The following is a 227,079-nucleotide window of genomic DNA, read 5'->3' as shown; positions in this document are numbered from 1 at the left end:
GATATCCTCGCCCTTTTCCGGGGGGGCATCCATCAGAACGGCCGAGGCATCGCCGCGCCAAAGCCGGTAATATTTCCGGTTCGAGGCATCGCCCGCCAGATTTTCACGCCGCGCCCCGGCCCAATCGGTCGTGGCAACGAAACGGTCCGCTAGGGTTGCGCGGTCGGTCATAGCAGGCCCTCCAGCCGGGTGGCCCATCCGGGGCCGGTTGCCGTCATGATACGGCTGTCGTCGGGTTCGGCCCGAAAGGCAAGCGTCAAGGCAGTGTCCGGCGCCAGATCGCCCAGCCGGTCGGGCCATTCCACCAGGCAAATCGCGGTCTCGAACGCCTCTTCCAGGCCCAGTTCGATCGCCTCGTTCGGGTCGGTCAGGCGGTACAGATCGGCGTGCCAGATTTCACACGCGGGGCCGTCATAGACCTGCACCAAGGTGAAGGTCGGCGAGGGCACGTCCTCGGGCTCGGCCATCAGCGATTGGATCAGGCTGCGGGCGAAATGGGTCTTGCCCGCGCCGATCCCGCCCTCCAGCAGGATCACGTCACCGGCATGCAGCCGTTTTCCCAGCTCTGCGGCAAAGCGAGCGGTGTCGTCTGGGTCTTGAAACCGGGTGGTCAGGGGCGCGTCTGGCATGCGCCCGAGATTACCCGACCGCGCGCCACCCGCAAGCAGGTTCAGGCGGGCTGTTCCAGCAACGGCAACCGGGGTTGGGCCTGTATCTCGGTAAAGTTGACGGCGAATGCGCCCCCGATTAGCGGGCGGACGGAGCATGACAGGCACCCCCCGTCATCCAGCGGCAGGTTCAACGCATGTGTCAGGCCGGGGCGCAGCTCGGACAGGTCGGCCCCCGGCGCAAGGCGCGTGCGCCAAAGCCGCGTGGCGTCGGTCAGGCTCATGTCGGCAAAGGTGCTGTCGGGATCGCTGTCCCACATCACGCGATAGGCGCTGTTGGCGAACAGCAGAACCTTGGCCGACGAAAACACCGCGACCGCCTGGGGCAGCCCATCCACCACCGATTGCAGCATGTCCAACTGCGCGCGGAATCGGCGGGTCAGCAACACTTCCGAGCTGATATCCTCGAATAGGAACGCAATCGCGCCGTCCGGGTGGGGCCGGCCGCTGACGCGATAGGTCAGGCCGTTGGGCAGGCTCCACGTCTCGGCATAGCGCCCATCCGCTGCCGCATCGATCAGCTCGGTCAGGTTCTCGCGCCAGCTGCCGTAGTTCTTCGGCTCGGGCATGATCTGCATGTCGCGCAGCCGGTCAAAGAAGCTGAGCAACGAGGGGCGCGCGCTCAGGAATTCCGGAGACAGGCTCAGCAAATCGATCAGCGCGGGGTTGAACAGCGCCAACTGGCGTTTGCGGTCGAAGATCACCAGCCCGATCGACAGTTGCGCAAAGGTCTTGGTCAGGGTTTGCACGAAATTGCGTTGGGCGATTTCCGCCTGCACCACTGCGTTGATGTCGATGGCATAATGCATCCGCCCGTTTTTGGTTTTCGACGAGGTGACATCGAACCAGATGTTGCTGTCGTTGTCCTTCAACGTCAGCGACAGCCGCGTGCGGGGGTTCCCGGTGGGCGATGGCTCGGGCAGGTCAAACAGAACCGGCAGGCCGGTGCCGCTGGTCGTGTGTGCGTTGTCGGCCAGATGCAGATAAGCCTCGTTCGCCCAGGTGATCCGGTTTTCGCAGTCAGTAGCCCAGATTGGATAGGGGCTGCCCTCGACGGCTTGCGTTAGCGTGTCCATCTTGCGGTCGGACAGCAGTTTGGCGTGGATATCGGCGGGTTGCGCCAGGGTGTTTCCGGCTTGCAGCAGCGTGACGCGCGTCAGGTCGTTGATGCGTTCCAGCAGCAGTTCGGCGTCATCCTCGGGGATATTGGTCGGGCAGGTGATGATATCGGCGTCCATCTCCTCGGGGGCTTCGGGCAGGCTGGGAAAACGCGGCATCAGCACTTCGCGCAGTTGCTCCCAATCGGTGGCACCCCTGCCCTGCCCGGTCTCCAGCAGCCATTCGCCCCCGCCCGAGGCATTCAGCAGGCGCCGCCCTTCGAACAGAAAGCGCGCATCGTGGTCTGGCAAACCGCGCGCGGACCGGACCGGGCGCACATGTGTCATGATGTGATAGGCGGCGGCCCCGGCAGCGGTTGCAGAGAACAACGAGGTTAGCAGGATCGTGGTCAACGCAATCATGGCGCCCCCGGGTGGAAATACTCGGAGAGGTTGCGGAGACAAAGGTTAACAAAAGGTTAACATCACAAGCTTTCAGAGGCTTAGAGGCTTGTTTTCACCCAACGGAACAACATTTTCCCCGATTTGCGCGTCAATTTTCGTGCGCGGCCAAACAACCTCTACGATAGCGCCGATCTGCTGAGTCGGATTGTGACGATGCGACCCCGGTTCGCGCCCGTTCGCAAAGCTCAGCTCGGCCCCGGACCGTTCCAGCAACGTCTTTGCGATGAACAGGCCCAGACCCATGCCCTCGTATTCCGGGCGCTGGGCGTGGTCTGCGGAACTGCGTCGCCGCCGCATGAATGGATCGCCGATCTTGCCGATCAGATGCGCGGGGTATCCGGCCCCGTCGTCCATGATGCGGATGACGATGGTGTCGTCGCTCCACTCGGTTTCGACCCAGACGTTATCGGTGGCGAAATCCACGCCGTTCTGGATCAGGTTCCGCAGCCCGTGGATGATTTCCGGCCGCCGCAGGATCGAGGGTTGCTGGGTCGGGTCCAGCCCCTCGGCGTGCTGATCCAGGTGGATGTCCTTGCCGCGGCCCATATGCGGCTCGGCGGCTTCGCGGATCACGGCGGACAGTGGCGCCTGACGCATGTGCAGGTCGTCCTTACCGGCCCGGCCCATCGAGCGCATGATGTCCCGGCACCGATCCGCCTGTTCCTTGATCAGGCGCGCGTCCTCTTGCAGGTCGGGGCGGTCGTCCAGCTCCTCGATCAGCTCGGCGCTGGTCAGTTTGATCGTGGCAAGGGGCGTGCCAAGCTCATGCGCCGCCGCCGCGACGATGCCGCCGATATCGGTCAGCTTCTGTTCCCGCGACAGCGCCATATAGGTGGCCTGCAACGCGTCGGACATCGAGTGCATCTCGACCGTCACCTTGCGCGAATAAATCCCCAGGAACACCACCGCGATCACGATCGCCGCCCAGTTGCCGAACACGAAAATCTCGGGCACCCGCAGGATAAAGCCCTGTTCCGTCCGCAGCGGCAGGTGGAATTCGGCCAGCAGCGTCACCGCCAGGATCGCCGTGATCGCCAGAAACACCGTCGAGCGCAACGTCAGCGCCGAGGCCGACACCGTCACCGGCCCAAGGATCAGGATCGAGAACGGATTGTGCAGGCCACCGGTCAGGTACAGCAGCAGGCTCAGTTGCAGCAGGTCGAACAGAACCATCAGCAGGTTTTCGTTTTCCGTCAGGCGCTTGCTTTGCGGAAAGATGAACATCGCGATCAGGTTGCCGACGACGGACACGCTGACCACCAGCAGGCACAGACCGAATTCCAGCTTCAGGTTCAGCACGTGTTGGGCGACCAGTAGGGCAATCACCTGGCCCGCAATGGCAACCCAGCGCAGCAGCGTGATCGTGCGCAACTTGATCCAGTTGCCGCGGTCGCGGCCCTTGGTCACCCCGAAATTCGTCTGGTTCATGTGCGCCGCTTCGTCCCGTTGAACTTTGGGGTTCAGTGTTAAATATGCATGGACAACAGATCAATAACGTTCCCGAGGAGGGAATCCCATGTCCCGCGCCCTGATTGCCGTCACCTCTGCCGTTGCCGTTGCCGCCATGCTGGGCGCCACTTGGTACGTGTCCTCGGGGCCCGACCAGACGGACAAGTACGCGCAATGCCGGACCGGGGCTGTCGCGGGCGGAACCTCGCAGATCGGCGGGGCGTTCACGCTGGTGGATGAAAACGGCAAGACCGTCACCGACAAGGACGTGATCGACCAGCCCAGCCTGCTGTATTTCGGCTATACCTTCTGCCCCGACGTTTGCCCGCTGGACAATTCCCGCAACGCCGATGCGATCGAGATCCTGGAAAACCGCGGCACCATCGTGAAGCCGGTCTTCATCTCGATCGACCCGGACCGCGACACCCCCGAGGTCGTCCGCGATTTCACCGACAACCTGCACCCCCGTATGCTGGGCCTGACCGGCACGCCCGAGCAGGTGAAGGCCGCCAGCCAGGCCTATCGCACCTTCTACCAGAAACAGAAACCGGACGAAGGCGACGAGGAATACTATCTGATCGACCACTCGACCTTTGCCTATCTGGTTTTCCCCGAAGACGGGTTCATCGAGTTCTTCCGACGCGATCAGTCACCCGAAAGTATGGCCGAGCAGATCCAGTGCTTTATGGATGCCAGATAACAACCTGCGAATGTTTGACGCAGGCAACGGGCCGGGATAGAACAACTTTTAACCCATCGTAGCGGCCCGGAGGAGACTGGCATGGCTGAGGCGCATCAGGATATCGGCGAGGACAAAACCCTCCTTCTGGTGGATGACGACGAGCCGTTCCTGAAAAGACTGGCCAAAGCGATGGAAAAGCGCGGGTTCGAGGTGGAAACCGCCGGCTCTGTCGCCGCTGGTAAGGCCATCGCCACCGCCCGTCCGCCCGCCTACGCGGTCTGCGACCTGCGGCTTGAGGACGGCAATGGCCTGGACGTGGTCGAAGTGCTGCGTGAGAAACGCCCCGATTGCCGGATCGTCGTGCTGACGGGCTATGGCGCGATTGCCACCGCCGTGGCCGCGGTCAAGATCGGCGCTACTGACTATCTGTCGAAACCGGCGGATGCGACCGACATCACCAACGCGCTGCTGGCCAATGGCGATGCCCTGCCCCCGCCCCCGGAAAACCCGATGAGCGCGGATCGCGTCCGTTGGGAACATATCCAGCGCGTGTACGAACTGTGCGACCGCAACGTTTCCGAAACCGCGCGCCGGTTGAACATGCACCGCCGTACGCTGCAGCGCATCCTGGCCAAGCGTAGCCCGCGCTAAGCCATCTGCCGTAACAGATCGTCCAGCCGCGCCGTGTAGGCCGTGCGTACCTCGACCGGGGGGCGCAGGCGGATGTCCATGCCCTTGGTAAAGAACGGATCGGGCTTGCCGAACAGCTTGTTCGCCTCGGATTCCGAGAACCCGGCGATCTGGGTCGCCTCCATCCAGGCGCTGATGGTGTCGGCGCGCTTGATCTGTTTCTTGATCGCGGCCGGGATATGGGCGGGCAGCCCGAACCGGATGTGGATCGCGGCGGTCAGGCGTTGATCCAGCTCGCCGTAGGCGGGGCCGATCGCGGCCTTCACCGGGCTGATCATGTCTCCGATCACATACTCGGGCGCATCGTGCAGCAGCGCCGCCACCTGCCATTTCACACCGATGCCGGGGTTCATCCGGTTGAACAGCTGCTCGACCAGCAGCGAGTGTTCGGCCACCGAATAGGCATAGTCGCCCAGCGTCTGCCCGTTCCAGCGGGCGACAAAGGCCAGACCGTGGGCGATGTCCTCGATCTCGATATCCATCGGAGTCGGGTCCAGCAGATCCAGCCGTCGGCCGGACAGCATGCGTTGCCATGCGCGGGGGGGCTTTGCCATGTCTACCTCAGGGTTTTGCCCCGGTTATAGCACCCGATCCGCCGGGGCAAAGACCCTGTTGGCGTGCAGCTTGCGTTTCAGCTCGTACCCCAGGTGGCCCAGCCGCGCCTTGATCCAGCGTTTGTGGCGGAACTCCTCTAGGATCAGGATCGGCTGGCAACGGGCGATCAGCCGCAAGGCCCCGTCCAGCGCCGCGCGCTCGTGCCCTTCGACGTCCAGTTGCAGGATGCTGATGCGCCGGTCATCCGGGATCACCGTGTCCAGCTGGATCGCCGGAACGGTTTCTACGCCGGGCCCGTCCTCGGTCACGTAACGGCTGTGCCCGCCCAGCGGATTGCCCTGCGCATCACGCGTCCGGAACCGGATCGGCGCGTCCGAGTTTGATACGGCGGCATGGGTCAGCACCACGTTTTCCAACCCATTCAGCGCAATGGTCCGCGTCGCATGGGCGTAGGAATTCGGGTTCGGCTCGAACGCCCAGATCCGGGCGTCGGGGGCGATTGCCGCACTCAGCCCCGGCAGGAAGTCCCCGAAGAACGTGCCGGCATGGATGATATCGCCATCCCCCGCGTGCTCGCGCATGAAGCGGATCGTCTCGGGCTCATAGACCTGTCCGTCAGTCACCAGCCGCACGGCGGGGCGATGCTCCAACCCCTCGGGGACCGAGTAGCGCCCGTATTCGTTGCTGGCCAGGATTTCCGGAAACTTGTCCATATCGCCGCTCGTACCGCCCAATACCCGCAAAGAACCATCCAGCAGGCCCTTTGGCAAGGATTTGACCCGGCGCTTGTCATTGTTACATCACTGCAAGAGTGCTAGACGCCCCTCAACAACGCAGGAGCAAGACCCGTGACCGATTATATCGTCAAAGACATCGCCCTGGCCGAGTATGGCCGCAAGGAACTGGACATCGCCGAAACCGAGATGCCGGGCCTGATGGCCTGCCGCGCTGAATTCGGGGACAGCAAGCCGCTGAAAGGTGCGCGCATCGTCGGGTCTTTGCACATGACCATTCAGACGGCCGTTCTGATTGAAACCCTGGTTGCGCTGGGTGCCGACGTGCGCTGGGCGTCGTGCAACATCTTCTCGACGCAAGACCACGCAGCCGCCGCGATTGCCGCGGGCGGCACCCCGGTCTTTGCGATCAAGGGCCAGACGCTGGAGGAGCACTGGGATTATCTGGACCGCTCCTTCATGTTCCCCGAGGGCGCAAACATGATCCTGGACGATGGCGGCGACGCCACGCTGTATGTCCTGTTGGGCGCACGCGCCGAAGCCGGAGAGGACATCATCCCGGTTCCCGCCTCTGAGGAAGAGACCGTCATCAAGGCGCAGATCATGAAGCGCATGAAAGCGTCGCCCGGCTGGTTCACCAAGACCCGCGATGCGATCATCGGCGTGTCCGAGGAAACCACCACCGGCGTTCACCGCCTGTACGAGCTGCAGAAATCGGGCCGCCTGCCCTTCCCGGCGATCAACGTCAATGACTCGGTCACCAAGTCGAAGTTCGACAACAAGTATGGCTGCAAGGAATCGCTGGTCGATGGTATCCGTCGCGCCACCGACACCATGATGGCCGGTAAGGTCGCCGTGGTCTGCGGTTATGGCGATGTGGGCAAAGGCTCGGCCGCGTCGCTGCGTGGCGCCGGTGCCCGCGTGAAAGTCACCGAGATCGACCCGATCTGCGCCCTGCAAGCGGCAATGGACGGCTACGAAGTTGTCCTGCTCGAAGACGCCGTGCGCACCGCCGACATCTTTGTCACCACCACTGGCAACAAGGACGTCATCCGCATCGAGCATATGCGCGAGATGAAGGACATGGCGATCGTCGGCAACATCGGCCACTTCGACAACGAAATTCAGGTCGCGGCGCTGAAGAACCACAAGTGGACCAACATCAAGGACCAGGTGGACATGATCGAGATGCCCTCGGGCTCGCGCATCATCCTGCTGTCCGAAGGCCGCCTGCTGAACCTGGGCAATGCCACCGGCCACCCGTCGTTTGTGATGTCGGCGTCGTTCACCAACCAGGTTCTGGCCCAGATCGAGCTGTTCACCAAGGCCGACCAGTACGAGAACAAGGTCTACATCCTGCCCAAGCATCTGGACGAGAAAGTCGCCCGCCTGCATCTGGAGCGGATCGGTGTGAAACTGTCCAAACTCTCGACCGAGCAGGCGGACTATATCGGTGTCACCCCCGAAGGCCCCTTCAAGCCCGAGCATTACCGGTACTAAGAAATTCCCTCCTTCCGTTACGGAAGGGGGGAATTTTCCTCCGACGCGCCTCAGATTTGAGGCGTGGCCGGAGAAAATTCTTGTTCCAGTGGCATTACGCGATAGGCTTTGGCGCAACTCCGCGCCGGAGTTTGTTAACGAGCAATGGCACACAATGCCGTCGGAATGGGAGTATGCTCATGGGTAAACGCGATGACCTGATCGCCAAATATGCGGCAGATCTGAAAAACAAATGCGGGATGGAGCCCGATATGGACCTGCTGACCAAGGTCACTATCGGTTGCGGCCCCGCGATCTACAATGATGATGCCTCGACCGTCGCTGCCACGCAGGAAGGCGAGCTGGAGACCGTCAAAAACAACTTCTTGATCAAGAAGCTGGGCCTGGCCGACGGCCCCGCGCTGATGGACGCCATCAACTCGGTGATCGAGACCTATGGCCGTTCCGAGCGCAACAAGTACCGCGCCGTGGTCTACTACATGCTGACCAAGCATTTCGGCAAAGAATCCGTCTACGGCTGATCCTGCCCACAAGTTTTCGCAGCGCCCGCCTTGGCGGGCGTTTTGCATTTGAGGCGTATTCTAAACACTCGGTCGTTCCTTGGTTGGCGGATATGCGCTATGGTCAAGGAAAGCCGAGTCAGGATGGCCGGACCCAATCCAGTTACACGTGTGGTGAGTAGGGAGCACGTGGGGAGCGGAGGGGCCATCCAACGCCATGGCCCCTCCGTACATCATTTGAACCGCCCGCGCCGTTCGCGGTGAAAGTGGAAGAACTCGGCCCAGGCGGCGGGCGAAAACACCTTGCGCATGATATGCCGTCGATACGTGGCGCTGGTTCCCAGCCGCCGTAGATAATGCCGCGCCCAAAACAGCGTATCACGCCGCATCGCCGCCTGCGGGTCGCCAAACCGGATCAACGCCTGCGCCGCCCAACCGCTTGGTTTCAGTCCCAGCATCGCATCGGCCAACCGATCCAGATCGCGCAGCCAGTCGCCGTGGCCCGTCGCATCCAGCCGGGTTAGGGCCTGATTTCGGGTCTCTTGCGGCATCCGCAGACGATACTGCACATGATCCGCCAACAGTCGCAGGTTCAGCGTCGCGGTCTCGTGCCGCAGCTCCATCCCGTGCAGGACGTGGTGCAAAAGGCGATCTTCGGGGCAGGGGATCAGCATCCCCTCGACACGTTCTGCCCGCGCGAACATCTGGTCCGGCAGCAGCACCCCTGATACGGCATCCGAGCCGGGGCGGACGTGCAGCTCGACCGTGAACAGATGCGCGGGGCTGATGATTTGCGGCAGGTGGTGATGCGGCCCGGCGTCTTGATCCTCGTCCGGCAGACCCCATTCGGCCCGCAACAGCCGCGCCGCTTCGGCTGCGCGATCTGCGGGCACCAGCAGGTCCAGGTCGCTGATATAGCGATGCGCGGGGATGTCGTGCAGCGGGTCCAGCACATCCGCTGCGCCTTTCAGTGCCATGATGGGGATCTGGTGCGCGGTCAGAATCCCGGCGATTTCCCGCATCTGGGCCACCGCTTGCTGATTGCGGTCCGCATTGGCGCGCTGCATCTCGGCAAAGTAGATCAGCAGATCGCGGGGCAGGGCGTTGCCCAGCTCGGGCAGGCGCACGAACGCACTGTGCAGGATCGTTTGCGCGTGGCCCTGATTGGCGATGGCGGCGATCTGCTCGGGCGCGCTGGCGTTCAAGTCGCTCGGCAACGACGCAGGACAGGGCCGCCCCAGCGCGACGGCCATCAGCCCCAGCACCGCCCGATGCGGCGCCGAGGGGCACAGCCCTAGCACTGGTTCAGCAGGTCCAGACATGCAGTCACCGATTGATCCGACGCGCCATACCGCAATTGATAGGCGGGCACATGGTTCAGGAAATCCGCCAAAGGCGCAAGGTTGCTTCGGTGCGAGGCTGACAGGCGACTGCCCGCCTTCAGGGCCTGAATCAGAGCCTGTTCCGGCGCAATTCGTGTGAGTGAGAATGGCTGACCGGGTCGAAATTCCGGAAAAACCAGCGCGGAAACCGGGAAATCCGCACCCGTGTCCGGGCCATCGGCCAAGTGCAGCGGCAGGTAGCGCACGCCAACCCGCGGGCTTTGGGCGGTCAGGCCATAGCGCGCTTGCAGGCTTTTGATTTCGGGCAGATCCCAGGCCCCGGCCTTGACCCCCGCGGCGGTTGCAAAGGCCATCACGCGGCGCCCGTCCCGATGCAGCGGCACATGGTCGTCGCCCAGATAGGCGCAACCGGCGTTCACCAGCCCAAAGGTCAGCGTGGATTTGCCGTTGCCACTGTCGCCGCACAGGATCAGAGCCCGACCGTTTCGCGCGACACACCCCGCATGGAAAACGGCAGAGACATCCGCAGCGCCACAAGTGATTTCAGCGACCTCGCGCATCAGCACAAAGCGTGCGGCGTCCAGATCGATCCGGCCGGTGATCGCATCACCGTCCCGAAAGATGCCATAGCCGTCGCGATCAGCCACGGCCTCCAGCCGTCGTACGGGCCGGCCCGGCTGGGCGGGCATGTGGCCCATCACGGTGTCGATTTGCTCGGCCAGGATTCCGTCGGGCAGGTGCAGCGCCGCCGTCCCCGCCAGACCGCCCAGATCGCGCCAATGCGGCACCGGGCGGTGATCGACGGGATCGGGAAACGGCAGAGGCGTGCGATGCAGCAGGCCGGCGTCGTCCCACGCTTGCAGAACCTGATGGATGGCCGCCTCGGCCTCGGCCCGCTCGGACGGATCGGCCAGCTCTGCAGCGATCTGAGCCGCCGTCAGCCCGTCATTGACGCCCTTGGCGATCTCGCGCCCAAACTCATTGCTTAGCACGATCGCGCCCGAGGTCGGGGCATGCAGGGCAACCGCCTCCCCCAACGGGTGAGCGTGTATCAATGGCATGGGTTTGCGCTAGTCATAGGTCTTTTCCCAGTGATCCGGCAGGTTCCGGTTCTCGGGGAAATCCTGCCAGCCGCCATATTCGGGCGCTTGTCTGGTGTCTTGATAGCCCAGGAACCAGCACAGCCACCAGGGATAGTGATCCCGGCATTTCCAGTTGCTGGCGGCGGCTTGGGCCAGTGCCTCGGTGGCGGAAATCGCGACAACGGTTGCCCCGGCGGCCAAGGACGAATACTTGCCCACGGATTTCAGAACCTCGCGCCGGGTCAGGTAACGTTGTCCCTCGGGGGGGTCTGGATTTTCAAACATTGGGTACTTTCAAAATTCACCGTTACGAAGGGTGGCTTAGCCGCGACCGCCACCGCGGCCACCACCTCCGCCGCCTCCGCCACCGCCGCCAAAGCACCAGTGCGGCGGGTTCGGAGTGCTGCATGCGGCCTGTGCGGCGGCTTCCTCGGCGCTAAGCGCAACAAGGGCCGCGCCGGACGCAGCAAGTGAATATTTCCCCACGGCACGCAGGGCTTCGCGACGCGTGAACGCGCTGTCTGATTGGGATGCCTGTGTCATACTCTGCTCTTTTTTGGTGCAAAGTAGCACAATTATGCCCGTGCAAGAACCCGGAAAGTACCAGGTTTACCTTCCGAAACATCGGGGTGGGGGGTTCTTGTTTTCACACGGGTTGCTAGAGGCGTTGCTGGCCAGTGCCTCTTGCGCTGTCATGGCGACAACCGCAGCCCCGGTGGCTGCGCCCATGTATTTTCCGACGGATGCCAATACGTCGCGGCGCGAATACTGTTCGCGCCCGGACTCTTGCTCGCTCATGACCTGCCTCGTGGTCGATTTTTTCAAATCGATAGCATGAACCCAAGGGTTTGTCGCGGGAAACTACGCAGGTTCAGGGGGTCAGTCGTTGGTCTCGAACGACTTGAAGTCGTATTTCGGATTGTTGTTCGGATCTTGGCCAAGGCCAAAGGCGTTGCCATTTCCGTTGCCCCGGCCGTTCCCGTTCCCGTTCCCGCCACCATTGCCATTTCCAGTGCCAGTTCCGGTGCTGGTTGACCCGGTCGAGCCGCCGCCGCCATTGCCCGGATTGCCCCCTGTGGCGCACCACCAAGGTGGGTTCTGGCGGCTGCATGCGGCCTGGGCTGCGGCTTCCTCGGCGGACAGGGCGACGACCGAGGCCCCGCTCAGCGCAACGGAATACTTGCCAACGGCGCGCAATGCGTCGCGGCGAGAGTATGTTTTGCTGCCCTTGGGGGTGTCGGTCATAGCCTGATCGTCTTTGCTTTCGCAAATTCTAACAGGCAATCCTCCGGGGCGACAGGCCCAACTGATTATTCAGCCGGTACCGCACGTTGCGGGCCGATCAGCGCGCGGCCCTCGACCCGGCGATCTAGCAGGGCATGGGCGGCATCCGTGTTGCGCGCCGCAATCGCACCGCGAAGATCGCGCAAGGCGACGGCCATTTCCAGCTCGGACAGCCCGCGTTCGGGCGAGCGCATGATCTTGCCATGCGGTGTCGTCATCATGTCCTCGTCCAGCTTTTCGCCGGGGCGCAGGCCGGTATAGACGATCTCGATGTCGCCCTCGGCTGCGAAAGAACCCGCCAGCAGCACCAGTCGCACCGCCTCGGAAATCGTCATGAAATAGCGCGACACCTCGGGGTGGGTTACCGTCACCGGCCCGCCGCGCCCGATCTGTTCGCGGAACATCGGTACCACCGACCCGGACGATCCCAGCACGCGTTTGCGGGCGGTGCCCATCTCGTACAGGTGGATCACCGACTGCCGCAGCACCAGTCGTGCCAGGATCGTCAGCGCCAGGCAGGACAGCCCGAACAAGGCGCCGAACCGGGCGGGCAGGGGATGTCCAGCCATCGCGGGCAGGGTCATCGCCGCAACCGCCACAGCCACGGCGACCAGACCGGACTGCAGGATCTCAGGGCCGCGATAGGCGATCAGCCGGGCATGGTTCAGCCCCAGCGCCAGGCAAGCGACCGCATAGGCGGCCCCCCTCGGCCCCCATCGGGATCAGCGCCTTGTGCGCACGCGTCAGGTCGCGCACCAACCGGTACAGCGTCGTGACGCGGCCCGAGTCGGGCAAGCCTTGCGCGCGGTTTTTCGCTGGACAGCATCAGCGCCGGATTCTGCCGGGTTTTTGATCGCCCCGGCCGTTCTGGACACGCGCGCACACCCGGTTTAGACAGTAGGGCGATACTCTTTCACAGGCGGTTTTCCCTATGTCCCGTTCCCTGTTCGGCACCGATGGCGTGCGCGGCCTGACCAACACCCACCCGATGACCGCCGAGCTGGCGATGAAACTGGGCGCCGCTGCGGGCCGCTATTTCCGCCGCGACCAGCAGGACCACCGCGTCGTGATCGGCAAGGACACGCGCCTGTCGGGCTACATGCTGGAAAACGCGCTGACGGCTGGGTTCACCTCGACGGGGATGAACGTGTACCTGCTGGGGCCGATGCCGACGCCGGCGATTGGCTACCTGACGCGCTCGATGCGGGCGGATGTGGGCGTGATGATCTCGGCCAGTCACAACCCGGCCTATGACAACGGGATCAAGTTCTTTGGCCCCGACGGTTTCAAACTGTCCGACGACGCCGAGATCGAGATCGAGCGCCTGCTGAACGAAGGCGTCGCCCTTGCCGCGCCGGAAAACATCGGCCGCGCCAAGCGGATCGACGATGTTCTGGGCCGCTATGTCGAATACGCCAAGACGACCTTCCCGCGCGGGCTGCGTCTGGACGGGCTGCGCGTCGTGCTGGATTGCGCCAACGGGGCTGCCTACAAGGCCGCGCCCAACGTGCTGTGGGAACTTGGGGCCGAGGTGATCTCGATCGGCGTCACGCCCAATGGCCACAACATCAACCAGGAATGCGGCTCTACCTCGCCCGAGGCCGCCGCCCGCAAGGTGCGCGAGACCCGCGCCAATCTGGGCATCTGTCTGGATGGTGACGCTGACCGCGTGATCATTCTGGACGAAACCGGCAAGGTCGCGGACGGGGACCAGATCATGGGCCTGATCGCCTCGATGTGGGCGCGCGAGGGGCTGCTGCAGGGTGGCTCTCTGGTCGCCACGGTGATGTCGAACCTGGGGCTAGAGCGGTTCCTGAATGACCAGAACATCGGGCTGGAGCGCACCGCCGTCGGTGACCGCTACGTCGTCGAACGCATGCGCGAAGGCGGCTTCAACCTGGGCGGCGAACAGTCCGGCCACATCGTGATGACCGACTACGCCACCACCGGCGACGGCCTGATCGCTGCGTTGCAATTCCTGCGCGCGATGGTCGAAACCGGCAAACCCGCCAGCGCGTTGACCAAGGTTTTCGACCCGGTCCCGCAAATCCTGCGCAATGTCCGCTTCACCAAGGGCAAAACCCCGCTAGAGGCCGACTGCGTTCAGGCCGCGATTGCGGACGGGGAAAAGACGCTTGGCAAATCCGGCCGCCTGCTGATCCGCAAATCCGGCACCGAACCCCTGATCCGCGTCATGGGCGAGGCCGAGGACGAGGCGCTGCTCGACACGATCATCACCAAGATCTGCGACGCCGTGGAATCGGTGGCCTGATCACAACAGGCTCAGCACCAGCCCGGCCAGCGCACTGCCCCCCACCGCATAACCGCCGTCGATCAACAGCAACGCCAACGGACGCCCGGCAAAGGCATAGCACGTCGCCAGCCACGGCGTGGCAAAGAACAGCCCCACGGCCAGCCCGCCCAGCAGCCCTTCGTCCCAGCCGGTGACACCGATCTGGTCGAACACGAACCGCATCATCCCCGCCACCAGCAGGCAGGAGGCAAACGCCACGATATACGGCAACGGCGCGCCCTTGTTCAGCGGTTGCCCCGTCGCATCCGTGGCAATCCCGGCTGCGCGCACCCAATGACGGGCCAGCGCCATGTACCACACCGCCCCGAACCCGTAGGCGGCCAGTGCCGCGACCAGTATTCCCAGATGCTGCATTTCGTGCCTCAAACAGTCTCTAACAAGGGCTTATTCAATCCCCGCCATAGCGCAGACCGTCGCCCATTCCTGCGCCGTCACTGGCTGCACGGACAGGCGAGAGTTCTTGACCAGCACCATCTCGGCCAGCGCGGGCGTGGCCTTGATCTGCTCTAGCGTAACGGGGGTTTTGACGGGTTTCACCGCCTTGATGTCCACGCATTCCCAACGCGGATCGTCGGTGGTGCTGTCGGGATGGGCCAGGGCGATCACCTCGACCACGCCCACCACCGCCTTGTCCGTCTGCGAGTGATAGAAGAAGCCCCGGTCCCCCAGGGCCATCTCTCGCATGAAGTTGCGCGCCTGATAGTTGCGCACGCCGTTCCATTCCTCGCCCGAGTCCCCCTTGGCGAGTTGGTCGTCCCAGCTCCAGGTGTCGGGTTCGGATTTGAACAGCCAGTAGCGCATCAGCCGATGACCTTTTTCCACTGGATCAGCTCGACGCCGCTGAACAGCCCGGCCTTGGCATAGGGATCGCCCGCGGCCCATGCTTTGGCATCGGCCATCGTTTCGACGTCCAGAATGACCAGCGAGCCCGCCATCTCACCCGCATCATCCAGAAGCGGCCCGGCCTGAGCCACGATCCCCGTCGCCTCGATATAGGCCAGGTGATCGGCGCGGTTGGCCTTGCGGATTTCCAGTGCGCCGGGTTTGTCACGGGCAATCAGGGCTACGTACATTTTTGGTCTCCGATCTTACGATTCTCGCGGTTAACGCAAGGTTGAGGGAACGCGCGAAGCCGTCAAGCCTTGGCGCCTTTCTTGCCGCCGCCCAGCAAGGCCGGGCTGCGTTTGTCCAACGGCCAGCGCGGGCGCGCGGCCAGGGTCATATCGTCGGTTTCACCGGCCAGAAAACGCTCGGCCCCGGCATAGGCGATCATCGCCGCGTTATCGGTGCACAGCCGCAGGGGTGGCGCAGTAAAGCGCACGCCGTTTTCGGCGCAAACAGTCTCTAACCTTGCACGAATGGCCTGATTTGCGGCCACGCCACCGGCGACGGCCAGAACAGGCTCAGCAGGGTTCAGGGCCATGTACTCAGCAATGGCGCGGCGGGTTTTCTCGGCCAGCACGTCGCAGATTGCGGCTTGAAACCCGGCACTCATGTCCGCGCGGTCCTGCCGCGTCAGCCCGCCTTTTTCGGCAATCACCGCGTCGCGAGTCCGCAGCAGAGCGGTTTTCAGCCCCGAGAAGGACATGTCACACCCCGGCCGATCCAGCAAAGGCCGCGGGAAAGGAAACCGTTTTAAATCACCGACTTGGGCGTCGTTTTCCACCGACGGCCCACCTGGTTGCGGCAGTCCCAGCAGGCGCGCGGTCTTGTCGAACGCCTCACCCGGGGCGTCGTCAATCGTGCCGCCCAGTCGGGTGAAATCATCCACGCCTTTCACGACCAGAAACTGGCAGTGCCCGCCCGAGACCAGCAGCATCAGATACGGAAACGCCACGCCATCCGTCAACCGAGGCGTCAGTGCGTGGCCGGCTAGGTGGTTCACCCCGACCAGCGGCTTGCCCGTCGCGGCGGCGATCCCCTTGGCGCACATCACGCCCGACAGCACCCCGCCGATCAGGCCCGGGCCGGCGGTGACGGCGATGGCGTCGATCCCCTCTAGCCCCGTTTCGGCCTGTGTTAGAGCCTGTTTAACGCAGGTATCCAGCTTCTCGGCGTGGGCGCGAGCGGCGATTTCGGGGACCACGCCGCCGAATGCCGCATGCAGATCCGTCTGGCCAAAGACCACCGAGGACAGGATCGTTGCGCCCTCTGATCCGACACGCACCACGGCCGCCGCGGTGTCATCGCAGCTGCTTTCGAGTCCGAGGATGGTGATCGTGCGCGTCATGGCCTTGTCCGTTGCAACGAGGGTGTATGGCAGGTAACACCAGAAGCAGCTTCAAACAATCCCGGGACGACCATGCGCCCCACGATCCTGCTTACCAGACCCGAAGACGGCGCCGAGCGGTTTGTTCAACAGCTCAGGGATCGCTTTGGGGATATTCCGGTCGTGTTTTCACCCCTGTTGCGGATCGAACCAACCGGGCCACAGCCCGATCTGACACCCTATCGCGGGGTGATCGTGACCTCTGCCAATGGGGTGCCGAACGGTGCGATTGGGGTGCCATGTCACGTTGTCGGCCAGGCAACAGCGCAGGCTGCGCGCGCCGCCGGGCTGGACGTGCAAACGGTCGAGGCTGAGGCGCAGGCTCTGATCCGGCGGATTTTGGCTGATCGCGTGGCCGGGCCGCTGTTGCATCTGCGCGGTGAACACGCGCGTGGCGATATTGCGCAGACGCTGACCAATGCGGGCATACAGGCTGACGAAGCGGTGGTTTACGCCCAAAAGGAATGCCCGCTGACCCCGGAGGCGCAGGCGGTGTTGGATGGAAAGTCGCCCGTGTTAGTGCCGCTTTTCTCGCCCCGGACGGCCCGGATATTCGCAGCGCAGCGCCCACAGGCCCCGGTGGCCATCGCCGCGATGAGCCCCGCTGTCGCGCAGGCCCTTGGGGACGTGCCGGTGAAACTGCTGGAAATTGCAGCAACCCCGGATGCAAATGCGATGCTGGACGCGACCCAGAGACTCATGGACGCACTCGCGTGACTTGAGGCTTATGTGTTGGGGATTTAGTCTTATCTTTGGCTAAGCCATTCAGATTTCAGATTCGAAAGGAATTACCGCGGTGTCCGATCCCGACAAAGACAAGAAGACCCCCGAGGTTCCGGTCGAAGACGTTACTGAAAATGACCCTCAGGAAATCCAGGACGCCGTGATTGTCGAGGAAGAGCCGGAGGGCGAGCCTCACGACAGCGACGAGGCTGAGGGTGACGATCAGGAAGAAGACATCGTCGATGCGATCATCGAGGACACCCCGGAAGAGGTTGCCGAACTTGAGCCCGAACCCGTAGCGCAACCCGCAAGCACCCCGGCCGAAGCGCCGAAACGGTCGGGTTTTCTGCCGCTGGTTCTGGGCGGGATCGTTGCCGCTGGTCTAGGCGTCGGTGGCGCGCGTGTGATGTTCCCCGATGGATGGCCCGGAACCGGGGATTCAGCGGCGCTTGAGACGCTGACCGCGCAGCTGGCAAAGCAAACGCAACTGGTCGGTGCGCTGGAAAAACGCCTTGCCGCGCAAGAGGATAAACCCGCGCCCCAAGCCGATCTGACGCCTGTCACGAACGCCGTGGACGCCCTTCGCGCCGAAGCGGCCGATCTGGGGGCAAAACTTGCGGCGCTCGACACTCGCTTGACCGAGCTGGAAAAGCGCCCCTCCGAAGGGGGTGCCAACGCGGCCGCGGTCGAGGCGTATGAGCGCGAGGTCAAGGCCCTGCGCGACGCGATGGAGAAACAGAAATCCGAGGTAGACGCCCTTGTCGCCGCCGCCGAAGAGGACAAGGCCAGTGCCGAAGTCACCGCCCAGCAGGCGATGATCCGGTCTGCCGTCTCCCGCATTCGGATCGCGATGGACACCGGCGCCGAATTCACGGACGCGCTGTCGGATCTGAAATCCGCGGGCGTCGCCGTGCCCGGTGCTCTGACGGAAGCTGCCGAAAACGGGATTGCGACGATGGCGCAATTGTCCGCAGATTTCCCGGCCGCCGCACGCAAGGCGCTGAACGCCTCGCGCAAGGCCGCAGGGGATGGTGGGAATGTCTGGAACTTCCTGCGCAACCAGTTGGGGATGCGCTCGCTGGAACCGAAAGAGGGCACCGACCCCGATGCCGTGTTGTCGCGCGCCGAGTCCGCCTTGGCTGACGGACGTCTGAACGACGCACTGGCCGAACTGGACGTGCTGCCCGAAGAAGGCCGCGTGGAACTGACCGATTGGATGGCAGCAGCTACCCGTCGTGCCGAGGCTGTCGCCGCAGCCGAAGATCTGAGCGCCCAGGTGGCGTCGAACTGAGAGGGAAACGAACATGCTGTGGTCTCTGATTAAGATTGTCGTTTTCGTCGCCCTCGTTGGTGCGGCAACGCTGGGTGCGGGGTATCTGCTGGAGCTGGAAGGCGGCGTTCGCGTTGCCGTCGGCGGGATCGAGCTGAACCTGACCCCCCTGAACGCGGTTCTGGCGCTGCTGATGATGGTCGTCGCGATCTGGCTGCTGCTCAAGCTGGCCTCGCTGACCGTCGCGGTGCTGAAATTCCTCAACGGGGACGAAACCGCCCTGTCGCGCTACTTCGACCGCAACCGCGAGCGGAAGGGCTACAAGGCCCTGACCGAAGGGATGATGGCCCTTGCCTCGGGCGAGGCGCGTTTGGCCATGTCCAAGGCCGCCAAGGCCGAGAAATACCTGGATCAGCCAGAGTTGACCAACCTGCTGACCGCGCAGGCCGCTGAAATGGCCGGCGACCGCAAGAAGGCCGAGGAAACCTACAAAAAGCTGCTGTCGGATGACCGCACGCGTTTCGTCGGTGTCCGTGGGATCATGAAACAGAAGCTGGCCGATGGTGACACCGACACCGCGCGGAAACTGGCGGAAAAAGCGATCACGCTGCGTCCCAAGCACGAAGAAACGCAGGACATCCTGCTGAAACTGCAGGCGCAGGCGCGCGATTGGTCCGGTGCCCGCGAAACCCTGAGCCTGAAGCTGAAACAAGGCACCCTGCCGCGTGACGTGCACAAGCGGCGCGATGCCGTGCTGGCCTTGTCGCAGGCCAAGGGCGTGCTGGACGAAGGCAACGATATTGACGCCCGCGAAGCCGCGATCGAGGCGAACCGCCTGTCGCCCGACCTGATCCCCGCCGCCTGCTACGCTGCGCGTGGGTATATCGAAAAGGGCAAGCCCAAGCTGGCGACTCGCATCCTGAAAAAAGCGTGGGAGGCCCAGCCGCACCCCGATCTGGCCGCTGCTTTCGCCGCGATCGTGCCGAATGAAACCCCGGCCGAGCGCCTGAAACGCTTTCAGCTGCTGCTGAAAATCCACCCCGAAAACAGCGAAACCCGTCTGATCGAAGCCGAGCTGCAGATCGCCGCCGAGGATTTCCCGGCTGCGCGCCGCGCTCTTGGCTCTCTGGTCGACGAAAACCCCGACTCGCGCGCCCTGACGATCATGGCCGCGGTGGAGCGGGGCGAGGGTGCGTCGGATCAGGTGGTCAAGGGCTGGCTGGCCCGTGCGCTGACCGCGCCGCGCGGTCCGCAATGGGTCTGCACGAACTGCCATAACATCCATTCCGAATGGGTGCCGGTCTGTGAAAACTGCCAGGCCTTCGACACGCTGGAATGGAAAGCCCCGCCGGCGTCCGAGGTCAGCTCGGCCACCGGCGTGGCGATGCTGCCCCTGATCGTCGGCGCGCTGGAGGATCACAGCGGTGAAGCTGACGACAGCACCGAAGGCACGGCGGATGACGTGGTTCTGGACGCCGAGATCGTCGAGGACAACCCCCATATGCCCGACGATCCGGGCGTGCAAAAATAGGTCTTTCCCAAGCCTGACCGGGGTGTTATAGCCCCGGTCCACAAGGCGGCGTTACGCGCCCGCCTTCCCGGAAGTGCCGGTGTAGCTCAGCTGGTAGAGCACGTCATTCGTAATGATGGGGTCGGGGGTTCGAGTCCCTTCACCGGCACCACTTCCTCCCCTCCGACAGGTCAGGCCCTCTTGACAGACCCCCCTGTCTGCTGCGCATGAATAATTTGATCAAATACGCAGTGAACATACGCAGGGCTAGCCCATGACTCCCCCTTCCGGCGCGCAATTGTCCGAAGCCACCGCCTTTCTGGACACCCACCCCGAGGTCGAGGCGATCGACATCGTCCTGATCGACGCCCACGGGATCGGGCGCGGCAAGATCATCCGCCGGCATGAACTGGAAGGGTTGTACAAGAACGGCCGCGGGATGCCCGGATCGCTGTTCGCACAGGACGTGGACGGAGACGATGTCGAGGCCGCGCTGGCCACTCAGAACGACGGCGGCGGTGACAGCTGGTGCTGGCCGGTGCCGGGGACGCTGGGGTACATCCCCTCGACCGGGCGCGGCATGGTGCTGCTGGGCATGTACGACCGCGACGGCACTCCGCACCCCGGCGATCCGCGTCACGCCATGCTGGCCCAGATCGCCCGCGCCCAGTCCGCCGGGTTCACCCCGATGGGCGCGCTGGAGCTGGAGTTCTATCTGGTCAGCCGCGATGCCGATGGCCGCGTCCACCCCGCCACCTACCCCCTGACCGAGCGCCGCAGCCACGCCACCAACACCATGTCCGTGGACGAGCTGGACGAGATGGCCCCCTTCTTTGATGCCGTCTATGCCGCTGGCAAACAGATGGACCTGCCGCTAGAGACGCTGATTTCGGAATACGCGCCCGGCCAGTACGAGCTGACCCTGCGCTACCGCGATCTGGCCCGTGCCGCCGACGACATCGTGCTGGCCAAGCGCATGATCCGCGCCACCGCCCGCCGTTTCGGGTTCGAGGCGTGCTTCATGGCGAAACCCTTCGGGGATCAGTCCGGCTCGGGGATGCACCTGCATCTGTCGCTGGCGGATGAGGCGGGCAACAACCTGTTCGCCGATCACGACGGAGAACTATCGCCCCTGATGCTGGACGCCATCGGTGGTATCCGCGCTGCAATGGCCGACACGATGCTGATCGTCGCGCCCTTCCTGAACTCGTGGCGGCGGTTCGTGTCGACGGTTTATTCCCCCGCCACCAATACCTGGGGGATCGAGGATCGTCAGGTCGCTTTGCGCGTGCCCTCGGGCGCGGCCAAGTCCCGCCATTTCGAGCACCGCATCGCGGGCGTCGACGCGAACCCCTATCTGGTTGCTGCGATCACGCTGGGCACCGCGCTGGACGGGATTGAGGCGGGGCAGGGCGCTGGCACCCCCGGCGCCGAGGGTCACACCGATCACCCGCCGCTGCCCATCGACTGGCGCGAGGCGATCGAGGCGTTCGCCGCCTCGGCCACCATGCGCCGCATTCTGGGCGCGCCACTGCATGACGGGTTCGCCGCCGTGAAGCGCGCCGAATGGCTACAAATGGCCAGCGAAGTGACCGAGGTTGAGTGGCGTCGCTACGGCTTCGTCGTCTGATCAGCTCTCGGGCAGGCCTTTCGTGCGGCCCAGCCGTTTTTGCGCGGCGATCCGGAACGGCGCGTTCGGCGCACCGAACCCGGCATAGGACGCGTCGCGCTGGACGATCTCGAAGAACATACCGCCAGCGAAACTGCGCGAGTACAGCTGAAAGAACGGGGCGCCGTTGACCTCGTCATACAGGATGTTGGCGGCCTTCATGCGGGTCAGCAGCTGTGGGTTCAGATCGAACCGGGCGGCCAGATCGGCATAGTAGTTTTCCGGGATCGGTAGCGCCTGAAAGCCCCGTTTTTGCAGGGCTTCGGCCGACTGGAAAATGTCGCTGGTCGACAGCGCGATATGCTGCACCGACGCGCCGAAGTTCCGCGCCAGGAAATCGCCCGCCAAGGTTCGGTGGGTCTCAGCGCCGTTCAGGGTGATGCGTAACGCGCCGTCACCAGCCTCGACAATCTGTGACCGCACCAACCCATCGGGGTCGATCACGTCGACCATGGGGGATTTCCGCATGTCGAACAGCGCCGTGTAGAACAGCGTCCAGCTGAGCATGTCGTCATAGCTCATGGTCTGCGCCATGTGGTCGATCCGTTGGAGGCCAGTGTCCGAGGGGGCAGAAGCCTCGGCCCGGAATTCCAGATCCCAGACGCGGGACAGGCCGCTGGCCTCATCAATGAAATGCAGAACAGAGCCTTCGAGCCCCCGGATCGCAGGGATCTGCAACTCTCCGGGGCCGATGGGCTGCTGGAACGGGCTGATGCCTAGGGCGCTGGCTCGTTGCACCGTCTGGCTGGCGGAATGGACCCGTAGGCCGATGTCGCACACACTCAGCCCGCGCGCGTTCCAGACATGGGCGGCGTGGCCCTCGGTCTCGGCGTTGACGACGATGCGGATCTCGCCTTGCTGCCACAGCTCGATCGCCTTGTTCCGGTGCTGGCCCACGCGGGCAAAGCCCAGCGAGAACAGCAGTTCGGCCATCTGTTGGGCTTCGGCACCACGGGCGGCGAACTCGATGAATTCGACCCCCTGCACCGAAATGCGGGGCGGGATTGTCGGCAGGTCAACCGGGGCTTCGGGTTCGGCCTGTCGCACGTCATCCATCAGCGCCACAAGCGAGCGATACCCGTCCCGCGACACGGTTTTCGGGTTCCCGCCGCGGAACTGGTCGTTGAAAATCTCAAGGCTGATCGGCCCGGCATAGCCCGTCGCCATCACCGCCTGCATGAAGGCGCGGACATCCAGATCGCCCTCGCCCGGCATGTTGCGGAAGTGACGCGACCAATACAGCAGGTCCATGTCGATCAGCGGCGCGTCGGCCAGCTGCACGAAAAAGATCTTGTCGCCGGGGATCGAGCGGATGGACTCGGGCGACAGTTTCCGCCCCAGCGTGTGAAAGCTGTCCAGGATCAACCCGATATTCTGGTGATCCGCGCGGCGCACGATTTCCCAGGCGTCGCGATGGTCATTGACGTGACGGCCCCAGGCCAGCGCCTCGTAGCCCACGCGCAGGCCGCGCTTGGCGGCGCGCTCGCCCAGTTCGTGCAGGTCGTTCGCGGCGCGGTCGATGCCACCCAGCGAGTTGGGATGCACGGACGAGCAGACCAGGATCAGGTCGGTGCCCAATTCCTGCATCAGGTCGAACTTACGCTCGGCCCGGTCGAATGCTTTGGACCGCAGGGGTTCCGGCAGGCATTCGAAATCGCGGAATGGCTGGAACAAGGTGATCTCCAGCCCGTGATCCCGCACCAGTCTGCCCACATCCCGCGGGCTGCCGTCATGGGCGATGAAATCCTGCTCGAAAATTTCGATCCCGTCGAAACCGGCGGCGGCGATGGCCTCCAGCTTTTCAATCAGATTGCCCGAGATCGAAACGGTGGCGATGGACGTTTTCATGTCAGTACCCCAAAACGCGCGGCAGCCAAGTGACGGTTTCCGGCACGAAGGTCAGGATCAGCAGGACCAGCACCTCGACCAGGAAAAACGGCAGGATCGCGCGGGTTAGCCGTGTCATCCCAACGTTGGCTATGCTTTCAGCCACGAACAGACACAGCCCAAGCGGCGGCGTGATCAGCCCGATCATCAGGTTGAAGATCACGATGATGCCAAAGTGCACCGGGTCCACGCCCATCGACACGGCGATCGGATGCAGGATCGGCACCAGCACCAGCATGGCAGCGATGCCTTCCAGGAACAGGCCGATGACCAGGAACAGGATGATGACGGCGATCAGGAAGGTGAACTTGCTGTCAACGTTCGACAGAACCCAGTCGGTCAACATGTTGGGCAGGCGGTTATAGGTCAGCAGCCAGTTGGCGGCGGTGACGGCGGCGATGATGATCAGGATGACCGAGCTGTCGCGCATCGCGCCCACGAAGATGCGGGGCAGGGCGGTCAGGGTGATCTTGCGATAGACGAACAGGCCCAGGATCAGCGCATAGCCCACGGCGAAACTGGCCGCCTCGGTCGGGGTCACGATCCCGGCCAGGATCGAGCCGACGACGAATACCGGCATCAGCAGCGGCAGGATACCCCCCAGCAGCGCCTGGCTTGCGGGTTGGGTCGTCAGCCCCTCGGACTGGTTGCCCGCGTCGACCTTGACGGTCAGCATGACGTAGCCGGACAGGAAGATCGCCAGCAGGATACCGGGGATCACACCCGCCATGAACAGCGCGGGAACCGAGACGCCCGACACGATCAGCGCATAGATGATGACCGGGATCGAGGGCGGAATGATCGGCCCGATCACCGAGGAGGCCGCCGTGACAGCCGCCGCGAATTCACGGCTGTAACCGTGCTTTTCCATCTCGGGGATGAACACCCGCCCGATGGCCGAGGTGTCAGCCACGGCGGACCCGGACAGCCCGGCAAAGATCACCGAGGCCCAGATATTCACCAGCGCCAGCCCGGCGCGCATCCGGCCCACCAGCACGTTGGCAAACGCGATGATGCGCCCGGTGATGCCGCTTTCGTTCATGACCTCTCCGGCCAGGACGAACAGCGGGATGGCCAACAGCGGGAACGAGTCGAGCCCCTTGTACATCTGCGTGGCAACGATCCGCAGCGCATAGGGCGCGTCATGGGTGGCCATGAACGACAGCAGTGCCGCGACGATGGCAAAGGCGATGGGCACTCCGGCCAGCAGGCCGACGATCAGGACGACAAAGATCATGCCGAGGTTCCTTTTGCAGCGGCCAGCCGCTCGTGCAGTTTCAGCGCGGCGGCCACGGCCAGCATCACGCCGCCCAGAACCATCGCGTATTGCCAGGTACCGACCTTGCCGATCCAGATCATCCAGTCGAACCCAGTGCTTTCCGCCAGGCTTTTCGCCACGGATTTCAGGCCCGAGGCGTCGATGTTGCCGCGCTTGGTGGCGAATTCATGCCCCGAGCGCGCCAGCGCCAGACCACAGCCGATCATCACGAAATCCACGGCGGCAAAAAGCCGGGTCTTGACCTTGGCCGAAAGGGTGTCCGTCAGCACGGTAAAGCGGATGTGCTGATCCTGCATGTAGGCCAGCGCGATGCCGAACATGACGCCATAGATGGTCAGGTAGATCGGCAGTTCCTCGCCCCACGGGACGGAACGGCCCATCGTGTAGCGGCGCAGAGAGTTGAGGAAGATGATGCCAAAAACCAGCATCATGCAACCGCCCGCTCCGAAGGCAAAGAACCGGCGTGCGGCGTAGTTCAGGCGTGTCATGGGATCCATCCCCCTCTCAGGGAAAGGGCCGGTCGAACCGGCCCTTTGTTTCGTTACTTGCTGGCCTCGGCCACGGCCTCTTGCAGGCGGTCAATCCAGACGGCATCGTCGCCCAGTTCGCCCCGCAGGTACTCTACCACGGCGGGTTGTGCTTTGGCGGCAAAGGCTGCGATTTCGTCCGCGGTGGGCGAGTAGACCTGCATGCCCTCGGCCTGCACCTTCTTCACGCCCTCGGCGGTGCCCCACTGCTGGATGGCGCGGCCCATGGTGCCGGCGACGCGGGCGGCCTTGGCGACGACCTGCTGCTCGGCGGGGGTCAGCGACTGATAGAACTCGTCCGAGATCACGATGAAGTCAGCGGCATAGACGTGGCCGTCCAGCGTCATGAACTTCTGCAGCTTGTGCAGGCTGTTGTTGTAGATCACGCCAACGGGGTTTTCCTGACCGTCAACCACGCCGGTGGACAGCGCGTTCGGCAGTTCGGTCCAGGCGATCGGGGTCGGCTCGCCGCCCAGACCCTTGACCATTTCGACATACAGCGGGATCGGCTGAACGCGGAACTTCAGGCCCTTCATGTCGTCCGGGGTGCGGATTTCACGCTGGTTGTTGGTGAAGTTGCGGAAGCCGGTTTCACCAAAGGCCAGGGTGCGCAGGCCGGTCTGTTCCAGGCAGTGCTGTGCCAGCGCGTCACCGAACGGGCCATCCAGCACGTCCCAAGCAATCGTGGCCGAGGCGAAGGTGTAGGGGATATCCAGAACCGAGGCCGCCGGGCAAACCTTGGACATCGCGCCGGACACCAGCGCAACCTGGGTCAGACCTTCCTGAGCCTGGCCGACCAGCTCGGTCTCGTTCCCCAGCGCGCCAGCCGGGAAGATTTCCACGGTCAGGCCGGTTTCGCCTTCGACGATGTTCTTGAAGACATGGGCGGCGGCGCCCTTCTTGGACGCGGTCCAATCGTCGGGATCGACGTGGGCCACGCGGATGGTCTGAGCCTGCGCGGCAGTCGCCAGACCCATGGTGATAACCGCGGCTGCGGCTAGTTTGCTGAATGCGAACGTCATTTTGGTTCCTCCCTAGAAACGTTCAGAATTTCGTCCTTTGGACGGGTTTTGCGTCAAAGGCGTCAAAGGTCGCCTTCATCCGTGTCGGGTCGGCCTTGCGGCCGGTGAAAAGCTCAAAGGCGCGGACCGCCTGAAACACCGCCATCCCCGAGCCGGGCAGAACCCGGCATCCCTTGGCGCGCGCGGCGGCCAGCAGGGCGGTTTCCAGCGGGAAGTAGACCACGTCGGCCACCCACATCCGGGCGTCCAGCAGATCCAGCGGAAAGGCCGAGCCGGGCAGCTTGGCCATGCCGACCGGGGTGGCGTTGACCACACCATCGGGGCGGCTGGCTGCGACATGCTGTGCGATATCGGTGATCGCGGTCACTTGGCTGTCGGGAAAACGCCGGGTGATCTGGTCGGCCAGCCCCTGCGCCCGGCCATGATCCGCATCGAAGATCGACAGGTGGCGCACGCCGCATTCGATCAGCGCAAAGGCCACCGCCACGCCAGCACCACCCGCGCCCAGCAGCAACACGTTGTCCAGCTTTGCGTCGGGCAGCAGTCCCTGCCGAAAACTTTGGGCAAAGCCCCACAGGTCGGTGTTGTGGCCAAACCGCTTGCCATCGCGGAGCACCACCGTGTTCACCGCGCCGACCGCTTGGGCGTTGGGCGACAGCTGATCCAGCAGGCCGATGACCTCGATCTTGTAGGGGTAGGTGATGTTCAGCCCATCAAACCCGGCCAGTTCGGCGGCGTTCAGGATTTCGGCCAGCGGCTTGCCCTGCAGGCGCGGCGTGTCCGTGTCCAGCAAGCGATACAGCCCCTGAAGGCCCTGCGTTGCGGCCTCGGCCATATGCATTGCTGGCGTCCGCGACAGGGAAATGCCCTGCCCGATCAACCCGGCCAGCATCTGCTGGCGGACCGGAGTCGATGTGTTTGGGCCAAGTTGCAACGCCTTCTCCTCTGCGACGCGGGCTGCTGATTTCGGGTAAAATGTACCAGAGGGTTAAATTCGTCAAGTGAATTGAACCGCCGGGATAATTGTGTATGTTGAACCAAGTCCCGAGGAGAGCCGACCCCATGTCCGAAACCGAAAAAAGTTCAAAAAAGACAAGGACGTGGAAGCAAGACCCCGAAGCAGTCAAGGCCGACATCCTGAAAGCCGCGCGTGCCGAATTTGCCGAACACGGCCTGTCTGGCGCCCGCGTTCAGGACATTGCCGACCGAATCAAGACCTCGAAACGGATGATTTTCTACTACTTCCAAGACAAGGAACGTCTGTACGAAGCGGTCCTGGAAGAGGCCTATCGCAGCGTCCGAAAGGCCGAGGCGGCGCTGAATCTCGACGGCCTGCCGCCGGATCAGGCGCTGGCCCGTCTGGTCGAGTTCACCTTTGACCACCACCGCAGCAACACGGATTTCATCCGCCTTGTGATGATCGAAAACATCCACGCCGGGCGGCACATGAACAACATCGCGTCGCTGATCGACACCAACACTTCGGCGATCCAGCAGATCGAACGTATCTGTGTGGCGGGGAAAAAGGCCGGGTTGTTCCGCGATGATGTCACACCGCTGGTCATCCACTGGCAGATCAGCGCGATGAGCTTTTTCAACGTCTCGAACCGCGACACGTTCTCGATCAACTTTGGCACTGACCTGTTTTCCGAGACCGCCCAGACCGATCTGCGCAAGAAGGTGGTCGAAAGCATCCTTGCCTCTGTGATGCGCTGACGAAGCCACAATTCCCGCCAAAATACAGAAAACGCTGCCATTTCGCGGCAGTTCGGGTATGATCGCTGAAAACAGGCAGGGCGGGCACTTCGGAAAACCGAAGGCTGACAGCCAGAGCAAGAGAGCAGGTCATGACTTTACGTGCCGCAATCCGGCCCTTCGCGGTCGCTGTCGGTCTGATCCTATCCTATGGGATCGGCCCGGTTTGCGTGTCCATGCTGACGCCAGCGCGCGCCGAGGCGCAGGTGACGGTGAACCTGCGGGATGCTGACCTGAAAAGCTTTGTCGAGATCGTCTCCGAGGCGACGGGCCGCAACTTCGTGCTGGACCCGAACATTCGCGGCACCGTGACCGTTCTTGCCCCCGGACAGATGACCCCGGCCGAGCTGTACGAGGTGTTCCTGGCCGTGCTGGAGCTGAACCGGCTGACCCTGATCGAAGGCGCCGGTGCCGACCGCATCGTCCAGATGAGCAGCGCACGAGAGCTGGCCTCGGGGCCGGACGTCGCAGGCAGTGCGGGCACCTATGAAACCCGCGTCATCCAGGTGGACCACATCCCCCCGCAAGAGGTGATCGACGTCGTCCGCCCCCTGTTGCCCGCCGAGGCGGTGTTGACCGCTGTTCCCGGCACCTCGATGCTGTTGTTGTCGGATCGGGGTCAGAATTACCGCCGGATCGAGGCGCTGATCAAACGGCTGGACCAGCCGCAGGACGATCCGATCCAGATGATCCGTCTGCGCAACGCCAATGCCGCCGAAGTGGCTCAGGTCATCCAGGCGATGGAAATCCTGCCCCAAGGGGCCGCGCTGACCGTGGACCGCCGCTCGAACGCGCTGATCATTTCGGGCCCGGATGCGGTGTACGAGAAAATCCGCGTTCTGGCCGCCCGGCTGGACACCCAGCAGAACAACGTCGTCAGTCAGGCCATTGGTCTGAACTACGCCGACGCTGCCTCTTTGTCCGATATCATCCTGCGCGTGATCGAGGGCGAGGCCCAGCCGAACGAGGCCCCCGTGCGCATCGTTCCGGAACCGCAGACTAACACGCTGCTGATCACCGCGCCGCAGGACCGGATGGACGACATCATCCAGATGGTCCGCTATCTGGACCGCCGCCCGCGTCAGGTGCTGGTCGAGGCGGTGATATTCGAGATGTCGGTGGACGGGTTCTCGGACCTGTCGGTGCAATTCGCCGGTATCCTGAATAACGCCGTCATCGGCGGCGCGCAGTTTTCCCTGCAAGGGCGTCCCAGCCTGACCAACCTCGTGTCGGCGGTCATCAACGGCCAGACCATCGATGTCGGTTCTGGCGGGGTGATCGCGGGGGTGCCGGACAACACGGATCGCGGTATCGCCGGGCTGCTGTCGGCCATTGCGGCGACCAACTCCACCCGGTTGCTGTCGACACCGTCAATCATGACGCTGAACAACAAAGAGGCCGAGATCGTCGTGGCCCAGAACGTCCCTTTCGTGACGGGCTCCTATTCGACGGTTAGCGGCAGTGCTGTCGACAACCCGTTCCAGACGATCGAACGTCAGGACGTGGGCCTGACGCTAAAAGTCACGCCGCAGATCAACGCCGACCGCACCGTCAAATTGGACATCAAGCAAGAGGTCTCCTCGCTGACCAACACCGAGTCCTCGGCCGGTGGCGAAATCACCGCGAAACGCGCGCTCAGCACGACGGTTCTGGTCAAAGATGGCAACGTCATCCTGCTGGGTGGCTTGCTGGAAAACGGCGCGGGCTCGGTCTCGCAACGGGTGCCCGGTCTGTCAAAGCTGCCGCTGCTGGGCGGGCTGTTCCGCGGCAAGAACGCGACCAAGAACCAGCGCGTGCTGCTGGTGCTGATGCGCCCGCAGGTCGTCAACACCGAGGAAGAGGCGCGCAAGCTGACCCAGCAACTCAGCCGCGAGGCGAAACAGGCCGCTCAGGCGATACAGCCGTTGGATGATGGCAGTTTTCCGCGTACATCTGGTGGAGGGTTGCCCTTTGACGGCGCCAATCTGAACCAACCTTTCGATGCCGGATTCGTCGATGACGTCGCACAAAGCCGAAAATTTCCGCCGCTTCCCAGCCGGGTCGAGTTCGACGGACGCTAAGCTGCCCTTCGTCTTCGCGCGGGATCAGCAGGTGTTGCTGGAACCGGGCCGCGTTCTGTTGGGCCCGGCGGCGACACAGCTGGGCATGCGCGAAATCCAGCGTCGCATCGGTGCCGTCACCGGGATCGAGGTTGTCCGCGTGGACGAGGCCGCCTTTGCCAACGCGCTGTCGAATGCCTATCGCGGTGACGATGACGACGGCGCGCCTGTCACCTCAGGCGTGTTGTTCGAGCTGGAGGAAGCCGCACAAGGCCACCGTCAGCGCGACCTTCTGGAAGACCCCGGCGAGGCACCCGTGATCCAGCTGGTGAACCGCCTGCTGCGCCGCGCGGTGCTGAACGGCGCCTCGGACCTGCATTTCGAACCGCACGAAAACGGCCTGCGCGTCCGGATGCGCGTGGATGGCTTCCTGCAAGAGGTGATGGATCGGCCAGACGTCCCGGTGAAACGTGTCGTTTCACGGTTAAAGGTGATGGCGGGGCTGGATATCGCCGAAACCCGCCTGCCACAGGACGGGCGCATCCCGCTGGCGCTGGGCGGCCGGGTGATCGACACCCGCGTGTCCTCGCTGCCCGGTCATTACGGCGAACGGATCGTGCTACGGATTTTGGATCGCTCCAGCGGCTTGATGCCCCTGACCGCGCTGGGCCTGTCCCCCGCACAGCAAGAGGTGCTGGAACGCCTCTCTGCCCTGCCCAATGGCATCATTCTGGCCACCGGCCCGACCGGCGCAGGCAAGACGACGACGCTTTATTCGCTGTTGCAACTGGCGAACCGGCACGAACGCAACATCGTCACCATCGAAGACCCGATCGAATACGACCTGCCCGGCGTCTCGCAATCGCAGGTGCATTCCGACATCGGCATGACCTTTGCCGCCGGCCTGCGCGCGACCCTGCGCCAGGATCCTGACGTCATTCTAGTGGGCGAGGTTCGCGACCCCGAAACCGCCTCGACCGCCACGCAGGCCGCGTTGACCGGGCACCTTGTGTTCTCGTCGCTGCACGCCAACAGCTCGATCGGGGCGGTGGTGCGGTTGCGCGATCTGGGGCTGGACAACTTCCTGATCGCCGCCACCCTGCGCGGCGTCATCGCCCAACGGCTGCTGCGCAAGCTTTGCCCGCATTGCAAGCGCCCCCACGCCCCGACCGAGACCGAGGCGGACCGCTTCCGCCGCCACCGTCTGCCCGTCCCCGAGCAACTGTATGAACCGATGGGCTGCGAACGCTGCAACGCGACCGGCCACGCAGGCCGCGTCGGTATCTTCGAGATGGTCGAGGTCGGCGACGCCCTGCGCGCCGCCATCGACGCCGGTGCCACCGAGACCGAGATGCGCGCCGTGGCCCTTGGTGCGGGCGAAACGCTGATCGGGCAAGGGCTGGCGCTGGCCGCGACCGGTGCCACCAGCCTGACAGAGACCCTGCGCGTCGTCGGTGACGTGGCATGAGGGCATTCGCCTACATCGCCTTCACCCAAGACGGGCGCCGCCGTACCGGCACGGTGGTCGCCGAAACCGAAACCGACGCTGCCGCGCAATTGACGCGCCAAGACCTGTTCGTATCCGAGATTTCCCCGGCCCGCGAACGCGCGACCAAGGGCGTGCGTTTCCTGAAACGTGTGCGCCTCAGCGCCGACTTGCAGGCCGTGTTCACGCGTCAGATGGCCGTGATGCTGGCTGCCGACCTGCCCGTCGAAGCCGCGCTAGAGGCCGTTCGGACCGGTGGCCACCCAGCCTTGGACGCCGTCGCCGCCCAAGCCCGCGCCGCAGTGATGGAGGGGGCCTCGCTTTCCGAAGCTTTGGAACAAACTGCGGCTGGATTTCCACCCTACTACCTGGCCGCCATCCGTGCGGGTGAGGCCGCTGGCGAAACGGCGATGGTCGTGTCTGAACTGGCCGACCATCAGGAACAGCTGGGCACCGACAAGGCGCAAATCTCGACCGCGCTGATCTATCCGGGCTTCGTCGCCGCCGTATCTTTGCTGGTCTGCGGCATCCTGATGGTCAACGTCGCCCCCCAGATCGTGTCCCTGTTCCAGATGGCCGACCGCCCCCTGCCGCAACTGACGCAGGTGGTCATGGGCACCTCTGACTGGATCCGCGCAAACTGGATCGTCATCTTGTCGGGCATCGCCGCGCTGATCCTGCTTGCCCTGATCACCCCCCGCGTCCCGGCGCTGCGCGATGCGCGCGACCGGATGATCCTGCGCCTGCCGGTCTTTGGCCGCCTGACCAAGCTGGCCGCGTCTGTGCAATACATGCGCACCCTTGCGCTGGTCCTGGGCAGCCGCCACGCTGTCCTCAGCGCCGTGGACAACGCGGTCGAGGTGCTGACCATCCGCCAGTTTCGGGACGAAGGGGCCGCCGTTGCCACAGCCGTCCGCCACGGCGATTCCCTCTCTCGCGCGCTGGAACGGCTCAGCTTTCTGCCCCCCGTCGCGCGGCAGCTGATCCTGGCCGGGGAAACCTCGGTCCGGCTGGCCCAGATGACCGAGCGTGCGGCGACACTGGTCGAGCACCGCCTGTCCACCGAACGCAAACGCATCGCGACCCTGCTGGAGCCGCTGTTGATGATGCTGGTCGGTGGGATGGTTCTGGTGATCGTGCTGGCGGTCTTGCTGCCGATCTTTGACCTGCAAACGGTGGTCGCCGGTTAATTCGCCTCGGCGAAGGCCAGCAACTCGGGCGCATCGCCATCGCGCGACAGCCACAGCCCCTCGGCGTCGATCCGCACGACCTCGACGCCCCGTTCCAACGCGTCCCCGACCTTGACCAACTTGCCGCCCGCCGGATGGCTCAGCAGCGCCCAGGTGCCGGTGTCCGTGGTGACCACGCCGCTCAGGCTGTAGCCAAGGCTGGACAGCGGCGGTTTCGGCGGGGCATTCCGCGCCGGTTCAACGGGCTGGGGTGCGGGCGGTTGCGGGGCAGGGGGCTGTGGTTCGCCGAACAGCGCGGGCCACAGCCGCGACGTGGCTTGCCGGGGCGGTTGCGCCTCTGCTCCGACGGCTTTGGGGGCTGGGGTGTTGGTCACGGGTTGGGCGGACAGTTCCGTCCACAGGGCAAACCCGGACAAGGCCGCGCCGACCAGCATCGCCACCGTCACTGTCGCAGAAAGCAGGCGCATCGCATCCCCATTTTGGCATTCCGGTTGCGTCGTGGACGCGTTCGGCTGCCTGTGTTACCCTTGAATAAACAAAATGATACGAGCGCACGATGCAGGCAACCCTCTTTTCCAGAACCGCCGTGGCGGTGATCTCGCTCACCCTTCTGGTCAGCTGCGGAGAGGACTTTGCCGGGGCGAACAGCTTTCAGGCCCGTTATTCCAACGCCCGCGACGCGCTCGAGAAAGGCGACTACCAAAAAGCCAGCCGCGCCTACGGCAAGCTGCTGGATCAGGCCGGCCCGCTGCGTCCGCGTCTGCAATTGGAATACGCTCACTCCGAGCTGCGCCTTGGCAACTACGCCTCGGCCGCCCGCCTTGCCGGAGAGGTTGCGCAAACCCAAAAGGGGGACGCGCGCGGTGCTGCGCTGACCGTTTTCGCAACGGCGCAGCATGAACTGGCGCTGCTCTATCTTGAAAAGGGTGAAACCGATGCCGCCAAACCGCTTCTGAAATCCGCCCGCAGCGCGATGGCAGAGGTCGTGAAATCCTACCCCGAGCTGGACCCCCTGAACGCGATGTCCGCCCGCAAGGCCGCGATTGATGCGCAGCTGAAACGGCTCTGACCTAGCTGCGCGGCGACAACAGGATGCTTGCGGCGACCTTACCGGGTTCGTCGATCGCTTCGAACCGGTAGCTGTCGATCGTGTAGCCCCAGCCGGGATGCTGCACCGACAGCCAATTGGCCAGCCGCACGAAATCCACCCGGTCAAAGCGCAGCTCGATCACGCCGCCGCTTTGGGCCCCCAGCGCGCTGACATCCTGCCGCAAACGGGCGTCGATCAGCCCCTGTTCGATCGCGGTCGAGCCGACGGGCGCGCCGATGGTCTGCACCGGCAACCGCTCCAGCACCGTCTTTTCGGCGATGCGGTCCTGAACCCAGACATTCAGCGCCACGGCGTCGGATTGTGCGGCGACGGCCTCCTGACGGGCCTGCATCAACGGCAGCAGAACGCCGAACACCACGGCCAGCGGCAGGATCACCAGCACGGCAAGGCCCAGCAACAGCCGCTCTCGCGCGCTGAGGGGCAGCAGAAGGTCGATCAGCCGGGCGCTCATTGGCTCCCTCCGGGTTGGATACGGAATTCGGCGCGCACACCCTGCGCATCGGTCGAGGCGCGCGATTCCACCAGCTCGGCTTTCAGGCCGGCGGACGAAAACGCAGTGGTCAGCCGGTCCGTCGCGGCGAAATCGGGCAGGCGCAGCACCAGCTGGATGCCGTCGCCGTCACGCCAGATCAGGCTGTCCGGCACGGCGCTTAGCGAGGCGACAACCTCGGCCACCTGCCATCCCATTTGCACCGGGTCCACCTGTTTTGACTGCCCGCTGGTTGCCGCGCGCAATTGCGACAGCGCCCGCGCGACCTGCACCCGTACGTCCAGCACCGGCCCGGACGGCACGAAATGCTGCTGCACCAGCGCGTGGGTCTGCGCGGCGATGCTGTCTGTCTCGGCCCCCAGCCGCTGGATCGCAACGATCTGCGACGCGGCGAACAGCGCGGCCGCCAAGGCACCCGCCAGCAACGGCCAGCGCCACGGCAGCACATTGGCCGTCAGCCTGGTGCGCGCGGCCATCGGGTCTTGCCGCAGGTCGCTGGACAACTCGTCATGGGCCAGGATCTGAGGCATCGGCAGTGCCTGCGCGGTCAGCTCGGACTCATTATGCGCAACGGGGATGCTCTGGCTGTTGGCCCAGTCCTCCAACGCCGGGATCGGCTCGGGCAGGTATAGCGCACCCGGACGGCCCTGCTCGGTCAGCGCACGCTCCAGCATCGGCAGTGTCAGCGCCAGCGTCGCCGAGAACCCGTCGTCGGGCCCCAGTCTGGCCAGCATCATCTCGCCCTGCGGGGCAACCGTCCAAACCCCCTCGGCACAGGGCAGCGACAGGTAGTCCGGCAACACGGCCCGACACTCCAGACCCCGCCAATCCGCCAGCAGGGACGGGGGCGCCACCAGCACGCGGTTCCACCCCTCGCCCAGTCCGCCGGGCGCAAAGGGCCGCATCTGGACCTGCTCGGGCGTCAGGCCAAACCGGTCGCTCAACTGCCGGCGCGCCACCTGTTCGCGCGCCTGACCCCGCAGCCCCTTGGGCAAATCCAGCCGGAACAGCGGCACATCCCCGCCCGAGACCAGCGCAATCTGCCCCGGTCCGGGCGCGGATTGATCCAGCCGGACGAACACGGCAGCGGTTTCGGCGGGTGATGTCACGTCTGTTCCTTTGGGTGATCTGCGCGCAGGATGCCGGGTGCGGGGGAAATGTGCAATGGTTCAGGGCCGGGTGGTGATCCGCCAGACAACCCGCGTCTGCGCCGGATTTCCCTGCCGATTCAACAGCGCGCGCCGGGTGGCTGTCCTCTCCTCTAGCTGCGCGTTCACCGTCAGCGCGAACCAGTCCGAGGTCACGCCCAGCATATCCGCGCCCAGCTGTTGGGGCGGCGCGGGGGTGCCGTCGTCAGGCGTCGCCAGGCCCACAAAGGCCAGAAAATCGCCGACCGAGCGAAACGGCTCTTTCCGCCGCTGCGCGATCAACGCGTCGATCTGGGCGGCGGTCAGTTCAGGCAGGAATGCTGCCAGCACCGGCTTTGCGGCAGTGTTCGGGTTCAGCACGCTTTCGCCGGGCAGGGCCGTCAGCAGCTGCCCAAGGCGCGCGCGGGTCCGGTCGCTCAGCGGCAGGTCCATGATCTGGTCAATCATCATCACAGCGCCGCCCACCGGATCCTGAGGCGGGTCCAGCGCCAGGAATGCCGATTTGTCCGACGGCCCGCCCGGCTGCACGAAGCTGCGGATGCGGGCTTGATCGTTTTGCGAAACGCCCAGCCCCGCCAGCAACCGCGCGAACGCCTCCGAGGCGGCGACGTTCTGGCCGCTGCTCAGCCAGTTGACGTTGAACCGCCCCTGCAGGTCCTCGATCACCAGCGAAACGCGGCCCGGATCAAGATCAGCATCCTCCAGCCCCCGCGCCCAGCCGCGCCCAAGGTGATCCGGCCGCCCGTCGCCTTCGCGGTTCAGCAGGGTCACGGCCAGCGCCTCGGCGGCGCTCAGGTTCAGCTCCAGCTGCGAGGCACCCAACGAAGCCGCCAATCGCGTCCGCCCCGCATCCGAGCGGGACAGCAGCAGCACCGCAATCGCGGCCAGAACGGCCACCAGAACCAGCGCATTGACCAGAACGAACCCGCGCTGCCTCATCTCAGCGTCTCCAGAATGGGGATGCGGCCCAGGGTTTCGACCTCCAGCGCGACCTCGACGGCGTCGGGTAACAGGCTGGAATAGACCTCGGGCGCGCCGGTGGCCCGGTCGCTGTCCGCCGTAGCCTCAGGCTGAACAGCCACGACGCTGGAGGGCGGCCTCACCCCGTCCTGCCATCCAACCAGAGGCCAGAAGCTGCGCAATTTCACCGCTGACACCTCGTCCAGCACGAGCTGTTCCGGCGACTGCATCCCGGCCCGCGCCGGATACAGCGTGGGCCAGACCTGCCGCGTCAGCCGTCCGTCGCGCGACAGGCGGTATTCCACCCGTTGCATCGGCCTTGCTTCCGTCAGGTCCAGCCCGGGTTGCCCGACGACCGAGATCGCGAACCCGTTGCCCGTCTGCTGCACCGCCAGTTGCGGCGCCGCGACCCCCGGCGGATAGAATTGCATCGGCACCACCGCCGCCAGATCGGCCCGCAACAGGCTGACCGCGCGCTCCAGATCAGCGGCGCGCGTGCTGCGCGAAACCAGCTCGTCCCGCATCCGGATCATCCCGGACAGAGCCTGCGCGCCCATGACCGCGACCAGCGCAAAGATCGCCATCGCGGCGACCAGCTCGATCAGGGTCAGCCCTCGGGTGCGTCGGGTCATAGCGGCACCTCGTTGGCGATATAGGTGCCCAGCACCGCCCCCGGACCGCCCGGGATTTGCGCCGTCACGGTCACCTTCTGCAGACCCCCGCTGGTGGCCTTGCGGGTCACCGTCAGCGAGATATCCTGCCCCGCGATCTGGACCTGCCCGGGTAAGCTGCCCGAGGCCGCGCCCAGCAGGCGCACCTCCTCCACCCGGTTATGCGCAGCGATCGAGGCCAAAAGCCGGGGCATTTCCCCGCCGATCGCCAGCCGCGCCTGATCGCTGGCCCGGATCGCCGCCAGACTGCCGATCGCCAGAATGATGATCGCGATCACCAGCTCAAGCAGAGTCAGCCCGGCCTGGGGTCGCTTTACCCGTCGCATTGCAGCGGTCCCCAACCATCGGTGCGGCACTGAATTTTGCCCAAAGTCACCGCGAACCCCGTGCTCTGCCCCGAGGGCAGCAACACGATTTGCGGGGCTGCACCATCGTCGTAGCCGGTGCCGGACAGGGTCACACGCCCGCTCCACCGGATTTCGCTGTCCGAGACTTGCCAGCCCTCTTTGCTGAACCGCGCCAGCCGCATGCCCTGCGGCCCGATGCGCATCCCGCGAATATCCTGCCCGGTGATCGCCAGATCGCGCAGGTCCAGAAACGTCTGCCGGAACAGCGCCGCATCCGCCTGTTCCGGCCGTGGGCGTCCCAGCGCCAGCGTGGCGCCGACCGCCAGCACAGCCAGAATGGCGACGCTCACCAGCAGCTCGATCAGGGAAAACCCCCGCGTTGTGCCGGTCAGCGGATGCTCCATGATCCGATATCCGAATTCGCGCCGCTGCCCCCGGCCACGCCGTCCGCGCCATAGGTGAAGACGTCGAAATCCCCGTGCACGCCGGGCGCGAGGTACTGATACGTCTGACCCCACGGGTCCACCGGCAGCCGATCCATATAGCCGTTCGCTGCCCAGTTCGCCGGCACCGGGTCCGAGCCGGGTTTTTCCACCAACGCGGCCAGCCCCTGTTCGGTCGTGGGGTAGCGGAAGTTATCCAGCCGGTACAGGTTCACCGCGCTGACGATGGCGGCAATATCGGCCTGCGCCCGCGCGGCGCGGGCCTGATCGGGGCGGTCGATGACGCGCGGCACGATCACCAGCGCCAGCACCGACAGGATGACCACCACCACCATCAACTCCAGCAAGGAAAAGCCCCGCTCGTCGCGATTTTGCTGTGCGGGCCGATGCTGATCGCGCGTCATGGGTGGCTGAGTCCTCTGGTTCTTCGTCAACCACGACAGGGTATTAGCCTGCCCAAGGTCATGTCCAGCCTTGCTTATGCCAGCGCGCAACTTCACGGCAATGGACAAACACGGCCCAACCGGCAAAACTACACGCAATCGTTGCAAAGCCGTTTTCACATGATCGTTGATCCGTTTTCTCTGCTGTTGGTGCTGCTTGGCCCGTTCGTCGGGTCGTTCCTTGCCGTTCTGGCCGACCGCCTGCCCAGAGGAGAGAGCGTGGTCCTGGCCCGGTCCCATTGCCGTTCGTGCCATTTCGACCTGCCGTTCCGCGATCTGATCCCGATCTGGTCCTATGTCATGCGCCGCGGCAAATGCCGGTTCTGCGGTGCCTCGATCCCGCCGTGGCTGCTGTATACCGAGATCGCCGCGACCGGCATCGCGATCCTGTCGGTGCTGGCCAACTCCGATCCGGTGCTGGCCTGGCTGGATGCGGTGTTCCTGTGGCTGCTGTTGACGCTGGCCGTGACCGATCTGACGCGCTTTCGCCTGCCCGATCTGCTGAACGGCATTCTGCTGGCCGTCGCGATGCTGTTGTCGCTGCTGCCCGGTGGCATCGGTCCCGAGGCGGCGCTGATCGGCGCCCTGATCGGTGTTGGGTCGTTCTGGGCCCTGCGCTTCGCCTATCACCGCCTGCGCGGGGTCGAGGGGTTGGGCCTTGGCGACGTCAAGCTGATGGCCGGGCTGGGCGCCTTTGCCGGGCCTTTGGACCTGCCGCTGCTGGTTTTGCTGGCCGCGCTGTCCGGGCTGGCGGGTGGTCTGATCTTTCACCTGACCGGCCGCGCCCGATCCGACGCGCCGCCCCTTGGCAAACGTGCGCTGCCTTTTGGCGCATCCCTGTGCGGTGCCGCCGCCGTGCTGTGGTTTCTCAGGGTGATGGCGTGGTGGCCCTGAACGGCTAAACCGTTGCCATCGCGGGGCCGTCCGCCTAGTCTGCCGCCAACGCCTTTACCTGTTCCCAATGATAGACCCCGACATGACTTTTCCCCGACTGACCCTGCTTGTTGCGGCGTTTGCCCTGTCCGCGCCTGCCGTGTTTGCCCAGCAAACCGCCACGCCCCCGGCCGAGCAGACCGACGACGCCCCCTCGGAAATGGCGCAGATCGAACGGGCTTGGGCGCGGGGCGACTATGTTTTTGTCCGCGAGGGCCTGAAAACCCTGGCCGAGCGTGACGGCACCGCCTTGGCGCAGTACCGCTATGGCCGTGTCCTGCTCGAAGGGCGCGGCGGGCCCGTCGATGTGCCGCTTGCCGTCAGTTTCCTGGAAAAATCCGTCGCGCAAAACCATCTTGAGGCGACCACCCTGCTGGCGCGGGTCTACCTGACCGGCTACACCCCCAGCCCCGCCCGCGATCCGGCCAAAGCGGCCGAGTTGCTGGCCTCTGCCGCCGCCCGTGGCAACGCCGAGGCGCAGTATTACCTGGGTCTGCTCTATCGCACGGGCAGCGGCGTGCAGCGCGACTTCAAAAGCGCGTTCAACTGGTTCCTTGCCGCCGCCGAGAATGACTACCTCGAAGCCAAGTACGAACTCAGCCGCGCCTACTCGCGTGGCGACGGCGTGGCTGAAAACGTCGAACAGGCTCTGCACTGGCTGACCGAGGCAGCCTCGGGCGGCCATGCCGAGGCCCAGTTCTACCTGGCGCTTGCCTTGGATAACGGCCAGGGGACCCAGCAGAACCGGAACGAGGCGCTTAACTGGTTCACCCGCGCCGCCGAGAACGGTTACCCGGTGGCCTATCGCGTTCTGGGCCGCAAATACCTCGAAGGGGATGGCGTGCAGCCCAACCCGACCGAGGCGCTGCGCTGGCTTCAAAAAGGCGCCGAACGCCGCGACACCGTGGCCGAGTATCACCTTGGCCGCGCCTTCTCGGGCGCATTCGGTATCCCCGCCGATCCGCAACGGTCGTGGAATTTCTACAAGCTGGCCTCTGATGCCGGGATGGCCGAAGCGACCACCGCAATGGCTCGCATGCTGGACGAAGGCATGGGCGTTCCCGTTGACCGACAGAATGCCGTCACGCTTTACCGGATGGCGCTGGAACAGGGCGACCCCGCCGCTGCGCTGCGCCTTGGCCAGATGGCTGGCGCTGGTCTGCTGGACGGTCTGGCGCCCCCGCATCTGGCAGTTCCGTGGGCCATCGCGGCAGCCGCTCAGGGCGATCAGGCCGCGCTGGATTGGGTCCACGCGCAGGCGGATCAGGGTCTGCGCCCGGCCCGCACTGCCTATGGCATCTGGCTGGCCGAACATGACCAGCCCGCCGATGCGATCGCCTACTTCCGACCCGCCGCCGAGGAAGGCGATACCGAGGCGCAGTTCCGCCTTGGCATGGCCTACAGCACCGGCGCAGGGCTGGATCAGGACGTGGTTCAGGCCCATTCCTGGCTGAACATCGCCGCCGCCGGTGGCCATTCCGAGGCCGGAAAGATGCGCGACGCGATCACCGACCTGATGACCCCCGAACAGGTGGCCGAGGCTCAGGCCGTGGCCCGCGCCTTCTTTGCCACCGCCCGCGGCGAGACCTCGAAATGAGCAGGCTGGCCGTCATCGCCCTGATCGGTTGCGTCAGCCTGTCCGCGCCTGCTTTGGCGCAATCCGACGCGGCGATCAGCGCGCAGACCGCCTATGAAATGGCGGCCCGACTCGAAGCGGGCGATGGTGTGCTGCAAAACTACGCCAAGGCGCGCGAATGGTTCGAGAAGTCGGCTCAGATGGGTCTGCCCGCTGCTAAGAACGCCCTCGCGCGCTACCTGTTCGACGGGCTGGGCGGCCCGCAGGACATCCCCCGCGCATTGACCCTGTTCGCCGCCGCCGCCCAGACCGGGCAGGCCGCTTTTCAGTATGAATACGCCACCGCCCTGGAAACCCGAGGCGACGGGCGCGCTGACCCGGCACTGGCCGCCGAGTTCTACACCAAAGCCGCCGATCAGGGGCATCTGGACGCGATGGCCAGCCTGGGCGTGCTGTACCAGAACGGTATTGGCGTGACCAAGGATCTGGACCGCGCGCGCACCCTGTACGAAGGCCCCGCAGCCCAAGGCAACGCCCGCGCCCAGAACAATCTGGGTCTGCTGTACGTTCGCGGCGAAGGGGTTGAACAGGACTACGGCAAGGCCGCAGCCCTATTCGCCGCCGCTGCCGAACAGGGGCTGAAGGTCGCCATGACCAACCTTGGGGTGATGTACGAAAACGGCTTCGGCGTCCCCCTGGACGAAGCCCGCTCGGCCGAGCTGTACCGCCTGGGTGGCCGTGGCAACGAAGACGCCGCCACCTCGGATTTTCCGGCCTATGACGACCGGCTGTTGCCGCTGCAAGTCACGGACGAGTCCACCCGCGCGCTGATGCGCTCGGCTGCGGGTGGCGATCCGGTTGCGCAGTTTCAATTGGCCTGGCTGATCCTGTCCCAGCCCCAAACCACCCCTGATCAGACCCGTCAGGCCGTTTCCATGATGATGGCGTCGGCGAATTCGGGCTATGCCCCGGCGATGGCGAATATGGGCTGGCTGTACGCCTCTGGGCGGGGTGTTCCGCAGGATTACGTGCTTGCGCAGATGTGGCTGGTGCTGGCCAGTTCCAGCGGATTCGATCCCGCCCGCAGCCTGAACGCCGACCTTTCGCGCCGCATGACCAGCGACCAGATCAGCGAGGCACAGGCCATGGCCGCGGTGAAAAGGGGCCAAAAGTAAATATTCCAAATATAGAATTTCAAACGTTTTCAAATAGTTTTGAGTTTTAAGAAGTTTTCGGCTAACCTTTCGATACTTGTTGGTCTGTTCAGCAGACATGTTCCAGTACGGGGGGGGGGTGAAATCATGCGTAACTATTTCCGCACTTGTGTGGTTGCCGGGCTGGCTGCCTTGGCGATGCCTGCATTTGCTGCGTCGCCCGAACCTGTGCAGCAACACAATTCCAATGCGGTCTGGTTTGAAAACTGGGTCGGCCTTAGCAATGCGACCATGAAGGTTTTGACCCCTCAGGGCGACCTGATCGAGGTGTCCGCCGCATCGGGCACCCCGGTGTTCCGTCTGGGCGGCGATGCCGTCGTTGACGGCGTTTACCGCTATGAACTGGTCGCCGCATCGGACGAGATGATCGAGATCCGCAATCCGATGGACAACGGCCGCGGCGACGCCGCCCGCAATACCATGAACAAGCCGTTTTCGATGAACGGCATGTTCGTCGTTTCACGCAATGTCATCATCACCCCAGAGGACATCAAAGAATAATTAGCGGGGGTCTGGCCTGGCTCCGCACTCAACCCGGAAAGATAAAGTCATGAAACACAGCAAGCTTTTCGCATCCACCGCGCTGACCATGGTTGCCGGTCTGATTGGCACCACGGCGATGGCGACCAATGTTCTGTCCACCGCGGACGGCACCATTAACAACAGCCTTTGCGTCGGGACCGACTGTACGGCGTCTGAAAGCTTTGGCTTCGACACGATGCGACTGAAGGAAAACAACCTGCGTTTCCATTTCGACGATACGTCTGCATCGGCCAGCTTCCCCAATTTCGATTGGCGGATCATCGCGAACGACTCGGCCAATGGTGGCGACAACTACCTAGCGATCGAAGATTCGACCTCCGGCACAAGGCCGTTCCGCGTTGATGGTACCGCGCCGAACGATTCGCTGCGCGTTGATGCGCAAGGCGAAATCGGTCTAGGTACTTCAAGCCCCGTTGTGGAGCTGCACATCGTGGATGGAAACACCCCGACCGTACGTCTGGAACAGAATGGCAGCTCGGGCTTCACCGCGCAGACCTGGGACGTGGCTGGGAACGAGACCAACTTCTTCATCCGCGACGCAACCAACGGGTCGTTGCTGCCGTTCAAGATTCGTCCTTCGGCACCCACCAACTCGCTGTATGTGAACACAAACGGTGATATCGGTCTGGGCACCGCATCGCCGGATTCGAAACTGCATGTGAATGGTGGCAACATCCTGATCGAAAACGCAGCCCCATCGAACATCACGCTGGACCACACCGGCGACGCGGCAGCGGCGTTCCGCATTCAGGTGAACAACTCGGCGCGCTTCTCCTTTGTCGGGACGGGTGCGATCGAAATGGAGCTGACTCAATCCGGCGACCTGACCACTGCGGGGTCAGTCACGGCCACCAGCTTCATCGCCAATGGCACCACGCTGAACGTTCCGGACTATGTGTTCTCGGACAGCTACAACCTGATGCCGTTGTCCGAAGTTGCGGCCTTCATCGAAGCCAACAGCCACCTGCCGAAAATCCCTTCGGCGAAGGATATCAACTCGGGCACCCTGGACATGACCCAGATGCAGATGGCGCTGCTGGAAAAGATCGAAGAGCTGACCCTGTACACGCTGGACCAACAGGCTCAGATCGCCAAGCTGGAGGCCCGCCTCGACAAGGCGACCTCGCTGCAATAAGCGGCTGAGGCAGAAGCATCGCGGGATTTGGCGCTGACGAGGTGCCAAATCCTTTTTATTTAGAATAGCACGCGCGTTACCATGTATTCTCCCTCGCACAGGTTTTTGTTCTTGCATGTCAGCAAGACCGGCGGCAATTCCATTCAGAAGATCCTGCTGCCGTTCTCGGAGGATGAGATGATCATCAACGCGCATCAGGATGGGGTGGATCGCTTCGGGTTGCGTGGACCGGTGACCCCCTCGAAACATGCTACTCTGGCCGAGTATGAACAGCGTCAGCCCGGAATAGCGCAGATCAGCCGCATCGCGATTTCTGTCCGCGAGCCGTTCGATCGCGCCCTGTCTGCCTATTTTTCCCCGCATCGCTGGATGACGCGGAATGACGACGGCAGCTACCGCCTTTCCGATCCGGTTTGGAGCGAAGAGCGTTTCGCCTTGTTTCTGGCCTCTGGCGAGCTGCGCTCTGCTGCGGATTGGCTGCGTGTGGATGGCACCATCCGCCAGCCCGATCACGTGATCCGGTTCGAGATGCTGGAGCATGATCTCAAAAGGTTTCTGGGCGCAGTCGGGCTGGATGCCAATGCCTTGCCGTCTATGCCGCATGTGAACAAATCCGCCGCGTCTGGCGCATTGAAACAAAAATTGGCCCGCGATCCGGCGCTCAGACATCTGGTCTTGGAACAATACCACGAAGATGCCGCGTTGTTTGGCTATGCCTGACCGTCGCAAGGGGGAACGATCTTGGCACTTATCTCTTTCAAATACCGGCTCATTTTCGTGAAAACCACCAAGACGGCCGGGACCAGTGTGGAGACCGATCTCAGTCAGCGTCTGGAAGAAGGGGCCATCGTCACTCCCATCATTCCACCCGAACCCGGTCATGTCGCCCGGAATTTCCAGAACGAGGCCGGAGAGGCGCTTTACTTCAACCACATGCCCGCCACGCTGATCCGCGAGCGGCTGGGCGCTGAGCAGTTCAACAGCATGGCCCGCATCTGCGTTGAGCGCGAGCCGGTCGCGAAATGCATCAGCCATTTCCACATGCTGCGGAATTCACCGATCCACGACTGGCCCGATGGTGTGACCCGCAGCTGGGAGGAATACGTCGAAGAGGGGCGATTTCCGAACGATCTGGAACGCTACAGCGAAGTCGTCAACGGCGAGCGCCAAAGCCTTGTCACCCATGTGCTGCGCTATGACAGGTTGCAAACCGACTTGCCCGCGCTGATGGCCACCTTCGGCATCCCGGATTTCCAGCTAAACGCGCGGGCGAAGTCCGAATACTCGCAGAACCGCCTGATCACGCCCGAGCAGGTTACACCCGACCAGCGGGAACGCATCATGGATGTTTTCCGCCCGACGGCTGAGTTGTTGCAAATCGACTGGGGGCAGGACACCTGAACATGCTGGAACATTTCCCCAGACCGGTGACCTTCGACAACTACAAGGATATCATCGAGGAATTCTTCATCGACATCGGCCTGTTCGAGGATCTGCCCCGCACCCTGACCCGTTTCGCCACCAAACTGGGCAAGGACACCGCGCTGGTTGACGGCCTTCAGCACCGCAATGCGACCCCGCGCTCGGGATCGATACCAATTGATCTGCAAGACCAATTCAGGGAAAAATGGAAGCTGGAGTACGAAGTCTACTCCTACGTCCGTGAAATGCAGTCCGCCCTTTAACAGACGGTAATCCCATGTCCATCGCAGGCATCATCCAACGGCCCTACGAAAAACGGTTTCTGCTGGCCCTGCTGATCGTCGGCGTGCTGGCCTACCTGTTCTGGACCGGCTCGCGCTATCCGGCGCTGAACGAAAAGGCGATGATGTCCGGCGCGATCCAGCTTGAGGACGCGCTGAGCTTTGAGGCGAAATTCCCGATCACCCCGGACATGAGCACGCTGGACCGCATCTTCTGGTCCACGCTCAACTGGGTGAACACCAACAAAAAGGGCATGACCTTTGGCGTGCTCTTCGCCGCGGCTTTCCTGACGGCGCTGTCCTATCTGCGGGCCAAAAGCTTTCGCAATGGGCTGGCGAACTCGTTCCTCGGTCTGGTGATCGGCACGCCGCTGGGCGTTTGCGTCAACTGCGCCGCCCCCATTGCGCGGGGCATGTATACCGGCGGTTTCCGGGCCGAGACGACGCTCAGCGCGATGATCGCCTCACCCACGCTGAACGTGGTGGTGCTGACCATGCTGTTCAGCCTGATGCCGTTCTACATGGCCGTGACCAAGATTGTCCTCAGCCTTGCGATCATTCTGGGCGTCGTTCCCCTGATCTGCCGCTTTCTGCCCCAGACCCAAATCCCCGCGCCGGATCTGAGCCCCCAAACCCCCTGGACCCAGGCCGAGCTGACGCAGGCCGCCCCCTCGGAATCCATCGTTCAGGCGGTGATCGGGGTCGTCCGTACCTACGCCGCCAACTTCTGGTACATCGTCAAGATGACCGTGCCGCTGATGCTGATGGCCGGTTTTCTGGGCACCGTCGTCGCCGTCATCCTGCCGGCCGAGATGATCATGGACCTGCCGTTCTCGGTGTTCGTGCTGATCGTTCTGGTGCTGGTCGGGGTGTTCCTGCCCTGTCCCATCGGGTTTGACGTGGTGATGGCCGGGGCCTTGCTGGCGACCGGGCTGGACCAGGGCTATGTCATGGCGCTGCTGTTCACGCTGGGCAGTTTCTCGGTCTACTCCTTCCTTATCGTGTCGCAATCGCTGGGCTTGCGCGCGGGCATCCTGCTGGGCGGGGCGATCGCGCTGTTCGGCGCTCTGGCGGGGTACGGCGTTCAGGCGTGGCACCAGTACCAGTCGGACCGTGCCTTGCAGATGCTGCAACAAGCGCAGGCGCCGCAGGTCATCATGTGGGGTGCCGCACAGGCCGCTACCGCTGATGCGACGTGGACCGTCACCAGCCCGGACGCCGCGCGCATCACCATCGACCCGCAGTATTTCTCCGCCCCGTCGCCCGCCGCCGACACCGGCTTCACCCGGCTCGAGGCGCGCGACATCGGCGTCGACAAACCGCTGGAGTTCTCCTTCCGCGACATGTGGCCCCCGTTTTGGGAGGGGCGCAGCCTGTCCGCCGCCGACATCGACCGCGACGGCGATCTGGATATCGCCATCGCCTCGACCGAGCAGGCGCTTTACCTGTTCCGCAACGATGGCGCGGGCAATTTCACCCGGATGAACGTTGATCTCACGCCGCTGGCCGGGCTGCTCGTGTTCAACGCCGCACTGGCCGATATCGACAATGACGGCTGGCCCGACCTGTTCCTGACGACCTACGGACGCGGCAACCTGCTGTGGCGCAACGTCGACGGCTCCTTTGGCCCCGAGGCCCCGCAGCCCGTCGCCAACAACCCCGAAACCCCGCTGACACTGGCGCTCAGCTTTGCCGACGCGGATCGGGATGGCGATCTGGACGTCGCCTTGGGCAACTGGGCCGCCGGCTGGTACCGCCGCATCCCCGGCGAGGAGTCGCGCAACCGCGTCCTCTGGAACCAGAACGGCACCCTTGATGGCAGCGCGTTTTCCGCCCTGCCTGGCATCCCCGGCGAGACGCTGACCATCCTGTTTTCGGACATCGACAGCAACGGCACGATGGACCTGCTCGAAGGCAACGACTTCGAGATCCCCGACTATTTCTACCTTGGCGACGGCAAGGGCGGCCTGCGCATGATCACCCATGCCGACGGCCTGATCCCGCACACCACCAACACCACGATGGCGATCAAGGTCGGCGATCTGATCGGCGACGGGGTGAACGAAATCTACATGGCGCAGATCGCGGGCCGCTCCTCGGGGGTGTCCAAGACGCTGAAGATGCAGCCGTTGGAAAAATACTGCGACACGGTGCGCAACCCCGACGACCGCGCGGCCTGCGAACGGAACATGCAGATCAAAAGCTGGTACAAGTCGGGCAACAACTTCGACCCGACCTATGCCAGCAAATGCGCCGAGCTGACGGGCCGTTACCGCGCCGAATGCAAGGCAATGCTGGTCAAGGATCTGGCGATCCAGCGTCGCGACCGCTCGATCTGCGCGTTGATCCCGGCGGATCAGCCCATTCCCCGCGCCTATTGCGACATCCATTTCCGCCCCGCCCGCCCCATCACCGCGCAAGAGGCTGACGACAGCATCCAGCAGGTGCAGCGCTCGAACGTGCTGCTGCAATGGGATGGTAAGGCCTATCAGGACAAGGCCGGCCCCCGCGGGTTGGAAATCGGCGGCTGGTCCTGGGACACCAAGCTGGCCGATTTCGACAATGACGGCGATCTGGACGTCTACGTGGTCAACGGCACCTGGGTCCCGAACGAGGTGTCGCCCTCGAACCTCTTTTTCCTCAACGACGGCACCGGCACCTTCAAGGAAGCGTCCGGCCCCTTCGGGCTGGAGGATTACCTGATGACCGCCGCCGCGATCCAGTTCGACATGGATATGGACGGCGATCTGGACATCCTGACCCACACCGTAAACGGACCGTTGGTCGCCTTCCGCAACAACGCGCAGGGGCATTCGCTGGGCGTGGCGTTGCAGGACATGGTGGGCAACCGCGACGGCATCGGCGCCCGCATCTATCTGACCGACGACGCAGGCAAGACGCAGTTGCGCGAAATCCAGCTGGGCGGGGGCTTCATGTCGTTTGACGCGCCCGTCGCCTATTTCGGGCTGGGCGCGCAGACGCAGGCCGCGGGTCTGCGTGTCGTCTGGGCCGACGGGGCCGAAACCGTGGTGCAAGGGCCGATCCCGGCCGGTGCGCTTTATCACATCCGGCGCGACCCCTAGGGGCCGCGCCGAACGCCTTAGTCCAGAACCTTGGTCACCGGAAAGATCGACAGGTTCGTCCGCGCCCGGATCGCCCCCCAGACGCCGCGTTTGTCCACCAGCATCACCGCGATGGCGATGCCGCCCATCATGATCAGGTACCAGGTCCCCCAGTCCGAGGCGACCTCGCGCAGCGCAAAGAAGATCACAACCCCGATCACCGGCCCCTCGATGGACCCGATTCCGCCGATCACCACGATGAAGATCACGAAGGCCGTCCATTCGTTCAGGCTAAAGGCCGCGTCGGGCGTGATCCGCAGTTTTTGCAGGAACACGAAGCCCCCGGTCAGCGAGGTCCAGAACGCCGCCAGCACGTAGATCATGAACTTGACGCGCCGGGTGGCGACGCCCATCGCCTCGGCCGCCGGTTCGCTGTCGCGGATCGCCGTCAGCGCCAGCCCCCATTTCGATCGCAGCAGCCCCCACACCATCAGAACCGAGGCGATCCCGATGGTAAACGCGATGTAATACATCACCATCTCGCGCCCGCCGCGGCTGTCGGCCAGCGATTTCGCCAGCGCCACCGGCAGTGAAATGCCCGAGCCACCGCCAAGTGCCCCGATCTGCGCCGCGCTCAGCCGGAACACCTCGGCGATCACCCAGGTGCCGATGGCGAAATACGGGCCTTGCAGGCGGAACGCGATCCAGCCTGTGGGCACCGCGATCACCGCCGTGGCAATCGCCGCCGCCGGGATGGCGATCAGCAGGGGCAACCCCGCGAACATCGCCAGCGCAAAGAACAGGTAGCCGCCCAGCCCAACGAATGCCTGCTGCCCTACGCTGATCAGCCCGGTATAGCCCGCCAGCAGGTTCCACATCTGCGCCAGCGCCAGAAAGCTGAACACCTCCATCAGCAGGCGCAGGTCCGAACGCCCGGCCCAGACCGGCGCCACGGCCAGCCCGGCCACCACTGCCAGCAGCACCAGCCGCAGCACCACCGAGACCGAAATGCCCCGACCCTGAGTCATATCCATCGAAGTCATCTTGGCCCCTCACATCTTGGGAAACAGGCCGCGCGGACGCACGACCAGCAGCGCCAGGAACACCAGGTGCCCGGCCAGGATTTGCACGCCTGCGTCGATCTGCGCACCCAGCGTCTGCGCGACACCCAGAACGATGCCGCCCACCAGCGTGCCCCACAGACTGCCCAGACCGCCGATAATGACCGCCTCGAACGCGAACAGCAGCCGGGCAGGGCCGGCCGAGGGGTCAAAGTTCGTCTTCATCGCCAGGAAAATCCCGGCCACGCCCACGACCAGACTGGCCAGCGCCGTCGCAATCGCAAAGATATGCGCGTTGTTGCCCCCCATCAGCGGCACGATTTCCGGGTCGTCCGAGGTCGCCCGCAGCATCCGCCCCAGTGGCGTCTTGTAGAACACCAGTTGCAGCCCGCCGATCACCGCAACGGCGGCGGCGAACATCAGCAGCGGCAGCCAGCCAATCGCCACGGCGTCCGACAGCACGATGCTGCCCGTTTCCAGCCAGCCCGCAGGCAGGCGCTGACTGTCGGCCGAGAAGATCTCCAACAACGCGTTCTGGATGATGATCGACATGCCGAACGTCACCAGAATGGGCGGCAGGATGTCCTTGCCCAGCACCCGGTTCAACAGGATGCGCTGGTTGACATAGCCCGCCGTCGTCAGCGCGATCAGCACCAGCACCACGGCCACCGCCGGATGCACCGCCAGCCCGGTGACCAAGGCCACCATCAGGTAGGCTGCGGTCACGATGAAATCGCCATGCGCGATGTTGATAAACCGCATGACGCCGAACATCAGGCTCAGCCCCGCCGCGAACAGGGCATAGAGCCCGCCCAGCAGGACGCCCTGCACGATTGCATTGATCCAGACCATCAGTGGGCCTCCTCTGTGGTGCCGAAATAGGCCGCCGCGATTTGGGCGCGGGTCAGGGTGGCGGGGGTGCCGGTCAGGGTCACGCGCCCCTCCATGAAGCAATAGACCCGGTCGGCCACGGCCAGCGCCTGGCCCACGTCCTGTTCCACCACCAGAATGGCGGTGCCGCCTGCGCGGATTTTCGGCACGGCGGTGTAGATGTCCTTGATGACTTTCGGGGCCAGCCCGAGGCTGATTTCGTCACACAACAGCAGCTGAGGGTTCGACATGAGCGCCCGCCCAATGGCCACCATCTGCTGCTGCCCGCCCGACAGCGCCGTGCCCGGATTGTGGCGTTTCGCCACCAGATCGGGGAACAGCTCGTAAACCGCGTCCAGCGACCACGGACCCGGCCGTTTGCCCGCCGCGCCGATCAGCAGGTTTTCCTCGACCGATAGCGAAGGGAACAGCCGCCGCCCCTCGGGCACCATCGCCATCCCGGCCTTGTGGATGCGATCCGCGGCCCATCCCGCGATGTGCTGACCGGCGAACATCACGTCCTGCCCGCGCGCCGGGATCATCCCGGTGATCGCCCGCAGAAACGTCGATTTCCCCGCCCCGTTCGAGCCGATAAGGGCCACGCATTCGCCCTCGTCCACGCTCACATCAATGCCGAACAGCGCCTGGAAATCCCCGTAGAACGCCGTCAGCCCCTGTGTCTCAAGCAGCCGTGTCATCGACCGAAATCCCCATGTAAATTTCCTGCACCAGCGGGTCGGCCATCACCTTTGACGGCTCGCCCTCGGCGACGATCTTGCCGAAGTCGATCACGATCAGCCGCTCGACCACGGCGGTCAGGGCGTGGACGATATGTTCGATCCAGATGATCGAAACGCCCGAGTCCCGGATGCCCTTGATCGTCTCGACCAGCTCGTGACACTCCGCCTCGGTCAGCCCGCCCGCGATTTCATCCAGCAACAGCAGCTTCGGCCCCGAGGCCAGCGCCCGCGCCAGCTCCAGCCGTTTCCGCTCCAGCAATGTCAGGCTGCCCGCCGGACGGTTGGCCTTGGGCAACAGCCCGGTGCGGTCCAGAATGTCCCGGCATTCGGCCTTGGCATCGTGATGCCCCGAATTGCCGAAGCTCGACGCCACCAGCAGGTTTTCGTAAACGCTCATCCCCACGAATGGGTGCGGGATCTGGAACGACCGCGCGATCCCCATCCGGCAACGTTCCGCCGCGGGCACGCGCGTCACGTCCTGCTTGGCGAATTGCACGGTGCCCGAGCTGACAGCCAAAGTGCCGCCAATCAGGTTGAACAGGGTCGATTTACCGGCGCCGTTCGGCCCGATGATCCCCAGCGCCTGGCCCTCGGGCATGTCGAACGTCACATCGTCCGAGACCGTCAGCGCGCCGAAATTCTTATTCACATTGGACAGCGACAGGATCGTTGCCATCGGCTCCTCCTTTGGTTTGGCCGGGGGCGGGACGCCACCCCCGGCCACGCGGCCTTAGCCGATTGCCTTCATCTCGCCGGTCAGCGGGATGTCGGGATGGGCACCGTTTTCCACGATGTCCAGCACCGGCTTGCCGTTCTCCAGCCGCCATTGGCCGCCCACCAGCGGGGTCTTGGCGATGTTCGGCACCGGACCACCCGCAAAGTTGATGTTGCCCACGACCGAGTTGTAGTTGGTCGCCTTGATCGCCGCCGCGATGCTGTCGGGATCGGTCGGATCTTCAGACCGTTGCAGGCTGTCGAAGATCACCTCGAACAGCGAATGCTTGAAGCCCAGCGGCATGGTCCACGGGTTGCCCGTCTGCGCCTCGTAATCGGCGGCCAGCTCGGCCGAGGTCTGCCCGGTGAACCCCGAGCTGAACGGGTGATGCGGCGACCACCAGACCTCGACGCTCAGCCCGTCGGCGCGGTCGCCCAGGGCACCCACGGCCTGCGGGAACTCGGTCGCCTTGGCGGCGTTCACGACCTTGGGGTGGAACCCTTGCTGCGCGGCTTGGGTCCAGAACGTGGTGAAATCGGGCGGAATGACCACACCGGTGACGATTTCCACACCCGCCTGTTTGAACGCCGAAATCTGCGCGCTGAAATCATCCGACATGTTCTGATACCGGCCCGGATCGACCAGCTTGTAGCCACGCTGCGTCATCACCGGCGGAAAGCCCAGCTCGGGGTGCGCCCAGCCGTTGCCATCGGGGTCGTTGGGCCACAGCGCGCCGACCACCTTGTTGGTGTCCACCTTGTCCCACATGTTGACGAAGGACCCGATGATGTCCTCCAGCCCCCAGAAGAAGTGGTACGTATACTGGAACCCCTTCGCCGGATCGCCCTGACGGCCAAAGAAGTGCGGCTGCCACGGGGTGTCGTTCGTCAGGCAGGGCACGCCGTTCAGTTCGGCCTGATCTGCCACCGGGTTGGTGGTGTCGGGGGTCGAGGTGGCGCAGATCACGTCCACTTCCTCGCCCAGGATCAGCTCTTGCGCGACCGACGAGGCCCGGTTCGAGTTCGACTGGCTGTCTTTCACGATGAACTCGATCTCGTGCTTGGAGCCGTTGATCATCAGCCCGTCGCCGATCTTCTTGGCGAACTGGTTCAGGGTGAACTGGTCGGGTTCCGCGAAAATCGCCAGCGGGCCGGTTTGCGGCGTCACGAAGCCGATCTTCAGTTTCTTCGTCTTGGCGATCGCCGGGCTGGCGATGCCGCTGGCGGCCAGCAGGCCGGTGGCGCCGGTCGCCTTCATGAATCCGCGGCGGGACAGAGTGTGTTTCGTCATGGTGGTCCTCCTCAGGTTTGGATGCAGCCCGCGCGGCAAAACTCCTCTGTTCCCCGAAGGCGGCTTCGGGGGCGCATGGGCTGTAGGAATGGAAATCAGGCTCTAACCCTGCGGATCAGGCCCCTCGGTGTGGATCAAGGCTCCTCCCTCTTTGGCGCGACGCAAAGCTCCTCTGACCCCCGAAATCCGATTTCGGGGCTGCGGCGCGTGGATTGTGTGGTGAAACGGGCGTGCCCTTACGGGTCAGGTGCGCGTGTCTGTGTGTCTCATCTATCCTCCCTCAGTGCGGTCCGGCGGGCGCTAGCCAGCGCCCCTCTCGGGGAATTTCTTCAGCGTGTTCTCGATCCCGCGCAGCGTCTGCGTCACGTCGGGCCAGAAATTCGGCAAGCTCTGGACCGAGGCACCCCCCAGCGTCCCGTCCGCCTTCACCCAGATTTGCGCGGGCTCGAAATGCAGCGCGGGCGCGTCGGGTTCGGTGCTGTTGCGGGTCAAAAACAGACCCCATTCCTGCGCAACTGCCGTTGCATCGACCGAGTGGCCCAGCGGCAGGCGGATCAGCTGCATCTCGTCCTTCAGACGCGCGGTGGTGTCCCGATCCTCGGCCGAGACGGCCACCACCCGGATACCCCGGATCGCGAAATCGCCGATGCGGTCGTCCAGTTCCTTCAGCATCAGGCGCGTCCATTTGCAGTGCCGCCCGCGGTGAAACACCACATGCGTCCCGCCCGGAGGCGCATCCTGCCCCACGTCATACTGGCCCAGATCTGCGCCGCCGTGGCCCATTACCGCAAAGCGCAGCGCCGGTACGGGTTGGCCGGGGAACAGACGGGTCGCCATCGCGTTACCCCTTCGCTTCCAGCGCGGACAGCCGCGCCTCGATCACGGGGACCGAGCGGTAGATGTGTTCGATCGTCAGCTTCTCGGCCAAGTCGGCGTTGCGCGCGATTACCGCGTCAAAGATCGCCTGATGTTCGCTGCGCACGTCACGCGGGATCGAGCGATCCGTGATCGCGATATGCAGATACCGGATCGAGTGGCTGTACAGAATCTCGCGGAAGTTCAGCAGCCAGGCATTTGTGCAGGCCCCGATCATCGCGTTGTGAAAGGCGCGGTTGCGGCGCTCCCACTCGGCGACGGCCTGTTCCTCGCGGCCTTCCATTTCCGTCTCGATCTTGGCCAGGCGGTGATGGGCGGCGACAAAGGCGCTCTCCCACTCGTCATCGCCTTTCTGGATCGACTCGCGGACGGCTTTCGCCTCCAGCAGGGCGCGCATCTCGACGATGTTCTTGAAATCCGCGACTGATACCAGCGCCGCGCGGAACCCGCGTTGGCCTTCGGTGGTCACCAGATTCTCGACCAGCAGCCGCGACAGCGCCTCGCGCACGGTCGAGGCACCCACCCCGAATGTCTTGCGCAGCACCTCGACCCGCAGCCGCGATTCCGGCTCGATTTCGCCCGACAGGATCGCGCCGCGCAGGGCTTCATAGACCGCCTCGATGGTGGTCCGGCTCTGCGATTCGCCGTCCAGGTCGTTAATATCTTTCAGAAAACTCACGGCTTCCCCCTGCATTCCTCCATGTTCACATAAACTTATCACCATTCAAAAAACAACGTCAAAAACTTAAAATCTCGTTTTTTTATGATCACCAATAGAAATATCGTTTTTTTATTTGACAAACGATATTGCCCAAGACCATGATCCCCCAACGCCAAGCGAAGGAGGGGGACGCGATGGCCGATGGAACCATGACCCGTAGCTTTACCATCCGTTTCAAAGGGGCCGATCGCCCCGTCACCTGCGATGAATCGCAGAAGGTGCTGATCGCGATGGAGCAGGCATTTCCCGACTCCCGGCTGCAGCCGGTGCGCGTCGGCTGTCGGCAGGGCGGCTGCGGCGCCTGCCGGGTAAAGGTGACCAAGGGCGATTACACCACGGCCAAGATGAGCCGCGCCCACGTGACCGAGGCCGAACAGGCTCAGGGCTATGCCTTGGCCTGCCGGATTTACCCGCAAAGCGACATGGAAATTGAATCCGCCTTTCTGGGGCCCCGCCGGGCACCCAAAGGGCAAAACTGAGAACCAAGGGTAGGAGGATTACCAATGTCTCAAGAAGGACTGCTGCGTCCGGGGATCGCCCAGATCCGCGTTCTGGATATGGACGAAGCGATCACCCACTACGTCGAACGTATTGGCCTGGATATGGTCGGCAAGGGCGAAGATGGCCGCGTGTACCTGAAAGGGTACGACGAATTCCATCACCACTCGGTCGTCCTGCGCGAGGCGGACACCGCCGGCATCGACTTCTTCGCGTTCAAGGCCGACAGCCAGCAAAGCGTCGACGCCTTCCGCAAGCGGATCGAGGCCTACGGGCTGGAGGTCGATGATGTCCCCGCCGGCGAACAGCCCGGCACCGGTGCGCGCATCGGGTTCACCGTTCCCTCGGGCCACCGGATCGAACTGTTCGCCCATATGGACCTGTCCGATCAGGCGCCCGACACCCGCAACCCCTACATCTGGAAATCCGAGCCGCGCGGCATGCGCGCCCAGCGGATGGACCACTGCCTGCTGTACGGCCCGAACATCGACAAGGTCGAGGAATTCTTCACCCAGGTGCTGGACTTCCACCTGCCCGAGCGCGTGGACCTGCCCGACGGCACTCTGGCGATCTGGATGACCGTCTCGAACAAGGCCCACGACATCGCCTTCGTGAACCACCCCGAGCCGGGCAAGCTGCACCATCTGGCGTTCTTCCTTGAGAACTGGAACGACATCGGCCACGCCGCCGACCTGATGTCGCGCTATGACATCAGCCGCGATGTCGGCCCGACCCGTCACGGCATCACCCGTGGTCAGACGATCTATTTCTTCGACCCGTCGGGTAACCGTAACGAGGTCTTCGCCGGTGGCTACACCGCCTACAAGGACCACCCGGTCCGCGTCTGGGATCACAACAACGTCGGCCGAGGCATCTTCTACTACGAACGCCAGCTGAACGATGCCTTCCTGTCGGTGGTGACCTGATGCAGGTGCTCCGTCCCGCACAGGTGCTGACGGCTGCGGCGGCCCATGCCGCCGTGGGCGCCGCCGTGGCCAAGGCCACCGAACTGGGGGTCGCCATCAACGTCTGCGTCGTGGACGCGGGCGGCAACCAGATCGCGTTCCTGCGTGGCGACGGGGCCTTTCTGCCTTCGGGCAGGATCGCCCGCGACAAGGCGTATACCGCCGCGGGTTTCGGTGCCCCCACCGGGGCGCTCTATGACGCGCTTTCGGGCGATGCACCGGTGCTGGCGGGCATTTCCGCGCAACCCGGCGTGGCCCTGTTTCAGGGCGGGCTGCCCATTCGCAGCAAGGGTGAACTGGTCGGAGGCATCGGCGTGTCCGGTGCCTCGGCCCAGCAGGATGAGATCTGCGCCAAGGCGGGCCTGTCGGCCATCGGTCTGGCGCAGGATTGAGGATTGGACACATGAAAGACGGGCTGACAACCATGGCCAGGGACGCACTTCACTTCATCAATGGCGAGTTTACCGCCGGCACTTCGGGGCGGACCTTCGACAACATCTCGCCCGCCACCGGGCAGAAGATCGGCGTCGTGCATGAGGGGCTCAAGCCCGAGATCGACGCCGCCGTTGCCGCCGCCCGTGCCGCGCTGACCGGCCCGTGGGGCTACATGCCCCAGGCCGAACGCGCCGCCCTGCTGCACGCCGTCGCCGACGAGATCAACCGCCGCTTCGATGAATTCCTCGAGGCCGAGATTCTGGACACCGGCAAGCCCAAATCGCTGGCCTCGCATATCGACATCCCGCGCGGGGCTGCGAACTTCAAGATCTTCGCCGATCTGGTGAAAAACGTCCCGACCGAAAGCTTCATGCTCGACACCCCCGACGGCAACGGCGCGCTGAACTATGGCGTGCGCCGGCCCAAGGGCGTGGTCGCCGTCATCAGCCCGTGGAACCTGCCGCTTCTGCTGATGACGTGGAAGGTCGGCCCGGCGCTGGCAACCGGCAACACCGTGATCGTCAAACCGTCCGAGGAAACCCCCCTGACCACCACCCTGCTGGGCGAGGTCATGAACACCGTGGGCATCCCCAAGGGTGTGTTCAACGTGGTCCACGGTTTCGGCCCCGACAGCGCGGGCGCTTACCTGACCGCGCACCCGGATGTGGACGCGATCACCTTCACCGGCGAAACCCGCACGGGTGAGATCATCATGCAATCGGCGGCCAAGGGGTTGCGTCAGGTCTCGATGGAATGCGGCGGGAAAAACGCCGGGATCGTGTTCGCCGACGCCGACATGGACAAGGCGATCGAGGGCACCATGCGCTCGGTCTTCGCCAACTGCGGTCAGGTCTGCCTGGGCACCGAGCGTGTCTACGTCCAGCGCCCGATCTTCGACGAATTCGTCGCCCGCCTGAAGGCCGGTGCCGAGGGCATGAAACTGGGTGCCTCGGCTGATCCCGAGACCAACATGGGCCCGCTGATCAGCCAGGAACACAAATCCAAGGTGCTGTCCTATTACGAGATCGCCAAGGCCGAAGGGGCCACCGTCATCACCGGCGGCGGCGTCCCCGACATGCCCGACGATCTGAAAGGCGGCGCTTGGGTGCAGCCCACCATCTTCACCGGCCTGCCCGAAACCGCCCGCGCCGTGCGCGAGGAGATCTTCGGCCCGGTCTGCCATATCGCCCCCTTCGACACAGAAGACGAGGTGATCAAGATGGCCAACGACACCGACTATGGCCTCGCCACCGCCATCTGGACCGAAGACCTGACCCGCGCCCACCGCGTCGCCCGTCAGATCGATGTGGGTCTGGCATGGGTGAACTCGTGGTTCCTGCGCGACCTGCGCACCGCGTTCGGCGGCTCGAAACACTCGGGCATCGGCCGCGAGGGCGGCGTGCATGGCCTCGAATTCTACTCCGAACTCACCAACGTCTGCGTGAAACTCTAAGGACGACCAATGACCGACCAATCCAAAATCCACGAGGCCGCCGACCGTCTGTGGCAGGCCTGGGAAACCGGCGTGCCCGGCGCGCCCATCCGTGATCTGCTGGCCGAGGGCGACGTGGACGCCGCCTATGCCGTGCAGGAAATCAACACCAAGCGCTGGCTGGGCGGCGAGGAACGCATCCTGTCGGGCCGCAAGATCGGCCTGACCTCTAAGGCCGTGCAAAACCAGCTGGGCGTCGGCCAGCCCGACTACGGCATGCTGTTCGCAGACATGGAGTATATGGACGGGGAGGAAATCCCGCTGTCGCGCCTGCACCAGCCCAAGGTCGAGGCCGAGATCGCCTATGTCATCGCCGCCCCCCTGACCGGGCAGCACATCACGATGGTCGATCTGATGGCCTCCATCGGTTACGTCGTCCCGGCGTTGGAGATCGTGGGCAGCCGCGTCGCTGGCTGGGATATCCGCATCACCGACACGATCGCCGACAATGCCTCGTCCGGGGTCTACGTGCTGGGCCAGTCGCCCAAGCGCGTCGGTGATTTCGATCAGCGCATGTGCGGCATGGTGATGACCCGCAACAACCAGCCCGTCAGCGTCGGCGCCGGTGCCGCCTGCATGGGCAGCCCCCTGAACGCCACCCTGTGGCTGGCCCGCACGATGGCCAAGGCTGGTCGCGCTTTGGGTCCGGGCGATGTGGTTCTGTCGGGCGCTTTGGGGCCGATGGTTCCCGCCAATCCCGGTGACGTTTTCGAAGCACGGATCAACTGCCTCGGCTCGGTCCGCGCCGCTTTTGCGAAGGAATAAGCAGATGAGCAAAATCAAATGCGCCATCATCGGTTCGGGCAATATCGGTACCGACCTGATGATCAAGATCATGCGGATGTCCAAGGTGCTGGAAATGGGTGCCATGGTCGGAATCGACCCCGACTCGGACGGGCTGGCCCGCGCCAAGCGTCTGGGTGTGCCCACCACCCACGAAGGCATCGAAGGGCTGACCAAGCTGCCCAACTACGCCGACATCCGCATCGTGTTCGACGCCACCAGCGCCGGTGCCCACAAGCGCCACAACGAGGTGCTGCAAAAGGACGGCAAGCAAGTCATCGACCTGACCCCCGCCGCCATCGGCCCCTTCACCGTGCCTGCCGTGAACATCGACGCCAACCTGACTGAATCGAATGTGAACATGGTGACGTGCGGCGGTCAGGCCACCATCCCGATGGTCGCCGCCGTGAACCGCGTCAGCCCCGTGCGCTATGGCGAAATCGTCGCCTCGATCAGTTCGCGCTCGGCCGGTCCCGGCACCCGCGCGAATATTGACGAGTTCACCGAAACCACCGCCTACGCCATTCAGGCCGTCGGCGGCGCTGGTCGCGGCAAGGCGATCATCATCCTGAACCCCGCCGAGCCGCCGATGATCATGCGCGACACGGTCTATTGCCTGTGCGACGAAGCCGACCCCGAGGAAATCCGCGCCTCCATCCACCAGATGGTGGAAGACGTGCAATCCTACGTCCCCGGCTACCGTCTGAAGCAGGAAGTGCAGTTCGAGCATATCGGCTCGAACAGCCCGCTGCACATCCCCGAAATGGGCGGTGATTTCACCGGGCTGAAGGTCTCGATCTTCCTCGAGGTCGAAGGCGCGGCCCACTACCTGCCCGCCTATGCCGGCAATCTGGACATCATGACCAGCGCGGCGATGAAAACCGCCGAACGCCTGTCGATCAAACGCAACTGGGTGGAGGCCGCCTGACATGACCAAGCTCTATATCCAGGACGTGACCCTGCGCGACGGCATGCACGCCGTCCGTCACCAATACGATCTGGGCCATGTCCGCGCCATCGCTCAGGCTCTGGACGAGGCTGGCGTCGACGCGATCGAGGTCGCCCACGGCGACGGTATCACCGGCTCCACCTTCAACTACGGTTTCGGCAAATGCACCGACGAGGCGTGGATCTCCGAGGCCGCCAAGGTCTGCAAGACCGCCAAGCTGACCACCCTGCTGCTGCCCGGCATCGGTACCATCGAAGACCTGAAGCGCGTCCGCGATCTGGGCGTTCAGTCCGTCCGCGTCGCCACCCACTGCACCGAGGCCGACGTCGCCGCCCAGCACATCGCGGCAGCCAAGGACATGGGCATGGACGTGTCGGGCTTTCTGATGATGTCCCACATGAACACCCCCGAAAAGCTGGCCCAGCAGGCCAAGCTGATGGAAAGCTACGGCGCTGATTGCGTCTACTGCACCGACTCGGGCGGCCGTCTGACCATGAAGGACGTGGCCGAGCGTTTCGACGCCTATAACAAGGTGCTGAAGCCCGAAACCCAGCGCGGCGCACACATGCATGAAAACCTGTCGCTGTCCGTCGCCAACTCGGTCGTCGCGGTGGAACACGGTGCCTTCCGCGTCGATGCCTCGCTGGCCGGGATGGGTGCCGGTGCCGGCAACACCCCGATCGAAGCGTTCGTCGCCGTTGCCGATCTCTACGGCTGGGAACACGGCTGCGACGTGTTCAAACTGCAAGACGCCGCCGAGGAACTGGTCCGCCCGCTGCAAGACCGCCCCGTCCGCGTCGACCGCGAAACCATGACGCTGGGCTATGCCGGGGTCTACTCGTCCTTCCTGCGTCACGCCGAAAAGGCCGCCAATCTCTACGGTCTGGACACTCGCGAAATCCTGGTCGAGCTGGGCCGCCGCAAGATGGTCGGCGGGCAAGAGGACATGATCGTCGACGTGGCTCTGGACATGATCAAAGCCAAGGAGGCAGCGGAATGACCGACATCGCCAAACTCGCCGAAATCGTGGACGAGGCCGCGCGCACCGCGACCGAGATCCCGCAATTCTCCGACACCAAACCGCTGAGCGTGGACGAAGCCTATGCCGTGCAGGCCCAGTCCATACAGCGCCGCTATGCCCGCGGCGAGCGTCGCGTCGGCATCAAGATGGGCCTGACCAGCCGCGCCAAGCAGCTGCAGGTCGGCGTCGATGACGTGCTCTGGGGCCGTCTGACCGACGCCATGCGCGAGGAAGAAGGCGGAGAGGTCAGCATGGCCAAATACGTCCATCCCCGCGTTGAGCCCGAGATCGCCTTCCTGATCGGCAAACCCCTGTCCGGCAACGTCTCGGCGCTCGAGGCAATGGCCGCCGTTCAGGCCGTCGCCCCCGCGCTGGAGATCATCGACAGCCGCTACAAGGCGTTCAAGTTCGACGTGGGCGACGTGATCGCTGACAACTCGTCCTCGTCGGGTTTCATCATCGGCAACTGGCACGCGCCCGACATTGACATCTCGAACCTCGGCATGATCCTGTCGATCAACGGTGTGGCTGGCGAAATCGGCTCCACCGCCGCGATCCTGGGTCATCCCGTGCGTTCGCTGGTGTCCGCCGCGCGCATGGTCGCCTCGGCCGGCGAAACGCTGAACCCCGGCGACATCGTGCTGGCCGGTGGGGCAACCGCCGCCATTCCGATGGCCGCAGGTCAGGCCGTCACCCTGGATGTCCAGAACATGGGCACCGTCGCTTTCAACGTGGTGGAGTAACAACATGCCGCTGATCGAAGTCACCATGGTCGAGGGCCGCACGACCGAACAAAAGGCCGCCCTCATCGCCAAACTCACCGACGCCGCCGTCGAGGCTGTCGGCGCCCCGATCGAGACCATCCGCGTCTGCATCCGCGAAATCCCCGGCGAAAACTGGGGCATCGCGGGCAAGCCGAAGGGCCCGATCAAGGGAAGCTGACCATGTCGGACCTGACCGTCGAACCGGGCCAGGAAGGCCCGGTTACCGTCTCGATCTCGCGCCGGGTGATCGCCGGGCACGAGGCCGAGTACGAGGATTGGCTGCACGGCATCACCGCCGCCGCCGCCGATTTCCCCGGCCATATGGGCGTGAACATCCTGCGGCCCTCGGGCTCGACCGACGGGCGCTATGTGCTGATCTACCGTTTCGACAGCTGGGCGCATTGTCAGGCGTGGGAACGCTCGGAAACCCGCCAGACCTGGGTCGCGCAGCTGGACGGCATCGTCGTGGGCGAGGCGGAAACCCGCCGCGTCACCGGCCTTGAGGCATGGTTCGACCTGCCCGAGGTGCCCGCCGCCAAGCACGCCCCGCAGTGGAAGATGGCGGTGACGCTGATCGTCGTCGTTTTCGTGATCGTCTTCCCGTTGCAGCTGACGATCCTGCCCCTGACGACCGACTGGCCGCACTGGTCGCGCACCCTGCTGATCGCGGTGATCCAGGTATTGTTGATGACCTATCTGGTAATGCCCCGCGTCACCCGCGCCCTGCGCGGCTGGCTGTTCGCCTGAGGCCCGAATCCGGCGTACGATTTCCGCCAGAAATCTTACAATTTCCGGGATGAAGCAGATCTGAACACCCCGTCCGGTCGATTGACCCGGCGGGGTGATTTGTTTCCGGATTCGTTCCAGATTGGGGCCTTTTGGCCGAAAATCGGCCAGATTGTGGCGAAAATTGGGCACTCTCGAAAAACGAGAATAAATAAAATACTGTTTAAAAACAATATACTAATTGATTTCACCGCAGCCAGACTGTGACAAAATATTGGCAAGCTTGGCCTTAATTCCCTAAGGTCAGGGTATCTGCTTAGCCGTTTATAGAAACGGGACCGTCGCGATGGGGATCGCATAATGGGTTCCGTGGAAAGACACGACAATGACAAAGACTGCGCACAGCTGCCTGCGCATGACGATGGTGTATTTTCTACGCCTATTCGTCTGTGTTTGTGCTATGATTTCAATTGGTTACTCGCCGGTTCAGGCGGGGACGTCCTCGATGCTGGTGCGCGTTGTGCATAATGATCGGGGCGGAGTCGTCGGCGCGCGCGCCCAGGAAATCGCTACGATCCAGCGGCGTCAGCAACGTGTCGAAATCCGCGGCAAGGTCTGCCTGTCCACCTGCACGATGTATCTGGGCGCCGGTGACGTCTGCGTTCATCCCGCCACGAAATTCGGTTTCCACGGCCCCAGCTATTACGGCCGCCCGCTGAAACCGAAACAGTTCGAGTATTGGTCGAAGGTCATCGCCTCGTACTACCCCGACCGGTTGCGCGACTGGTACATGAGCACGGGCCGCTACAAAGCGGACGGCTATTATACCCTGACCGGCGCGCAGCTGATCCATTACGGCGTGCAGCAGTGCTAAAAAATCTCAACTAATCGAGTGACTTACGCGTTACTGCGTGTCAGACGTGCTGGACCCGCCACCAAGCGCACCAATCACCAGCGCGCCGCCGCCCAGCCCCAGCAGGGGCACCAGACCGCCGATCAGCGGGACAAAGTTGGTCGCCTCGCCCATGTCTGCGGCCTCTGCGGACGGCAGGACGGCGCCATCGCACAACACGCCAACGTTGCCATGACGGCGGAACTCGGCCCGCAGGATTTTCTGGTCACCACACATGCGGCTCGCCTTGGCGATGCGCATCGCCTCGTCCTCGCGCGGGCCAGCCAGCGCGGGCAGGGCGGCACTTCCCGCGGCCAGAATGGCCAAAACTCTGAAAAACATGCTCGATCTCCATTATTATTGCCGAAATCATAGCACGATAAACGGACAGGTTGAATGAAACCTTCCCGCCTGCGGAAAATTCTGCCGACTGTGTCGTTTTTTCTTTGATCAAATGGTCATTTGCCGGGAATCCGCGATTGCTTTTCCCCTGACGTCTGTGCGATTCTGTCGCCACAAAAACAACGTCCCCGGACTGCGGGGCTGTATCAGGCAACATTAGCAAACGGTTCACATATGCGTCGCGTGCTCATTACCGGCACGGCCGGATTCATCGGCTTCCACTTGGCGAAACTACTGTTGCAAGAGGGGTTTCGTGTTCACGGCTATGACGGTGTGACCGACTATTACGACGTCAATCTGAAGAACCGCCGCCACCAGATCCTGTTGGAAAACCCCAACTTTTCGGCCACCGTCGGGATGTTGGAGGATGACGCCCTGCTGAACCGCGTCTCGGATGAATTCCAGCCCGAGATCGTCGTTCACTTGGCCGCGCAGGCCGGCGTTCGCCACAGCCTGGAGCATCCGCGCACCTATATCGACGCGAATGTCGTCGGCACGTTCAACATCCTCGAGATGTCCAAGCGCCTGAATGTGCAGCATCTTTTGATGGCATCCACCAGTTCGGTCTACGGCGCGAACGAGGATATGCCCTTTGTCGAGACCGCCAAGGCCGACACCCAGCTGACGATTTACTCGGCTACCAAGAAGGCCACCGAGAGCATGGGCCATTCCTACGCCCACCTCTGGGGCCTGCCGGTGACGATGTTCCGCTTCTTCAGCGTCTACGGCACTTGGGGCCGCCCCGATCTGGCGCTGTTCATGTTCGTCGATGCGATCCTGGATGGCCGCCCGATCAACATCTACAACAACGGCCAGATGAGCCGCGATTTCACCTATGTGGACGATCTGGTCCGCGCGATCCGCCTGCTGGTCGATGCGGTTCCGGTGCGCCCCGCCGATGGAGTGGTGCCCGAGGGCGACAGCCTCAGCCCGGTTGCGCCGTATCGGATCGTGAATATTGGCAACTCGGACCGAATCAAGCTGCTGGATTTCATCGACGAGATCGAGAATTGCCTGGGGAAAAAGGCGATCCGCAATTACATGGGAATGCAGATGGGCGATGTGCCGGATGCGTGGGCGGACACGTCCTTGCTGCGCAGCCTGACCGGCTATCAGCCCCAGACGGATTTCCGCGAAGGTATTGCGAATTTTGTCCAATGGTTCCGGGACTATCATGGCAAATGATGGACATCCGCACGGGCCTCTGCTGACCTTGCAAGCGGGCAGGGGTCTGGCGGCGCTGGCGGTTGTCTTGCATCACGCCGGGCAGGCCAGTGATGCCTTTGCCAACAACAACCTTGGAGAGGCTCTGGAATGGGGCGCCAATGGTGTTGATTTCTTCTTTGTTCTTAGTGGGTTCATCATCTACTTCGTGCATGGATCAGATCCCGGCACGACCGAGGCGGCACGTTCTTATCTGCTGAAGCGGCTGCGGCGCATCTTTGTGCCCTATTACCCGGTCGCGCTGGCCATGATCGCCGCGTATCTGCTGGTGCCGGGCCTGTCGCAGGCCAATCGTGACTGGGGGTGGCTGACCTCGCTGACGTTGCTGCCCAGTGCACAACCGCCGGCGCTGTCGGTGGCCTGGACCCTAGTGTTCGAGATCTGCTTCTACCTGTTCTTCCTGATCGGCCATTTCAGTGGCACCTTGCGCGTTCTGGCGGCTGGCTGGGCTTTTGCGGTGTGCCTGGCCTGGGTGACGCATATCGCACTGCCCAAGGCCCTGAGCACCTACCTGCTGAACCCGCTGGTGCTTGAGTTTCTGTCCGGCATGACTGCCGCTTGGCTCTTTCGTCGCTTGCCGAGCCGAATGGCACTATGGCCCGCGCTGGCCGGGGCCGCGCTGTGGGCGCTCTATCTGACCATCCCCGAGGCGCACCGCGTCCTGATGGGTCTGGCCTTCGCCGGTGGCATCCTGTCCGCCGCCTTGCTGGAACAAAGCAGCCGGATCCCGATTCCCCGGGCTCTGTTACTGCTGGGAGCGGCGTCCTATGCGATCTACCTGGTGCATAACCCCTTGATGTCGCTGGTCGCCCGGGTGTTTGGCCCGGCCGGCTGGAGCCTGACCTTCGCCGCCTGTTGTTTCAGCGGACTTGCGGTCGGGCTTGCCTATCATCTGCTGTATGAAATTCCGGCGCTGCGGGTTCTGACCCCTGTGTCGCGCCGTGACTCCTCTTTCGGAAAGGCGTGCGTAAATGAGTGAGAGTAGGATTGCCATCATCGGTCTGGGCTACGTCGGTTTGCCCCTGGCGGTGGAGTTCGGCAAACAGCGCCCCGTCGTCGGCTTCGACATCAATTTGGGCCGCATCGCCGCGTTGCAGGCGGGAGTGGACAGCACGCTGGAGGTCGACGCCGAAGAGCTGGCGCAGGCGAAGCATCTGACCTACTCGGCCGATCCCAAGGACATGGCCGATTGCACGATCTTCATCGTCACCGTGCCGACGCCGATCGACGCCCATAAACGCCCCAACCTGACGCCGCTGATCCGCGCCTCGGAAACCGTTGGCAGCGTGCTGAAGAAGGGCGACATCGTGATCTACGAAAGCACCGTCTACCCCGGCGCGACCGAGGAAGACTGTGTGCCGGTGCTGGAGCGTGTCTCGGGTCTGAAATTCAACGTAGATTTCTTTGCCGGATACAGCCCCGAGCGGATCAACCCCGGCGACAAGCTGCACCGCCTGCCGGATATCCTGAAGGTCACGTCGGGCTCGACCCCCGAGGTGGCGCAGAAGGTGAACGCGCTTTACGCGCAGGTGGTCAAGGCCGGCACCTACATGGCTGAATCGATCCGCGTGGCCGAGGCCGCCAAGGTGATCGAGAACACGCAGCGCGACCTGAACATCGCATTGGTCAACGAATTGGCCATCATTTTCAACAAGATGGGCATCGACACCGAAGCCGTTCTGAAAGCCGCCGGAACCAAGTGGAACTTTCTGCCCTTCCGCCCCGGTCTGGTCGGCGGCCACTGCATCGGCGTGGACCCGTACTATCTGACCCACAAGGCCGAGGCCGAGGGCTACCACCCGCAGGTCATTCTGGCGGGCCGTCGCATCAATGACGGGATGGGCGCCTATGCGGCGGGCCAGATGGTCAAGGCTATGCTGCGCAAGAAGATCCAGGTGAACGGCGCGCGCGTGCTGGTCATGGGCCTGACCTTCAAGGAAAACTGCCCCGACCTGCGCAACACCCGCGTCGTCGACATGATCCACGAGCTTGAGACCTTTGGCGTCGATGTCGCCGTGCACGACCCTTGGGTCGACGCCGCCGAGGCGCAGCACGAATACGGGATTACCCCGGTCGAGGTTCTGGAACCCGGCCAGTATGACGGTGTTATCCTTGCGGTTGCGCACCAAGCGTTCCGCGAGATGGGCGCGCCGGGCATTCGGGAACTGGCGAACCAGAACAGCGTGTTTTTCGACCTGAAGAACGTCTTCGACATTACCTCCAGCGATCTCAGGCTCTGAGCCGGGAAAGGCAAACGGATGACTGCTCCAGTCCAACGGACCCAAGACCGCACGATCGGGTCGGTCCTGCGTTCCGGGCTGTTTCGGTCTGGTCTGGGAACGGCCGGAATCCGCATCACGGGGTTGGGGCTGACGTTCCTGCTGTCGGTGTTTCTGGCCCGCGTCATGGGGGCCGAGGGGCTGGGCCATTACACCCTGGCTTTTGCGATCATCAGCCTGCTGGGGCTGCCGGTCCAGATGGGCCTTCCCGCGCTGGTGTTGCGGGAAACCGCCAAAGCGAACGCGACGCAGGACTGGCCGTTGATGCAGGGGCTTTGGGTCTGGGCGGTGCGGCGGACGCTGGTGATCTCGGGGTTCATCGTTTTGGTCGCCCTTGTCGCGGTGCTGAGCATCCCCGAAGTCCTGCATGATGAGTTCCGGGCCGCTCTGCTGATCGGCCTGCCGTTGGTGCCCCTGATTGCGCTGTCTGCGGCCCGTGCAGGCGCGTTGCAGGGTCTGGGCAAGGCTCCGGCGGCGATGTTGCCGGAAATGCTGTTGCGCCCCGGCATGTTGATGCTGGTTGGGGCTGGGTTTTACATTGTGGCGGGGCAGGCGATCCGTCCGGATGTGATGATGGGAGTGCATCTTTTGGCCTCCGCGCTGGCCTTTGCAGCTGGCTCTGCCCTGCTTTTGCGGTTCCGTCCGGCAGCGCTTGCGGGTTTGGACAGCCGCCGCAACCTGACCCGCGATTGGCGTCGCGCGATCTGGCCGTTGGCTCTGATCGCGGGGTCGCAAAGCATCATCGCCAACGCGGATTTCCTGATGTTGGGCTGGTGGCGGGACGCCCAGCAGGTGGGTCTGTACAAGGTGGCCACAGCTGGCGCGATGATGACATCGGTCGGTCTGGGTATCGTCGCGATGGTGATGAACCCGCGCTTTGCCGCCCTGCACCGAACCGGCGAGATGTCAGAGCTGTCCCGGCAAGTCGCCGTATCAGCCGCCGCCGGATTTGGCCTGGCACTGCCGGTTGTTCTTGCCTTCGGTCTGTGGGGCGAACCGATCCTGGCCATCGCGTACGGGGAACCGTTTCGCCCTGCCTACCCCCTGCTGTTGATCCTGACGGCAGCCCAAGCGGCGAATGCGTTCTTCGGCCCTTGCACCGGTCTGCTGAACATGACGGGGTACGAGCGTTTGGCCATGCATGGCTCTGTCGTGGCGATGGTGGCGAATGTGGCGCTGAACGCATTGCTGATCCCTGCGTTGGGCGCCATCGGCGCGGCGGTGGCGACGCTGGCGTCGACCCTGCTGGGGAATGTGCTGATGTGGTGGCAGGCGCGTCGGCGCCTTGGCGCGGACAGCTCGGCCCTGGCGATACTGTGGGTCCGGTCCTGATGCGCGCGCTACACGTCATCGACACGCTGGGACGCGGCGGGGCCGAACAGGTCCTGACAACGCTGCTGCCCGAGTTGGCGCGCCAAGGCTGCCCTGCGGATGTGGCCGTCCTGCGTGCACCCTATGATCTGCAGGACGAGTTGCAGGCCGCTGGCATATCCGTCTACCGGCTGGGGGCCTGCCACAAATGGAACCTGCCCCGCCGGGCGGTGCAGATCGCCAAGTTGGCGCGGTCTCTGGGCGCTGACGTCGTGCACGCGCACCTGTACTTTCCCGCTGTCAGTGTCGCGTTGATGCGCCGTTTGGGGCTGTCTCGGGCCAAATGCTTTGTGACGTTTCACAATTTGGCCTATGCCGGGGCAAATCGGGCTGGTCTTGGTTTGAGCGCCAAGAAAGCATTGGCGTCATGGCTGTATCCGCGCGGTTTCGAGACGATGTTCGGCTGCTCGCGTGCTGTGGCGGACCATTACCAGTACGCTCTGAACCTGTCTCGGGTCGAGGTTCTGAACAACCCAATCGATCTGTCGAAGCTGCCAATTGGGCGTGGGTCAGGGCAAGCCGTGCCACGGATTGTGGTTCCCGGCCGACTGGTGTCGGAGAAGGGGCATGATGTGCTCAATCAGGCTCTAACCAAGCTGAAAACGCCTGTGGATGTGGTGTTTGCCGGTGGCGGGCCGCTGCAAGATCGACTGGCGCGGGACAACCCCGCCGTCCGCATCACGGGAACGCTAGACCATGCCGAACTGCTGGACCAAGTGGCGCAAGCGGATCTAGTCGTCGTGCCCTCGCGCTACGAGGGCTTCGGCTTGGCAACGTTAGAGGCGATGGCACTGGCGCGCCCAATCGTGGCCACAAACGTTGGGGGCCTGCCAGAGGTGATCGGGGACTCCGGCCTGCTGGTCCCGTCTGAAGACCCGGCAGTTTTGGCAAACGCCATCGAAACCCTCCTGTCGGACTCCGATTTGCGCGCCAGTTTGGGCAGTCAGGCACAGGCCCGCGCGCAGCAATTTTCCGCACCGGTTATTGCCGCTCGGCTGTTGGGTTACTATCACGGGCATCCAAAAGAGGGGCAGTTATGACGCAGGCGCTGTACATCACCTACACGGGTCTGCTGGACCCGCTGGGCCAAAGCCAGGTGCTGCAATACGTGCTGGGCCTTGCGCCCAAGCACAAGATGACCGTTCTGAGTTTCGAGAAGCCCGCAAACCTGGCCGATGAGGCGCGTGTTGACGCCCTGAAACGCCGGTTGCAGGACGCCGGGGTTACTTGGCACCACCGTGTCTGGCACCGCAAACCGGGCATTCCGGCGACGGTTTGGGACATCACCCGAGGTATCGCGCAGGCAACGCGGATCGTGCGCCAGAACGACATCCAGATCGTGCATTGCCGCAGCTATATCGGCACGATGATCGGCCTTGCCGTCAAACGTCGCACCGGCGTGAAGCTGGTTTTCGACATGCGCGGTTTCTGGCCTGACGAGCGAGTCGAGGGCGGGATTTGGCGGGCCGGCAGTCTGGTCTATCGCTACTTCAAACGGGTCGAGCGGCGGCTGTTCCTGAATGCCGATCACGTGGTCTCGCTGACCCGGGCAGGGGTGCGGGAAATCCAGCAGATGCCCTATCTGCGGGGCAAGACGCCTCCGGTCTCGGTGATCCCGACCTGCACCAATCTGGACATGTTCCACCCCGTCCCCGTACCGCATTCGGGGTTCACGCTGGGATATGTCGGCTCGGTCGGCAGTTGGTACATGTTTGCCGAGGTTGCGCAGGCTGTCGCGCGGCTGTTTGAACTGCGCGATGACGCGAAGTTTCTGGTGATCAACAAGGGCGGTCACGATCTGATCCGGGCCGAGCTGGGCAAGGTTGGGGTCGATATGGCCCGGGTTGAAATCCGGGAGGCCCCATTCGATCAGGTCGCCGAGCAAGTGGGCCGCATGGACGCCGGTATCTTCTTTATCAAGCCGGTCTGGTCCAAGCGCGCCTCGTGCCCGACGCGGATGGGCGAGTTTCTGGCCTGCGGAAAACCGGTTCTGGCCAACACCGGCTGCGGCGACGTGAGGGAGGATCTGGCCGAGACCGGCACGGGCGTCACCCTGCCGTCGTTGCCCAATGGGTCGGTTGATATGTCGGGTCTGGATGAGGCTCTGAACCAGCTGATCCAGCTGGCGCGCGATCCCCGGATGCAGACCAAATGCCGCTTGGCCGCCGAAGAGCGGTTCGCCCTGTCCGCAGCCATTGCCGAATACGATGCCATCTACCGGAGGCTCGCCGGCTGATGACGCGCCCCCTTTCGGTCCTGTTTATGACGCGCTACCCGGTCGAGGGGGCCTCCTCTCGCTATCGCGTCTACCAGTACCTGCCGCATTTGCAGGCACTGGGGGTCAAGGCCGAGGTGCAAAGCCTGATGGACAGCGACATGTACCGCCTGTCCACCCAACACGGCCGGACGCTGTCCAAGATCGGCGCGACCTTGCGGGCTGTGGTACGCCGCTTGTGGGCACTGCGCCGTTGGCGGGACTACGACATCGTCTACATGCAGCGCGAGTTGTTGCCCTTCGGCCCTCCGGTGATCGAACGTTGGCTGAAAGCGCGCGGCGCGGTGCTGCTTTTCGACTACGACGACGCGCTGTTCATCCACAAGCGCAGCCGATATTCCCCTCTCGCCAGCCTGCTGCGCGCGCCCGGCAAAGTGCGAGAGTTGTTCCGGCTGGTCGACTGCACGGTCGCCGGGAACAACTGGCTGAGGGACGCCGCGACCGCGGAAGGCGGCCACGCGGTGACGCTGGAGGTGGCCGAGGACACCGCGCGCATCCCGATGCACGCCCCGCATACGAACGAACAGCCCGTGACAATCGGATGGCTGGGCTCGCCATCGACGGTGAAATATCTGTCTCTAATCCAGCCCATTTTGCAGAAAATCGCCGCGCGGCACCCCAACCTCCGGTGGGAGATCATGGGCGGCGGTACGTTCGAAATGCCCGGCGTGCCTTGGCGGGGTCACGACTGGTCCCTGCAGGACGAACTGGCGGCGCTGGCGCGCTATGACATCGGCCTGATGCCCCTGCCGTCCGAGGATTGGGCACAGGGCAAATCCGGCGGCAAGGCGCGCACCTATATGGCGGCTGGGGTGGTCCCCGTCTGTAGCGCAATCGGTTATAACAACGAGCTGCTGCGCCACGGCGAAACCGGGTTCCTGTGCCAGACCAAGCAGGACTGGGAGGATGCGCTGGACGCGCTGATCCTGGATGCAGACCTGCGCCAGCGCATCGCCGTCACCGCTCGTGCCGAAGTACAGGCTCGGTTCGACCCGGCAAAACAGGCCGCCGCCATGCGCGCCATCTTTGACCAGGTGTTGGAGGCGCGCGCATGATCCCCGCCGTTGTCATGGGCCTGTCGCCAACCGGATTGCACGTGGTCCGAACTTTGGGGCGCGCAGGTGTGCCAGTAATCGGGGTCAGCGACGGTCGACAACCGGGCGCCGCCTCGCGGTTCTGCAGCCGGGTGATTTCAGTTTCTAATTCATCGCAAAAGCTGTCTGCGCTGTGCGATCTATTTCCTCAATCCGAGGTCAAGCCCGTGCTGATCCCGACCTCGGATCAGGACATTGACTTCGTGCTGGCGCATTCAGAACGCCTGTCTCGGCACTATCGTTTTCAGGACAGCTACAAGGATGGCCTGGCTGGCCGGATCATGGACAAGGCCAGCTTTTACGCCCTGTGCCAACAGTATGGCGTGGCCTACCCGCAGCTTTGGTCTGGCACCCGTGACCAGATCGCCGGATTGGCTGGGCAGATCACCTTTCCCTGCATGATCAAGCCAGCCCTGATCCAACTGGTCAAAGACCAGATGCGGGGCCAAAAGGGGTGGATCGCGCGCAATGGCGAGGATTTTGCGCAGCAGGTCGCCCGCATTCCCGATGGTGCGGGCACCTTGTTGGTGCAGGAAATAGTTCCGGGCCCCGAAAGCGACATCACTTTGTGGTGCGGCTACCTGGGCAACGGGGTTCAGCAAGGTTTCACCGCGCGCAAGTTGCGGCAGTTTCCGCCCGGGTTCGGCTCTGCCTCGCTGGTGCAAAGCCATGACGAGGCCGAGACGGCACGGATCGCAGAGACCCTGTTGGCGACGCTTGGCTACACCGGGATTGCCGCGGCCGAGTTCAAGCGCGATCCGAAAACCGGCCAACTGAAGATCATCGAGATCAACGTTCGCCCGTCGCTATGGTTCTCTCTCAGTGAGGCATCCGGCAAGCCGGTCGTGCTGGCTGCGTACCGAGATCTGGCCGGGTTGCCGCCGTTGGTCGAGCAACCCCAAACCCAGGGTGTCCGCTGGAAATACGGGCCAAAAGACCTGTATTCGAGACTGTTTTACTGGCGAAAGCCGGATTTCATTCTGCCTGCGCCTGACACGTCAGCAACTGGCCCTGCGTCGGCCAGTGTGCGCGCGGTTTTTGCCTGGGATGATCCGCTGCCCGCCTTTGCCGAACTTCGCACGTTCGCGGCCAAAGCGATGCAAAGACTAAGCCGGAGGTGCCATGCCCGGTAGGCTGATCATCTCACTGGATTTCGAGCTGATGTGGGGCGTCCGCGATCGCCGCAGCGTTGCCAATTATGGCGACGCGATCATGGGTGGGCGCGCTGCCATTCCGTTGATGCTGGCGATGTTCGGCAAGTACCAAATTCGGGTGACATGGGCGACCGTGGGCCTGCTTTTCGCCCGGAACAGAGACGAAATTCGGGACTATTCCCCTGCTATCAAGCCCGCCTATACCGACATGTCGCTGTCCCCCTATCCGGCAATTTCGACGCTAGGGCGGGATGAGCAGGACGACCCTTTGCATTTCGGCCGCTCATTGCTGAATCAGATTGCGCAGACCCCGGGGCAAGAGGTCGCCTCGCACACGTTCGGGCATGTTTACGCGCTTGAAGACGGCATGACGGACGAGGCATGGCGCGCTGACCTGCAAGCCGCCGTTCAGATTGCCAAGGATGCTGGCCACACGCCGAGCAGCCTGGTGTTTCCGCGCAATCAGGTCGGGCCAGAGCATATCCGGATTGCCCGAGAAATCGGGCTGGTCGCCTATCGCGGCATGCCGAAGGGCAGGGTGTATCGCAGCCGGTCGGACGCGGACCTGTCGCTACCGGTGCGCGCTTTGCGATTTGCTGATGGGGCGATTCCGTTGCTGGGCGATCAGGTGCATGAACCAGCCCGCGCAGCAGGTGGTGCGCTGGATGTCCCAGCGTCGCGGTTCCTGCGCCCGTGGTCGGCCCGGTTTCCCGCGTATTCGAGCCTGCATCAGACCCGAATACAGCGCGAAATGCGTTTGGCGGCCCGGCGGCAACAGGACTATCACCTGTGGTGGCACCCGCATAATATGGGTCGGAACCTTGAACAGAACCTGTCTCAGCTTGAGGCGATCCTTAAGAATTTCGCCCGGTTGCGTGACCAATACGGGATGCTCAGCGTCAACATGGCAGACATCGCCAAAGAGGAGGGCCTGACATGATCACCTATGTCGGCATCTTCACCGGCCTGGCCTTGTTGGGGCTGTCGATCCCCGATCGCCGCAACCTGCCGACGATGATCGGCATCGCCTTGTTCCTGATCTGGTTCATGGGCACGCGTTACATCGTCGGGTGCGACTTCAAGGCGTACTACCTGCGCTATGTCGAAATCCTGCCGGGCCTGCATTTCGACGAGATCTTCTCGCGGCAAGAGCCGGGGTTCGAACTGCTGGCAAGCCTGCTGAAAACCATGGGCGCGCATTACATGTGGCTGAATATCACCACGGCCATCCTGATGGTGATCGGCTATTATGTCTTTGCCCGCGCGAACCGCAGCCCGGTGATGATTATGGCGCTGCTGTTCCCGGTGATCGTTGTGCAGCTTGGCATGTCGGGTATTCGTCAGGGCGTGGCTACGTCCGCGTTGATGCTGGCCTCGGTCGCGTTTCTGAAGGGCAATCGCCTGATGACCGGGCTGATCATCATCCTTGGCGCGCAATTCCACAGCTCGGCCTACGTGTTCCTGCCAATCGCGTTTCTGGCCGGTCGGCGGATCAACGCGGGGCGGATCATCGCCGGTGTTCTGCTGCTCAGCCCGTTGGCCGTTTACCTGCTGAGCGACCGGCTAGAGGTCTACTCGGAACGCTATGTCGAGCAGGCCTATGGCGAGATTACCTCGCGCGGGGCGCTGATCCGATACGCGCTGATCATGCTGCCTTACCTGTTTTTCCTGCGCTATTACAGAGACTTGCGCGCCGCATTCCCTGAGGCTTACAACCTTCTGAAGCTGTTCGCGATCATCTGTTTCGCCCTGTTGCCCGTGGCGCTGTATTCGTCGATCGCGCTGCACCGGATCAATTTCTACGTGATGCCCTTCAGTATCCTGACCTTCGTCTACCTGTCGCTGGCCATCGCGCCCCGGCAGCAGACGCTGCTGATCCGTGCGTTGCCGCCGCTGTTGTACGGCCTGTATCAGGTGTTCTGGTTCATGACCTCCTCGCATGCGGCCGAATGCTATGATCCGTACCGCAGCTTCAGCTTCCTCATGCTGAGCGGGGCCTGACCCATGCATATCGTGATGACAGTCAACGCGGCCTGGAACATCACCAATTTCCGCTTCCCGCTGGTCCATTTCCTGCTGAAGCAAGGGCACCAGGTCACCGTTCTGGCCCCCCCGGACGGGGCCGAGGATAAGCTGCGCCAGATGGGCTGTGATTTCGTGCCGCTGGAGATGGATACCAAGGGCCTGTCCCCGATCGGCGGTTGGTCCCTTTATCGCCAGATGCGGCGGTGCCTGCGCGACCTCGCCCCCGACGCGGTGCTAAGCTTTACGATCAAGAACAACCTGTTCGGCGCATTGGCTGCGCGCCGTCTGGAGATTCCGTTCGTTCCCAATGTGACTGGCTTGGGCACCGCCTTTCTGTCGTCGCGCCTGTTGCAACGCGTGGCCGAGGCGCTTTACCGCTATTGTTTTCGCGATCTGCCGGTCGTCTTTTTCCAGAATCCGGATGACCTTGACCTGTTCCTGCAGCGCCGCCTGATCCAGCCTGACCAAGCGCGTATTCTGCCGGGCTCGGGCATTGATCTGTCGCGCTTTCAGCCGGCGCCACTGCCCGGTGACACGGCACCCGTGTTCCTGATGATCGCCCGCCTGATCCGCGACAAGGGCGTGCTGGAATATGCCCAGGCCGCCCGGATCGTGAAGCAGCAGCACCCGCAGGCGCAGTTCCGTATCCTTGGCCCGGTTGGGTCCGAAAACCGGTCCGCCATCCCGCCCGAGGTTGTCGCGGGTTGGGATCCCGCCATTGATCTGGATTATCTGGGCGAAACCAGCGACGTGCGCCCCCAAATCGCACAGGCGGATTGCGTCGTCCTGCCGTCCTACCGCGAGGGCGCGCCGCGCACGTTGATCGAGGCCGCCGCGATGGCCCGCCCCCTGATCGCGACCGACGTGCCGGGCTGTCGCTCGGTCGTGCAGCATGGCATCACCGGCCTGTTGTGTGCGCCTCAGGATGGAGAGAGTTTGGCCCGCTCCTGCCTGAATTTCATCGCTCTTGCGCCGGAACAAAGACACGCCATGGGGCTGGCCGGCCGCGCCAAGATGGAGCGTGAGTTCGATCAGTCGGTCGTGGTCGAGGCATACAGGGCGGCGTTGCTGGACCTTCTGGGCCGATGATGGACACCGGCTTTTTCATCCTGTCAAAGCTGGCCGGCGCGGGGCTGAAGGCCGAAAGCTGGATCATCTGCCTGTTCCTTCTGGCGGCCCTGATGCGGTGGCGCGGGCGGGTTTTGGCGGCGCGTGTTGCCTCGGGTCTGGGGCTGGTGGCCTTGGTGGCGCTGACCAGCTTGCCACTGGGCGACATGCTCCTCAGGCCGCTGGAGGATACCTATCCGGTCGCCCCCAACCTTACGCGGGTCGACGGCATCATCGTTCTTGGCGGGGCCGAGCAGGCCGGTCTGGCCCGTGATCGCAATCAGCCGCAGGTCAACGAAGCCGCCGAACGGTTTATCGAGGGCGCCGCCTTGGCCCTGGCACATCCGAACGCCAAGCTGTTGTTCACCGGTGGCAGTGGCGCGCTGGGGGATCTGGGGCGGACCAACTTGCCCCAAGCCGGGATGGCGCAGCGTCTGTTCACATCGCTTGGCATCGCGCCGGGGCGTATCCTGCTGGAAGGGCGGTCGCGCAACACGGCAGAAAACGCCCGCAATTCCCTGCAACTCGTCGCCCCTCAGCCCGAGGAGGTCTGGGTCCTGGTCACCTCTGCCTGGCACATGCCGCGCGCCATGCGTAGTTTCGAGGCGGCAGGCTGGCCGAATGTGGTGGCTTGGCCGGTCGATTTCCGGTCGGGCTCGTTCCGGGGTGGCCTTGGCTGGGACCTGTCCCGCAACCTGCGCCTGTTCAACATCGCCATCAAAGAGACCGTGGGTTCGATCGTTTACCGTTTGACGGGGCGCTGACCGGGCGAGCCCTTGCCTTTGTCCGAGGGGTCGGTATTCATGGCTTGATGGCAAAGCTGATGGGCATATTCGGGCGTAAATCGGACACGGGCGATGCGAAAGGGTTCACGCACCCTATCGCGCCGCAGCAGCCGTTTCTGGCCATCGGTGATGTACATGGCCGCGTCGATCTGGTCGAGAAGTTAGAGCAGATCATCCTGACCAACGCCCCCGGCCTGCCCGCCGTTTTTGTTGGGGATTACATCGACCGGGGCGAAAACAGCGCGCAAGTGCTGGAGTTGATGATGTCCGCCTCGGAAGAAGGCAACCAACCCGTGTTCTGCCTGCGTGGCAACCACGAGGAAATGTGCCTGAACTTTCTGGACAACCCGATCGACAATGGCGAACGGTGGCTGAAATTCGGCGGTCTGCAAACGCTGTCCAGCTATGGCGTGTCGATGGCGGGGACCGACCCGATGTCGATGCAGCGGATGCGGGATGCCCTTGCGCTGGCGATGGGCGATCGGGTGATCGACTGGCTGCGTGCCCGGCCGGTCCATTGGAGCAGCGGCAACATCCACGTCACCCATGCAGGCGCTGATCCCGCCCGCCCGATCCCGGATCAGCCGACCCGGAACCTGACCTGGGGGCACAAGAACTTTGCCGAGAAAGCCCGGACAGACGGGCAATGGGTGGTCTATGGCCACGTAATCGTGGATCAGCCCAAGGCCGCGATGGGGCGGATCGCGGTTGATACCGGAGCATATGCAACAGGCCGGCTGACGGCGGCGTTGATTGCGGACGGCAAAGTACGCTTCCTGACCACATAATCTGCTTTGAGGTGCAAAAAACCCTTAAAGACCCCCTATATGTTGTGTCATACATGGGGAAGCTGCTCTGTTCTCGTGACGATTACCAAAACCTGGGATGAAACGCCGACCTATCCACTACTGGTGCGGGATGACCGTATCCTGTTTGGCTCTGCTTTCCGCGGGGCCGGCGATCCCGCAACAGGCGGGTGGGTTTTCGGGGTATGCCGGGTATAACAGCTACGGGTTTTCCGGTCTGATCGACATGCCCGCAGCGCATTCGCGCCCGGACGGAGAGCTTGCCTTTACCAGCAGCCACTTCAAGAACCAGACCCGGAACACGCTGACGTTCCAGATTTCCGACCGTCTGTCCGGCAGTTTCCGCTATGCCCTGCTGTATCATGTGCGGCCGAACCCCAGCGGGCCGGTCTCGGATTACAGGTTCGACCGTAGCTTCTCGGTCCATTACCGCATTCTGGACGAGGATCAGCGCCGCCCCGCTGTTGCGGTCGGTCTGAACGATTTCCTGGGGACGGGCCTGTATTCGTCGGAATACGTGGTCGCCTCGAAATCGGTGTCGCCGTCGCTGCGGCTGACCGGCGGGATCGGTTGGGGGCGTCTGGCTGGCATTAATTCTTTCCGCAATCCGCTGTCCACGCTGTCGGGGCATTTCGACACCCGGCCCGGGCGTGGCAGCGACAATGGCGGGGTCGTGCGCACCAACAACTGGTTCCGGGGTGATGCAGCGTTTTTCGGCGGGGTCGAGTGGCAGGCGACCGACAAGCTGCGCGTGATCGCCGAGTATTCCTCGGATGCTTACCCGTCCGAGGATGGCAGCGCGTTCGACCGCAAGTCCCCGCTGAATTTTGGGGTGTCCTACGCCTGGCGTCCGCATGTCATCGTCGGCCTTAGCTATCTGTACGGGTCCGAGATCGGGGCGAACGTGACCCTTGGCCTGAACCCCAAAACGCCGCCCGCCGCGGCCGGTCAGGATAAGGCTCCGCCGCCCGTGGTGCCCCGCGCCGAGCTGGCCAAGCTGGGCTGGACTGCGGACATGGTCAATCCCAACGTCCAGACGGGCCGGATCAGTCAGGCGTTGATGAACGATGGCATCCGGCTGCACGCCATCGACATCGGCCCGCGCACCGTCACCGTCACCGTCGAGATCGAGAACGAGCGTTACGCCACCACCGCCCAGGCGATCGGCCGCACCGCGCGTCACCTGACTGGGATCGTGCCGCCGCAGGTCGAGACCTTTGTGATCGTCCCGGTCTCGGCCGGGATCCGGGGCAGCGCAGTCACCCTGCGTCGCGCGGATATGGAGAAGCTGGAGTTCGACACGGACGGGGCTTGGCGCAGCTACGCGCGTGCCCAGTTCGACACCGCGCAGGCGCAGCTGACGCCGATCACCGGCCGCTATCCACTGTTCGACTGGAGCTTCAAGCCCTACCTGTCGCCCAGCTTTTTCGACCCTGATGCGCCAATCAGAGCCGATTTGGGCATGGAACTAAAGGGCAAGTACGAGCCCGCGCCGGGGCTGGTGTTCCGCGGGGCCGTGCGCAAAAAGCTGTTGGGTAACCTCGACGACTCCAACCGGCCCTCGACCTCGGTGCTGCCGCATGTCCGGTCCGACTTCAACATCTACGAACGCGAGGGCGACCCCTCGCTGACCGAGCTGACCGGCGCGTATTACTTCCAGCCCGCCGCGAACATGTACGGTCGCGTCACTGCGGGCTATCTGGAGACGATGTTCGGCGGCGTGTCCGGGGAACTTCTGTGGAAGCCTGCGAACAGCGATCTGGCCATCGGGCTAGAGGTCAACCACGTCAAGCAGCGCGACTTTGACCAGCTGTTCGGGTTCCGCGATTACGAGGTCACCTCGGGCCATGTTTCGGCCTACTGGGATATCGGCAACGGCTATCACGGGCAGGTCGATGCGGGCCGCTATCTGGCGGGCGACTGGGGCGCCACCATGTCGCTGGATCGGGAATTCCTGAACGGCTGGAAGGTCGGCTTTTTCGCCACGTTCACTGACGTCAGCTTTGACGATTTCGGCGAAGGCTCGTTCGACAAGGGCCTGCGCATCACGGTGCCGTTGAACTGGGTGTCGGGCCAGCCCTCGACCGAGCAATACACGACCGTCATCCGCCCCGTCACGCGGGACGGCGGCGCGCGGTTGAACGTTTCGGGGCGGCTGTATGAAACCGTGCGCGGCCTGCAACAAGAAGACCTGCGCGCTGGCTGGGGGAGGTTCTGGAGATGATCCGCACCCTCGCCCTCTTGCTGCTGTTGGCTGGCTGTACGCAGCCGAAGGGGATTTACGTCAGCCTGGACAGCATCGTGTCGCGGAGGCAGCTGGACACGGTGGAAACCCCGCTGATCGCGGCGCGTCTGACCGGGGCGGGCACGCTGGCAACCATGATTCCCGCTGGCCGGAACGGCGATGTCGTGACTTGGCGCTCGGGCGATGGGGTCAGTATTTCGTTGCAGCAGGGGCTGCTGGTGGCGACGCGGGGCATGGGTGACGACCTGATGGCCGCCGATGTCCGCGATACGCTGGCGATGCTGGACGGGCAGGACGGGGCCGAATACACCCGCATCCACACCTATCTGGACGGCGAATATCAGCCTGTTTTCAAGGCCTTCCGTTGCCGCGAGGAACTGCGCGCCGCCGACCGGATTGAGATCGTCGAACGTCAACACGATACGACGCGGGTCGAGGAAACCTGCTTTGGACCCCAAGGCAGCATCGCGAATACCTTCTGGATCGGGGCCGATGGCACGATCTGGAAGTCGAAACAATGGATCAGCCCCGGACTGGGGTATATGGAAACCGAACTTCTGGTGCGGTAATACGGGTGCAACTGGCGCCCCAACGAGGACGAGCACATGGCTGCAAAAAAACTGGCTAAGGCATTGCTTCTGGGCACTTTTCTGGCCACTGGCGCATGCGGGGTGACGTATCACAGTCCCTCGGTGAAGCAGCAGGCGCAGGGGGCCGAGGTGCGTGTCGTGGCCTTGACCGCGCAGACCGTGCTGGTTGCCAACCGTGCGGCCTATACCCCGCGCAGCCTGCCGGACGTGTTCTCGCAGGTCGCCTATCCCGGCCAGATGAAGGGGCTGGGCGCCCTGCCCGAGCCGCCGATGCACCCCGGCAATGCCGGCCTCGCGCTGGAAACCCGGCTGCCGCCCTCGCTGAACCCCGAGCCGTACCGCATAGGTGTAGGGGACGTGCTGCTGCTAGCCACTAAATCTGCCGCGTCCACGGTGGAACAGCTGACCGGCCTGCTGGCCGCGCAGAACCAGCGTCAGGGCTATACCGTCCGCGACGATGGCGCGATCGCGATCCCGGATATCGGGCCGGTGACGCTGGCGGGCATGACGCTGGACGAGGCCGAGGCGAAGCTGTTCCAGGTGCTGGTCGAAAACCAGATCGACCCGGCGTTTTCGCTGGAAGTGTCCGAGTTCAACTCGCGCCGCGTGTCGGTGGGTGGTGCGGTGCGTAACCCGGCTGTGGTGCCTATCACCTTGAATCCATTGAATTTGTCCGAAGCTCTGGCCGCCGTTGGTGGGCTGACGGCGAAGGACAGGGAATATGCCTCGATCCGGTTGTACCGCAACGGGACGCTGTACCAGATCCCGCTGGAGACCTTCGTCAAGCGCCCGGAACTGGGCAAAACGCTGCTGACGGATGGCGACGCGATCTTTGTCGACACCAGCTATGACCTTGATCGCGCTATGGAATATTACACCCAGACGCTGCGCGCGACCGAGCTGAAACGCAACGCGCGTCACACCGCGCTGCAAGAGTTGCAGGCGGAAATGTCGATGCGCCGACAGGTCCAGATGGACCTGCGCGACAACTATCGCACCCGCGAAGAGATGGGCGGCAACAAGCGCGACTATGTCTATCTGGCGGGCGAGGTTCGCAACCAGGGGCGCTTTGTTTTGCCGTATAATCAACAGGTTACGCTGGCAGACGTGCTGTATGACAAGGGCGGGTTCAACACGGCGACTGGCAATCCGGCGCAGATTTACGTGTTGCGGGCGTCCTCGGACCCCGAGGAATTCGGTGCGGTAACGGCTTGGCATCTGGATGCGCGCAACGCCATCAACATCACCCTGGCCACGCGGATGGAAATGCGTCCCAACGACGTGATTTTCATTGAAGAACAACCGATTACCAAGTGGGGCCGCGCGCTGCAGCAGATGTTCCCCACGATCCTGGGGTCGGCGAGCGCGGTCAACTGATCGGCGCAAAGACCAACGGCCCCGTGATGGGGCCGTTGCTTTGACATCCGTTTAACCGGCGAAATTGTAAGATTCTCGGGCTTTTTCGTACGCCAGCTTACAGCCCGTAATAGGCGTTGCCGTATTGCGAGTAGGCGCCGTATTTGCCGCCGTAGCCGTAACGCTTCATCCGGACCGGATCGATCTGCGACAGCACCAGGCCGGTGACCTTCTGGTTGACGATGCGGAACTGCTCCAGCCCTTCGGCGACCTGCGCCTTGGTGGTGCTGTCCCAGCTGACCGAGAACACGACCGCATCGACCGACTGCGCGATCACGCGGGCATCCGGCACGACCAGAACGGGGGGCGTGTCGATGATGATGAAGTCGTAGTGCTGGCGCGCATCCCGCACGAAGGCGTGGAAGGTTTCCGAGCTGAACACGTCGGCGGCGTTCACGTTGGTCTTTTCGCCCATCAGCACGTCGGCATTCACCAGGTCGTCATGCACGACCGCATCCGCCAACGGGACCGAGCCCGCCAGCACGGACAGCACGCCGTGGGGGCTGGCCTTGGTGAAGTACTTGGTAAAGGTGCGGCGGCGAATGTCGCCCTCGACCAGCAGCACCCGCTTGCCCAGACCGGACAGGTTGTGCGCCAGCGCGATGGCTTGCGTGGTCTTGCCCTCGGCCGGGATCGAGGAAGTGGACATGATCACCTTGGGCGGGTTGTCCAGATCCGACAGCAGGATCGAGGTGCGCAGGTTGCGCACGGCCTCGGCGGCGGCGGATGTGGGTTTGTCGACCAGATAGGGGATCAGTTCAGACCGGGATTTGATCGGGATGCGCGGGATCTGCCCCAGCACGGCCACACCCGAGAATTTGGACAACTCGTCGGCGGTGCGGAAGCCCTTGAACAGGAATTGCCGCAGCAGGATCACCATCGTGCCCAGCACCGCGCCAAGGACCATCGCGATGCCAAGGATCATGGATTTGCGCGGCTCGACGTAGCGGCCACGGGTGGCCTCCGAGATTACCCGCACGTCCGCCTGCTGCAGGCCGCGCTGCACGGTGGTTTCCTTCAGCCGCGACAGGAAGGTGTCGTAGAGGACGCTGGTCGCCTGCGCGTCACGCTCCATCTGGACCAGCTTGGTCAGGTCGTCGGCCTGCGTGGCGATCTGGGTCTGAAGCCGCTCCAGCGCCTGTTCCAGCGCGCCGGCCTGTGCGTCCAGACGCTCGGCGGCGGTGCGGGCGCGGGTCAGCAGCAGCTCCAGCCGCGAGTCGTACAGGTGGCGGCCGTTCTCGGTGCCGGCTTTGACCTCGGCCAGAAGGCGGGTCAGGGTCGGGTCGTTCAGCGTTTTGGTCAGCGTGTCCAGATCGGCGGCGTCGCGCATCGCCAGCAGGCGGCCCAGACGGGCGTGCGCCTCGGTCGCGGAGATGCGGGTTTCCTGCAGCCGGTCGCGGTTGTCCTTGGCCTGACGGTTCAGCGCCTCAAGCGTGTCGGCGTTGATCAGGTCGGTTTCCGAGCGCAGCGCCTTGATCGCGTCCTCTTTGTCCTTCAGTTCGGATTCCAGCGCGACGACGCGTTCGGACAGCCAACTGATGGCCTGCTCGACCGCTTCGTATTTCACGGCGATCTGGTTCTCGATGTAGGTCTCGGCCACGGAATTGGCGATCAGCGCGGATTTGCGCGGGTCTTCGGAGGTGGCGGTGATGTTGAAGATGTAGGTGTACCGCTTGGTATCCGCCGCCACCGCACCACGCACCGCCGAGACGGTGGCCGAAAACGCGGCTTCATCATCGGTGATCAGGTTCTCGGGCGCGCTGGGCAGGTCCGAGCCGATCAGGGCCCGCAGGCCGCGTTTCATCCCCTCGACCGACAGGGCAGGGGGTTCGCGCAGCAGGGGGTTGAACTCGGGGTCTTTGGTCAGCTCCAGCTTGCGGACGGTTTCCTCGATGATCCGGCGCGAGGTGATGACCTCCAGCTCGGTATACATGGCGGAAAATTCGGGGGCGATCGTGGCGGCGGCGTTGTCCACCTCGTTGACCAGTTGGCTGCGCATTTGCAGCGCCAGGTTCGCGGTGGCCGAGTAGCGCGGCACGGCGACGCGGAAGGCATAATAGCCCGCGATCAGCAACGCGACGGCGACACAGCCCGCGATGAACCACTTCCCCTGCCAGAGCGTGGAAAGAAGATGCAGCAGGTCGAGCCCTTCGTCGTCCTGCTTGCGATGAGACTGCCCGGCCGTCGAAGCCGGGTCACGATGAACCGATTGCGCCATTCACTACTGCCCGTGCCGCCCTTTGCGGGCGGTCTGATTAGGGTGCAAAGCACCGCCTGAATTGCGCAGAAACGATCAGGCCCCTGCGCGCCCGAATACGGTCAGCAGAGTACGCCAGAAAATCCACGCTTCCAACGCAAAACCCGTGTTGGTGATGTAGAAAAGATCGGCCTGAACCTTGCGTTTGGTGGCTTCGGTGCCCTCGACATAGCCGATTTCGGTCTGGGCCAGGCCGGAAATGCCGGGGCGGACCATGTGGCGTTCGCGGTAGCCCTGGATCGTGTCCAGAAAGGCGACGGCGTGGTCGTAATAGTCGGGGCGGGGGCCGATCAGGCTCATGTCGCCCTTCAGCACGTTGAGGATCTGGGGCAGCTCGTCCAGGCGGGTGCGGCGCAGGAAACCGCCCAGGCGGGTGATGCGGTGACGCTCTAGCGGGTCATTGGGGCCGCGCTTGACGTTCGAGGCAACCATGGTGCGGAATTTGTACGCCCTGAAGGCTCTGCAATCGCGGCCCATTCTGGGCTGCACGAACAGCAGGCTGCCACGGTTGAAGAACGGGTTCAGCACCAGCAGGCCGACGCCCAGAATGATCAGGACGGGCAACAGGTACAGGCTGAGAAGGATATCGAAGGTCCGTTTGACCCAACCAAAAAGGGTCCAGCGGAAAGAGTCGGGAAGGCGCAATTGCGCATAAAAAGCGTCCCCAAGGGCGCCCTGGTTACCAAAGTCGTACACGTTACACCTGCCTCGGTGAATGATCTGCTCGTTTAGGCTTATTGAGCCTTTGGGGCAATTTTTTGCCCATATTGAGATTTAATTACCGCAAGTTTTTGCAATTACCAAAGAAAAATTGATGAAAATGAGTGTTTTGCGGCATGACCCTAAGGTAAATCGCCCAAGAGGTGATCAGTTTTCGGATCGGACATCTTTTGGGCGAGTATGAGGTCGGGCTGATGCGAGGGGTCAGTCGTAGGCAAAGGCCTGCATGTTCTGGCCGTTCAGAATCGCGTGGTACAGATCCGCCGTGCGCGCGCCTTTGACGGCCCAGGGGAACAGCTGGACGGCGTAATCACGGGCGGCTGCGGCCAGCGCGGTTGAGCGGTCGCGGTCGGTGACGGCACGCTCCATCGCGGTTTGGAAGCCTTGGGCGAGCTGCGGGAAGGGGGCCATCGGGATGGCGTCGCCGCGGGTGCCGTGGCCGGTCAGATCGCCGGGGGCACCGTAATCGGCGCAGATCAGGTGCTGACCGCAGGCCATCGATTCAATCACCACCCCCGCGCCCAACTCGCGGATCGAGGGGAAGACGAAGACGTCGCAGTCACGCATCCATTGTGCCACCTCGGCCTGGGTCTTGCGGCCTTCGAGGGTGACGCAGTCCTGAAGGTTATGCTGGGTGATGAAGGCCTGCATCCTGGGCAGTTCGGGGCCGTCGCCAAGGATATGCAGGTGGTGCTGGCGCAACAGCGGCGAGTTGGCGAAGGCGTGGAGCGGCAGCTCGGGCAGTTTGTAAGGCACCAGACGGCCGGCAAACATGAACCGCACGTGGTCGGCGCGGCGTCCGGCAGGTTTCGAGCCGGTGTCGTGGAAGATCGCGGGGTCAAAGCCGATCTCGGGGAACATGACGATGCGGTCGTCCGGCACGCGGGCCAGATCGGCGCGAGTGTGGCTGAAGCCGGTCAGCACGCAGGCGGCATCGTCATAGGTCGAACGCGCATAGGGCAGGTATTTGTAGAAATCCCGCAGGGCGCGCAGGCGCTCTTTCTCGCGGGTCTGTTCGGCGGTGAAGGCGGCGGGCCAGGGCAGGGCGCCGTTCAGCGGGCCGATGACAAACGGCACCGGGGATTTATGCGCGATATAGCTGGGCATCGTGGGCGACATTGGCGTGATGCGGTGCACGATGTCGAACTTGCCCGCCTTCAGGTCGGCCTTGAAGTGCTGCCAGACGCCCCGTTCGAACGCCAGGTAGGGGATGTAGTTCATGATCTGCGAGGTGGACCAGGCGACCTCCTCCCCTCCACGCAGAAGGCGGGCGATCTTGAACATCGGCGCGGCGATATACTCGTTGTCGATATAGGTGATGTTCAGACCCGCGCCTGCCTTTTCCACGTTCTCGCGGTTGCGGACATGGGTGGCGATGGTCAGGTCGCAATGCTTGGCCAGCTCCAGCGCGTATTTATAGGCGACGATCGGCAGCGAGGGCCACTCGGGGTTAAACTCGTCCGCAAGGATCAGAATGCGCAATTTGCCCTGTGCCACTGGTCAGCCTTTTCGCCTGTTTGCCCGACTATACGCGGGTTTGAGCGCCCCGATAGGGGGGAAGCTGGGCAAGAAAATGACGATTTCGGTGCGAAGCCGGGATTTTCAGCGCTGGTGGCTGTATTTGAACGTGCCCATCGCGGTGGCCAGAAGGGTGCCGGCCTCGTCGCGGATCTCGGCCTCGGCGTAGAAGATATTGCGCCCGCCGCCGATCTTGCGGCCGATGCCCAGCAGCTTGCCGCCCCGGGCCGAGCTGACGAAGTTGGTGGTCAGCGACAGGGTGATGCAGGATTTCGCGGGCTCGTCCTCGTCATGGTAATTGCCGGCGATGCCGCAGTTGAAATCCAGAAAGGCGCAGTAGAGGCCGCCATGCACGATCCCTTGCGAGTTCAGGTGCTGGGGCTGGATCGCCACCTCGGTCCGGGCGCATTCGGCGGACCAGTCCACAAGGCGAAAGCCCATCTCGCGGTTGAAGCCGCTCATGACCTGCGTGATCTCGTCCAGTCGGGACATGGGGCGTTCCTTATTTGCGGGCCGAGGGGGGCAGGACCAGTTCAGGGTCGTCTTTCATGGTGTCGATCAGGTTGCGGCGGGCGCGGTGCATCAGCGACAGCAGTTGATCGACCTCTTCGGGCGAGAAGCCGGACAGCGTGGCGGCGTTGACGGCGCGGGCGGCCTCGCGCAGGACCTGCTTCTTTTCCTCGGCAGCGGGTAGCAGCCAGATCCGGTTGGACCGGCGATCGCGCGGGTCGGGTTTGCGGACGACCCATTGCGCGGCTTCAAGCCGGTCGATCAGGCCGCTGACGGCGACGGTGCCGATGCCCAGATAGCGGGCCAGCTCGACCTGGGTCAGGCCGTCCTCGCGGATCAGGTAGTTCAGGGCAAATACCTGCGCCGAGGTCAGACCGTGGGGCGACAGTTTCTGATCGAACAGGCGAGAGCGCAGTCGCGCCACGTGTTGGAAAATCAGCCCGACGGTTTTCTCGACTTTGTCGTGGTCGCTCATGCGTTTGCGGCTCCGGCAGCAGGGTCAAAGGCTTATCGGCAATAACGGCCCACGGATCAATAGCCGTGGCAGGCCCGGATCGAGGCCGCGAATCAGGTTTTTGAATACATTGGGTGACTATTCGGGACAATTTCCAGAATTTGCATGAATTGTTATCGCCCTTTGATCGCCTTTAAGTTGTGACTCCAAAAAATGTGATCGCGTCAAAAATTCCGCACAGGAGCTGCACAAGTTCGGCAAAGTGCTGCCACAATCTGGACATAATTGGCCGGGATTTCAGGATTTCCGCCCGGATTTGGCCGGATTTGGCCATATTTAGGACGCCCGATTTGGGGCAGAAACGGGGCCAATTGGGGCAGGATTGTTCGCGCTTTGGGTTGTTTAGCGGGTGCGGCGTCACTTTTGTATCGTTCTGTTGTACAATGATGGCGGATTTGGACCACCTCGCCGCGAAGGCCAAATGCGGTGCCTTAGTCCGGCCGACCCGAGTGCGGGGCGAGTCCGAAGCGCGATCACGGACCCCCTGGAAATAGGCTGAAACTGGCTGATTTGAGGATCGTGCGGCAGTTGCATTTTCATGGGCTCAATTGACGGAGAAATGCCCAATTTCGTAAAAACAATAAAGAAAGAGCGAGAAACTCTAATCAAGGCGAGCGGATCACGGATGGGTACCGGGATCAGGCGGCGCCACCGACAAAACCGTTGTCGGCGTCAAGAGATCCGGATGCGCAGCTGCCGCGCCTCTGGAGTTACCGAAGACCAAGGGCTGTAGCTGTCGGGGCTTCTCGACAGATGGGTGTATCGTGCCGGATTCCTCCGGCATCTGCGTAATGAATGTATGGGGAAAGTCCTGTGAATATTCGCGTTGATACAGCTTATGAAATTGCCGGTGCCGGCCTTGCCGTTGCCGCCCCTGAGCCTCGTTTTGCCACGGGCTATGCGTTTTACCGCGACCACGGCAAACGCGCCCTGGATATCGCCGTTGTGCTGATCGCCGCCCCCGTGGTTGCGCTGGTCACGCTGGTTCTGGCCCTGATGGTCATGAGCGACGGCAAATCGCCCTTTTATTCCCAGAACCGTGTGGGCCTGAACGGTCGCGTGTTCCGCATGTGGAAACTGCGCTCGATGGTGACGAATGCCGACGCGGTGCTGGAAGGCTATCTGAACACCAACCCCGAGGCCCGCGCCGAGTGGGACCGCGATCAGAAGCTGAAGAACGACCCGCGCATCACCCGTATCGGCAAGCTGATCCGCGCCACCTCGCTGGACGAGCTGCCGCAGCTGTTCAACGTGCTGATCGGTGACATGTCGCTGGTCGGTCCGCGCCCGATCATGGCAACCCAGCGCGTGATCTATCCGGGCACCGAGTACTATGCGATGCGTCCGGGCATCACCGGCTACTGGCAGATCTCGGTTCGTAACGAAAGCAGCTTCCGCCAGCGCGCAGGCTTTGATGCCGAGTATTTCGGGGACCTGTCGCTGGGCACGGATCTGAAAGTCGTCGCTAAGACCTTTGGTGTGGTTCTGAAAGCCACTGGCCACTAAGGACTGGCCGTCAGGACCGGCCACCCCTTTTCGCAGCTACACATTCGACGATCAGGCCCGCCACGGTTCTTGCCCAGGCGGGCCAATTCAATTTCTGGACATAGGTTTCGCGGGTCGTGCGGCGCAGTTTGTCGTATTTCTGCGGGGCGTCCATGTAGCCGCGGATCACGTCGCGGTAATCATCGGCGGTGGCGTTCAGCGGCAGGGCGTGGCCGTTCACGCCCTCTTCGATCGGGACGCCACCCGCGTTCAGGCACAGCGAGGGCAGGCCGAAGGCGGACGCCTCGCAGAAGGCGAAACCGTAGGATTCGAACGACGGCATCAGGATGAAATGCGAGCGTTCATAGAGCGACTGGAACAGCGCCAGCTCGGCCGGGTCGGTCTTGTCGAGCGAGCGATAGACCGTCAGCGCTTCGGGTGGCAGGCCGGTGTCGGGGGGCTGGCAGCCGACAACGGTCAGGTGCGTTTCGATCCCCGCTTCGCGCAGGGCAAGGACGGTAGCGGCAGTGATGGGGCCGCCCTTTGCCTCCCAATTTCGGCCGACGAACAGGATGCGGACGGTGGAGTCGGGCGACAGGTGCGGCGGTTCCAGGCGCAGGGTCGGTTCGGGGATGTTGGCGCCCCACGGCACGACGCGGGATTTGTCGGGGTCCAGCTCGTACAGCGGATCGGCGCGGTTCTTCAGCCATTTGGAGGGCCAGAGCAACAGATCGGCGGCGCGGAACGTGTCGGTTTCCGTCTTCAACACCAGCGGGTCCAGACGGCGCGACAGCCGGATATACGATCCGAACTGACGCCCGATCACCGAGTTCTTGTAGGTCGTCGGGGTCGCGTCCGAGGTGTAGACCACGCAGGTGCCCTGCGGCGCGCGCACCCGGTAGAGCGAATGGTAGCTGTAGGCGCTGAACAGCACGTCGTACTGTCCCTTGCGCAGCTCACGCTCGACCTGACGGCGGATGATGGGCGACAGCAACAGGTGCAGCCGCCAGCGCAACCGCAGTTGCAGCGCGTCGGGCAGGCGGTACAGGGCGCGGCGGATCGGCTCGGCCAGGCCCCACGATTGGCTGAGGATCGTGATGTCGGCAAATTCCCGGGACAGGGCTTTGAAAATACGGGTGTTGCCGCCGGAATAGGGCCACGGGTCAAGCGGAGTCATATCGCACAGATAGGCGATGCGAATGTCTGTCCTGGGTTGATGCGGGGCGCTTACGGCCATGACGGGAAACGGGGTGCCTCGATTACTGTTGGAATTCATAGGTACTGGTAAATTGCGGCCATTGTTTATCGCTGCCAAGGCAGGAAAGCCATGATTTTGCCGAAACTCTTTGGTAAACCCCTTGGCAACAACTCTAAAAAGCAGAGCAGCCGCGCCATTCGGCGCTAGAATCCAACCGATGCCCAATAGCTTCGCATTTCTGGTCTTGGCCCTGACGCCCCTGATTTGTCTGGTGATCTTTCGATCCATGCCAGCCGGTCGGGCGCTGATTGCGTGCCTGCTGGGGTCGTACCTGTTCCTGCCGCCGCAGCCCACCGCGTTTGACCCGCCGTTGCTGCCGCCGCTGAACAAGGAGTCGCTGCCGAACCTGACCGTGCTGGCGCTGTGCCTGGCGCTGTATGCGGATCAGGTAAAGCTGCTGCCCGAATCCCGTGCGGCGCGGGTGTTCCTGATCCTGTTCATCCTCAGCCCGTTGGGCACCACCATCACCAACCTGGAGCCGGTGTTCTTTGGCCGGATCGGCCTGCCGGGGATGGGGATCAAGGACATGGTCTCGACCATGTTCCGGCAGGTGTCGATCATCGCGCCGTTCCTGCTGGCGCGCTGCCTGTTGCGCACCCGGATGGATCAGCGCGACCTGTTGCTGGCCTTCGTGTTCGCGGGGCTGGTCTATTCAATCCCCATGCTGCTGGAGGTGCGCCTGTCACCGCAGATCAACATCTGGGTCTACGGGTTCTTCCAGCACAGCTTTGAGCAGATGATGCGCGACGGGGGGTTCCGGCCCATCGTGTTCCTGTATCACGGGCTTTGGGCGGCGTTCTTCATGATGGTCTGCGTGGTCGCGGCGGTGACGCTGCTGCGGGGGGAAACCGGAAAGCACCGGACCTATGCGCTGATCATCGCGGCCTATCTGTTCGGCGTGCTGGTGCTGTGTAAATCGCTGGCCTCGTTCATGTACGCGGTGCTGCTGGTGCCGCTGGTGCTGTTCCTGCCGCGCCGCCTGCAATTGTGGGTCGCGCTGGCGCTGGCGCTGCTGACGGTCAGCTACCCGGTGCTGAAGGGCGCCCACCTGGTGCCCGAGCGGCAGATTCTGGCGCAGGCCGAAAAGGTCAGCGCGGATCGCGCGGGATCGCTGCGCTATCGCTTGGAAAACGAGAATGTGCTGCTGGATCGGGCAATGGAGAAGCCCTTGTTCGGGTGGGGCAGCTGGGGGCGCAACCAGATTCTTGATCCGGTCACCGGGGTCAGCCAGACTGTTTCCGATGGTTACTGGGTGATCGCGCTGGGCATGTTCGGCTGGGTCGGCTGGCTGGCCCAACTGGGCCTGCTGCTGTGGCCGATCGCCCTGCTGTGGCACAAACTGAAAGGTTCCGTTCTGGTCAACGCGTCCCCATATGTGACGGGCATGAGCCTGCTGCTGGCGCTGAACGTGTTCGACCTGTTGCCCAACGCCACCCTGACGCCGCTGACATGGCTGTGGGCGGGCGCCTTGCTGGGCTACGCCGAGCGTGACGACATCTATGTCCGTCCGGCCAAGCACAAGCTGAAGAGTGTGATGTAAGCCAAAGGGGGTGCCGATGGTCCGGCCGAGTTTGTGGGTGATGCTGTGTCTTGCCCTGCTGTTCCAAAGCCCGGCGCGAGCCGGCCAGTCGGATGTCTCGGCTTACTTTTTCGGCAATAGTCTGGTCGAGCATCCGTCGGACACGCACGAAACTTCGGCTGTGTATTGGCTGAATTACATTGCCCGGGCGGCGGGCAAGGGGCTGCGCGCGGATGGCACCTGGGTCTTCCTGCAGGATATCAAGGGCAAGCTGCCGCCGCAGCCGGAATGGAGCGTGCCGGGCGTGACCTCGGGGTGGGGTGGTGGCGTGGACGGCTACGACGCCGTGGTTCTGACGCCGACGAATTTCATCCAGTACCTGCGCCCGGACGAGGTGTTCAACGACGACGGCCTGACGGCGCTGGGCGCGGCGGGGCTGGCCTTTGATACGGCGGGGCCGCAGGCGCGGTTGTTCATCTACGAGGGCTGGGCCGACATGGGCGTGGTGGTCGGGAACTACCCGCCCTCGGCCCGGCAACTGCGCCGGTATCACCGCGAAAACCGTGGGTCTTATCACGAATGGTACGTCACGCTGACCCAAGGGGTGAAGGCCGCCTATCCCCAGCATCAGGTGCAGCTGATCCCCGTCGCCAGCACGATGGCGCAGGTGTATGAGCTGCCGGGGCTGAAAGAGCTGACAGGCACCGACCTGTACCTGGACGACGCGCCGCATGGCACGCCCACCACCTATTTCCTGGCCGCGCTGGTCACCTATGCCATGCTGTACGAGGAAGCGCCGCCTGCTGCGCTGGTGCTGCCGTCCTCGGTCCATCCGCTGGTGCGCGCCAATTACGGCGAGATCGCCGCGCTGGTCGCCCAAGCCACCGGGACAGAGCGGGCGGCGTTGCTGCAGCCCCCGGCGAAACCCGTGGCGCAACCGGCGCTGGCGATGGGGCTGGACGGCATTCATGATTGGTCGACCCAGTATCCGTTCCTCAACGTGATGAAATCCGCGCGGCCCTGGCTGGGGCATAAGAAAGGCCAGTACGGCGGGATGGAGGCCGAGCAGCTGGAGGCCGAGGGTTATCTGGACGAACACGGCTGGCCGATGGAGATCCCCGAAGGGGTCGAAAAGCTGGAAAGCTACCTGCTGACCGACCTGCCGCGCGAGGCGCAGTATTTCACCGGGCGCTACCGGCTGACGTACGAGGGCACGGGCACGCTGCGGGTGGGCGGGCGGGCGCGGAATGCGCGCTACTCGGATGGGCAAGTGACCTTTACCTTTGAGCCGGGCGAGGGGCCGGTCGCCGTGGCGATCCTGGCCACCGATCCGGGCGACCACATCCGCAACATCGCCATCGTCCACGAGGACATGACCGAGCTGTACGACATGGGCGTCACCTTTAACCCGCTGTGGCTGGGGCTGGTGCGTGATCTGCGGGCGGTGCGATTCATGGACTGGATGATCACCAACGGATCCTTCGTGTCGCGCTGGCAGGACCGGCCGGTGCCGCAGGACTACACCTTTGCCCGCCGTGGCGTGCCGGTCGAGGTGATGGTCCAACTGGCCAACCAGATCGGCGCGGACCCGTGGTTCACCATGCCCCATGCCGCCGATGATGCCTATGTCGAGGCGTTTGCCACTTACGTGCGCGACCATCTGGAACAGCGGCGGGTGGCTTATGTAGAATACTCGAACGAGATGTGGAACTTCTTGTTCGAGCAAGCCCGCTGGGCCGCCGCGCAGGCCAAGGACCGCTGGGGTGCGGAGGGCGATGCCTGGATGCAATGGACCGGGATGCGCGCGGCCGAGGTGATGGACATCTGGACGCGGGTCTATGGCACAGAGCGGCTGGTGCGGGTCGCGGGCGTGCATACCGGCTGGCCTGGGTTGGAGGACGCGCTGCTGAACGCGCCGCTGGCCGTGGCCGAGGGGCGGCGACCTCCGGTAGACAGTTTCGATGCTTATGCCGTCACCGGCTATTTCGGGTTGGACGGGGACGACCCTGAAATGCCCGCCCGCATCCTGCGCTGGGCGCGGCAGGGCATCGTGCAGGACAAGCTGACGGAATATCTGCGCGACGGCCCCATCCGCAACCTGACGCAAGAGGTGTTCCCCTACCACGCCAAGGCCGCGCAGCAGGCCGGGCTGCGGCTGATCATGTACGAGGGCGGCACCCATCTGGTTGGCCTGAACGAATGGGTCGATAACGAGGAGCTGACGCAGGTGCTGACGGCCTACAATTACTCGGCCCAGATCGGCGCGCTGTATCAGCAACTGCTAGAGGGCTGGCAGGCCGCCGGGGGCGTGCTGTTCAACGGGTTCGTGGACGTGGCCAAACCCTCGAAATGGGGTAGCTGGGGGGCGAAACGGCATCTGGCGGACCAGTCGCCGCGCTGGGACGCGCTGATGGCCTATAACGCCAGCGGCCCCAGTGACTGGGAGGACCGCACGCCGGATGCGTTTGACGACGGGCTGTTCCTGACGGGGACGGATCAGGATCAGGCGTTCGTGGGCACGAAATGGTCCGACGTGATCCTTGGGCGGGGCGGGAATGACCGCATCACCTCGGGCGGGGGCGGGGATTACCTGCATGGTGGCGAGGGCGTGGATACCGCCGTTCTGCCGGGCCGGGCCGAGGATTACGCGCTGGCGCTGTGGGGCGACACCTGGCTGGCCGTCGGCCCGGACGGAGAGGTCGCGCTGCGCAGCATCGAGGTGCTGGAATTCGAGGGCGCGCCGGGGGCCAAGATGGATCTGGGGATTTAACCCCAGATTTCCTGCACCAGCGTTTCCGCGCCCAGACGGGAATCAAACCGCGTTTCGATCGTGTGTCGCCCAGCCTCGCTGAGGCGGGTCAGGCGATGCGGATCGGCGGCCAGTGCGGCCACGGCGTCGGCCATCGCCTGCGGGTCTTTGGGCGGGACCAGCACGCCGTCGACGCCGTTCTGGATCAGCTCGGGCACGCCGCCGGCATCGGTGCCGATGGTGGGGGTGGCGCAGCTCATCGCCTCCATATAGGCCACGCCGAGGGGCTCGGCCCAGCTGGCCAAAATGAACAGATGCGCGTCGCACAAGCGGCGCTTCACCTCGTCGGCGTCGATCGCGCCCAGCAGGGTGACGTGGCCCGAGAGGTTCAGATCGCGGATCTTCTCCTCTAGCACATGGCGGAAGCCGGTGCCGCCGTCGTCATCCTCGCCTGCGATGTCCAGATTGACCTTGTGGCCACGGTCCAGCAACAGGCGGACGGCCTCCATCAAGTCCTGATGACCCTTGACGAAATGCAGTCGCGCGCAGGTGAAAATGCGCAGCGCCTCGCCGGGGCGGGGGGGCTTGTAGGGGGCCTTGCGGCGCAGCGTGGCGGCGTCCACGCCCATCGGCTGGATGCGGATGCGTTCGGGCAGGTCGGGGCCCAGATCGCGGATCACCTCGGCGTGGATCTTGTGGGTGATGATCGTGGCGAATTTCGCGCGGCGCCATTTGAAGTGCTGGCCGGGGCCGTAATCCTGCATCGGCCCGTGCAGCGTGACCGAATAGTCGATGCCGCCAAACCGGTTCGCCAGTGCGGCGATCATCGCCGCGCGGCCGCAGGAATGGGCGTGGATATGGGTGATCCCGCGCGCGCGGCATTCGCGCACCAGACGGCGCGCGGCGGGGATGCAGATCAGCGCGTCCTTGGCGACCTCTTTGCCGTCGCGCCGCACCTCGGCCGCCAGTTCGCCGAACGGGACGCGGGGCAGGCCGGCCAGCAGATCAGGCACCGAGGCATGACCCAGATAGGTGGTGCGCGCCATCGCCTTTTCCGACCACGAATGAGAGATCAGCCCCTTGGGCGGCGGACGGGTGGAAAACAGGTGCACCTCGACGCCCATCTGTTCCAGATGCCGGATTTCGCGCCAAAAGAAGATATGCGTCTGCCCGGGAAACTGGGGCACCAGATAAGCGATTTTACGGGGCATGAGAGCGTCCTGCATCTGTTTGCGCTTGCAACATAAACCCTGTTCCGGCCCAATTAAAAACATAAACCGTCGATATTTCGAAACTCGTACCAGTCCACCCAGGAGACACGCTTGATCAGTATCATCATCCCCGCCAACAACGAGGAATCGATGATCAGCCGTTGCCTGGGGTCGCTGGCTGCGTCCTCGGCCGTGCCTGAGCCGGTCGAGGTGATCGTCGCCGCCAATGCCTGCACGGATCGCACGGTTCAGGGCGCGCTGTCCTGGCGGGACGGGATCGAGGCGAACGGCTGGAGCCTGATCGTGCTGGACCTGCCCGAGGGCGGCAAGATGAACGCCATGAACCAGGGTGACGCGGCTGCAAGCGGGGACAAACGGATTTATCTGGATGCCGATGTGACGGTGGACCCGGACCTGCTGGCGCAGCTGTCGCGGGCGCTGGCGACACCCGAGGCCCGCTATGCCAGCGGCGACGTGCGGATCGCCCCGGCGCGGACATTCGCCAGCCGGGCCTATCGGCGCATCTACGGGCGCGTGCCGTTCTTTACGCAGGATGTTCCCGGCTGCGGGCTGTTCGCGGTGAACGCCGCGGGGCGCAAGCGGTGGGGGACGTTTCCCGACATCATCTCGGACGACACGTTCGTGCGGCTCAGCTTTGCGCCGGGCGAGCGGGTCAAGACGCAGGCCGGGTACGATTGGCCCATCGTCGAGGGGTTCGAGAACCTGGTCAAAGTGCGCCGGCGCCAGAATATCGGGGTGGATCAGGTGGACCGCCTCTATCCGGATTTGACCCGCAACGATACCAAGCCGCGCATGTCTATCCCGATGCTGTGTGGCCTATTTTTGCGCGATCCGGCAGGATTTGCCGTGTACGCCGGTGTGGCCCTTGTCGTAAAGCTGACGCAGGGCAGGAACGCCTCGGACTGGAGCCGCGGCAGGTAGAATGGAACGAGTCTTTGCAGCTCCGTTTTGGAATGATTTGACATGCTGGCCCTGCTGAACCGCCTGACCCGTGGCAGCAGCCTGATCGAGCGCGCGATCCGCAGCTCGGCGCTGACCGTGCTGGGATTCGGCGCGTATCAGGGCCTGCGCCTGCTGTCGAACCTGGTGCTGACCCGCATCCTGTTCCCCGAGGCGTTCGGGATGATGGCGCTGGTCACGGTGTTCCTGGTCGGGCTGAGCATGTTCTCGGACATGGGCGTGGGCCCGGCCATCATGCAAAGCAAGCGCGGGGATGAGCCCGAGTTTCTGGACACCGCGTGGTCGCTGCATATCCTCCGGGGTGGCGTGCTGTTCCTGGCCGCCAGTGCGCTGGCCTATCCGCTGTCGCTGATCTACGCCGAGCCCGAGCTGGCCTGGTATCTGCCCGTCTCGGCGGTGACGCTGCTGATCTCGGGGTTCAACCCGACCAAGTTCGAAACCGCCAACCGCCACCTGCGCACCGGGCGCGTGACGCTGGTCGAGATCGGCACGCAGGTTCTGGGCCTGATCGCGGCGGTCACGCTGGCCTACCTGACGCGCTCGGTCTGGGCTTTGGTGATCTCGGGGATCGTCAGCGCCTTGTCGCAACTGGTGCTGATGCACGTCCTGATCCCCGGCCCGCGCAACCGGTTCCGGCTGGAGCCCGCCGCCGCGAAAGAGCTGATGCATTTCGGCAAGTGGATCTTCCTGTCCACCCTGTGCGGGTTCCTGATCATGCAGGGCGACAAGGTGATCTTGGGCAAATACCTGGGGCTAGAGCAGTTCGGCATCTACAACATCGGCTTTTTCCTGGCCTCGTTCCCGCTGATGCTGGGCCAGATGGTGATCCGCCGCGTGGTGATCCCGGTGCACCGCGAAAGCCCGCCGCGCCAGTCGCGCGAAAACTTTTTGCGGCTGCGCAAGATGCGGTTCTACGCCACCACGGTGCTGCTGTGCATGGTGCTGGGCATCGCCGCTCTGGGCGTCTGGCTGGTCGATTTCCTGTATGACGAACGCTATCTGATGGCCGGGCCGGTTGTGGTGACGCTGGCCTGCATGCAGGTCGTGCAGATCATCGTCGTGTCCTACGATCAGGCCGCGCTGGCCGAGGGCGACTCGCAGCGGTTTTTCGTGCTGTCGCTGTCAAAGGCGCTGGCGATGACGCTGGGCCTGCTGATCGGTTTCCAGGTCGCGGGCCTGTTCGGTGCCCTGATCGCCCAAGGCATAAGCATGTTGGTGATTTATCCCGTGGTGGTGTGGCTGGCGCGCGCCCAAGGCGCATGGGATCCGCTGCACGATCTGGTATTCTTTGTGGCGGGTGGCAGCGTGGGTGCGGCCGTGTTCTGGATGCACTGGGCCGATATATCGAAGCTGATTCAGTAGCTTGCGTCGATTCGTGGACAATTCCGCGAAAACTCGGAAATTGGCCAGAAATTCATGCCTTCGCCCTATTCAGACCTTATTTTCTTGGCACATAAGGTCGAAGATTTTTGCGTGAGTGGGTCGAATGACGGACGAACAGCATTCCAGCGCCGATATTGCGATCGTCGGCATGGCTGCGCACCTTCCGGGCGCGCAGACGGTTCAGCAGTACTGGCAGAACCTGCGCGATGGCGTCGAATCCATCCGTCACCTGACTCGGGATGACCTGATCGAGGCAGGCGAGGCCGCGCATCTGATCGACCGCCCCGATTACGTGCCCGCCGCCGCCGTGCTGGACGGGTTCAAGGGCTTTGACGCCGATTTCTGGGGCCTTGGCCCGCAGGACGCCGCGATCATGGACCCGCAGCACCGCCAGTTCCTGGAGGTCGCCTGGGAGGCGCTGGAAAACGCCGGGCATATGCCCGAACATTTCGACGGCCCTATCGGGGTTTTCGCGGGCTGCGGCATGGGCAGCTATTTCTATTTCAACATCTGCTCGAACCCCGACATGGTGCAGAACGTGGGCATGTTCCTGCTGCGCCATACCGGCAACGACAAGGATTTCCTGTCCACCCGGCTGAGCCACATCCTGAACCTCAAAGGGCCGTCGGTGAACGTGCAGACGGCGTGCTCGACCTCGCTGGTGGCGACGCATTACGCCTGCCAGTCGCTGCTGAACGGCGAATGCGACATGGCGCTGGCCGGGGGGGTCACCATCGAGCTGCCCCACGCCCGCGGGTATCTGTACAAAGAGGGCGAGATCTTGTCGCCCGACGGTCATTGCCACGCGTTTGACCATCGCGCGCAGGGGACGGTGTTCGGTTCGGGCGCCGGTGTTGTCGTGCTGCGCCGGCTGGAGGACGCGATCCGCGATGGCGATCACATCTGGTCGGTCATCAAAAGCTCGGCCGTCAACAACGATGGCGCCGACAAGGCCGGGTATCTGGCCCCCAGCGTCGAGGGCCAAGCCGCCGCAATTGCCGACGCGCACGCGCTGGGGAACATCCCGGCCGACACGATTGACTACGTCGAATGCCACGGCACCGGCACCTATCTGGGCGACCCGATCGAGGTTGCCGCCCTGACCAGCGCCTTCCGCGAAACCACGGATGAGGTGGGGTTCTGCCGGATTGGCTCGGTGAAAACTAACATCGGCCACTTGGATACGGCGGCAGGTGTGGCCAGCCTGATCAAGGCCAGCCTAGCGCTGATGCATAAACAAATGCCGCCCTCGCTGAACTATGAGGCCGCGAACCCGGCGATTGATTTCGACGGCTCGCCGTTCCGGGTGAACGACCGGCTGACGGATTGGATCAGCCACAAAGGCCCGCGTCGGGCCGGTGTGAACTCGCTTGGGGTTGGCGGCACCAACGCCCATGTCGTGCTGGAGGAAGCCCCTCAACGCGCCGCCTCGGACGAGGCGGATTTTCCGTTTCAACTACTGACGCTATCCGCGCGCTCGAAAAAGGCGCTGGAGGGGAGCGCCGCCAAACTGGCCGAGCATCTGGAGGCCACCGATCAGCCGCTGGCCGACATCGCCTGGACCCTGAAACACGGTCGCCGTGCGTTTGATCGCCGTATGGTCGTGGTGGCCGACAGTCATGCAGAAGCCGCCCAACTGCTGCGCGACAACGACCCCCGCCGCGTGTTCCAGCATCAGGTCGTGGGCGACGCGCCCGACGTGGTGTTCATGTTCCCCGGCGGCGGTGCGCAATACGCGGGCATGGCGCGGGATTTGTATGAGACAGAGCCGGTTTTCGCTGAATGGATGGATCGCGGCCTGACCCATCTGGACACTCTGACCGACGCCGACATCCGCGCGCTGTGGCTGCCCGAGGAGGCCGACCGGGCAAGGGCCGACGAGGCCCTGCGCCGTCCCAGCCTGCAACTGCCGCTGATCATGATCACCGAATACGCGCTGGCGCAGCTGTGGATGTCCTGGGGTGTCAAACCGGCCGCTCTGGTCGGTCATTCGATGGGCGAAAACACCGCCGCCTGTCTGGCCGGCGTGATGTCGTTCGAGGATTGCATCGGGCTGGTGCATCTGCGCGGCTCTCTGTTCGATACGGTGCCGTCTGGTGGGATGCTGAGCGTCCCGATGGACGCCGCCGAACTGAGCCCGCTGCTGGGCGATGATCTGGATCTGGCGGCGGTCAATGCGCCCGGCCTCAGCGTCGCCTCGGGTCCACAGGCCGCGCTGGATCGGCTGGCCGAGACGCTGGCAAAGATGGACATTCAGGCGCAGCGCATCCCGATCGACATCGCCGCGCATTCCGCGATGCTGGAGCCGATCCTGGGACGCTTTGGCGACTACCTGCGCAGCATCAAACTCAGCGCGCCGAAGATCCCCTTCGTGTCGAACCGTACGGGTGCGTATATCACGCCCCAGCAGGCCACCAGCCCCGATTACTGGGTGCAACACCTGCGCGGCACCGTGCATTTCGCGGATTGCATCACCGCGCTGTCCGAGACGCCCGAGCGTATCTATATCGAGGTCGGCCCCGGCAAGGCGCTGTCCTCGCTGACCGGGCAGCACCCGAATGTGCAGGCCAATCAGGTCATCGGCACCCTGCGCCACCCCGACGACGCGATCTTTGACGACAAGTATTTCATGGCCATGCTGGGCCGCGTCTGGGCCGTGGGTGTGGATTTCGACTGGGCGCAAATCTGGGGCGAGGGGCGGCGAAACCGCGTGCCGCTGCCGACCTATGCCTTCCAGCGCAGCGACTATTTCATCGAACCCGGCAAGGCGCGGGCGGACGAGGGCGAGGAGTTCCTCATGCGCTCGGACAACCCCGAAAGCTGGGGTTATCGGCCGTTCTGGAAGCCGCAATTCGCGGACATTGATCTGGACGTGGAAACCGAGCTGGGCGCGCCGCAAACCTGGCTGGTCTTCAAGGACGACACCGGGCTGGCCGAGCAGGCCGTCACCCGCCTGCGCGACGGCGGGCACCGCGTCGTCACCGTCATTCCCGGTGACGGGTTCGGCAAGCTGTCGGGCGACGATTACGTCCTGTCCCCCGAACGCGGGCGCGAGGATTACGACCACCTGATTCAGGCGCTGGCGGTCGAGGGCGCGTTGCCCGATCGCATCGCGCATTTCTGGCTGGTGACGGATCGGGAAACGTTCCGCCCCGGCTCCAGCTTTTTCCACCGCAATGTGGAACAGGGGTTCTACAGCCTGATGTTCCTGGCGCAGGCGCTGGCCGATGAGGGGCTGGAACAGGCGCACCTGTCCGTCTTTACCTCGGGCGCCGCGCAGGTCCGCCAGGAAGTGCTGCCCTACCCCGAGAAATCCACCGTCATGGGCCCCGCCCGCGTCATCCCGCGGGAATTCCCGGGCCTGACCTGCGCCGTGCTGGACGTGGACACCAAACGCAAGCGTATGGATATCCTGCCGATCCTGGAGGAGATGCTGGCGAACCCCTCGAACTCGGTCGCGGCGCTGCGTGGCGACAAGCGGTTCGCCCAGATCTGGCGCGCCGCCCCGCTGGAGGCGCAGCCGGACATCACCAACGCGCCGGTGCTGATCACCGGCGGCTTCGGCGGCATTGGCTTGACCGTCGCCAAGGCGCTGATCGCGCAACACAAGACGCCGATCGTGCTGCTGTCCCGCTCGGCCCTGCCGGATCGTGCGGAATGGGATGACGTGATCGCCAAGACCGCGCCCCATGCCGCGATTGTCCGCCGCATTCAGGCCGTCCGCGATTTGGAAGCCTCGGGCGCGCAGGTCATGGTCATCGCCGCCGATGTCTCCAACGTCGAAGAGATGAAGGCCGCCAAGGCGCAGGCCGAAGCCGCGCTTGGCCCGATCAAGGGCGTCGTCCACGCCGCCGGCGTCATCAGCGACGCGCCGATCCTGGGCAAATCCCTGTCGGATATCGAGGACGTGTTCACCCCGAAAATCCACGGCACCCAGGTGCTGGACGCGCTGTTCCCCGATGGGGCGCTGGACTGGATGGTGCTGTTCTCCTCGTCGTCCACCGTCACGGCCCCCGCCGGTCAGGTCGATTACGTTGCTGCCAACGAATACCTGAACGCCTTTGCCAAGGCCCGTCAGGGCGGCAAGACCCGCGTGCTGGCCATCGACTGGGGCATCTGGACGGGCGTCGGCATGGCGGCCGAGGCGATGGCCGCCCGCACCGGCCACGACCCCGCGCCGCAACAGCCGATCACCGCAACCCTGCTGGATTGGGCCAGCTTCGACGCCGAGGGTGCACGCACCTTTGGCGCCGATTACACCGTCGCTGACCGCTGGGTTCTGCACGACCACAAGACCCGCGCAGGCGACGCGCTGCTGCCCGGCACCGGTTATCTGGAACTGGCGTACGAGGCGCTGCGCGCCCAAGGTGAACCCGGCGCGTTCGAGATCCGCAACCTGACCTTCCTCCAGCCGCTGCAAGTGGACGGGGCCGGGCGTCAGGTGACGGTGACGCTGCCGCGCTCGGACATCGGGTATGATTTCCGCGTGGAAAGCGCCGCCGCTGGTGCCGCGCCTGATCTGAACGCGCAGGCCGAGCTGTCGCTGCTGCCCCTGACGCAGCCCGCGCCGCTGGACCTGACCGCGATCACCGCCCGTTGCCCGCGTGTGCAGCGCTCGGACACGCACCTGCGTTCGCCGCAAGAGGCGCACCTGAATTTCGGCCCGCGCTGGCACGTCCTGCGCGAGACCGCGCTGGGGCAGGGCGAGGGGATCGCGCGGCTGTCGCTATCCGCGGCATACAAAGACGATTGCGGCCTGCATCCCGGCCTGATGGACCTGGCCACCGGCTGGGCGATGGAACTGATCGAGGGCTACCAGCCGACCCACCTGTGGGTGCCGATGTCCTATGCCCGCGTCCGTGTCCATGCGCCGATTGGGCGCGAGATCGTCAGCCATGTGCGCAACGCCGGGGCCAACGCTGCCGACAGCCAGACCGCCAGCTTTGACGTGACGATCTGCAAACCAGACGGCACCGTATGTGTCGAGGTGCAGGGCTTTACCATCCGCAGACTGGAACGCGGTGCCGAGTTTGCCCGCGCGCCCGAGCCCAAACCCGCGCAATCCGCGCATCGCCCGCTGTCGCCGGCCGAACTGCGCCTGCAACACAACCTCTCGCAGGGCATCCGGCCAGAGGAAGGCGCGCAGGCGTTCATGGCCGCGCTCGCCTCGGGTCTGCCGCAGGTGGTCATCAGCTCGATGGACCTGCACGGGCTGATCGCGCAAACCGCCGTGACCGAGGCCGCGCCCTCGACCGAGCAGAAATTCGACCGCCCCGAGCTGGACAGCGATTACGTCGCGCCCGAGCCGGGGCTGGAAGCGCAGCTAGCCGAGATCTGGGAGGACCTGCTGGGGGTCGGACAGATCGGGGCCGAGGACAGCTTCTTTGACCTCGGTGGTCACTCGCTGGTCGCGGTGCGCCTGTTCGCCAAGGTGAAAAAGGCGTTCGGCGTCGATTTCCCGATTTCCGTCCTGTTCGAGGCCCCGACGATCCGCAAATGTGCCGCCCTGATCGCGGATGCAGGTGGCATCGCCGCAGGCGTCCAGCCCGAGGACGCGCCCAAAGCCGCGAAACCGCAGCGCCGCTTTACCCATATCGTGCCGATGCACGCGGGCGAGGGCGGTCCGAACACGCCGTTCTTCCTGGTCGCGGGCATGTTCGGCAACGTGCTGAATCTGCGCCATCTGGCGCACCTTCTGGGCCACGACCGCCCCTTCTACGGCCTGCAAGCGCGCGGTCTGTATGGCGAGGACGCGCCGCATGACGACCTGACCCAGGCCGCCGCCGATTACATCGCCGAGATGCGCCAAGTGCAGCCGCACGGGCCCTACATGGTCGGCGGCTTCTCGGGTGGCGGCATCACCGCCTACGAGATCGCGCAGCAACTGCGCGCGGCGGGCGAGGAGGTGTCTTTGCTGGTCATGCTCGACACGCCGCTGCCGGTGCGCCGCCCGCTGTCCAAGGCGGACCGGATGGAGATCCAGAAACAGGAACTCAAGGCCGGCGGTCTGGGCTACATCGCCCGCTGGGCCACCAACCGCATCAAGTGGGAGCTGGCCAAGCGCCGCGGTACGCAGGACGCGCCGCAGCCCAGCCATTCGTTCCACAATGCACAGATCGAGGCGGCGTTCCTCGCCGCTGTCGCCAAGTACCAGGTCCGCCCGTGGGACGGCCCGCTGGCCCTGTTCCGCCCGCCGTTGGTCGGCAAGTGGCAGGTCGGGCCGGGGCGCTGGGTGAACTCGGAACGCGCCTATGTGCTGGACGATAACGACTGGACCGGGCACGCCCCGCAGATCGAGGTCTACGAGGTGCCGGGCGACCACGACTCGATGGTGCTGGAGCCGAACGTCCGCGTTCTGGCAGCCCGCATCCGCGACTGCATCACCCGCGCCGAGGCGCAGCCAGACCCCCTCCCGCTGAAGGAGGCCGCAGAATGAGCCAGCCCCGTATCCTGACCGTCGTGCTGAACTGGCGCACGCCTGACATGACCCTGCGCGCGGTGGATTATGCCCTGCGCGCCATGCAGGGCCTTGCCGGAGAAATCATCGTCGTGGACAACGACTCGGGCGACGGGTCGTTCCAGAAGATGGCAGACCATGCGGCAGCGCAGGGTTGGACCAAGGGCAACCGCGTCCGCGTCGTGCAATCGGGCCGCAACGGCGGCTTTGGCGCGGGCAATAACGTCGGCATCCGCGCGGGCCTGAGCGACGGCAGCAAGCCCGAATTCGTCTACGTGCTGAACTCCGACGCCTTCCCCGCGCCCGACGCGATCCAGCTGTTGCTGCGGCCCCTGCTGGCCGACCCGACGCTGTGGTGCGCCGGCAGCTACATCCACGGCCCCGAGGGCGAGCCGCACGAGACGCTGTTCCGCTTCCCCTCGATCGCGTCCGAGTTCGAAAGCGCGATCCGCTTTGGCCCGGTGACGCGTCTGCTGCGCGACCGTACCATCGCCTGCCCGCTGCCCGATCAGGACACCCGGGCCGACTGGATTTCCGGGGCCAGCATCCTGATGCGCCAATCGGTGCTGGACCAGATGGGCACGTTCGACGAGACGTTCTTCCTCTATTTCGAGGAAACCGACCTGTTCCTGCGCGCCCACCGCGCCGGGCATCAGTCGCTTTATGTCCGGGATAGCCACGTGATGCATATCGGCTCGGTCTCGACGGGGATGAAGGAATGGGCGCGCGTGCCGGATTACTGGTACGACTCGCGCCTGCATTATTTCGTGAAAAACCATGGCGTCGCCTATGCGGCCGCCGCGACCTGCGCCCATCTGCTGGGGGGCGGCTTGAACTGGCTGCGCCGCACGCTAGAGCGTAAACCAACCGGCACGCCGCCGCATTTCCTGCGGACGCTGCTGCGCCATGATCTGAAATTCGCCCTGCGTGCCCTGGGTGGGGCGCGCGAAACCAGCCCCAGACGTGCGGTTCCGGCTGACCGCTCGAACGTCTGACGGCTTACCGGAGTTGTGACTATGTCCAAGTTTTCCACGCTGTTGATCGGGAATGAATCGCTTGCCATCCAATGTGGCGAGGTGCTGCTGAGCAAGGGGCACCAGATTGCCACCGTCGTGACCCGCAACCCCGCCGTCGCCGGATGGGCGGCAGGCAAGGGGCTGCCCGTGGCCGCGCTGGCGGATGTCCCCGAGGCGCTGACCTATGACTGGCTGCTGTCCGTCGCGAACCTGGACATCATCCCGCAGCCGCTGCTGGATCGAGCGGCCAAGGGGGCGGTGAACTTCCACGACGGCCCGCTGCCGCGCTATGCCGGCCTGAATGCCCCGGTCTGGGCGCAGCTGAACGGCGAGGCACAGCACGGCATCACCTGGCACCTGATCGAAGGCGGGATCGACGAGGGCGACATCCTCTCGCAGGCCACGTTCGTCATCCACCCCGACGACACCGCGCTGACCCTGAACACTCGCTGCTACGAGGCCGCGATCGATACTTTCCCCGGCCTTGTCGACCAGCTGGAACACGGGCTGCGCCGCCAGAAACAGGACCTGTCGCAGCGCAGCTATTTCGCGCTGAAGGACCGGCCCGCCGCTGCCGCCGTGCTGGATTTTGCCCGCCCCACGGCGGACCTGACCCGCACCGTCAAGGCGCTGGACCACGACACATTCCGCAACCCGCTGTTCCTGCCCAAGGTGCAGCAAGGCGACACCGTGATTGCCGTGCGTCACGCCGAACCGGCTGAGGGCGCAGGTACCCCCGGCACCGTTCTGGAAACCACCAAGGACATGCTGACCGTCGCCACTGCGGACGGCGCGATCTGCCTGACCGGGCTGACCTTCCTGAACCAAAACCGCCTGCCCAAGGCGGGCGAGGTGCTTGATACGCCCGATGCCGCGCTGACCGAGGCGATGAAACCCGCCATCGCGGCTGAACTTGCCTATCGCGCCACGCTGGACAGCTACACCCCTGCGCGTCTGGCCTTCACGCCGACTCGTGACACCGGCGTGCGCGAGTTGGCGCTGACCGCCCATGACGGCCTGTTCCCCGCGATGGCGCTGATCGCCGCGCGGCTGGCCGGAACCGACGCCACCGATGTGGCGCTGGTGCTGGGCGCGGGCACGCCGCATGTCACCGGCTGGGCGCCGATCCGCGTGGATCTGCATGCCGACGCCGCCGAACAATACGCTACCGTATGCAAGCAGATCGCCAAGGCGCAGGACAAGGGCGGCTTTCCGCGCGATGCCCTGATCCGCCGCCCCGATCTGGCAGATATCGCCGCGCCGGATGTGGCGCTCTCGCTGGTCCCTTCCCAGGCCCCCGGCGCGGCGATGACCCTGTTCATGGCCGATGGTCAGGCCAAGCTGATCGCCGACGCCGCCCGTGTCTCGCAGGACGCGCTGGAGCGTATGGCCGCCCGTCTGGCCAAGCTGACCGCGCCCTCCGGCCCGGTCGCCGATCTGGACATCATGCCGGATGCGGAACGCCAACTGGTCCTGACCGACTGGAACGCCACCGCTGCGGACTATGACGCCAACGCCTGCATCCATCAGATGTTCGAACGCCAGGTTGCCAAGACCCCCGACGCCACCGCGCTGGTGTTCGAGGGCGAAACCCTGACCTATGCCGAGCTGAACCTGCGCGCCAACCAGCTGGCCCATGTGCTGAAATCCAAGGGCGTCCAGCCCGGCACGCTGGTGGGGCTGCACACCAAACGCTCGACCCACCTGCTGATCGGCGCGCTGGGTATCCTGAAGGCGGGCGGCGCCTATGTCCCGCTGGACCCGGCCTTTCCGGCGGATCGCATCGCGCTCTATATCGAGGATTCCGCCTGCCCCGTCATCGTCGCCCAACAGGCGCTGATCGCGGACCTGCCCGCAGGCAATGCCCAGGTCGTCAGCATCGACACCGACCCCGCGATCCTGTCCGCGCCGACCGACAATCTGGATAGCGGTGTTCAGGGCGCGGACCTGGCCTATATGATCTACACCTCGGGTTCGACCGGGCGGCCCAAGGGCGTGATGGTGGAACACCGCAACGTGTCCAACTTCTTCACCGGCATGGACGACCGTATCGCGCATGACGGCGGCACCTGGCTGGCCGTAACCAGCCTGTCCTTCGACATCTCGGTGCTGGAGCTGTTCTATACCCTCGCCCGTGGCTTCAAGCTGGTGGTCAGCGGGGATGAAAGCCGCGCGCTGGTGTCGTCCGGCGCGATGAATGTCACCGGCAAGGAGATGGAGTTCAGCCTGTATTACTGGGGCAATGACGATGGCGTCGGTCGCGACAAGTACGAGATGCTGTTCGAGGGCGCGAAATTCGCCGACAACAACGGCTTCGTCGCCGTCTGGACGCCCGAGCGCCACTTCCACGCCTTCGGTGGCCCCTATCCGAACCCGTCCGTCACCGGTGCTGCCGTTGCTGCGCTGACGAAAAACCTGGCCGTCCGTGCCGGTAGCTGCGTCGCCCCCCTGCACCACCCCGCAAGGATCGCCGAGGAATGGGCCGTCATCGACAACCTGACCAACGGGCGCACCGGGCTTGGCATCGCCTCGGGCTGGCAGCCGCATGACTTCGTGCTGCGCCCCGAAAACAGCCCGCCCAACAACAAACAGGCCATGCTGGACAGCATCGAAACCCTGCGCAAGCTGTGGAAGGGCGAAGAGGTGCAGTTCCCGATGGCCGACGGCTCGATGCATGGCGTGGTCACGCAGCCGCGCCCCGTCTCGAAAAAGCTGGAGGTCTGGGTCACCACCGCGGGCAACCCCGACACCTGGCGCGAGGCCGGCAAGATCGGTGCCAACGTGCTGACCCACCTGCTGGGCCAGTCGATTGACGAGGTCGGCGGCAAGATCCGCCTGTATCACGACGCGCTGCGCGAAGCGGGTCATGACCCGGCCGATTTCACCGTCACGCTGATGCTGCACACCTTCGTCGCCGAAGACCGTGAAAAAGCCCGCGACATCGCCCGTGGCCCGATGAAGGCGTACCTTGCCTCGGCCGCCGCGCTGATCAAGCAATTCGCCTGGGTCTTCCCGGCGTTCAAACGGCCCGAGGGGGTCTCGAACCCGTTCGAGCTGGACCTCGGCACCCTGTCCGACGAGGAACTGGACGCCATCCTGGAATTCGCCTTCCTGCGCTATTTCGAGGATTCCGGCCTGTTCGGCACCGTGGATGACTGCCTGACCCGCGTGGAACAGCTGAAACGCATCGGCGTGGACGAAATCGCCTGCCTGATCGACTATGGCATCGAGAAACAGACCGTGCTGAACGGGCTGCAACATCTGGCCAAGGTGCGCGAGCTGTCCAACATGGCCGAGGACCTGCCCGCCGACGACTTCTCGATCGCGGCGCAGATCGTCCGCCACAACGTCACCCACCTGCAATGCACCCCGTCGATGGCCCGCATGATCGCCATGAACGACGAGGCGCGCTTTGCCCTTGGCCGCGTCAAGCACCTGATGATCGGGGGCGAGGCGTTGCCCGGTGCGCTGGTCAGCGACCTGCGCGAAACCACCCGCGCGACGATTGAAAACATGTATGGCCCCACCGAAACCACCATCTGGTCCACGACCCAGACGGCAGGCATGGGCGAAAACATCGTGAACGTCGGCACCCCCATCGCCAATACGCAGGTGTATGTTCTGGACCACGCGATGCAGCCCGTGCCCATCGGTGCGGCGGGCGAGCTTTACATCGGCGGCGCAGGCGTCACCCGCGGCTACTGGCAGCGCCCCGACCTGACCGAGGAACGCTTTGTCGCGGACCCGTTCATCGCGGGCAACCGCATGTACCGCACCGGCGATCTGGTCCGTTGGCGCGATGACGGGCGTTTGGACTTCATCGGCCGCGCCGATCACCAGGTCAAAATCCGCGGCTACCGGATTGAACTCGGCGAGATCGAGGCGTTGATGGATGCCGACCCGGCGATCCGTCAGGCCGTCGTCATCCCGCGCGAGGATACGCCGGGTGCCCTGCGTCTGGTCGGCTACTACACCGCCGCGGGCGACGTGTGTCAGATCAAGCTGCGCGAGCGTCTCTCTGCCGCGCTGCCCGACTACATGGTGCCGCAAGCCTTTGTGCGGATGGATGCCTTCCCGCTGACCCCGAACAAAAAGGTCGACCGCAAGGCCCTGCCCGCGCCGACCGAAGGGGGCAGCCAGCAGCAGGCCGCCTATGTCGCACCCGAAAACACCGTGGAACAGGACATCGCCGCGATCTGGTCGCGCATCCTGGGCGTCAGCAATATCGGCGGCAAGGACAACTTCTTTGCCCTTGGCGGGCATTCCCTGCTGGCCGTTCAGGCGCACCGGGAAATCCGCCAGAAACTGGGGGCCGAGAAGCTGTCGATCACCGACATCTTCCGCTTCCCGGTGCTGTCGGCCCTGTCCGCCAAAGTGATCGAGATGACGGGCGGCCCCAGCGACTCTGGCCCCGCCGCACCCGAGGCGGACAACACCGACCGTTCCGACGCGATGGCCCGCCGGCGCGAGATGCGCGCCCGCCGCATGACACGTGCCGGATGACACCGGACCGGATCATATCCTTGTTCGATTGCCCGGTGGGCGTCGGGGTATCAGACCCCCGGCGCCCTTCGGGGTTTCTGTACCCCGAGGAAATGACCCACGTCACGCAGGCCGTCCCCAAGCGCCGCATGGAATTCACCGCCGGCCGCACCGCCGCGCGCGAGGCGCTCTCGGCCCTTGGCGGACCGCTGGTGCCGATCCTGCCCGACGCCGACCGTGTGCCGCAATGGCCGCGCGGCTATGTGGGCTCGATCACCCATTGCGATGATCTGTGCCTGGCCGTCGTCACCCGTGCCGCACGCACGCTGGGGCTGGATGTCGAGGACGATTCCGATCTGCCCGAGGATCTGTGGGACGAGATCCTGCTGCCCGAAGAACGTGCCTCCGTGCTGACCGCGCAACACCCCGGACAAATGGCCAAGCTGGTGTTTTCCGCCAAGGAAGCCGCCTACAAGGCGCAGTTTCCGATCAGCCGCACGCTCTATGGGTTCCACGATATGCAGGTCACCTGGGACCGCGCCGGACAGTTCTCGGCGCGCTTCCGCATCTCGGCTGGCCCGTTCCGGCCGGGCAACGCGCTGGATGGCCGCTTTGCCATCGATTCGGGCCACATTGTGACTGCGGTCACGTTGGCCTGATCCCGAGAAATCCCCAATTTCGCCACATTTGAAATCGCCCCGAAACGAGCGTTTTGCCGAGTTTTTGCCGCATTCAATGGGGCAAATCCGGGCAAAATTGGCCATTTTCGCCCAAATGCGGCGAAACTGTGGCGGTGGTTCCCGCAGGTGAAATGTATTGTTTCCAAACCCGTCCAGCTAAAAGATGGAAAGAATGTGGCGGGCGGGTTAAATTGTGACGTAATCAAGGCAGCTTTCAGACACAAACATGTGTCGGGGGCCGGAAGGTGCCTCATTCTTGTAACCGACCCGGGTCAGTCTATCTGCGCCTGGCGACGTCCACCGTATGAGGGAACCACATGGGCCAGACGTTTTCGATTTCCGCGATCATTGCCGCCGTGCTGCGTCGTTTTTGGCTGATTGTTGCGGTCACTGTCATCGGCTCGGCCGCGGCGGTGATGTATGCGCTCAGCCGTCCGGCCGTGTACGAGGCAACCGCCGTCATCCAGATCGAGATGGCGCAGGTCGAGGAAAATCTGGCCGTTCCCGGCGCTCAGCGTAGCAATGCCGTTGAAACCCGGCTGAAGCTGATCGAACAAAAGCTGATGTCGCGCGACAGCCTGATCGAGGTGATCGAGAAGTTCGACCTGTTCGCCGGTGACGCCGCCATGTCGATGGCGCAAAAGGTCGGCCTGCTGCGTGGCGCCGCCACCATCCAGGAACTGATCGACGCCGAGCAAGCCTGGCGCCCGGACGTGCAGCCCTCGGGGTTGATCATCACCGTCCGCATGGGCGACGCCCAGCTGGCCGCCGATGTGGCCAACGATCTGCTGTCCCGCGTGCTGGTCGAGGGCAAATCGCGCCGCGCCAGCCGCGCCGAGCGGACGCTCGCCTTCTTTGAGGGCGAAGAGGCGCGCGTCAGCGCCGCCATCGCCGAGGCCGAGCAGAAGCTGGCCGATTACAAGACCCTGAATCAGGCGTCACTGCCCGAAAACCTGGTGTCCCAGCAGGGTCAGCTGACCCGGCTGAAGGACAACCAACTGGATATCGAGCGCAAGCTGCTGGACCTGCAAACCAACGCCGACCGCCTGCGCACCGAGGACCTGAACCGCCAGACCACCCTGCTGCGTCAGCAGAAACTGCTGCTGGAGGAGCGGATCTCGATCCTGGCCGCTGCCCTGACCGCCGCGCCCGAAGTTCAGCGCCAGCTGAGCGCGATGGAGCGCGAGCTGACCCAGCTGCAGGACGAGCTGAGCGTCGTCACCACCCGCCGCGCCGAGGCCGCCATGAACCGCCAGCTGGAAAGCCAGAACCAGTTCGAACGCTTCGAGGTGCTGGAAACCGCGATCGTGCCGGAATACCCGGTGTCGTCGGGCCGTCGCAAGCTGGCGATGATGGGGGGCATGGCCTCGCTGATGCTGGCGCTGGGTCTGGCCCTGGGGCTGGAGTTCATGAACGCCCGTGTCCGCACCGCCGCGCAGCTTGAGAAAGAGCTGGATATCCGCCCGGTCGTCGTGATCCCGAACCTTGATCGCCAAAAGGGCCGCCGTCGTCGCCGTCTGGCCTGGATTACCGGCCTGCTGGCACTGATCGCCGGCGCATCGGCCCTGATGAAGGGGCGCGTGCTGGATCTGGTGGATATGCTGAATGTCTTCCGCCGCACCTCGCGGGCGCAGCGCGGCTGATCAATAGCCGTATTCCTCGGTCGGGGCGCCTTCGGCCCCGTTCAGGACCACGCCCAACAGCGGTACGTCCTCGCCCAGTCGGCGCATGACTTCGCGGATTTCGGCAGACTTGGTCTGGTTCCCGCGCGCCACCATCAGCACACCGTCGAACATCTGCCGGAACGCAATCACATCGTCCTGCGCCAAGGCCGGAGGCAGATCGAACAGCACGATATCGGGGGCCAGTTCTGCCTCCATCTGTTCGATGCGGGCGCGGGTGTCCGGGCTTTGCAGCAGCTCGGCGGCATAGGGTTCGGGGCGATCGTTCAGGCCCACGGCCAGCGTGTCACCGATCTTTAGCCCGTTGGGGGCAAAGCGACGGAATTGCTGGTCCGTCCGGCGGGTTCCGCGCAGCCAGTCGCCCATGCTGCCCGGATTGGGAATGCCCAACAGCCCGGCCAGGCTGGGTTTGCGCAGGTCCATATCCATCAGCACCGTCCGGCACGTGTCATAGCGCGACAGCGTGATCGCCAGGTTCAGCGAGACAAAGCTTTTGCCGCACCCGCTGGTCGGCGAGGTGATCGCAACCCGCCGCCACCCCTTTTCGGAAAGCGTCTGCACCAGCCGTGTGCGCAGCACGTCGAACGTGGCATGGGCGGGGTCATGGCGGGTGGCGGTGATGATCAGGTGCTCGTCCATCAGGCGGCCATCCACCGGAATCTGCGGCAGAGCGTGCCAAACATCGCGTTTCGGCGCGGGCTCGGGCGTGCGCAGCGCGGCGCGCACGACGCGTTCTTGCGCCTCCGCCTCTGCGGCGTGGCGGGCGACGCGTTCCAGCAGAGGCGCGGATTTCGCCTCTTTCGGTTGCTCGGTCTCCGTCCGGTTCCGGCGCAGAACGTATTTCACCATTGGCTCAACACCCCCGGTGGGGGCTCCTGTTACATGGTCATCGCGTCAACGACCCGAGGATTTCCCGGGTTTTGTTCACGCCTAACAAACAAAAACACTTAGGCGAAAATAAGCCAGAAACACAGCATTTCCGGTGAACCGCCCTAGATCCCAAAGAGATTGGCCCTGCTGATCGCTTTTTCAACAAACCGCGCCCGGTCGGATTCGGGTTTCCAGCCCAGAACGGCCTTGGGCCGGGCGTTGTCGAACTGCGCATAATGCGCGCGCGACTTCCAATCCGACAGCGAGGGCCGCACCAACCCCTTCTTGCGCAGCACGTATTTCTTGAGCGCGAATTTCACCCCGTCGGCGGCGTAAAAGCTGGTCAGATCGCCCGGCACCACGCGGATTTTCGCGCCCGTCGCCTGATGGATCGCGTTGAAATAGTCCTGCGCGGACATCATCGGCTCTCCGATCAGGTTGAAGGATTGGCCCACGGCGGCGTCCTGCTCCATCATGCGGATCAGCGCGTCGCTGACATCATCGGCCAGCACGAAGGGCAGGTTGTGCCGCCCTTGGCCCCAGATTCGCACCGCGCCCGCGCCATGCCAGCGCCCGATGCCCCAATGCTGCAACGGCCCACCTTCGCCGACCACGATCCCGGGGCGCGCGATGGTGACGGGCAGGCCGCGCTGCTCGTGCATCTCCAGCAGGCGGCGTTCGCATTCCGCCTTGGAGCGGGCGTAAAGGTTCCGCTCCTCCATCTCGCCGAAATCGGTGTCCTCGGTGATTTTTACATCCGGGCTGGACATGTCGTAGGACGCAATCGTGCCGGTGTAGATCAGCCGTTTCACGCCCGCCTCAAGGCAGGCTTCGGCCACGCGCACGGCAACGCCCACGTCGTTTTTCAGCGCGTCTTCCCAGGTTTTGTCCAGCGACTTGGCCAGGTTGAACACCGCATCGATCCCGTCCATCGCGGCGACCAGCCCCGCCTTGTCGGAAAGCGAGACGCTGACCGTCTCTACATGATCCGCGATGTCGTCGAACGGGCCGGTCTTGCCGCGGCTCAGCACCCGCACGTCATGGCCCCGCGCGACCAGTTCGCGCGTCAGGTTGCGCCCGATAAACCCGGTGCCGCCGATCACCATCACGGTGGGCTTCGGCGTGCCCTTTTTCGGCTTGGGGTCCTTGGGCAGTTTCACCTTGGCCAGCGTCGCCTCTAGCGCGCCCATAACCTGTTGCGCGGCGGCCCCGTCATAGCGGGCGTCCATCGGCGTACGGTGGCGTATGGAATCGTAAATCGCGTTCACCGTCCCCCGGAACGACAGCCCATAGGGCGATTTCTGGTTCAGCGAAACGGTCTGCCGCGCCGCATTCACCACGCCTTCGCGCAGGTGCTGCCAGCTGAGATTCAGCTGCTTGAACAGCGGGTTCATCACCAGATCGGCGGTGTTTTCCTGCTGGATCACCAGAGTATCCGCCGCGTAATCCAGCCGCGCCAACCCGGTCGAGCCGCGCACCGTGACCGAGCGGTCGTCGAACACCTCGACCAGCGAGAAATTGAAGGCCACGTCCACAGCCCCCGCCCGCGCCAGCACCCGCCAGCTTTGCGGGCGCACGGCGCCGCCGGGCAGGGTGATGGTCTGGCCGATCTCGGCGGACAGAATCTCCAGTTCGCCCAGCAGGTCGCAGGCAAAGGCATAGGGGTGCGCGCCCAGTTCCAGCAGCATGTTCTGCGGGTCGCGCAGCAGCCACAGGTTATACGGCCCCGCCCGCAGCGGCCCCATCGGCAGTGCCCAGTTCACCTCGACGTTGGACACCTTGCCCAGATCGCCCGCCTGCACCGCTGCCTTCAACCGGCCATAGCTCGGCACCCCGAGGAAGTTATGCCCGGCGGCAAACTGAACGCCCTTTTCCTTCGCGGCTTCGACGATTTCACGGGTCTCGGCCAGGCTCAGCGCCACTGGTTTTTCCACGATGACATGCAGCCCGGCGGCGATGCATTCCAGCGCAATCGCGTGGTGCAGGTTGGGCGGCGTCAGGATGTGTACCGCCTGCACGGCCCCAGCCGCAACCATGTCGGCGACCGAGGTATAAGCCGCCACGCCATACCCCTCGGCCATCCCCTTGGCCGCGGTCGAGGACACGTCGCAGATGCATGCCAGTTCCGCATCCGGGCAGGCGCGGATCGCGTCCGCGTGCCACGTTGCGATATACCCGGCCCCGATCAGGCCCACCTTGATGGCTCCGCTCATCTTGTCCTCACTTATACTCGATCAATCGCATTTCAGCGCCGGTCATGCGGCGTTTGTAATAGGTCAGCATCCCCCAAAAGTTGGGGATTTTCGACAGGCTCAACAAGACGGACAGACGTTTTGCCTCAGCCCGCGTCAGCCCTTCGTGTTGCAGCCCGGAAACCGTGCGGAAGTACGACAGCCCATAGGCGGCCCCTGCGATCAGCAGCACCGGCCAGACCCCCAGCGCCAGCCCGATCAGCGTCACCGCCGGTAGGATCGCGCCAAACACCCAGACGCGTTTGCGCTCGGCCACGAAATGTTCGGGGTGCAGGGCGCCCACCTGCGCGAACCCGTGGCCTGAGCGGACGGCCCGCCGCCACCACTCCGAAAACCGGGTCATGTTGGCGTCATGCATCGTCATCTGTTGCGGCAGTCGCCACAGGGTCTTGCCGGATTTACGCATCCGGGCGCAGAACTCGTCATCCTCGGCGGCGATGACCACGGGGTTGAACCCACCCAGGGCGTCAAACTCCGCCGCGCGCACCATCATGTCGCCGCCACAGGCCGCGATCTCGCCTGCCGGGCGGTGCCATTCGAAATCGGCGATGGCGTTATAGACGCTGCGCTCGGGGTGAATTTCGCGCCGCCAGCCGGTGACGATGCCCAGCTCGGGCCGGGCGTCCAGCTCGGCGGCGGCAATGGCCAGCCAGCCGGCTTGCACGCCGCAATCGCCATCGACGAATTGCACGTAGTCGGGCAGGTCGGGCTTCAACGCCTCGAACCCCGCATTGCGCGCCCGTGCGGCGGTAAACGGGACCGAGGTATCCAGCTCCACCACCTGCACCCCCATGCCGCGCGCCATCTGCACGCTGTCATCGGTGCTACCCGAGTCGACGTAAACCACCCGCTCCGCCTGCGCGACCAGCGAGGTCAGGCAGCGGCGCAACCGCTCCCCCTCGTTGCGGCCAATGGCGACGGCGGCGATCGAGCTCATGCGTCACCTCGTTTCGTGGTGGGCGGGGTGCCCGCGATATAGCCACGCAGCAGGGTGCCCAGCCATGCGGCCTCTTTCTGGATGTCGAACTGATCGAGCACACGGGCGCGCCCGGCCTGACCCATCTCGGCGGCGCGCGCGGGGTCGCGCAGCACCTCGTCCAGCGCGGCGCGCAACGCCTCGGCATCCCCCGGCGGGACCAGACGACCGCTGAGGCCGTTCTGCACCAGTTCCGGCACACCCGCGATCTGGGTGGTGACGACGGGCAGCTCGGCGGCCATCGCCTCCATCAGCACCACCGGCACCCCTTCGGCGAACGAGGGCAGCACCAGCAGGTCGTGTTGCGTCAGCGCCTGCGCCACCTCGTCCTGCGACTTGTAGCCCACGAAATCGACGTGATCGGACAGCCCCATCCGCTGCGCCTGCGCCTCCAGCGCCTGCCGCTCAGGCCCGTCACCGATCAGGGTCAGGCGGAAATCGGGGTGGTCGCGCAGCAGCCCTTGCATGGCTTGGAACAGCACCGGAATGCCCTTCACCGCCGCCAGCCGCCCGACGAACAGCGCCCGCGTGCCGGGACGATCCGAGGGCGGCTGATAGCGCGCAGGCTCAACCCCGCAATGCACGATATGCATTTTATCCCAATGGCTTGGGTCCGAAAACACCATCCCCTGCGACCGGCAGAAATCCGAGATACAGGCGACGAACGACGCCCGCGCGATCTTTTCATCCAGACGCCACCGTATGGGTTCAAAGAAGATGTCCGGCCCGTGCATGGTAAAGCTGTAGGGGATGCCACCGATTTCACGGCACAGCATGGCGACGGTGCAGCTGGCCTTGGCGATGTGGTTGTGCAAATGCTGCACGCCCTGTGCGCGCAATTCATCCGCCAGAACCACCGCTTCGGCAAAGTAGAACAGCTGATACAGCCCCGCCTTCACCCCACCCGGAGACGTCTTCAACGCCAGCTTCAGCCCACGCCACCAGCCACCCGGATTGCGCCGCAGCGCCCCGAAATGGGCGCGCAGCGAGCGTAGCGGACGGGCCGTCGCGGCCAGCACATAGAACGTGTTCGCCGCCTCGGCGCGTTGCTCGGGGCCAACCAGATGTTCGACCCCCGTCCGCCGGATCGAGCATGTCTGCACCTCGAACCCCTGCGTGCGCAGCTGGGCCACTTCGCGCTGGATGAAGGTGTCGGTGGCGCGTGGGTATTCGCCGGTCAGGTAGGCGATCTTCATGCGATATCCTCGGGCTGGGCGGCGGTCAGCGACTGGGCAAAGGCGCGCTCGAATCCGGGCAGGTCGGTGTGGCCCAGCCGTGCCTTCAGCCGGGCGTTGGGGTAGTGCAGCGGCATCATCCGGGCGCGCAGCACCGGCGCGCGCAGGATACCGGGCCGTCCGGGCAGCCACGACAGCAGACGCCCCGCCAGATCGAACAGGCGCCAATGCACGGGGACGATCACCTTGGGCCAGCCCGTCCGCGCCATCGCGTTCAGGAACCGCACCCGATCCGGCAGGTCGTCATCGACCAGGTTCAGCACCTCGATCGCGCCGTCCGGCCCGTCCGGCACCGGGGTTTCCGCCGCGCGCACCAGCGCATCGGCGGCGTGGTCGATATGGCACAGTGGGATTTCCCCGCCCGCCGTCAGCCGCAGCACGATCGGCCCGAAACCCGGCCCGACATGGGCGTTCCACAGCCGCTCCGGCCCGAAAATCGCGCCCATCCGCATCACCCGCAGCTCGCCACCCAGGTCCAGGATCGCATCGGCGGTCAGCTCCTCCTGCGCCAGTTTGGCCCGGCAATAGGCGTCGCGCTGATCGCCCTCGCGCTCCAGCGGAGAGGTCTCGTCGATCACGCCGCCCGGCGTGGCCTCGCCCCCCGAATAGACGGACAGAGAGCTGACCAGCACCATCCTCGGCAGCTCCTCTGCGCCCTGAAGCGCCGCGATCAGGTGACGGGTTCCGGCCAGTGTTTGCGCCTGTTGCTGGGCGTCGTCGCCCGACAGGCTGGCGGCGGCGTGGATCACCGCGTCGATGCCGGTCATGTCCAGCCGCGCCACCGCGTCGGGCTGCGACAGGTCCGCCTCAAGGATCTCGATGGCCTCGTCGCCCTCCCATCCATCCGGGATCACGCCGGCCAGCCGGACCACGGCCACCACGTGATGACCGCGCGCACGGGCTGCCGCGACGGTGGCCCGCCCGACATAGCCCGCAGCCCCGGTGATCAGGATCGTCATCGCGCCCATGGCATCGGCTCCATCGGGTCGCAGCGGGTGGTCATCTGTTGCGCGCCAGTGCTGTCGCCCGCGTTCTGGATCGCCAGCGTCACCTCGTTCAGGTGCAGCGCGAATTCGGCGGACAGACGGCAGGGGCGACCCTCGCGGATCGCCTCCAGCATCTCGGCCGGTCCCAGCGCGAAATTCATCGAGGCCGCGCCCCACCGCCCCACCTTGGGATGCGTCGGCCCGGCCAGCTTGATGCGCCGCCCCAGCGGGTTTTCCAGCAAACGCCGCCTGATCCGCATCCGGCGATGGAATTTCACCTTGGCCCCGTTGTCCCACGCCTTGTGCAGCGCCAGCACGCCCGCGTCACCGATCACCCGGATCTGGTGGTCATGCGGCGCGGCAATCGAACAGGTCAGCCGCGCCACAACGCCGGTCTCAAAGAACAGCGTCGCGACCGAGAAATCAGGCGCCGCCCCGCTGACCCCCAGCTTGTCGGGAATCACATGGGCCGAGGCCGCCGTCACGCTGCGCACCGTGCCGAACATCGCGATCAGCCAGGTCAGGTAATAGCCCGCATGTTCAAGGGTACAGCCGACCTGAAACTCGTCCTCCCACGGCCAGGGCGCGCCGCTTTCGCTGCGCCAGTCCTGCACCGGGGCTTGCGGGATGAAGCCGTCGTCCAGCTCTGCATAGATCAGCCGGGGCACCCCCGCCACGCCGTCGCGCACCGCCTTGGCCAGCGTCTGCGCGGCCTCGGCCAGCACGGAACAGGGGGCCGAGGCCAGCAGCAGCCCGCGTTCGGCCGCCATCTCGTGCAGCTCCAACGCGTGGGCCATGTCCAGCGCCAGCGGCTTTTCCGAATACACATGGTGCCCGGCCATCAGACAGGCGCGGTTCACCTCGTAATGGGCCGAGGGATTGGTCAGGTTCAGGATCACCCCGTCGCGGGGTTGTGCTGCGAACAGCGCCTCAAGGCTGTCCAGCCGGGGCACGTTGTAATGCGCGCAGAACTGGGCCAGCCGCTCGGCCCGCATGTCGTAGACGCCAAGCACGGGAATCCCCGACGCCTGAAGCGAGCGCATGTACAGATCCGCGACGAATCCGCATCCGATCAGGGTGACGCCGCTCATACCCGGCGCCCCTGCGTTTGGAGTTTTGCTGCCATGACCACCCGCATTGTTGCGAAACCGTCGTGTTTACTGCCCATTGCCGCAGAACAGCATAAGAAAATGTCAACAGTTTGTCCCTGACAAAGCCGTTTCGGGGAAAGAGCCTTTGCCTTGGAACGTCCGCCGCCTATTCTGCCAGCGCAAACAAGGGGCGGCTGGGCGTGCAATTCATTATCGGAACCTATCAGCTTGCGGTCAACGTGCCCGACTGGGACGCGCTCAGATCGCATGTTCTGGCCCGGTTTGCCGCGCGTCAGGGGTTTGCGCTGGCCACGCTGAACCTGGATCACCTGGTCAAGCTGCGCACCGATGACGGGTTCCGCGCGGCCTATCAGGCGCAGGATCTGATCGTTGCCGACGGCAATCCCATCGTCTGGATGTCGCGCCTTGCCGGTCAGCCGCTGCAACTGTTGCCCGGCTCGGACATGATCCTGCCGCTGTGCTATCTGGCCGCGCAGGCCGATGTGCCCGTGGCGCTGGTCGGCACCACCCAGCCCAGTCTGGAACGCGCTGCCGCCACGCTGACGAACCAAGTGCCGGGGCTGCGCGTCACCGAATGCATCGCGCCGCCCTTTGGGTTCGACCCGCAGGGGGAGGAGGCCGACGCGATCCTGACCCGCCTGCAAACCGCCGGGATCGGCCTGTGCTTCATCGCCCTTGGCGCCCCCAAGCAAGAGCTGTTCGCCGCCCACGGCCGCACCGTCGCGCCCTCGGTCGGGTTCGCCTCGATTGGCGCGGGGCTGGATTTCCTGTCGGGCCAACAGAAACGCGCGCCGCGCTGGGTGCGCGCCATCCAAATGGAGTGGCTCTGGCGGATGCTGGAAAACCCCGGCCGCCTGTTCATGCGCTACATGCGGTGCTTTCGCATCCTGCCGGGGCACCTGTTTCAGTCGCTCTCGATGCGGGGGCGCAACTGACGGCCTGACGCCCACCGTCACAAAAGTTTCAGCGTTTCTTTAAATTTCCTTGTCGGTCGCCCCGTACCTCGCTCGCTCAGAAAGCGGGGAAACGCATGCTGACCATTCAGAACCTGACCAAGGCATTCGGCGCGAACAAGGCCGTCGACAACGTAAGCCTTCATTTCGACCGTCCGATGATGATCGGCGTGATCGGCGCGTCGGGCGCGGGCAAATCCACCCTGCTGCGGATGCTGAACCGTCTGGAAACCGAGACCTCGGGCACCATCACCTTCGAAGGCCGCGAAATCAGCGCGCTGAAGGGTGGGGACAAGCGCCGCTGGCAGGCCGACTGCGCGATGATCTTTCAGCAGTTCAACCTTGTGCCGCGGATGGATGTTGTTTCCAACGTGCTGCACGGCACGCTGAACCGCCGCTCGACCATTGCGACGATGTTCAACCTCTATCCGCAGGCCGACATCCACCGCGCCATCGACATTCTGGATCGCCTGGGCATCGCCGCCCACGCCGCCAAACGGGCCGAGGCCCTGTCCGGCGGTCAGCAACAGCGCGTCGCCATCGCCCGCGCCGTGATGCAGAACCCAAAGATCGTTCTGGCCGATGAACCGATTGCGTCGCTCGACCCGATGAATGCCCAGATCGTCATGGACGACCTGCGCCGCATCCATGACGAGGACGGCCGCATGGTCATCGCCAACCTGCACACTTTGGACACCGCCCGCCGCTATTGCGACCGCGTCATCGGGATGCGCGCCGGCCGCGTGGTGTTCGACGGAACCCCCGCCCAGCTGACCACCGGCGTGGCGCGGGACATCTATGGCGCGGACGCCTCGTTTTCCGAGGCCGCGACCAGCACCAGCATCGACACGCTGGACCGCCCCACTCAGGCGAAACGGGCCGAAAGGGCCTGACCTTCATCACAATCGGAGAGAGAGACGATGAAAAAACTGATTGCTGCCGTTCTGGCAACCACTGCCCTGACCACCCCGGTTCTGGCGGACGAGATCACCGAATTCCGCATCGGCATCCTGGGCGGTGAAAACGCCCAAGACCGCCTGAACAGCAACGAATGCCTGCGCGCCAAGACCCAGGACCTGCTGGGCGTCGAAACCAAGCTGTTCGCCCCTGCCGACTATAACGGCGTGATCCAGGGCCTGCTGGGTGGCACCATCGACATGGCCTGGCTGGGCGCGTCGGGCTATGCCAAAACCTACCTGTCCGACCCCGAAGCCGTGGAACCCGTGCTGGTCAAGGTCAACAACGACGGCAGCTACGGCTACTACTCCATCGGTTTCGCTCGCAAGGACAGCGGCATCACCAAACTGGAAGACGTCAAAGGCAAAGTCTTTGGCTTCGGCGATCCGAACTCGACCTCTGGCTTCCTGATCCCCTCGATCGAGATCCCGCTGGTGACCGGCGCCACCATGACCTCGGGCGACTACTTCGGCGAAGTCCGCTTCACCGGCGGTCACGAACAAACCATCGTCGCCGTCGCCAACGGTGACATCGACGCCGGTGTGACCTGGGCCGACGGTCTGGGCAACTGGGAAGACGGCTACAGCTCGGGCGCGCTGCGCAAGGCCGTCGACGCTGGCCTGGTCGACATGAACGACCTGGTCGAGATCTGGAAGTCGAAGCCGATCCCCGAAGGCCCCGTCGTTCTGCGCAAGGCCCTGCCGGAAAACGTCAAGCTGAAGATGACCGGCCTGATGGCCTCGCTCAAGTCGATGGACGACGAGTGCTTCTACGGTGTGGCCGCAGGCGACGCCAAAGGCTTCATGCCGATCACCCATGACGCCTATGACGTGATCATCGAAGCCCGCAAGCTGAAGTCGAACTAAGTCGCAACACGGCAGGCCTCCGTCCGGGGGCCTGCCTTTTTTCCGCAGGTTCCCATGGCCGACATTCCCCTGACCCAGGTCCGCGCCGACTACATGGCGATGACCCACCGCAAGCGCCTGTATTCCGGCATCCTGCTGGCTGTTTTCGTGGCGCTGATGGCCTCGGGCTTTGTACTGGCCGACGACCGCAACGCAGGGGGCTTCTGGTCCGGCCTGCACCGCATCTTTGACTTCCCGGCCGAGGTTCTGTCCGAAGCCGCCCAGAAGCTCCCCGATCTGCCCGCGCATATCGTCAAATACGCCCCCTCGCTGATCGAGACGATCAACATCGCCGGCGCCTCGACCCTGATCGGTGCGCTGTTCGCGATGGTGCTGTCGATGCTGGCGACCAAGGGCATGGCCCGCTGGCCCCGCCTGATCCCGCTGTTCCGCCGCGCGATGGACATCACCCGCGCGATGCCGGAAATCGTGGTCGCGCTGGTGCTGATCTTCGTGCTGGGTGGCGGTCCCGTGCCCGCGATGATCGCCATCGCCTTTCACACCACCGGCGCGCTGGGCAAACTGTTTTCCGAGGTGAACGAGAACGCCTCTCTCAAACCCATCGAGGGGCTGCATTCCGTCGGTGCCTCGTGGTTGCAGCGCATGATGCTGGGCGTCGTGCCGCAGGTCGCGCCGAACTACCTGTCCTACGCCCTGCTGCGCTTTGAAATCAACATCCGCGCCTCGGCCATCCTTGGCTTCGTCGGCGCGGGCGGCATCGGCTACGACCTGAAAAACGCCATGAGCTGGGGCAAGGGCCAGTATGACGAGGCCGCCGCCATCTTCCTGCTGCTGTTCGGCACCATCGTGATCGTTGACCAACTGTCCTCGGTCCTGCGCGATCGCCTGACCTACGGCACCCGACTGGAGGCCACCCTATGACCGCTGCCACCCTCAAGACGCAGGCCGACGCGCTGTTCCTGCGCAAGCGCCTGACCGCTTTCGCGCTGCCGCTCGTGATCCTGGCCTATCTGGGCTACATCTTCGTCAGCTTCGACATCCCCGGCCTGGCCGAGCGCGCCAATCTGGAGAACGGCAAGACCCTGATCCGCGACAGCTACAGCTACAAGACCCACGTCACGATGGACAACCGCACGCATCAGGTCGTCTACGCCGTCGAGGGCGAGCGCAAGGGCACCTATCCCGCCGGTCAGCACCCCGATTGGGTCACCGAAAACGGGGCCGAAACCGTGGTCGATCTGAGCCACGGAAACAGCGTACGTTTTTCGGCCGGAATCATACAATTTTCCGGCGGTGACGGTTACGAACTGACCGCGCGCCCCGATAACAAAGGGGTTAACGCAAGCTTTCCGTCGGGCGATCTGCCCGCATGGATCAACGCCTCGAAAAACCGGGTCGTGGTCACGCTGCCCGACGCGCGCCTGACCATCACCCGCAACCGGTCCGAGGTGTTCCGCTATGCCTTCGGCTGGGAACTGTTCTTCTTCACGCTCGACAGCCCCTATCACGGCATGGCCTTTACCGACCTGATTTCGCACGCTTTTTCGGGCGAGGCCGGGGCGATCTTCAGCGACTTCTGGGGCAACGCGATGTGGCGCCACGCCGACGTCGCCTGGGCGATGTTCGAGACGGTGCTGATGGCCTTTCTGGGCACATTCGGCGCGGCCCTGGTCGCCCTGCCGCTGGCCTTTCTGGCGGCCCGCAACTTCACCCCGCTGTTAACCCTGCGCTTCGCCGCCCGCCGCCTGTTCGACTTCTTCCGCGGCGTAGACGCCCTGATCTGGACAATCGTCCTGGCCAGAGCCTTCGGACCGGGGCCGTTGACGGGGGCCTTGGCAATCCTGATCACGGACACCGGCAGCTTTGGCAAGATGTTCTCGGAAGCACTTGAAAACGTTGACGGAAAACAGATTGAAGGGGTCCAGTCGACGGGCGCAAAACCGCTGCAACGGTACCGGTTCGGGGTCATCCCGCAGGTGACTCCGGTGTTTTTGAGCCAGGTTTTGTACTTTCTGGAGTCCAATACCCGCAGCGCCACGATCATCGGCGCAATCACCGGCGGCGGCATCGGCCTGTTGTTGACGCAGGCGATCATCACCCAGAAAGATTGGGAAGAGGTCAGCTATTACATCGTGCTGATCATCGGGATGGTGATGTTGATGGATTGGATTTCGGGCATCCTGCGTCAGAAACTGATCAAGGGCTGAGCGGGTAGGTCGGGATTTTTCGCCTCCGGCGGGAGTATTTGGGATCAGAAAGAATGCCAAGACTTGAAGAAAATCAACCGTTTATCCATGAGGGCGTCGAGCTGACCGAGGTGTCGTTCGGTCGGTTCTGCGAAGTGGGCAAGGGAAGCCGTCTGGCCCATGTGCGGATGGACGATTATTCGTATTGTGACCGTTATGCGGATATCGCGAATGCCGATGTCGGGAAGTTTGCAAACATCGCCAGCTTCGTGCGGATCGGCGCGACGGACCATCCGTGGGAACGCGCGAGCCTGCATCATTTTTTGTACCGTTCGCACGAGTATTGGGACGATGCGGCGCGGGACGAGGCGTTTTTCGAGCGCCGCCACGCCCGGCGCGCGACGATCGGTCATGACACCTGGCTGGGGCACAATGTGCAGGTCAAGCCTGAGGTGACGATTGGGCACGGGGCCATCGTTGCCTCGGGCGCGGTGGTGACGAAGGACGTGCCGCCCTACATGATCGTGGCCGGTGTGCCCGCCGTTCCGCTGCGCGAGCGGTTCCCGCAAGGGATTGGCGAGCGCCTGATCGCGCTGGCGTGGTGGGACTGGGATCATGCCCGCCTGCGTGAGGCACTGATGGATTTCCAGGCGCTGAGCGTCGAGGCATTCCTGGAAAAATACGAGTGAAATCAGAAGGCCGCCGTCACTCGGCGGCCATCTGCATCGGCTGGTCCTGTTGCATGAAGCGGCGCGCGGCCTCGCCCGACAGGTGCGACAGGCAGCCGTTGGCAATCGTCGCTTCGACGGCTTGCGTCGCCTTGTTGATCACCACCAGATCGGCGCGTTTGCCGTAGTCGATCACACCGCGATCGTGCAGGCGCAGGATATGCGCGGGGTTGGTCGAGATCAGCGCCCAGGCGCGCGGCAGGCTCAGCAGGTTGCTTTCGACCAGGTGGAAGGCGGCGCGGGCCAGCGACGGGTAGAAATAGTCAGAAACCAGAGCGGTCACCAGGCGGTCGCGGATCATCTGCACCGCCGGGACGCCGCCAGATTGCGAGCCGCCACGCACCACGTTCGGCGCGCCCATCAGCACCGGGTCGCCCATCGCGGCGGCGGCGGCGGCCGGCGGGCGGCAGGTTGGGAACTCGCAGACGCGGGCGCCGATCATGGCGTAGTGCTCGCGCCCCTCGGCGTCGTGGTCGTCATGCGAGCCATAGGTCACGCCCAGACCGTCAAAGGCTTCGGCCAGTCGGCACAGGTGGCGGGGAACTTCGCGCGTGCGGGCCAGCGCCTGTTTGGCGATGTCGCGCAGGTGTGCGCCGGTCATGCCAAAGCGGGCGGCGTAGCCGGTCAGGGCCTCGTCCGACATCTCGACGGTTTTGACGAGGTGGTTGTTGAAGACCACGTAGTCGATGCCGTGCTTGCGGATCGCGTCCAGCAGGCGGGTCTCGGTGTCGATCATATGCGTTTCATAGCGGATCTGGGCGCGCAGATCGGTCAGGGCGAAGGGACGGTAGGCGCTGAGTGCGTCCAGGAATGTCTCGGCGAACTCGGGGCTGCGCATTCCGCCTTCCCAGCTCCAGCTTTGGGCCAGCCAGGCGGTGGTGATGCCGTTGGCGGCCGCATCGCGGTCGGTGTTGCGCAGGCCGGTGGCGATCGGGAACAATGCCGAGGGGCGCGGCGCTATGTGACGTTCGAACGCGTCGCCGTGCAGGTCGATGATGCCCGGCAGGATGTAATAGCCGCTCAGGTCCACCGCCGGTCGGGGGCCCTTGGAGATGCACCCGTCCTCGATCACCACTGACCTTTCCTGCATCTCTCCGTCACGCAGAACGGTGGCGCCAACCAAGCGCAAAGGGGGGAGCATTCGGGTCATGATTGCAAACTGCCTTAGAACGATTTGCCTTGTTCTAAAGAGGTTGCGTGTCGCGATTGTGACAATGATCGCGCGGATGTAGCGGGTGAAACGCCTAGTCCGCGACCACCAGCGTGATGCGATCCCCGACGAACCAGGTGTGGCCGTATTCGATGGGTCTGCCCGTGGTGTCATGGTTGATGGCGACGGTGCGCAGGATCGGGGCGCCTTCGGATATGCCCAGTTGCAGGGCCTGCGTTGCGGTGGCCGTTTTGGCCGTCAGCCGGGTAGAAGCGCGGGTGTAATCCTCGATCCCGGCGGCGGCCAAGGCCTTGGTGACGGATTGGTGGAACTGCAGATCGGCCAGCAGGTTCGGAAAGGGCTGCGCCGGAAAGACGGAGCGGAACAGGGCCACCGGCGTGCCGTCAGCCAGCGACAAACCTTCGTATACATGGACCGAGGCGCCGGGGGGCAGGGCCAGTGCCTCAGCCTCGTCTTTATCGCTGGGGCGGGTTTGCAGGGTCAGTATGCGCTTGGCGGGCAGGCGTCCGGCCTCGGTCAGGTTCTGGTGAAAGCGGACGCGCTTGCCGATGCGGTAATCCGTCGGCTCGGACAGCACGAACACGCCGGCCCCGCGCCGCGCATGAGTCAGGCCCAGCGTGCCTAGTTCGGCCAGGGCGCGGCGGACGGTGTGGCGGTTGACGCCGAACCGCGTGGACAGCTCGGCCTCGGTCGGCAGTTTGTCACCGGGCCGGTAATGGCCGCTGGCGATTTCATCCATGAGCGTGGCGGCAATCGCGCGCCAGACGGGCGTTTTGGGCATCAAGTGTCACCAAGAATTCACAAAACCCGGGTTGCTTGGCCGGGTGAGTCGGTGCAATATTTGTCTAGTTGTATAGATACGTAGACAAATTGGCAAGGTGTCTAGATGGACGCGAATACAGATCGCAAGGCGTGGATGAGCACGCTGGCAAAAGCACCGGCAGAGCTGCTGTCGCGCCTGTGGGCGGATTTCGGAGAGACCCCGGAGTTCGAATTCCTGCGCACCCCCGAGGTTGGCGGCGCGATGGTGCGTGGCCGGATGGGCGGCACTGGTGCTGCCTTCAATCTTGGGGAAATGACCGTGACGCGTTGCTCGTTGCAATTGGGCAGTGGCGAAGTGGGTCATGCCTATGTGCAAGGCCGTGACAAGGCCAAGGCGCGGATCGCCGCGCTGGTTGATGCCCTGATGCAGGGTCCGCAGGCCGACGTAGTTCGGGCGACGATCCTGACCCCGCTGGTGGATCACTTGCAGACGCAGCGCGCCCTTCGCGCCTCGAAAGCGGCGGCAACGAAGGTGGAGTTCTTCACGATGGTACGAGGAGAGGACTGATGCAGCACGCAGCTTTGTCCGGTGGGTTCAGTCAGGCTCCGCAGCAGTCGGCGCGCGCGTTCCGTGCGGCGATGAACGCAATGGCGCGCCCCGGCACAATCCAGATGGTCGAGGGCGCGACCCCTCCGGCGCCGATGTCGGTGGCGGCGGGCGTTCTGGCGCTGACGCTGCTGGACGCGGAAACCCCGGTCTATCTGGCCGGTGCCCTGGACTGCGCAGCGGTGCGCGACTGGATCACCTTTCACACCGGCGCGCCCTTTGCGAGGCATGAATTCTGTGCCTTTGCGATTGGTTCGTGGGACGACCTGCTGCCCTTGCAGGGCTACCGTATCGGCACCTCGGAATATCCCGACCGCAGCGCCACGCTGATCGTCGAAATGCCCGAACTGACCGCCAGCGGCACCACCCTGCGCGGTCCGGGTATCGCGGAAACGGCGGCGCTGAACTTGCCCGACCCTGCCCTGATGGCGCGCAATGCCGCGCTGTTCCCGCTGGGGCTGGATTTCTTCCTGACACATGGCGACGCGCTGGCGGCCCTGCCGCGCAGCACCAAACCGGAGGTGGCCTGATGTACGTTGCTGTCAAAGGCGGAGAGAAGGCGATCGACGCCGCCCATTCCTGGCTGGCTGAGGAACGCCGGGGCGACACCGCGATCCCCGAGCTGTCGGTCGCGCAGATACGCGAACAGATGACGCTGGCGGTGAACCGGGTGATGGCCGAGGGTTCGCTCTACGATCCCGATCTGGCCGCACTGGCGATCAAACAGGCGCGTGGCGATCTGATCGAGGCGATCTTTTTGATCCGCGCCTATCGCACTACGTTGCCGCGCTTTGGCTACACCCTGCCGATTGAGACCGAGCGGATGGACTGCATCCGCCGCATCAGCGCGACGTTCAAGGACGCTCCGGGCGGGCAGGTGCTGGGGCCGACGTTTGACTACACGCACCGCCTGCTGGATTTCAAACTGGCCGCCGAGGGCGAGGTGCCCGACGCGCCGACCCGCGATACCACCCCCGGCCCAGTGCCTCACATCACCGAATTCCTGAACAAGGAAGGCTTGATCCAGACCGAGGCCGACAGCGACCAGACCCCGCCCGACCTGACGCGCGAACCGCTGGAGTTGCCCGCCGCGCGGGCGCTGCGGTTACAATCGCTGACCCGTGGGGACGAGGGGTTTGTGCTGGGCATGGCCTATTCGACCCAGCGCGGCTATGCCCGCAATCACGCCTTTGTTGGCGAGCTGCGGATCGGTACCTGCGCAGTCGAGATGGAGATCCCCGAGCTGGGCTTCGCCATCGACATCGGCGAGGTCGAGCTGACCGAATGCGAGACGGTAAACCAGTTCAAAGGCTCGAAGGTTGAGCCGCCGCAATTCACCCGTGGCTATGGGCTGGTATTCGGTCAGACCGAGCGCAAGGCGATCTCGATGGCCTTGGTCGACCGTGCACTGCGCTGGAAAGAACTGGGCGAGGACTTCGAAGGCGCCCCGGCGCAGGACGAGGAATTCGTGCTGTACCACGCCGACAACATTCAGGCGACCGGGTTCCTGGAGCATATCAAGCTGCCCCACTACGTTGATTTCCAGTCCGAACTGGAACTGGTCCGCAAAATGCGCGCCGAGGCGACGACGGCCCTGCGGGAGGCGGCGGAATGCGCTTAATCGCCGTCCCCATCTCCGTCCCCGTCGGACCAGCCAACGTCATCGCCGCCATCGGTGCTGACATTCGGATCATAGCGCGGCGGGCGCTTCTTGCGGCCGAACAGGCCCAGCATGCCCGCAAAGGCAACGACAATCGCAATGGTGACGGCGGTGCCCAGCATCGTGCGGCCCTTTGCGCGCAGGAGATCGAACAATGAGCGAAGCCTACAACTTTGCCTATCTGGATGAACAGACCAAACGCATGATCCGGCGGGCCATCCTGAAAGGGTTGGCGATCCCCGGCTATCAGGTGCCGTTTGCCAGCCGCGAGATGCCGATGCCCTATGGCTGGGGCACCGGCGGCGTGCAGGTCAGCGCCGCTGTGCTGACGCCCGAGGACACGATGAAGGTGATCGACCAGGGTGCCGATGACACCACGAATGCCGTCTCAATCCGCAAGTTTTTCCAAAAGACTGCTGGTGTTGCGGTGACCGAGCGGACCTCGGACGCGGATGTGATCCAGACCCGCCACCGCATCCCCGAAGAGCCGCTGCGCGAGGATCAGATCCTGGTTTACCAGGTGCCGATCCCCGAACCCCTGCGCTTTCTGGAGCCGCGCGAGACTGAGACCCGCAAGATGCACGCGCTGGAGGAATACGGCTTGATGCATGTGAAACTGTACGAGGATATCTCGCGCAATGGGGCGATTTCGACGGCCTATGCCTATCCGGTGAAGGTCGAGGGGCGCTATGTGATGGACCCATCGCCGATCCCGAAATTCGATAACCCCAAGCTGGAGATGGCCGCGATCCAACTGTTCGGCGCCGGGCGCGAACAGCGGATTTATGCGCTGCCGCCCTACACCAAGGCCGTCAGTTTGGATTTCGAGGATTACCCGTTCGAGGCCAGCAAGGCCGACCATGCCTGCGATCTTTGCGGCTGCGATACATCCTATCTGGACGAGGTCATCGTCGATGACGCGGGTGGGCGGATGTTCGTGTGTTCGGATACCGATTTCTGCCGGGGACGCCGGGCCGAGGGACATATCGGTGCGCAAGGTGCCCCGTTTGAGGAGGACGCAGCATGACGCCGCTTCTGAAGGTCAACAACCTGTCGAAATTCTATGGCAACCGGATCGGGTGCAATGACGTGTCCTTTGATCTGTACCCCGGTGAGGTGATGGGGATTGTCGGTGAAAGCGGCTCGGGGAAGTCGACGCTGCTGAACTGTCTTGCCGGTCGTCTGGAGCCGGACGCAGGCGAGGTGCTGTTTCATACGCGAGCGGATGGATTGCGCGACACCGTGACGATGAGCGAACCCGAGCGCCGGATGCTGGGCCGCACCGACTGGGCCTTTGTACATCAGCACGCGCGGGACGGGTTGCGGATGGGCGTCAGCGCGGGCGGCAATGTCGGCGAGCGGCTGATGGCCGTGGGCGCGCGCAATTACGGCGACATCCGCGCCAAGGCGATCGACTGGCTGGAACGGGTCGAGATCGCCGAGGACCGCGTGGACGACCGCCCCAGTGCGTTCAGTGGCGGGATGCAGCAACGCTTGCAGATTGCGCGGAACCTGGTGACGGGGCCTCGGCTGGTGTTCATGGACGAGCCGACGGGGGGGCTGGACGTCTCGGTGCAGGCGCGGCTGCTGGACCTGCTGCGCGGGCTGGTGCGCGAGATGGGGCTGAGCGCTATCATCGTGACCCATGACCTGGCGGTGGTGCGGTTGCTGGCGGACCGGCTGATGGTGATGAAATCCGGCCATGTGGTGGAAAGCGGGCTGACCGATCAGGTGTTGGACGACCCACAGCATGGCTATACGCAACTTCTGGTCAGCTCTGTGTTGCAGGTGTGAGGTGGGGGGCTGTCTGCCCCCCACACCCCCCGAGGATATTTGGGAAAAGAAGAAGATGATTGAGATCAGGGACCTGTCGAAAGAGTTCGTGCTGCATAATCAGGGTGGCGCGGTGATCCCCGTGATGGCGGGTGGATCGCTGAGCGTGGCGCCGGGCGAATGCGTGGCGTTGGTCGGGGCGTCGGGCGCGGGGAAATCGACGCTGATGCGGATGATTTATGGGAATTATTTGGCCAATGGCGGCTCGATCCTAGTGGGGGATGTCGATCTCGCACGGGCTGAGCCGCGCGAGATATTGGCGTTGCGCCGCGAGGTGTTGGGCTATGTCAGCCAGTTTTTGCGGGTGGTGCCGCGCGTGCCGACGCTGGATGTGGTGGCCGAGCCGTTGCTGAACGTGGGCGTTGGTGTCGAGGAAGCGCACGAGCGGGCGCGGGATTTGCTGGGGCGGTTGAACATTCCGGAACGGTTGTGGGCGCTGTCCCCCACCACGTTTTCAGGGGGCGAGCAGCAGCGGGTGAACATCGCGCGCGGCTTTGCTCATGCGTTTCCGGCGATGCTGCTGGATGAACCGACCGCCAGTCTGGACGCGAAGAACCGCGAGGTGGTGCTGGGCCTGATTGAAGAGGCCAAGGCGCGCGGGGCGGCGATCATCGGGATTTTCCACGACAAGGCCGCGCGCGAGCGGGTGTGTGACCGCGAGGTCGATGTGACGGGCTTTGCGCCGAAGGCGGTGGCATGACGGGGCGGTTCATCGCGGTTGTCGGCCCGTCCGGGGCGGGCAAGGACACGGTCATGGAGGCCGTTTGTACGCGCCATCCCGAGATTTACCGGGTCACGCGTGTCATCACGCGCAGCCCGGAGGCGGCTGGCGAGGATGCAACCTCGGTCAGTGAGGCGGAGTTTACAGAGATGGTGGCGGCAGGCGCGTTCGCGCTGCACTGGCGGGCGCATGGGCTGGCATACGGTATCCCGGCGAGCGTCGATCAGCACCTTGCCGAGGGGCGGGATGTGCTGGCGAATCTTTCTCGCGCGGTGCTGCCGCTGATGTCAGATCGGTTTGAGCGGTCGATGACGGTGGTCATCACGGCGTCTGCAGATGTGCTTGCGCAGCGCTTGCAGGACCGGGGGCGCGAGAGCGCCGAGGACATGGCCAAACGGCTGGAGCGCGCGGATTTTGCGCTGCCGGCTGGGATTTCGCCTGTCGTGATCCGCAACGAGGGCACGCTTGAGACGGCGGTGGCCGCGTTTGAGGCGGCGCTTCAGCCGGAAAGGGCGTAGCGGTGGATCAGATGGAACATGCCGTCCTCATCCTCGCCCACCAGACAGAGCGAACTGACCACGAAGGGCCGCGGCAGCAGCGGGGCGATCACGGGGTCCATTTGTTGATGCACCGTTTCGGCATGATTGCGGGGCATCTTGCCGGTCAGGGTGATGTGGAAACGGAACTCCTCCATCACGTAGGGGTAGCCCCAGCGCGTCAGCAGTTCCTCTTGCCGGGGCGACAGGTTGGCTTTGCGGCGGCGGAGCAACTCGGCCTCGGACGGGGGGGCGCGAAAGCTGTCCAGATCCCGAACGACGTGGGCGGCGAGGGTGCTGAGCGGGGCGGTGTCGCCTGTCACGGTCAGGGCCAGAAACCCGCCCAAACGCGTCAGCTCCAGCCCGTCCAGCGTCAGCGGACGCAGGATGGCACACAGCGCAGCCACGGCGGCCTCAAGCGCCGGGGAGTCCGTGCCTTCGGCCAGCCGGAACGGCGGTTTGATCGTGCCGTGCAGCCCGTATTTGCGCGGCGTGGCGGTCAGGGCGGCAATGTCCAGCCCCTCGATCACCGGATGTTCGGCGGGTTGGCCCTTGGCCAGATCCCAGCCCAGCCAATCTGCGCCAAATTCGGCAAGCAGGCCGGGCTCGGGCGCGAAATACACGGCGAAACGTTTGAATTTGGTCACGATGTGGCCTCTGTTTTTCTTTGCAAGGCGGCATGAGGCCGTAAGGTAACAAGAGCATGACAAATCAACTGATCCTGGCCAATGCCAATCTGGTGCTGGAAAACGAAGCCATCCGTGGCACGGTGGTCGTCAAGGACGGCGTGATCGCGGCTTTGGACAGTGGCAGCGAGGTGCCCCCCGGCGCGCTGGACATGGAGGGGGATCTGCTGTGCCCCGGCCTGATTGAGCTGCATACCGATAACCTGGAGCGGCACATCCAGCCCCGCCCCAAGGTCGACTGGCCCCACGCCGCCGCCATCGTCGCCCACGACGCTGAGCTGGCCAGCGTCGGGATCACCACGGTGTTCGATGCGATGCGGGTTGGCTCGATCCCGTCGGGCAAGGGGCGCTATCTGAAATACGCGCGCTCTCTGTCGCGCGAGTTGCTGGAGCTGCGCCAGGCGGGTGCGTTGAAGATCAGTCATTACCTGCACCTGCGGGCCGAGGTGTGCTCGGAAACGCTGGAAGAGGAGATGGGTGAATTCGGTCCCGATGATCGCGTCGGCATCGTAAGCCTGATGGATCACACGCCCGGCCAGCGGCAGTTCCGCGATATCAGCAAGCTAAAGGCCTATGTCATGGGCAAGAACAACATGACCGAGGACGACTTTGCCGAACACGTTGCGCAGCTGCGCGAGATGCGGGCGCGCAATGGCGAGCGACACGAGGTGCTGGCCGTCGAGGCCGCCCGTCGTTACGGCGCGGTTCTGGCCAGCCATGATGACACCACCGAAGCACATGTCAAAACGTCCGCCTCGCACGGTATCCGTCTGGCCGAGTTCCCGACCACCGTCGAGGCCGCGCGCGCCTGTCATGCCCACGGGATCGCCGTGATGATGGGTGCGCCGAACCTGATCCGGGGTGGCTCCCATTCGGGGAATGTTGCGGCCGGAGAGCTGGCCGAGCTGGACCTGCTGGACATCGTGTCCTCGGACTACGTGCCGGCTGCCTTGCTGGCCTCGGCGCTGCTGCTGGGGGATATGTGGGGCAACATGGCGCGCGGGATCGCGACGGTGACGAAGGCGCCCGCCGATGCCTCGGGCCTGACGGATCGCGGGCGGATCGCCTTGGGCGAACGCGCCGATCTGATCCGGGTGAAACGGATCGCCGGCGCGCCGGTCGTGCGGGGCACCTGGGTTCAGGGCAATCGGGTGTCCTAATAAACGGTGAATTTTATCTGTTAGGACATTGATAACACCTCGGCTGATATCCCTGTTAACGGGTGAGAAAGAGGTGGTGAGATGGCTTCGCATGCGAATGCGGCTCCAGTCATCATCAAGAGGAAGAAGGTCGTCGGCGGCGACGGGCACCACGGTGGGGCGTGGAAGGTTGCCTATGCCGATTTCGTGACCGCGATGATGGCCTTCTTCATGTTGATGTGGCTGCTGAACGCAACAACCGAAAAACAACGCAAGGGGATTGCGGATTATTTCAGTCCGACCGTGGCGATCAGCCGTGTGTCGGGCGGGGGCGATGGTGCCTTTGGCGGAGAGTCCGTGTTCTCCGAGGTGGTGCTGCCGCAAAACGGCACGGGCGCAACGAACCTGCGTCCGACCGAGTCGAAACAGGCGCGCGGTGAAATCGGCGACGACGCGGGCCTGGATGCCCAGGACAAGGCGCTGCGCGAGATGGAAGCGGCCCTGATGGGACGTGGCGGTGAAAGCATGATGAGCACTGATCTTCAGCGCCACATTATCACACGCCTTACCGACGAAGGGCTAATCGTCGAGTTGTTCGACACGCCTGATGCGACCTTGTTCGAGGCAGATAGTGACCGGCCGACCGTACTGCTGGTTGAACTGTCCAAGATGATGGTGCGGGTGTTCGGGCTGGTCACGAACGACGTCGCCGTCGATGGTCATACGCGTGCTTATCCCGTTGTTTTGAAAGACAACCCGGTCTGGACCCTGTCCGCGGCTCGGGCCGATCGGATGCGGCGTTTGCTGCAGGATGCGGGGATGCATTTCGACCGCGTGAAACGGGTGACCGGACATGCCGACAAGGAGATGGCGGTCGATGATCCATCCAGCGAGCGCAACAACCGCCTTGAGGTGATCCTGCTGAGAGAGGGGCTTTGACAGAGGAAACTCTGCGCAATTTGAGCTATTAGCGCGCTGTTAAGTTACGCCCTGTAAAGCTGTGTCAACTTCGGGTTGATGCAGCAGAAAGGCGTATCCATGACGATTTCCTCTTCCTTGAACGCGGGCGTGGCCGGGCTTGCGGCCAATGCCAACCGTCTGGCGACGATTTCCGACAATATCGCGAACTCCTCGACCTACGGGTACAAGCGGATGCAGACGGATTTCCACTCGATGGTGATTTCGTCCAGTCGCGGGGGGGCCTATTCGGCGGGCGGCGTTCGGGTGACGACGCAGCGTATGGTCAGCGCCTCGGGTTCGCTGGTGACCACGTCGAACCCGACTGATCTGGCGGTTCGGGGGCGTGGTTTCCTGCCGGTCGCATCGTCGTCGCGGATCAATCTGGATAACGGGGACGCCCAGATGCTGCTGACGACCACAGGGTCGTTTCAGACCGACAGCAACGGCTATCTGGTGACACCGTCTGGCCTGACCCTGATGGGTTGGCCGGCCCTGGCTAATGGAAGCGTTCCGACCTATCCGCGCGATACCGGTGCGGGGTTGGAGCCCGTGCAGGTCAACGTCAACCAATTGACCGGAGAGCCGACAACGCGGATCTCTCTTGGCGTCAACCTGCCCGCGACTGAGACCGATGCGAGCAGTACGGGCGACTCTCAGGCCCTGTCGATCGAGTACTATGACAACCTGGGGATTTCGCAGAACATCGAGATCGAGTTCACGCCGACCATCCCCGCCGACGGGTCGTCGAACGAATGGACGATGATCCTGCGCGACACGGCTCAGGACGGGGCCGTGATTGGCGAATATGTCCTAAGCTTTGATGATGGGCGCGATGCAGGCGGTACGCTGAGCGGCGTCACCGTAGTGTCCGGCGGCGCCTACGATGATGCGACGGGGTCGCTGATCGTCGATGTGGCTGGCGGGCCGCTGGAAATCAACATCGGCCAACCCGGCGATCCCGATGGGCTGACGCAACTGTCCAGCAGCTTTGCCCCTGTGTCGATCGACAAGGATGGCTACCCGGTCGGCAACATGACCTCGGTCGAGGTGGATTCGAACGGGTTTGTTCACGCGATCTATGACACCGGGATCACGCGGACCATCTTCCAGATCCCGCTGGTCGATATGCCCAACCCGAACGGGCTGGTGGCTCTGGATCATCAGACCTTCGCGACCTCTCCGGACAGCGGCACGTTCTTCCTGTGGGATGCGGGCGATGGCCCGACCGGGGACATCGTGTCCTACGCGCTGGAGGAATCGACGACCGACGTGGCGGGTGAACTGACCGACATGATCCAGACCCAGCGGGCGTATTCGTCAAATGCCAAGGTCATTCAGACCGTCGATGAGATGTTGCAGGAAACGACCAATATCAAACGGTAACGCGGCCCCTTCAACTGATCTCTGAAAGGAAAGAGTATGTCTCTGACCAGCGCCCTATCGAACGCTTTGTCCGGGCTGACAGCTTCGGCCCGAGGCGCAAGCGTCATCTCGTCCAACCTGGCAAACGCCATGACCGAGGGATACGCCACCCGGGGGCTGACATTGTCAGCCCGCAGTTGGGGCGCGGACGGGGGTGTTTCCGTCGAAGGCATCACGCGCCGCGTCGATCAGGCATTGCTGGGCGAAAGGCGTGGCGCTGATGCAGAACTGTCTGCCTCTGAAGTTCAGAACCGCTATCTCTCGCGCATCTCAGCGGTCGCGGGCGACCCGACAGATGCGCATTCGTTGACGGGCCTGCTGGCAGAGTTCGAAAGCACCTTGATCGCAGCGGCGGCCCTCCCAGAGTCGGAAATTCGCCTGGCGTCAGCGGCTGAAGCGGCCGCAGGTGTGGCTAACGGCCTGAATAAACTGAGCACCAGCGTCCAGTCCCTGCGCGCCGAGGCTGACCGATCCATCGACACCCAGGTCCAACGACTGAACGATGCGCTCGGCGAGGTTGAGACTCTCAATCGCAGCATTATCGCGGCGCGTGGCCAGGGGCGCGAGCATGCAGGCTTGCTGGATCAAAGACAGGCGCTTATCGATGAAATCTCGACGATCGTCCCCGTAAAGGAGTTGCCGAGGGACATGGGCAGCGTCGCGCTGGTGACGCCCGGTGGCGCAGTCCTGTTGGATGGGGAGGCGGCCGAAGTGTCGTTCACACCGCGGAATACGGTCGCAGCACATATGACCGTCGAAAACGGGCTTCTGGGCGGTCTGTCCATCAACGGAAGTGCAATTGATGTCGGTCCTGATGGTCCGATTTCTGGCAGCACTCTCGGTGCAACATTCCTTGTGCGCGATCAAACCTTGACGGCCGTACAGGGCGAGTTGGACACGCTTGCCCTCGACCTTATTCAGCGATTTGAAACAGGGGTGGATCCGACCTTGCCGCCTGACGCACCCGGCCTGTTTACCGATTCAGGTGCGGTTGCATCCAGTGTTACAGGCATCGCTGGCCGGATCACGCTGAATGCATTGGTGGACCCGTCCAAGGGGGGTGAAGTTTGGCGCCTGCGCGACGGCCTTTCTGCAACCAGTCCCGAAGCTTCTGGCAATAGCGAAATCCTGCAGGCGATGCTGGATGGGCTGTCCGCCTCCAAGGTGCCTGATGCGACAATCCTTGGAGCTGTTGAACGGGACCTGGCGACCCTCTTTTCGGATTTCCACTCTGCCTTGGGCTTGAGAGAGTCGAACGCAGAGCAGCGAACGAGCTTCGCGTCTGCGCGACAATCCGAATTGAAAGAGATGGAACTAACCCTCGGTGTGGATACGGATGCTGAACTTCAGCATTTGCTGATGGTCGAGCAAGCCTACGCAGCGAATGCCAAAATCATTCAGGCCGTCGATGAGATGTTGCAAAGATTGATGGAGATTGGCTGATGAAACTCGCTTCATTCGGGGACATGGCGCAGACTTGGTCGTTGCGTCGACAAGGCACTTCGCTGAACCAGCAACTTGTTCGGCTTACCGAAGAGTTGAGCACCGGCAAAACGGCAGACCTGACGCGGCATCTGGGCGGCGATTACCGGTATCTCTCGGATATCGAACGCAGCATGGTGGTAAACAACGCCTATGAAAATGCGGCGTCAGAGGCTCAGGGTTTTTCGGCGGCCATGCAGGCTGCACTGGGCAGCATTCAGGGGGAAGTCGAACAGCTTACAGCCGATTTGATGGGGGCCGAACAGTCGACGGCTGAATCGCGAAAAGTCGTTGCTGAAAATGCAGAAGTTCAGTTTGCCCAGATCATTTCCAGTCTGAACAGCCATTTTGCTGGCCGCGCCCTTTTCGCCGGCGATGCAACGCCGGCTCAGGCCTTGGCGGACGTTGAAACCATCCTGCAAAGCGTCAGAGCAGAGGTCGCAGGCAAGACGACCGCCGAAGACATCCGTGCGGCGGTAGAAACATGGTTCGATTCGCCCTCGGGTTTCGAAACCTCTGCCTATGTCGGTTCTCAGGAAAACTTGACCCCGTTCCGTTTGGGCGGCCAAGATCGCGTGCATCTTGATTTGCGCGCTGACGCAGCAGAGTTACGTGCCGTCATGGCCGAAGTCGCGATTACCGTGATGAGCGCAGAAGTTTCCGATCCACTGGTTCAGATTTCGCTACAGAAAGGGTCGGCAAAAGGGTTGCTGAATGCGCAGGGCGGGTTGACTGCATTGCGCTCGGACCTTGGGTTTGCCGAGGCGCGCATCGAAGAAATCGGTACGCGTTTGGCATCGGAACGAGTTTCATTGAGCTATGCAAAAGAGGCTTTGCTGGGTGTCGATCAATTCGAGACGGCGACGAATATCGAGAACGTCCAGTTCCAGCTGGAAGCGCTCTACACGGTCACTTCGCGCCTCTCGGGCCTGTCTCTGGTGAATTTCCTATGATCTCACGCCTCTTTTCCGCAATCGTTCTGGTTCTTGGCTTGGCCCCGTTTTTAGCCGAAGCGGGCGTGGTCCGCTTGAAAGATCTGGTTGAGTTTGACGGCGTTCGCGGCAACGACTTGGTTGGTTATGGTCTTGTCGTAGGCCTGAATGGCACGGGCGACGGTTTGCGCAATTCGCCATTCACCGAAGAGATCATGTCGAACATTCTGGAGCGGCTTGGCGTCAACGTCACGGGCGAGCAGTTTCGTCCAAAAAACGTCGCTGCGGTTTTGGTGACGGCCTCGCTGCAAGCATTTGCGCGAACGGGATCGCAGGTGGATGTTACCGTGTCTGCGATCGGGGATGCGAAAAGCCTGTTGGGTGGAACCCTGATCATGACCCCTCTGAACGCCGCCGATGGTCAGATTTACGCCGTTGCGCAGGGGACCATAATCGCAAGCGGTGCGTCAGCCGAAGGCGACGGTGCGAGCGTCACCCAGGGCGTCCCGACCGCAGGTGTCATCCCTTCGGGCGCGCGGGTGGAACGTGAGGTCCTGTTTGATTTGTCCTCGATGAGCACCGTTCGACTGGCTCTGCGGGAACCGGACTTCACAACGGCCGGCCGGATCGAGAAAGCGATTAACAATGATTTCGGTCGGGCGGTCGCGCGGATGCAGGACTCTGGTACGGTGAGCCTGGATATTGAGGCGACGCGGATGAATTCGGTCGCACATGTGCTCAGCCGGGTGGAAAACCTCTCGGTCGAGCCTGAACGAAAGGCGCGCGTTGTTGTCGATCAGCGGTCCGGGACAATCGTGATGGGCGAGGACGTTCGGATTTCCCGCGTGGCAGTTTCACAGGGGAATTTGACGCTGCGAATTCAGGAAACGCCCCTTGCGGTCCAGCCCAACCCATTCGCCGAAGGCGAAACTGTGGTGGTGCCACGATCCCGGGTCGATCTGACCGAAGAGGATGGCCCCAATCTGGCCGAAGTCAGCGGCGGCGCGTCACTCTCTGAGGTCGTTGCCGGGCTGAATTCGCTGGGCGTTTCCCCGCGCGACATGATCGATATCCTGAAAAGCATCAAAGCGGCCGGGGCCCTGCATGCGGAGTTTGTTGTCCGATAGCGAATGGCGTGTCTCGAGATCTGTCCCCTCCGTCGCCGAGCATGACAATTTGCTGTGTTGAACAAAAAAAGACCCGGGTCAGCGCCCGGGTCAGTCCAACAGGGAGGTGCATATGAGGGCCCGCATATGCGACGGGTTAAGTGATCTATAAAAGATTCGGCGTGAACCTCTCTTTGATCTGCCTCAAATTTCAGGCCACCAGCTTGTAGCCACCCGATTCAGTCACCAACAGACGGGCGTTCGAGGGGTCGAGCTCGATCTTTTGCCGCAGTCGGTAGATGTGGGTTTCCAGCGTGTGGGTGGTGACGCCCGCGTTATAGCCCCAGACCTCGTGCAGCAGCACATCGCGCGGGACCACGCCTTCGGGTGCGCGGTACAGGAACTTCAGGATGTTGGTTTCCTTTTCCGTCAGGCGGATCTTTTTGTCATCCTCGGTCACTAGCATCTTCATCGCGGGGCGGAAACTGTACGGCCCCAACTGGAATACGGCGTCCTCGGACTGTTCGTGTTGCCGCAACTGGGCACGGATACGGGCAAGCAGAACTGGGAATTTGAACGGCTTGGTCACGTAGTCATTCGCGCCCGCGTCCAAACCCAGAATGGTGTCGGCGTCGCTGTCATGGCCGGTCAGCATCAGAATCGGAGACTTCACGCCCTGTTTGCGCATCAGGCGGCACAACTCTCGTCCGTCAGTGTCCGGCAGGCCGACGTCCAAGATCACCAGATCGTAAATGCCTTCCTTGGCCTTCTTCATCGCTTCGCTGCCCGAACCGGCTTCGAAGACGTCGAAATCCTCGGTCATCACCAGCTGTTCGCTGAGCGCCTCGCGCAGGTCTTCGTCATCGTCGACCAGCAGAATTTTCTTGAGTTGTCCCATGTGTGGGCCCTCCATCAGTGATGACAAAAAGATGAGGTCACGGAATTGTTTCGACAAGTTGACGGCGAAAACTCTCACGCCCTCGTGTTTTTCGTGGCGGAAATGTTTCAAAGCCAATGAAAAAGACGTACATGTTCCGGGAATTTGCCGGAAATCGCCGATGAGCTTTGTCCCCGATGTAACAGAAATCCTGGCCCGCGCCCGTGCCGATCTGCGTATGGGCGTGCCTGTCGTGCTGTGTGGCGAGGGTGGCGCGCTGGTGCTGGCGGCCGAAACGCTGACCCCGCAGCGTCTGGCTGATCTGCGCGCCTTGGGCGGAGAGCCGGTACTGACGATCACCGCGCGGCGCGCCGAAACCCTGAAAGCGCGCGCCTATGACGGTGACGTCGCACGGGTAAAACTGCCGACGGACGCGGCACTTGGCTGGATCATGGGGGTCGCCGATCCGGCCGACGATCTGCGAACGCCGATGAAGGGGCCGCTGATCAGCCAGCGCGAGGGTGACGCCGATTTGCACCGACTGGGCGTGGCGTTGGCCAAATCCGCGCATCTTCTGCCCGCGGTGGTGGTTCTGCGCCTGACTGACCCCGCCAGTTTCGCCGCCGAGAATGCGCTGACCCTGGTAAACGCCCCCGTCGCCGCGCCCTTGCTGGCTGCGTCCCCGATCCCGCATCCGGTGGTCAGTGCGCGTTTGCCGGTCGAGGCACACGAAAAGGGCCGCTTGCACATTTTTCGACCCGAGGACGGCGGTGAAGAGCATTATGCGTTTGAAATCGGCTCTCCGTCCCGCGACGAACCGGTGCTGGCGCGCCTGCACTCGGCCTGTTTTACGGGTGACGTGATGGGAAGCCTGAAGTGCGATTGCGGCCCGCAACTGCGGGGCGCGCTGGCCCAGATGGGCGAGGAAGGGGCAGGGGTTCTGCTGTACCTCAACCAAGAGGGGCGCGGCATCGGGCTGGCCAACAAGATGCGGGCCTATTCGCTTCAGGATCAGGGCTTTGACACGGTCGAGGCTAACCATCGACTGGGTTTCGAGGATGATGAGCGCGATTTCAAACTGGGCGCTCAGATCCTCAAACAGATGGGGTTCAAATCCGTCCGCCTGCTGACAAACAACCCGCGCAAGATCGCCATGATGGAAAAAAACGGTGTGGCCGTGACCGAGCGGGTGCCGCTGAAGGTGGGCGAGACCCATCATAATCGCGGCTACCTGGCGACGAAGGCGAAAAAATCCGGCCATTTGTTATGAAGGCGTTTGATCTGGTCCTGATGCCCGGTCACGTCCGGTTTCTGAACAGCCGGTTTCCGTGCTCGATCGGGCGGGGTGGGCTGACCGACGACAAACGCGAAGGCGACGGGGCAACGCCGCGCGGTGTTCATCGCATTGTTGATGTGCTGTACCGCGCGGATCGAATGGCCCCACCTGTGACTTGGGCGCGTCCGATCGGGCCCAATGATCTGTGGTCCGATGCCTCTGACGATGCGGCTTATAACCAGCCCGTCCGCGCGCCTTACGCACCGAGCCATGAGCGCCTGAGGCGGACGGACCCGATGTATGACCTGATCCTTGTGACCGATTGGAACTATCCCAAGGCCATGCCGGGCAAAGGGTCGGCCATTTTCGTACACCAATGGCGCAGACCCGGGTGGCCGACGGCGGGATGCGTGGCGTTTTCCCGCGCTGATCTTTTGTTCATCGCGCAGAATTTGCGTCCCGAGTCGCGCCTGATCATCCGCTAGGGCACCGAAATCTTTCAAAGATTTCGGATCGCTTTCTTTTCAAGAAAGCGGCTGCGCGCCAATCACACGTTTCAAAAGGGTGTTCAGCTGATTGCCTTGGTCCACTGTCAGCCGCACGGGCAGTGTAATGACCTTTTGCTGAAACCCTGCGGGCAGGCGCACGGCGTCCTTTTCGGTCGTTACCAGTTGTGCGCCACGCAGTTTCGCCTCTGTCTCCAACCGGTTCATCAGGGCTGGGGTCAGGGTTTGGTGGTCGTCCAGCGCTTCGGTCCGGATGACGTTCGCGCCGAGGCCCCTCAGCGTGCGAAAGAATTTCTCGGGGTGACCAATCCCGGCGAAGGCCAGGAATGGCGTGTCGGTCCAGTCCATGCCGGTTTCCAGCGGGGCTAGGTGGCCGGTCAAGTGCGGTATGCTCAGCCTGCTGCCCCACTGATTGGCAAAATCCTTTTGCGTCTCGGTATCGCCAATCGACAGCACCAGATCGGCGCGTTTCAGCCCTTCGGTCACGGGTTCACGCAGTGGCCCGGCGGGCATGCAGCGCCCGTTGCCGAACCCTTTCATCGCATCGACGACGATGATGGACAGGTCTTTGCGCAGCGCCGGGTTCTGAAACCCGTCATCCATCACGATCGCGCCCGCACCCATCTGCTCGGCCAGTCGTGCGCCTGCGGCACGGTCCTTGGCGACGATCACCGGGCCGAAAGCGGCCATCAGCAGCGGCTCGTCCCCGACATCGGTGGCTGTGTGGTGCGTTGGGTCGACCTCGACGGGGCCTTCCAGCTGGCCGCCATACCCGCGCGAGACGACGCAAGGGACGACTCCCATCCCGTGCAGCCGCTGGACCAGTTCAATGGTGGTGGGCGTCTTGCCGGTGCCGCCGGCGTTCAGGTTGCCGACGCAGATCACCGGGATCTTGGCGCGATAGCCCGGAGCGCTGTTGACCCGCCGTTTGGTCAGCGATGCGTATAGTGCGCCCAACGGGGCCAGCAGTCGCGCCATCAGGGTGGCGCGGTCGGGGGACGTGTACCAGAACCGGGGCGGTTGCATGGGCTTATTCCTTGCGGTCCAGGATGTCCTGGATCTGTGTCATCAGGCGGTCGGTCGCTTCGGCCCCTTCCGAGGACACCTCCCACGCGGCGTGGGCCATGATGGCGGCCTGATCGGGTGCGGACAACCGGGTAATCGCGGCCGACAGCGTATCGGCATCCCGTACGATTCGCGCAGCACCCGCCCCTGCAAGGCGGGAATATGCGGACAGGTAACGCCCGACATTCGGACCGTACAAGATGGCAGATCCCAAGGCTGCAGGTTCCCACGGGTCGCGCCCGCCATGTCCCGACACCAGCGACGAGGCCATGAAGGTGATCGGAGCCAGCCTGTACCACAGCCCCATTTCCCCGCGCGTGTCGGCCAGCAGAATCTGCGTGGTTTCCTCGGGCATGTCGCCGTGGGACCAGGTGGCAAAGCGCCAGCCGTCTGCCTCGAGCCGGGCCTGGAAGTTGGGGCCGCGGGTTTCGTCGTCGGGGACAAGGACCAGCAACTGCCGGTGCGAATACCGCAGCGAGGCGCGGTGCGCCTCAAGGATCGTCTCCAGCTCTTCAGGTTGCACCATTGCAGCCAGCCAGAGCGAGCGACCGGCCAGGGTTTCGGCCAACTCGTCACGCATTGCGACGTTGCAGGGCAGGGCGGTCGCGGCCTCTTGCAGGCGGCCAGTGACGGCGACCTTGGCGGCTGGCAAGCCCAACCGGATCAGCTTGCGCGACGCCGCTTGGTCCGAGGCCATGATGTGATCGAACAGGTCGACCACCTGACGCGTCAGGTCGGGCAGCCATTGGAAGCGGTGCCCGTCAAAGGCGTCTTCTTCGGCATCCACCAGGATCATTTTGATGCCGGCTCGTGCGGTGGAATGGATCATCGCCGGTTGCAGGTTGCCGCAGGTCCACAGCATCAGGTCCGGCTTCCAATGGGCCAGGAATCGGCGGGCTTCGGCCACGTTGTCCTCGGGCAGGGACTGCCAGGTGACATACGGTTTCAGGTGGTCAGGTTGTGGCAGGTCGTGGGGCGTCGTCAGCAACAGGGACACATCTGAACCCTGCGCCCGCAGGCGCTGAACCAGTTGCAGCAAAGCCGCGGCCTTTGACAGGTTGGTCGCGTGTCCCCAGATCAACTGCCCCTTGGGTCGTTCGCGGGGAAACGACATCGCATCGCGCGGCGCGCGACGAACCAAAGCCAGATAGGCAGCGAGGCTGAGTGACGCCATCTAGGCCGTCAGCCAGCAGCAGGGCCGGCCAGATCCTGTTCCATCAGCCGGTGCACATGGGCCACGAAATAGCGCATGTGGGCGTTGTCGACAGTGCGCTGTGCTTCGGCTTTCCAGGCGTCGTAGGCGCTGGCGTAGTCGGGGAACAGGCCGACGATGTGGATGTCATCGACGTTCTTGAACTCGGTGCTGCCGGGGTCAACCAGCTCGCCGCCGAAGACCAGATGCAGGCGTTGGGTCATGAGGGGGCCTCCTGTCAGAATGCGCGCACCCTACTGCGGCGGCGTCAATGCTGCAAGGCGGCGAAATGTGCCTAGCGGTGGTCGCGCGCCTCGACCGGGTGCCCCGCACGTCGATAATCGCCAAAGCCGCCCCGCAGGCTGGCGCTGCGCAGCCCCATCACCTGCGCGACCTGAGCGGCCAGCAACGACCGCCACCCCGAAGCGCAGTAAAAGACGAACTCCTTGTCCTCAGCGAAATAGGGTTTGTGGTAGGGGCTTTCCGGGTCGATCCAGAACTCCAGCATCCCGCGTGGCGCATGATGGGCGCCGGGGATCTTGCCGTCGCGCTCCAACTCACGCGGGTCGCGGATGTCCACCAGCACGATGCCCGGATCGGCCATCAGGGCCGGTGCCTCGGTCGGTTCGTAGGATTTGACCTGCGCGTCGGCCTGCGCCAACAGATCTTTGTATCCCAGTTTCATGCGGTTCTCCCTTCGCTCTCCGGTTAACAGGTTAACGGAGTGCCGCGAAAAGCCAAGCCCCTAGGGCCATTGGGCTAGCCGGTCGGACAGATCGCCATGCAAGGCGGACCCGGCGGCGACTACGCCCTTGACCTGTGGATAGGGGTTGTTGAACCGCAGGGGCGCGCCAAAACGGTCGGTGATGGTGGCCCCGGCCTCGCGCAGGATCAGATCGCCCGCCGCGATGTCCCATTCCCAGCTGTCGCGCAGGGTCAGCATCGCATCGAACCGCCCCTCGGCCACCAGCGAAAGCCGATACGCCAATGAGGGGCGATAGACCCGGCGCACATCCGGGACCAGACCGCCACGCCAGTTGGACGGATCGTAATTCGGCTTGGCGGCGATCATCGACGCGCCAGTCAGGGCCGCACGATCCGAGGCGCGGATCGGCACCCCGTTCAGGAATGCGCCCTGCCCGGCAGCGGCGGTATACAGCTTTTTCTTCAGCGGTAGGAACACGGCGGCGGCGGTGATCACGCCGCCCTCCGACACCGCCAGCGAGTGCGCCCAGGTGTCGGCGCCCTCGATAAAGCTGCGGGTGCCGTCGATCGGGTCCACGATAAAGATGCGGTCATGCCCCAGCCGGACGTTGCTGTCCTCGGTTTCCTCTGACAGCCAGCCGTAATCGGGTCGGGCGGCGGCCAGTTCACGGTGCAGCATCTCGTTCACGGCCAGATCGGCCTCGGTCACCGGACCCAGATCGCCGGGTTTGTGCCAAGCCTTGGCGGACTTGCCGGTGTATTGCGTGGCGATCCGGCCGGCCTCTTCTGCGGCCTGGATCAAGAGGTCGAGATCACGCGCCGGCAAGGGTCATCCCTTCGATCAGCACGGACGGGACGACGCGCGACAGATAGGTCCGTGCGTCATTGGCCGGGATCATCCGCTTCAGCATGTCGCGCAGGTTGCCCGCGATGGTGCATTCATTGACCGGATAGGCAATCTGGCCGTTTTCCACCCAGAACCCGGCGGCCCCGCGCGAATAGTCCCCGGTGTTGGGGTTGATCGTCGCCCCGATCATCGAGGTCACCAGCAGCCCCGTCCCCATGTCGCGGATCAGGTCGTCACGGCTGCGGGTGCCCTGTGTCATCGACACGTTCCACGCACTGGGCGAGGGCGGTGCCGACACGCCGCGCGCCGCATTCGCCGTGGATTGCATCCCCAGCTTGCGGGCGGTCGCCAGATCCAGCGTCCAGCCGGTCAGCACGCCGTTCTCCACGATCAGGCGGCGCTGGGTCGGCAGCCCTTCGGCGTCAAACGGGCGGGTGGCGGTGACGCGCGGGCGCAGGGGGTCTTCGATCAGCGACAGCCCCTCGGGCATCACCTGCTGCCCCAGCGCGTCCAGCAGCCAGGACGAGCCTCGCGCAATGGCGCCGCCATTGATCGCGGCCAGCAGATGCCCGATCAGGGACGAGGAAATCCGTTCATCGAACAGCACCGGGTACGTCCCGGTCTTGGGTTTGCGGGCGCCCAGCCGTTCGACCGCACGATCGCCAGCGGTACGGCCCACATCGGTGGCGCTGCGCAGATCGGCCTGGAAAATCCGGGTGTCGCCGTCGTAATCACGCTCCATCCCCGTGCCGGTGCCCGCGATGGCCACGCAGCTGACGGCGCGGTCCGTCCGTTCGTACCCGCCGGAAAACCCGTTCGAGGTGGCCATGTGGATCGCGCGCAGCCCATAGGCCGCGTTGGCCCCGCTGACCTTGGTCACGCCCTGCACGGCCAGCGCGGCGGCCTCGGCCTCTTGCGCATCGGCTTGCAGAGCGGCGGGATCGGGTTCGGGGGTGGCGTCACAAAGCTCTAGCGCGGCCACATCCCAGTCACGCGCGTATTGGGACGGGTCGGCCAGACCGATATCCGGGTCTTCGGGCGCCTCGCGGGCCATCGCGACGGCACGTTCAGCCATCGCCGCCAGCGTCGCGGGCCGGGTGTCCGAGGCCGAGACATTGGCCTGCCGTTGCCCGATGAACACGCGCAGGCCGATATCCACCCCTTCCGAGCGTTCGGCCTGTTCCAGCACCCCGCCGCGCACGTCGATGGACACCGAGGTGCCGGTCACGGCGATGGCATCGGCGGCGTCGGCACCGGCCTTGCGGGCGGCCTCCAGCAGGGCGGCGGTCAGGGTGTTCAGCGTGTCGGTCATGCGGGCCTTCCAAGGTTACCCGTTTCAGGTAGCGGCCCCTGCCCATCGGTGCAAGCGCGGGGCGCGAAAAGGCCGCGGACAGGCTTGCCCGCGGCCCTGATTTGCCCGGTCGGGCGTTATTTCAGGCGTTGCCCGTTGGCCAGGACGTGACCTTCGGCATTCACCTCGATCTTCGAGTTCAGGGTATCCGGGCCGTCACCCGGCACCGCGAACAGGCCCATCATCATGCGCGCACCCATGGCCTGATCCTCGGGGACGAAGCCCATGGCCACCAGCTTGTCCAGCAGGCCGTTGCCGCCGACCAGTTTCAGGTTCATCTGGCCCTGCGGGCGCGGGATGCCGTCAAAGCTGGTCGTGTCGGTGTTGTCGAAGGTGAACCCGCCTGCGCCGGTCAGTTCTGCCCCGGCGACGCGCACCGTCAGCGCATTGATGTTGGCCGAGTCGATCTGACCCGGCGCGCCTTCGCCCAGATCTTTCATCTGGGTTTCGTCCAGCAGGTCATGCGACAGCTTGGCCTGGCCGCTGATGTCCAGCGCGATCGTTGCCGGGTCGCGGGGCAACTGGCCGGTCGGGTCGAAGATGCCCCACAGCATGTCTGCCATGGTGAAATCGCCCAGCGTCACCGATACTTGGTAATCCTGCGCCGCGTCCGAGGCCATCAGCGGCATCGCCAGCTTGAACCCGGCCTGCGCCATCTGCAGCGAGATCGGCAAGGGCAGTTCCGACGACATTGCCTCAAGGCTGACGCCGCTGGCCATCACGTCATAGATCAGGCGGCCCGCATCCATCGCAACACGGATCATCCCGCCGCCCGAGCTGCTTTTGCCCTGCATCTGGTCGCTTTTGCCGTTGAACGAGAACTCGTTCGAGCCGCCCTTGTGCGAGAACGAGCCGTCAAAGCCGAATCCGGCCTTCATCGCGGCGGCCATGTCCTGCATGTCGGCGCCTTCGGGCATGTTGGAATACCCGCCGCCATCCAGCCCCTTTAGACCGCCTTTCAGAAATACCCGCTCGCCCGAGCCTTTGGGGTCCATCATGTCGACGGTGTAATCCAGCGTATCCGCCGCGAATCGCTGTTTGGCCGAAATGACCGCGCCCTTCTCGGTCGAGGAGCTGCCCTGAACGTTGGTCATGGTCATCGAAATTTGGCCGATTTCGACCGGCTTGCCGTCGACGACCAGATCGCTCAGTGCCAGCGCCGCGCTGGCGGCGGTGTAGTTATGCGTCATCGCGCCGGGATTGCCCGAGATCACTGCGGCCAGCCCCTGGGTGGCATAGGTGATCGTCAGGTCCACGACCTCGCCCTCTTTCGGGGCGACATGCATTTTCACAGGCATCGAGGCCGGCATCACCATTTGGACGGTGCCGTCGCCATTCTCGCGGAAACCCATCTCGGGCACCGTCAGGTCCAGAACGCCGCCGTCTTCGGGCAGGTCGATATGCATCGCGATGTTGGTCAGGCTCAGCAGCCCGCCCGACATGTTTTCGTCGGCCTTGATGCTATAGCCGTACTGAGTCATCTGCTCGGTCCAGGCTGCCCAGACATCCTGAGCCGTCACATCGGCAAAACCCGCCGAACCCGTCATGCAAAGCGCGGTCGCCGCGCTGGTTTTCAATACAGTCCAGTGTTTCATAATGAACCCTTCCTTTGAAATTTGCCTCAGCTTCCGACCAATGCCTTGCGCGGTCAAGGGCCAAGCGTCTGGACCAGCGGTCACTTGCGGTTTACCACAGGGATCAAACGCGAGGGGAAGATGATGGAATTCCAAGGGAAAACGGTACTGATCACCGGCGCCAGCCGCGGCATCGGCGAACACGCGGCGCGACTGTTCGCGCAATCGGGGGCAAAGGTCGCTTTGATGGCGCGTTCGGCGGATCGGATCGGCGCGATCTGCGATGAAATCGGCGCTGACACGATTGCCATCACCGGTGATGTCGGCGTCTGGGCGGATGTGGATCGCGCGATCCAGACCTGCGTTCAGGCGTTCGGCAAGCTGGACATCCTGATCAACAATGCCGGCGTGATCGAGCCGATCTCTCCGCTGTTGACCGCCGACCCAGAGGGGTGGGGCACCGCGATCGACATCAACCTCAAGGGCGTGTTCTACGGCATGCGCGCGGCGGCCCCGGTCATGGTGGCCGCAGGCGGTGGGACGATCATCACGATCAGCTCGGGCGCGGCGCACAACCCGCTGGAGGGGTGGAGCCACTACTGCAGCTCCAAGGCCGGGGCCGCGATGCTGACCCGCAACGCCGATCTGGAACTGCGCGGTCAGGGCCTGCGCATCATGGGCCTGTCGCCCGGCACCGTCGCTACCCAGATGCAGCGCGAGATCAAGGCCAGCGGCCTCAACCCCGTCGCCCAGTTGGAGTGGGAAGACCACATTCCCCCCGATTGGCCCGCGCGCTGCCTGATGTGGATGGCAGGCCCGGCAGGCGACGATCTGTGTGGACAAGAAGTGTCGCTGCGCGACGAAGACATTCGTAAAAAGGTGGGCCTGATATGATCGAGCTGGAAAAAGACAACGGGCTGTGGGTGGTCACGATCAACCGCCCCGACAAGGCAAACTCGCTGACCGCCGGCATGCTGGAGCAGCTGTGCGAAATCTACGAAGGCGCCGCCGAGGCCCGCGTGGTGATCCTGACCGGTACGGGCAAGGTGTTCAGCGCCGGGGCCGATCTGGACGAAGCGCGCGCCGGTCTGGCGACTTCGCCCCTGTGGGAACGTCTGTCGGGCACCGTCGCGGCTCTACCGGGCCTGACCATCGCCGCGCTGAACGGCACGCTGGCCGGTGGCGCGAACGGCATGGTGCTGGCCTGCGATATCCGTCTGGCCGTGCCGGGCGCCAAGTTCTTTTACCCGGTGATGAAGCTGGGCTACCTGCCGCAACCCTCCGATCCGGGCCGCATGGCCGCGCTGATCGGCCCGTCCCGGACCAAGCTGATCCTGATGGGCGGCCAAAAGATCCCCGCAGAAGAGGCGCTGGCCTTTGGCCTTGTGGATCGGCTGATCGACGGCGACGTGGTGGCAGCGGCGAAAGAGATCGCAACAGACACGCTCGCCGCCAAGCCCGAGATCGCTGCGGGCATCAAGGCACTGTGCAACTGACTCACCGCTTGCGCCGCGCGCCCGGGGTTTTCGAATGAAACCCCGGCGGTCGTTTCCCGACCCAGGCGATGAACTTCGCCAGCCGGGGATGACCGCGCAGCGCGTCGATGGTGTGGTAGTCGCGGGCCAGTTCTGCCTCGGTCAGGGTGGCGTGGATTTCGTTGTGGCAGATCTGGTGCAGCAACACGGTCGGCCCGCCCTTGCCGCCTTTGAGCTTTGGCACCAGATGGTGCAGGCTTTGGCGGGCGTCCGGCGGGATCGGGCGTTGGCACAGGGGACAGATCGGATCGGGCATGACAAAAGGTACGGAGCCTGAACACATGTTGGCAAGGGCGGTCATTATCGGCGCGGGGCCTGCGGGGCTGATGGCGGCAGACGTAGTGTCGGCCGCCGGTCACTCCGTTCTGGTGGCCGAGGCCAAGCCCTCGGTCGGACGTAAGCTGCTGATGGCGGGGAAATCGGGCCTGAACCTGACCAAGGACGAACCCTTCGACGCCTTCCTGTCCCACTACGCCGAGGCCGCGCCTTTCCTGCGCCCGATACTGGCGGAATTTGGCCCCGAGCAGGTTCAGGACTGGGCGCGCAGCCTGGGGCAAGAGGTGTTCACCGGCTCCTCCGGCCGTGTCTTTCCCGTCGCGATGAAAGCCTCCCCCCTCCTGCGCGCGTGGCTCCACCGGCTCGAGGCGCAGGGCGTGCACCTCCGCACCCGCTGGCGCTGGACCGGCGGCCTGACCACACCGCAATTCGACACGCCCGACGGTGTGCAAACCCTGCACCCCGACGTGGTGATTCTGGCCTGCGGCGGAGGCAGTTGGGCCCGGCTCGGCTCTGACGGCACCTGGGCGCAGCATCTGCCCAACGATTGCGCCCCGTTCCAGCCTGCCAACATGGGCTTTCTGGTGGATTGGTCGCCCCACATGCAGCCGCATTTCGGCGCCCCGGTAAAGAATGTGATCCTGCAAGCCGGCCCCACGCAAATCCGCGCCGAATTCGTCCTCTCGCGCCGCGGCGTCGAGGGCGGCGGCATCTACGCCGTCTCACGCGCCCTGCGGGACGGCGCCCCCCTGACGCTGGATCTGCTGCCCGACCTGGACACCGAAACCATCCGCAAACGCCTCGCCACAAACCCCAAACAGTCCCTCTCGAACCGTCTGCGCAAACTGCTGCGCGACCCGGTAAAACAGGCGCTTGTGATGGAGTTCGCCCGCCCATTGCCGCCCGACCCGGCCCCGCTGCTGAAATCCTTGACCATCCCCGTCACCGCTCCCTATCCGCTGGACGAGGCGATCTCGACCGCAGGTGGCCTGCGCCTGTCATCCCTTACCGACGATCTGCAGCTTAAATCCCACCCCGGCCTCTACGCCGCCGGTGAAATGCTGGATTGGGAAGCCCCGACCGGCGGCTACCTGCTGACGGCCTGTCTTGCCACGGGCAAATGGGCCGGCGCATCCGCAGCGCGCCGGCTTTCCGCTTCTTCTTTTTGAAAATATCCCGGGGGGAGCGTTGAAAATGCGCGATTTTCAACGTGGGGGGCAGCGCCCCCCAACACCAGATCAGTTCGCGACAGCGCGCTTGAACGCCTCGCGCCCGCGCATTGCCTTGGCATAGGCCAGCAGGCGCTCGTCCTCGATCGGGAATTTCGCGGCGAAGGCCCAGTTCAGGCAATGGGTGGCGATAATATCCGCGATCGTCATCTTGTCGCCCATCAGGTACGGACCCTTCAGGCAGTTGGCCAGACGGTTGCTGTTGCGCAGAAATTCCCAGCGCAGGCTTTCCTTAACCTCGGGCACGCGCTTGTCCTCGGGCAGCACAAAGGTGTGCCGCGCGCCGGTCCACAGCACCGCGTCCAACTCGTCCAGAACCAGGTGGGTCATCCCGTCCTGTTTCGCCCGCTCTATCGTGCCCGCCGGATAGGTCAGCGCCCCATGTTTATCCGCCAGATAGGTCAGGATCGCCGTGGAATCCGTTAGGGTCTCGCCGTCCACCTTCAGCGCCGGGATTTTGCCCGACTGGTTGCAGGCAAATGCCTCGTCCGAGTGCGGCTTCACCTTGATCTGCTCATAGGGCTGGCCAAGTTCTTCCAGCATCCAGGTCACCCTGAAGGCGCGGCTCTGGGTTTCGCCGATCACTTGATACATCTGTCTTTTCTCCCTGTTCGCGCGCCGGGCGCGGTCGTCTCCACCCGGGCAGGGTGGCGCAGATCAGGCGGGAAATCCAGTGGAACCTAGCGGCGGTTCATCCGGGCCAGACGGATCAGCATCCGCTCGACCAGCGCCATCGCCGGGGCGTGCTGCCCGGCCGAGCGCAGCTGCAGATCGGTATCGGTGATCTGGGTCAGCGCCTGTTCCAGCCGCTCGGCGCCCAAGGTCTGGGCCTGGCGCTGGATACGTTCTTTCTGCATCGGGCTGCCGGGGATGAATACGCGCCCGCCGGGATTGGCCGCGACCGAGTACAGCGTCTTGAAGTGCCGCATCGCGCCGATGCACAGGCTGACCGCGTTCGCGCCCTGCGCCTGCATTTTCTTCAGCATCGGGTCCAGCTCTCCGTCGCGCCCTTCGGCCACGACGTTCAGCAGATCGTCCAGCGCCGCCTCGGTCGAGGCGGGGGCGCACGCCGCCACATCCGCGCCCGTCACCGGTGTTTCGTCGCCGCGTTTGTACAAGGCCAGCTTTTCCAGCATCTGCCGGAAATCGCCCGGTTGCAGCTGCCGCGCCAGCGCCGACAGGTCCTGCAACGCGCTGGGGTCCAGCCGCGTCAGGCCGGAGCGCTTCAGCTCTGCCTCGATCTCTTCGCGGGTCATCGGATTGTCGTAAAGCGCGGCGGCGTAGGCATTCGGGTGCGCCTCGAACGCCTTGCGGATTTTCGAGGTCGGCTTCAAATCGCCCGCCGTCACCACGATCTGCGCATCTCCGTCGCGCCAATCGCTCAGCGCGTTCAGGATCGCGTCGGCGGCGGTATCGTTGGCGTCCTCGACGAAAGCGACGCGTTGGCCGGGGAAAAAGCTGATCGACTTGACCGCGTCCAGCAGCATCGCCGGGTCTTTGCGCAGTTCGGCACCCTGCATCCGGGTCAGGCGCATTTCCTCTTCGCCTTGCGGGCCGATCAGCGCGGCGATCGCCTCTTGCCGTTTCAGCGCGACCCGCATCGAGTCCTTGCCGAAGATCAGCAGCCCCGCCTTGCCCGGGTCGGGCTTGGCGAAGTAGCGGCCCAACTCGCGCGGAGGCAGCTTCATTCCGGCAGACCCGGCGAGGCCGCGATCAGCCGCGTCACGATCTGATCCGCCAGAATCGTCGCCAACCTGCGCCGCGCATCGCGTTCCGAGGCCAGCGTTGCCACCGTGCTGGAGGTCGTCGAATACCCGGTAAAACTGCTGACCGAGCCCTTGGTCAGCACGGTGCCGTCGTCAGGGTTGCGCAAGGCATATTCCACAGTCCCGACCAGATTGAACCGGGTGGTGATGTTGTCGGCGGTCACCGCCATGCGCTTTTCGGCAAAGCTCAGGACATAACCCAGTTCAAACCGCCCCTGATCGGTGCGGCCCAGCCGGGTTTCAAGCTCTTGCACCAGCAGCTGTTCGTCGCGGGTTTTGGGCGCGTCTACCGTGACGCCGTCCAGCAATTGTGCCGCCGGGCCGCTGGGGCCATAGGCGGGCGCAAAACCACAGCCCGTCAGGGCTGCGGCAGTCAGGATCAAAAGAGTTCGGCGGTCAAACAACCACATTCACGATGCGCCCCGGCACGACAATCAGCTTTTTCGGCTGGCCCCCGTCCAGGGCCTTGACCACAGCATCATGCGCCAGGACCAGCTTTTCAACCTCTTCCTTGGGCATGTCGGCGGGCACGCTGATTTCCGCGCGGCGTTTGCCGTTGATCTGGATCGGCAGGGTGACCGTGTCATCGACCAGCATCGCCTCGTCGGCTTGCGGCCAGTCGGCGGTGGCGATCAGACCTTCGCCGCCCAGCATTTCCCAGACGGATTCGGACAGGTGCGGCGTCATCGGCGACATCAGCTGTGCCAGCGTGCGTGCGGCCAGAACCTTGGCCATCGTGCCGGCCTTCGACTTGGCCAGAGTGTTGGTGAACCCGTACAGCTTGGCGATCGAGGCGTTGAAGCCGAAGCTCTCGATGCCCTGCGTCACCTCGTGGATGCATTTGTGCATGGCGCGCAGCAGGGCGTCGTCCTCGGCGGCGTTGGGGGCGTCATTGGCCTCGGCCAGATCGGCGGCGATGCGGTAGACGCGCGCCAGGTGCTTGGCTGCAGCTTCGGCGCCCGCGGCGGTCCATTCCACGTCACGTTCGGGGGGCGAGTCGCTCAGCACGAACCAGCGCGCGGTATCGGCGCCGTACTGCTGGATGATCTGCACCGGATCGACCACGTTGTTCTTGGACTTCGACATCTTGGCCGAGGGGATGATCGTCACCTCGCGCCCATCCTTGAGGAAGCCCTTGCCGTCGCGCAGTTCCACCTCTTCGGGGTAGTGGTAGACGGGGCGGTCGTTTTCGTCGCGGGTCTGATAGATCGCGTGCGTCACCATCCCTTGCGTGAACAGCGCGTTGAAGGGTTCCTTGGACTTCTCGGGCAGGTGGCCGCACAGATGCATCGCACGGGCAAAGAAGCGCGAGTACAGCAGGTGCAGAATCGCGTGCTCGATCCCGCCGATATACTGGTCGACGTTCATCCAGTAGTCGGCATCCTCCAGCACCGTCGGCGTGTCCGCACGCGGCGCGGTGAAGCGCGCGAAATACCACGAGCTGTCCACGAACGTGTCCATCGTATCCGTCTCGCGCAGCGCGTCCGCCCCGCAAGAGGGGCAAGCGCATTGCCGCCACGTCGGATGGCGATCCAGCGGGTTGCCGGGCACGTCAAAGGTGACGTCATCGGGCAGGCGGATCGGCAGGTTTTCTTTCTTTTCAGGCACCACGCCGCAGGTGTCGCAATGCACCACGGGAATCGGGCAACCCCAGTACCGCTGACGGCTCAGACCCCAGTCGCGCAGGCGGAACTTGGTCACGCCCTGGCCGACGCCATTCGCCTCGCAGAAATCAACGGCGGTATTCACGCCCTCGTCGCCCGTCTGCACCTCATCGCCAGCGAAGCCGCGCACATAGCGGACTTTCTCGGTCTTCAGCGGCACATAGGCTTCGGTCAGCGCGGCCTCTTCGGCGCCTTCGGCCACAAAGACCGGGGTGATTGGCAGGTCGTACTTGGTCGCGAATTCAAAGTCGCGCTGGTCATGCGCCGGGCAGCCGAAGATCGCGCCGGTGCCGTAGTCCATCAGGATGAAGTTGGCGATATAGACCGGCAGCTCCCACGAGGTGTCGAAGGGGTGGCGCACGCGGATGCCGGTGTCAAAGCCCAGCTTCTCGGCGGTCTCGATCGCTTCGGCGGTGGTGCCACCCTTGCGGGCCTCGGCACAGAAGGCGGCGACATCTTCGCGCTCGCGTTCCAGCTGCTTGGCCAGCGGGTGATCCGGCGAAATGCCCACGAAGGACGCGCCCATCAGCGTGTCGGGGCGGGTCGTATAGACCTCGATCCTGTCGGTCGGCCCGTCAATCACGCTGAACGCAAACTGCAGACCGCGCGATTTGCCGATCCAGTTGGCCTGCATCAGCTTCACCTTGGCGGGCCAATCGTCCAGCCCATCCAGCGCGTCCAGCAGCTCCTCGCTGAAATCGGAGATCTTGAAGAACCACTGCGTCAGCTCGCGCCGCTCCACATCCGCGCCCGAGCGCCAGCCCTTGCCGTCGATCACCTGTTCGTTGGCCAGAACGGTCATGTCCACCGGGTCCCAGTTGACCACGGCGTTCTTGCGGTAGACCAGGCCCTTCTCGATGAAGTCGATGAACATCGACTGCTGCTGCCCGTAGTATTCCGGGTCGCAGGTCGCAAACATCCGCGTCCAGTCCAGCGCAAAGCCCAGAGGCTTCATCTGCCCGACCATCGTGTCGATGTTGTTATAGGTCCATTCCTTCGGATGCCCACCCGAGGCCATCGCGGCGTTTTCCGCCGGCATCCCGAAAGCGTCAAAGCCCATCGGGTGCAGCACGTTATGCCCGGTCGCCATCTTGTAGCGCGCGATCACGTCGCCCATCGTGTAGTTGCGCACGTGCCCGATATGGATGCGGCCCGACGGATAGGGGAACATCTCCAGCACGTAATACTTCGGCTTGTCGTCGCTGCGGACAGCCTTGAAGATTCCGGCCTGTTCCCAGGCTGCTTGCCACTTGGCTTCGATTTCGCCGGCAGAATAGCGCGTCATGTCGGGCGGACCTTTCCTTAGTCGCGTGTCGGAAGGGGTGATAGGCCCGCAAGCCCGCGTGGTCTAGGGGGAAGTCGCCAAATCCGGGTCTGTTCAGCGCGAAATGCCGGGGTATAACAGGGAAAACACAGGCGATAGCATTCATGAAGATCCTTTTTATCCACCAGAATTTCCCCGGTCAGTACAAACACCTTGCCCCGGCGCTGGCCGCGCGGGGCCATCAATGCGTGGCGCTGACCCTGCGCGTCAAAGAGGCATCGACCTGGCAGGGCGTCCGGGTGATTCCCTATGGCATCAAGCGCAAGCAAGGCTCGGGCATGCATCCTTGGGTGCAGGATTTCGACACCAAGGTCATCCGCGCCGAGGCTTGTTTCGCCGCTGCCATGCGCCTGAGAGAGCAAGGCTTTACCCCCGATATCATCGTGGGCCACCACGGCTGGGGCGAAACCATGTTCCTGCGCGACGTCTGGCCCACAGCCCGGATCGGCCTATATTGCGAGCTGTATCACCTGTCGGGGCCCGACCACACCGGCTTTGACCCCGAATTCCAGCCCAAGGGCGGCCCCGGAGAGCCGCTGCGAATCCGGCTCAAGAACCTCAACAACCTGCTGCATTTCCCGGTCGCCGATCTGGCGATCTCGCCGACGCAGTTCCAGGCCGGCACCTTCCCCGAGGAATGGCGCAATAAGATCAGCGTCATTCATGACGGCATCGACACCAATCATCTGGTGCCCAACGAAAATGCCAGCCTGACCCTGCCCGATGGCAGCACCGTCACCCGCTCGGACGAGGTGATCACCTTCGTCAACCGCAACCTCGAACCCTATCGCGGCTATCACATCTTCATGCGCGCCCTGCCGCGCCTGCTGAAAGAGCGGCCCAACGCCAAGGTGCTGATCGTCGGCGGGGACGAGGTCAGCTACGGCTCGCGCCCGCCCAAGGGCCAGACCTGGAAACAGATCTTCATCGACGAGGTGCGCGGCCGCATCCCGACCCCGGCCTGGGAACGCGTGCATTTCCTGGGGCGCATTCCTTATGACCAGTTCGTCAGCCTGCTGCAGGTCAGCCGCGTGCATGTCTACCTGACCTATCCCTTCGTTCTGTCCTGGTCGATGTTCGAGGCGATGTCCGTTCAGGCCGCCATCGTCGCCGGCGCGACAGCTCCGGTCCAAGAGGCGCTGGAGCATGACGTCAACGGCCGTCTGGTCGACTTCTTCGACGGTGACGCGCTGGTGGATCAGGTCTGCGACCTGCTGGAAGACGCTCCCGCACGCGAAAGTCTGGGCAAGGCCGCGCGCGAGCACATCGTTCAGAACTACGACCTGCAAACCATCTGCCTGCCGCGTCAGCTGGACTGGATCGACCGGTTGCACGAAATGGCCCCGGGCCGTGTCCATGATTGACGCCGGAGAGTGATATGAGTGACGAGACCTATCTGTTAACCGCCGCGCAGATCGAAGCGATGGAAGGGACGCAAAAGACCCACTTCCTGAACCCCAATGCGCAACGCCTGAACAAATCGCTGGGCGACGCGGTGGGACTGACGGGAATCGGCGTCCACCTGATCGAGGTCGGCTCGGGCCATGACACCACCGAATTTCACTGCCATCACCATGAGGACGAATGCGTCTATATCCTGTCCGGAACGGGAATCGCGCGGATCGGAGAGCAAGAGCACCCGGTTGGCCCTGGCGATTTCCTCGGCTACCGCAAGGGCGGACTGGCGCATTCGATCCGCAACACGGGCAATGAGACGCTCCGGTGTCTGGTCGTCGGGGAACGCCTTGCCCATGACGTGGGCGACTATCCCGACCAGCAAAAGCGAATCTTCAGAAATGAGGGCCTGCCCTGGACGCTGGTCGATCAAGCGAATCTGCAAACACTGGGCGGGTCGGTCGGCAAGAAATAACCCGCGCGACACAGGCCCGGAAAATTCCAAATTTTCCGGTCAAAATTCTTTGTAAGAATTTTGCGCGCTCTTTGTCCGGCGGAACGAAAAAGACCTTGCCCGGGGGCAAGGTCTCGTATCAGCCGAAATCCGGTCAGAAGATCAGAAGCGTTTGTCCTGAATACGTAGCTGCCGCGCGCGCGACAGGATCGCATCCTCGACTGCGCGCTGGGTGCTGGCGCTGACCGGGCCACCACCACGGGTCTGCATCGCAACGACCAGCGAGCGCGCCTCCAGCGCCGGATCCTTAACATATACGGTGGCGCGATAGGCGCGGCCGCCACCCGGCGGGGTGCCGTATCCCATCACGATCACGCCGGTGAACGGATCAATCGATTCCACTGGCAGAAAGTTCAGCGTTTCCAGGGCGGCGTTCCAGATGAACCGGTTCACGGCCACATTCACGTCCGAGTTCTTGCGGCGGAATGCATCAAACAGAGTGGTGCCCTGCGTTTTGGTCACGCGCTCCTGCGGAGTCAGCAGGTGATTTTCCGTCTCGGCCGACGGCGGCTGCCCGGCGCTACAGCCCGCCAGACCAACCAGAGCCGCCAGGCAAATCGCTTTTGTCGTGAAGCCGGTCAACATCATACCCACGCCCAGATCCCTTAAATAGATGAGAACCTTCCTATCCAACCGCCCCGATCTGGGCAAGGACTTAGTCGGCTGCAGGCGGTCCTCTGCACATCGGGCCGCTCGGACAGACTGTGGCAAAGCTGCACCACGTATTCGGCAATGAGCCGAGCGCTTGACCACGCGCTTGCAAACGCCCCCCCAAAAGAGCGACACAACCGCCATACCCAATTCGGATTCCCCGTGTTGGGCGCATGATTGGAAAACCGAGGGAAAATCTGATGAAAAAAGTTCTCTTCGCAACGACTGCCCTGATCGCCACCGCTGGCATGGCAGCTGCAGACATCAAACTGTCGGGCTACGGCCGTTTTGGCGCCCTGTACAACGACGTCACCGACGCCACCAACTTCATTTCGCGTCTGCGCATCCAGATCGACGTGTCGGCTGAAACCCAGTCGGGCATGAAAGTTGGCGCACGTCAGCGTATCCAGACCGAAGAAAACGGCATGGGCGCAGGCAACGGCGTTCGCTTCTACATCACCACCGGCGGCCTGACCATTGCTGGCGGCAACATCCTGGGCGCAATCGAAGCAATGCCCGGCCTGTACATGAACACCAAATCGGGTGGCACCGGCCTGGAAGGCAACGGCTTCACCTCGCTGGTGACCAACACCGCAGGTAACGGCTACTGGAACTGGGACGCTTACTCGTCGGGCGGCGTTGGTGCAGCAAACGGCGTCGAAGTGATCTACTCGGCAAACGGCTTCACCGCACACCTGTCGGTTTCGGACTCGAACCGTGACGCACTGGCTCTGTCGTACAAGTTCGGCGACTACACCGCAGCTGTCGCAGTTCAGGACTCGGACACCGCAGCCAACCAGAAAACCGTCGTGACCTTCGGCGGCAAGCTGGGCGCAGCAGACTTCACCCTGGCCTACGCAGACAACGACGGCGTTGACAAGTTCGCTCTGAAGGGCGGCGCAAACGTTGGCGCAGCTACCTACCTGTACGGCTTCGTCGCGTCGGAAGACCTGGGCGAAACCTTCGGTCTGGGCGTCAGCCACGACCTGGGCGGTGCATCGATCGAAGCAGGCTGGACCCGCAACGACATCACCGACATGAACCAGATCTCGGCTGGTTTCTTCTTCGCGTTCTAATCGAACCAGAAGACTGTATAGGGAAGAGCGGGCCTTGCGCCCGCTCTTTTCTTTTGTGCTGACGGTTTTGACCTCGCCCGCAAACTGTGGTTGATGAAGCGCAAAGAACCCGGAGGCCCCCATGTCCCTTTCCCTGATCAAATCCCGCATCGCCAAGGCCGAGGCCGCCGCCGGCCGCGCCCCCGGTTCGGTTCAGCTGATCGCCGTCTCCAAGGTCCAGCCGAACGAACGCGTCCAGGCCGTTCTGGACGAAGGCCACCGCCTGTTCGGGGAAAACAAGGTGCAGGAAGCCGCCGGTAAATGGCCCGACTTCCGCGCGCAATATGCGGGCGTGAACGTCCACCTAATCGGCCCGCTGCAAACCAACAAGGCCCGCCAGGCCATGCAACTGTTCGAGGCGATCCACTCCGTCGACCGCCCCAAACTGGCCCACACGCTGGCCCGACTGGCGCAGGAACTCGGCCATTGCCCCGATCTGTTCATCCAGGTCAACACCGGGGAAGAGCCGCAAAAGGCCGGCATCCTGCCGACCGAGGCCGACGCCTTCATCGCCGAATGCCGCGCGCTCGACCTGCCCATCCGGGGCCTGATGTGTATCCCCCCGGTCGACGAGGAATCCAGCCTCCACTTCGCGCTTCTACGCAAGATCGCCGCCCGCAACGATCTGACCCAACTCTCCATGGGCATGTCCGACGACTTCGAGAAAGCCATCGCCCAAGGCGCCACCCACGTCCGTGTCGGCAGCGCCATCTTCGGGGCCCGCGACTACGCCTAAGCCCTTCTTCTTTTTGAAAATATCCCGGGGGGAGCGTTGAAAATCAGCGATTTTCGACGCGGGGGGCAGCGCCCCCCATCGCCATCAGTCGTCTTCGCCCAGCCGCGGCGAGGGGCGCTTCAGGTTCAGCTCGGCCCCTGAGAACATGATCGGCATCCGCACGCCCGGCACGCCCTCCAGTGCGATCTGCATCCCGCGCGCCTTGACCTGCGGGTCCGCGAACACCTCGGCCATGTCGTTGATCGGCCCTGCCGGAATGCCCTGGGCTTCGCACCCATCCAGCAGGTCCGCCTTGGTCCATTTCCGGGTCTCGTCCATCAGTAGGCCGATCATCCGCTCGCGATTGGCAACCCGGTCGACGTTCTTCAGGAATTCCGGCGCCTCGGCCATCCAGTCCACGCCCAGCAGCTTGCACAGGCGCTGATATTGCCCGTCATTGCCCGTCGCGATGATGATGAACCCGTCCGCGCAGTCGAACACCTGATAGGGCGTCAAGTTGGGGTGATAGTTCCCCGTCCGCCCCGGCGGCACACCCGTGGACAGGTAGTTCATCGCCTGGTTCGCCGTCACCGCCACGGCGCAATCCAACAGCGCCATGTCGATGTGCTGGCCAACACCCGTCCGCTCGCGCATGTACAGCGCCGACAGGATCCCGGTGACCGAGTACATCCCCGTGAACAGGTCCGTCACCGCCACGCCCGCGCGCTGCGGCTGGCCGTCCGGGTCGCCGGTGATGGACATCAGCCCGGACATGCCCTGGATGATGTAATCATAGCCTGCCCGGTGCGCGTAGGGTCCGGTCTGCCCAAACCCGGTGATCGAGCAATAGATCAGCCGCGGATTGATCTCGCGCAGCGAGTCGTAATCCAGCCCATATTTCTTCAGCCCGCCCAGTTTGAAGTTCTCGATCAGAACGTCGGCATCGCGCACCAGTTCGCGCACCTTTTCCTGGCCCTCGGGCGTGCGGAAATCGACGGTGACCGAGTGTTTGCCCCGGTTGCACGAATGGAAATAGGCGGCGGTGGTGTCGCCCTCGCGCTCGATAAACGGCGGGCCCCATTGGCGGGTGTCGTCGCCTTCGGGCGCTTCGACCTTGATGACTTCGGCACCCAGATCCGACAGCGCCTGACCGGCCCAGGGGCCGGCCAAAATGCGCGCCAGTTCGACGACTTTGACACCTTCCAGCGGGCTGCTCATCAGGCCAGCGCCTCGTCCAGCAGGGCCTTCAGCTCTTCATAGGACATGTTCGAGTATTTCTTGCCGTTGATGAACAGGGTGGGGGTGCTGTCCACGTCATCGGCCTTCATGTTGTCCTGATACCAGGTGTACAGGGACTGCGCCTTTTCGCCGTCCGACAGGCAGGTGTCCAACTGGTCGTCGGTCAGGCCCGCGATGCGGCCAATCTTGCGCAAGTTCTCGGCGATGACGGTCGGGTCACCTGAGCCGATCCACGCCTTCTGGTCCGCATACAGCAGGTCCGAGATGCCAAAGAACTTGGCCTCATCGCAGCGCGCGACCATCGACGCCCACAGGCCGGGACGGTCGAAATAGACGTCGCGATACACAAAGCGAATCTTGCCGGACTTGACGTACTCGTCCTTGATTTTCTTCAGCGGGCCGTTGTGGAAATTGGCGCAGTGCGGGCAGGTGAACGAGGCATACTCCATCAGGGTTACCTTCGCATCCTCGGGGCCCATGGTCATTTCCATGACCGAGGCGGCGTCACCGCTGCCTTCGGCCAGTGCGGCCATCGGCGGAAAGCCATCGTCGCGGCGGGTCAGCGTCCATGCGCCCCCGGCTACGGCTGCGGCGCCGATCACGCCCAATGCAAATCTGCGGTCCATGTTGAAAACCTTTCTTAACGTTTCGACTTGGATAGAACGTTCCGGGCCAGCGCTTCAAGCGCCTGTCGCAACGCGTCATCCGTTGTTCCCTGTGCCAGCGCCTGCGCCTCAGCCACGACCTGCGGGTCGGGCGCCTTGGGGGCCTCTTTCTGGCGGTATGTAAAGGCGGCCTGCCCTTCAGCAAACCCGGTGGGCGCGGTCTGCGTGATGCGGATGCGCGAGATGGCGTTGTAGCCGTAAGTGGCGTTCACCTTCTCGCGGATGCGGTCCTTTTGCATCTCCAGCATCGGGGCCTGTGCGCCCGTGGTCAGCAGCGTCAGCGTCGCCCCCAGCCCCTGCCGGCCGTATTTCACCTCGACCGGGCGGGCGATGGCGGCGATGTCCTCGCCCACCACCTCGGGCCAATGGGTCAGCAGGCGGGTCACGGCGAAACCGCGCGATTCCCCGGCCTTGCGGATTCGGGCCTGTAACAGGCTCGAGGTCCGCGCGAACCCCTTGGTTGTGCTGTGGCGAGTGGCCATGACTTGCATCCCTTGCTTGCGCGCTATTCTAGTAACGGCAGGCTGGTGGATTCCAGCGAATACGAAGCTGACAGGAGATAAACATTGCGTGACGGGACCGTGGCCACCGCCGCCGATCTGTTGGACTGGTACGACAGGAACGCCCGCGTCATGCCTTGGCGGGTGGGTCCGCACGACCGGCGTGATGGCGTGCGCCCCGACCCGTACCGCGTCTGGCTGTCCGAGGTGATGCTGCAACAGACCACCGTCGCCGCCGTGCGCGACTACTTCCACCGTTTCATCGCGCGCTGGCCCACCGTGCTGGATCTGGCCGCGGCCGAGGATGCGGACGTCATGGGTGAATGGGCCGGTCTTGGCTATTACGCCCGCGCCCGCAACCTGCTGAAATGCGCCCGCGTGGTGGCAGACCAGCACGGCGGCACCTTCCCCGACGCGCGCGAGGGGTTGCTGCAATTGCCCGGCATCGGGCCTTACACGGCCTCTGCCATCGCCTCGATCGCCTTTGACCGCCCCGAAACCGTGGTCGACGGCAATGTCGAGCGTGTCATGGCCCGCCTCCACGACGTCCACACGCCCTTGCCCCGCGCCAAGCCCGAGCTGACCGCGCTGGCCGCCGCCCTGACGCCCCAAGCGCGCCCCGGCGACTACGCACAGGCCGTGATGGACCTTGGCGCCACGATCTGCACCCCGCGCAGCCCTGCTTGCGGTATCTGCCCATGGCGCGATCCCTGTCTGGCCCGCACCAACGGCACCGCCGCCGATCTGCCCCGCAAAGAGCCAAAGAAACCCAAGCCCACCCGTCACGGCATCGCCTATATCGCCCGCCGCAACGATGGGGCCTTTCTGCTGGAACGCCGCCCCGATAAAGGCCTTCTGGGCGGGATGCTGGGCTGGCCCGGCTCGGACTGGACCGACACGCCAGACCCCGCGCCCCCTATGCAAGCCGACTGGCGCGCGCTGCCCGCGCAGGCCCTGCACACCTTCACCCATTTCCACCTGCGCCTCACGGTGATGGTCGCCGACGTCGGGCACGCCAACCCGCAGACCGGCCAGTTCCTGCCGCCCGCGACCTTTCGCCCCTCGGATCTGCCCACCGTGATGCGAAAGGCGTTTGACCTTGCCCGGGCGGAGTTCGACACTCCCCCCGACTAACGACCGGAGCAGCCCATGAGCGCCCCCATCGCCTCTTTCCACCGCGCCGCCCCCTTCTGGATGTCGCTGGGGCTGGTGCCGCTGGCGTGGATCGGCGGCCTCTACGGCGGCTGGACGGTGTTCCTGCTACCCTTGCTGGGCTGGTGGGTCTTCACCGGGCTGGACGCGGTTCTGGGCCTGAATACTGACAATCCCGACCCGAATTCAGACGCCGACCTGACCTGGTACCGCGCCATCACGATGCTTTGGTTTCCGGTGCAGGCGATCACCGTGTTCGGCCTGATCTGGCACGTCACCCACGCGGGCCATCTGGCTACGTGGGAACAGATCGTGCTGTTCTTCGGCCTCGGCGTGCTGTCCGGCACCATCGGCATCGTCTACGCGCACGAACTGCTGCACCAGTCGAACCCGCTTGAACGGTGGCTGGGTGATCTGCTGCTGGCGAGCGTCCTCTACTCCCACTTCCGAACCGAGCATTTGCTGGTCCACCACCGCCACGTCGGCACCCCCCGCGACGCCGTCACCGCCCGGTATAACGAGAATTTTCACCGCTTTTTCTTCCGCGTTCTGTGGGAATGCCCCCGTTCCGCCTGGGCGGCGGAAAAGGCGCTTCTGGCCCGGCGCAACCTGCCCATGACCAGCCTGCGCAACCCGTTCTGGCGTTATGCCATCCTGCAACTGGCCGCACTCGGGCTGGCCTTGGCGCTCGGCGGCTGGGCTGGGCTGGGGCTGTTCCTGCTGCAAGCCTTCAGCGCCGTCTGGCAGCTGGAACTGACCAACTATGTCGAACACTATGGCCTGACCCGCGAACACCTGGGTGACGGCAAATACGAGCACGTCAAACCGCATCACAGCTGGAACGCCGCCCATACGGCCACCAACTGGCTGCTGATCAACCTCCAGCGCCACTCGGACCACCATTACAAGCCCGACCGTCGTTTTCCCCTGCTGCAAACCTATGACGAAACGCAGGCCCCGCAGCTGCCCTACGGCTATCCGCTGATGGCCGCCATCGCCACCATCCCGCCCGTCTGGCGGCGCATGATGAACCCGCGTGTGCGCGCATGGCGGCGGCAATACTACCCGCAGATCGAGGATTGGAGCGCCTACAAGGCCGCCACGAACCCGCTACCTCGCCAAGCATAATGCAGTTTAATGCAGAAAGCGCCCCCTGATTCGCTATTGCTTATAACTATGATGCAATATATAGCATTATAATGCATAGCATGAGAGGAGGAGCCCATGCCCAGCTACATCCCTTACGGAGCTTACTGGTCCACCCCGTTCGCGCGTTGGCAGGGGTCCCTGTCGCATCTGAACTCGATCGAACTGGCCGCCCACGTTGCGAAAAACGCGCTGGCCCAGCGGCAGATCACGACCGACCAGATCGACTATGCCGCCTATGGCATGACCGTGATCCAGCCCGGCTGTTTCTACGCGGCGCCGTGGTTCAACGCGATGATCGGGGCTGAACATCTGGGCGGTCCAATCCTGAACCAGGCCTGCGCCACCGGCCCGCGACTGATCTCTGCCGCGATGGGCGAGATTGCCTTGGGCAGCGCCTCCACCGTGCTGCTGGCCTCGGGGGATCGCACCTCGAACGGCGCGCATGTGTATTACCCCGCGCCCTCTGGCCCCGGAGGCACCGGACAGGCCGAGGATTGGGTGCTGGGCAGCTTCAACTACGACCCGTGGGCCAAGGGCGCGATGGTGCAGACCGCCGAAAACGTCGCCAACCGCTTTGGCATCGGCACCGAGGAACAGCATGAGGTCGTCCTCCACCGCGAGGCGCAATATCAGGACGCGCTGGCCGATGACCGCGCCTTCCAGAAACGCTACATGGACGCCGCGTTCGAGGTGCCGGATGCCCGTTTCAAGAAAACCGTGAAGGTGCTGTCGGGCGACGAAGGCGTCTACCCCTCGAACCCCGAGAAACTGGCCGCCCTGAAACCTGTCGTCCCCGGCGGCACCGTCACCTTCGCCGGTCAGACCCACCCCGCCGACGGCGCGGCTGGCATGATCGTCGTGGACAGTGCCGAACGCGCGGCCGATCTGGTTGGCGGCTCCAACCCGGTGATCGAAATCCTTGGTGTCGCTCAGGCCCGAGAAGAGAAGGGATTCATGCCCGCCGCCCCGATCAAGGCTGCCGAAAACGTGCTGCGCCAGACCGGCTTCAGCATCACCGACATCGACGTGTTCAAATCGCACAACCCCTTTGCGGTGAATGACATCGCCTTTGCCCGCGCCTTCGATCTGGATTGGCGCAAGATGAACAACTACGGCTCGTCCCTGATCTGGGGCCACCCGCAAGGCCCCACCGGCCTGCGCGCCATCATCGAGATGATCGAAGAGCTGGAAATCCGCGGCGGCGGCATCGGCCTGTTCCAGGGCTGCGCTGCGGGCGATTCCGCGATGGCGCTGGTGCTGCGCGTCCTCTGACGCCAAAACGAAAAAGCCCCGCCGGGTGAAACCGGCGGGGAAGGTTGGTGCCGTGTTCAGGCCACAGGCACCGGCGGTAACTTGTTGAAATCAGTTGGCCAGTTCGGCCCGGATCTGCTGGCGCAGCACGTCGATCGGCACGATCTGCCCCTCGCGTTTGAATGCCCAGTAGGTCCAGCCGTTGCAGCTGGGTGCGCCTTCCATCGCGGCCCCCACCTGGTGGATCGAGCCCTTGACGTCCTTGCCCACCAGCGTGCCATCGGCGCGCACCTTGGCCTTGAAACGACCGTTGATCGAGTACAGCTCCTCGCCCGGACGCAGCATTCCGCGCTCGACCAGCTGGCCGAAGGGAACACGCGGCTCGGCACGCTTGGACGCGCTCACTTGCAGCGCCTCACGGTCGAATTTGCGGATGCTGTCCAGGCGCTTCTGCGCGACCTTGCGGTACGCCTCCTCGCGCTCGATCCCGATGAAATCGCGGCCCAGCATTTTCGCCACGGCGCCGGTCGTGCCGGTGCCAAAGAACGGGTCCAGCACCACATCGCCGGGGTTCGTGGACCCCACCAGCACGCGGTGCAGCAGGCTCTCGGGTTTTTGCGTCGGGTGGGCCTTGTCGCCGTTGTCATCCTTCAGACGCTCGCCGCCGTTGCAGATCGGCAGAACCCAGTCGGACCGCATCTGCACGCCTTCGTTCAGCGACTTCAGCGCCTCGTAGTTGAACGTGTATTTCGCGCCCTCGGATTTGGAGGCCCAGATCATCGTCTCATGCGCGTTGGTGAAACGCTTGCCGCGGAAGTTCGGCATCGGGTTCGACTTGCGCCACACCACGTCGTTCAGAATCCAGAAGCCCGCATCCTGCAAGGACGCGCCGACGCGGAAGATGTTGTGATAGCTGCCGATCACCCAGATCGCGCCGTTCGGCTTCAGCAGGCGGCGCGCAGCGGCCAGCCAGTCACGGGTGAAACGGTCGTAGGCCGCGAACGAGGAAAACTGATCCCAGGCGTCGTCCACCGCATCGACCTTGGAGTTGTCGGGCCGGTGCAGATCGCCCTTCAGCTGAAGGTTATAGGGCGGGTCCGCGAAGATCAGGTCGATCGAATTTTCGGGCAGACTGTTCATCATCTCGATACAGTCGCCAGCCAGAATCGTGTTGAGAGGGAGCGCCGCCGCGCCCTTGCTTTTGGTCATTGTCGTCATTCTCTGCCTCAGTGCCACGGCGCATTTTTGCGCTCTTTGGTTGACGACAAACATGAGTCAAAGCTGATTCGCGGTCAATTTCTTTTTTGAATCAGTCACTTAGATTTTTTTGTTGATACAAGATATTGTGCACGGGCTTGAACGAACGCCTATGGTGTGGGGTAATCCCCAAATCTTGGAGCGCCTCGCGGTGCTGTTTTGAGGGGTATCCGGCGTTCTTCTCCCAGCCATAACCGGGAAACTGTTGCGCCAGTGCCGCCATCACCTCGTCGCGCCTTATTTTTGCCGCAATTGAGGCCGCCGCAATCGACAAAGACAGCGCATCCCCTTTGATCACCGCATGCGCTGGCAGCGTCAGGTCGCGGGGCAGCAGGTTGCCGTCGATCAGCGCGTAATCGGGCGGGGTGGACAGCCCCTGGATCGCCCGCATCATCGCCAGATGGCTGGCGCGCAGGATGTTCAGCTCGTCGATTTCCTCGACGCTGGCATGGGCGACGGACACCTCGGCGCTGGCCAGCAGAGCCTCAAGGGCGGCGGCGCGTTTCTTTGGTGTCAGCTTCTTGGAATCGTTCAGCCCCTCGGGGATATGCGCGGGGTCCAGGATGACGGCGGCGGCGGTCACGGGGCCGGCCAGCGGCCCGCGCCCCACCTCGTCAACGCCAACCACGCGCCGGAAGCCCTGCGCGTGGATGGTCTGCTCGATGCTGTAATCGGGTGTGCTCATACCTTGGTAACGCACAACCCGGGCCTTGGTGCAAGGGTCAGCGGCCGGCGATCCGATAGCCGTTGTCGGTCAGGCAGCTGATCGAATAGCCGGACTTGCGGCGGTTGTGGTCCAGCACGGTGATACGGCACTGACGCGGCAGGTCACGCTGGAACCGAAAGGTGTTCTGCAGGCACTCGGTGTCCATGTACGAGCGGTTGCCGTCCGGCGTCCAAAAGCTGCTGCGGCAATGGCCCGGCAGCACGTTCCGGCCCGTCCGCTGATCCACGTCGCGGGTCGCACGCGGGTCGTGGCGACGGTCAAAGTAGACCGTGGGCGGGGTGTCATGGCCATAGCGGCCACCGCGGCGGTCGTCCCGACGATCATCACGGCGACCATCGCGACGGTCATCCCAACGGTGGTCGCCGTGGCCACCCCGGCCATCGTTCCAGCCATCCTCGCGACGGTGATCGCCATGACCACCATGACCGCCGCGCCCGTCGGTCCAACGATCGTCACGGCGGTCATGACGACGCTCATGACGACGCGAGTCACGGTTGTCGTCCTCCAGCGCGTTGCCGATGATGACCAGCGCGGTGGCCCCGGCCAGCAGGCCGATCAGGGCATCGTTGTCGGCCTTCGCGGGCACTGCGGAAACGGTCGTGACAGCCAGAGAAGCAGCCAGAACGGAAGCGATGAATTTGCGGGACATGGCGTGTCCTCCTGTAGATGCGTTGCGATTCTGTGGGCCCGAACCTCGTTGGCCGGGCGGTGTGGGATCACCCTGGCCCCGACCGGCAAAGTCGCTCAATAACGGCGGCCTGTTATTGGATATCAACGGGCGCAAACCCCTTTGGTTATTGAATAACCGGGGCCGGGCGCGCATGGTGACGGCATGAAACAGATCCTCGCCCTTTTGCTGTCCGCAGCCCTTGTGATCCCCGCCTTGCCCGCCTGGGCCGGGGATGACTGCTATGCCGATTACAAGGCCAAGCAAGATAATCCCTTGCGCCTGCACTACGGTGTCATACGCTTGGACGGGGCCTGCGATGCAGGCTCGGCCCGGGCCGAGGTCGGCGCCCGCCTGTCGCGAGAAGGGTGGGTCTTGCTGAACGTGCTGTCGGTTTTCGGCAAAGACGGGCTGAAGGAAAGGAAGGACAGTGCAGGACGGTATTTCCTCCGCTTCTGAGGTGCGCCGCTCGGGCGGACGGATCGTGACATTCGGCATCGTCGCCATCGTCGGCATCCTGCTGGTGGCGGGGGCGGTGCTGTTGCTGACCCTGCCCGACGCCAACGCCTTCAACGCGCGGGTCGAGCGGATCTTTGTCGAGAACGACCTGCTGACCGGCGCCACCGAGATCAAGCTGCTGGAGATCTTGGCCCAATCCGGCACCGCCTTTTCCGACGTGCTGGCCAGCTACCGGATGGTGATCTTCGTGCTGCTGGTCTTTGCCACGGCGCTGTTGCTGGCGGCGCTGGTGTTCCTGGTCATGCTGGTGACGCTGAACCGGCGCATGGCGCAGATCGAGCATTCGGGGATTCAGGTGTCCTCGCTGTTGATTTCGCGGGATGAGAACACGGTTTACCTGAACAACATGGGCTTCAAGCTGACCGAGGCCGCGATGGAGACCCTCTCGGTGCTGGCCGAGGCGCGGATGGACGAGGACGTGCTGTCCGGCGCGCAGATCGAGGCGATGGTGTCGGGCCGCGACTCGGCCGATTGCGATGAGGCGGCGGGCGCGACCCGGATCAAACGCCTGCGCGACACACTGGGCAACCAGATGGTCAGCGAGTTGCTGGTCAAGAACATCGCCCGCAAGGGCTATATGCTGGCCGTGGATAAAGACGTCATCAAGATGATCTGATGCGCCTGCGGCGAGCGCAGAGGGGGGCTGTCTGCCCCCCGCCCTTCGGGCCCCCCCGAGGATATTTTCAAAAAGAAGAAGGGGTCAGCCGCGCAGTGTATCGCCGCGCGACAGGGTCGGGGTCAGCTCGATCCGGTCGGGGCTGTCCATATCGGCCGTTTCGATCCGTTGCAGGATCAGTTCTGCGGCGCGACGACCGATTTCCGCGCGGCAGGCATCCATCGTGGCCAGCTTCTTGGGCAGGCCTTGCAGCAGCTCGACCCCGTTGAAGCCCGCCAGACCGATTTGGCCGGGAATGTCATAGCCCTTTTCGATCAGGTACAGCAGCCCGCCCGCGCCGATCATGTCGTTCGAGTAGTAGAGAAAATCCAGATCGGGCGTGCGCTGCAGCATGGCGGCGGTCATTTCGCGCCCCTTGGCCAGCGCCGAGCCGCCCGAGTAGAATTCCTGGTCCGCGACCTCGATCCCGCCTTTGGCCAGTGCCTGGGTGAAGCCCTCGAACCGTTTGCGGGCGCGGTGGTCCATCGGCATCTTGGTGCCCAGGAACCCGATCCGCTTGTAGCCTGCCGCGACGATGGCCTTGCCGATCTCGCGCCCGGCCCGTCTGTGCGAAATGCCCACGCAGGTGTCGACGGGTTCGCCGTCCACATCCATCACCTCGACCACCGGAATGCCTGCCGCCCGCAGCATGGCGCGTGCGGCGTCCGAATGTTCCAGCCCTGCGATGATCACCCCCGAGGGCCGCCACGAGAGCATCTCGTACAGCACCTTTTCCTCTTTCTCGGGGTTGTAGTCGGTCACGCCCACGACGGGCTGCAGGCCGGTATCCTCGAGCGTGCGGCTGATGCCGTTCAGTACCTCGGGGAAGACCATGTTCGACAGCGACGGGATGATGACAGCGACCAAGTTCACGCGCTGACTGGCCAATGCGCCGGCGATCTTGTTGGGCACATAGCCCAGCTGTTTCGCCGCGCGCAGCACCTTTTCCCGCGTCGCCTCGCTGACGTCGCTGCGGTTGCGCAGGACGCGGCTGACGGTCATCTCGGACACGCCCGAGGCTTCGGACACGTCGCGCAGGGTCAGGGGGCGGTGGTCTTTTCGGCTCAAATTCCGGGTCCTGGGAATTGCGTGTTCGTTAGTGTTAGCGCGAACTCCGACCCTTGTTCAAGCGCCAGCATCGGGCTACACCGCTTTGCGTGGTCCCGTGGCTCAACTGGATAGAGCAGCCCCCTCCTAAGGGGCAGGTTGCAGGTTCGAATCCTGCCGGGGTCACCAATCTGCCAATTGTTGAGAAGGCGCTGGCTGGGTGTTTGCTCTGCCTGTTCGATTCTTGGCGATGGCGCCAAGATGCTTGCAACTCGGTGATCTGCCAGTGTCAGCCCGAAATATGCTTTGCCTGTGCCTAGGTTGACCCTGTCGAAGTGACAAGGCGCGCATATCATCGGTATAGTTTATGTTCAAAAGTATCAAAAAGAAATATCCCCGCCAAGTTTGGGGCTTGGCGAGGATGATAACTAGGTATAACTTTCTTATATTACGGATTGTGATACACCCTCCGTATAAGTATCTTAGCGATACTTAAGATAAAGGTCAAGTTAACGTGTCAAATTCTTTGTTCTCTCAACTCCGTGCGTCTGTGCGCACTTTGGAACACGACCTGGGAATCCAGGATCTGTCCGAATGCGAGCGGGATATTCTGTGCGCGCCAGAGTGGTTGGGCAATTCAAAGGAATTTGATGTCGGGGCCGTTCTTGGCAGTTCGCTCTATAGCCGGTATTCGCGTCCTACAATTTTTCGGGCGATCAAATCCTTGCAGAATGCCGGATGGATCGAGAAAATCGGCAGCCCCCGCAGTGGCACCTACGTGAGGGTCAGCGGCGGTTCGTGAGCCAGATAAACCTGCGCTCGACACGAAACCAAAGCGACAACAGCACGAAGGTCATGACCAGACCAAGGAAGTCACCCGTCGCCAGCGCCAGTGTGGCAGGAACAGCGACGTCGCTGAACATGATGCTCTGAGACACGGCCAGCAATCCAAGCATATTCAGGATCGAGGCGATAAACCCGCCGATAAAGATGGGCACGTAGGGCCTTGATATGGGCTGGTTTGGGTCAAAGAACGAATACAGCCCAACCTGATCCATCAATTTGAATGCCAGATAGGCCGCCGAGGCAGACCAGAGCGCCAACCCAAGCTGGATTTCAAGCGGCGCCGGGTATTGATAATAGTAACCCACCGCAGCCGAAGCGATAAACAGCGGTATGATAGCTGCACGCTTGTAGTACCAGGTCGCGATGGTTCGGATGCCATGCGGCAAGAAACAAAGGCTTGCATAAGGGGCAACATCCGGCATCAGCAAAAGCTGTGTCGGATAGACGACCTTGCCCACGAGAAAATACGCGAAGGCATAGAGCAGCATAATCAAGGCAAAGGGTATCGCCACCAGTGGACCTCTGGCAGTTAGTCTCCCTGCGAGATTTACATATTATGTGCAAAATATTCAATATAATATGAATGTTAGGCCTGCTTGCTTGTTGTGTCTAATATTCTGGTCTCAAAAAGTCTCGAAATGGTACCAGTCGTGGCGTGCGCAGAGGGCGTCAGCCCTGTCCTGCGCCTCGAATGCTTCCCATTGGTTTCATGGCCCGTTAAGAAAGAAACAGGTGCCATTGCGGGGTTGGCTTTGATCGGATTTTTGCGAAAGCTGCGCAGTTTTTTCCGCCAGAAGGCGATCACGACCCTTTGGAATGTACGCTGCGACACTGGCTGCCAGATCAATGCAGGCGTCGTGATGAAAGCCACCAACGGGGGGTGCGTCGCGCTGGGCCAGCGGACGGTGATCGACCGCCACGCCACGCTGATCGCCAAATACGGTGACCTTAGCATCGGGCCGGACGGCTATGTCGGCCACGGCTGCACCATCATCGCGCGGCAATCGATCAGGATCGGGGCGGATTGCCTGATCGCCGAGTATGTCACGATCCGCGATCAGAACCACGATTACAAATCCGGGCGCCCCACTCGCAAACAGGGATTTGTCTGCGCCGATATCGCCATCGGGGACAACGTGTGGATCGGGGCCAAGGCCACCATCCTGCCGGGGGTCACCATTGGCGACAACGCGGTGATCGCGGCCAATGCGGTGGTCACGGGTGATGTTGCGGCCAATACCGTGGTCGGCGGAGTGCCGGCGCGCGTGCTGAAAACCGCCCCTTAATCCGCCGGGACGCGGACCTTGGCCATTGCTTCCAGCACCAGCGGCTCCAGCCCTGCGCCGCCTGCGTCGACATGCGCGATCAGCTGCCGCCGCATCCGGGGTTCCCAGAAATCGTTCAGGTGATCGGCCACGCGTTGGGCCTGATCCTCGCCGGGTTGGGTCTTGAAGAACGTGGCGATCTGGTTGGCCATCAGGACCATTTTTTCAGGCGACATCGGTGGCTCCGGTCTGGATGCGGTGGGGGTGGGAATACAGGTCGAACCCGCCGCCGCGGGCAAAGGCGGCCAGCGTGATCCCGGCCTGATCGGCTTGGCGCAGGGCCAGTGCGGTGGGGGCGGAAACGGCGATCAGCACCGGACAACCGGCAAAGGCCGCCTTCTGGATCAGCTCGACCGAGACACGGCTGGTCAGCACCATCGCACCGCTCGCCGGGTCGATCCCCGTACGGGCCAGCGCGCCGATCAGCTTGTCCAGCGCGTTGTGACGGCCGACATCCTCGCGCACCAGCGCGATTGTGCCATCCGCCGTCAGGAACCCGGCGGCGTGGGTGCCGTGGGTCTGGTCGTGCAACGGCTGATGTGCGCGTAGCGCCTCGGTTGCGCCTGCGACGGCCTCATGCGTCAGCCGCAGCTCGCCAGAGAGGTGGGGCAGGGGGCGGATCGCCTGATCCAGGCTGTCGATCCCGCACAGCCCGCAGCCCACCGGCCCGGTCATGGCGCGGCGGCGCAGATGCAGGGCCTTGGCTGCGTCGGGCGTCAGCTCCATCTGCGCCTCGATGCCGTGGTCATGGGTGACGACCTCGATCGCCTCGATCTGGTCGATCCGCTGCACGATCCCCTCGCCAAGCGCGAAACCGGCCGCGAAATCCTCCAGATCGCAGGGCGAGGCCATCATCACCGCCTGCGTTTCCCCGTTGAAGACCAGCGCCACCGGCACCTCTTCGGGCAGGGCGCGCAGCACGGCCCGCTGTCCGCCCTGCTGGACGGACACACCGGGGCAAGAGGCGACAGGCCGCTTCATTCCGCCGCCTGAATCCGGCGCGATTGCGCGGCCTGTGCGGCGTAATCCTCTTGCCAGTCGCTTGGCCCGTTCGAGGGGCTGACCTGCACCGCCGTCACCTTGTATTCCGGGCAGTTCGTGGCCCAGTCGCTGAAGTCGGTGGTGACCACGTTGGCCTGCGTGTCCGGATGATGGAACGTGGTGTAGACCACGCCGGGGCTGACCCGGTCGGTGATCTGCGCCCGCAGCGTCGTCTCCCCCGAGCGCGAGGCCAGCTTCACGAAATCCCCGTCCTTCACGCCGCGCGTTTCGGCATCATGGGGGTGGATCTCCAGCACGTCCTGATCGTGCCAGACCACGTTATCTGTCCGCCGTGTCTGCGCGCCCACGTTATACTGCGACAGGATCCGCCCCGTGGTCAGCAGCAGCGGGAAGCGTGGCCCCGTCTTCTCCAGCGTCGGCACGTATTCGGTAACGATGAATCGCCCCTTGCCCCGCACGAAGCCGTCCACATGCATCAGCGGAGTACCATCCGGGTTCGCCTCATTGCACGGCCACTGGACCGACCCCATCTCGTCGATCTTCTCATACGTCACGCCCGCGAACGAGGGCGTCGTCGCCGCGATTTCCGCCATGATCTGCCTGGGATGGGTGTAGTCCCACCCGGCCCCCATCGCGTTGGCCAGCATCTGGGTGACTTGCCAATCCTCGTACCCGTTCAGCGGCGCCATCACCTTGCGCACCATGTTGATGCGGCGTTCAGCATTCGTGAACGTCCCGTTCTTTTCAAGGAACGTGGACCCCGGCAGGAACACATGCGCGTAATTCGCGGTCTCGTTCAGGAACAGGTCATGCACGATCACGCATTCCATCGCGGCCAGACCGGCGGCGACGTGCTTGGTATCGGGGTCCGATTGCAGGATATCCTCACCCTGACAATACAGGCCCTTGAACGTCCCCTCCACCGCGGCATCCAGCATGTTGGGGATGCGCAAGCCCGGCTCGGGGTCGATCTGCACACCCCAGGCGTTTTCGAAAATCGCGCGGACCTCGGGCAGTTTGACATGGCGATAGCCCGGCAATTCATGGGGGAACGACCCCATATCGCACGAGCCCTGCACGTTGTTCTGCCCCCGCAGCGGGTTCACCCCCACGCCGGTCCGCCCGATATTGCCGGTCATCATCGCCAGGTTGGCAATGCCGATCACGGTGGTCGAGCCCTGAGAATGCTCTGTCACCCCCAGCCCATAATAAATCGCCCCATTGCCGCCAGTGGCGAACAGCCGCGCCGCTTTGCGCAGCTCCTCGGCCGGGACGCCAGTCAGCGCCTCAACGGCCTCGGGCGCATGACGCGGGTCGCTCGCGAACTCGGCATACTCGCGGAACTCATCCCAATCGCAGCGCTCACGGATAAACGCCTCATCCGCCAGCCCCTCGGTCACGATCACATGCGCTAGCGCCGTCACCACGGCCACGTTGGTGCCGGGCCGCAGCGCCAGGTGATGCGCCGCCTGAATATGCGCCGACTTCACCATATCCGTCCGGCGCGGGTCGATCACGATCAGCTTGGCGCCCTTGCGCAACCGCTTCTTCAGACGGCTGGCAAACACCGGGTGCCCATCCGTCGGGTTCGCCCCGATGATGATCACCACATCCGTATGCTCGACCGAGTCGAAATCCTGCGTCCCCGCGCTGGTCCCAAACGTCTGCCCCAGCCCATACCCGGTGGGCGAGTGACACACCCGCGCGCAAGTATCCGTGTTGTTATTGCCAAACACCGCGCGGGTCAGCTTCTGCACCAGGAACGTTTCCTCGTTCGTGCACCGCGACGAGGTAATCACCCCGACCGAGCGCCGCCCGTACTTCTCCTGCAGCCCGCGCATCCGCTCCGCCGCAAAGCCGATCGCCTCGTCCCAGCTGACCTCCTGCCACGGCTGGTCGATGCTGTCGCGGATCATCGGGTTCAGGATACGCTCCTTATGCGTGGCATAGCCCCAGGCAAACCGCCCCTTCACACAGGAATGCCCCCGGTTCGCCTTGCCCTGCTTGTGCGGCACCATGCGGACCAACTGATCGCCCTGCATCTCGGCCTTGAACGAACAGCCCACCCCGCAATAGGCGCAGGTCGTCACCACCGACCGCTCCGGCGTGCCCAGTTCGATCACCGATTTCTCCTGCAGGGTCGAGGTTGGACAGGCCTGCACACAGGCCCCACAGCTCACGCAATCCGACGACAGGAAGTCATCCCCCGCCATCCCCGCCTTGACCCGGCTGTCAAACCCGCGCCCCTCGATGGTCAGCGCGAATGTCCCCTGAACCTCCTCGCAGGCCCGCACACAGCGCGAGCAGACGATGCATTTCTGCGGGTCATAGGTGAAATACGGGTTGCTCTCATCCTTCGGAATATACCGCGCATTCGCCTCGCCACTCGAGCGTACCTCGAAATGGTTCTCGCCCGGCGCATAGCGCACATCCCGCAGCCCCACGGCCCCGGCCATGTCCTGCAACTCGCAATCACCATTGGCCGCGCAGGTCAGGCAATCCAGCGGGTGGTCGCTGATATACAGCTCCATCACCCCCTTGCGGATCTTGCGCACCTTGGACGATTGCGTATGCACCACCATCCCCGGCGCAACCGGCGTGGTACAGGACGCCGGCGTTCCCCGCCTCCCCTCGATCTCCACCACGCACAAGCGGCAAGACCCGAACGCCTCCACCGAATCCGTCGCACACAGCTTGGGCACCGAAATCCCCGCCTCAGCCGCCGCCCGCATGACCGACGTCCCCTCGGGCACCACCACCTCAACGCCATCCACGGTCAGCGTCACCGGCTTACCCGTCTTCGCAGGCGTGCCCATGTCCCGGTCATCCCAGGGAATAATGAAATCCTTCACAGCCCCGCCCCCTTCTTCTTTTTCCAAATATCCCGGGGTGCGCGAGGGGCTGGCCCCTCGCTCCCGCACTCAAAACCAGCGCGCGCCATCATTCCGCCGCCTCCCGCACCACCGGGAAATCCTCGGGGAATTCCCGCAGCGCCGACATCACCGGGAAAGGCGTGAACCCACCTAACGCGCACAAAGACCCGTCCTTCATCACTTCGCACAGGTCTTCCAGCACCTCGACCGCCCCGGCATCACCTGCCGCGATCCGGTCAATCGTCTCGACCCCGCGCACCGCGCCGATGCGGCAGGGCGTGCATTTCCCGCAGCTTTCCACCGCGCAGAACTCCATCGCGAACCGCGCCATCTTCAGCATGTCGGCGCTCTCATCGAACACCACCACACCCGCGTGCCCAATCAAGGCGCCTTCGCGGTCGAACTCCTCGTACCCAAAGGCCGTGTCGAATTTCGAGACCGGCAGATAGGCCCCCAAAGGCCCGCCCACCTGCACCGCCTTCACCGCCCTCCCCGAGGCCGTGCCGCCCCCGATCCCATTGACCAGCTCACCCAAAGGCATCCCGAACGCCGTCTCGAACAGCCCGCCGTGGCGGATATTTCCCGCCAGCTGGATCGGCATCGTTCCGCGCGACCGGCCCAGCCCAAAGCCCGAATAATGCGCCGCGCCTTTTTCAAAGATCACCGGGATCGTCGCCAGCGACAGCACGTTGTTCACCACGGTGGGCTTGCCCAAGAAGCCCTCCAGCGCCGGCAGCGGCGGCTTGGCCCGCACGATCCCGCGCTTGCCCTCCAGCGAGTTCAGCAGGCTCGTCTCCTCGCCGCACACATAGGCCCCCGCACCCACGCGGATTTCCATATCGAACGCATGGCCGCTGCCCAGCACAGACGCCCCCAGAACCCCGGCGTCGCGCGCCAGTTCCACGGCGCGCTGCATCACCACGATCGCATCGGGGTACTCGCTGCGCAGATAGACGAAGCCCTTGGTCGCCCCGGTCGCCAGCCCGGCAATCACCATTCCTTCGATCAGGCAGAACGGGTCGCCCTCCATGATCATCCGGTCGGCAAATGTGCCACTGTCGCCCTCATCCGCGTTGCACACGATGTATTTCTGATCGGCCTTGGCGTTCGAGACGGTCTCCCACTTGATCCCCGTCGGGAACCCCGCCCCACCGCGCCCGCGCAGGCCCGATGTCTTCACCTCGTCCACCATCGCGGCCCGGTCCATTCCCAGCGCGCGGCGCAGGCCCGCCAGCCCGCCATGCGCCTCGTAATCGCTCAGCGACAGCGGGTCCGTCACGCCGCAGCGGGCAAAGGTCAGCCGCGTTTGCGCCGCGAAGAACGGGATCTCCTCGGTCAGGCCCAGATCCGGGGCCGTGCCCGCGACGATCCCGGCCGCATCCGCAGGCGCCGCGTTGCCATAGGCCACACGCCCCGCGCCGCGATCCACCTCGACCAGAGGCTCCAGCCAGATCATGCCCCGGCTGCCGGTCCGCACGATCTGCGCGTCCAGCCCGTGGGCCGCCACCTCGGCCGCCAAGGCCTCAGCCACCTGATCCGCGCCCACCGCCTTGGCCGCACTGTCCATCGAGACGTAAATCTTCATGCGCCCGCCTCCGACAGCAACTCATCCATCCGTGCCGCGTCCACCCGACCCACGACGCGCCCGTCCACCATCGCCGCCGGCGCGCAGGCGCACAGGCCCAGGCAATAGACCGGCTCGATCGTCACCGCGCCATTGGCCGTGGTGCCGTGCCATTCGACACCCAACCGCTGCAACGCGTGCTCGGCCACCGCCGTGCCGCCGACCGCCTGACACGCCTCGGCCCGGCAAATCTTGACGACATGCCGCCCGGCCGGAGCATCCCGGAAATCGTGGTAAAAGCTGATGACCCCGTGCACCTCGGCCTTGCCGATGTTCAGCGCGTCCGCAATCAGCGGCACGGCGCTTTGCGGCACATGTCCGTAACTCTCTTGAATCGCGTGCAAAATGGGCAGCAGCGGCCCTTCAAGATGCATCTGGCTGGCGATCAGCTCCCGAAGGTCCTCGGGGCGCGGTGCGGGCGTGATCTGGGTCATGCGGGCCTCGACTGAAATTCCAACCCCCTGCTACGCTCAGTTCAATCGTCAATCAATATTGCTGATCCGTCAAACGATAGACATTGCCTATCGTTCTGCCAGCCCCAGACCCGCCTCGAACAGCGCCCCCAGCAGCGGCGTCTGCGGCTCCTGATGCGGGGCGATCAGGCCCACCGAATGCGCGCTGATCCCCCCCTCCAGCGGCACCACGCTCAGCGGATGCCCGGCCGACAGGAACCCGGCCAGATCGGTCGGCAGAATGGTCACCCACTCGCCCGCCGCCACGTTCGACACCAGTACCACGGTCGAGTTCGACTCGATCATCGCCTCGGGTACCAGCCCCGCTTCGGCAAAGTTGCGGTTGATGATCCGCCGGTTCTGCATGTCCGGCGACAGCAGGCACAGCTTCAGCCCCGTCAGATCCCGCCACCCGACCGAGGCCCGCCGCGCCAGCGGATGCGCCTGATGACACACCAGCGTATAGCGTTCGCGGTACAGCGTCTGCACGGCCATCCGGCCCAGCGGCTCGTTATCCAGATAGGAAATCCCGGCATCCGCCTCCAGGTTGGCGATCATGTCCAGCACCTCGGTCGAACTGCGCGACATGATCGAGAACCCCACATTCGGATGCGCCGCGTTGAACCGCGTCGCCAGGGACGAGGCCCATGTCAGCGCCGTTGGGATCACCGCCAGCCGGATCTGCCCTGCCAACCCGTGCCGCGAGGCGCGCATCTCCTCGCGCAGGCGCCGTGTGTCCCGCACGATCCCGCGCGCCATCTCCAGCGCCCGTTGCCCCTCGGGCGTCAGCCCGCCGAATCGAGATCCCCGCTGCACCAGCTTGACGCCCAGCTGTTCCTCCAGCTGCTTGATGCCCGCCGACAGGCTGGGCTGCGTGATGCCCAGACTTTCCGCCGCCCGTCCGAAATGGCGTTCCTTCGCCAGTGCAATCAGCATTTCCAGCTTGGTAATCATGATTCCCTGTCAAAACGGCCGTCTTTGATTGCCAAATCAAATCAAACTGCCGCGCCCCCGTCCAGTCGCAAGGGGGTTTTCAAAATTGATAGCATGTGAATAATTAGCCGGAAAGCATTGCCGAGGGAGGGGCACATGACACACGCCATGGACGACGAAACCTTTAGCCAGGTGCTGGACACCGTCCGCCGGTTTGCCCGCGAACGCCTGGTCCCCGCCGAACCGCAGCTCGAGGCGCTGGACGACATCCCCGCCGACATCGTGCAGGACATGCGCGATCTGGGCCTGTTCGGCCTGTCCATCCCCGAGGAATACGGCGGCCTTGCCCTGTCCACCCTGCAAGAATCCCAAGTGGTCGAGGCGCTGTGCTACGCCTCCATGTCCTTCCGCTCGCTCGTCGGCACCAATGTCGGCATCGGCGCGCAGGGCATCGTGATGGAGGGGACCGAGGCCCAGAAACAGCAATACCTGCCCGGCCTCGCCTCGGGCGAACTGATCGCCTCCTTCGCGCTGACGGAACCTGACCACGGCTCCGACGCCTCGCATATCCGCACCTCGGCCCGCGCCGATGGCAGCGATTTCATCATCAACGGCACCAAGCGTTACATCACCAACGCCATCCGCGCCGACGTCTTCACCCTGTTCGCGCGCACCAATCCCGACGATCCCGGCGCGGGCGGCGTCTCGGCCTTCCTGCTGCCCGCCGACACGCCGGGCATCACCATCGCCACGCCCGACAAGAAGATGGGGCAGAAGGGCACCAAAACCTCGGACGTTATCCTCGAAGACGTCCGCATCCCGGCAGACTGTATCGTCGGCGGCCCGAAAAACCTCAACCGCGGCTTCCGCACCGCGATGAAGGTGCTGGACCGTGGCCGCATCCACGTCTCCTCGATGGCCGTCGGCACCGCCCAACGCATGCTGGACGAGGCGCTGACCTACGCCATGACCCGCCAGCAATTCGGTGTCCCGATCAGCGACCACCAACTGGTGCAGGGCCTGCTGGCCGATTGCCAGGCCGAACTGGCCGCCGGCCGCGCCCTCGTCCGCGAAACCGCCCGCAAATACGACGCCACCGGGGCCGCTGCCCTCGAAGCCTCCTGCGCCAAATATTTCTGCACCGAAATGGCCGGCCGCGTCGCCGACCGCGCCGTTCAGGTCCACGGCGGCGCCGGCTACATGGCCGAATACCCGATCGAGCGCCTCTACCGCGACGCCCGCCTGCTGCGCATCTACGAAGGCACCAGCCAGATCCAGCAGATCATCATCGCCCGCAACATCATCAAGGCCGCGCAGGGTCTCTGACCCTGCCTTCTTCTTTTTCCAAATATCCCGGGGTGCGCGAGGGGCTGGCCCCTCGCCCGTCTCACACGATCACGTCCATCCGGTCCTGAGCGCCCACGCCGAACACGCGCTTGTACCGCGCAATCTCGTCCGCCGGGCCCATCGCCTTGTTGGGGTTGTCCGACAGCTTCACCGTCGGCCGCCCGTTCGCGCTCACCGCCTTGCACACCAGTGAAAACGGCGCCAGCGCGTCGCCCTCGGTCAGGCCGCGGAAATCGTTGGTCAGCAATGTCCCCCACCCGAACGAGGGGCGGCACCGTCCCGCAAACTGCTGGTGCAACTCGCGGATCTTGTCCACCTCCAACCCGTCCGAGAAGATCACCATCTTCTGCGTCGGATCCTCGCCGCGCTCGCGCCACCAGCGGATCGCCGTCTCGGCACCCGCCGCCGGGTCGCCGCTGTCGATCCGGATCCCCGTCCAGCCCGCCAGCCAGTCCGGCGCGTTGCGCAGAAACCCTTCGGTGCCGTATGTATCCGGCAGGATGATCCGCAGGTTGCCGTCGTGCTCTTCATGCCAGTCGGCCAGCACCTGATAGGGCGCCTGCGCCAGTGCGGCATCGCTCTCAGCCAGCGCCGCATAGACCATCGGCAGCTCATGCGCGTTGGTGCCGATCGCCTCCAGATCCCGGCTCTTGGCGATCAGGCAGTTCGAGGTGCCCACGAATGCGCCCCCCAGCCCCTCGCACATGGCCTGCACGCACCAGTCCTGCCACAGGAACGAGTGCCGCCGCCGCGTCCCGAAATCCGCGATCTTCAGCCCCGGGATGTCGCGCAGGTTTTCGACCTTGCCCCACAGCTTGGTCATCGCGCGGGCGTACAGCACCTGCAATTCGAACCGGCCCATGTCGTGCAGCACCGCGCGTCCGCGCAGTTCCATCAGCACGGCCAGCGCCGGGATTTCCCACATCATCACCTCGGGCCAGCTGCCCTCAAAGGTCAGCTCATACTGCCCGTCGCGTTTTTCCAGGTGGTAATCCGGCAGCCGCAGCGCCTCGAACCACTCCATGAAATCGGGCCGGAACATCTGGCGTTTGCCGTAAAAGGTGTTCCCGCGCAGCCACGTCGACTCCCCCCGGCTCAGCGACAGCGACCGGATGTGGTCCAGCTGTTCGCGCAACTCGCCCTCGTCGATCAGATCGGCCAGCCGGATCGAGCTGGATCGGTTGATCAGGCTGAACGTCACCTGCGTGTCCGGGTTGTTGCGAAACACCGACTGGCACATCAGCAGCTTGTAGAAATCCGTGTCGATCAAAGACCGCACGATCGGGTCGATCTTCCACTTGTGGCTCCAGACTCGGGTGGCGATGTCCAACGGTGCGGTCCTTTTGATGCTTCACACCGTTGATACGTCAGCGGAATCCGTGGGAAAAGCCCTTTCGCAGTCAGCTGGTCGGCCGCATCTCGGACAGGTTGCGGTACAAATCGGCCTTGCGCAGCGGTTTGGTCAGGAACCCGTCCATGCCGGCGGCCAGACAGGCGGCCCTGTCGCTGGCAAACCCGTTTGCCGTCAGTGCCACGATGCGCGGTTGCGGTCCGGGGCCGTCCCGTATGTGGCGGGTCGCGGTCAGCCCGTCCATCCGCGGCATCGCCATATCCATGTACACGATGTCCGGTCGGTGATGCTGGACCATTTCGATCGCTTCGACCCCGTCCAATGCAAACAGCAGCCGGATCGGGGTCTTTTGCAGGAATTTCTCGATGATTTTGCGGTTGGTGCTGTTGTCTTCGGCGACCAGCACGGTCAGAGCTTCGGGCAGCCCGGCGTCCGACAGGGACGAACCAGCCTCTGCCCCGGGGCTCAAAGCGCGCGCCATCGGCAGGTCGATCACAAAGCACGAGCCGCTTCCGGGTTCGGACCGGGCGGAAATCGTGCCGCCCATCGCCTCGCACAGCCGGCGCGAGATCGACAGCCCCAGCCCGGTGCCGCCGAACCGGCGCGTGGTGGCGGCGTCGGCCTGCGCGAACGGGTCAAAGATGTGGTCCAGCCGGTCCTGCGGAATGCCGACACCGGTGTCGCGAATCTCGATCCTCAGTCGCCAGCCGTCACTCTCCGGGCGGGCATGAGCGTGGACGGTGACGCCGCCGGCTTCGGTGAATTTCACTGCGTTACCGATCACGTTCAGCAGCACCTGCCGCAACCGCGTGTCGTCACCGCGCAGATGTGGCGGGACGCCGTCGGTTTCCAGGCCCAGATACAGCCCCCGCGCGCTGGCCTGTGACCGCAATAGCCGGACCACGTTGTCCAGGCATGCGCCGGGGTCAAAGTCGATCGGACTCAGTTCGACCCGCCCGGCCTCTAGCTTGGACAAGTCCAGGATGTCGTTCAGGATGGTCAGCAGCGCCTCGGCCGAGTGGCGGATGGTTTCGGCATAGTCGTGATAAGTGGGCGGCAAATCCGCCTCGCACAGCAGGTCGGCCATGCCGATCACGCCGTTCATCGGGGTGCGGATTTCGTGGCTCATCGTGGCCAGGAAGTCCGATTTCGCGCGCGTGGCCGCTTCGGCATCCAGCTTGGCGCGGGCCAGTTCCTGCGCGTGTTTGCGCGCTTGCGTCACGTCCCGCTCGACCGAGACGACCGTCTCGACCGCGCCGGTTTCGTCGAGCACGGGGACCAGCGTGATCTCCATCCAGATTTTCTGGCCGTCCTTGCGATAGTTCAGAATCTCGGCCCGGTGCGACCGCCCCGCGCCGATCGCGGCAGCGATTTGGTCCGAGACGGCCGCGCTGGTTTCGGGGCCGTTCAGAAACTCGCTCGGGCGGCGGCCCAGCACCTCCGCCATGCTGTAGCCGGTCACCTTTTCGAACGTGTGATTGACCCACTGAATGCGGCCCTCTGCGTCCGACATGATCACGCTGTCCATCGCGTGGCGCGCGACCAGAGACAGGCGGCGGGCGTCTTTCTGGTTCTCGCGCAGCTCGACATAGGCGCGGGCCAGATCCTCGCTCCGCAGCAGGGCGTCGCGCCGGTTTTGCCGTTGGCGCGCAAACCCCTGCACCATGTAGCGCACGAAGATATGCGCCATGTAGGCCATCATCGTCGCGCCCAGCAGGTCGAAAATCATCAATTCCGGCGGGTCGGGCAGGGCGAACAGCGCCATATGCGCGAACAGCAGCACCACGCAGCTGGCATAGACCCCCAGCCGCGCCAGAGTCGCCGCCGGATGGAACGGCAGCACGATCCCGGCATTGATCACCGCGCCGGTCAGGTAGGCCAGGGTAAAGAACGTCCCGCCCTCATGCGGGGTGTTGAACCAAGACAGCGCCACCGCGCCTGAGATCGTCATCGCCTGCACGGCACCCGTCACGGTCGTCCACAGCCGGACCCGCACGAACGGCACGCCCCGGTCCAGCATCAAGGGCACGCGCCGCAGCAGCAGGCAGTCCAGCGCCTCGCCCAGCAGGGCCAGCGCGCAGGCGATGGCGCCGATCACCGGCGAGACCAGGAACACCAGAAAAACTGATCCCGACAGCGTCAAAATCTGCCGCGACCAGAAACTGCGCAGCCTGCCCTGCGCATAGCGCCGCAGTCGCCCCTCGGGCGTATAGCGCGCGTCGAAGGTTTCGACGGTAGAGGCAGTGTCGGTCATGTGCGGGTCCGTGCCAGGGGTCTTGCCCCGCACTATCCGCCAGCAATGGTAAACAGGGCCTTATCAGCCGTCCGAAAGTTTCACCCCGGCCGCCCGCATCCCCTCCAGCGCGGCGGCAAGCGAGCCGTCCAGATCAATCGCCCGGCACAGGTCCAGCCGCACCTCGACCTCGAACCCCAGCCGGGCCGCATCCACGGCCGAGAAATTCACGCAGAAATCCGTCGCCAGCCCGACCATCCGCACGCGCGTCACCCCACGCGTGCGCAGATACCCCTCCAGCCCGGTCGGCGTCACATGGTCGTTCTCGAAAAAGGCCGAGTAGCTGTCGATCCCGCGCCGAAACCCCTTGCGCAGGATCATCTGCGCCCGGTCCACCGCCAGATCAGCGTGAAACGCCGCGCCATCCGTCCCCTGCACGCAATGATCCGGCCACAGAACCTGCGGGCCATAGCTCATCTGCGTCAGGCTGAACGGCGCCGCCCCGTCATGCTGCGACGCGAAAGAGCTGTGGTCGGACGGGTGCCAATCCTGCGTCAGCACGACGGTTTCAGCCTCCTCCATCAGCCGGTTGATCCCCGGGACGATCAGGTCGCCCTCGGGCACAGCCAGCGCGCCGCCGGGGCAAAAATCGTTCTGCACGTCGATCACGATCAGGGCTTGGGTCATCTCGGCTCTCCTTTGTGCAAAGGCGTAGGGCGCACGTCCGGCGGCGTCAATCTTTGCGCTTGCGAATCAGGTACCAAGGTACCAAGATTGCCGCATGAAACAGATCGAACGCACACAAACCGGCCTGCGTCTGGAAAAACGCCTGCTCAAGGTGATGAAGGCCCTGGCCGAACACCTGGATATGCCCGTCGCCGAACTGGTCGAGGGCATGGCGCTGCACGCCTTCGAAGGCAAGGCGCCGTTCTCGCCCGCCACGCTGGAAAAGATCGCACTGCTGAAACAGGTCTACGAGTTGGACCTGAGCGCCGCCGACAGCCACAAACTGCGGGAAACGCCCGATGCCTGACTATGCACAGATGCTGGCCCAGCTGGACGCAGGCACTCTGGACCCGTCCACATTCAGCCACACGGCCCATATCGGCATTACCGTACAGGCGCTGACCGAAGGCGACTTCTACACCGCCCACGCCCGCATCGCCCGCGGCCTGCAACGCCTGACCACCGCCGCCGGCGCGCCCAAGAAGTTCAATGCCACACTGACCTTCGCCTGGCTCAGCGAAATCGCCCGCCGATACGTGCCCGACCAAACCCCCAACGATTTCCTGCGCGCCCTTCCCGAATTGGCCCAACTGGACCTGCGCCAAATCTACCCTGCAGACCTGATTCAAAGCGAGCTGGCGCGGCGCGTCCCCCTGCTGCCTGTTCAGACTGAACCGTAGAGGAGGGGGCCAGCCCCCTCGGCCTGCGGCCTCACCCCCGGGATATTTGGAAAAAGAAGAAGGGCAGGGCGCGGCTTTCTGCTTCTTTCTGATCTTAAATACTCACGGCGTGACCGTGCCAGAGGCGGGGCGCGGCAGACGGGGGCGCGAGCGGGTCAGGATCAGCAGCATGATCCCGATATTCAGGAAATTCCACACGATCCCGTTCCAGAAGGCCATCTGGTAGCTGCCGGTCACGTCGTAGATCCAGCCCGACATCCAGCCGCCCAGGGCCATGCCCAGGATCGTGGCCATCATGACGAAACCGACGCGGGCGCCGGCTTCTTTCGCGGGCATGTATTCGCGCACGATCACTGCGTAGCTGGGCACGATGCCGCCCTGGCTGAGGCCGAAGATCGCCGAGACCACGTAGAGCGAGACCAGCCCGTCGAAGGGCAGGTACAAGAACAGCGCCAGGCATTGCAGGGTCGACCCGATCAGCAGCGTTTTCACGCCGCCCAGACGGTCGCTCAGCATGCCCGAGATCAGGCGTGAGACCACGCCTCCCAGTAGCATCAGCGACAGCATTTGGCTGCCCACCGCCGGACCATATCCCAGATCTACGCAGAAGCTGACGATATGGACCTGCGGCATCGACATCGCCATGCAGCAGCCGATCCCCGCAATGCCCAACAGCCAGGCCAGCGTGGCCGGCTTGAAGCCGGCCGAGCGGGCGCGTTGGCCCGAGATCGCGTCTGAATGGGCCGTTGCCTCCAGTGGGACGCGCCGGCGCAGGAACAGCGACAGCGGCACCACCGCGCCGACGACGATCACCGCCAGCACCATGTAGACTCCGCGCCAGCCCATCGTTGCCTGCACCCCGGCCAGAAGTACCGGCCAGATTGCGCCAGACAGGTAGTTGCCGCTGGCCGCGATGGCCACCGCGATGCCGCGTCGTTTCAGGAACCACAGCGAGACATCCGCGATCAGCGGGCCGAAACTGGCCGCCGTGCCGAAGCCCACGAAGAAGTGCAGCGCCGTCAGGATCAGTACCGTCGGGCTGATAGCTGCCGCCGCGAAGCTGGCCCCGATCATCACCGCCGCCCCCGACAGCGCCACCGTGATTCCGAACCGGTCCACGATGCGACCGATGGCGAAATTCCCCAGCGCAAAGCCCATCATCGTCATGGTGTAGGGGTACGAGGCCGCCGCGCGCTCTAGCCCGAATTCGGCTTGCACGGCGGGCATGACGACGATCACCACCCACATGCCGATATTGCCGATCATCCCGATCAGCAACGACACTCCAAGGCGGAGCCACGCGTAACGGCTATCCAGAATATCTGCTCCCATGTGGGCGACATTCTGCGCCAATCGAGCGTCTGTCCAGCCCGTATTATTCCGGCTGGATCATTCTGGCTGGCCGGGGCGGGTGCGCAGGGCCTTGACCTCTCCGCGTTGTTTCTTGGCCTCGATCCGGCGGCGTTGGCTGGCTTTGGTCGGTTTGGTGGGGATGCGCCGCTTGGGCGCGTGGGTGGCCTGTTCGATCAGTTCGGCCAGGCGTTGGCGCACGATCTCGCGGTTGCGGGTCTGGCTGCGGGTCTCGTCGCATTGCAGCACGATCGCGCCGTCCTTTGTCCAGCGCCGACCGGCCAGCCGTTTCAGCCGCGCCTTGACCGGCGGCGTCAGCGAGGGGCTGCGCTCTGCCTCGAACCGCAGTTCCACCGCCGAGGACACCTTGTTCACGTTCTGCCCGCCGGGGCCCGAGGCGCGCATGAACTGCTCGGTCAGCTCCCAGTCGTGAATGGTGATCGTGTCGGTGATGCGCAGCATTTTCGAATCGTACGGTTTTCGGCGGTTTTCTTACAGTTTCCGGGGTTAACCGATTGTAACACCATCGGCAAAGCAAGAGGGCCGCCCTTGCGGTGCGGCCCCCAGAGATTGAAGGAGGTGGCCCTGGTTAGATGGTCACCAACTTGGATTTACGCACCCGAGGGTTGCCCCGTTAGCGTATCCTCCACGCTGTCCCAACACCATTCTCCGCGATCCCGTTAGACACTAGAGCACCTCCTTTCGAATGTTGTTCACACTGGTAGCGTGGCACAGAAATGCTCAATGTCAAAACAAAATCATGTGGTGCGGGTAGTAAGTGCCCCCACGATGATGCGGAACGGCACAAGTGCCACCAAAGCAAGCGACAGCTTCACCAGCCAGTCGGCAAAGCCCAGCGAGACCCACAGCGGCACCACGGGGCCGACGCCGATCAGCGGCAGGGCTTCGTTCGCCCAGCTGACATCGTTCATCGGTTCCAGCCCGGTCAGGGCCGCCGAAAACGCGATGCTGAAGAAGATCGCCGTGTCCAGCGAGCTGCCCACCAGCGTCGAGGCCAGCGGCGCGCGCCACCAGCTGCCGTTGCGCAGGCTGTTAAACACAGAGATATCAACAAGTTGCGCCACAAGGAACGCCAGGCCCGAGCCGATGGCGATACGCAGCGTGACGGCCGGATAGGTGTAGCCGTCGCCCTCAAGCATGATCTGCGTGCCGATCAGCGAGCAGATGACGCCCACGACGAAACCGGCCACGACGACCTTGCGCGCGGGGCCTGCGCCATAGACGCGGTTCATCACGTCGGTGACCAGGAAAGTGAAGGGATAGGTAAACGCCCCCCAGGTCAGCCATTGGCCGAACAGGAATTGGACGAGGATATTGGCGGCCACAACGATGGCAGCCATGGCAAGAATGCCAGGAATATGGGTGCGGTTCATTTTCTGATCCGTTTTTACATGGTAGCGGCGACATGGTTCCCGACCATCGGGAACGGGCGGCGTTTAGTGGGTTGCGCCCTTGTTTGCAAGGGATTTCGGCAAAATGTATTCCACGATCTGGCCGGGCAGCAGCGCCAGGAAATTGTCGTCCGAGATCATGGTCAGCCGGATTTGCCCTTGCCCGTCGCGCCAGACCGACAGCCCCTCCAGGTTGCCATGCCGGCGGGCGGGGGTGCGCAGGATCAGCCGCGCGTCGCTCAGCTCCGGCCCCAGCGCGAACGAGCGGACCCGGCTAGCAAAGCCCAATCCGGCAAAGTGCCGTTCCAGAATATACAGCCGTCCGTCGGGGCCGACATCCGCGCCGACCGGCAGAAATCCGTGGCTGCGCACGTATCCCGGCAGCTCGGTCCAGCCGTCCACGTCCTGCCGATAGACGGGGGTTGCGCGATTGCGCCGGAAACTGCGCTCGGGGATGGTGATCAGGCGGCCCTCGGGGTCGATCGCCAGCGCCTCCAGCCCGCCGTTGCTCGGCAGGGTGGCGAAAAAGATGGGCGTTTCAATGCGTGCGCCGGTCGTTTCGCCGACGGGATAGGCAAGTATCTGATGCGCGCCCTCAAAACTGACGAACAGCGTGCCGTCCGGCGCAACGGCCACCCCTTCGGCGTCATTTGCCATCCCCCGCACCGGTTTGCCCCGCGTATCCCGCAGCGACAAAATCGGTTTCGCGCGCACTCCGGACAGGTGCCCGCCCTCGCGCAGCAGGCTTCCCCGCAACACGCGCCCGCGATCCGAGACGATGACGAATTCCGCCCCGTCCTCCGCCAGATGCAGCCCCGAATAGCCCCCCAGCCGGGACCGGTCCCGAGGCAAATCCAGCACCCGATCCAGCAAAGCCGGGCCGGGATCAAACGGCCGCCGGTCGGCAAGGCCGACCAGCAGAGCCAGAAAAATTACTGCGATTGCAAGACGTTGACGCATTGGCCGGGCAGGTCGCTCATTGTCAGTTCACGCCGCGGCTTGGGTTTCGGCGCGTTGGGGTCCGGCGGTTTGGGGTGCAGGATGTCATAGACCCACTGCTCGGCATCCTTGCAGCCGTCGCCGGGCGGCGGAGCATCCTGCTCATCGCAATTCGCACCCGCCGGGCAGTTCAGCCGGACGTGGAAATGGTAGTGATGCCCCCACCACGGCCGGATCTTGCGCAGATACGAACGGTCGCCCTTTTCGTCCTGGCACATGCGCACCTTGGCACCGGGGAACACGAAAATCCGGGCGACACGCGGGTCTTGCGCGGCGGCCTTCATCAGCTCGTGGTGCTGCGGTGTCCAGTTCTCATTGACATAGGCACCGTTGGATTTTCTCAATGAAATCGAGGAGATAGCCTCGCGTTCGGCGCGGCTCAGGTCCAGCCGTTTGGGCGGCAGCATCCAGACGTCGATGTCCAGACCGATCTGGTGGCTCCGGTGCCCGGTCAGCATCGGCCCGCCGCGCGGCTGGCTGACGTCGCCGATATACAGCCCCTTCCAGCCCGGCATTTGCGCCGCTTTGGCCGACAGGTCGCGGATGAATCCCAGCGTCTCGGGATAGCCCCAGTTGCGGTTGCGGCTCAGGCGCATGGCTTGCCAGGTCGGGCCGGTCTCGGGCAATTGCGCGCCGCCGGCCAGACAGCCCTTGGCGTAGCTGCCCAGCGGTTCCGCCGGTTGGGCCGAGCCCTTGGACTGCGCGCCGAACAGCTTCTTCGCCTCGACCGAGCGCATGGCGATCGGAATATCAGCCTGCGCCGCGCGATGCGGCACCGGGGTCGTCGTCCCGCCGCAAGAGGCGATCAAAAACGCAGTGGCAATCAGGAGGAGGCGTCGGACCATGTTTGGCGGTTCCCTTCGGGTTTGACCCAGCGTAGCAGGACCAGTCCGATAAGGAAAAGCACGATCAGCGGAGAAACGCCCAGTTGCTGGCTTTGTGTCACTGCCGTCATCACACCGATGGACAGCGGCGCCAGGAACGAGGTCGCCTTGCCCGCCAATGCGTACAGCCCGAAGGCCTCGGTCATCTTTTCGGGGTTGGCTTGGCGCACCATCATCGTCCGGCTGGCCGACTGGATCACGCCCCCTGCCGCGCCGATCAACGCGCCCAGCACGTAGAACACGATGTCCGGCAGTTTCGAGCCTTCGGCAACCGGAATGCCGTACACGCTGTCACGCGCCACGAACACGATCGAGATCGCCACGAAGCTGAGGACCAGGATGCACGCCTTGATCACAGGTTTGGGGCCAAATTTCTTGTCCGCATGGCCGCCCAGCCAGGCAAAGATCGCGCCCGAGATGATGGCCAGGATGCCGAACACACCGGTGTCCACGACGCTCCAGCCCAGCACGCCCGCGGCGTAGATGCCGCCGAACACGTACATGCCGTTCAGCGCGTCCCGGTAGAACATCGACGAGGCCAGATAGGCGAACAGCGACGGGTTGGATGGCAGGGCCTTCAGGGTGCTGACGACCTCTTTCAATGCTTTCTGCACGGCGCCTTTGGGCGGTTTGGCGGGTTTGGGATCGCGGACCCACAGGAAGAACGGGATCATGAAAACCGCGTACCAGATCGCCGTCAGCGGGCCGACGAAACGGGTGCCTTCGCGCGCTTCGGCATCCAGACCCAGGGCAGGGGACAGGCCGACAAAGGTTTTGCCGGTGGTCGCGCTTTCGGCAAAGAACACCAGCATGATGACCAGCGCAAACAGCCCGCCGACATAGCCGAACGCCCAGCCGTTGCCGGAAATCCGGCCTATGTCTTCCTCGGTGCCCAGATCGGGCAGCATCGAGTTGGTAAAGATCGTCGCGAACTCCATCCCGATCATGCCGACGGCGAACCACAGCAGGGTCAGGGTCAGGTTGAAATGGCCGGGGGCGGCCCACCACAGGCCGAACGCACCCAGCACGTACATGACCGAGAACAGCCAGATCCAGCGCATCCGGTTGCCCGAGGTGTCCGCCATCGCGCCCAGGATCGGCGCCAGAACGGCGATCACGAAGCCCGCCGCACCGATGCCAAAGCCCCACGCCGATTGGGCAGCGGTGCCGTCGCCCAGCAACTCTTTGATATATGGCGCAAAAATGAACGTGATCAGCAGCGTGTTATACGGCTGGCTGGCCCAGTCAAAGAAAAACCATCCCCAGATGCGTTTGCGCATGGATTGCCCCAATCATCCTTGGCTAGACCACAAGTTAATCAAGGTTATGGCAGGCTAAATGTAACGCTGGCAAGTCAATCCTGCATCGGCGGCCAAGGGCGCTGACCCTCGGCAGCGATCCAGGTGGCGATCCATTCGGGGGTTTTGACCTCGGGGACGGTGACCATGATGTCGCGGATCACCGTCTCGGGCGCGACGATCCCGTTCCGGTCCGTGACGGCGGTTCGGTAGACGATATGGTTGGCGCATTCGCCGTCGGATTTCCACATCGACTGCTCGATATAGATGAAGCGGTTGTCCCAGCACACCGCGCGCGAGCGCATCTCGATCACCTCGAACACCCGGATGCGGCGGCGATAGCGGACGCAGGCCCCGGCCATCGTCATGCCCCAGCGGTTGCGCTTCATCGCGCCCAGCAGGCCCGCGCGTTTGGCCAGGATCATCCGGCCCAGATCGTACAGGGTCAGCGTCCGGCCGTTGTTCAGCTCCATCCACAGGTCGATGTCCCAGGGCAGGCACATGTGATGCGACACATGCGTGCCGTCAAAGGGCAGCGCCGGGGCGTTGCGGAATTTGATGAATTCCTTGGTAAAGCGCAGGACGGGGTACATGGGCGGACTCCTTTCCCTGCCAGATGCTGCAACTGCGAAACGCCGTCAACCCGAACCGGGCGTCAAACGCTTGCCCTTTGCGTCGCGGATGCTTACCTGTTGGGCAAAGACGGAGAATTGCCCCATGATGTCACTGTTTCAAATCCTGATGCTGCTGCTGGACCTGGTCTGGTACGTGATCCTGGCCCATGTCATCATGAGCTGGCTGATCAGCTTTCAGGTGTTGAACCTGCGTCAGCAATTCGTCGCGCAGATCTGGTACGGCCTGAACCGGCTGCTAGAGCCGCTCTACGGCCCGATCCGCCGCGTGCTGCCTTCGATGGGCGGGCTGGATCTGGCGCCGCTGGTGGTGATCCTTGGCATCATCATGCTGCGCATCATTCTGGTGAACAATATGGCGCTGTTCTACTGATCGCGCCCTTGCCCCACTACCCGTAGTGTGGGAAAACTTGGGCCTGAGCAGATATAGAAAACAGGCCCATGTCCCCCGCGCAGACCATCCTGAAGGACGTATTCGGATTCGACGCCTTTCGCGACGGCCAGGATGACGTCGTGCAAGCGGTCGCCGCCGGGCAGAACGTGCTGGCGATCATGCCGACGGGCGGGGGCAAATCCCTGTGTTTCCAGCTGCCCGCGCTGCTGCGTGACGGGGTGACGGTCGTGATTTCCCCGTTGATTGCGTTGATGCGCGATCAGGTCCGCGCCCTGCGCGAAGCGGGGGTCGAGGCCGGCGCACTGACCAGCGGCAACACGCCTGAGGAAACCGATGCCGTGTGGGAGGCGCTGGAGGCCGGCCGGCTGAAGCTGCTCTACATCGCGCCCGAACGCCTGTCCGCCGGGTCCTCCCTCGGGATGCTGCGCCGCATCGGCGTGAACCTGATCGCCGTGGACGAGGCGCATTGCGTTAGCCAATGGGGCCACGATTTCCGTCCCGACTACCTGCGGATCGGCGAATTGCGCCGCGCGCTGAATGTGCCTCTGGCGGCCTTCACCGCCACCGCCGACGCCGAAACCCGCGCCGAGATTGTCGAGCGTCTGTTCGACGGCCAACCGCCGCAAACCTTCCTGCGCGGGTTTGACCGGCCCAACATCCACCTGGCCTTTGCCGCGAAAAACAACCCGCGCCAGCAGATCCTGAGCTTCGCCGCCGCCCGCAAAGGCCAGTCCGGCATCGTCTATTGCGGCACCCGCGCCAAGACCGAGGCGCTGGCCCAGGCCCTGCGCGAGGCTGGCCATGCCGCCTGCCACTATCACGGCGGGATGGAGGCCGACGACCGTCGCCACACCGAAACCCGCTTCCAGCGCGAGGACGGCCTGATCGTCGTCGCCACGGTCGCCTTCGGGATGGGCATCGACAAGCCCGACATCCGCTGGGTCGCCCACGCCGACCTGCCCAAATCCATCGAGGCGTATTACCAGGAAATCGGCCGCGCGGGTCGTGACGGCGCCCCCGCCGAAACCCTGACCCTGTTCGGCCCCGATGACATCCGCCTGCGCCGCGCCCAAATCGACGAGGGGCTCGCCCCGCCCGAACGCCGCTCTGCCGATCACGCCCGCCTGAACGCCCTGCTGGGTCTGGCCGAGGCTCTGCACTGTCGGCGCGCCACCCTGCTGCGCTACTTCGGGGAAACCGAGGTGAAGTGCGGCAACTGCGATCTGTGCGACTCTCCGCCCGAAATCTTCGACGGCACGCAGCCCGTCCGCATGGCCCTGTCCGCCATCCTGCGGACCGAGGAATGGTACGGCTCGGGCCACCTGATCGACATCCTGCTGGGCAACCTGACCGACCGCATCCGCGAGAAAGGGCACGACACGCTGCCCACCTTTGGCGTCGGACGCGAGTATGACAAACGCCAGTGGCAGGCGATTTTCCGGCAGATGATGGGGCACGACCTGATCCGCCCCAACCCCGACCGCCACGGCGCGCTGCAAATGACCGAGGCCGCCCGCCCGATCCTGCGCGGCGAGGCCCAGATCGACCTGCGCCGCGACACCATCCGCGACGCGCCCCGCCGCCCCGCCGTCAAGGCGCTGGTCTCGGACGAGGACGCGCCGTTGCTCTCTGCGCTCAAGGCCAAACGCCGCGCGCTGGCCGAGGCCGCGAACGTCCCCGCCTACGTCATCTTCAACGACCGCACCCTGATCGAGATGGCCGAGCGCCGCCCCACCACGCTGGACCAGATGGCGGGCGTCAGCGGCGTTGGCGCGAAAAAACTGGAACGCTACGGCGACACTTTCCTTGAGGTGATCACTGGCGCGGCCGAGGCCGTCCACCCCCAGCGTCGCAAACTGGCCGGGCGCGAGGCAGGCAGCCTTTATGACCGACTGCTCGAGGTGCAGGCCGATCTGTCGCGTGGCGAGGACGGGCTGGACAAACCACTCAGCTGTTCGGCCTCGCTCTTGGCCAAGATCGCGCAGACCCGCCCGCAGGACGATGCCGCGATGGTGCGTATCCTTGGCGACCGGCGGGCCGAACGCTTTGGCGCGGCCTTTCTGGACGTTCTGCGCGAAGCCGGTTAGAACTGTTCTAAACCAACAGGAGCCACCATGCTGATCGTCGTATCCCCCGCCAAAAAGATCGACACCACCCCGGTGACCGGCCTGACGCCGACCAAACCGCAATTCCAGGCAAAGGCCGCCGAACTGGTCCAGGTCGCGCGGGATCTGTCGACGGGCGATCTGCAAAAGCTGATGCATATCAGCGATGCGCTGGCCAAGCTGAACTACGAGCGGTTCCGCGATTTCGACACGCTGGACAGCAAACCCGCCGCGCTGGCCTTTGCCGGCGATACCTATGTGGGCCTTGAGGCGGGTTCGCTCGAACCAGACGAGATGGACTGGGCCCAAAGCCATTTCCGCATCCTGTCTGGGCTTTACGGCCTGCTGCGCCCGCTGGACGCCATCCGCCCCTACCGGCTGGAAATGGGCAGCCGCCTGAAAAACCCGCGCGGCAAAACGCTTTATGACTTCTGGGGCACCGACATCGCACAGGCGCTGAACGCGCAGGCCGAACAGCTGGGCACCGACGTGCTGGTCAACTGCGCCAGCCAGGAATATTTCGGCGCGGTCGACACCAAGGCGCTGTCGTTGCGCGTCATTTCCCCCGTCTTCATGGAGGAAAAGCCCGGCGGCCCGAAGATCGTCAGCTTCTACGCGAAACGCGCACGCGGCGCGATGGCACGCTACATCATCCAGCGCCGCCTGACCGACCCCGCCGCCCTGACCGAGTTCGACACCGGCGGCTATCGCTACAGCCCCGAGATGTCGGAGCCCGACCGCCCCGTCTTCATCCGCAGCGCTCAGGTGGCCGAGGCCGCCTGATCCGCCTCGCTCACCGGTGCCTGTGCGGCGGGCGGCCGGTGACGGACCAGCGCCTCCAGAATCGCGGATTTGCGCAGGGGTTTGGTCAGGTAGAAATCCAGACCAGCCGCCAGGATACCTTCGCCGTCCCCCTCCATCGCGTGGGCGGTCATCGCGATGATCGGCACGTGGCCGCCGCTGTCGGCCTCCAACTCGCGTATCTTCCGCGTGGCTTCCTTGCCGTCCATGCCGGGCATCGAGATGTCCATGAACACTACGTCCGGTTTCATTGATTGGTACAGCGCCAGCGCCTCGGCCCCGTCATTGGCAAAGGACAGGTCGATCCGCGCGTCCTTGACCATCTTGCGGAATACCAGCTGGTTCGTCCGGTTATCCTCGGCCGCCAGAACCCGCATCAGGCGCGCGTCGGTGGGTGGGGCGGCGCTGGTTTTCTCGGGGTCAGGCGCGTCGATGTCGGCCCCCAGCGCCTGCAGGCGGGCGAACAGGTCGCGGCGCGGGATCGGCTTTTGCATGATCGCCTGCACAAAAGCGCGGCCGCGGTTCATCTCGGCATAGGTCGAGTTCGAGCTGAACAGCAGGATCGGCACCTGACTGCCGCGGTCGCGGATGGCACGGGACAGCTCGATCCCGTCCATTTCGGGCATGTTGTGATCAGTCAGCACCACGTCGAAACTGTCGTCCAGCATGTCCAGCGCCTCTGCCCCGCTGGCGCAAACCTGCGTCTCAATCCCAAGGATCGCCATCTGCTTGGCCAGGATTTCGCGGTTCACCGACAGGTCGTCGACTACCATCGCCTTTTTCAGTTTTTCCGGCAGTACCGGCGCCGCGTCGATGGCATCAGTCGCAGGCAGAGTGATCCGGAACCCAAAGGCAGAGCCGACCCCCTCTTCGCTGTCCACCCAGATGCTGCCCTGCATCAGGTCGATCAGGCGCTGCGTGATCGCCAGCCCCAGCCCGGTGCCTTCGAACTTGCGGTTCCGCTCGTCCTCGACCTGGTTGAACTCGCCAAAAATGTGCTCGACCTTGTCGGCGGGAATGCCGATGCCGGTGTCCTCGATCGTGACGTGGACATGGGTGTCCAGGCTTTCACCGGGTTGCACGCCGACCACCCGAACCAGCACGTGGCCCTCTTGCGTGAACTTCACCGCGTTGCCCAGAAGGTTGGTCAGAACCTGCCGGATGCGGCCCGGATCGCCGATGAACATGGTGGGCAGGAACAGGTCGTAATCCACCAGCAGGTCGATGTTCTTGTCCCGCGCCAGCGGCTGCAGCAGCATGACGATCTCGTGGATGCACCGTTCCAGATCGAAGGGCTCGGGGTGCAGCTCCAGCTTCTTGGCCTCGATCTTCGAGTAGTCCAGCACGTCGTTGATGATGACCAGCAGCGCCTCGCCCGAGGATTTGATGGTCTGCACATATAGCTGCTGTTCCTGCGACAGCGGCGTGTCGGACAGCAGCTCGGCCATGCCGACGACCCCGTTCATGGGGGTGCGGATTTCGTGGCTCATATTGGCCAGAAAGGCGGATTTGGCGCGGCTGGCGGCCTCGGCCTTGGCGCGCGCCTCTTTCAGCTCTTTCTCGTATCGGACGGTTTCGGTGATATCCAGCGCCAGGCTGACCACGTCGCCGCCGTGGCCGCGTTGGTCGATCAGCTTGATGTAGGTGTCGTTCCACAGCCGCACCACGATCGGCGGCGGCGACGGCGTTTCCCAGCGTTTCTGCATCATCGCGCGCCAGTTGGCCGGGGCGTAGTCGCCGATGTTGACGATGCCTTCCTCGGTCATCAGCTGCAGGATGCGGGCGTAAGATACGCCCGGGGCGATCTCCTCCAGCCCGTCGAAAACCGCCAGGTAGGCGTGGTTCGCGGCGATCAGGTGGCTGTCCACGTCGAAAAACGCGAACCCGTCCTGGATCGTCTCGATCGAGTGCCACAGGCGCCGCTCGGCGATCTCGACCTTCTGGTGCGCCACCGTCAGGTCCGAGCGTACCTGCTGCGCCTCGTTCCGGATGGATTCGACCTGCGCGCGGGTTTCCACGATCTCTTCGGACAGGGCGCGGGCATGACGGCCCAGCGTCTGGTTGGCGGCAAAGAGTTCGGCTTGCTTCAGCTCCAACAGCCGTTCGGCGGCCAAGCGGGCGCGCCTTTCCTCGGCCAGTTTCTGGGCAAGACTCATCTCAGGGTTCCCGGTCATTGCAGAATCGCTGGGCCCGAGATTGGTCCGCCGATGGTGAACATCCGCTTAAAAACGTGAAGACAGTTGAGCGTCTGAATCATTGATTTTGCGAACGGCCCCGTGCCACGATCCCGGCATTGTTGAAGGAGATCTTTGATGCGTCGTTTTCTTATGGCCGCCGTTGCGGCCACCCTTGGCATGGCTCCGGCTTTCGCGGCGGACGAGGTGCCGGAAAAACGCCTGATCGTAACCAGCAACGTGGATTTCTACGGGGCGGATCTGGGCTCGCTGTTCGACACGACCTATCAGGCGTGTATGAACCTGTGCCTGTCCGACGCAAGCTGCCGCGCCTTCACATATAACGGCAAGTCAAAGGCCTGCTTTGCGAAATCCTCGGTCTCGGAACGCAAACCATACGATGGCGCATGGTCGGCCGAGGTGGTGGACACCTCGCAATCGGTCAAGGATCTGGCGGCGAAACGCGCCCCCGATCTGGTCTTCATCAACGAATACGATATGCGTGCCGCCCGCGATCTGGCGCGTGACATTGGCGGCACCCACCCGTCGGGCCAATACGTTCCAAAGGATCTGCTGACCGCTGCCCAAGAGCGCCTGAAAGAGCAAGACTGGCTGAACGCGATGCGCTGGACCGGGGCGGCCCTCAGCCATCTGGACCGAGGCGATTTGTGGGCCGAATACGCCCGTCTGAACCTGACAATCGAGCCCGCGAACAACTCCGAGCGTAGCAAGTATTCGAACCGGGGACGGTTGGCCGCGATCAACGCCTACCTGCGTGCGGAAAACGCCGCCCAGCAGGTCACCGCGCTGCAAATCATGGCCGAAGGGATGGAGCGCACCGACCGTGGCCGTCAGATGATCCCCGCGCTGCGACTGGCGCTGGACCTGCAGCCCAATCGCCAGGACATCTCGGATGCGCTGGACGGGGCGATCGGCAAATACGGGTTCCGCGTCGTTGAACACAAGGTCGAAAGCGATCTGGCCGCCCCGCGCATCTGTGCCGAATTCTCCGAGTCGCTGGTCACCAGCGGCGTCGATTATTCGACCTATGTGCGCCTGCCGTCGGCAGGTCTGAACGTGGTCGCAAACGACACCTCGGTCTGTGTCGAGGGGGTCGAGCATGGTAGCCGCTACCGCATCACTTTCCGCCAGGGCCTGCCCGCCGCCAGCGGCGAGCAGATGGCCAAGGACATCGACCTGACGGTCTATGTCCGCGACCGCAGCCCCGCGGTTACGTTCCCCGGCCGTGGCTATGTGCTGCCCCGCACCGCCGACGCAGCGCTGCCCATCGAAACGGTCAACCTGTCCCGCGTTGATCTGAAACTGCGCCGGGTCAGCGACCGCAACCTGCTGCGCGCCATCCAGGAAAGCTATTTCGGCCGCCCGCTTTCGTATTGGGAGGACGAGGATTTCGCCGACAACATCGCCGAAGAGGTCTGGTCCGGCACCGGCGACGTCGCCGAAGAGATGAACCGCGACATGACCACCCGCCTGCCCATCGGCGAGATGATCCAGGACCTGCCCGCCGGCATCTATGCCCTGTCGGCCAGTATTCCGGGCACTGATCCCTACGATCACCCCGCCGCGACGCAATGGTTCGTGCTGTCCGATCTGGGCGTCAGCAGCCTGTCCGGCACCGACGGGATGCACGTCTTTGTCCGTTCGCTGGCGAATGCCGGGGCGGAACCCGGCCTGACCGTGACCCTGTTGTCCAACGCCAACCGCGTGCTGGGCACCACCACCACCGACGAAAACGGCCACGCCCAGTTCGAGGCAGGGCTGATCCGTGGCACCTCGGGTGCCGCACCCGCGCTGCTGGTGGTCGAGAAAGGCGATCAGGACATCGCCTTCCTGTCGCTGAAGGACCCGGCGTTCGATCTGTCCGACCGTGGCGTCGAGGGCCGCGAACCGGCCCCGCCCATCGACGTGTTCGCCGCCACCGACCGTGGTGCTTACCGCGCTGGTGAAACCGTCTACATGACCGTGCTGACCCGCGACGGGCTGGCCCATGCCCTGACCGACCTGCCGATCACCGCGATCCTGACCCGCCCGGACGGCGTTGAATATGCCCGCCACCTCTCGGTTCAGGATGCGCAGGGCGGCCATGTGCTGCAAATGCCCATCGGCTCGACCGCGCCGCGCGGCACGTGGAAGGTGGACATCAAGGCCGACGTCAACGCCGCCCCGCTGGCCACCGCGAAATTCCTGGTCGAGGACTTCCTGCCCGAACGGATCGACTTTGCCATGGACCTGCCCGAAGGCACCCTGCGCCTTGCCGACATGCCCGAGATGAAGATCACCGCCCGTTACCTGTTCGGCGCCCCCGGGGCCGGGCTCAAGGCCGATGGGATGATCCTGCTCAGCGAGGCCCGCAGCCTCGACACCTTTCCCGGCTACCGCTTTGGCCGCTATGACCGGCCCTTCACCGCGCGCACCCAGTACCTGAGCGCCGAGGACACCGATGCCGATGGCGTCACCACCTTGCCCATCATGTCCGACATGATCGAGGACACCTACGGCCCGATGACCGCCCGCATCGTCGTCAACATGTACGAAGGCTCGGGCCGTCCGGTGCAGCGCGAAATCCAGCGCATCTTGGCCCCCGAAAAGCCGCTGATCGGGATCAAGCCGCTGTTCAACGATGTCCTCCCCGAAGGGACCGAGGCCGCGCTGCAACTGATGGCGCTGGACGCCTCCCTGGCCCCCGCCGCCATGCCCGTGCGCTGGACGGTGAACCGGGTCGAGACGCGCTATCAGTGGTATCAGGAATGGGGCAGCTGGAACTGGGAACCGATCACCACCCGGTCCCGCGTCGCCTCGGGCGAGGTCACGCTGGGCACCGACCCGCTGACCGTGACCGCCCCCGTGCAGTGGGGGCGTTACGAGCTGATCGTCGAAAGCACCGAGGATGACAGCGTCTCGGCCGCGACCGAGTTCTACGCCGGTTGGTACGCCCCCGCCGATGTCACCACCACCCCCGACACGCTGGAGCTGTCGCTGGATCAGCCCGGCTATCACTCCGGCGACACCGCGACCCTGCGCATCGTGCCGCGCTATGCGGGCACCGCGCTGGTCACCGTGATGTCCAACCGCGTGATCGCCATGAAAACCGTCGAGGTCACCGAGGGCGAGAACCTGATCCCGCTTGAGGTCACCGAGGAATGGGGCGCCGGCGCCTATGTCACCGCCTCGGTCATCCGGCCGATGGACGTGGCCGCAGGCCATAACCCCGCCCGCGCGCTGGGCCTGTCCTACGCCAAGATCGACCCCGGCGCGAAACAGCTGTCCGTGACGGTTGAGGCCCCCGAACAGGCCGACCCGCGCGGCACCCTTTCTGCCGCGGTCAAGGTCGAGGGCGTGGCCGCAGGCGACACCGCCTATGTCACCGTGGCCGCCGTCGATGTGGGTATCCTGAACCTGACCGGCTTCAAATCCCCTGATCCGTCCGCTCATTACTTCGGGCAGCGCCGTCTGGGCGTCGAGATCCGCGACGTCTATGGCCGCCTGATCGACGGCATGAACGGCGCGATGGGGCTGGTGCGCTCGGGCGGTGACGCCGGTAACGGGGCGCGCTTCCAGTCGCCTCCGCCGACCGAGGAGCTGGTCGCCTATTTCAGCGGCCCCGTTCAGGTCGGCCCCGATGGCCGGGCGCAGGTCGCCTTTGACCTGCCCGCCTTCAACGGCACCGTCCGCCTGATGGCCGTGGCGTGGTCCGACACCGCCGTCGGCCAGGCCCAAGCCGATGTGCTGGTGCGCGATCCCGTGGTCGTCACCGCCAGCCTGCCGCGTTTCCTCGCCCCCGGCGACACCTCGCGCCTGATGTTGGAGATTGTCCACGCCACCGGCCCCGCAGGCCGCATGGGTCTGGACGTCACCGCCGATGGCCTGACCCTCAGCGCGCCGCCGCCCTCGGGCCTGGACCTGGCCGAGCATGGCAAGACCGTGCTGCGGTTGCCCGTCACCGCGGGCGAAGTGGGCGATCACACGATCCGCATCGCCCTGACCACGCCGGATGGCAAGCAGTTGGTCAAACAGCTGACCGTCCCGATCCGTCAGAACGACCCGGCGATTTCCACCACCCGCCGGTTCGAGCTGGCCGCAGGCAAGACTTTCACCCTCGACACCAACGTCTTTGCCGGGCTGCGCAGCGGCACTGGTCTGGCCACCTTCACCGCTGGGCCGCTGGCCCAGCTGAACGCGCCCGCACTGCTGGCCTCGCTCGACCGCTACCCCTATGGCTGCACCGAGCAAGTCACCAGCACCGCGATGCCGCTGCTCTACCTGTCCTCGGTCGCGCAGGCGATGGGGCTGGGTGGGGTCATCGACATCGACAAGCGCATCAATCAGGCGGTGGAACGCGTGCTGACCCGTCAGGGCTCCAACGGTGCCTTCGGGCTGTGGAGCGCGTCGTCCGGTGATTTCTGGCTGGATGCCTATGTCACGGATTTCCTGTCCCGCGCCCGCGCCGCCGGGTATCCGGTGCCGGACCTTGCCTTCCGCATCGCGCTAGACAATCTGCGCAACCAGCTGAATTATTCCGCCGATTTCGATTACGGCGGCGATGCACTGGCCTATGCGCTGATGGTTCTGGCCCGCGAAGGGGCCGCCTCGATGAGCGACCTGCGCTACTACGCCGACGTGAAGGGCGACGCGTTCAGCACCCCAATGGCCGCCGCTCAGGTCGCTGCCGCGCTGGCCATGTACGGCGATCAGACACGCGCCGACGCGATGTTCACCCGCGCCGCCCGCATGATCCAGCCCGAAGAAGGCAACAGCGCCGCCGTCTGGCGCGCTGACTACGGCTCGAACCTGCGGGATACCGCCGCCGTTCTGGCCCTCGCGGTCGAGGCTGGCTCCTCTGCCATCGACGCCTCGGCGCTGGCCGGCCGCATCGCGCAGACCAACCGCACGCTCTCGACCCAGGAAAGCGCTTGGGCGCTGATGGCCGCGCACGCGATGGTGCAGGACCCCGGCGTTTCCGGGATCGAGATCGACGGCACCCCGGCCTCGGGTCCGCTGGTCCGGATGCTGCAGGATAACCTGTCTGTCCAGCCCGCCGCGATCCGCAACACCCGTGCCAACCCGGTGCAAATCACGCTGACAACCACCGGCGTGCCCGATCATGACGTTACTGCGGGCGGCTACGGCTACCGCATCGAACGGGCCTACTTCACCACCGAAGGGCAACCGCGCGATCTGGCCTCGGTCAAGACCGGCGAGCGTCTGGTCGCGGTGCTGACGGTGACCCCGTTCGAAAAGGGCGGCGCGCGACTGATGGTCAACGACCCGCTGCCTGCGGGGCTTGAGATCGACAACCCGTCGCTGTTGCGCTCGGGCGATGTGCGCGCGCTGGACTGGCTGGACCCGGCCAACACCGAGATGGCCGAGTTCCGCGATGACCGCTTCATCGCAGCCGTCGACTGGCGCACGGACAAGCCGTTCCAGCTGGCCTATATCGTCCGCGCGATCAGCCCCGGCACGTTCCACCAGCCCGCCGCCACCGTCGAGGACATGTACCGTCCGCAATACGCGGCCAACACCTCGTCGGGCAGCGTGACCATCGCAGAATGACACGGCTGGCCCCCTTCGCGCTGGTCCTGGCCCTGTGGGCCGGGGCCGCCGCGCGCGATGCGGTCGATGACTGGGTGGCGCGCACCGATCTGCCCGTGACGGTCGTCGAACACTCGACCGAGGTGCGCGACCGCAACGGCATCCTGCTGCGCGCCTATACGGTAGCGGATGGTCGGTGGCGCTTGCCGGTCAGCGCAGATCAGGTCGATCCGCGCTTCATCCGGATGCTGCTGGCCTACGAGGACGGGCGTTTCTACGACCATTCCGGCGTCGATGCGCTGGCCCTGCTGCGCGCCACCGGGCAGGCTGTTCTGAACGGGCGCGTTGTCTCGGGCGGCTCGACCCTGACCATGCAGGTGGCCCGCCTGCTGGAAAACGGCCCCACCGGGCAATGGCGCGGCAAGCTCCGCCAGTTGCGCGTCGCCCTCGCGCTGGAACGGCACCTGACCAAGGCGCAGATCCTGAACCTGTACCTGTCGCTGGCCCCCTATGGCGGCAATATCGAAGGCATCCGCGCCGCCACGCTGGCCTGGTTCGGCAAGGAACCCACCCGCCTGACCCCGGCCGAGGCCGCCCTGCTGGTCGCCCTGCCGCAAGCGCCCGAGGCGCGCCGCCCCGACCGCCCCGGCAACAGCGCCGCCGACGCCCGCGAACGCGTGTTGCAACGGATGCAAGAGGCCGGCGTTCTGACCGCCGAGAACCTGCAAGCCGCCCGTCTTGACCCGGTCCCCACCGCGCGCCAGCCGTTCCCCTCGCTGGCTCCGCACGTCGCCGACCGCATGATCTCCGCCGCCCCCGACCGGCAGCGCCACGACCTGACGCTGGACTCCATCCTGCAATCCCAGCTCGAGGCGCTGGCCACCGACGCCCTGCGCGGCAAACGAGGGGAGCTGTCCATCGCCCTCCTCGCCGCCCGGATCGAGGACGGAGAGATCCTCGCCTCCGTCGGCTCGGCTGGCTACGCACCGGGGCAGGGGCAGGGCTTTATCGACATGACCACGGCGCTGCGCTCGCCGGGGTCCACGCTGAAGCCGCTGGTCTACGCGATGGCCTTCGACCAAGGGCTGGCGCATCCCGAAACCCTGATCGACGACCGCCCCGTCAGCTTTGGCCGCTACGCTCCGCAAAACTTTGACGGCCAGTTCCGTGGCCAGATCAAGGTCGCCGACGCCCTGCGCCAGTCGCTGAACATCCCCGTCGTGCTGCTGACCGACCAGCTGGGCCCCCTGCGCCTGATGTCCGCGCTGCGCCAGTCCGGTGCGCAGCCGGTGATCCCCGGCGGGAAACCCGGCCTTGCCGTTGCTTTGGGCGGAGTCGGCGTCACCCTGCGCGATCTGGTCCAGCTTTACGCCGGTCTGGCCAATGGCGGGCAGGCCGTCGCGCTGCACGAAACCGGCGCGGCGCAACCCGGCGCGCGCTTTGTCAGCCGCTCGGCGGCGTGGCAGGTCGGCTATATCCTGTCCGGAATGACCCCGCCCCCCGGCGCGCCCGCGAACCGGCTGGCCTACAAGACCGGCACCTCTTACGGGCACCGCGATGCCTGGGCGATCGGCTTTGACGGCACCCATGTGATTGGCGTCTGGATCGGCCGCCCCGATGGCACCCCCGTACCCGGCGCCTTCGGCGGAGACGTCGCCGCCCCCGTCCTGTTCGAGGCGTTTCAGCGCCTCAAACCCCAGCTGGACCCGCTGCCGCCCCCGCCGCCCGAAACCCTGCTGGTCACCGCCTCGCTGTTGCCGCAACCCCTGCGCCGGTTCCGGGGCCGAGACGCCGCGTTCCTGCCCGATGCCGACGCGCCGAAACTGGCCTTCCCGCCGGATGGCGCGCGCCTGCCGCTGGACTCGCACGGGCTGGTCGTCAAACTCCGCGATGGCCGCCCGCCATTTACCCTCCTTGCCAACGGCCAACCCATTCTGACCGGCGGCCGCGACCGAGAGGTGATGCTGCCCGCGATGGGCAAGGGCTTTGTCACCCTGTCGGTGATCGACGCGCAGGGGCGGTCGGACCGGGTGAATATCCGCGTCGACTGAGGCCAACGAAAAAGGGCGGGGAAAATCCCGCCCTTTTTGCATACGTTAGCGTATGGATTAGATGCGCTCGATCGCGATGGCGATACCCTGACCGCCGCCGATGCACATGGTGATCAGGGCCTTCTTGCCGCCGATCCGCTCCAGCTCGTACAGGGCCTTCACGGTGATCAGCGCGCCGGTGGCGCCGATCGGGTGACCCAGGGCAATCGCGCCGCCGTTCGGGTTTACCTTGGCGGTGTCCAGACCCAGACCGTTGTTCACGGCAATCGCCTGTGCGGCGAAGGCTTCGTTCGATTCGATCACGTCGAAATCGCTGATCTTCAGGCCGGTCTTGGCCATCAGGTTTTCCACGGCGGGGACCGGGCCGATGCCCATCACCTCGGGGCGGACGCCGGCATGGGCGTAGCCGATCACGCGGGCCTTGGGCTTCAGCCCGGCCTTTTCAGCGGCATCCGCGCGCGCCAGAACCAGCGCGGCAGCACCGTCGTTCAGGCCCGAGGCGTTCCCTGCGGTGACCGAGCCGTCCTTCTTGAACGCGGGGCGCAGACCAGCCAGGGTTTCCACGGTGGTGGCCTTGGCGTGTTCGTCGGTGGCAAAGGCGACCATGTCGCGCTTGACCTTCACTTCGACCGGCACGATCTGGCTGGCGAAATGGCCTTCGGCAATCGCGGCCAGCGCACGGCGCTGCGATTCAGCGGCAAAGGCATCCATCTGTTCGCGGGTGACGTTATGCTCGCACGCGACGTTTTCTGCGGTGATGCCCATGTGGCCGGTGCCGAACGGGCAGTTCAGCGCGCCCAGCATCATGTCGATGGTGCGGACGTCGCCCATCTTTTGGCCCCAGCGCTGCTCGGGCACGATGTAGGGCGAGCGCGACATGTTCTCGGCACCGCCGGCAACGGCGAAATCGGCGTCGCCCAGCATCAGCGACTGGGTGGCCGAGACGATGGCCTGCGCGCCGGACCCGCACAGGCGGTTCACGTTCATCGCGGGGGTGGTGTTGGGGATACCGGCATCCACGGCGGCGACGCGGGACAGGTACATATCGCGCGGCTCGGTGTTGATGACGTGGCCAAAGACGACGTGGCCAATCTGACCCGGCTCAACCCCGGCGCGCGCCATGGCTTCCTTGGTCACGATGGCGCCCAGCTGGGTCGGAGCGACCCCCGCCAGCGAGCCACCGAAGGTGCCGATTGCCGTGCGCACACCGTCCAGAATTACGATATCGGTCATTTGCTTTCTCCCGCAGAGTGAAATCACGCGGAAGCTATCTGATCTGCCCATTCGAAGACAGAAAAATCTGGCCCACCGCCGCTATGACGGTGGGGCGTTTTCACTCAGTCGGGGTGAAAATGTTACTTTGCGTCAACTCGCGCAGAAGGCGCAGCACGCCCGGCTCTGCGGATGCATCATTTTTGGGCAGACCCGCCGCGCCCTGCAGGAATTCGGGCATCAGTTTCTGGGCTTGGGATGGGTCGATTTTCTCGTAGAACATGGCGTTTCCTCCGTTGAACCATGTTCTGAGGCTGCGCCCGGTTGGGCGCGCAAATACGGCGCGGCGCGTGGCGGGATTGTGACTTATCCCTAAGGTTTTACGGGTTCGCCAGCAGCGTGGCGCGGCCCTTCGCCTCCAGTGTCCAGACCTCGCGTCCCTCGAACACCGCTGCCGTGATCGGCCGGCCATAGCCCGCGCCGCTGTCCAGATTGACACGGTTGCCGTGATGCTCGGGCGCCTCGACGGCGGTATGGCCGTGCACCACAAGCCAGGGATGTGCGCGGGTGTCGTTCAGGAAATCACCCCGGATCCACATCTGGTCATCGCGCGTCTGATCCTTCAGCGCGACCCCGGGCCGGATGCCCGCATGGACGAACAGCAACGCGCCCGCCTCGTGGTGCAGCGGCAAACCCTTCAGAAACGCCAGATGAGCCGGGGGCACCACCTGCCGCGCCTCCTCCAGCAGGGCTTCGATCGGGCGGTCCAGATCCTGCATCCCGTACGAGGCCAGCGTCGCCTTGCCGCCGATGCGCGGGCCGCTCCACGGGACACCCGACAGGATGCGCGGGTCATGGTCCGCGCCGCGTTCCAGAAAGCCGACAAACAGGTCGTCGTGGTTGCCGCTCAGCACCGTCCAGTCGCGCCCCTCGGCCTGGCCCTGCATCAGTCGCTCGATCACCTGGCGGCTGCCAGCCCCCCGGTCCACCAGATCGCCGACAAAGACGATCTTGGCGTCCGGACCGCCATCCGCCTCGATCCGAGACAGGGCGGTTTCCAGCATCTCCAGCTGTCCGTGAATGTCGCCAACGGCGTAGATCGGGGTCATGCGGCCTCCTGAATTTTCGGCACCCTAGGCCAGCGGCGCGGGGTCGTCCAGCGGGGTCAGAATCGTGCGCAACTGCGCCCGCAGCCATTGATGTGCGGGGTCGTGGCTGAACCGCCGGTGCCACGCCATGCACAGCGGCACGATCGGCACCTGCATCGGCGGCTCGTACAGCTCCAGCCCCACGCGCGGCGCCATCCGCTGCGCCAGAGAGCGCGGCAAAAGAGCGATCAGATCGCTGGCCGCCACCGCGTTATAGACCCCCGAAAACACCGGCAGGGTCATCACCACCCGCCGTTCCCGTCCCAGCCGCGCCAGCGCCGCGTCGCCCATGCCCTTCAGGTTGCCATCGGGGGAAAACAGCACGTGTCCCATGTCGCAAAACAGGTCCAGCGGCACCGTGTCCCCCGGCACCAGCCCGGCATGGGCCAGCCGAGGGTTCCCCGTCCGCGCGATCACCGCAAAGCGGGAATGGAACACCACCTCCTGCTCGGCCCAGGGCGGCAGCTCTAACCGGGGGATCAGCGCCACGTCCACGCCGAACGTGTCCAGCGACTCGATATAGCTGTCGGGCACCAGGTTCACCAACTGCACCTGCACCAGCGGCGCCACGCGCGCCAGATGCTCGGCCAGTTGCGGCATCAGCAGTTCCGCGAAATAGTCCGAGCCCGAGATCTTGAACGCCATTTCGGCCCGCGCCGCATCGAACCCGTCGGGGCCACGCAGCAGGGCCTCGGTCTGGTTCAGCAGATCGCGCAGCGGCCCCTGCATCGCCGAGGCAAACTCGGTCGGCCGCAGGTTCCGCCCCTGCCGCACGAACAGCGGGTCCTTCAGCGCGTGCCGCAACCGCCCCAGCGCCGCCGAGATCGCCGGCTGGGACATATGCAGCCGCTGGGCCGCCGCGACGGTGCTGCCGGTGTCCAGCAGGGCATCCAGCACGCGCAAAAGGTTCAGGTCGAAGGTTCTGAAATTCATGATATGAATATATATCATAAGAACAATTTATTTATCTTATGATATTTTTCGCGCCACCTTCTCTGGTATCGTCAACCCAGGACAACGGAACGCGACATGACCCCATCGCTTTCTTCTCATCAGCCGGACGCGATCACCTGGCTACAGACCACGTATCGCACCCTGTTGCCCGCGGCGGCGGCGCAGGGTCGGTTGTCGGTGTTCGACAGTGTCACCCAACCCGGCGGCGGCCCGCCCCGGCATGTGCACCTTGATGCCGACGAAACCTTTGTCCTGCTCTCCGGAGATGTGTCGTTCTGGCTCGAAGGCGAGACCCTCGCCAAAGGGCCCGGCGACACCGTGTTCGTCCCTCGCGGGGCCGAGCACACGTTTCAGGTCGTCGGGACGCGCCCCGCGCGGATGCTGACCATCCTCAACCCCGGCGGGTTCGAGGGGTTCTTTGCCGAAATGGCTGCGGGGGCGTTCCGCATCCCGCAGGACATGGCGGACATCATCACGATTGCCGAACGGTACAATCTTACCTTCACCGGCCCGCCGCTGGCGGTGAACTAATAAAACAGGGAGAGACAGAATGAAGGGTATTTCTTTTTATTTCATGGTGTTGGCGGTGATCTCCGTCACCTGTGGCATGGCGTTGGGCATCCATATGGCCATCTCGCATGACCACACCTTGGCACCGGTCCACGCGCACCTGAACCTGATCGGTTGGGTGACGATGGCGCTGTTTGCCATCTACTACCACATCGTGCCGCAGGCGGGGCAGGGGCTGTTGGCCAAGATCCACCTGGCCGTCGCCACCGCCGGTGTCGTCACCATCGTCCCCGGCATCGCCTTGGCGATCACCAAACAGACCGAGGGCCTGGCCGCCATCGGCTCGATCATCACGCTGGTGTCGATGGTGATCTTCCTGATCACCGTGGTGAAAACCGGCAAAGCGCGCGACTGATCCCAAAGAAAAACCCCCGCCCGGACGAACCGGACGGGGGTATATTCACGTCTGCCAGACAGATCAGACGTTGAATTCCAGCGGCTGGATCTGCTTGAACAGGCCGGTTGCGGCCAGTTCGGCCAGCACTTCGGGCTTGGCTGCTTCGTCCATGTACAGGATGGCGATCGCCTCACCACCGGCTTTCGCGCGGCCCAGGGTGAAGTTGGCGATGTTCATGCCATGCTTGCCCAGCACGCCGCCCAGGGTGCCGATGATGCCCGGCACGTCCTCGTTGGTGGTGTACAGCATGTGCTCACCAACTTCGGCGTCGATGTTGATGCCCTTGATCTGGATGAAGCGCGGCTTGCCGTCCGAGAACACGGTGCCCGCGATCGAGCGTTCGCGCTTGTCGGTCACCACGGTGACTTTCACGTAGCCTTCGAACGCGCCCGACTTGTCCTGGTTGGTGGTCGAGATCTGAACGCCACGCTCTTTGGCGACGACCGGGGCCGAAACCATGTTCACGTCGGGGTTCGACTTCTTCATGATGCCCGCCACGACCGAGCAGTTCAGCGCCGGCAGGTTCATGGTCGAGACAACGCCATCGTACAGGATGTTGATCGCCTTGATCGGCTCGTCGGTCAGCTGACCGATGAAACCGCCCAGGTGACCCGCCAGGGCAACCCAGGGGCCCATGACCTTGGCTTCTTCGGCGGTCATCGAGGGCAGGTTCAGCGCGTTTTCAACAGCGCCGTCCAGCAGGTAGTTCGACATCTGCTCGGCGACTTGCAGCGCCACGTTTTCCTGCGCTTCCGAGGTCGACGCGCCCAGGTGCGGGGTGCAGACGACGTTCGGCAGGCCGAACAGCACGTTGTTGGTTGCCGGCTCTTCCGAGAACACGTCAAACGCCGCGCCAGCCACGTGGCCCGACTTGATCATGTCGGCCAGGGCTTCTTCGTCAACCAGGCCACCGCGGGCACAGTTGATGACGCGAACGCCCTTCTTGGTCTTGGCCAGGTTTTCACGCGACAGGATGTTGCGGGTGCCGTCGGTCAGCGGAACGTGCAGCGTGATGAAGTCCGAACGCTTCAGCAGCTCTTCCAGCTCGACCTTCTCGACGCCCATCTTGGCGGCTTTTTCGTCCGACAGGAACGGGTCGAACGCGATGACCTTCATCTTCAGGCCCAGGGCGCGGTTGCACACGATGCCACCGATGTTGCCCGCGCCGATGACGCCCAGGGTCTTGGCGGTCAGCTCGACGCCCATGAACTTCGACTTTTCCCACTTGCCAGCCTGGGTCGAGGCATCCGCCTCGGGGATCTGGCGGGCCACGGCGAACATCAGCGCGATGGCGTGCTCGGCGGTGGTGATCATGTTGCCGAAGGGGGTGTTCATGACGATCACGCCCTTCTTGGATGCGGCTTCCTTGTCCACGTTGTCGGTGCCGATACCGGCGCGGCCGACGACCTTCAGCTTGGTGGCTTTTTCCAGCAGGCTCGGGGTCACCTTGGTGGCCGAGCGGATCGCCAGGCCGTCATAGTCGCCGATGACGGCGGCCAGGGCGTCCTTGTCCTTGCCCAGCTCGGGGCGGAAGTCGACTTCGATCCCGCGATCCTTGAAGATCTGGATGGCGGCGTCGGACAGTTTGTCAGAGATCAGAACTTTGGGGGCCATGTCAGTTGGTCCTTACGTCAGAAATTGGGGAAAGAACCGGGCCGCTGGGCGCGAAAATTCTTTCGAAGAATTTTCACCGGAATTTTTTCAAAATTCCGCAGCCGGCGGCCCGGCTGGATCGCTGTCTTATGCCTGTTCTTCCAGGCAGGCCTCGAAGGCCCATTTCAGCCACAGGGTCAGGGCTTCGACATCCGACGCCTCGACCGTTGCACCGCACCACACGCGCAGCCCGGCCGGCGCATCCCGATACGCGCCCACGTCATAGGCGGCGTTGTAGGTTTCCAGCTTCTTGGCCACGGCCTTGGCGAATGCCGCGCCGTCCTTGATGCGGTCGTCGGTGAACTTCAGGCAGACCGAGGTGTTCGAGCGCGTTGCGTCGTCTTCGGCCAGGTTGGCGATCCAGTCGTGACGGTCGCAGAAGTCCCACAGCACCTTGGCGTTGGTGGTCGAGCGCTTGATCAGACCGTCCAGGCCGCCAATCTTGCGGGCCCAGTCCAGTGCGACCAGGTAGTCCTCAACCGCCAGCATCGACGGGGTGTTGATGGTCTCGCCCTTGAAGATACCTTCGATCAGCTTGCCGCCCTTGGTCATGCGGAAGATCTTCGGCATCGGCCAGGCGGGGGTGTAGCTTTCCAGGCGCTCGACGGCGCGGGGCGACAGGATGATCATACCGTGGGCTGCTTCGCCGCCCATGACCTTCTGCCAGCTGAACGTGGTCACATCCAGCTTGTCCCAGGGCAGGTCCATCGCGAACGCGGCCGAGGTCGCGTCACAGATGGTCAGGCCTTCGCGGTCTGCGGGGATCGCATCGCCATTGGCCACGCGCACGCCCGAGGTGGTGCCGTTCCAGGTGAACACGACGTCCTTGTTGAAATCGACGGTCGCGAAATCGACGATCTGGCCGTAGTCCGCGGTCTTCACCACGGCGTCCAGCTTCAGCTGCTTGACGACATCGGTGACCCAGCCGGACCCGAACGATTCCCAGGCCAGCATCTCGACGCCACGGGCGCCCAGCAGGGACCACATGGCCATTTCGACAGCGCCGGTGTCCGAGGCGGGCACGATGCCGATCTTGTAGTCGGCGGGGATGCCCAGCACTTCGCGGGTGCCTTCGATCGCGGCTTTCAGCTTGTCCTTGCCGACAGCGGCACGGTGCGAACGGCCCAGCGGGGCGTCAGCAAGCATATCCAGCGAAAAATGGGGGATTTTGGCGCAGGGGCCAGAGGAGAACCGCGGATTTGCCGGCCGCGATGCCGGGTGTGCAATAGCCATGTAGCTACCCTTCCAGATAAGCGCCTCTCGTTGGGGAGAGGTGTCCCGCTGACGCAGATAATGCCCGCCGGGTTCTTTCACAATGGTGAAAATGCGGCTATAGCGCCGCTTGAGCGCGGATTTGCGACCCCCAACAGCTACGATCGGAAACTTTCCCATGTATGTCGCCACTCTTCTGACTTCGCCGAAGGCCCGGACCCTCGAGGCGGCGCTGCTTGATTCGCTGCGCAACGCGTGGGGCGGTGGCGATGTGGTCTGGCTGGCCGAGGCCGAAGCGGCCGAGTTTTCGCTGACCGCGCTGCCCGACAATCGCTGGGATGTCTGGGCCGACCTGCAACAGATGGGCGTGGACCTTGTGATCCAGCCCGAGCAGGGGCGCCGCAAGAAGATGCTGCTGGCCGACATGGACAGCACCATGATCCAGCAGGAATGCATCGACGAGCTGGCCGACATGGCCGGCGTCGGCGCGCGCGTCAAGGACATCACCGCCCGTGCCATGAACGGCGAACTGGACTTCGAAGGCGCGCTGACCGAGCGCGTCGGCCTGCTGAAGGGCCTGCCCGAAGGCATCATCCAGCAGGTGCTGGACGAACGCATCACCTTCATGCCCGGCGGGGCCGAGCTGGTGGCGACGATGCGCGCGAACGGCGGCTATGCGGCGCTGGTCTCGGGCGGGTTCACGGCCTTCACCGCCAAGGTCGCGGCGGCGCTGGGGTTCGATGAAAACCACGCCAACACGCTGCTGGTCGAGGACGGCAAACTGTCGGGTGACGTGGGCCGTCCGATCCTGGGCCGTCAGGCCAAGGTAGACGCGCTGGAGCGCATCACCGCCAAGCTGGGCATCGCCGAGGCCGACGTGATCGCCGTGGGTGACGGCGCCAACGATCTGGGCATGCTGGGCCGTGCGGGGACGGGCGTTGCGCTGCACGCCAAGCCCTCGGTCGCGGCGGAGTGCGAGGTGCGGATCAACCACGGCGACCTGACCGCGCTGCTGTATGTGCAGGGCTACGCGAAAGCGGATTTCGCGGCTGTGTGAGGCCGGATGGCACTCATCCCGGCGTTGCAAAGGCCGGGATGTCGCACCGTGAGTATTTGGATCAGAAAGAAGCCAGAAGGCCGTTTCAGCGGCTGTATTTCTGTCCCTGACGCAGCCGTTTCAGCAGCCTGAGCGACGGGTATCCGTCCGGTGTCAGCCCCTGCGCGCGTTGGAAATCGCGCACGGCGTCGATCGTCAGCGGGCCGATCCGGCCGTCCACGCCCTTGGTGTTGAAGCCGCGCTCGGTCAGCAGGTGCTGCATTTCCTTGCGTTCAACGAAGGTCAGGGCGCGGTCACCGCGGGGCCAGTTGGCCTGAATCTTCGAGCCGCCTTTCAGGCGGTCGCTGAGGTGGCCGACGCCGATCACGTAGGCGTCGGCAGCATTGTAGGTCTCGATCACCGAGAAGTTCTTGAAGATCAGGAACGCCGCGCCATCCGAGCCCGCCGGTAGCAACAGCGAGGCCTGGCCGTGGTTCGGCACCGCAAGCCCGGACATGTCGGTCACCCCCAGCCGCGCCCATTCCGACGGGGATTTCTGGATTTTGCGGTTGGCCAGCGCGTAGTTGAACTTGGCTGGCAGTTTCACCTCGACGCCCCAGGGTTGGCCTTTCACCCAGCCGTGCCGCGCCAGGTAGGCGGCGGTCGAGGCCAGCGCGTCGGCGGGATTTTCGCTCCAGATGTCGCGTTTGCCGTCGCCGGTGAAATCCACCGCATAGGCCAGGTACGAGGTCGGGATGAACTGTGTGTGCCCCATCGCCCCGGCCCAGGAACCGGTCATGTGCCGCGCGTCCACGTCGCCCGATTGCAGGATCTTCAGCGCCGCGATCAGCTGTTGTTCAAAGAATTTTCCGCGCCGCCCGTCATAGGCCAGCGTGGCCAGCGACTCGACGATGTCGTTCTTGCCGCGGAAGGTGCCATAGGCGCTTTCCAGGCCCCAGATCGCGGCCACCACCTCTTTGTCGACGCCGTATTTCGCCTCGATCTGGCGCAGCACGCGGTTATGGTCGCGCAGGGCCGCCTTGCCGTTCGACACCCGCGTGTCCGAGGCGGCGCTGTCCAGGTATTCCCACAGCGTCTTGGTGAATTCCGACTGGTTGCGGTCGCGCTGGATCACGTCGGTGTTGTACTGCACCCCGTCAAAGGCGCGGTCCAGCGTGCTGTTATGGATGCCCGCCGCATTGGCACGCGCGCGGAACAGCCGGATCCAGCGTTGGAACCCCAGGTTCGAGGTGGACAGGCGCACCTCGGCGCTGGCCAGTTGCGCGTCGGGGCGCGGTTGTGGCCGCAGCGACTCGGTCACGGCGCTAGCCTGTGCCGACGTGCCAAAAGAAAGCAGCGCAGCGGCTGCCAGAATCGTCTTGATGCTCATGCCCGGCCTCGTTGTTCTTGTGGACCTTTAAGCAGAGTCTATCGCGAAACCCGGCCCCGTCAAAGCGCGCAAATGGGCAGGGGCCGCGATCCGCGACCGCCCGCTTATTTGTTCCGCCGGGTGCGTTCGACCTTGCGTTTGACCTTGGCGGCCTTGGCCTTGGCGCGGCCCAGTTGCCGCTTGCCCGGCTTGCCGCGTCCGGCCGAGGGGCCGCGCGGGAAGTCTTTGCCGTCCAGGCTGACAAGCTCCAGCGCGATGCCGCCGGTGACGGGCAGCGCCTCGGTCAGTTTCACGGTGACGCGCTGGCCCAGCCCCAGGGTCAGGCCGGTATCGGCGCCCATCAGCGTGTTGCTTTCGCGGTCGTAGTGGAAATATTCCCGGCCAAGCGAGCGGATTGGGATCAGCCCGTCCGCGCCGGTTTCGTCCATCCGCACGAAGACGCCGAACTTGGCGATGCCGCTGATGCGCCCGGTGAATTCGTTGCCCACACGTTCGGACAGGAAGGCCGCCAGGTAGCGATCCGTCGTGTCCCGTTCGGCCATCATGGACCGCCGCTCGGTATCGCTGATATGCGTCGCCGTGCTTTCCAGCCGCTCGATATCCTCGGGGCTGAGGCCATCATCACCCCATTTATGCGCGCTGATCAGCCCGCGATGCACGATCAGGTCCGAATACCGCCGGATGGGCGAGGTGAAATGCGCGTAGTTCCGCAGCGCCAGCCCGAAATGGCCGAAATTCACCGGGCTGTAATAGGCCTGCGTCATGGCCCGCAGGGTCGAGATGTTGATCAGCTCGTCGAAATCCGTGCCCTCGGCGGCGTTCAGCAGCGCGTTCAGGTGGCGCGTTTGCAGCACCTGCCCCTTGGCCAGCGTCAACCCGGCCGAGGTCGCCGTCTCGCGCAGCGCCTCCAGTTTCTCGGGGCTGGGTTCCTCGTGCACCCGGAACAACAGCGGGGATTTGCGCTGAATCAGCGTCTCGGCCGCAGCCACGTTGGCTAGGATCATGAACTCTTCGATCAGCTTGTGCGCGTCCAGCCGGTCGCGGAAATTCACCGACAGAACCTTGCCTTCGTCCGACAGCACGACCTTGCGTTCCGGCAGGTCCAGGTCCAGCGGCTGGCGGTTCTTGCGGGCGCGATCCAGCAGGGCATAGGCCTCGTAAAGCGGTGCAATCACCTCATCCATCAGGGGCGCGCATTTCTCATTCGGGCTGCCGTCCCGCGCCGCCTGCACCTCTTCGTAATTCAAAGACGCGACCGAGCGCATCAGCCCCCGCTGGAACCGGTGCCCGATCTTGACGCCGTTCGCATCCACCTGCATCCGCACGGCGACACAGGCGCGCGGCACCCCTTCGTGCAGCGAACACAGATCACCCGACAGCCGGTCCGGCAGCATCGGCACCACCCGGTCAGGGAAATAGCTGGAGTTGCCCCGGTTCTTCGCCTCGCGATCCAGCGCGCTGCCCGGTGTGACGTAATGCGCCACATCCGCAATCGCGACCCAGATCACGTAACCACCGGGGTTCTTGGGGTCGTCATCCTCATGCGCCCAGCACGCGTCGTCGTGGTCGCGCGCGTCCGAGGGGTCGATGGTGACCAGCGGCATATCCCGCATGTCCACCCGGCCCGACAGGCCCGCGGGCTTCATCGCATCCGCCTCGGCGATCACCTTGTCGGGGAAATCGTCGGGGATGCCATGCTGGTGAATGGCGATCAGCGACACCGCCTTGGGCGCCGTCGGATCCCCCAACCGGTTCACGATCCGCGCCCGGGGCAGACCCATCCGCCCCTTCGGCCCGCTCTGTTCCGCCTCGACCAGCTCGCCATCCTTGGCCCCGCCAGTGGCCCCCTCGGGCACCAGCCATTCCTTGCCGTCGCCCTTGTCGATCGGGATGATCCGCCCGCCCTCGGCCCCCTTGCGGAAGACGCCCAGCACCTTGTGCGGGTTATGCCCGATCCGCCGCACCAGCCGCGCGGTATAGTGATAGTCCTCGCCCTTGACCTCTTGCACCCGCGCCAGAATGCGGTCGCCCACACCCAACGCCGGGTCGCTTTCGCGCGGGATCAGCAGCACGTTCGGCTCCACGCCCTCGCCCTGCCATTCCATCGGTTGCGCGAACAGATCGCCATCCGGCCCGATCTCGCGGATTTTCAGCACGCTGACAGGCGGCAGCCGATCCGGGTCGCGATAGGTCTTCTTGCGCTTTTCCAGATGGCCCTCGTCCTCCAGCTCCTTGAGGATGCGCTTCAGGTCGATCCGCGCAGCCCCCTTGATGCCAAAGGCCTTGGCGATGTCACGTTTTGCAGAGAGGGTCGGGTTCTCCGCGATCCAATCCAGGATCTCGGATTTCGAGGGCATGTTGCTCATATCTTCCGCCTATCACAGCCGCAAAACGCCGTCATGCGGGAAAACGTCCGACATCCAGAAATCGCCCGCCCCGCCTAGTGATGCGGATTGCCCCCGCGCGCGATCGCCAGATGATGCGCCTGATGGTGCATCCCCGAGGCCATGATCCCGAAGAACCCCAGCCCCCTTAGCCTGGCCTCGTCGCCCTCGATCCCCAGCATCGCACCATATGGCCGCTCCGAGGCTTTCATCCGCATCCCGTCCACGCCATCCATCACCGCCGCATGCGCCACCACCATCCGCTGGATCGAGGCAATCACCCCCGCATCCTCGGACGACACGATGAACGCCATCCCGCCCTTGATCGGCTGCGCCCTCACCACGGCCCGCAACGTGACATTATCCATGTCCACCAGATGCTCGCGCAGCGCATCAATGTTGACCAAGGTCCAATCCGTCGCCGGATCAGCCTCCAGAATCCCCACGATCTCCTGAATGGCGGCAAAGGCCGATTGCCCCGCCTGCGTCGCCTGAACTTCCGCCCCACCACCATGCATCATCGCGTGATCGTGACTCATCTGCTGCGCCGCCACCGGCCCCGCCAACATCACCGCCAAAACCCAACCAAACCGCATCAAAAATCCTCCTGTGTCGCCCCGATCCTGCCCCGTCAAAGCAAACCGGCCAACCCACAATCCCGTCATCGGGCTTCTTCTTTTTGCAAATATCCCGGGGGTCCGGGGGCAGCGCCCCCGGCGTGCGTCACAAATCCGCCGCCCGGTCCACATCCGCCAGCACATCCACCAGCGCCACGCGCCGCCCTTGCAAACTGGCGATGCTGTCCGCCAACGCATGCTCCGAGGACCACCGCACCCCCTTGAACAGCTCCGCCGGCACGGGCCCCTTCAGCCCCACCAGCCAATAGCCCCCGTCCGGCGCCGGCCCGAACACCGCCTCGGCCCGCCCCAAAGCCGCAAAAGCCCGCGCCACATGGGCGCGTGTGACCCCCGGAATATCCGCCCCGATCACGCAGACCGGCCCCCGCGGCATCCCCCGTAACTGCCGCGCCATTCGCTGCCCCAGATCGCCGCGCCCCTGCGGCACCCGCGCGAACCGCCCCGGCCAGACCCGAGACCCAACCGCCCGGTCAGGTGCCACCGCCAGCACCACGCGCCAGCGCGGGTCCTCGATCCGGCGCAGCAGGCGCGCGACCTGATGCCGGAACCACCATGTCGCCGGGATCATGCCGATCTCCCGCCCCAGCCGGGTCTTGACCCGCCCCGGGACCGGCTCTTTCAGCATGATGACCAGCGTCCCTTTCACAAGGTCTGCTCCATCTCGTGGTGATCAATCCCGGCGTCGTCATAGACCGGCCCGCAAACGGCAAAGCCCAGCTTTTCGTAAAACCCGGTCGCATGGACCTGCGCGCCCAGCCGCACCATGCGCAGCCCCTGCGCTCGCAGTCGCGCGATCCCGTCCTGCACCAACGCCGCACCCAGCCCCGTGCCGCGCGCCGCACGCGCCACGCAAATGCGCCCGATCCGGCCCGTGTCCCCGTCGATCAGCAGCCGCGCGGTGCCCACCGGCACCCCGTCCACCCGCGCCAGCAGATGCACGGCCGATCCGTCCAGATCATCCCATTCGTCGGCCTCGGGAACGCCCTGTTCCTCGATGAACACGGTGCGGCGCAGGGCGTGGACCTCGTCCAGCCCCTCGGCCTCCTCGATCTGCCAGTTCACGCGAAATAGTCCCGCAGGATGCGTCCGTAGATCGCCTTCAGCTGGTGGATCTGCGCCACGTCCACTCGTTCATCGACCTGGTGCATGGTCTTGCCGACCAGCCCGAACTCGACCACCGGGCAGTGATGCTGCACGAACCGCGCGTCCGAGGTTCCGCCGCTGGTCGACAGCACCGGCTCCACGCCCGTTTCGGCCTGCACCGCCGCGCTGACCATCTGCGACAGCGGCCCCGGCGGCGTGACAAAGCTCTCGCCCGAGACCTTCACCTTCATCTCGACCCGCACGTCGTATTCAGCCGCCACGCGGTCCGCTTCGGCCTGCAACCACTCGGTCAGGCTGGCGCTGGAATGCGCGTCGTTGAAGCGGATATTCGCGGTCGCCTTGCACTGCGCCGGAATGACGTTGGTCGCCGGGTTGCCCGTGTCGAACGTCACCACCGCCAGCGTCGAGGCATCGAAATGGTCCGTGCCCTGATCCAACTCATGGCTGGCCAGCCGGTCCACCAGCCGCGCCAGCGCCGGCACCGGGTTCTTGGCCCGATGCGGATAGGCCGAGTGCCCCTGCACCCCCGTCACCGTAAAGAACGCCGTCATAGAGCCGCGACGCCCGATCTTCATCATCTCGCCCATCTCGTTGGGGCAGGTGGGTTCACCCACCAGACAAACCGACATCTTTTCCTGCGCGCGATCCATCCAGTCCAGCAGGGCAACGGTGCCATCCACGGCGTCGCCTTCCTCATCGCCGGTGATGGTGATGATGACGGCCCCATCGGGCGGCGTCTGCGTCACCAGATCGACCGCCGCCGCGACAAAGGCCGCCACGCCGGATTTCATGTCGGTCGCCCCGCGCCCCCACATCATGCCGTCCTTCACCTCGGCTCCGAACGGGTCCACCGTCCAGGCGGCGGCATCGCCCACCGGCACCACATCGGTATGCCCGTTGAACCCGAATGTCTTGGCCGCGCCCTTGGCACCCCAACGGGCGAACAGGTTCGACACCTCGCCGCGATCCACGCGGGTGCAGTCGAACCCTGCGCTTTCCAGCAGGTCCTGCAACAGCACCAGCGCGCCGCCTTCGTCAGGCGTGACCGAGGGGCAGCGGATCAGCCGGGCGGTCAGCTCGGCGGCATCGACGGGCGGAAGGGGGGCGTTGGTCATGGGGGCTCCTGTGCGGCTTTGTTCCTTGGCTATCGCGGATCGGCCCGATGCGCAAACCCCGTGCTGGGGGATTCACGCGCCCGCCCGCCCGTGCTATGACGAAGCCAGCAGACAGACCGGGACAACCCGGCTTCACCCGAGGCACCGCAGACATGGCCCAGCACTGGCCCCAGCACTGGATTGGCCTGGCAGACCGCACCACCGCCCTGTTCCACACGGGCGGCCTGACCGCGTCCACGCCCGAGCGCCCCGGCCCCGCCGACCTGCTGGCGCGCGGCACGCTGATGCTGGAAACCGGAGTGCCCTGCCATTCCCGCCCGCAAATGCTGCTGTCCTACCACCATCTCCACCCGTGGGAGCGTGGCCTTGCCCTGCACGCCTTGCCCGACGGCTCGGTCGTTCTGGTGGTTACGCAGGGCGGCAGTGTCGTGCATTCCGTGCTGCATCACGGGCTGACCGGGCAGGGCCATACCCTGTGCGTCAGCTATGTCTGGGACGCGCCCGCCCGCACCGGGCATCTGTCGGTGAAATCGCTGGACACGGGCCGGATGTACCTGCAACCCGTGGCCAACCCGCTGCCCCTGTCGCTGGGCGATCTTCAGGCGATCTTTCAGCACCCCTCGGCCGCCGACATGGACCGGCAGGTCGCCTTTGCCGCGTTATCCGACAGCATCCAGCCCATCGGCCCGATGCCCAGCCTCGCCCCCGACGTCCCGATCCTGACCGAGCAAGGCTACCGCCCGATCCGCCAGATCCGCAGCGGCGATCTGGTCCGCACCTCTGCGGGCGATCTGGTTCCGGTTCTGGCCAACCTGCGCCACAGCCTGCCCGCGCGCGGCAGCTTCCGCCCGATCCGCCTGCGCGCGCCCTATTTCGGGCTGCAACGCGATATCACCGTCGCGCCCTCGCAGCGGCTGTGCGTGTCTGGCTCGGATGTCGAGTTCCTGTTCGGCAGCCCCGCCGTGCAATTGCCCGCCCGCCACTTGGTGAACGGAGTCTCGGCCTGGTATGTCGACTGCCCCCCTGTCGTCACCTGGCATCAACTGCTGCTGTCGCAAGCGCAGGCCGTGCTGGCCGCAGGCGCCCCGATGCAATCGCTTTACCTTGGCCGGATGCGCCGCAAGCCCGACCAGATCGCCGCCTCGCTGCTGGCCGGGATGGATCGTACGCGCCTGCCGGAACACGCCCGCCCGCCGTTTCCCGTCCTGCGCGCGATCGAGGCCGCGACCCTGCTGCAGCACCGCGCCGCTTGACCCGGTGAAATCCTTGCGTCGTTACCCGGCATGGCCTATCCGGTCTTAAACGGGGAAATTCGGTAAATGCAGCGTATCATTCTTGCTTTGGTGACAGTTCTGGCACTGTGGCCCGCGAAATCCATGTCCCGCGAACTGGTCGTGGGCACGGTCACGCGTCCGCCTTTCTCGATGTCGCTGGCCGGGACCGATCTGGGTTTCTCGATCGACCTGTGGGATGCGCTGGCAACCTCGATGGGCCACACCTACCGGATCGAACGGTTCGAGAAATTCGGGGACATGCTGAAGGCCGCCGAGACCGGCCAGGTCGACCTGTCGATCGCCAACATCTCGATCACCGCCGCCCGCGAAGAGGTGATGGATTTCAGCCAGCCGATCTTTGGCTCGGGCCTGCAGATCATGACCCCGGTGGACAGCAATTCCAGCGCCCTCTGGGACACCCTGTTCAAGAAAGAGCTGATCCTCTCGGTCCTCGCCGCCTTTGCCGCGCTGTTGGGGATCGGCATGCTGATGTGGTGGCTGGAACGCCGCCATCAGGATTATTTCGCCGTTCCCGCCAAGCAGGCGATGTTCCCCGCCTTCTGGTGGGCGCTGAACCTGATCGTCAACGGCGGGTTCGAGGAACGCGTCCCCCGCACCGCGCTTGGCCGCCTGATGGGCGTGGCCATGGTGATCGTGTCGCTGTTCTTCGTCTCGGTCTTCGTCGCCTACGTCACCTCGGCCATGACGGTCGAGGCGATCACATCCTCGGTCAACTCGGTCAACGACCTCTACGGCAAGCGCGTCGGCACCGTCGCCGGATCGACCGCCGCGAACTACATGGACAACCGCGATCTGGACTATGTGAAATACGCCGGTCTGGATCAGGTTCTGACCGCCTTCGAGTCCGACGAGCTGGACGCCATCATCTTCGACGCCCCGATCTTGGCCTACTACGTCAAGACCCGCTCGCAGGGTAAGGCCCAGATGACCGGCTCGGTCTTCCTGCGCGAAAACTACGGCATCGCCTTCCCGACCGGCAGCCAGCTGACCGAAGAGGTCAACCGCGCCCTGCTGTCCCTGCGCGAGAACGGCAAATACGAGGAAATCCGCGAAAGCTGGTTCGGCGTCGAGCAGCAGTAAAATCGGCGTACGAAAATCGGCCGAAATCTTACGATTCGGCCGGTTACGCAGCCGTTAATGCTTCGCGTCGGCCCCGCCGTCATCGCCGAAAAACGGCGTCATTTGCGCCACGATGACCGAGTTTTCGTCCAGCGCGCGCTTCATCAGGTCCAGCTCGTCCTGCTCGATATCGTGGCCCTGCTCCAGCCGTTCCTCGGCGGTGCCGTAGCCGGTGACGTCCAGCGGCGCCAGGTCGGCTTGCTTCAGGATGGCGACGGTTTCGCGCACCGCTTCGGCCTCGTCCACGCCGCTGGCATAGCACATCAGCGCCGCCCCGGTTGCGCCCTTGGGCAGCCCGTCGCCGTCTTTCCGACCGACCTGAACCAGCAGGGTATAGACCTTCTGGCGCGATTGTTTGCTGGGTTTTTCGGGCGTGGAGTCGGACATTTCGGGCCTCGTGTACTGACCGCCCTGACATGCCGAAAACCGGCGCAAAGGTCCAGCGCAATCGCAACGCGCAACGGCTGCGTGGTTGCCCACACAGCCGTTTTGTTTGGAAAATCAGAAGGTTGTTACTGTGCCAGGCCGATCTGACGCATGAAGGTCAGGTTGTCCCAGAACAGGTATTCTTCGTCCATGACGCCTTCGGCGTTCCAGTGGCCGATGGTGGCCATGGTCAGCTTGTAGGGTTTGCCGGTGGGCTCGATGAACTTGCCGTCGCCGATCGGCATGGGCGCGCTGAAGGTGCCCTCGATCACGCCGACGACGCCGGTCCATTCACCTTGGCCGATGCGGATGGGGTGGGTCTCGATCCGGGTGTCGGGGGCGTAGACAAAGAACGCCTCCAGGTCCGCGATGTGTGCGTCCAGACCGGTCGTGGTGCGGCCATCGGGCCAGTGCACGACGATGTTGTCCGCGTGGCTTTCGTGCAGGCGGTCCCAGTGCTGGCCCGAGAACACGTCGAAGTCCAGAATATCGAACGTTTCCAGGTTCTTCTCGATCCGGGCCTGCTCGGCCTGAACCTTGGCCAACTCGGCCAGCGCAGCCACGGCAGCGGCGTTGTTTTCGGCCAGAACGGGGGCGGCAAAGGTGCTGCCGATCAGGGCGGCGATAAGGGTGGTTTGCAGTTTCATTTCGGGGTCTCCAGTTGGGTGCGGGCTGTGTTCCGCGTTTCGATGAGGGGAATATGGCGCGCCCTAATTGAGAAAAAAATGTTGAATAAACGGATTCACTTACGCCATTTTGTTCTGAATAAATTTCCGCATTTTCGTAAAATCCGCGGGAAAAATCGTTCTGTAGCAACGGTTTGTGAACCAGTGGCGCCTATCCCCAATCAAAAGGGGGTGCCATGCCGAAATATTCCTCGTTTTCCCAGACCGCGCAGACGTCCACGTCGGTTCAGGCGCAAGAGCTGCCGATCGACACCAACGCCACCGCGATGGAGATGGCCGAAACGATGTTCGGATCGGGCGTCCAGATCGTGTCGGCGGATTACACCGGGGCGTCCGCGTCCTCGGGCATCTACACCAACGGGGATGAGGTCGCGCCGGACATCACCCCCTCGGA

Annotated in this window: 213 protein-coding genes, 2 tRNA genes and 2 pseudogenes (2 of these 217 running past the window's edge); 110 read left to right on the top strand and 107 right to left on the bottom strand. The window is 64.2% G+C overall.

The window, feature by feature from the left end:
- The 4 genes from E7681_RS03040 to regB form a co-directional block, all read right to left on the bottom strand.
- Positions 1–171: the start of an aminoglycoside phosphotransferase family protein gene (locus E7681_RS03040; RefSeq protein ID WP_136337774.1), read on the bottom strand. 840 nt of this gene lie to the left of the window's left edge; the window shows 171 of its 1,011 coding nt (coding positions 1–171); the start codon lies at positions 169–171; the stop codon falls past the left edge of the window.
- Positions 168–629, bottom strand: a complete 462-nt coding sequence (tsaE, locus tag E7681_RS03035; protein WP_136337773.1) for a tRNA (adenosine(37)-N6)-threonylcarbamoyltransferase complex ATPase subunit type 1 TsaE — start codon at positions 627–629, stop codon at positions 168–170. Before tsaE ends, E7681_RS03040 begins: the two co-directional genes overlap by 4 nt.
- A gap of 41 nt (positions 630–670) precedes the next feature.
- Complete coding sequence (locus E7681_RS03030) at positions 671–2,188, bottom strand: PAS-domain containing protein (protein WP_136337772.1); 1,518 nt, start codon at positions 2,186–2,188, stop codon at positions 671–673.
- 72 nt (positions 2,189–2,260) lie between these two features.
- Positions 2,261–3,658 (bottom strand): sensor histidine kinase RegB, encoded by a 1,398-nt coding sequence (regB, locus tag E7681_RS03025; protein WP_136337771.1) that lies wholly within the window; start codon positions 3,656–3,658, stop codon positions 2,261–2,263.
- Positions 3,659–3,746: 88 nt separating this feature from the next.
- Between regB and E7681_RS03020 the strand changes: the two genes are divergently transcribed.
- Positions 3,747–4,379: an SCO family protein gene (locus E7681_RS03020; protein ID WP_136337770.1), complete on the top strand. Its 633-nt coding sequence runs from the start codon at positions 3,747–3,749 to the stop codon at positions 4,377–4,379.
- A gap of 81 nt (positions 4,380–4,460) precedes the next feature.
- Positions 4,461–5,012 carry an ActR/PrrA/RegA family redox response regulator transcription factor gene (locus E7681_RS03015; protein WP_136337769.1) on the top strand — a complete coding sequence of 184 codons (552 nt, stop codon included), beginning with the start codon at positions 4,461–4,463 and terminating at the stop codon, positions 5,010–5,012.
- Here E7681_RS03015 and E7681_RS03010 read toward each other — a convergent pair.
- Positions 5,009–5,605, bottom strand: coding sequence for an HD domain-containing protein (locus tag E7681_RS03010; protein ID WP_136337768.1), 597 nt, complete (start codon positions 5,603–5,605; stop codon positions 5,009–5,011). The genes E7681_RS03015 and E7681_RS03010 overlap by 4 nt on opposite strands.
- Before the next feature lie 24 nt (positions 5,606–5,629).
- Positions 5,630–6,319 (bottom strand): FkbM family methyltransferase, encoded by a 690-nt coding sequence (locus E7681_RS03005; protein WP_136337767.1) that lies wholly within the window; start codon positions 6,317–6,319, stop codon positions 5,630–5,632.
- Between the two features lie 135 nt (positions 6,320–6,454).
- On the opposite strand from E7681_RS03005, the gene ahcY reads away from it, so the two are divergent.
- Both ahcY and E7681_RS02995 read left to right on the top strand, forming a co-directional pair.
- Positions 6,455–7,840, top strand: coding sequence for an adenosylhomocysteinase (gene ahcY / locus E7681_RS03000; protein WP_136337766.1), 1,386 nt, complete (start codon positions 6,455–6,457; stop codon positions 7,838–7,840).
- Between the two features lie 179 nt (positions 7,841–8,019).
- Positions 8,020–8,361 (top strand): DUF2853 family protein, encoded by a 342-nt coding sequence (locus E7681_RS02995; RefSeq protein ID WP_136337765.1) that lies wholly within the window; start codon positions 8,020–8,022, stop codon positions 8,359–8,361.
- A 212-nt stretch (positions 8,362–8,573) separates the two neighbouring features.
- On the opposite strand, the gene E7681_RS02990 is transcribed toward E7681_RS02995, so the two are convergent.
- The 6 genes and pseudogenes from E7681_RS02990 to E7681_RS02965 all read right to left on the bottom strand — a co-directional run.
- Positions 8,574–9,662: a nucleotidyltransferase family protein gene (locus tag E7681_RS02990; RefSeq protein WP_136337764.1), complete on the bottom strand. Its 1,089-nt coding sequence runs from the start codon at positions 9,660–9,662 to the stop codon at positions 8,574–8,576.
- Complete coding sequence (locus E7681_RS02985; RefSeq protein WP_136337763.1) at positions 9,635–10,744, bottom strand: phosphoenolpyruvate carboxykinase (ATP); 1,110 nt, start codon at positions 10,742–10,744, stop codon at positions 9,635–9,637. The genes E7681_RS02990 and E7681_RS02985 overlap by 28 nt, the downstream gene beginning before the upstream one ends.
- A 9-nt stretch (positions 10,745–10,753) precedes the next feature.
- Positions 10,754–11,050, bottom strand: coding sequence for a hypothetical protein (locus E7681_RS02980; RefSeq protein WP_136337762.1), 297 nt, complete (start codon positions 11,048–11,050; stop codon positions 10,754–10,756).
- A gap of 36 nt (positions 11,051–11,086) precedes the next feature.
- Positions 11,087–11,308: a hypothetical protein gene (locus tag E7681_RS02975; RefSeq protein ID WP_136337761.1), complete on the bottom strand. Its 222-nt coding sequence runs from the start codon at positions 11,306–11,308 to the stop codon at positions 11,087–11,089.
- A 336-nt stretch (positions 11,309–11,644) separates the two neighbouring features.
- Positions 11,645–12,010: a hypothetical protein gene (locus tag E7681_RS02970; RefSeq protein ID WP_136337760.1), complete on the bottom strand. Its 366-nt coding sequence runs from the start codon at positions 12,008–12,010 to the stop codon at positions 11,645–11,647.
- Between the two features lie 65 nt (positions 12,011–12,075).
- A pseudogene (locus E7681_RS02965) lies at positions 12,076–12,483 on the bottom strand (polysaccharide biosynthesis protein); the annotation flags it as partial.
- A 497-nt stretch (positions 12,484–12,980) separates the two neighbouring features.
- On the opposite strand from E7681_RS02965, the gene glmM reads away from it, so the two are divergent.
- On the top strand, positions 12,981–14,321 hold the full coding sequence (glmM, locus tag E7681_RS02960) for a phosphoglucosamine mutase (RefSeq protein WP_136337759.1): 1,341 nt from the start codon (positions 12,981–12,983) through the stop codon (positions 14,319–14,321).
- On the opposite strand, the gene E7681_RS02955 is transcribed toward glmM, so the two are convergent.
- From E7681_RS02955 to tsaD, 4 genes are all read right to left on the bottom strand, one after another.
- The gene (locus E7681_RS02955; protein WP_136337758.1) at positions 14,322–14,717 is read right to left on the bottom strand and encodes a DUF1761 domain-containing protein; all 396 of its coding nucleotides are present in this window, start codon (positions 14,715–14,717) and stop codon (positions 14,322–14,324) included.
- Positions 14,718–14,747: 30 nt separating this feature from the next.
- The gene (locus E7681_RS02950; RefSeq protein ID WP_136337757.1) at positions 14,748–15,164 is read right to left on the bottom strand and encodes an EVE domain-containing protein; all 417 of its coding nucleotides are present in this window, start codon (positions 15,162–15,164) and stop codon (positions 14,748–14,750) included.
- Positions 15,164–15,436 carry a YciI family protein gene (locus E7681_RS02945; RefSeq protein WP_136337756.1) on the bottom strand — a complete coding sequence of 91 codons (273 nt, stop codon included), beginning with the start codon at positions 15,434–15,436 and terminating at the stop codon, positions 15,164–15,166. Before E7681_RS02945 ends, E7681_RS02950 begins: the two co-directional genes overlap by 1 nt.
- Before the next feature lie 62 nt (positions 15,437–15,498).
- Complete coding sequence (gene tsaD, locus E7681_RS02940; protein WP_136337755.1) at positions 15,499–16,593, bottom strand: tRNA (adenosine(37)-N6)-threonylcarbamoyltransferase complex transferase subunit TsaD; 1,095 nt, start codon at positions 16,591–16,593, stop codon at positions 15,499–15,501.
- Positions 16,594–16,665: 72 nt separating this feature from the next.
- Here tsaD and E7681_RS02935 point away from each other — a divergent pair, with 72 nt between their 5' ends.
- The 5 genes from E7681_RS02935 (at position 16,666) to E7681_RS02915 (ending at position 21,765) form a co-directional block, all read left to right on the top strand.
- A complete protein-coding gene (locus tag E7681_RS02935; protein WP_136337754.1) occupies positions 16,666–17,349 on the top strand; it encodes a uroporphyrinogen-III synthase in 684 nt (227 codons plus the stop codon).
- Positions 17,350–17,428: 79 nt separating this feature from the next.
- On the top strand, positions 17,429–18,646 hold the full coding sequence (locus E7681_RS02930; protein WP_136337753.1) for a hypothetical protein: 1,218 nt from the start codon (positions 17,429–17,431) through the stop codon (positions 18,644–18,646).
- A gap of 13 nt (positions 18,647–18,659) precedes the next feature.
- On the top strand, positions 18,660–20,156 hold the full coding sequence (locus E7681_RS02925; protein WP_136337752.1) for a heme biosynthesis protein HemY: 1,497 nt from the start codon (positions 18,660–18,662) through the stop codon (positions 20,154–20,156).
- 75 nt (positions 20,157–20,231) lie between these two features.
- Positions 20,232–20,307: transfer RNA gene (locus E7681_RS02920), tRNA-Thr, on the top strand.
- A gap of 102 nt (positions 20,308–20,409) precedes the next feature.
- Positions 20,410–21,765, top strand: a complete 1,356-nt coding sequence (locus tag E7681_RS02915; RefSeq protein ID WP_136337751.1) for a glutamine synthetase family protein — start codon at positions 20,410–20,412, stop codon at positions 21,763–21,765.
- Here the strand turns inward: E7681_RS02915 and E7681_RS02910 are convergent, their stop codons facing one another.
- Genes E7681_RS02910 through E7681_RS02890 form a run of 5 tightly spaced genes read right to left on the bottom strand, consistent with a single transcriptional unit; the run spans position 21,766 to position 27,453 of the window.
- The gene (locus E7681_RS02910; RefSeq protein ID WP_136337750.1) at positions 21,766–23,652 is read right to left on the bottom strand and encodes a bifunctional sugar phosphate isomerase/epimerase/4-hydroxyphenylpyruvate dioxygenase family protein; all 1,887 of its coding nucleotides are present in this window, start codon (positions 23,650–23,652) and stop codon (positions 21,766–21,768) included.
- 1 nt (position 23,653) lies between these two features.
- The gene (locus E7681_RS02905; RefSeq protein WP_136337749.1) at positions 23,654–24,928 is read right to left on the bottom strand and encodes a TRAP transporter large permease; all 1,275 of its coding nucleotides are present in this window, start codon (positions 24,926–24,928) and stop codon (positions 23,654–23,656) included.
- The gene (locus E7681_RS02900) at positions 24,925–25,458 is read right to left on the bottom strand and encodes a TRAP transporter small permease (RefSeq protein WP_136337748.1); all 534 of its coding nucleotides are present in this window, start codon (positions 25,456–25,458) and stop codon (positions 24,925–24,927) included. Before E7681_RS02900 ends, E7681_RS02905 begins: the two co-directional genes overlap by 4 nt.
- A 53-nt stretch (positions 25,459–25,511) precedes the next feature.
- Positions 25,512–26,519: a DctP family TRAP transporter solute-binding subunit gene (locus tag E7681_RS02895; RefSeq protein WP_136337747.1), complete on the bottom strand. Its 1,008-nt coding sequence runs from the start codon at positions 26,517–26,519 to the stop codon at positions 25,512–25,514.
- 22 nt (positions 26,520–26,541) lie between these two features.
- Positions 26,542–27,453 carry a shikimate dehydrogenase gene (locus E7681_RS02890; protein ID WP_246032392.1) on the bottom strand — a complete coding sequence of 304 codons (912 nt, stop codon included), beginning with the start codon at positions 27,451–27,453 and terminating at the stop codon, positions 26,542–26,544.
- Positions 27,454–27,581: 128 nt separating this feature from the next.
- Here E7681_RS02890 and E7681_RS02885 point away from each other — a divergent pair, with 128 nt between their 5' ends.
- From E7681_RS02885 to E7681_RS02870, 4 genes are all read left to right on the top strand, one after another.
- Positions 27,582–28,235 (top strand): TetR/AcrR family transcriptional regulator, encoded by a 654-nt coding sequence (locus tag E7681_RS02885; RefSeq protein ID WP_136337746.1) that lies wholly within the window; start codon positions 27,582–27,584, stop codon positions 28,233–28,235.
- 131 nt (positions 28,236–28,366) lie between these two features.
- A complete protein-coding gene (gene gspD, locus E7681_RS02880) occupies positions 28,367–30,334 on the top strand; it encodes a type II secretion system secretin GspD (RefSeq protein ID WP_136337745.1) in 1,968 nt (655 codons plus the stop codon).
- The gene (locus E7681_RS02875) at positions 30,270–31,781 is read left to right on the top strand and encodes a GspE/PulE family protein (RefSeq protein ID WP_136337744.1); all 1,512 of its coding nucleotides are present in this window, start codon (positions 30,270–30,272) and stop codon (positions 31,779–31,781) included. Before gspD ends, E7681_RS02875 begins: the two co-directional genes overlap by 65 nt.
- The gene (locus E7681_RS02870) at positions 31,778–32,989 is read left to right on the top strand and encodes a type II secretion system F family protein (RefSeq protein WP_136337743.1); all 1,212 of its coding nucleotides are present in this window, start codon (positions 31,778–31,780) and stop codon (positions 32,987–32,989) included. The genes E7681_RS02875 and E7681_RS02870 overlap by 4 nt, the downstream gene beginning before the upstream one ends.
- Here E7681_RS02870 and E7681_RS02865 read toward each other — a convergent pair.
- The gene (locus tag E7681_RS02865) at positions 32,986–33,456 is read right to left on the bottom strand and encodes a type II secretion system protein N (protein WP_136337742.1); all 471 of its coding nucleotides are present in this window, start codon (positions 33,454–33,456) and stop codon (positions 32,986–32,988) included. The two genes, E7681_RS02870 and E7681_RS02865, sit on opposite strands and share 4 nt — an antisense overlap.
- 89 nt (positions 33,457–33,545) lie before the next feature.
- Between E7681_RS02865 and E7681_RS02860 the strand changes: the two genes are divergently transcribed.
- Positions 33,546–34,058 (top strand): tetratricopeptide repeat protein, encoded by a 513-nt coding sequence (locus E7681_RS02860; RefSeq protein WP_136337741.1) that lies wholly within the window; start codon positions 33,546–33,548, stop codon positions 34,056–34,058.
- 1 nt (position 34,059) lies between these two features.
- Here the strand turns inward: E7681_RS02860 and gspM are convergent, their stop codons facing one another.
- From gspM to gspG, 7 genes are read right to left on the bottom strand one after another with little or no spacing between them, the layout of a single operon-like run.
- Entirely contained in the window at positions 34,060–34,551 is a 492-nt protein-coding gene (gene gspM / locus E7681_RS02855) for a type II secretion system protein GspM (protein ID WP_136337740.1), read from the bottom strand.
- A complete protein-coding gene (gene gspL, locus E7681_RS02850; protein ID WP_136337739.1) occupies positions 34,548–35,699 on the bottom strand; it encodes a type II secretion system protein GspL in 1,152 nt (383 codons plus the stop codon). Before gspL ends, gspM begins: the two co-directional genes overlap by 4 nt.
- A 60-nt stretch (positions 35,700–35,759) precedes the next feature.
- On the bottom strand, positions 35,760–36,677 hold the full coding sequence (gspK, locus tag E7681_RS02845; protein WP_136337738.1) for a type II secretion system minor pseudopilin GspK: 918 nt from the start codon (positions 36,675–36,677) through the stop codon (positions 35,760–35,762).
- Positions 36,674–37,330: a type II secretion system protein GspJ gene (locus E7681_RS02840; protein WP_136337926.1), complete on the bottom strand. Its 657-nt coding sequence runs from the start codon at positions 37,328–37,330 to the stop codon at positions 36,674–36,676. Before E7681_RS02840 ends, gspK begins: the two co-directional genes overlap by 4 nt.
- Complete coding sequence (locus E7681_RS02835) at positions 37,327–37,695, bottom strand: prepilin-type N-terminal cleavage/methylation domain-containing protein (RefSeq protein WP_136337737.1); 369 nt, start codon at positions 37,693–37,695, stop codon at positions 37,327–37,329. Before E7681_RS02835 ends, E7681_RS02840 begins: the two co-directional genes overlap by 4 nt.
- Positions 37,683–38,120 (bottom strand): prepilin-type N-terminal cleavage/methylation domain-containing protein, encoded by a 438-nt coding sequence (locus tag E7681_RS02830; RefSeq protein ID WP_136337736.1) that lies wholly within the window; start codon positions 38,118–38,120, stop codon positions 37,683–37,685. Before E7681_RS02830 ends, E7681_RS02835 begins: the two co-directional genes overlap by 13 nt.
- A complete protein-coding gene (gene gspG, locus E7681_RS02825; RefSeq protein WP_136337735.1) occupies positions 38,105–38,563 on the bottom strand; it encodes a type II secretion system major pseudopilin GspG in 459 nt (152 codons plus the stop codon). The genes E7681_RS02830 and gspG overlap by 16 nt, the downstream gene beginning before the upstream one ends.
- Before the next feature lie 60 nt (positions 38,564–38,623).
- Between gspG and E7681_RS19250 the strand changes: the two genes are divergently transcribed.
- From E7681_RS19250 to E7681_RS02780, 9 genes are all read left to right on the top strand, one after another.
- Positions 38,624–39,496 (top strand): prepilin peptidase, encoded by an 873-nt coding sequence (locus E7681_RS19250; RefSeq protein ID WP_168733145.1) that lies wholly within the window; start codon positions 38,624–38,626, stop codon positions 39,494–39,496.
- A gap of 82 nt (positions 39,497–39,578) precedes the next feature.
- Positions 39,579–41,132: an SEL1-like repeat protein gene (locus tag E7681_RS02815; protein ID WP_168733144.1), complete on the top strand. Its 1,554-nt coding sequence runs from the start codon at positions 39,579–39,581 to the stop codon at positions 41,130–41,132.
- Positions 41,129–42,286 carry an SEL1-like repeat protein gene (locus tag E7681_RS02810; protein ID WP_136337732.1) on the top strand — a complete coding sequence of 386 codons (1,158 nt, stop codon included), beginning with the start codon at positions 41,129–41,131 and terminating at the stop codon, positions 42,284–42,286. Before E7681_RS02815 ends, E7681_RS02810 begins: the two co-directional genes overlap by 4 nt.
- Before the next feature lie 126 nt (positions 42,287–42,412).
- Positions 42,413–42,826 (top strand): hypothetical protein, encoded by a 414-nt coding sequence (locus E7681_RS02805; RefSeq protein WP_136337731.1) that lies wholly within the window; start codon positions 42,413–42,415, stop codon positions 42,824–42,826.
- A 49-nt stretch (positions 42,827–42,875) separates the two neighbouring features.
- Entirely contained in the window at positions 42,876–44,003 is a 1,128-nt protein-coding gene (locus E7681_RS02800) for a hypothetical protein (protein ID WP_136337730.1), read from the top strand.
- Positions 44,004–44,084: 81 nt separating this feature from the next.
- The gene (locus tag E7681_RS02795) at positions 44,085–44,723 is read left to right on the top strand and encodes a sulfotransferase family 2 domain-containing protein (RefSeq protein ID WP_136337729.1); all 639 of its coding nucleotides are present in this window, start codon (positions 44,085–44,087) and stop codon (positions 44,721–44,723) included.
- 21 nt (positions 44,724–44,744) lie between these two features.
- Entirely contained in the window at positions 44,745–45,404 is a 660-nt protein-coding gene (locus E7681_RS02790; protein ID WP_136337728.1) for a hypothetical protein, read from the top strand.
- Between the two features lie 2 nt (positions 45,405–45,406).
- Positions 45,407–45,688, top strand: a complete 282-nt coding sequence (locus tag E7681_RS02785) for a hypothetical protein (protein ID WP_136337727.1) — start codon at positions 45,407–45,409, stop codon at positions 45,686–45,688.
- Positions 45,689–45,702: 14 nt separating this feature from the next.
- Positions 45,703–48,789: an FG-GAP-like repeat-containing protein gene (locus E7681_RS02780; protein WP_136337726.1), complete on the top strand. Its 3,087-nt coding sequence runs from the start codon at positions 45,703–45,705 to the stop codon at positions 48,787–48,789.
- 17 nt (positions 48,790–48,806) lie between these two features.
- Here the strand turns inward: E7681_RS02780 and E7681_RS02775 are convergent, their stop codons facing one another.
- The 7 genes from E7681_RS02775 to E7681_RS02745 all read right to left on the bottom strand — a co-directional run bounded on the left by E7681_RS02775 (position 48,807) and on the right by E7681_RS02745 (position 54,999).
- A complete protein-coding gene (locus E7681_RS02775; RefSeq protein ID WP_136337725.1) occupies positions 48,807–49,811 on the bottom strand; it encodes a branched-chain amino acid ABC transporter permease in 1,005 nt (334 codons plus the stop codon).
- Positions 49,812–49,820: 9 nt separating this feature from the next.
- Positions 49,821–50,681 (bottom strand): branched-chain amino acid ABC transporter permease, encoded by an 861-nt coding sequence (locus E7681_RS02770; RefSeq protein ID WP_136337724.1) that lies wholly within the window; start codon positions 50,679–50,681, stop codon positions 49,821–49,823.
- Positions 50,681–51,397: an ABC transporter ATP-binding protein gene (locus E7681_RS02765; protein WP_136337723.1), complete on the bottom strand. Its 717-nt coding sequence runs from the start codon at positions 51,395–51,397 to the stop codon at positions 50,681–50,683. Before E7681_RS02765 ends, E7681_RS02770 begins: the two co-directional genes overlap by 1 nt.
- The gene (locus E7681_RS02760) at positions 51,381–52,115 is read right to left on the bottom strand and encodes an ABC transporter ATP-binding protein (RefSeq protein ID WP_136337722.1); all 735 of its coding nucleotides are present in this window, start codon (positions 52,113–52,115) and stop codon (positions 51,381–51,383) included. The genes E7681_RS02765 and E7681_RS02760 overlap by 17 nt, the downstream gene beginning before the upstream one ends.
- 54 nt (positions 52,116–52,169) lie before the next feature.
- Positions 52,170–53,444 carry an ABC transporter substrate-binding protein gene (locus tag E7681_RS02755; protein WP_136337721.1) on the bottom strand — a complete coding sequence of 425 codons (1,275 nt, stop codon included), beginning with the start codon at positions 53,442–53,444 and terminating at the stop codon, positions 52,170–52,172.
- A 300-nt stretch (positions 53,445–53,744) separates the two neighbouring features.
- Complete coding sequence (locus tag E7681_RS02750; RefSeq protein WP_136337720.1) at positions 53,745–54,281, bottom strand: redoxin domain-containing protein; 537 nt, start codon at positions 54,279–54,281, stop codon at positions 53,745–53,747.
- Between the two features lie 4 nt (positions 54,282–54,285).
- Entirely contained in the window at positions 54,286–54,999 is a 714-nt protein-coding gene (locus tag E7681_RS02745) for a GntR family transcriptional regulator (protein ID WP_168733142.1), read from the bottom strand.
- 140 nt (positions 55,000–55,139) lie between these two features.
- Here E7681_RS02745 and E7681_RS02740 point away from each other — a divergent pair, with 140 nt between their 5' ends.
- The 11 genes from E7681_RS02740 (at position 55,140) to E7681_RS02690 (ending at position 63,548) form a co-directional block, all read left to right on the top strand.
- Positions 55,140–55,520, top strand: a complete 381-nt coding sequence (locus E7681_RS02740) for a 2Fe-2S iron-sulfur cluster binding domain-containing protein (protein WP_211089758.1) — start codon at positions 55,140–55,142, stop codon at positions 55,518–55,520.
- A gap of 24 nt (positions 55,521–55,544) precedes the next feature.
- Positions 55,545–56,465: a catechol 2,3-dioxygenase gene (locus E7681_RS02735; protein WP_136337718.1), complete on the top strand. Its 921-nt coding sequence runs from the start codon at positions 55,545–55,547 to the stop codon at positions 56,463–56,465.
- Positions 56,465–56,896 (top strand): GlcG/HbpS family heme-binding protein, encoded by a 432-nt coding sequence (locus E7681_RS02730; protein WP_136337717.1) that lies wholly within the window; start codon positions 56,465–56,467, stop codon positions 56,894–56,896. The genes E7681_RS02735 and E7681_RS02730 overlap by 1 nt, the downstream gene beginning before the upstream one ends.
- Positions 56,897–56,928: 32 nt before the next feature.
- Complete coding sequence (locus E7681_RS02725) at positions 56,929–58,392, top strand: 2-hydroxymuconic semialdehyde dehydrogenase (protein ID WP_211089757.1); 1,464 nt, start codon at positions 56,929–56,931, stop codon at positions 58,390–58,392.
- 9 nt (positions 58,393–58,401) lie between these two features.
- On the top strand, positions 58,402–59,196 hold the full coding sequence (locus tag E7681_RS02720) for a 2-keto-4-pentenoate hydratase (protein ID WP_136337715.1): 795 nt from the start codon (positions 58,402–58,404) through the stop codon (positions 59,194–59,196).
- Between the two features lie 4 nt (positions 59,197–59,200).
- Positions 59,201–60,142 (top strand): acetaldehyde dehydrogenase (acetylating), encoded by a 942-nt coding sequence (locus tag E7681_RS02715; RefSeq protein ID WP_136337714.1) that lies wholly within the window; start codon positions 59,201–59,203, stop codon positions 60,140–60,142.
- Position 60,143: 1 nt separating this feature from the next.
- On the top strand, positions 60,144–61,163 hold the full coding sequence (dmpG, locus tag E7681_RS02710) for a 4-hydroxy-2-oxovalerate aldolase (RefSeq protein WP_136337713.1): 1,020 nt from the start codon (positions 60,144–60,146) through the stop codon (positions 61,161–61,163).
- Positions 61,160–61,927 (top strand): 2-keto-4-pentenoate hydratase, encoded by a 768-nt coding sequence (locus E7681_RS02705; protein WP_136337712.1) that lies wholly within the window; start codon positions 61,160–61,162, stop codon positions 61,925–61,927. The genes dmpG and E7681_RS02705 overlap by 4 nt, the downstream gene beginning before the upstream one ends.
- A 4-nt stretch (positions 61,928–61,931) precedes the next feature.
- Positions 61,932–62,126 (top strand): 2-hydroxymuconate tautomerase, encoded by a 195-nt coding sequence (locus E7681_RS02700; RefSeq protein WP_136337711.1) that lies wholly within the window; start codon positions 61,932–61,934, stop codon positions 62,124–62,126.
- A gap of 2 nt (positions 62,127–62,128) precedes the next feature.
- Entirely contained in the window at positions 62,129–62,695 is a 567-nt protein-coding gene (locus E7681_RS02695; RefSeq protein WP_136337710.1) for an antibiotic biosynthesis monooxygenase, read from the top strand.
- Positions 62,696–63,134: 439 nt separating this feature from the next.
- Entirely contained in the window at positions 63,135–63,548 is a 414-nt protein-coding gene (locus tag E7681_RS02690) for a hypothetical protein (protein WP_136337709.1), read from the top strand.
- A gap of 30 nt (positions 63,549–63,578) precedes the next feature.
- Here E7681_RS02690 and E7681_RS02685 read toward each other — a convergent pair whose 3' ends face one another.
- Positions 63,579–63,908, bottom strand: a complete 330-nt coding sequence (locus tag E7681_RS02685; protein ID WP_136337708.1) for a hypothetical protein — start codon at positions 63,906–63,908, stop codon at positions 63,579–63,581.
- A 234-nt stretch (positions 63,909–64,142) separates the two neighbouring features.
- Here E7681_RS02685 and E7681_RS02680 point away from each other — a divergent pair, with 234 nt between their 5' ends.
- From E7681_RS02680 to E7681_RS02605, 16 genes are all read left to right on the top strand, one after another.
- Positions 64,143–65,153 carry an NAD-dependent epimerase/dehydratase family protein gene (locus E7681_RS02680; RefSeq protein WP_136337707.1) on the top strand — a complete coding sequence of 337 codons (1,011 nt, stop codon included), beginning with the start codon at positions 64,143–64,145 and terminating at the stop codon, positions 65,151–65,153.
- Positions 65,143–66,171 carry an acyltransferase family protein gene (locus E7681_RS02675; protein WP_136337706.1) on the top strand — a complete coding sequence of 343 codons (1,029 nt, stop codon included), beginning with the start codon at positions 65,143–65,145 and terminating at the stop codon, positions 66,169–66,171. Before E7681_RS02680 ends, E7681_RS02675 begins: the two co-directional genes overlap by 11 nt.
- A complete protein-coding gene (tviB, locus tag E7681_RS02670) occupies positions 66,164–67,432 on the top strand; it encodes a Vi polysaccharide biosynthesis UDP-N-acetylglucosamine C-6 dehydrogenase TviB (protein WP_136337705.1) in 1,269 nt (422 codons plus the stop codon). The genes E7681_RS02675 and tviB overlap by 8 nt, the downstream gene beginning before the upstream one ends.
- 18 nt (positions 67,433–67,450) lie before the next feature.
- Positions 67,451–68,803, top strand: coding sequence for a flippase (locus E7681_RS02665; protein WP_136337704.1), 1,353 nt, complete (start codon positions 67,451–67,453; stop codon positions 68,801–68,803).
- Positions 68,803–69,882: a glycosyltransferase family 4 protein gene (locus tag E7681_RS02660; protein WP_136337703.1), complete on the top strand. Its 1,080-nt coding sequence runs from the start codon at positions 68,803–68,805 to the stop codon at positions 69,880–69,882. Before E7681_RS02665 ends, E7681_RS02660 begins: the two co-directional genes overlap by 1 nt.
- Positions 69,879–71,078 carry a glycosyltransferase gene (locus tag E7681_RS02655; RefSeq protein WP_136337702.1) on the top strand — a complete coding sequence of 400 codons (1,200 nt, stop codon included), beginning with the start codon at positions 69,879–69,881 and terminating at the stop codon, positions 71,076–71,078. The genes E7681_RS02660 and E7681_RS02655 overlap by 4 nt, the downstream gene beginning before the upstream one ends.
- On the top strand, positions 71,078–72,172 hold the full coding sequence (locus tag E7681_RS02650) for a glycosyltransferase family 4 protein (protein ID WP_168733141.1): 1,095 nt from the start codon (positions 71,078–71,080) through the stop codon (positions 72,170–72,172). The genes E7681_RS02655 and E7681_RS02650 overlap by 1 nt, the downstream gene beginning before the upstream one ends.
- A gap of 206 nt (positions 72,173–72,378) precedes the next feature.
- Positions 72,379–73,344 (top strand): carboxylate--amine ligase, encoded by a 966-nt coding sequence (locus tag E7681_RS02645; protein WP_168733140.1) that lies wholly within the window; start codon positions 72,379–72,381, stop codon positions 73,342–73,344.
- A complete protein-coding gene (locus E7681_RS02640) occupies positions 73,334–74,305 on the top strand; it encodes a polysaccharide deacetylase family protein (protein WP_136337699.1) in 972 nt (323 codons plus the stop codon). The genes E7681_RS02645 and E7681_RS02640 overlap by 11 nt, the downstream gene beginning before the upstream one ends.
- Entirely contained in the window at positions 74,302–75,366 is a 1,065-nt protein-coding gene (locus E7681_RS02635) for an EpsG family protein (protein ID WP_136337698.1), read from the top strand. Before E7681_RS02640 ends, E7681_RS02635 begins: the two co-directional genes overlap by 4 nt.
- A gap of 3 nt (positions 75,367–75,369) precedes the next feature.
- The gene (locus tag E7681_RS02630) at positions 75,370–76,479 is read left to right on the top strand and encodes a glycosyltransferase family 4 protein (RefSeq protein ID WP_136337697.1); all 1,110 of its coding nucleotides are present in this window, start codon (positions 75,370–75,372) and stop codon (positions 76,477–76,479) included.
- The gene (locus tag E7681_RS02625) at positions 76,479–77,261 is read left to right on the top strand and encodes a YdcF family protein (protein ID WP_168733138.1); all 783 of its coding nucleotides are present in this window, start codon (positions 76,479–76,481) and stop codon (positions 77,259–77,261) included. The genes E7681_RS02630 and E7681_RS02625 overlap by 1 nt, the downstream gene beginning before the upstream one ends.
- 47 nt (positions 77,262–77,308) lie before the next feature.
- Positions 77,309–78,070 carry a metallophosphoesterase gene (locus E7681_RS02620; protein ID WP_246032391.1) on the top strand — a complete coding sequence of 254 codons (762 nt, stop codon included), beginning with the start codon at positions 77,309–77,311 and terminating at the stop codon, positions 78,068–78,070.
- A gap of 97 nt (positions 78,071–78,167) precedes the next feature.
- Positions 78,168–80,312: a YjbH domain-containing protein gene (locus tag E7681_RS02615; RefSeq protein WP_211089756.1), complete on the top strand. Its 2,145-nt coding sequence runs from the start codon at positions 78,168–78,170 to the stop codon at positions 80,310–80,312.
- A complete protein-coding gene (locus tag E7681_RS02610; protein WP_136337695.1) occupies positions 80,309–80,902 on the top strand; it encodes a YjbF family lipoprotein in 594 nt (197 codons plus the stop codon). The genes E7681_RS02615 and E7681_RS02610 overlap by 4 nt, the downstream gene beginning before the upstream one ends.
- 36 nt (positions 80,903–80,938) lie before the next feature.
- Entirely contained in the window at positions 80,939–82,300 is a 1,362-nt protein-coding gene (locus E7681_RS02605; RefSeq protein WP_211089755.1) for a polysaccharide biosynthesis/export family protein, read from the top strand.
- Positions 82,301–82,397: 97 nt separating this feature from the next.
- Here the strand turns inward: E7681_RS02605 and E7681_RS02600 are convergent, their stop codons facing one another.
- From E7681_RS02600 to E7681_RS02580, 5 genes are all read right to left on the bottom strand, one after another.
- Positions 82,398–84,557 (bottom strand): GumC family protein, encoded by a 2,160-nt coding sequence (locus E7681_RS02600; RefSeq protein ID WP_136337694.1) that lies wholly within the window; start codon positions 84,555–84,557, stop codon positions 82,398–82,400.
- Between the two features lie 75 nt (positions 84,558–84,632).
- On the bottom strand, positions 84,633–85,241 hold the full coding sequence (locus E7681_RS02595) for a sugar transferase (protein WP_136337921.1): 609 nt from the start codon (positions 85,239–85,241) through the stop codon (positions 84,633–84,635).
- A gap of 279 nt (positions 85,242–85,520) precedes the next feature.
- Positions 85,521–86,813, bottom strand: a complete 1,293-nt coding sequence (locus E7681_RS02590; protein ID WP_136337693.1) for a glycosyltransferase family 4 protein — start codon at positions 86,811–86,813, stop codon at positions 85,521–85,523.
- Between the two features lie 105 nt (positions 86,814–86,918).
- Entirely contained in the window at positions 86,919–87,326 is a 408-nt protein-coding gene (locus E7681_RS02585) for a PaaI family thioesterase (protein ID WP_136337692.1), read from the bottom strand.
- 10 nt (positions 87,327–87,336) lie between these two features.
- Positions 87,337–87,819: a MarR family winged helix-turn-helix transcriptional regulator gene (locus E7681_RS02580; RefSeq protein ID WP_136337691.1), complete on the bottom strand. Its 483-nt coding sequence runs from the start codon at positions 87,817–87,819 to the stop codon at positions 87,337–87,339.
- Positions 87,820–88,677: 858 nt separating this feature from the next.
- Between E7681_RS02580 and E7681_RS02575 the strand changes: the two genes are divergently transcribed.
- Positions 88,678–89,364 (top strand): sugar transferase, encoded by a 687-nt coding sequence (locus E7681_RS02575; protein ID WP_425471372.1) that lies wholly within the window; start codon positions 88,678–88,680, stop codon positions 89,362–89,364.
- Positions 89,365–89,374: 10 nt separating this feature from the next.
- On the opposite strand, the gene E7681_RS02570 is transcribed toward E7681_RS02575, so the two are convergent.
- Positions 89,375–90,520: a glycosyltransferase family 4 protein gene (locus E7681_RS02570; RefSeq protein ID WP_168733137.1), complete on the bottom strand. Its 1,146-nt coding sequence runs from the start codon at positions 90,518–90,520 to the stop codon at positions 89,375–89,377.
- 238 nt (positions 90,521–90,758) lie between these two features.
- Between E7681_RS02570 and E7681_RS02565 the strand changes: the two genes are divergently transcribed.
- Complete coding sequence (locus tag E7681_RS02565; protein ID WP_136337688.1) at positions 90,759–92,141, top strand: hypothetical protein; 1,383 nt, start codon at positions 90,759–90,761, stop codon at positions 92,139–92,141.
- Between the two features lie 16 nt (positions 92,142–92,157).
- The gene (locus E7681_RS02560) at positions 92,158–94,890 is read left to right on the top strand and encodes a calcium-binding protein (RefSeq protein WP_136337687.1); all 2,733 of its coding nucleotides are present in this window, start codon (positions 92,158–92,160) and stop codon (positions 94,888–94,890) included.
- On the opposite strand, the gene epsE is transcribed toward E7681_RS02560, so the two are convergent.
- Positions 94,887–96,080: an exopolysaccharide biosynthesis GT4 family glycosyltransferase EpsE gene (gene epsE, locus E7681_RS02555; RefSeq protein WP_136337686.1), complete on the bottom strand. Its 1,194-nt coding sequence runs from the start codon at positions 96,078–96,080 to the stop codon at positions 94,887–94,889. The genes E7681_RS02560 and epsE overlap by 4 nt on opposite strands.
- 111 nt (positions 96,081–96,191) lie before the next feature.
- On the opposite strand from epsE, the gene E7681_RS02550 reads away from it, so the two are divergent.
- The 7 genes from E7681_RS02550 to E7681_RS02520 all read left to right on the top strand — a co-directional run bounded on the left by E7681_RS02550 (position 96,192) and on the right by E7681_RS02520 (position 112,722).
- Complete coding sequence (locus E7681_RS02550; RefSeq protein ID WP_136337685.1) at positions 96,192–97,022, top strand: glycosyltransferase; 831 nt, start codon at positions 96,192–96,194, stop codon at positions 97,020–97,022.
- A 42-nt stretch (positions 97,023–97,064) separates the two neighbouring features.
- Entirely contained in the window at positions 97,065–98,423 is a 1,359-nt protein-coding gene (locus tag E7681_RS02545) for an oligosaccharide flippase family protein (protein ID WP_136337684.1), read from the top strand.
- 124 nt (positions 98,424–98,547) lie between these two features.
- Positions 98,548–104,880: a type I polyketide synthase gene (locus E7681_RS02540; protein WP_136337683.1), complete on the top strand. Its 6,333-nt coding sequence runs from the start codon at positions 98,548–98,550 to the stop codon at positions 104,878–104,880.
- Entirely contained in the window at positions 104,877–105,896 is a 1,020-nt protein-coding gene (locus tag E7681_RS02535; RefSeq protein WP_136337682.1) for a glycosyltransferase family 2 protein, read from the top strand. Before E7681_RS02540 ends, E7681_RS02535 begins: the two co-directional genes overlap by 4 nt.
- Positions 105,897–105,917: 21 nt before the next feature.
- A complete protein-coding gene (locus E7681_RS02530) occupies positions 105,918–110,420 on the top strand; it encodes a MupA/Atu3671 family FMN-dependent luciferase-like monooxygenase (RefSeq protein ID WP_136337681.1) in 4,503 nt (1,500 codons plus the stop codon).
- 92 nt (positions 110,421–110,512) lie between these two features.
- A complete protein-coding gene (locus tag E7681_RS02525) occupies positions 110,513–111,058 on the top strand; it encodes a 4'-phosphopantetheinyl transferase family protein (RefSeq protein WP_211089754.1) in 546 nt (181 codons plus the stop codon).
- 338 nt (positions 111,059–111,396) lie between these two features.
- Positions 111,397–112,722, top strand: a complete 1,326-nt coding sequence (locus E7681_RS02520) for a Wzz/FepE/Etk N-terminal domain-containing protein (RefSeq protein ID WP_136337679.1) — start codon at positions 111,397–111,399, stop codon at positions 112,720–112,722.
- On the opposite strand, the gene E7681_RS02515 is transcribed toward E7681_RS02520, so the two are convergent.
- The 6 genes from E7681_RS02515 to E7681_RS02490 all read right to left on the bottom strand — a co-directional run bounded on the left by E7681_RS02515 (position 112,723) and on the right by E7681_RS02490 (position 120,171).
- Positions 112,723–113,610, bottom strand: a complete 888-nt coding sequence (locus E7681_RS02515) for a CpsD/CapB family tyrosine-protein kinase (protein ID WP_136337678.1) — start codon at positions 113,608–113,610, stop codon at positions 112,723–112,725. It abuts the gene before it with no gap.
- 143 nt (positions 113,611–113,753) lie between these two features.
- Complete coding sequence (locus tag E7681_RS02510) at positions 113,754–115,844, bottom strand: NAD-dependent epimerase/dehydratase family protein (protein WP_136337677.1); 2,091 nt, start codon at positions 115,842–115,844, stop codon at positions 113,754–113,756.
- A gap of 7 nt (positions 115,845–115,851) precedes the next feature.
- Positions 115,852–116,820, bottom strand: coding sequence for a glycosyltransferase family 2 protein (locus E7681_RS02505; protein WP_136337676.1), 969 nt, complete (start codon positions 116,818–116,820; stop codon positions 115,852–115,854).
- On the bottom strand, positions 116,817–118,055 hold the full coding sequence (locus tag E7681_RS02500; protein ID WP_136337675.1) for a glycosyltransferase family 4 protein: 1,239 nt from the start codon (positions 118,053–118,055) through the stop codon (positions 116,817–116,819). Before E7681_RS02500 ends, E7681_RS02505 begins: the two co-directional genes overlap by 4 nt.
- Positions 118,052–119,062, bottom strand: coding sequence for an NAD-dependent epimerase/dehydratase family protein (locus E7681_RS02495; RefSeq protein ID WP_136337674.1), 1,011 nt, complete (start codon positions 119,060–119,062; stop codon positions 118,052–118,054). Before E7681_RS02495 ends, E7681_RS02500 begins: the two co-directional genes overlap by 4 nt.
- The gene (locus E7681_RS02490) at positions 119,050–120,171 is read right to left on the bottom strand and encodes a Gfo/Idh/MocA family protein (RefSeq protein ID WP_136337673.1); all 1,122 of its coding nucleotides are present in this window, start codon (positions 120,169–120,171) and stop codon (positions 119,050–119,052) included. Before E7681_RS02490 ends, E7681_RS02495 begins: the two co-directional genes overlap by 13 nt.
- Before the next feature lie 200 nt (positions 120,172–120,371).
- On the opposite strand from E7681_RS02490, the gene E7681_RS02485 reads away from it, so the two are divergent.
- From E7681_RS02485 to E7681_RS02460, 6 genes are all read left to right on the top strand, one after another.
- Positions 120,372–121,127 (top strand): WecB/TagA/CpsF family glycosyltransferase, encoded by a 756-nt coding sequence (locus E7681_RS02485; protein ID WP_246032389.1) that lies wholly within the window; start codon positions 120,372–120,374, stop codon positions 121,125–121,127.
- A 95-nt stretch (positions 121,128–121,222) separates the two neighbouring features.
- Positions 121,223–122,038 carry a phosphonate ABC transporter ATP-binding protein gene (gene phnC, locus E7681_RS02480; protein WP_136337672.1) on the top strand — a complete coding sequence of 272 codons (816 nt, stop codon included), beginning with the start codon at positions 121,223–121,225 and terminating at the stop codon, positions 122,036–122,038.
- A 27-nt stretch (positions 122,039–122,065) separates the two neighbouring features.
- Positions 122,066–122,968 carry a phosphonate ABC transporter substrate-binding protein gene (gene phnD / locus E7681_RS02475; RefSeq protein WP_136337671.1) on the top strand — a complete coding sequence of 301 codons (903 nt, stop codon included), beginning with the start codon at positions 122,066–122,068 and terminating at the stop codon, positions 122,966–122,968.
- Positions 122,969–123,022: 54 nt separating this feature from the next.
- Positions 123,023–123,889 (top strand): phosphonate ABC transporter, permease protein PhnE, encoded by an 867-nt coding sequence (phnE, locus tag E7681_RS02470; protein WP_136337670.1) that lies wholly within the window; start codon positions 123,023–123,025, stop codon positions 123,887–123,889.
- Positions 123,886–125,175, top strand: a complete 1,290-nt coding sequence (gene phnE / locus E7681_RS02465; protein ID WP_136337669.1) for a phosphonate ABC transporter, permease protein PhnE — start codon at positions 123,886–123,888, stop codon at positions 125,173–125,175. The genes phnE (E7681_RS02470) and phnE (E7681_RS02465) overlap by 4 nt, the downstream gene beginning before the upstream one ends.
- Positions 125,176–125,228: 53 nt before the next feature.
- The gene (locus E7681_RS02460; protein ID WP_136337668.1) at positions 125,229–125,843 is read left to right on the top strand and encodes an LbetaH domain-containing protein; all 615 of its coding nucleotides are present in this window, start codon (positions 125,229–125,231) and stop codon (positions 125,841–125,843) included.
- A gap of 16 nt (positions 125,844–125,859) precedes the next feature.
- On the opposite strand, the gene E7681_RS02455 is transcribed toward E7681_RS02460, so the two are convergent.
- A complete protein-coding gene (locus E7681_RS02455) occupies positions 125,860–127,032 on the bottom strand; it encodes an alpha-D-ribose 1-methylphosphonate 5-triphosphate diphosphatase (protein WP_136337667.1) in 1,173 nt (390 codons plus the stop codon).
- A gap of 94 nt (positions 127,033–127,126) precedes the next feature.
- The gene (gene phnF / locus E7681_RS02450; RefSeq protein WP_136337666.1) at positions 127,127–127,834 is read right to left on the bottom strand and encodes a phosphonate metabolism transcriptional regulator PhnF; all 708 of its coding nucleotides are present in this window, start codon (positions 127,832–127,834) and stop codon (positions 127,127–127,129) included.
- Positions 127,835–127,939: 105 nt separating this feature from the next.
- Here phnF and phnG point away from each other — a divergent pair, with 105 nt between their 5' ends.
- Genes phnG through E7681_RS02435 form a run of 3 tightly spaced genes read left to right on the top strand, consistent with a single transcriptional unit; the run spans position 127,940 to position 130,043 of the window.
- Complete coding sequence (gene phnG / locus E7681_RS02445) at positions 127,940–128,383, top strand: phosphonate C-P lyase system protein PhnG (protein ID WP_136337665.1); 444 nt, start codon at positions 127,940–127,942, stop codon at positions 128,381–128,383.
- Positions 128,383–128,952, top strand: coding sequence for a phosphonate C-P lyase system protein PhnH (gene phnH / locus E7681_RS02440; RefSeq protein WP_136337664.1), 570 nt, complete (start codon positions 128,383–128,385; stop codon positions 128,950–128,952). Before phnG ends, phnH begins: the two co-directional genes overlap by 1 nt.
- Entirely contained in the window at positions 128,952–130,043 is a 1,092-nt protein-coding gene (locus tag E7681_RS02435; protein WP_136337663.1) for a carbon-phosphorus lyase complex subunit, read from the top strand. Before phnH ends, E7681_RS02435 begins: the two co-directional genes overlap by 1 nt.
- On the opposite strand, the gene E7681_RS02430 is transcribed toward E7681_RS02435, so the two are convergent.
- Positions 130,040–130,237 (bottom strand): hypothetical protein, encoded by a 198-nt coding sequence (locus E7681_RS02430; RefSeq protein ID WP_136337662.1) that lies wholly within the window; start codon positions 130,235–130,237, stop codon positions 130,040–130,042. The two genes, E7681_RS02435 and E7681_RS02430, sit on opposite strands and share 4 nt — an antisense overlap.
- Between E7681_RS02430 and E7681_RS02425 the strand changes: the two genes are divergently transcribed.
- The 4 genes from E7681_RS02425 to phnN are packed head-to-tail and all read left to right on the top strand — an operon-like array spanning position 130,237 to position 133,154.
- On the top strand, positions 130,237–131,109 hold the full coding sequence (locus tag E7681_RS02425) for an alpha-D-ribose 1-methylphosphonate 5-phosphate C-P-lyase PhnJ (RefSeq protein ID WP_136337661.1): 873 nt from the start codon (positions 130,237–130,239) through the stop codon (positions 131,107–131,109). The genes E7681_RS02430 and E7681_RS02425 overlap by 1 nt on opposite strands.
- On the top strand, positions 131,106–131,876 hold the full coding sequence (phnK, locus tag E7681_RS02420) for a phosphonate C-P lyase system protein PhnK (protein WP_136337660.1): 771 nt from the start codon (positions 131,106–131,108) through the stop codon (positions 131,874–131,876). The genes E7681_RS02425 and phnK overlap by 4 nt, the downstream gene beginning before the upstream one ends.
- Before the next feature lie 55 nt (positions 131,877–131,931).
- Positions 131,932–132,615, top strand: coding sequence for a phosphonate C-P lyase system protein PhnL (phnL, locus tag E7681_RS02415; protein WP_136337659.1), 684 nt, complete (start codon positions 131,932–131,934; stop codon positions 132,613–132,615).
- Positions 132,612–133,154 (top strand): phosphonate metabolism protein/1,5-bisphosphokinase (PRPP-forming) PhnN, encoded by a 543-nt coding sequence (phnN, locus tag E7681_RS02410; RefSeq protein WP_136337658.1) that lies wholly within the window; start codon positions 132,612–132,614, stop codon positions 133,152–133,154. Before phnL ends, phnN begins: the two co-directional genes overlap by 4 nt.
- Here the strand turns inward: phnN and E7681_RS02405 are convergent.
- Complete coding sequence (locus E7681_RS02405; protein WP_136337657.1) at positions 133,136–133,819, bottom strand: DUF1045 domain-containing protein; 684 nt, start codon at positions 133,817–133,819, stop codon at positions 133,136–133,138. The two genes, phnN and E7681_RS02405, sit on opposite strands and share 19 nt — an antisense overlap.
- Before the next feature lie 56 nt (positions 133,820–133,875).
- On the opposite strand from E7681_RS02405, the gene E7681_RS02400 reads away from it, so the two are divergent.
- The 6 genes from E7681_RS02400 (at position 133,876) to E7681_RS02375 (ending at position 140,920) form a co-directional block, all read left to right on the top strand.
- Positions 133,876–135,018, top strand: coding sequence for an alpha-D-ribose 1-methylphosphonate 5-triphosphate diphosphatase (locus tag E7681_RS02400; RefSeq protein ID WP_136337656.1), 1,143 nt, complete (start codon positions 133,876–133,878; stop codon positions 135,016–135,018).
- Positions 135,019–135,099: 81 nt separating this feature from the next.
- Positions 135,100–135,936: a flagellar motor protein MotB gene (locus tag E7681_RS02395; protein ID WP_136337655.1), complete on the top strand. Its 837-nt coding sequence runs from the start codon at positions 135,100–135,102 to the stop codon at positions 135,934–135,936.
- A gap of 99 nt (positions 135,937–136,035) precedes the next feature.
- Positions 136,036–137,340 (top strand): flagellar hook protein FlgE, encoded by a 1,305-nt coding sequence (locus E7681_RS02390; protein ID WP_246032388.1) that lies wholly within the window; start codon positions 136,036–136,038, stop codon positions 137,338–137,340.
- Between the two features lie 36 nt (positions 137,341–137,376).
- Positions 137,377–138,822, top strand: a complete 1,446-nt coding sequence (flgK, locus tag E7681_RS02385) for a flagellar hook-associated protein FlgK (protein WP_136337653.1) — start codon at positions 137,377–137,379, stop codon at positions 138,820–138,822.
- Positions 138,822–139,814: a flagellin gene (locus E7681_RS02380; RefSeq protein WP_136337652.1), complete on the top strand. Its 993-nt coding sequence runs from the start codon at positions 138,822–138,824 to the stop codon at positions 139,812–139,814. The genes flgK and E7681_RS02380 overlap by 1 nt, the downstream gene beginning before the upstream one ends.
- Positions 139,811–140,920, top strand: a complete 1,110-nt coding sequence (locus E7681_RS02375) for a flagellar basal body P-ring protein FlgI (protein WP_136337651.1) — start codon at positions 139,811–139,813, stop codon at positions 140,918–140,920. The genes E7681_RS02380 and E7681_RS02375 overlap by 4 nt, the downstream gene beginning before the upstream one ends.
- Positions 140,921–141,110: 190 nt before the next feature.
- Here the strand turns inward: E7681_RS02375 and E7681_RS02370 are convergent, their stop codons facing one another.
- Positions 141,111–141,797, bottom strand: a complete 687-nt coding sequence (locus tag E7681_RS02370) for a response regulator transcription factor (protein WP_136337650.1) — start codon at positions 141,795–141,797, stop codon at positions 141,111–141,113.
- A 160-nt stretch (positions 141,798–141,957) separates the two neighbouring features.
- On the opposite strand from E7681_RS02370, the gene ribA reads away from it, so the two are divergent.
- Together ribA and E7681_RS02360 are read left to right on the top strand one after the other, a co-directional pair.
- On the top strand, positions 141,958–143,046 hold the full coding sequence (ribA, locus tag E7681_RS02365) for a GTP cyclohydrolase II (RefSeq protein WP_136337649.1): 1,089 nt from the start codon (positions 141,958–141,960) through the stop codon (positions 143,044–143,046).
- Positions 143,043–143,537, top strand: coding sequence for a L,D-transpeptidase family protein (locus tag E7681_RS02360; protein ID WP_136337648.1), 495 nt, complete (start codon positions 143,043–143,045; stop codon positions 143,535–143,537). The genes ribA and E7681_RS02360 overlap by 4 nt, the downstream gene beginning before the upstream one ends.
- 39 nt (positions 143,538–143,576) lie before the next feature.
- Here the strand turns inward: E7681_RS02360 and lpxK are convergent, their stop codons facing one another.
- The 7 genes and pseudogenes from lpxK to E7681_RS02325 all read right to left on the bottom strand — a co-directional run bounded on the left by lpxK (position 143,577) and on the right by E7681_RS02325 (position 150,313).
- Positions 143,577–144,584 carry a tetraacyldisaccharide 4'-kinase gene (gene lpxK / locus E7681_RS02355; RefSeq protein ID WP_136337647.1) on the bottom strand — a complete coding sequence of 336 codons (1,008 nt, stop codon included), beginning with the start codon at positions 144,582–144,584 and terminating at the stop codon, positions 143,577–143,579.
- Between the two features lie 667 nt (positions 144,585–145,251).
- A pseudogene (locus tag E7681_RS19395) lies at positions 145,252–145,737 on the bottom strand (glycosyltransferase N-terminal domain-containing protein); the annotation flags it as partial.
- 68 nt (positions 145,738–145,805) lie between these two features.
- Entirely contained in the window at positions 145,806–146,039 is a 234-nt protein-coding gene (locus E7681_RS02345; protein ID WP_136337645.1) for a DUF4170 domain-containing protein, read from the bottom strand.
- Positions 146,040–146,110: 71 nt separating this feature from the next.
- A complete protein-coding gene (locus E7681_RS02340) occupies positions 146,111–146,500 on the bottom strand; it encodes a rhodanese-like domain-containing protein (protein ID WP_136337644.1) in 390 nt (129 codons plus the stop codon).
- A 60-nt stretch (positions 146,501–146,560) separates the two neighbouring features.
- Positions 146,561–147,346, bottom strand: a complete 786-nt coding sequence (locus E7681_RS02335) for an inositol monophosphatase family protein (RefSeq protein WP_136337643.1) — start codon at positions 147,344–147,346, stop codon at positions 146,561–146,563.
- Entirely contained in the window at positions 147,333–148,679 is a 1,347-nt protein-coding gene (locus E7681_RS02330) for a TldD/PmbA family protein (protein WP_136337642.1), read from the bottom strand. Before E7681_RS02330 ends, E7681_RS02335 begins: the two co-directional genes overlap by 14 nt.
- 116 nt (positions 148,680–148,795) lie before the next feature.
- Positions 148,796–150,313 carry a DUF2125 domain-containing protein gene (locus E7681_RS02325; RefSeq protein WP_136337641.1) on the bottom strand — a complete coding sequence of 506 codons (1,518 nt, stop codon included), beginning with the start codon at positions 150,311–150,313 and terminating at the stop codon, positions 148,796–148,798.
- A 123-nt stretch (positions 150,314–150,436) separates the two neighbouring features.
- Here E7681_RS02325 and E7681_RS02320 point away from each other — a divergent pair, with 123 nt between their 5' ends.
- Positions 150,437–151,186: an SDR family oxidoreductase gene (locus E7681_RS02320; protein ID WP_136337919.1), complete on the top strand. Its 750-nt coding sequence runs from the start codon at positions 150,437–150,439 to the stop codon at positions 151,184–151,186.
- Positions 151,183–151,788: an enoyl-CoA hydratase/isomerase family protein gene (locus E7681_RS02315; protein ID WP_136337640.1), complete on the top strand. Its 606-nt coding sequence runs from the start codon at positions 151,183–151,185 to the stop codon at positions 151,786–151,788. The genes E7681_RS02320 and E7681_RS02315 overlap by 4 nt, the downstream gene beginning before the upstream one ends.
- Before the next feature lies 1 nt (position 151,789).
- Here E7681_RS02315 and E7681_RS02310 read toward each other — a convergent pair whose 3' ends face one another.
- Positions 151,790–152,083 carry an HNH endonuclease family protein gene (locus tag E7681_RS02310; protein ID WP_136337639.1) on the bottom strand — a complete coding sequence of 98 codons (294 nt, stop codon included), beginning with the start codon at positions 152,081–152,083 and terminating at the stop codon, positions 151,790–151,792.
- Between E7681_RS02310 and E7681_RS02305 the strand changes: the two genes are divergently transcribed.
- On the top strand, positions 152,082–153,272 hold the full coding sequence (locus E7681_RS02305; RefSeq protein WP_246032387.1) for a TIGR03862 family flavoprotein: 1,191 nt from the start codon (positions 152,082–152,084) through the stop codon (positions 153,270–153,272). The genes E7681_RS02310 and E7681_RS02305 overlap by 2 nt on opposite strands.
- Before the next feature lie 69 nt (positions 153,273–153,341).
- On the opposite strand, the gene E7681_RS02300 is transcribed toward E7681_RS02305, so the two are convergent.
- From E7681_RS02300 to leuS, 4 genes are all read right to left on the bottom strand, one after another.
- Positions 153,342–153,926 (bottom strand): glutathione S-transferase family protein, encoded by a 585-nt coding sequence (locus E7681_RS02300; RefSeq protein WP_136337638.1) that lies wholly within the window; start codon positions 153,924–153,926, stop codon positions 153,342–153,344.
- Positions 153,927–154,012: 86 nt separating this feature from the next.
- Positions 154,013–155,020 carry a DNA polymerase III subunit delta gene (gene holA / locus E7681_RS02295; protein WP_136337637.1) on the bottom strand — a complete coding sequence of 336 codons (1,008 nt, stop codon included), beginning with the start codon at positions 155,018–155,020 and terminating at the stop codon, positions 154,013–154,015.
- Positions 155,017–155,508 (bottom strand): LPS assembly lipoprotein LptE, encoded by a 492-nt coding sequence (gene lptE, locus E7681_RS02290; protein WP_136337636.1) that lies wholly within the window; start codon positions 155,506–155,508, stop codon positions 155,017–155,019. Before lptE ends, holA begins: the two co-directional genes overlap by 4 nt.
- Positions 155,495–158,047 (bottom strand): leucine--tRNA ligase, encoded by a 2,553-nt coding sequence (gene leuS / locus E7681_RS02285; protein WP_136337635.1) that lies wholly within the window; start codon positions 158,045–158,047, stop codon positions 155,495–155,497. The genes lptE and leuS overlap by 14 nt, the downstream gene beginning before the upstream one ends.
- A gap of 143 nt (positions 158,048–158,190) precedes the next feature.
- Between leuS and E7681_RS02280 the strand changes: the two genes are divergently transcribed.
- Together E7681_RS02280 and E7681_RS02275 are read left to right on the top strand one after the other, a co-directional pair.
- Complete coding sequence (locus tag E7681_RS02280) at positions 158,191–159,450, top strand: glycosyltransferase family 4 protein (RefSeq protein ID WP_136337634.1); 1,260 nt, start codon at positions 158,191–158,193, stop codon at positions 159,448–159,450.
- Positions 159,451–159,464: 14 nt separating this feature from the next.
- Entirely contained in the window at positions 159,465–159,956 is a 492-nt protein-coding gene (locus E7681_RS02275; protein ID WP_136337633.1) for a cupin domain-containing protein, read from the top strand.
- Positions 159,957–160,097: 141 nt separating this feature from the next.
- Here E7681_RS02275 and E7681_RS02270 read toward each other — a convergent pair whose 3' ends face one another.
- Positions 160,098–160,583: a DUF3576 domain-containing protein gene (locus E7681_RS02270; protein ID WP_136337917.1), complete on the bottom strand. Its 486-nt coding sequence runs from the start codon at positions 160,581–160,583 to the stop codon at positions 160,098–160,100.
- A gap of 263 nt (positions 160,584–160,846) precedes the next feature.
- Here E7681_RS02270 and E7681_RS02265 point away from each other — a divergent pair, with 263 nt between their 5' ends.
- A complete protein-coding gene (locus E7681_RS02265; RefSeq protein ID WP_246032386.1) occupies positions 160,847–161,722 on the top strand; it encodes a porin in 876 nt (291 codons plus the stop codon).
- 121 nt (positions 161,723–161,843) lie between these two features.
- Positions 161,844–162,497, top strand: a complete 654-nt coding sequence (locus E7681_RS02260; protein ID WP_136337631.1) for a YggS family pyridoxal phosphate-dependent enzyme — start codon at positions 161,844–161,846, stop codon at positions 162,495–162,497.
- 84 nt (positions 162,498–162,581) lie between these two features.
- On the opposite strand, the gene E7681_RS02255 is transcribed toward E7681_RS02260, so the two are convergent.
- Genes E7681_RS02255 through E7681_RS02245 form a run of 3 tightly spaced genes read right to left on the bottom strand, consistent with a single transcriptional unit; the run spans position 162,582 to position 164,862 of the window.
- Positions 162,582–163,694, bottom strand: a complete 1,113-nt coding sequence (locus tag E7681_RS02255) for a CaiB/BaiF CoA transferase family protein (protein WP_136337630.1) — start codon at positions 163,692–163,694, stop codon at positions 162,582–162,584.
- Positions 163,694–164,341 (bottom strand): DsbA family protein, encoded by a 648-nt coding sequence (locus tag E7681_RS02250; RefSeq protein WP_136337629.1) that lies wholly within the window; start codon positions 164,339–164,341, stop codon positions 163,694–163,696. The genes E7681_RS02255 and E7681_RS02250 overlap by 1 nt, the downstream gene beginning before the upstream one ends.
- A gap of 14 nt (positions 164,342–164,355) precedes the next feature.
- Positions 164,356–164,862, bottom strand: a complete 507-nt coding sequence (locus E7681_RS02245; protein WP_136337628.1) for a DUF721 domain-containing protein — start codon at positions 164,860–164,862, stop codon at positions 164,356–164,358.
- Positions 164,863–165,012: 150 nt separating this feature from the next.
- Between E7681_RS02245 and E7681_RS02240 the strand changes: the two genes are divergently transcribed.
- From E7681_RS02240 to E7681_RS02230, 3 genes are all read left to right on the top strand, one after another.
- Positions 165,013–166,014, top strand: coding sequence for an A/G-specific adenine glycosylase (locus tag E7681_RS02240; protein ID WP_425471371.1), 1,002 nt, complete (start codon positions 165,013–165,015; stop codon positions 166,012–166,014).
- A gap of 15 nt (positions 166,015–166,029) precedes the next feature.
- The gene (locus tag E7681_RS02235) at positions 166,030–167,160 is read left to right on the top strand and encodes an alkane 1-monooxygenase (protein WP_136337626.1); all 1,131 of its coding nucleotides are present in this window, start codon (positions 166,030–166,032) and stop codon (positions 167,158–167,160) included.
- Between the two features lie 96 nt (positions 167,161–167,256).
- Positions 167,257–168,453 carry a thiolase family protein gene (locus E7681_RS02230; protein ID WP_136337625.1) on the top strand — a complete coding sequence of 399 codons (1,197 nt, stop codon included), beginning with the start codon at positions 167,257–167,259 and terminating at the stop codon, positions 168,451–168,453.
- 90 nt (positions 168,454–168,543) lie between these two features.
- Here the strand turns inward: E7681_RS02230 and E7681_RS02225 are convergent, their stop codons facing one another.
- The 3 genes from E7681_RS02225 to E7681_RS02215 all read right to left on the bottom strand — a co-directional run bounded on the left by E7681_RS02225 (position 168,544) and on the right by E7681_RS02215 (position 171,065).
- Positions 168,544–169,650 carry a site-specific DNA-methyltransferase gene (locus E7681_RS02225; RefSeq protein ID WP_136337624.1) on the bottom strand — a complete coding sequence of 369 codons (1,107 nt, stop codon included), beginning with the start codon at positions 169,648–169,650 and terminating at the stop codon, positions 168,544–168,546.
- A 91-nt stretch (positions 169,651–169,741) separates the two neighbouring features.
- The gene (locus tag E7681_RS02220) at positions 169,742–170,374 is read right to left on the bottom strand and encodes a ribonuclease HII (RefSeq protein ID WP_136337623.1); all 633 of its coding nucleotides are present in this window, start codon (positions 170,372–170,374) and stop codon (positions 169,742–169,744) included.
- Positions 170,375–170,411: 37 nt separating this feature from the next.
- Positions 170,412–171,065: a hypothetical protein gene (locus E7681_RS02215; RefSeq protein ID WP_136337622.1), complete on the bottom strand. Its 654-nt coding sequence runs from the start codon at positions 171,063–171,065 to the stop codon at positions 170,412–170,414.
- 183 nt (positions 171,066–171,248) lie between these two features.
- Between E7681_RS02215 and E7681_RS02210 the strand changes: the two genes are divergently transcribed.
- A complete protein-coding gene (locus E7681_RS02210) occupies positions 171,249–171,542 on the top strand; it encodes a hypothetical protein (RefSeq protein ID WP_136337621.1) in 294 nt (97 codons plus the stop codon).
- Positions 171,514–172,218, top strand: a complete 705-nt coding sequence (locus E7681_RS02205; RefSeq protein WP_136337620.1) for a winged helix-turn-helix domain-containing protein — start codon at positions 171,514–171,516, stop codon at positions 172,216–172,218. The genes E7681_RS02210 and E7681_RS02205 overlap by 29 nt, the downstream gene beginning before the upstream one ends.
- 84 nt (positions 172,219–172,302) lie before the next feature.
- Here E7681_RS02205 and E7681_RS02200 read toward each other — a convergent pair whose 3' ends face one another.
- Positions 172,303–173,325 carry a LacI family DNA-binding transcriptional regulator gene (locus tag E7681_RS02200; RefSeq protein ID WP_136337619.1) on the bottom strand — a complete coding sequence of 341 codons (1,023 nt, stop codon included), beginning with the start codon at positions 173,323–173,325 and terminating at the stop codon, positions 172,303–172,305.
- A 91-nt stretch (positions 173,326–173,416) separates the two neighbouring features.
- On the opposite strand from E7681_RS02200, the gene E7681_RS02195 reads away from it, so the two are divergent.
- Positions 173,417–173,493, top strand: a tRNA-Arg gene (locus tag E7681_RS02195).
- Between the two features lie 596 nt (positions 173,494–174,089).
- Here the strand turns inward: E7681_RS02195 and E7681_RS02190 are convergent.
- Positions 174,090–174,644 carry a hypothetical protein gene (locus tag E7681_RS02190; protein ID WP_136337618.1) on the bottom strand — a complete coding sequence of 185 codons (555 nt, stop codon included), beginning with the start codon at positions 174,642–174,644 and terminating at the stop codon, positions 174,090–174,092.
- Between the two features lie 366 nt (positions 174,645–175,010).
- Here E7681_RS02190 and E7681_RS19245 point away from each other — a divergent pair, with 366 nt between their 5' ends.
- Positions 175,011–175,436 carry an acyltransferase gene (locus E7681_RS19245; protein WP_136337617.1) on the top strand — a complete coding sequence of 142 codons (426 nt, stop codon included), beginning with the start codon at positions 175,011–175,013 and terminating at the stop codon, positions 175,434–175,436.
- Here E7681_RS19245 and E7681_RS02180 read toward each other — a convergent pair.
- From E7681_RS02180 to E7681_RS02155, 6 genes are all read right to left on the bottom strand, one after another.
- Positions 175,433–175,651, bottom strand: a complete 219-nt coding sequence (locus tag E7681_RS02180; protein ID WP_136337616.1) for a formate dehydrogenase subunit delta — start codon at positions 175,649–175,651, stop codon at positions 175,433–175,435. The two genes, E7681_RS19245 and E7681_RS02180, sit on opposite strands and share 4 nt — an antisense overlap.
- The gene (gene fdhD, locus E7681_RS02175; RefSeq protein ID WP_136337615.1) at positions 175,641–176,456 is read right to left on the bottom strand and encodes a formate dehydrogenase accessory sulfurtransferase FdhD; all 816 of its coding nucleotides are present in this window, start codon (positions 176,454–176,456) and stop codon (positions 175,641–175,643) included. The genes E7681_RS02180 and fdhD overlap by 11 nt, the downstream gene beginning before the upstream one ends.
- Complete coding sequence (gene fdhF / locus E7681_RS02170; RefSeq protein ID WP_136337614.1) at positions 176,453–179,329, bottom strand: formate dehydrogenase subunit alpha; 2,877 nt, start codon at positions 179,327–179,329, stop codon at positions 176,453–176,455. Before fdhF ends, fdhD begins: the two co-directional genes overlap by 4 nt.
- Before the next feature lie 88 nt (positions 179,330–179,417).
- Positions 179,418–180,935: a formate dehydrogenase beta subunit gene (locus tag E7681_RS02165; RefSeq protein ID WP_136337613.1), complete on the bottom strand. Its 1,518-nt coding sequence runs from the start codon at positions 180,933–180,935 to the stop codon at positions 179,418–179,420.
- Complete coding sequence (locus tag E7681_RS02160; protein WP_136337612.1) at positions 180,932–181,408, bottom strand: formate dehydrogenase subunit gamma; 477 nt, start codon at positions 181,406–181,408, stop codon at positions 180,932–180,934. Before E7681_RS02160 ends, E7681_RS02165 begins: the two co-directional genes overlap by 4 nt.
- Positions 181,409–181,495: 87 nt before the next feature.
- Positions 181,496–182,380, bottom strand: coding sequence for a LysR family transcriptional regulator (locus tag E7681_RS02155; protein ID WP_136337611.1), 885 nt, complete (start codon positions 182,378–182,380; stop codon positions 181,496–181,498).
- A gap of 135 nt (positions 182,381–182,515) precedes the next feature.
- On the opposite strand from E7681_RS02155, the gene E7681_RS02150 reads away from it, so the two are divergent.
- Complete coding sequence (locus E7681_RS02150) at positions 182,516–183,685, top strand: acyl-CoA dehydrogenase family protein (RefSeq protein WP_136337610.1); 1,170 nt, start codon at positions 182,516–182,518, stop codon at positions 183,683–183,685.
- Between the two features lie 61 nt (positions 183,686–183,746).
- On the opposite strand, the gene pncB is transcribed toward E7681_RS02150, so the two are convergent.
- From pncB to pncA, 3 genes are all read right to left on the bottom strand, one after another.
- Positions 183,747–185,036 (bottom strand): nicotinate phosphoribosyltransferase, encoded by a 1,290-nt coding sequence (pncB, locus tag E7681_RS02145; protein WP_136337609.1) that lies wholly within the window; start codon positions 185,034–185,036, stop codon positions 183,747–183,749.
- A gap of 70 nt (positions 185,037–185,106) precedes the next feature.
- On the bottom strand, positions 185,107–187,311 hold the full coding sequence (locus E7681_RS02140) for a PAS domain-containing hybrid sensor histidine kinase/response regulator (RefSeq protein ID WP_136337608.1): 2,205 nt from the start codon (positions 187,309–187,311) through the stop codon (positions 185,107–185,109).
- 63 nt (positions 187,312–187,374) lie between these two features.
- Positions 187,375–187,977, bottom strand: a complete 603-nt coding sequence (gene pncA, locus E7681_RS02135) for a bifunctional nicotinamidase/pyrazinamidase (RefSeq protein ID WP_136337607.1) — start codon at positions 187,975–187,977, stop codon at positions 187,375–187,377.
- Between the two features lie 94 nt (positions 187,978–188,071).
- On the opposite strand from pncA, the gene E7681_RS02130 reads away from it, so the two are divergent.
- The gene (locus E7681_RS02130; RefSeq protein ID WP_136337606.1) at positions 188,072–188,323 is read left to right on the top strand and encodes a hypothetical protein; all 252 of its coding nucleotides are present in this window, start codon (positions 188,072–188,074) and stop codon (positions 188,321–188,323) included.
- Entirely contained in the window at positions 188,316–188,696 is a 381-nt protein-coding gene (locus E7681_RS02125; protein WP_136337605.1) for a hypothetical protein, read from the top strand. The genes E7681_RS02130 and E7681_RS02125 overlap by 8 nt, the downstream gene beginning before the upstream one ends.
- Positions 188,697–188,798: 102 nt before the next feature.
- On the opposite strand, the gene E7681_RS02120 is transcribed toward E7681_RS02125, so the two are convergent.
- From E7681_RS02120 to E7681_RS02090, 7 genes are all read right to left on the bottom strand, one after another.
- On the bottom strand, positions 188,799–190,028 hold the full coding sequence (locus E7681_RS02120) for an MFS transporter (RefSeq protein ID WP_136337604.1): 1,230 nt from the start codon (positions 190,026–190,028) through the stop codon (positions 188,799–188,801).
- A 57-nt stretch (positions 190,029–190,085) separates the two neighbouring features.
- Positions 190,086–190,508, bottom strand: coding sequence for an alternative ribosome rescue aminoacyl-tRNA hydrolase ArfB (gene arfB, locus E7681_RS02115; RefSeq protein WP_136337603.1), 423 nt, complete (start codon positions 190,506–190,508; stop codon positions 190,086–190,088).
- Between the two features lie 296 nt (positions 190,509–190,804).
- Positions 190,805–191,440 carry a queuosine precursor transporter gene (locus tag E7681_RS02110; RefSeq protein WP_136337602.1) on the bottom strand — a complete coding sequence of 212 codons (636 nt, stop codon included), beginning with the start codon at positions 191,438–191,440 and terminating at the stop codon, positions 190,805–190,807.
- Positions 191,441–191,503: 63 nt separating this feature from the next.
- On the bottom strand, positions 191,504–192,418 hold the full coding sequence (locus E7681_RS02105) for an esterase-like activity of phytase family protein (protein ID WP_136337601.1): 915 nt from the start codon (positions 192,416–192,418) through the stop codon (positions 191,504–191,506).
- Positions 192,391–193,302, bottom strand: coding sequence for a penicillin-insensitive murein endopeptidase (mepA, locus tag E7681_RS02100; protein WP_136337600.1), 912 nt, complete (start codon positions 193,300–193,302; stop codon positions 192,391–192,393). Before mepA ends, E7681_RS02105 begins: the two co-directional genes overlap by 28 nt.
- Positions 193,281–194,621, bottom strand: coding sequence for an MFS transporter (locus E7681_RS02095; protein WP_136337599.1), 1,341 nt, complete (start codon positions 194,619–194,621; stop codon positions 193,281–193,283). The genes mepA and E7681_RS02095 overlap by 22 nt, the downstream gene beginning before the upstream one ends.
- A 74-nt stretch (positions 194,622–194,695) precedes the next feature.
- Positions 194,696–195,232, bottom strand: a complete 537-nt coding sequence (locus tag E7681_RS02090; protein WP_136337598.1) for an acyl-CoA thioesterase — start codon at positions 195,230–195,232, stop codon at positions 194,696–194,698.
- A gap of 124 nt (positions 195,233–195,356) precedes the next feature.
- On the opposite strand from E7681_RS02090, the gene E7681_RS02085 reads away from it, so the two are divergent.
- From E7681_RS02085 to yaaA, 3 genes are all read left to right on the top strand, one after another.
- Positions 195,357–195,644: a YggT family protein gene (locus E7681_RS02085; protein ID WP_136337597.1), complete on the top strand. Its 288-nt coding sequence runs from the start codon at positions 195,357–195,359 to the stop codon at positions 195,642–195,644.
- 68 nt (positions 195,645–195,712) lie between these two features.
- Entirely contained in the window at positions 195,713–197,752 is a 2,040-nt protein-coding gene (gene recQ / locus E7681_RS02080; RefSeq protein WP_136337596.1) for a DNA helicase RecQ, read from the top strand.
- Positions 197,753–197,779: 27 nt separating this feature from the next.
- Positions 197,780–198,553: a peroxide stress protein YaaA gene (gene yaaA / locus E7681_RS02075; RefSeq protein WP_136337595.1), complete on the top strand. Its 774-nt coding sequence runs from the start codon at positions 197,780–197,782 to the stop codon at positions 198,551–198,553.
- Here the strand turns inward: yaaA and E7681_RS02070 are convergent.
- Complete coding sequence (locus E7681_RS02070; RefSeq protein WP_136337594.1) at positions 198,532–200,727, bottom strand: response regulator; 2,196 nt, start codon at positions 200,725–200,727, stop codon at positions 198,532–198,534. The two genes, yaaA and E7681_RS02070, sit on opposite strands and share 22 nt — an antisense overlap.
- 156 nt (positions 200,728–200,883) lie before the next feature.
- On the opposite strand from E7681_RS02070, the gene E7681_RS02065 reads away from it, so the two are divergent.
- Both E7681_RS02065 and pbpC read left to right on the top strand, forming a co-directional pair.
- A complete protein-coding gene (locus E7681_RS02065) occupies positions 200,884–206,316 on the top strand; it encodes an alpha-2-macroglobulin family protein (RefSeq protein WP_136337593.1) in 5,433 nt (1,810 codons plus the stop codon).
- Positions 206,313–208,346, top strand: a complete 2,034-nt coding sequence (pbpC, locus tag E7681_RS02060) for a penicillin-binding protein 1C (RefSeq protein ID WP_136337592.1) — start codon at positions 206,313–206,315, stop codon at positions 208,344–208,346. The genes E7681_RS02065 and pbpC overlap by 4 nt, the downstream gene beginning before the upstream one ends.
- A gap of 57 nt (positions 208,347–208,403) precedes the next feature.
- Here pbpC and E7681_RS02055 read toward each other — a convergent pair whose 3' ends face one another.
- The 4 genes from E7681_RS02055 to E7681_RS02045 all read right to left on the bottom strand — a co-directional run bounded on the left by E7681_RS02055 (position 208,404) and on the right by E7681_RS02045 (position 211,639).
- Complete coding sequence (locus E7681_RS02055) at positions 208,404–209,579, bottom strand: acetyl-CoA C-acyltransferase family protein (protein ID WP_136337591.1); 1,176 nt, start codon at positions 209,577–209,579, stop codon at positions 208,404–208,406.
- A 100-nt stretch (positions 209,580–209,679) separates the two neighbouring features.
- Positions 209,680–209,841 carry a hypothetical protein gene (locus E7681_RS18765; protein WP_168733135.1) on the bottom strand — a complete coding sequence of 54 codons (162 nt, stop codon included), beginning with the start codon at positions 209,839–209,841 and terminating at the stop codon, positions 209,680–209,682.
- A 97-nt stretch (positions 209,842–209,938) separates the two neighbouring features.
- Positions 209,939–210,667 carry a metallophosphoesterase family protein gene (locus E7681_RS02050; protein WP_136337590.1) on the bottom strand — a complete coding sequence of 243 codons (729 nt, stop codon included), beginning with the start codon at positions 210,665–210,667 and terminating at the stop codon, positions 209,939–209,941.
- Positions 210,668–210,691: 24 nt separating this feature from the next.
- Positions 210,692–211,639 carry a LysR family transcriptional regulator gene (locus tag E7681_RS02045; protein WP_136337589.1) on the bottom strand — a complete coding sequence of 316 codons (948 nt, stop codon included), beginning with the start codon at positions 211,637–211,639 and terminating at the stop codon, positions 210,692–210,694.
- Positions 211,640–211,735: 96 nt separating this feature from the next.
- On the opposite strand from E7681_RS02045, the gene E7681_RS02040 reads away from it, so the two are divergent.
- Together E7681_RS02040 and E7681_RS02035 are read left to right on the top strand one after the other, a co-directional pair.
- Positions 211,736–212,191: a cupin domain-containing protein gene (locus E7681_RS02040; protein WP_136337588.1), complete on the top strand. Its 456-nt coding sequence runs from the start codon at positions 211,736–211,738 to the stop codon at positions 212,189–212,191.
- Between the two features lie 19 nt (positions 212,192–212,210).
- Entirely contained in the window at positions 212,211–212,585 is a 375-nt protein-coding gene (locus E7681_RS02035) for a hypothetical protein (RefSeq protein ID WP_136337587.1), read from the top strand.
- Between the two features lie 63 nt (positions 212,586–212,648).
- Here the strand turns inward: E7681_RS02035 and serA are convergent, their stop codons facing one another.
- On the bottom strand, positions 212,649–214,241 hold the full coding sequence (gene serA, locus E7681_RS02030; protein ID WP_136337586.1) for a phosphoglycerate dehydrogenase: 1,593 nt from the start codon (positions 214,239–214,241) through the stop codon (positions 212,649–212,651).
- Positions 214,242–214,367: 126 nt separating this feature from the next.
- Positions 214,368–215,513, bottom strand: a complete 1,146-nt coding sequence (locus tag E7681_RS02025; RefSeq protein ID WP_136337585.1) for a phosphoserine transaminase — start codon at positions 215,511–215,513, stop codon at positions 214,368–214,370.
- Positions 215,514–215,670: 157 nt separating this feature from the next.
- On the opposite strand from E7681_RS02025, the gene serB reads away from it, so the two are divergent.
- Positions 215,671–216,549: a phosphoserine phosphatase SerB gene (gene serB / locus E7681_RS02020; RefSeq protein WP_136337584.1), complete on the top strand. Its 879-nt coding sequence runs from the start codon at positions 215,671–215,673 to the stop codon at positions 216,547–216,549.
- A gap of 85 nt (positions 216,550–216,634) precedes the next feature.
- On the opposite strand, the gene E7681_RS02015 is transcribed toward serB, so the two are convergent.
- From E7681_RS02015 to dapE, 6 genes are all read right to left on the bottom strand, one after another.
- Complete coding sequence (locus tag E7681_RS02015) at positions 216,635–217,918, bottom strand: lytic murein transglycosylase (RefSeq protein WP_136337583.1); 1,284 nt, start codon at positions 217,916–217,918, stop codon at positions 216,635–216,637.
- Between the two features lie 104 nt (positions 217,919–218,022).
- Complete coding sequence (gene rnr / locus E7681_RS02010) at positions 218,023–220,284, bottom strand: ribonuclease R (protein ID WP_136337582.1); 2,262 nt, start codon at positions 220,282–220,284, stop codon at positions 218,023–218,025.
- 74 nt (positions 220,285–220,358) lie between these two features.
- Entirely contained in the window at positions 220,359–220,898 is a 540-nt protein-coding gene (locus E7681_RS02005; protein ID WP_136337581.1) for a hypothetical protein, read from the bottom strand.
- Positions 220,899–221,025: 127 nt separating this feature from the next.
- The gene (locus tag E7681_RS02000) at positions 221,026–221,586 is read right to left on the bottom strand and encodes a TIGR04282 family arsenosugar biosynthesis glycosyltransferase (protein WP_136337580.1); all 561 of its coding nucleotides are present in this window, start codon (positions 221,584–221,586) and stop codon (positions 221,026–221,028) included.
- Complete coding sequence (locus E7681_RS01995) at positions 221,583–222,002, bottom strand: GNAT family N-acetyltransferase (protein WP_136337579.1); 420 nt, start codon at positions 222,000–222,002, stop codon at positions 221,583–221,585. The genes E7681_RS02000 and E7681_RS01995 overlap by 4 nt, the downstream gene beginning before the upstream one ends.
- Positions 221,999–223,159, bottom strand: a complete 1,161-nt coding sequence (gene dapE / locus E7681_RS01990; protein WP_136337578.1) for a succinyl-diaminopimelate desuccinylase — start codon at positions 223,157–223,159, stop codon at positions 221,999–222,001. Before dapE ends, E7681_RS01995 begins: the two co-directional genes overlap by 4 nt.
- Positions 223,160–223,254: 95 nt before the next feature.
- Here dapE and E7681_RS01985 point away from each other — a divergent pair, with 95 nt between their 5' ends.
- Complete coding sequence (locus tag E7681_RS01985) at positions 223,255–224,412, top strand: Hint domain-containing protein (RefSeq protein ID WP_136337577.1); 1,158 nt, start codon at positions 223,255–223,257, stop codon at positions 224,410–224,412.
- Between the two features lie 66 nt (positions 224,413–224,478).
- Entirely contained in the window at positions 224,479–225,534 is a 1,056-nt protein-coding gene (locus E7681_RS01980; protein ID WP_136337576.1) for a transporter substrate-binding domain-containing protein, read from the top strand.
- A 54-nt stretch (positions 225,535–225,588) separates the two neighbouring features.
- Here the strand turns inward: E7681_RS01980 and E7681_RS01975 are convergent, their stop codons facing one another.
- A complete protein-coding gene (locus E7681_RS01975; protein ID WP_136337575.1) occupies positions 225,589–225,960 on the bottom strand; it encodes a hypothetical protein in 372 nt (123 codons plus the stop codon).
- A 125-nt stretch (positions 225,961–226,085) separates the two neighbouring features.
- The gene (locus tag E7681_RS01970; RefSeq protein ID WP_136337574.1) at positions 226,086–226,646 is read right to left on the bottom strand and encodes an ester cyclase; all 561 of its coding nucleotides are present in this window, start codon (positions 226,644–226,646) and stop codon (positions 226,086–226,088) included.
- Positions 226,647–226,861: 215 nt separating this feature from the next.
- Between E7681_RS01970 and E7681_RS01965 the strand changes: the two genes are divergently transcribed.
- A protein-coding gene (locus tag E7681_RS01965) for a choice-of-anchor L domain-containing protein (protein WP_246032385.1) crosses the window boundary here: on the top strand, positions 226,862–227,079 show its start. The gene runs 1,402 nt beyond the window's last position; the window shows 218 of its 1,620 coding nt (coding positions 1–218); the start codon lies at positions 226,862–226,864; the stop codon falls past the right edge of the window.

Source organism: Thalassobius vesicularis (assembly GCF_004799325.1).
GTDB lineage: Bacteria > Pseudomonadota > Alphaproteobacteria > Rhodobacterales > Rhodobacteraceae > Thalassobius > Thalassobius vesicularis.
This window is presented reverse-complemented; position numbering and strand designations above follow the sequence as displayed.

Excerpts from the sequence above, each read along its gene's own strand:
- E7681_RS02990 (WP_136337764.1), bottom strand. The coding sequence starts at position 9,662 with ATGTCTGGACCTGCTGAACCAGTGCTAGGGCTGTGCCCCTCGGCGCCG.
- E7681_RS02090 (WP_136337598.1), bottom strand. The coding sequence starts at position 195,232 with ATGTACCCCGTCCTGCGCTTTACCAAGGAATTCATCAAATTCCGCAAC.
- recQ (WP_136337596.1), top strand. The coding sequence starts at position 195,713 with ATGTCCCCCGCGCAGACCATCCTGAAGGACGTATTCGGATTCGACGCC.
- E7681_RS02955 (WP_136337758.1), bottom strand. The coding sequence starts at position 14,717 with ATGCAGCATCTGGGAATACTGGTCGCGGCACTGGCCGCCTACGGGTTC.
- E7681_RS02925 (WP_136337752.1), top strand. The coding sequence starts at position 18,660 with ATGCTGTGGTCTCTGATTAAGATTGTCGTTTTCGTCGCCCTCGTTGGT.
- E7681_RS02780 (WP_136337726.1), top strand. The coding sequence starts at position 45,703 with ATGTCCATCGCAGGCATCATCCAACGGCCCTACGAAAAACGGTTTCTG.
- E7681_RS02315 (WP_136337640.1), top strand. The coding sequence starts at position 151,183 with ATGATCGAGCTGGAAAAAGACAACGGGCTGTGGGTGGTCACGATCAAC.
- E7681_RS02095 (WP_136337599.1), bottom strand. The coding sequence starts at position 194,621 with ATGCGCAAACGCATCTGGGGATGGTTTTTCTTTGACTGGGCCAGCCAG.
- phnE (WP_136337670.1), top strand. The coding sequence starts at position 123,023 with ATGGCCGACATTCCCCTGACCCAGGTCCGCGCCGACTACATGGCGATG.
- E7681_RS02105 (WP_136337601.1), bottom strand. The coding sequence starts at position 192,418 with ATGCGTCAACGTCTTGCAATCGCAGTAATTTTTCTGGCTCTGCTGGTC.
- phnD (WP_136337671.1), top strand. The coding sequence starts at position 122,066 with ATGAAAAAACTGATTGCTGCCGTTCTGGCAACCACTGCCCTGACCACC.
- E7681_RS02375 (WP_136337651.1), top strand. The coding sequence starts at position 139,811 with ATGATCTCACGCCTCTTTTCCGCAATCGTTCTGGTTCTTGGCTTGGCC.
- E7681_RS02360 (WP_136337648.1), top strand. The coding sequence starts at position 143,043 with ATGAAGGCGTTTGATCTGGTCCTGATGCCCGGTCACGTCCGGTTTCTG.
- E7681_RS02265 (WP_246032386.1), top strand. The coding sequence starts at position 160,847 with ATGAAAAAAGTTCTCTTCGCAACGACTGCCCTGATCGCCACCGCTGGC.
- E7681_RS02660 (WP_136337703.1), top strand. The coding sequence starts at position 68,803 with ATGCGCGCGCTACACGTCATCGACACGCTGGGACGCGGCGGGGCCGAA.
- E7681_RS02625 (WP_168733138.1), top strand. The coding sequence starts at position 76,479 with ATGGACACCGGCTTTTTCATCCTGTCAAAGCTGGCCGGCGCGGGGCTG.
- E7681_RS02735 (WP_136337718.1), top strand. The coding sequence starts at position 55,545 with ATGTCTCAAGAAGGACTGCTGCGTCCGGGGATCGCCCAGATCCGCGTT.
- E7681_RS02065 (WP_136337593.1), top strand. The coding sequence starts at position 200,884 with ATGCGTCGTTTTCTTATGGCCGCCGTTGCGGCCACCCTTGGCATGGCT.
- holA (WP_136337637.1), bottom strand. The coding sequence starts at position 155,020 with ATGAAGCTGCCTCCGCGCGAGTTGGGCCGCTACTTCGCCAAGCCCGAC.
- E7681_RS02460 (WP_136337668.1), top strand. The coding sequence starts at position 125,229 with ATGCCAAGACTTGAAGAAAATCAACCGTTTATCCATGAGGGCGTCGAG.
- E7681_RS02640 (WP_136337699.1), top strand. The coding sequence starts at position 73,334 with ATGCCCGGTAGGCTGATCATCTCACTGGATTTCGAGCTGATGTGGGGC.
- E7681_RS02665 (WP_136337704.1), top strand. The coding sequence starts at position 67,451 with ATGACTGCTCCAGTCCAACGGACCCAAGACCGCACGATCGGGTCGGTC.
- E7681_RS02260 (WP_136337631.1), top strand. The coding sequence starts at position 161,844 with ATGTCCCTTTCCCTGATCAAATCCCGCATCGCCAAGGCCGAGGCCGCC.
- serA (WP_136337586.1), bottom strand. The coding sequence starts at position 214,241 with ATGGCCCCCAAAGTTCTGATCTCTGACAAACTGTCCGACGCCGCCATC.
- E7681_RS01985 (WP_136337577.1), top strand. The coding sequence starts at position 223,255 with ATGACGAAGCCAGCAGACAGACCGGGACAACCCGGCTTCACCCGAGGC.
- E7681_RS19245 (WP_136337617.1), top strand. The coding sequence starts at position 175,011 with ATGAAAGCCACCAACGGGGGGTGCGTCGCGCTGGGCCAGCGGACGGTG.
- E7681_RS02785 (WP_136337727.1), top strand. The coding sequence starts at position 45,407 with ATGCTGGAACATTTCCCCAGACCGGTGACCTTCGACAACTACAAGGAT.
- phnC (WP_136337672.1), top strand. The coding sequence starts at position 121,223 with ATGCTGACCATTCAGAACCTGACCAAGGCATTCGGCGCGAACAAGGCC.
- E7681_RS18765 (WP_168733135.1), bottom strand. The coding sequence starts at position 209,841 with ATGTTCTACGAGAAAATCGACCCATCCCAAGCCCAGAAACTGATGCCC.
- E7681_RS03015 (WP_136337769.1), top strand. The coding sequence starts at position 4,461 with ATGGCTGAGGCGCATCAGGATATCGGCGAGGACAAAACCCTCCTTCTG.
- E7681_RS02840 (WP_136337926.1), bottom strand. The coding sequence starts at position 37,330 with ATGACCCGACGCACCCGAGGGCTGACCCTGATCGAGCTGGTCGCCGCG.
- E7681_RS02220 (WP_136337623.1), bottom strand. The coding sequence starts at position 170,374 with ATGAGCACACCCGATTACAGCATCGAGCAGACCATCCACGCGCAGGGC.
- E7681_RS02515 (WP_136337678.1), bottom strand. The coding sequence starts at position 113,610 with ATGGTGAAATACGTTCTGCGCCGGAACCGGACGGAGACCGAGCAACCG.
- E7681_RS02500 (WP_136337675.1), bottom strand. The coding sequence starts at position 118,055 with ATGAAGATCGCCTACCTGACCGGCGAATACCCACGCGCCACCGACACC.
- phnF (WP_136337666.1), bottom strand. The coding sequence starts at position 127,834 with ATGCCCAAAACGCCCGTCTGGCGCGCGATTGCCGCCACGCTCATGGAT.
- tsaD (WP_136337755.1), bottom strand. The coding sequence starts at position 16,593 with ATGACGCGCACGATCACCATCCTCGGACTCGAAAGCAGCTGCGATGAC.
- yaaA (WP_136337595.1), top strand. The coding sequence starts at position 197,780 with ATGCTGATCGTCGTATCCCCCGCCAAAAAGATCGACACCACCCCGGTG.
- pncA (WP_136337607.1), bottom strand. The coding sequence starts at position 187,977 with ATGACCCAAGCCCTGATCGTGATCGACGTGCAGAACGATTTTTGCCCC.
- E7681_RS02805 (WP_136337731.1), top strand. The coding sequence starts at position 42,413 with ATGCGTAACTATTTCCGCACTTGTGTGGTTGCCGGGCTGGCTGCCTTG.
- rnr (WP_136337582.1), bottom strand. The coding sequence starts at position 220,284 with ATGAGCAACATGCCCTCGAAATCCGAGATCCTGGATTGGATCGCGGAG.
- E7681_RS02490 (WP_136337673.1), bottom strand. The coding sequence starts at position 120,171 with ATGAGCGGCGTCACCCTGATCGGATGCGGATTCGTCGCGGATCTGTAC.
- mepA (WP_136337600.1), bottom strand. The coding sequence starts at position 193,302 with ATGGTCCGACGCCTCCTCCTGATTGCCACTGCGTTTTTGATCGCCTCT.
- E7681_RS01975 (WP_136337575.1), bottom strand. The coding sequence starts at position 225,960 with ATGTCCGACTCCACGCCCGAAAAACCCAGCAAACAATCGCGCCAGAAG.
- E7681_RS02760 (WP_136337722.1), bottom strand. The coding sequence starts at position 52,115 with ATGGCAACGATCCTGTCGCTGTCCAATGTGAATAAGAATTTCGGCGCG.
- E7681_RS02585 (WP_136337692.1), bottom strand. The coding sequence starts at position 87,326 with ATGTCCCGACTGGACGAGATCACGCAGGTCATGAGCGGCTTCAACCGC.
- E7681_RS02560 (WP_136337687.1), top strand. The coding sequence starts at position 92,158 with ATGGTCCGGCCGAGTTTGTGGGTGATGCTGTGTCTTGCCCTGCTGTTC.
- E7681_RS02120 (WP_136337604.1), bottom strand. The coding sequence starts at position 190,028 with ATGGGAGCAGATATTCTGGATAGCCGTTACGCGTGGCTCCGCCTTGGA.
- E7681_RS02230 (WP_136337625.1), top strand. The coding sequence starts at position 167,257 with ATGCCCAGCTACATCCCTTACGGAGCTTACTGGTCCACCCCGTTCGCG.
- E7681_RS02130 (WP_136337606.1), top strand. The coding sequence starts at position 188,072 with ATGAAACAGATCGAACGCACACAAACCGGCCTGCGTCTGGAAAAACGC.
- E7681_RS03010 (WP_136337768.1), bottom strand. The coding sequence starts at position 5,605 with ATGGCAAAGCCCCCCCGCGCATGGCAACGCATGCTGTCCGGCCGACGG.
- ribA (WP_136337649.1), top strand. The coding sequence starts at position 141,958 with ATGAGCTTTGTCCCCGATGTAACAGAAATCCTGGCCCGCGCCCGTGCC.
- phnN (WP_136337658.1), top strand. The coding sequence starts at position 132,612 with ATGACGGGGCGGTTCATCGCGGTTGTCGGCCCGTCCGGGGCGGGCAAG.
- E7681_RS02615 (WP_211089756.1), top strand. The coding sequence starts at position 78,168 with ATGAAACGCCGACCTATCCACTACTGGTGCGGGATGACCGTATCCTGT.
- E7681_RS02680 (WP_136337707.1), top strand. The coding sequence starts at position 64,143 with ATGCGTCGCGTGCTCATTACCGGCACGGCCGGATTCATCGGCTTCCAC.
- E7681_RS02900 (WP_136337748.1), bottom strand. The coding sequence starts at position 25,458 with ATGACACGCCTGAACTACGCCGCACGCCGGTTCTTTGCCTTCGGAGCG.
- E7681_RS02915 (WP_136337751.1), top strand. The coding sequence starts at position 20,410 with ATGACTCCCCCTTCCGGCGCGCAATTGTCCGAAGCCACCGCCTTTCTG.
- E7681_RS02945 (WP_136337756.1), bottom strand. The coding sequence starts at position 15,436 with ATGTACGTAGCCCTGATTGCCCGTGACAAACCCGGCGCACTGGAAATC.
- phnL (WP_136337659.1), top strand. The coding sequence starts at position 131,932 with ATGATTGAGATCAGGGACCTGTCGAAAGAGTTCGTGCTGCATAATCAG.
- flgK (WP_136337653.1), top strand. The coding sequence starts at position 137,377 with ATGTCTCTGACCAGCGCCCTATCGAACGCTTTGTCCGGGCTGACAGCT.
- E7681_RS02025 (WP_136337585.1), bottom strand. The coding sequence starts at position 215,513 with ATGGCTATTGCACACCCGGCATCGCGGCCGGCAAATCCGCGGTTCTCC.
- E7681_RS02730 (WP_136337717.1), top strand. The coding sequence starts at position 56,465 with ATGCAGGTGCTCCGTCCCGCACAGGTGCTGACGGCTGCGGCGGCCCAT.
- dmpG (WP_136337713.1), top strand. The coding sequence starts at position 60,144 with ATGACCAAGCTCTATATCCAGGACGTGACCCTGCGCGACGGCATGCAC.
- lptE (WP_136337636.1), bottom strand. The coding sequence starts at position 155,508 with ATGTGGTTGTTTGACCGCCGAACTCTTTTGATCCTGACTGCCGCAGCC.
- epsE (WP_136337686.1), bottom strand. The coding sequence starts at position 96,080 with ATGCCCCGTAAAATCGCTTATCTGGTGCCCCAGTTTCCCGGGCAGACG.
- pbpC (WP_136337592.1), top strand. The coding sequence starts at position 206,313 with ATGACACGGCTGGCCCCCTTCGCGCTGGTCCTGGCCCTGTGGGCCGGG.
- E7681_RS02165 (WP_136337613.1), bottom strand. The coding sequence starts at position 180,935 with ATGAAGATTTACGTCTCGATGGACAGTGCGGCCAAGGCGGTGGGCGCG.
- E7681_RS02015 (WP_136337583.1), bottom strand. The coding sequence starts at position 217,918 with ATGAGCATCAAGACGATTCTGGCAGCCGCTGCGCTGCTTTCTTTTGGC.
- E7681_RS02725 (WP_211089757.1), top strand. The coding sequence starts at position 56,929 with ATGGCCAGGGACGCACTTCACTTCATCAATGGCGAGTTTACCGCCGGC.
- E7681_RS02110 (WP_136337602.1), bottom strand. The coding sequence starts at position 191,440 with ATGAACCGCACCCATATTCCTGGCATTCTTGCCATGGCTGCCATCGTT.
- E7681_RS02565 (WP_136337688.1), top strand. The coding sequence starts at position 90,759 with ATGCCCAATAGCTTCGCATTTCTGGTCTTGGCCCTGACGCCCCTGATT.
- E7681_RS02705 (WP_136337712.1), top strand. The coding sequence starts at position 61,160 with ATGACCGACATCGCCAAACTCGCCGAAATCGTGGACGAGGCCGCGCGC.
- regB (WP_136337771.1), bottom strand. The coding sequence starts at position 3,658 with ATGAACCAGACGAATTTCGGGGTGACCAAGGGCCGCGACCGCGGCAAC.
- E7681_RS02870 (WP_136337743.1), top strand. The coding sequence starts at position 31,778 with ATGAGGGCATTCGCCTACATCGCCTTCACCCAAGACGGGCGCCGCCGT.
- E7681_RS02340 (WP_136337644.1), bottom strand. The coding sequence starts at position 146,500 with ATGAAACTGGGATACAAAGATCTGTTGGCGCAGGCCGACGCGCAGGTC.
- E7681_RS02040 (WP_136337588.1), top strand. The coding sequence starts at position 211,736 with ATGACCCCATCGCTTTCTTCTCATCAGCCGGACGCGATCACCTGGCTA.
- phnG (WP_136337665.1), top strand. The coding sequence starts at position 127,940 with ATGGACGCGAATACAGATCGCAAGGCGTGGATGAGCACGCTGGCAAAA.
- E7681_RS02630 (WP_136337697.1), top strand. The coding sequence starts at position 75,370 with ATGCATATCGTGATGACAGTCAACGCGGCCTGGAACATCACCAATTTC.
- E7681_RS02510 (WP_136337677.1), bottom strand. The coding sequence starts at position 115,844 with ATGAGCGGAGCCATCAAGGTGGGCCTGATCGGGGCCGGGTATATCGCA.
- E7681_RS02070 (WP_136337594.1), bottom strand. The coding sequence starts at position 200,727 with ATGAGTCTTGCCCAGAAACTGGCCGAGGAAAGGCGCGCCCGCTTGGCC.
- E7681_RS02750 (WP_136337720.1), bottom strand. The coding sequence starts at position 54,281 with ATGGCGACCCGTCTGTTCCCCGGCCAACCCGTACCGGCGCTGCGCTTT.
- E7681_RS02995 (WP_136337765.1), top strand. The coding sequence starts at position 8,020 with ATGGGTAAACGCGATGACCTGATCGCCAAATATGCGGCAGATCTGAAA.
- E7681_RS02325 (WP_136337641.1), bottom strand. The coding sequence starts at position 150,313 with ATGAAACACTGGACTGTATTGAAAACCAGCGCGGCGACCGCGCTTTGC.
- E7681_RS02875 (WP_136337744.1), top strand. The coding sequence starts at position 30,270 with ATGACGTCGCACAAAGCCGAAAATTTCCGCCGCTTCCCAGCCGGGTCG.
- E7681_RS02535 (WP_136337682.1), top strand. The coding sequence starts at position 104,877 with ATGAGCCAGCCCCGTATCCTGACCGTCGTGCTGAACTGGCGCACGCCT.
- E7681_RS02435 (WP_136337663.1), top strand. The coding sequence starts at position 128,952 with ATGTACGTTGCTGTCAAAGGCGGAGAGAAGGCGATCGACGCCGCCCAT.
- gspM (WP_136337740.1), bottom strand. The coding sequence starts at position 34,551 with ATGAGCGCCCGGCTGATCGACCTTCTGCTGCCCCTCAGCGCGCGAGAG.
- E7681_RS02235 (WP_136337626.1), top strand. The coding sequence starts at position 166,030 with ATGAGCGCCCCCATCGCCTCTTTCCACCGCGCCGCCCCCTTCTGGATG.
- E7681_RS02600 (WP_136337694.1), bottom strand. The coding sequence starts at position 84,557 with ATGGCGCAATCGGTTCATCGTGACCCGGCTTCGACGGCCGGGCAGTCT.
- E7681_RS02690 (WP_136337709.1), top strand. The coding sequence starts at position 63,135 with ATGATTTCAATTGGTTACTCGCCGGTTCAGGCGGGGACGTCCTCGATG.
- E7681_RS02310 (WP_136337639.1), bottom strand. The coding sequence starts at position 152,083 with ATGCCCGATCCGATCTGTCCCCTGTGCCAACGCCCGATCCCGCCGGAC.
- phnH (WP_136337664.1), top strand. The coding sequence starts at position 128,383 with ATGCAGCACGCAGCTTTGTCCGGTGGGTTCAGTCAGGCTCCGCAGCAG.
- E7681_RS02150 (WP_136337610.1), top strand. The coding sequence starts at position 182,516 with ATGACACACGCCATGGACGACGAAACCTTTAGCCAGGTGCTGGACACC.
- E7681_RS02985 (WP_136337763.1), bottom strand. The coding sequence starts at position 10,744 with ATGCCATTGATACACGCTCACCCGTTGGGGGAGGCGGTTGCCCTGCAT.
- E7681_RS02345 (WP_136337645.1), bottom strand. The coding sequence starts at position 146,039 with ATGACCCAACGCCTGCATCTGGTCTTCGGCGGCGAGCTGGTTGACCCC.
- E7681_RS02685 (WP_136337708.1), bottom strand. The coding sequence starts at position 63,908 with ATGTTTTTCAGAGTTTTGGCCATTCTGGCCGCGGGAAGTGCCGCCCTG.
- E7681_RS02715 (WP_136337714.1), top strand. The coding sequence starts at position 59,201 with ATGAGCAAAATCAAATGCGCCATCATCGGTTCGGGCAATATCGGTACC.
- fdhD (WP_136337615.1), bottom strand. The coding sequence starts at position 176,456 with ATGAAGCGGCCTGTCGCCTCTTGCCCCGGTGTGTCCGTCCAGCAGGGC.
- lpxK (WP_136337647.1), bottom strand. The coding sequence starts at position 144,584 with ATGCAACCGCCCCGGTTCTGGTACACGTCCCCCGACCGCGCCACCCTG.
- E7681_RS02320 (WP_136337919.1), top strand. The coding sequence starts at position 150,437 with ATGGAATTCCAAGGGAAAACGGTACTGATCACCGGCGCCAGCCGCGGC.
- E7681_RS02520 (WP_136337679.1), top strand. The coding sequence starts at position 111,397 with ATGGGCCAGACGTTTTCGATTTCCGCGATCATTGCCGCCGTGCTGCGT.
- E7681_RS02545 (WP_136337684.1), top strand. The coding sequence starts at position 97,065 with ATGCTGGCCCTGCTGAACCGCCTGACCCGTGGCAGCAGCCTGATCGAG.
- E7681_RS02765 (WP_136337723.1), bottom strand. The coding sequence starts at position 51,397 with ATGACACGGCTGCTTGAGACACAGGGGCTGACGGCGTTCTACGGGGAT.
- E7681_RS02950 (WP_136337757.1), bottom strand. The coding sequence starts at position 15,164 with ATGCGCTACTGGCTGTTCAAATCCGAACCCGACACCTGGAGCTGGGAC.
- E7681_RS02455 (WP_136337667.1), bottom strand. The coding sequence starts at position 127,032 with ATGACCCGAATGCTCCCCCCTTTGCGCTTGGTTGGCGCCACCGTTCTG.
- E7681_RS02280 (WP_136337634.1), top strand. The coding sequence starts at position 158,191 with ATGAAGATCCTTTTTATCCACCAGAATTTCCCCGGTCAGTACAAACAC.
- E7681_RS02610 (WP_136337695.1), top strand. The coding sequence starts at position 80,309 with ATGATCCGCACCCTCGCCCTCTTGCTGCTGTTGGCTGGCTGTACGCAG.
- E7681_RS02800 (WP_136337730.1), top strand. The coding sequence starts at position 42,876 with ATGAAACACAGCAAGCTTTTCGCATCCACCGCGCTGACCATGGTTGCC.
- E7681_RS02400 (WP_136337656.1), top strand. The coding sequence starts at position 133,876 with ATGACAAATCAACTGATCCTGGCCAATGCCAATCTGGTGCTGGAAAAC.
- E7681_RS02935 (WP_136337754.1), top strand. The coding sequence starts at position 16,666 with ATGCGCCCCACGATCCTGCTTACCAGACCCGAAGACGGCGCCGAGCGG.
- E7681_RS19250 (WP_168733145.1), top strand. The coding sequence starts at position 38,624 with ATGTCCAGCCTTGCTTATGCCAGCGCGCAACTTCACGGCAATGGACAA.
- E7681_RS02635 (WP_136337698.1), top strand. The coding sequence starts at position 74,302 with ATGATCACCTATGTCGGCATCTTCACCGGCCTGGCCTTGTTGGGGCTG.
- E7681_RS02605 (WP_211089755.1), top strand. The coding sequence starts at position 80,939 with ATGGCTGCAAAAAAACTGGCTAAGGCATTGCTTCTGGGCACTTTTCTG.
- E7681_RS02055 (WP_136337591.1), bottom strand. The coding sequence starts at position 209,579 with ATGACCGATATCGTAATTCTGGACGGTGTGCGCACGGCAATCGGCACC.
- E7681_RS02830 (WP_136337736.1), bottom strand. The coding sequence starts at position 38,120 with ATGGAGCATCCGCTGACCGGCACAACGCGGGGGTTTTCCCTGATCGAG.
- E7681_RS02720 (WP_136337715.1), top strand. The coding sequence starts at position 58,402 with ATGACCGACCAATCCAAAATCCACGAGGCCGCCGACCGTCTGTGGCAG.
- E7681_RS02300 (WP_136337638.1), bottom strand. The coding sequence starts at position 153,926 with ATGTATCAAGTGATCGGCGAAACCCAGAGCCGCGCCTTCAGGGTGACC.
- E7681_RS02505 (WP_136337676.1), bottom strand. The coding sequence starts at position 116,820 with ATGAGCTCGATCGCCGCCGTCGCCATTGGCCGCAACGAGGGGGAGCGG.
- E7681_RS03005 (WP_136337767.1), bottom strand. The coding sequence starts at position 6,319 with ATGGACAAGTTTCCGGAAATCCTGGCCAGCAACGAATACGGGCGCTAC.
- E7681_RS02795 (WP_136337729.1), top strand. The coding sequence starts at position 44,085 with ATGTATTCTCCCTCGCACAGGTTTTTGTTCTTGCATGTCAGCAAGACC.
- E7681_RS02650 (WP_168733141.1), top strand. The coding sequence starts at position 71,078 with ATGACGCGCCCCCTTTCGGTCCTGTTTATGACGCGCTACCCGGTCGAG.
- E7681_RS02905 (WP_136337749.1), bottom strand. The coding sequence starts at position 24,928 with ATGATCTTTGTCGTCCTGATCGTCGGCCTGCTGGCCGGAGTGCCCATC.
- E7681_RS02815 (WP_168733144.1), top strand. The coding sequence starts at position 39,579 with ATGACTTTTCCCCGACTGACCCTGCTTGTTGCGGCGTTTGCCCTGTCC.
- E7681_RS02910 (WP_136337750.1), bottom strand. The coding sequence starts at position 23,652 with ATGAAAACGTCCATCGCCACCGTTTCGATCTCGGGCAATCTGATTGAA.
- gspK (WP_136337738.1), bottom strand. The coding sequence starts at position 36,677 with ATGAGGCAGCGCGGGTTCGTTCTGGTCAATGCGCTGGTTCTGGTGGCC.
- E7681_RS02395 (WP_136337655.1), top strand. The coding sequence starts at position 135,100 with ATGGCTTCGCATGCGAATGCGGCTCCAGTCATCATCAAGAGGAAGAAG.
- phnK (WP_136337660.1), top strand. The coding sequence starts at position 131,106 with ATGACGCCGCTTCTGAAGGTCAACAACCTGTCGAAATTCTATGGCAAC.
- E7681_RS02980 (WP_136337762.1), bottom strand. The coding sequence starts at position 11,050 with ATGTTTGAAAATCCAGACCCCCCCGAGGGACAACGTTACCTGACCCGG.
- E7681_RS02620 (WP_246032391.1), top strand. The coding sequence starts at position 77,309 with ATGGCAAAGCTGATGGGCATATTCGGGCGTAAATCGGACACGGGCGAT.
- E7681_RS02215 (WP_136337622.1), bottom strand. The coding sequence starts at position 171,065 with ATGTCCCGCAAATTCATCGCTTCCGTTCTGGCTGCTTCTCTGGCTGTC.
- E7681_RS02540 (WP_136337683.1), top strand. The coding sequence starts at position 98,548 with ATGACGGACGAACAGCATTCCAGCGCCGATATTGCGATCGTCGGCATG.
- E7681_RS02860 (WP_136337741.1), top strand. The coding sequence starts at position 33,546 with ATGCAGGCAACCCTCTTTTCCAGAACCGCCGTGGCGGTGATCTCGCTC.
- dapE (WP_136337578.1), bottom strand. The coding sequence starts at position 223,159 with ATGACCAACGCCCCCCTTCCGCCCGTCGATGCCGCCGAGCTGACCGCC.
- E7681_RS02155 (WP_136337611.1), bottom strand. The coding sequence starts at position 182,380 with ATGATTACCAAGCTGGAAATGCTGATTGCACTGGCGAAGGAACGCCAT.
- E7681_RS02755 (WP_136337721.1), bottom strand. The coding sequence starts at position 53,444 with ATGACGAAACACACTCTGTCCCGCCGCGGATTCATGAAGGCGACCGGC.
- E7681_RS02085 (WP_136337597.1), top strand. The coding sequence starts at position 195,357 with ATGATGTCACTGTTTCAAATCCTGATGCTGCTGCTGGACCTGGTCTGG.
- E7681_RS02160 (WP_136337612.1), bottom strand. The coding sequence starts at position 181,408 with ATGACCCAGATCACGCCCGCACCGCGCCCCGAGGACCTTCGGGAGCTG.
- E7681_RS02045 (WP_136337589.1), bottom strand. The coding sequence starts at position 211,639 with ATGAATTTCAGAACCTTCGACCTGAACCTTTTGCGCGTGCTGGATGCC.
- E7681_RS02255 (WP_136337630.1), bottom strand. The coding sequence starts at position 163,694 with ATGAGCAGCCCGCTGGAAGGTGTCAAAGTCGTCGAACTGGCGCGCATT.
- E7681_RS02775 (WP_136337725.1), bottom strand. The coding sequence starts at position 49,811 with ATGACTTCGATGGATATGACTCAGGGTCGGGGCATTTCGGTCTCGGTG.
- E7681_RS02570 (WP_168733137.1), bottom strand. The coding sequence starts at position 90,520 with ATGACTCCGCTTGACCCGTGGCCCTATTCCGGCGGCAACACCCGTATT.
- E7681_RS03020 (WP_136337770.1), top strand. The coding sequence starts at position 3,747 with ATGTCCCGCGCCCTGATTGCCGTCACCTCTGCCGTTGCCGTTGCCGCC.
- tviB (WP_136337705.1), top strand. The coding sequence starts at position 66,164 with ATGAGTGAGAGTAGGATTGCCATCATCGGTCTGGGCTACGTCGGTTTG.
- arfB (WP_136337603.1), bottom strand. The coding sequence starts at position 190,508 with ATGCTGCGCATCACCGACACGATCACCATTCACGACTGGGAGCTGACC.
- leuS (WP_136337635.1), bottom strand. The coding sequence starts at position 158,047 with ATGACGCGCTATTCTGCCGGCGAAATCGAAGCCAAGTGGCAAGCAGCC.
- E7681_RS02225 (WP_136337624.1), bottom strand. The coding sequence starts at position 169,650 with ATGACGACAATGACCAAAAGCAAGGGCGCGGCGGCGCTCCCTCTCAAC.
- E7681_RS01980 (WP_136337576.1), top strand. The coding sequence starts at position 224,479 with ATGCAGCGTATCATTCTTGCTTTGGTGACAGTTCTGGCACTGTGGCCC.
- E7681_RS03030 (WP_136337772.1), bottom strand. The coding sequence starts at position 2,188 with ATGATTGCGTTGACCACGATCCTGCTAACCTCGTTGTTCTCTGCAACC.
- E7681_RS02330 (WP_136337642.1), bottom strand. The coding sequence starts at position 148,679 with ATGACCGACACGCTGAACACCCTGACCGCCGCCCTGCTGGAGGCCGCC.
- gspD (WP_136337745.1), top strand. The coding sequence starts at position 28,367 with ATGACTTTACGTGCCGCAATCCGGCCCTTCGCGGTCGCTGTCGGTCTG.
- E7681_RS02140 (WP_136337608.1), bottom strand. The coding sequence starts at position 187,311 with ATGACCGACACTGCCTCTACCGTCGAAACCTTCGACGCGCGCTATACG.
- E7681_RS02655 (WP_136337702.1), top strand. The coding sequence starts at position 69,879 with ATGACGCAGGCGCTGTACATCACCTACACGGGTCTGCTGGACCCGCTG.
- E7681_RS02245 (WP_136337628.1), bottom strand. The coding sequence starts at position 164,862 with ATGGCCACTCGCCACAGCACAACCAAGGGGTTCGCGCGGACCTCGAGC.
- E7681_RS02380 (WP_136337652.1), top strand. The coding sequence starts at position 138,822 with ATGAAACTCGCTTCATTCGGGGACATGGCGCAGACTTGGTCGTTGCGT.
- E7681_RS02675 (WP_136337706.1), top strand. The coding sequence starts at position 65,143 with ATGGCAAATGATGGACATCCGCACGGGCCTCTGCTGACCTTGCAAGCG.
- tsaE (WP_136337773.1), bottom strand. The coding sequence starts at position 629 with ATGCCAGACGCGCCCCTGACCACCCGGTTTCAAGACCCAGACGACACC.
- E7681_RS02770 (WP_136337724.1), bottom strand. The coding sequence starts at position 50,681 with ATGGTCTGGATCAATGCAATCGTGCAGGGCGTCCTGCTGGGCGGGCTC.
- E7681_RS02270 (WP_136337917.1), bottom strand. The coding sequence starts at position 160,583 with ATGATGTTGACCGGCTTCACGACAAAAGCGATTTGCCTGGCGGCTCTG.
- E7681_RS02695 (WP_136337710.1), top strand. The coding sequence starts at position 62,129 with ATGTCGGACCTGACCGTCGAACCGGGCCAGGAAGGCCCGGTTACCGTC.
- E7681_RS02390 (WP_246032388.1), top strand. The coding sequence starts at position 136,036 with ATGACGATTTCCTCTTCCTTGAACGCGGGCGTGGCCGGGCTTGCGGCC.
- E7681_RS02810 (WP_136337732.1), top strand. The coding sequence starts at position 41,129 with ATGAGCAGGCTGGCCGTCATCGCCCTGATCGGTTGCGTCAGCCTGTCC.
- E7681_RS02180 (WP_136337616.1), bottom strand. The coding sequence starts at position 175,651 with ATGTCGCCTGAAAAAATGGTCCTGATGGCCAACCAGATCGCCACGTTC.
- E7681_RS02250 (WP_136337629.1), bottom strand. The coding sequence starts at position 164,341 with ATGGACCGCAGATTTGCATTGGGCGTGATCGGCGCCGCAGCCGTAGCC.
- E7681_RS02525 (WP_211089754.1), top strand. The coding sequence starts at position 110,513 with ATGACCCACGTCACGCAGGCCGTCCCCAAGCGCCGCATGGAATTCACC.
- E7681_RS02700 (WP_136337711.1), top strand. The coding sequence starts at position 61,932 with ATGCCGCTGATCGAAGTCACCATGGTCGAGGGCCGCACGACCGAACAA.
- glmM (WP_136337759.1), top strand. The coding sequence starts at position 12,981 with ATGTCCCGTTCCCTGTTCGGCACCGATGGCGTGCGCGGCCTGACCAAC.
- E7681_RS02885 (WP_136337746.1), top strand. The coding sequence starts at position 27,582 with ATGTCCGAAACCGAAAAAAGTTCAAAAAAGACAAGGACGTGGAAGCAA.
- E7681_RS02970 (WP_136337760.1), bottom strand. The coding sequence starts at position 12,010 with ATGACCGACACCCCCAAGGGCAGCAAAACATACTCTCGCCGCGACGCA.
- gspG (WP_136337735.1), bottom strand. The coding sequence starts at position 38,563 with ATGACGCGCGATCAGCATCGGCCCGCACAGCAAAATCGCGACGAGCGG.
- E7681_RS02035 (WP_136337587.1), top strand. The coding sequence starts at position 212,211 with ATGAAGGGTATTTCTTTTTATTTCATGGTGTTGGCGGTGATCTCCGTC.
- E7681_RS02370 (WP_136337650.1), bottom strand. The coding sequence starts at position 141,797 with ATGGGACAACTCAAGAAAATTCTGCTGGTCGACGATGACGAAGACCTG.
- E7681_RS02210 (WP_136337621.1), top strand. The coding sequence starts at position 171,249 with ATGAAACAGATCCTCGCCCTTTTGCTGTCCGCAGCCCTTGTGATCCCC.
- phnE (WP_136337669.1), top strand. The coding sequence starts at position 123,886 with ATGACCGCTGCCACCCTCAAGACGCAGGCCGACGCGCTGTTCCTGCGC.
- E7681_RS02275 (WP_136337633.1), top strand. The coding sequence starts at position 159,465 with ATGAGTGACGAGACCTATCTGTTAACCGCCGCGCAGATCGAAGCGATG.
- E7681_RS02865 (WP_136337742.1), bottom strand. The coding sequence starts at position 33,456 with ATGCGCCTGCTTTCTGCGACAGTGACGGTGGCGATGCTGGTCGGCGCG.
- E7681_RS02740 (WP_211089758.1), top strand. The coding sequence starts at position 55,140 with ATGATCCCCCAACGCCAAGCGAAGGAGGGGGACGCGATGGCCGATGGA.
- E7681_RS02425 (WP_136337661.1), top strand. The coding sequence starts at position 130,237 with ATGAGCGAAGCCTACAACTTTGCCTATCTGGATGAACAGACCAAACGC.
- E7681_RS02895 (WP_136337747.1), bottom strand. The coding sequence starts at position 26,519 with ATGACGTTCGCATTCAGCAAACTAGCCGCAGCCGCGGTTATCACCATG.
- E7681_RS02835 (WP_136337737.1), bottom strand. The coding sequence starts at position 37,695 with ATGCGACGGGTAAAGCGACCCCAGGCCGGGCTGACTCTGCTTGAGCTG.
- E7681_RS02530 (WP_136337681.1), top strand. The coding sequence starts at position 105,918 with ATGTCCAAGTTTTCCACGCTGTTGATCGGGAATGAATCGCTTGCCATC.
- E7681_RS02125 (WP_136337605.1), top strand. The coding sequence starts at position 188,316 with ATGCCTGACTATGCACAGATGCTGGCCCAGCTGGACGCAGGCACTCTG.
- E7681_RS02005 (WP_136337581.1), bottom strand. The coding sequence starts at position 220,898 with ATGCGGTTTGGTTGGGTTTTGGCGGTGATGTTGGCGGGGCCGGTGGCG.
- E7681_RS02305 (WP_246032387.1), top strand. The coding sequence starts at position 152,082 with ATGACAAAAGGTACGGAGCCTGAACACATGTTGGCAAGGGCGGTCATT.
- serB (WP_136337584.1), top strand. The coding sequence starts at position 215,671 with ATGTATGTCGCCACTCTTCTGACTTCGCCGAAGGCCCGGACCCTCGAG.
- E7681_RS02975 (WP_136337761.1), bottom strand. The coding sequence starts at position 11,308 with ATGACACAGGCATCCCAATCAGACAGCGCGTTCACGCGTCGCGAAGCC.
- E7681_RS02240 (WP_425471371.1), top strand. The coding sequence starts at position 165,013 with ATGCCTTGGCGGGTGGGTCCGCACGACCGGCGTGATGGCGTGCGCCCC.
- E7681_RS02495 (WP_136337674.1), bottom strand. The coding sequence starts at position 119,062 with ATGGGCGCGATGACGATCCTGATCACCGGGGCTGCGGGCTATGTCGGG.
- E7681_RS02050 (WP_136337590.1), bottom strand. The coding sequence starts at position 210,667 with ATGACCCCGATCTACGCCGTTGGCGACATTCACGGACAGCTGGAGATG.
- E7681_RS01970 (WP_136337574.1), bottom strand. The coding sequence starts at position 226,646 with ATGAAACTGCAAACCACCCTTATCGCCGCCCTGATCGGCAGCACCTTT.
- E7681_RS02580 (WP_136337691.1), bottom strand. The coding sequence starts at position 87,819 with ATGAGCGACCACGACAAAGTCGAGAAAACCGTCGGGCTGATTTTCCAA.